Source organism: Polynucleobacter corsicus (assembly GCF_018688255.1).
Classification (GTDB): Bacteria; Pseudomonadota; Gammaproteobacteria; order Burkholderiales; family Burkholderiaceae; genus Polynucleobacter; species Polynucleobacter corsicus.
Map to the genome: position 1 here is coordinate 913,469 of NZ_CP061314.1, position 230,686 is coordinate 1,144,154.

General features: G+C 46.1%; 229 protein-coding genes, 10 tRNA genes and 1 riboswitch (2 of these 240 cut by a window edge). Of the genes, 125 read left to right on the forward strand and 114 right to left on the reverse strand.

Features of this window, described 5'->3' with window-relative positions; all coding sequences use genetic code 11:
* Positions 1 to 1,602 carry the 5' portion of an electron transfer flavoprotein-ubiquinone oxidoreductase gene (locus C2747_RS04785; RefSeq protein WP_215332859.1) on the reverse strand. It extends 69 nt beyond the left edge of the window, so only the first 1,602 of its 1,671 coding nucleotides appear in the window; its start codon is at positions 1,600 to 1,602; its stop codon lies off the left edge, out of view.
* A gap of 180 nt (positions 1,603 to 1,782) precedes the next feature.
* On the opposite strand from C2747_RS04785, the gene C2747_RS04790 reads away from it, so the two are divergent.
* From C2747_RS04790 to C2747_RS04865, 16 genes are all read left to right on the forward strand, one after another.
* The gene (locus C2747_RS04790) at positions 1,783 to 2,481 is read left to right on the forward strand and encodes a CoA transferase subunit A (RefSeq protein ID WP_215332861.1); all 699 of its coding nucleotides are present in this window, start codon (positions 1,783 to 1,785) and stop codon (positions 2,479 to 2,481) included.
* A gap of 50 nt (positions 2,482 to 2,531) precedes the next feature.
* Positions 2,532 to 3,182, forward strand: coding sequence for a CoA transferase subunit B (locus tag C2747_RS04795; protein WP_215332863.1), 651 nt, complete (start codon positions 2,532 to 2,534; stop codon positions 3,180 to 3,182).
* Positions 3,183 to 3,247: 65 nt separating this feature from the next.
* Complete coding sequence (locus C2747_RS10635) at positions 3,248 to 5,068, forward strand: alpha/beta fold hydrolase (RefSeq protein WP_215332865.1); 1,821 nt, start codon at positions 3,248 to 3,250, stop codon at positions 5,066 to 5,068.
* A 15-nt stretch (positions 5,069 to 5,083) separates the two neighbouring features.
* A complete protein-coding gene (locus C2747_RS04805) occupies positions 5,084 to 7,105 on the forward strand; it encodes a RelA/SpoT family protein (RefSeq protein ID WP_215332867.1) in 2,022 nt (673 codons plus the stop codon).
* Positions 7,106 to 7,124: 19 nt separating this feature from the next.
* Positions 7,125 to 7,201 (forward strand) — tRNA-Val (locus C2747_RS04810).
* Between the two features lie 113 nt (positions 7,202 to 7,314).
* Positions 7,315 to 9,237, forward strand: coding sequence for a threonine--tRNA ligase (thrS, locus tag C2747_RS04815; RefSeq protein WP_215332869.1), 1,923 nt, complete (start codon positions 7,315 to 7,317; stop codon positions 9,235 to 9,237).
* A gap of 33 nt (positions 9,238 to 9,270) precedes the next feature.
* Entirely contained in the window at positions 9,271 to 9,804 is a 534-nt protein-coding gene (gene infC / locus C2747_RS04820; RefSeq protein WP_433915513.1) for a translation initiation factor IF-3, read from the forward strand.
* A gap of 138 nt (positions 9,805 to 9,942) precedes the next feature.
* Entirely contained in the window at positions 9,943 to 10,140 is a 198-nt protein-coding gene (rpmI, locus tag C2747_RS04825) for a 50S ribosomal protein L35 (protein WP_046330084.1), read from the forward strand.
* 25 nt (positions 10,141 to 10,165) lie between these two features.
* The gene (rplT, locus tag C2747_RS04830) at positions 10,166 to 10,531 is read left to right on the forward strand and encodes a 50S ribosomal protein L20 (RefSeq protein ID WP_015421011.1); all 366 of its coding nucleotides are present in this window, start codon (positions 10,166 to 10,168) and stop codon (positions 10,529 to 10,531) included.
* 30 nt (positions 10,532 to 10,561) lie between these two features.
* The gene (gene pheS / locus C2747_RS04835; protein WP_215332871.1) at positions 10,562 to 11,608 is read left to right on the forward strand and encodes a phenylalanine--tRNA ligase subunit alpha; all 1,047 of its coding nucleotides are present in this window, start codon (positions 10,562 to 10,564) and stop codon (positions 11,606 to 11,608) included.
* Positions 11,609 to 11,639: 31 nt separating this feature from the next.
* Complete coding sequence (gene pheT, locus C2747_RS04840; RefSeq protein ID WP_215332873.1) at positions 11,640 to 14,099, forward strand: phenylalanine--tRNA ligase subunit beta; 2,460 nt, start codon at positions 11,640 to 11,642, stop codon at positions 14,097 to 14,099.
* A 42-nt stretch (positions 14,100 to 14,141) separates the two neighbouring features.
* Positions 14,142 to 14,465 (forward strand): integration host factor subunit alpha, encoded by a 324-nt coding sequence (locus C2747_RS04845; RefSeq protein ID WP_215332875.1) that lies wholly within the window; start codon positions 14,142 to 14,144, stop codon positions 14,463 to 14,465.
* Positions 14,443 to 14,793 carry a MerR family transcriptional regulator gene (locus C2747_RS04850; RefSeq protein WP_215332877.1) on the forward strand — a complete coding sequence of 117 codons (351 nt, stop codon included), beginning with the start codon at positions 14,443 to 14,445 and terminating at the stop codon, positions 14,791 to 14,793. Before C2747_RS04845 ends, C2747_RS04850 begins: the two co-directional genes overlap by 23 nt.
* A gap of 25 nt (positions 14,794 to 14,818) precedes the next feature.
* Positions 14,819 to 14,895: transfer RNA gene (locus C2747_RS04855), tRNA-Pro, on the forward strand.
* Between the two features lie 22 nt (positions 14,896 to 14,917).
* A complete protein-coding gene (locus C2747_RS04860; RefSeq protein ID WP_215332879.1) occupies positions 14,918 to 15,319 on the forward strand; it encodes a PaaI family thioesterase in 402 nt (133 codons plus the stop codon).
* A 203-nt stretch (positions 15,320 to 15,522) separates the two neighbouring features.
* On the forward strand, positions 15,523 to 15,807 hold the full coding sequence (locus C2747_RS04865) for an H-NS histone family protein (protein ID WP_215332881.1): 285 nt from the start codon (positions 15,523 to 15,525) through the stop codon (positions 15,805 to 15,807).
* An 87-nt stretch (positions 15,808 to 15,894) separates the two neighbouring features.
* Here the strand turns inward: C2747_RS04865 and C2747_RS04870 are convergent, their stop codons facing one another.
* Positions 15,895 to 16,596 carry a helix-turn-helix domain-containing protein gene (locus C2747_RS04870; RefSeq protein WP_215332883.1) on the reverse strand — a complete coding sequence of 234 codons (702 nt, stop codon included), beginning with the start codon at positions 16,594 to 16,596 and terminating at the stop codon, positions 15,895 to 15,897.
* Positions 16,597 to 16,894: 298 nt separating this feature from the next.
* Here C2747_RS04870 and C2747_RS04875 point away from each other — a divergent pair, with 298 nt between their 5' ends.
* The 9 genes from C2747_RS04875 (at position 16,895) to bamC (ending at position 28,333) form a co-directional block, all read left to right on the forward strand.
* Positions 16,895 to 19,750, forward strand: a complete 2,856-nt coding sequence (locus tag C2747_RS04875) for a 2-oxoglutarate dehydrogenase E1 component (RefSeq protein WP_215332885.1) — start codon at positions 16,895 to 16,897, stop codon at positions 19,748 to 19,750.
* A 42-nt stretch (positions 19,751 to 19,792) separates the two neighbouring features.
* Entirely contained in the window at positions 19,793 to 21,004 is a 1,212-nt protein-coding gene (gene odhB / locus C2747_RS04880; protein ID WP_215332887.1) for a 2-oxoglutarate dehydrogenase complex dihydrolipoyllysine-residue succinyltransferase, read from the forward strand.
* 11 nt (positions 21,005 to 21,015) lie between these two features.
* Positions 21,016 to 22,452 carry a dihydrolipoyl dehydrogenase gene (gene lpdA / locus C2747_RS04885; protein WP_215332889.1) on the forward strand — a complete coding sequence of 479 codons (1,437 nt, stop codon included), beginning with the start codon at positions 21,016 to 21,018 and terminating at the stop codon, positions 22,450 to 22,452.
* Complete coding sequence (gene zapE, locus C2747_RS04890; protein WP_215332891.1) at positions 22,453 to 23,556, forward strand: cell division protein ZapE; 1,104 nt, start codon at positions 22,453 to 22,455, stop codon at positions 23,554 to 23,556.
* 9 nt (positions 23,557 to 23,565) lie between these two features.
* On the forward strand, positions 23,566 to 24,414 hold the full coding sequence (locus C2747_RS04895; protein ID WP_215332893.1) for a 3',5'-nucleoside bisphosphate phosphatase: 849 nt from the start codon (positions 23,566 to 23,568) through the stop codon (positions 24,412 to 24,414).
* A 51-nt stretch (positions 24,415 to 24,465) separates the two neighbouring features.
* Complete coding sequence (locus tag C2747_RS04900) at positions 24,466 to 25,668, forward strand: tryptophan--tRNA ligase (RefSeq protein WP_046330106.1); 1,203 nt, start codon at positions 24,466 to 24,468, stop codon at positions 25,666 to 25,668.
* A 7-nt stretch (positions 25,669 to 25,675) separates the two neighbouring features.
* Positions 25,676 to 26,239 (forward strand): class I SAM-dependent methyltransferase, encoded by a 564-nt coding sequence (locus tag C2747_RS04905; protein ID WP_251374830.1) that lies wholly within the window; start codon positions 25,676 to 25,678, stop codon positions 26,237 to 26,239.
* Positions 26,240 to 26,315: 76 nt separating this feature from the next.
* Complete coding sequence (gene dapA, locus C2747_RS04910) at positions 26,316 to 27,188, forward strand: 4-hydroxy-tetrahydrodipicolinate synthase (protein WP_215333082.1); 873 nt, start codon at positions 26,316 to 26,318, stop codon at positions 27,186 to 27,188.
* Positions 27,185 to 28,333, forward strand: coding sequence for an NlpB/DapX family lipoprotein (gene bamC / locus C2747_RS04915; protein WP_215332897.1), 1,149 nt, complete (start codon positions 27,185 to 27,187; stop codon positions 28,331 to 28,333). Before dapA ends, bamC begins: the two co-directional genes overlap by 4 nt.
* A gap of 70 nt (positions 28,334 to 28,403) precedes the next feature.
* Here the strand turns inward: bamC and C2747_RS04920 are convergent, their stop codons facing one another.
* Both C2747_RS04920 and C2747_RS04925 read right to left on the reverse strand, forming a co-directional pair.
* Complete coding sequence (locus C2747_RS04920) at positions 28,404 to 28,574, reverse strand: hypothetical protein (RefSeq protein WP_015421028.1); 171 nt, start codon at positions 28,572 to 28,574, stop codon at positions 28,404 to 28,406.
* Positions 28,575 to 28,689: 115 nt separating this feature from the next.
* Positions 28,690 to 29,916, reverse strand: a complete 1,227-nt coding sequence (locus tag C2747_RS04925) for a cupin domain-containing protein (protein WP_215332899.1) — start codon at positions 29,914 to 29,916, stop codon at positions 28,690 to 28,692.
* Between the two features lie 44 nt (positions 29,917 to 29,960).
* On the opposite strand from C2747_RS04925, the gene C2747_RS04930 reads away from it, so the two are divergent.
* Entirely contained in the window at positions 29,961 to 30,548 is a 588-nt protein-coding gene (locus tag C2747_RS04930; protein WP_251374857.1) for an FKBP-type peptidyl-prolyl cis-trans isomerase, read from the forward strand.
* A 9-nt stretch (positions 30,549 to 30,557) separates the two neighbouring features.
* Here the strand turns inward: C2747_RS04930 and cysE are convergent, their stop codons facing one another.
* Together cysE and C2747_RS04940 are read right to left on the reverse strand one after the other, a co-directional pair.
* A complete protein-coding gene (gene cysE / locus C2747_RS04935) occupies positions 30,558 to 31,325 on the reverse strand; it encodes a serine O-acetyltransferase (RefSeq protein WP_215332903.1) in 768 nt (255 codons plus the stop codon).
* A 30-nt stretch (positions 31,326 to 31,355) separates the two neighbouring features.
* Positions 31,356 to 32,105 carry an RNA methyltransferase gene (locus tag C2747_RS04940; protein WP_215332905.1) on the reverse strand — a complete coding sequence of 250 codons (750 nt, stop codon included), beginning with the start codon at positions 32,103 to 32,105 and terminating at the stop codon, positions 31,356 to 31,358.
* A 130-nt stretch (positions 32,106 to 32,235) separates the two neighbouring features.
* Here C2747_RS04940 and C2747_RS04945 point away from each other — a divergent pair, with 130 nt between their 5' ends.
* Positions 32,236 to 33,024: an inositol monophosphatase family protein gene (locus tag C2747_RS04945; protein WP_215332907.1), complete on the forward strand. Its 789-nt coding sequence runs from the start codon at positions 32,236 to 32,238 to the stop codon at positions 33,022 to 33,024.
* Positions 33,025 to 33,037: 13 nt separating this feature from the next.
* Here the strand turns inward: C2747_RS04945 and C2747_RS04950 are convergent, their stop codons facing one another.
* Genes C2747_RS04950 through C2747_RS04960 form a run of 3 tightly spaced genes read right to left on the reverse strand, consistent with a single transcriptional unit; the run spans position 33,038 to position 35,167 of the window.
* The gene (locus C2747_RS04950; RefSeq protein ID WP_215332909.1) at positions 33,038 to 33,826 is read right to left on the reverse strand and encodes a UDP-2,3-diacylglucosamine diphosphatase; all 789 of its coding nucleotides are present in this window, start codon (positions 33,824 to 33,826) and stop codon (positions 33,038 to 33,040) included.
* On the reverse strand, positions 33,823 to 34,326 hold the full coding sequence (locus C2747_RS04955) for a peptidylprolyl isomerase (RefSeq protein ID WP_215332911.1): 504 nt from the start codon (positions 34,324 to 34,326) through the stop codon (positions 33,823 to 33,825). The genes C2747_RS04950 and C2747_RS04955 overlap by 4 nt, the downstream gene beginning before the upstream one ends.
* A 46-nt stretch (positions 34,327 to 34,372) precedes the next feature.
* Positions 34,373 to 35,167: a tetratricopeptide repeat protein gene (locus C2747_RS04960; protein ID WP_251374831.1), complete on the reverse strand. Its 795-nt coding sequence runs from the start codon at positions 35,165 to 35,167 to the stop codon at positions 34,373 to 34,375.
* An 87-nt stretch (positions 35,168 to 35,254) separates the two neighbouring features.
* Between C2747_RS04960 and cysS the strand changes: the two genes are divergently transcribed.
* The 4 genes from cysS to tilS are packed head-to-tail and all read left to right on the forward strand — an operon-like array spanning position 35,255 to position 39,606.
* Entirely contained in the window at positions 35,255 to 36,676 is a 1,422-nt protein-coding gene (cysS, locus tag C2747_RS04965) for a cysteine--tRNA ligase (RefSeq protein ID WP_215332915.1), read from the forward strand.
* A 16-nt stretch (positions 36,677 to 36,692) separates the two neighbouring features.
* Positions 36,693 to 37,349 (forward strand): DNA-3-methyladenine glycosylase family protein, encoded by a 657-nt coding sequence (locus C2747_RS04970; protein WP_251374832.1) that lies wholly within the window; start codon positions 36,693 to 36,695, stop codon positions 37,347 to 37,349.
* Positions 37,350 to 37,358: 9 nt separating this feature from the next.
* The gene (locus C2747_RS04975; RefSeq protein ID WP_215332917.1) at positions 37,359 to 38,330 is read left to right on the forward strand and encodes an acetyl-CoA carboxylase carboxyltransferase subunit alpha; all 972 of its coding nucleotides are present in this window, start codon (positions 37,359 to 37,361) and stop codon (positions 38,328 to 38,330) included.
* Positions 38,296 to 39,606, forward strand: coding sequence for a tRNA lysidine(34) synthetase TilS (gene tilS, locus C2747_RS04980; RefSeq protein ID WP_215332919.1), 1,311 nt, complete (start codon positions 38,296 to 38,298; stop codon positions 39,604 to 39,606). The genes C2747_RS04975 and tilS overlap by 35 nt, the downstream gene beginning before the upstream one ends.
* 1 nt (position 39,607) lies before the next feature.
* On the opposite strand, the gene C2747_RS04985 is transcribed toward tilS, so the two are convergent.
* Complete coding sequence (locus tag C2747_RS04985; protein WP_215332921.1) at positions 39,608 to 39,901, reverse strand: type II toxin-antitoxin system RelE/ParE family toxin; 294 nt, start codon at positions 39,899 to 39,901, stop codon at positions 39,608 to 39,610.
* Positions 39,895 to 40,179, reverse strand: coding sequence for a hypothetical protein (locus C2747_RS04990; RefSeq protein ID WP_215332923.1), 285 nt, complete (start codon positions 40,177 to 40,179; stop codon positions 39,895 to 39,897). Before C2747_RS04990 ends, C2747_RS04985 begins: the two co-directional genes overlap by 7 nt.
* 159 nt (positions 40,180 to 40,338) lie before the next feature.
* On the opposite strand from C2747_RS04990, the gene C2747_RS04995 reads away from it, so the two are divergent.
* Together C2747_RS04995 and C2747_RS05000 are read left to right on the forward strand one after the other, a co-directional pair.
* Positions 40,339 to 41,589, forward strand: coding sequence for an aspartate kinase (locus tag C2747_RS04995; protein WP_215332924.1), 1,251 nt, complete (start codon positions 40,339 to 40,341; stop codon positions 41,587 to 41,589).
* A gap of 90 nt (positions 41,590 to 41,679) precedes the next feature.
* A tRNA-Ser gene (locus C2747_RS05000) sits at positions 41,680 to 41,774 on the forward strand.
* Positions 41,775 to 41,841: 67 nt separating this feature from the next.
* Here the strand turns inward: C2747_RS05000 and C2747_RS05005 are convergent.
* The 6 genes from C2747_RS05005 to C2747_RS05030 form a co-directional block, all read right to left on the reverse strand.
* On the reverse strand, positions 41,842 to 42,669 hold the full coding sequence (locus C2747_RS05005; protein ID WP_215332926.1) for an SDR family NAD(P)-dependent oxidoreductase: 828 nt from the start codon (positions 42,667 to 42,669) through the stop codon (positions 41,842 to 41,844).
* On the reverse strand, positions 42,670 to 43,410 hold the full coding sequence (locus C2747_RS05010) for an SDR family oxidoreductase (protein WP_215332928.1): 741 nt from the start codon (positions 43,408 to 43,410) through the stop codon (positions 42,670 to 42,672).
* Positions 43,411 to 43,412: 2 nt separating this feature from the next.
* Complete coding sequence (locus C2747_RS05015; protein ID WP_215332930.1) at positions 43,413 to 44,198, reverse strand: citryl-CoA lyase; 786 nt, start codon at positions 44,196 to 44,198, stop codon at positions 43,413 to 43,415.
* Between the two features lie 10 nt (positions 44,199 to 44,208).
* Positions 44,209 to 45,729, reverse strand: a complete 1,521-nt coding sequence (locus C2747_RS05020) for a class I adenylate-forming enzyme family protein (protein WP_215332932.1) — start codon at positions 45,727 to 45,729, stop codon at positions 44,209 to 44,211.
* 28 nt (positions 45,730 to 45,757) lie between these two features.
* Entirely contained in the window at positions 45,758 to 46,750 is a 993-nt protein-coding gene (locus tag C2747_RS05025) for a Bug family tripartite tricarboxylate transporter substrate binding protein (protein ID WP_215332934.1), read from the reverse strand.
* A 71-nt stretch (positions 46,751 to 46,821) separates the two neighbouring features.
* Entirely contained in the window at positions 46,822 to 48,138 is a 1,317-nt protein-coding gene (locus C2747_RS05030; RefSeq protein ID WP_251374833.1) for an amidase, read from the reverse strand.
* A 341-nt stretch (positions 48,139 to 48,479) separates the two neighbouring features.
* Here C2747_RS05030 and C2747_RS05035 point away from each other — a divergent pair, with 341 nt between their 5' ends.
* The gene (locus tag C2747_RS05035; protein WP_215332936.1) at positions 48,480 to 48,776 is read left to right on the forward strand and encodes a hypothetical protein; all 297 of its coding nucleotides are present in this window, start codon (positions 48,480 to 48,482) and stop codon (positions 48,774 to 48,776) included.
* 71 nt (positions 48,777 to 48,847) lie between these two features.
* On the opposite strand, the gene C2747_RS05040 is transcribed toward C2747_RS05035, so the two are convergent.
* Positions 48,848 to 49,942: an alpha/beta fold hydrolase gene (locus tag C2747_RS05040; RefSeq protein WP_215332938.1), complete on the reverse strand. Its 1,095-nt coding sequence runs from the start codon at positions 49,940 to 49,942 to the stop codon at positions 48,848 to 48,850.
* A 46-nt stretch (positions 49,943 to 49,988) separates the two neighbouring features.
* Here C2747_RS05040 and C2747_RS05045 point away from each other — a divergent pair, with 46 nt between their 5' ends.
* The 4 genes from C2747_RS05045 to C2747_RS05060 all read left to right on the forward strand — a co-directional run bounded on the left by C2747_RS05045 (position 49,989) and on the right by C2747_RS05060 (position 51,486).
* Positions 49,989 to 50,429 (forward strand): Smr/MutS family protein, encoded by a 441-nt coding sequence (locus tag C2747_RS05045; RefSeq protein WP_215332940.1) that lies wholly within the window; start codon positions 49,989 to 49,991, stop codon positions 50,427 to 50,429.
* A 65-nt stretch (positions 50,430 to 50,494) separates the two neighbouring features.
* Positions 50,495 to 50,830: an ElaB/YgaM/YqjD family protein gene (locus C2747_RS05050; RefSeq protein WP_215332942.1), complete on the forward strand. Its 336-nt coding sequence runs from the start codon at positions 50,495 to 50,497 to the stop codon at positions 50,828 to 50,830.
* Between the two features lie 6 nt (positions 50,831 to 50,836).
* Entirely contained in the window at positions 50,837 to 51,208 is a 372-nt protein-coding gene (locus C2747_RS05055) for a phage holin family protein (protein WP_215332944.1), read from the forward strand.
* The gene (locus tag C2747_RS05060) at positions 51,205 to 51,486 is read left to right on the forward strand and encodes a YqjK family protein (RefSeq protein ID WP_215332946.1); all 282 of its coding nucleotides are present in this window, start codon (positions 51,205 to 51,207) and stop codon (positions 51,484 to 51,486) included. The genes C2747_RS05055 and C2747_RS05060 overlap by 4 nt, the downstream gene beginning before the upstream one ends.
* 8 nt (positions 51,487 to 51,494) lie before the next feature.
* Here C2747_RS05060 and C2747_RS05065 read toward each other — a convergent pair whose 3' ends face one another.
* Entirely contained in the window at positions 51,495 to 52,013 is a 519-nt protein-coding gene (locus tag C2747_RS05065; protein ID WP_215332948.1) for an adenine phosphoribosyltransferase, read from the reverse strand.
* Between the two features lie 11 nt (positions 52,014 to 52,024).
* Here C2747_RS05065 and C2747_RS05070 point away from each other — a divergent pair, with 11 nt between their 5' ends.
* Positions 52,025 to 52,588 carry a phosphorylase family protein gene (locus C2747_RS05070; RefSeq protein ID WP_215332950.1) on the forward strand — a complete coding sequence of 188 codons (564 nt, stop codon included), beginning with the start codon at positions 52,025 to 52,027 and terminating at the stop codon, positions 52,586 to 52,588.
* Between the two features lie 36 nt (positions 52,589 to 52,624).
* Positions 52,625 to 54,292 (forward strand): AMP-binding protein, encoded by a 1,668-nt coding sequence (locus C2747_RS05075; RefSeq protein ID WP_215332952.1) that lies wholly within the window; start codon positions 52,625 to 52,627, stop codon positions 54,290 to 54,292.
* A 24-nt stretch (positions 54,293 to 54,316) separates the two neighbouring features.
* Here the strand turns inward: C2747_RS05075 and C2747_RS05080 are convergent, their stop codons facing one another.
* The 4 genes from C2747_RS05080 to C2747_RS05095 all read right to left on the reverse strand — a co-directional run bounded on the left by C2747_RS05080 (position 54,317) and on the right by C2747_RS05095 (position 58,014).
* Positions 54,317 to 55,171, reverse strand: a complete 855-nt coding sequence (locus C2747_RS05080) for a transporter (protein ID WP_215332954.1) — start codon at positions 55,169 to 55,171, stop codon at positions 54,317 to 54,319.
* A gap of 78 nt (positions 55,172 to 55,249) precedes the next feature.
* Entirely contained in the window at positions 55,250 to 55,786 is a 537-nt protein-coding gene (locus C2747_RS05085) for a hypothetical protein (RefSeq protein WP_215332956.1), read from the reverse strand.
* A gap of 22 nt (positions 55,787 to 55,808) precedes the next feature.
* Entirely contained in the window at positions 55,809 to 57,107 is a 1,299-nt protein-coding gene (locus C2747_RS05090; protein WP_215332958.1) for a peptidase U32 family protein, read from the reverse strand.
* Between the two features lie 37 nt (positions 57,108 to 57,144).
* The gene (locus tag C2747_RS05095; RefSeq protein ID WP_215332960.1) at positions 57,145 to 58,014 is read right to left on the reverse strand and encodes a fumarylacetoacetate hydrolase family protein; all 870 of its coding nucleotides are present in this window, start codon (positions 58,012 to 58,014) and stop codon (positions 57,145 to 57,147) included.
* 178 nt (positions 58,015 to 58,192) lie between these two features.
* On the opposite strand from C2747_RS05095, the gene C2747_RS05100 reads away from it, so the two are divergent.
* Positions 58,193 to 59,848 (forward strand): thiamine pyrophosphate-binding protein, encoded by a 1,656-nt coding sequence (locus C2747_RS05100; RefSeq protein WP_215332962.1) that lies wholly within the window; start codon positions 58,193 to 58,195, stop codon positions 59,846 to 59,848.
* 49 nt (positions 59,849 to 59,897) lie between these two features.
* Here C2747_RS05100 and C2747_RS05105 read toward each other — a convergent pair whose 3' ends face one another.
* Positions 59,898 to 60,929, reverse strand: a complete 1,032-nt coding sequence (locus C2747_RS05105; protein ID WP_215332964.1) for a Bug family tripartite tricarboxylate transporter substrate binding protein — start codon at positions 60,927 to 60,929, stop codon at positions 59,898 to 59,900.
* Positions 60,930 to 61,136: 207 nt separating this feature from the next.
* Between C2747_RS05105 and C2747_RS05110 the strand changes: the two genes are divergently transcribed.
* Positions 61,137 to 61,721 carry a hypothetical protein gene (locus tag C2747_RS05110; protein ID WP_215332965.1) on the forward strand — a complete coding sequence of 195 codons (585 nt, stop codon included), beginning with the start codon at positions 61,137 to 61,139 and terminating at the stop codon, positions 61,719 to 61,721.
* A gap of 64 nt (positions 61,722 to 61,785) precedes the next feature.
* Here the strand turns inward: C2747_RS05110 and C2747_RS05115 are convergent.
* Positions 61,786 to 61,860, reverse strand: a tRNA-Asn gene (locus C2747_RS05115).
* 21 nt (positions 61,861 to 61,881) lie between these two features.
* Between C2747_RS05115 and thiD the strand changes: the two genes are divergently transcribed.
* Positions 61,882 to 62,766, forward strand: coding sequence for a bifunctional hydroxymethylpyrimidine kinase/phosphomethylpyrimidine kinase (thiD, locus tag C2747_RS05120; protein WP_215332966.1), 885 nt, complete (start codon positions 61,882 to 61,884; stop codon positions 62,764 to 62,766).
* A gap of 17 nt (positions 62,767 to 62,783) precedes the next feature.
* Here the strand turns inward: thiD and C2747_RS05125 are convergent, their stop codons facing one another.
* From C2747_RS05125 to C2747_RS05165, 10 genes are all read right to left on the reverse strand, one after another.
* Positions 62,784 to 63,710: a thiamine phosphate synthase gene (locus C2747_RS05125; protein ID WP_215332967.1), complete on the reverse strand. Its 927-nt coding sequence runs from the start codon at positions 63,708 to 63,710 to the stop codon at positions 62,784 to 62,786.
* 12 nt (positions 63,711 to 63,722) lie between these two features.
* Complete coding sequence (locus tag C2747_RS05130) at positions 63,723 to 64,541, reverse strand: thiazole synthase (RefSeq protein ID WP_215332968.1); 819 nt, start codon at positions 64,539 to 64,541, stop codon at positions 63,723 to 63,725.
* A gap of 65 nt (positions 64,542 to 64,606) precedes the next feature.
* The gene (gene thiS, locus C2747_RS05135; RefSeq protein WP_215332969.1) at positions 64,607 to 64,804 is read right to left on the reverse strand and encodes a sulfur carrier protein ThiS; all 198 of its coding nucleotides are present in this window, start codon (positions 64,802 to 64,804) and stop codon (positions 64,607 to 64,609) included.
* Entirely contained in the window at positions 64,795 to 65,946 is a 1,152-nt protein-coding gene (locus tag C2747_RS05140; protein ID WP_285896677.1) for an FAD-dependent oxidoreductase, read from the reverse strand. Before C2747_RS05140 ends, thiS begins: the two co-directional genes overlap by 10 nt.
* Positions 65,947 to 67,884, reverse strand: a complete 1,938-nt coding sequence (thiC, locus tag C2747_RS05145) for a phosphomethylpyrimidine synthase ThiC (protein ID WP_251374834.1) — start codon at positions 67,882 to 67,884, stop codon at positions 65,947 to 65,949.
* A 41-nt stretch (positions 67,885 to 67,925) separates the two neighbouring features.
* A riboswitch (TPP riboswitch) is annotated at positions 67,926 to 68,032 on the reverse strand.
* 74 nt (positions 68,033 to 68,106) lie between these two features.
* Entirely contained in the window at positions 68,107 to 68,958 is an 852-nt protein-coding gene (locus tag C2747_RS05150) for an NUDIX hydrolase (RefSeq protein ID WP_251374835.1), read from the reverse strand.
* A 209-nt stretch (positions 68,959 to 69,167) separates the two neighbouring features.
* A tRNA-Arg gene (locus C2747_RS05155) sits at positions 69,168 to 69,242 on the reverse strand.
* Positions 69,243 to 69,300: 58 nt separating this feature from the next.
* Complete coding sequence (locus C2747_RS10600) at positions 69,301 to 69,435, reverse strand: hypothetical protein (protein ID WP_285896678.1); 135 nt, start codon at positions 69,433 to 69,435, stop codon at positions 69,301 to 69,303.
* A gap of 7 nt (positions 69,436 to 69,442) precedes the next feature.
* Entirely contained in the window at positions 69,443 to 70,678 is a 1,236-nt protein-coding gene (locus tag C2747_RS05160; protein WP_215332970.1) for an MFS transporter, read from the reverse strand.
* A 26-nt stretch (positions 70,679 to 70,704) separates the two neighbouring features.
* Positions 70,705 to 71,694 (reverse strand): NADP-dependent oxidoreductase, encoded by a 990-nt coding sequence (locus C2747_RS05165; RefSeq protein WP_215332971.1) that lies wholly within the window; start codon positions 71,692 to 71,694, stop codon positions 70,705 to 70,707.
* A 149-nt stretch (positions 71,695 to 71,843) separates the two neighbouring features.
* Between C2747_RS05165 and C2747_RS05170 the strand changes: the two genes are divergently transcribed.
* Entirely contained in the window at positions 71,844 to 73,325 is a 1,482-nt protein-coding gene (locus C2747_RS05170; protein WP_215332972.1) for an NAD-dependent succinate-semialdehyde dehydrogenase, read from the forward strand.
* 26 nt (positions 73,326 to 73,351) lie between these two features.
* Entirely contained in the window at positions 73,352 to 74,359 is a 1,008-nt protein-coding gene (locus C2747_RS05175) for a tripartite tricarboxylate transporter substrate binding protein (RefSeq protein WP_215332973.1), read from the forward strand.
* On the opposite strand, the gene C2747_RS05180 is transcribed toward C2747_RS05175, so the two are convergent.
* On the reverse strand, positions 74,356 to 75,576 hold the full coding sequence (locus tag C2747_RS05180; RefSeq protein ID WP_215332974.1) for a CaiB/BaiF CoA transferase family protein: 1,221 nt from the start codon (positions 75,574 to 75,576) through the stop codon (positions 74,356 to 74,358). The two genes, C2747_RS05175 and C2747_RS05180, sit on opposite strands and share 4 nt — an antisense overlap.
* A gap of 78 nt (positions 75,577 to 75,654) precedes the next feature.
* Here C2747_RS05180 and C2747_RS05185 point away from each other — a divergent pair, with 78 nt between their 5' ends.
* Both C2747_RS05185 and parC read left to right on the forward strand, forming a co-directional pair.
* Positions 75,655 to 77,643 carry a DNA topoisomerase IV subunit B gene (locus tag C2747_RS05185; RefSeq protein WP_215332975.1) on the forward strand — a complete coding sequence of 663 codons (1,989 nt, stop codon included), beginning with the start codon at positions 75,655 to 75,657 and terminating at the stop codon, positions 77,641 to 77,643.
* 74 nt (positions 77,644 to 77,717) lie between these two features.
* On the forward strand, positions 77,718 to 80,090 hold the full coding sequence (parC, locus tag C2747_RS05190) for a DNA topoisomerase IV subunit A (protein WP_251374858.1): 2,373 nt from the start codon (positions 77,718 to 77,720) through the stop codon (positions 80,088 to 80,090).
* Between the two features lie 66 nt (positions 80,091 to 80,156).
* On the opposite strand, the gene C2747_RS05195 is transcribed toward parC, so the two are convergent.
* Positions 80,157 to 81,116: an XdhC family protein gene (locus C2747_RS05195; protein WP_215332976.1), complete on the reverse strand. Its 960-nt coding sequence runs from the start codon at positions 81,114 to 81,116 to the stop codon at positions 80,157 to 80,159.
* A 76-nt stretch (positions 81,117 to 81,192) separates the two neighbouring features.
* On the opposite strand from C2747_RS05195, the gene C2747_RS05200 reads away from it, so the two are divergent.
* Positions 81,193 to 81,849, forward strand: coding sequence for a nucleotidyltransferase family protein (locus tag C2747_RS05200; protein ID WP_215332977.1), 657 nt, complete (start codon positions 81,193 to 81,195; stop codon positions 81,847 to 81,849).
* Here C2747_RS05200 and C2747_RS05205 read toward each other — a convergent pair.
* From C2747_RS05205 to C2747_RS05215, 3 genes are all read right to left on the reverse strand, one after another.
* Complete coding sequence (locus tag C2747_RS05205; protein WP_215332978.1) at positions 81,846 to 82,304, reverse strand: RidA family protein; 459 nt, start codon at positions 82,302 to 82,304, stop codon at positions 81,846 to 81,848. The genes C2747_RS05200 and C2747_RS05205 overlap by 4 nt on opposite strands.
* A gap of 109 nt (positions 82,305 to 82,413) precedes the next feature.
* Positions 82,414 to 83,589, reverse strand: coding sequence for a vWA domain-containing protein (locus tag C2747_RS05210; RefSeq protein WP_215332979.1), 1,176 nt, complete (start codon positions 83,587 to 83,589; stop codon positions 82,414 to 82,416).
* A gap of 32 nt (positions 83,590 to 83,621) precedes the next feature.
* Positions 83,622 to 84,479, reverse strand: coding sequence for an AAA family ATPase (locus tag C2747_RS05215; RefSeq protein WP_215332980.1), 858 nt, complete (start codon positions 84,477 to 84,479; stop codon positions 83,622 to 83,624).
* Positions 84,480 to 84,645: 166 nt separating this feature from the next.
* On the opposite strand from C2747_RS05215, the gene C2747_RS05220 reads away from it, so the two are divergent.
* Both C2747_RS05220 and C2747_RS05225 read left to right on the forward strand, forming a co-directional pair.
* On the forward strand, positions 84,646 to 85,011 hold the full coding sequence (locus tag C2747_RS05220; protein ID WP_251374836.1) for a c-type cytochrome: 366 nt from the start codon (positions 84,646 to 84,648) through the stop codon (positions 85,009 to 85,011).
* A 17-nt stretch (positions 85,012 to 85,028) separates the two neighbouring features.
* Positions 85,029 to 85,373 carry a c-type cytochrome gene (locus C2747_RS05225; RefSeq protein ID WP_215332981.1) on the forward strand — a complete coding sequence of 115 codons (345 nt, stop codon included), beginning with the start codon at positions 85,029 to 85,031 and terminating at the stop codon, positions 85,371 to 85,373.
* A gap of 84 nt (positions 85,374 to 85,457) precedes the next feature.
* Here C2747_RS05225 and C2747_RS05230 read toward each other — a convergent pair whose 3' ends face one another.
* Positions 85,458 to 86,096: a GntR family transcriptional regulator gene (locus C2747_RS05230; RefSeq protein WP_215332982.1), complete on the reverse strand. Its 639-nt coding sequence runs from the start codon at positions 86,094 to 86,096 to the stop codon at positions 85,458 to 85,460.
* Positions 86,097 to 86,245: 149 nt separating this feature from the next.
* Here C2747_RS05230 and scpA point away from each other — a divergent pair, with 149 nt between their 5' ends.
* Genes scpA through C2747_RS05270 form a run of 8 tightly spaced genes read left to right on the forward strand, consistent with a single transcriptional unit; the run spans position 86,246 to position 95,309 of the window.
* Positions 86,246 to 88,387 (forward strand): methylmalonyl-CoA mutase, encoded by a 2,142-nt coding sequence (gene scpA, locus C2747_RS05235; protein WP_215333090.1) that lies wholly within the window; start codon positions 86,246 to 86,248, stop codon positions 88,385 to 88,387.
* 22 nt (positions 88,388 to 88,409) lie between these two features.
* Entirely contained in the window at positions 88,410 to 89,435 is a 1,026-nt protein-coding gene (gene meaB, locus C2747_RS05240; protein WP_215332983.1) for a methylmalonyl Co-A mutase-associated GTPase MeaB, read from the forward strand.
* Positions 89,436 to 89,444: 9 nt separating this feature from the next.
* Entirely contained in the window at positions 89,445 to 90,977 is a 1,533-nt protein-coding gene (locus C2747_RS05245; RefSeq protein ID WP_215332984.1) for an acyl-CoA carboxylase subunit beta, read from the forward strand.
* A 27-nt stretch (positions 90,978 to 91,004) separates the two neighbouring features.
* Positions 91,005 to 93,029, forward strand: coding sequence for an acetyl-CoA carboxylase biotin carboxylase subunit (gene accC, locus C2747_RS05250; protein WP_215333091.1), 2,025 nt, complete (start codon positions 91,005 to 91,007; stop codon positions 93,027 to 93,029).
* A 7-nt stretch (positions 93,030 to 93,036) separates the two neighbouring features.
* The gene (locus tag C2747_RS05255; protein ID WP_215332985.1) at positions 93,037 to 93,501 is read left to right on the forward strand and encodes a VOC family protein; all 465 of its coding nucleotides are present in this window, start codon (positions 93,037 to 93,039) and stop codon (positions 93,499 to 93,501) included.
* Between the two features lie 17 nt (positions 93,502 to 93,518).
* Entirely contained in the window at positions 93,519 to 94,244 is a 726-nt protein-coding gene (gene tsaB / locus C2747_RS05260; RefSeq protein ID WP_251374837.1) for a tRNA (adenosine(37)-N6)-threonylcarbamoyltransferase complex dimerization subunit type 1 TsaB, read from the forward strand.
* Positions 94,234 to 94,779, forward strand: a complete 546-nt coding sequence (rimI, locus tag C2747_RS05265; protein WP_215332986.1) for a ribosomal protein S18-alanine N-acetyltransferase — start codon at positions 94,234 to 94,236, stop codon at positions 94,777 to 94,779. Before tsaB ends, rimI begins: the two co-directional genes overlap by 11 nt.
* Before the next feature lie 2 nt (positions 94,780 to 94,781).
* Positions 94,782 to 95,309 (forward strand): DNA polymerase III subunit psi, encoded by a 528-nt coding sequence (locus tag C2747_RS05270; RefSeq protein ID WP_215332987.1) that lies wholly within the window; start codon positions 94,782 to 94,784, stop codon positions 95,307 to 95,309.
* A 9-nt stretch (positions 95,310 to 95,318) separates the two neighbouring features.
* Here the strand turns inward: C2747_RS05270 and lplT are convergent, their stop codons facing one another.
* Complete coding sequence (gene lplT / locus C2747_RS05275) at positions 95,319 to 96,638, reverse strand: lysophospholipid transporter LplT (protein WP_215332988.1); 1,320 nt, start codon at positions 96,636 to 96,638, stop codon at positions 95,319 to 95,321.
* A 72-nt stretch (positions 96,639 to 96,710) separates the two neighbouring features.
* Between lplT and alr the strand changes: the two genes are divergently transcribed.
* The gene (gene alr, locus C2747_RS05280) at positions 96,711 to 97,811 is read left to right on the forward strand and encodes an alanine racemase (RefSeq protein WP_215333093.1); all 1,101 of its coding nucleotides are present in this window, start codon (positions 96,711 to 96,713) and stop codon (positions 97,809 to 97,811) included.
* Positions 97,812 to 97,832: 21 nt separating this feature from the next.
* On the opposite strand, the gene C2747_RS05285 is transcribed toward alr, so the two are convergent.
* A complete protein-coding gene (locus C2747_RS05285; RefSeq protein ID WP_215332989.1) occupies positions 97,833 to 98,705 on the reverse strand; it encodes an outer membrane protein assembly factor BamD in 873 nt (290 codons plus the stop codon).
* 20 nt (positions 98,706 to 98,725) lie between these two features.
* Here C2747_RS05285 and C2747_RS05290 point away from each other — a divergent pair, with 20 nt between their 5' ends.
* The 7 genes from C2747_RS05290 (at position 98,726) to C2747_RS05320 (ending at position 106,329) form a co-directional block, all read left to right on the forward strand.
* A complete protein-coding gene (locus C2747_RS05290) occupies positions 98,726 to 99,769 on the forward strand; it encodes an RluA family pseudouridine synthase (protein ID WP_215332990.1) in 1,044 nt (347 codons plus the stop codon).
* Positions 99,750 to 100,529: a peptidoglycan editing factor PgeF gene (gene pgeF, locus C2747_RS05295; protein WP_215332991.1), complete on the forward strand. Its 780-nt coding sequence runs from the start codon at positions 99,750 to 99,752 to the stop codon at positions 100,527 to 100,529. The genes C2747_RS05290 and pgeF overlap by 20 nt, the downstream gene beginning before the upstream one ends.
* A gap of 102 nt (positions 100,530 to 100,631) precedes the next feature.
* Positions 100,632 to 102,266, forward strand: a complete 1,635-nt coding sequence (gene phaC, locus C2747_RS05300; RefSeq protein ID WP_215332992.1) for a class I poly(R)-hydroxyalkanoic acid synthase — start codon at positions 100,632 to 100,634, stop codon at positions 102,264 to 102,266.
* Between the two features lie 20 nt (positions 102,267 to 102,286).
* Positions 102,287 to 103,027 (forward strand): 3-ketoacyl-ACP reductase, encoded by a 741-nt coding sequence (locus tag C2747_RS05305; RefSeq protein ID WP_215332993.1) that lies wholly within the window; start codon positions 102,287 to 102,289, stop codon positions 103,025 to 103,027.
* Positions 103,028 to 103,143: 116 nt separating this feature from the next.
* Positions 103,144 to 103,704 (forward strand): polyhydroxyalkanoate synthesis repressor PhaR, encoded by a 561-nt coding sequence (gene phaR / locus C2747_RS05310; protein ID WP_215332994.1) that lies wholly within the window; start codon positions 103,144 to 103,146, stop codon positions 103,702 to 103,704.
* Positions 103,705 to 103,706: 2 nt separating this feature from the next.
* Entirely contained in the window at positions 103,707 to 105,065 is a 1,359-nt protein-coding gene (rimO, locus tag C2747_RS05315) for a 30S ribosomal protein S12 methylthiotransferase RimO (protein WP_215332995.1), read from the forward strand.
* Between the two features lie 79 nt (positions 105,066 to 105,144).
* Positions 105,145 to 106,329 (forward strand): acetyl-CoA C-acyltransferase family protein, encoded by a 1,185-nt coding sequence (locus C2747_RS05320; RefSeq protein ID WP_215329938.1) that lies wholly within the window; start codon positions 105,145 to 105,147, stop codon positions 106,327 to 106,329.
* On the opposite strand, the gene serB is transcribed toward C2747_RS05320, so the two are convergent.
* Positions 106,326 to 107,216 carry a phosphoserine phosphatase SerB gene (gene serB / locus C2747_RS05325; protein WP_215332996.1) on the reverse strand — a complete coding sequence of 297 codons (891 nt, stop codon included), beginning with the start codon at positions 107,214 to 107,216 and terminating at the stop codon, positions 106,326 to 106,328. The two genes, C2747_RS05320 and serB, sit on opposite strands and share 4 nt — an antisense overlap.
* Before the next feature lie 20 nt (positions 107,217 to 107,236).
* Positions 107,237 to 110,791 (reverse strand): transcription-repair coupling factor, encoded by a 3,555-nt coding sequence (gene mfd / locus C2747_RS05330; protein ID WP_215332997.1) that lies wholly within the window; start codon positions 110,789 to 110,791, stop codon positions 107,237 to 107,239.
* Between the two features lie 23 nt (positions 110,792 to 110,814).
* Between mfd and ispD the strand changes: the two genes are divergently transcribed.
* From ispD to C2747_RS05375, 9 genes are all read left to right on the forward strand, one after another.
* The gene (ispD, locus tag C2747_RS05335; RefSeq protein ID WP_215330608.1) at positions 110,815 to 111,573 is read left to right on the forward strand and encodes a 2-C-methyl-D-erythritol 4-phosphate cytidylyltransferase; all 759 of its coding nucleotides are present in this window, start codon (positions 110,815 to 110,817) and stop codon (positions 111,571 to 111,573) included.
* 25 nt (positions 111,574 to 111,598) lie between these two features.
* Positions 111,599 to 112,102, forward strand: a complete 504-nt coding sequence (gene ispF / locus C2747_RS05340; protein ID WP_215330609.1) for a 2-C-methyl-D-erythritol 2,4-cyclodiphosphate synthase — start codon at positions 111,599 to 111,601, stop codon at positions 112,100 to 112,102.
* Between the two features lie 81 nt (positions 112,103 to 112,183).
* Positions 112,184 to 112,270 (forward strand) — tRNA-Leu (locus C2747_RS05345).
* A 57-nt stretch (positions 112,271 to 112,327) separates the two neighbouring features.
* Positions 112,328 to 113,665, forward strand: a complete 1,338-nt coding sequence (gene tig / locus C2747_RS05350) for a trigger factor (RefSeq protein ID WP_215330610.1) — start codon at positions 112,328 to 112,330, stop codon at positions 113,663 to 113,665.
* 27 nt (positions 113,666 to 113,692) lie between these two features.
* Entirely contained in the window at positions 113,693 to 114,322 is a 630-nt protein-coding gene (clpP, locus tag C2747_RS05355; protein ID WP_215306976.1) for an ATP-dependent Clp endopeptidase proteolytic subunit ClpP, read from the forward strand.
* 24 nt (positions 114,323 to 114,346) lie between these two features.
* On the forward strand, positions 114,347 to 115,708 hold the full coding sequence (gene clpX / locus C2747_RS05360) for an ATP-dependent Clp protease ATP-binding subunit ClpX (RefSeq protein WP_215330611.1): 1,362 nt from the start codon (positions 114,347 to 114,349) through the stop codon (positions 115,706 to 115,708).
* A gap of 178 nt (positions 115,709 to 115,886) precedes the next feature.
* A complete protein-coding gene (gene lon / locus C2747_RS05365; protein WP_215330612.1) occupies positions 115,887 to 118,319 on the forward strand; it encodes an endopeptidase La in 2,433 nt (810 codons plus the stop codon).
* A 117-nt stretch (positions 118,320 to 118,436) separates the two neighbouring features.
* Positions 118,437 to 118,512 (forward strand) — tRNA-Val (locus tag C2747_RS05370).
* A gap of 104 nt (positions 118,513 to 118,616) precedes the next feature.
* The gene (locus C2747_RS05375) at positions 118,617 to 120,083 is read left to right on the forward strand and encodes a peptidylprolyl isomerase (protein WP_215330613.1); all 1,467 of its coding nucleotides are present in this window, start codon (positions 118,617 to 118,619) and stop codon (positions 120,081 to 120,083) included.
* 1 nt (position 120,084) lies between these two features.
* Here the strand turns inward: C2747_RS05375 and C2747_RS05380 are convergent, their stop codons facing one another.
* On the reverse strand, positions 120,085 to 120,735 hold the full coding sequence (locus tag C2747_RS05380; RefSeq protein ID WP_215330614.1) for an arylesterase: 651 nt from the start codon (positions 120,733 to 120,735) through the stop codon (positions 120,085 to 120,087).
* A gap of 25 nt (positions 120,736 to 120,760) precedes the next feature.
* Here C2747_RS05380 and C2747_RS05385 point away from each other — a divergent pair, with 25 nt between their 5' ends.
* From C2747_RS05385 to C2747_RS05395, 3 genes are read left to right on the forward strand one after another with little or no spacing between them, the layout of a single operon-like run.
* Positions 120,761 to 121,441, forward strand: coding sequence for an ABC transporter ATP-binding protein (locus tag C2747_RS05385; RefSeq protein WP_215330615.1), 681 nt, complete (start codon positions 120,761 to 120,763; stop codon positions 121,439 to 121,441).
* A 21-nt stretch (positions 121,442 to 121,462) separates the two neighbouring features.
* Positions 121,463 to 125,497 carry a phosphoribosylformylglycinamidine synthase gene (gene purL, locus C2747_RS05390; protein WP_215330616.1) on the forward strand — a complete coding sequence of 1,345 codons (4,035 nt, stop codon included), beginning with the start codon at positions 121,463 to 121,465 and terminating at the stop codon, positions 125,495 to 125,497.
* A gap of 3 nt (positions 125,498 to 125,500) precedes the next feature.
* On the forward strand, positions 125,501 to 126,277 hold the full coding sequence (locus C2747_RS05395; protein WP_251374695.1) for a spermine/spermidine synthase domain-containing protein: 777 nt from the start codon (positions 125,501 to 125,503) through the stop codon (positions 126,275 to 126,277).
* A 73-nt stretch (positions 126,278 to 126,350) separates the two neighbouring features.
* On the opposite strand, the gene C2747_RS05400 is transcribed toward C2747_RS05395, so the two are convergent.
* A complete protein-coding gene (locus C2747_RS05400) occupies positions 126,351 to 128,936 on the reverse strand; it encodes a bifunctional aconitate hydratase 2/2-methylisocitrate dehydratase (RefSeq protein ID WP_215330617.1) in 2,586 nt (861 codons plus the stop codon).
* A gap of 384 nt (positions 128,937 to 129,320) precedes the next feature.
* Between C2747_RS05400 and pyrG the strand changes: the two genes are divergently transcribed.
* The 4 genes from pyrG to ftsB are packed head-to-tail and all read left to right on the forward strand — an operon-like array spanning position 129,321 to position 133,523.
* Positions 129,321 to 130,982, forward strand: coding sequence for a CTP synthase (gene pyrG / locus C2747_RS05405; RefSeq protein ID WP_215330618.1), 1,662 nt, complete (start codon positions 129,321 to 129,323; stop codon positions 130,980 to 130,982).
* 9 nt (positions 130,983 to 130,991) lie between these two features.
* Complete coding sequence (kdsA, locus tag C2747_RS05410; protein ID WP_215330619.1) at positions 130,992 to 131,855, forward strand: 3-deoxy-8-phosphooctulonate synthase; 864 nt, start codon at positions 130,992 to 130,994, stop codon at positions 131,853 to 131,855.
* Between the two features lie 33 nt (positions 131,856 to 131,888).
* Positions 131,889 to 133,175 carry a phosphopyruvate hydratase gene (eno, locus tag C2747_RS05415; RefSeq protein WP_215330620.1) on the forward strand — a complete coding sequence of 429 codons (1,287 nt, stop codon included), beginning with the start codon at positions 131,889 to 131,891 and terminating at the stop codon, positions 133,173 to 133,175.
* 21 nt (positions 133,176 to 133,196) lie between these two features.
* The gene (gene ftsB, locus C2747_RS05420) at positions 133,197 to 133,523 is read left to right on the forward strand and encodes a cell division protein FtsB (protein ID WP_215330621.1); all 327 of its coding nucleotides are present in this window, start codon (positions 133,197 to 133,199) and stop codon (positions 133,521 to 133,523) included.
* Between the two features lie 16 nt (positions 133,524 to 133,539).
* Here the strand turns inward: ftsB and hslO are convergent, their stop codons facing one another.
* Positions 133,540 to 134,505, reverse strand: coding sequence for an Hsp33 family molecular chaperone HslO (gene hslO, locus C2747_RS05425; protein ID WP_215330622.1), 966 nt, complete (start codon positions 134,503 to 134,505; stop codon positions 133,540 to 133,542).
* Between the two features lie 68 nt (positions 134,506 to 134,573).
* Between hslO and gltX the strand changes: the two genes are divergently transcribed.
* The 4 genes from gltX (at position 134,574) to C2747_RS05445 (ending at position 136,384) form a co-directional block, all read left to right on the forward strand.
* Positions 134,574 to 135,977 (forward strand): glutamate--tRNA ligase, encoded by a 1,404-nt coding sequence (gene gltX / locus C2747_RS05430; protein ID WP_433915487.1) that lies wholly within the window; start codon positions 134,574 to 134,576, stop codon positions 135,975 to 135,977.
* A gap of 81 nt (positions 135,978 to 136,058) precedes the next feature.
* Positions 136,059 to 136,134: transfer RNA gene (locus C2747_RS05435), tRNA-Ala, on the forward strand.
* Between the two features lie 39 nt (positions 136,135 to 136,173).
* A tRNA-Glu gene (locus tag C2747_RS05440) sits at positions 136,174 to 136,249 on the forward strand.
* 58 nt (positions 136,250 to 136,307) lie between these two features.
* A tRNA-Asp gene (locus C2747_RS05445) sits at positions 136,308 to 136,384 on the forward strand.
* Between the two features lie 59 nt (positions 136,385 to 136,443).
* On the opposite strand, the gene C2747_RS05450 is transcribed toward C2747_RS05445, so the two are convergent.
* Genes C2747_RS05450 through C2747_RS05460 form a run of 3 tightly spaced genes read right to left on the reverse strand, consistent with a single transcriptional unit; the run spans position 136,444 to position 139,081 of the window.
* The gene (locus C2747_RS05450) at positions 136,444 to 136,917 is read right to left on the reverse strand and encodes a hypothetical protein (RefSeq protein WP_215330623.1); all 474 of its coding nucleotides are present in this window, start codon (positions 136,915 to 136,917) and stop codon (positions 136,444 to 136,446) included.
* Between the two features lie 51 nt (positions 136,918 to 136,968).
* Positions 136,969 to 138,213 (reverse strand): TolC family protein, encoded by a 1,245-nt coding sequence (locus C2747_RS05455; protein ID WP_215330624.1) that lies wholly within the window; start codon positions 138,211 to 138,213, stop codon positions 136,969 to 136,971.
* Positions 138,203 to 139,081: an alpha/beta hydrolase gene (locus C2747_RS05460; RefSeq protein WP_215330625.1), complete on the reverse strand. Its 879-nt coding sequence runs from the start codon at positions 139,079 to 139,081 to the stop codon at positions 138,203 to 138,205. The genes C2747_RS05455 and C2747_RS05460 overlap by 11 nt, the downstream gene beginning before the upstream one ends.
* Positions 139,082 to 139,125: 44 nt before the next feature.
* Here C2747_RS05460 and C2747_RS05465 point away from each other — a divergent pair, with 44 nt between their 5' ends.
* Both C2747_RS05465 and C2747_RS05470 read left to right on the forward strand, forming a co-directional pair.
* Positions 139,126 to 139,602, forward strand: a complete 477-nt coding sequence (locus tag C2747_RS05465) for a DUF4118 domain-containing protein (RefSeq protein ID WP_215330626.1) — start codon at positions 139,126 to 139,128, stop codon at positions 139,600 to 139,602.
* 70 nt (positions 139,603 to 139,672) lie between these two features.
* Positions 139,673 to 139,933, forward strand: coding sequence for a hypothetical protein (locus C2747_RS05470; RefSeq protein WP_215330627.1), 261 nt, complete (start codon positions 139,673 to 139,675; stop codon positions 139,931 to 139,933).
* A 44-nt stretch (positions 139,934 to 139,977) separates the two neighbouring features.
* On the opposite strand, the gene C2747_RS05475 is transcribed toward C2747_RS05470, so the two are convergent.
* On the reverse strand, positions 139,978 to 140,442 hold the full coding sequence (locus C2747_RS05475) for a DUF2147 domain-containing protein (protein WP_215330628.1): 465 nt from the start codon (positions 140,440 to 140,442) through the stop codon (positions 139,978 to 139,980).
* 64 nt (positions 140,443 to 140,506) lie between these two features.
* Between C2747_RS05475 and C2747_RS05480 the strand changes: the two genes are divergently transcribed.
* A complete protein-coding gene (locus C2747_RS05480; RefSeq protein ID WP_215330629.1) occupies positions 140,507 to 141,298 on the forward strand; it encodes a MipA/OmpV family protein in 792 nt (263 codons plus the stop codon).
* A gap of 12 nt (positions 141,299 to 141,310) precedes the next feature.
* Here C2747_RS05480 and C2747_RS05485 read toward each other — a convergent pair whose 3' ends face one another.
* From C2747_RS05485 to C2747_RS05495, 3 genes are all read right to left on the reverse strand, one after another.
* Positions 141,311 to 142,129, reverse strand: coding sequence for a M48 family metallopeptidase (locus C2747_RS05485; RefSeq protein ID WP_251374696.1), 819 nt, complete (start codon positions 142,127 to 142,129; stop codon positions 141,311 to 141,313).
* Positions 142,130 to 142,164: 35 nt separating this feature from the next.
* Complete coding sequence (locus C2747_RS05490; protein WP_215330630.1) at positions 142,165 to 142,761, reverse strand: hypothetical protein; 597 nt, start codon at positions 142,759 to 142,761, stop codon at positions 142,165 to 142,167.
* A 145-nt stretch (positions 142,762 to 142,906) separates the two neighbouring features.
* The gene (locus tag C2747_RS05495) at positions 142,907 to 143,812 is read right to left on the reverse strand and encodes a LysR family transcriptional regulator (protein WP_215330631.1); all 906 of its coding nucleotides are present in this window, start codon (positions 143,810 to 143,812) and stop codon (positions 142,907 to 142,909) included.
* Between the two features lie 128 nt (positions 143,813 to 143,940).
* Between C2747_RS05495 and gcl the strand changes: the two genes are divergently transcribed.
* The 5 genes from gcl (at position 143,941) to C2747_RS05520 (ending at position 149,128) form a co-directional block, all read left to right on the forward strand.
* Positions 143,941 to 145,731, forward strand: a complete 1,791-nt coding sequence (gcl, locus tag C2747_RS05500) for a glyoxylate carboligase (protein ID WP_215330632.1) — start codon at positions 143,941 to 143,943, stop codon at positions 145,729 to 145,731.
* 62 nt (positions 145,732 to 145,793) lie between these two features.
* Positions 145,794 to 146,573: a hydroxypyruvate isomerase gene (gene hyi, locus C2747_RS05505; protein WP_215330633.1), complete on the forward strand. Its 780-nt coding sequence runs from the start codon at positions 145,794 to 145,796 to the stop codon at positions 146,571 to 146,573.
* 51 nt (positions 146,574 to 146,624) lie between these two features.
* Entirely contained in the window at positions 146,625 to 147,521 is an 897-nt protein-coding gene (gene glxR, locus C2747_RS05510; protein WP_433915488.1) for a 2-hydroxy-3-oxopropionate reductase, read from the forward strand.
* Between the two features lie 10 nt (positions 147,522 to 147,531).
* Positions 147,532 to 148,119 (forward strand): YqiA/YcfP family alpha/beta fold hydrolase, encoded by a 588-nt coding sequence (locus C2747_RS05515; RefSeq protein WP_215330635.1) that lies wholly within the window; start codon positions 147,532 to 147,534, stop codon positions 148,117 to 148,119.
* 7 nt (positions 148,120 to 148,126) lie between these two features.
* Positions 148,127 to 149,128: a DUF3108 domain-containing protein gene (locus C2747_RS05520; protein WP_215330636.1), complete on the forward strand. Its 1,002-nt coding sequence runs from the start codon at positions 148,127 to 148,129 to the stop codon at positions 149,126 to 149,128.
* Positions 149,129 to 149,153: 25 nt separating this feature from the next.
* Here the strand turns inward: C2747_RS05520 and C2747_RS05525 are convergent, their stop codons facing one another.
* The 6 genes from C2747_RS05525 to mltG form a co-directional block, all read right to left on the reverse strand.
* Positions 149,154 to 149,693: an ion channel gene (locus C2747_RS05525; RefSeq protein WP_215330637.1), complete on the reverse strand. Its 540-nt coding sequence runs from the start codon at positions 149,691 to 149,693 to the stop codon at positions 149,154 to 149,156.
* 79 nt (positions 149,694 to 149,772) lie between these two features.
* On the reverse strand, positions 149,773 to 150,471 hold the full coding sequence (locus C2747_RS05530) for an ankyrin repeat domain-containing protein (protein WP_215330638.1): 699 nt from the start codon (positions 150,469 to 150,471) through the stop codon (positions 149,773 to 149,775).
* Positions 150,468 to 151,256, reverse strand: a complete 789-nt coding sequence (locus tag C2747_RS05535) for a TatD family hydrolase (protein WP_215330639.1) — start codon at positions 151,254 to 151,256, stop codon at positions 150,468 to 150,470. Before C2747_RS05535 ends, C2747_RS05530 begins: the two co-directional genes overlap by 4 nt.
* Positions 151,257 to 151,267: 11 nt before the next feature.
* Positions 151,268 to 152,410 carry a DNA polymerase III delta subunit-related protein gene (locus C2747_RS05540; RefSeq protein WP_251374697.1) on the reverse strand — a complete coding sequence of 381 codons (1,143 nt, stop codon included), beginning with the start codon at positions 152,408 to 152,410 and terminating at the stop codon, positions 151,268 to 151,270.
* Entirely contained in the window at positions 152,411 to 153,049 is a 639-nt protein-coding gene (gene tmk / locus C2747_RS05545; protein ID WP_215330640.1) for a dTMP kinase, read from the reverse strand.
* Positions 153,050 to 153,054: 5 nt separating this feature from the next.
* Positions 153,055 to 154,128, reverse strand: coding sequence for an endolytic transglycosylase MltG (gene mltG / locus C2747_RS05550; protein ID WP_215330641.1), 1,074 nt, complete (start codon positions 154,126 to 154,128; stop codon positions 153,055 to 153,057).
* Between the two features lie 19 nt (positions 154,129 to 154,147).
* On the opposite strand from mltG, the gene ygfZ reads away from it, so the two are divergent.
* Together ygfZ and C2747_RS05560 are read left to right on the forward strand one after the other, a co-directional pair.
* On the forward strand, positions 154,148 to 155,155 hold the full coding sequence (gene ygfZ / locus C2747_RS05555) for a CAF17-like 4Fe-4S cluster assembly/insertion protein YgfZ (protein ID WP_215330642.1): 1,008 nt from the start codon (positions 154,148 to 154,150) through the stop codon (positions 155,153 to 155,155).
* A 27-nt stretch (positions 155,156 to 155,182) separates the two neighbouring features.
* Entirely contained in the window at positions 155,183 to 156,040 is an 858-nt protein-coding gene (locus tag C2747_RS05560; RefSeq protein WP_215330643.1) for an NRDE family protein, read from the forward strand.
* A gap of 18 nt (positions 156,041 to 156,058) precedes the next feature.
* Here the strand turns inward: C2747_RS05560 and C2747_RS05565 are convergent, their stop codons facing one another.
* The gene (locus C2747_RS05565) at positions 156,059 to 156,544 is read right to left on the reverse strand and encodes a PaaI family thioesterase (RefSeq protein WP_215324944.1); all 486 of its coding nucleotides are present in this window, start codon (positions 156,542 to 156,544) and stop codon (positions 156,059 to 156,061) included.
* Between the two features lie 55 nt (positions 156,545 to 156,599).
* Between C2747_RS05565 and C2747_RS05570 the strand changes: the two genes are divergently transcribed.
* From C2747_RS05570 to C2747_RS05605, 8 genes are all read left to right on the forward strand, one after another.
* Positions 156,600 to 158,066, forward strand: a complete 1,467-nt coding sequence (locus C2747_RS05570; protein WP_215330644.1) for a protein adenylyltransferase SelO — start codon at positions 156,600 to 156,602, stop codon at positions 158,064 to 158,066.
* 17 nt (positions 158,067 to 158,083) lie between these two features.
* Positions 158,084 to 158,497: a peptide-methionine (R)-S-oxide reductase MsrB gene (gene msrB, locus C2747_RS05575; protein ID WP_215330645.1), complete on the forward strand. Its 414-nt coding sequence runs from the start codon at positions 158,084 to 158,086 to the stop codon at positions 158,495 to 158,497.
* A 27-nt stretch (positions 158,498 to 158,524) separates the two neighbouring features.
* Positions 158,525 to 159,073 (forward strand): septation protein A, encoded by a 549-nt coding sequence (locus C2747_RS05580; RefSeq protein WP_215330646.1) that lies wholly within the window; start codon positions 158,525 to 158,527, stop codon positions 159,071 to 159,073.
* Positions 159,070 to 159,360, forward strand: coding sequence for a BolA family protein (locus C2747_RS05585; protein WP_215330647.1), 291 nt, complete (start codon positions 159,070 to 159,072; stop codon positions 159,358 to 159,360). Before C2747_RS05580 ends, C2747_RS05585 begins: the two co-directional genes overlap by 4 nt.
* 47 nt (positions 159,361 to 159,407) lie before the next feature.
* Positions 159,408 to 160,199 (forward strand): peptidylprolyl isomerase, encoded by a 792-nt coding sequence (locus C2747_RS05590; protein ID WP_433915514.1) that lies wholly within the window; start codon positions 159,408 to 159,410, stop codon positions 160,197 to 160,199.
* A gap of 90 nt (positions 160,200 to 160,289) precedes the next feature.
* Positions 160,290 to 160,676, forward strand: a complete 387-nt coding sequence (gene gloA / locus C2747_RS05595; protein WP_215330648.1) for a lactoylglutathione lyase — start codon at positions 160,290 to 160,292, stop codon at positions 160,674 to 160,676.
* A gap of 17 nt (positions 160,677 to 160,693) precedes the next feature.
* Positions 160,694 to 161,866, forward strand: a complete 1,173-nt coding sequence (locus C2747_RS05600; RefSeq protein WP_215330649.1) for a GNAT family N-acetyltransferase — start codon at positions 160,694 to 160,696, stop codon at positions 161,864 to 161,866.
* A complete protein-coding gene (locus C2747_RS05605; protein WP_215330650.1) occupies positions 161,863 to 162,111 on the forward strand; it encodes a DUF1289 domain-containing protein in 249 nt (82 codons plus the stop codon). The genes C2747_RS05600 and C2747_RS05605 overlap by 4 nt, the downstream gene beginning before the upstream one ends.
* A gap of 5 nt (positions 162,112 to 162,116) precedes the next feature.
* On the opposite strand, the gene C2747_RS05610 is transcribed toward C2747_RS05605, so the two are convergent.
* On the reverse strand, positions 162,117 to 163,724 hold the full coding sequence (locus tag C2747_RS05610; RefSeq protein WP_215330651.1) for an ABC-F family ATPase: 1,608 nt from the start codon (positions 163,722 to 163,724) through the stop codon (positions 162,117 to 162,119).
* A gap of 101 nt (positions 163,725 to 163,825) precedes the next feature.
* Positions 163,826 to 164,536 carry a queuosine precursor transporter gene (locus tag C2747_RS05615; protein WP_215330652.1) on the reverse strand — a complete coding sequence of 237 codons (711 nt, stop codon included), beginning with the start codon at positions 164,534 to 164,536 and terminating at the stop codon, positions 163,826 to 163,828.
* A 97-nt stretch (positions 164,537 to 164,633) separates the two neighbouring features.
* On the opposite strand from C2747_RS05615, the gene C2747_RS05620 reads away from it, so the two are divergent.
* Positions 164,634 to 165,812 (forward strand): acyl-CoA dehydrogenase, encoded by a 1,179-nt coding sequence (locus C2747_RS05620; protein ID WP_215330653.1) that lies wholly within the window; start codon positions 164,634 to 164,636, stop codon positions 165,810 to 165,812.
* Here the strand turns inward: C2747_RS05620 and mnmH are convergent.
* The 17 genes from mnmH to C2747_RS05705 form a co-directional block, all read right to left on the reverse strand.
* Positions 165,809 to 166,882, reverse strand: a complete 1,074-nt coding sequence (gene mnmH / locus C2747_RS05625; RefSeq protein WP_215330654.1) for a tRNA 2-selenouridine(34) synthase MnmH — start codon at positions 166,880 to 166,882, stop codon at positions 165,809 to 165,811. The genes C2747_RS05620 and mnmH overlap by 4 nt on opposite strands.
* Positions 166,883 to 166,894: 12 nt before the next feature.
* Positions 166,895 to 167,311, reverse strand: coding sequence for an acyl-CoA thioesterase (locus C2747_RS05630; RefSeq protein WP_215330655.1), 417 nt, complete (start codon positions 167,309 to 167,311; stop codon positions 166,895 to 166,897).
* Between the two features lie 28 nt (positions 167,312 to 167,339).
* Complete coding sequence (locus C2747_RS05635) at positions 167,340 to 167,684, reverse strand: protein tyrosine phosphatase family protein (protein WP_215330656.1); 345 nt, start codon at positions 167,682 to 167,684, stop codon at positions 167,340 to 167,342.
* 57 nt (positions 167,685 to 167,741) lie between these two features.
* The gene (locus C2747_RS05640) at positions 167,742 to 168,098 is read right to left on the reverse strand and encodes a DUF6691 family protein (RefSeq protein ID WP_251374699.1); all 357 of its coding nucleotides are present in this window, start codon (positions 168,096 to 168,098) and stop codon (positions 167,742 to 167,744) included.
* A 78-nt stretch (positions 168,099 to 168,176) separates the two neighbouring features.
* Complete coding sequence (locus C2747_RS05645) at positions 168,177 to 168,614, reverse strand: YeeE/YedE family protein (RefSeq protein WP_215330658.1); 438 nt, start codon at positions 168,612 to 168,614, stop codon at positions 168,177 to 168,179.
* A 23-nt stretch (positions 168,615 to 168,637) separates the two neighbouring features.
* A complete protein-coding gene (locus C2747_RS05650; RefSeq protein WP_215330659.1) occupies positions 168,638 to 169,759 on the reverse strand; it encodes a YeeE/YedE family protein in 1,122 nt (373 codons plus the stop codon).
* Between the two features lie 20 nt (positions 169,760 to 169,779).
* Complete coding sequence (locus C2747_RS05655) at positions 169,780 to 170,094, reverse strand: hypothetical protein (protein ID WP_251374700.1); 315 nt, start codon at positions 170,092 to 170,094, stop codon at positions 169,780 to 169,782.
* Between the two features lie 59 nt (positions 170,095 to 170,153).
* Positions 170,154 to 171,104, reverse strand: coding sequence for an MBL fold metallo-hydrolase (locus C2747_RS05660; RefSeq protein ID WP_215330660.1), 951 nt, complete (start codon positions 171,102 to 171,104; stop codon positions 170,154 to 170,156).
* 21 nt (positions 171,105 to 171,125) lie between these two features.
* Positions 171,126 to 171,551 carry a DsrE family protein gene (locus C2747_RS05665; RefSeq protein WP_215330661.1) on the reverse strand — a complete coding sequence of 142 codons (426 nt, stop codon included), beginning with the start codon at positions 171,549 to 171,551 and terminating at the stop codon, positions 171,126 to 171,128.
* A 22-nt stretch (positions 171,552 to 171,573) separates the two neighbouring features.
* Complete coding sequence (soxB, locus tag C2747_RS05670; RefSeq protein ID WP_215330662.1) at positions 171,574 to 173,304, reverse strand: thiosulfohydrolase SoxB; 1,731 nt, start codon at positions 173,302 to 173,304, stop codon at positions 171,574 to 171,576.
* 45 nt (positions 173,305 to 173,349) lie between these two features.
* The gene (gene soxX, locus C2747_RS05675; protein WP_215330663.1) at positions 173,350 to 173,988 is read right to left on the reverse strand and encodes a sulfur oxidation c-type cytochrome SoxX; all 639 of its coding nucleotides are present in this window, start codon (positions 173,986 to 173,988) and stop codon (positions 173,350 to 173,352) included.
* Between the two features lie 16 nt (positions 173,989 to 174,004).
* The gene (gene soxA, locus C2747_RS05680) at positions 174,005 to 174,820 is read right to left on the reverse strand and encodes a sulfur oxidation c-type cytochrome SoxA (RefSeq protein WP_215330664.1); all 816 of its coding nucleotides are present in this window, start codon (positions 174,818 to 174,820) and stop codon (positions 174,005 to 174,007) included.
* Positions 174,821 to 174,874: 54 nt separating this feature from the next.
* The gene (gene soxZ / locus C2747_RS05685; protein WP_215330665.1) at positions 174,875 to 175,183 is read right to left on the reverse strand and encodes a thiosulfate oxidation carrier complex protein SoxZ; all 309 of its coding nucleotides are present in this window, start codon (positions 175,181 to 175,183) and stop codon (positions 174,875 to 174,877) included.
* Positions 175,184 to 175,240: 57 nt separating this feature from the next.
* Complete coding sequence (gene soxY / locus C2747_RS05690; RefSeq protein WP_215307216.1) at positions 175,241 to 175,693, reverse strand: thiosulfate oxidation carrier protein SoxY; 453 nt, start codon at positions 175,691 to 175,693, stop codon at positions 175,241 to 175,243.
* A gap of 85 nt (positions 175,694 to 175,778) precedes the next feature.
* Positions 175,779 to 176,858, reverse strand: a complete 1,080-nt coding sequence (locus C2747_RS05695; RefSeq protein WP_215330666.1) for a c-type cytochrome — start codon at positions 176,856 to 176,858, stop codon at positions 175,779 to 175,781.
* The gene (gene soxC, locus C2747_RS05700) at positions 176,842 to 178,197 is read right to left on the reverse strand and encodes a sulfite dehydrogenase (RefSeq protein ID WP_433915515.1); all 1,356 of its coding nucleotides are present in this window, start codon (positions 178,195 to 178,197) and stop codon (positions 176,842 to 176,844) included. Before soxC ends, C2747_RS05695 begins: the two co-directional genes overlap by 17 nt.
* A 79-nt stretch (positions 178,198 to 178,276) precedes the next feature.
* Complete coding sequence (locus tag C2747_RS05705) at positions 178,277 to 178,618, reverse strand: ArsR/SmtB family transcription factor (RefSeq protein WP_215330668.1); 342 nt, start codon at positions 178,616 to 178,618, stop codon at positions 178,277 to 178,279.
* Positions 178,619 to 178,721: 103 nt separating this feature from the next.
* On the opposite strand from C2747_RS05705, the gene modB reads away from it, so the two are divergent.
* The 3 genes from modB to C2747_RS05720 all read left to right on the forward strand — a co-directional run bounded on the left by modB (position 178,722) and on the right by C2747_RS05720 (position 180,960).
* Complete coding sequence (modB, locus tag C2747_RS05710; RefSeq protein WP_215330669.1) at positions 178,722 to 179,372, forward strand: molybdate ABC transporter permease subunit; 651 nt, start codon at positions 178,722 to 178,724, stop codon at positions 179,370 to 179,372.
* Positions 179,372 to 180,481 (forward strand): ABC transporter ATP-binding protein, encoded by a 1,110-nt coding sequence (locus tag C2747_RS05715; protein ID WP_215330670.1) that lies wholly within the window; start codon positions 179,372 to 179,374, stop codon positions 180,479 to 180,481. Before modB ends, C2747_RS05715 begins: the two co-directional genes overlap by 1 nt.
* Before the next feature lie 167 nt (positions 180,482 to 180,648).
* Positions 180,649 to 180,960, forward strand: a complete 312-nt coding sequence (locus C2747_RS05720; protein ID WP_215330671.1) for a high-potential iron-sulfur protein — start codon at positions 180,649 to 180,651, stop codon at positions 180,958 to 180,960.
* Positions 180,961 to 181,001: 41 nt separating this feature from the next.
* On the opposite strand, the gene C2747_RS05725 is transcribed toward C2747_RS05720, so the two are convergent.
* The 26 genes from C2747_RS05725 to C2747_RS05850 all read right to left on the reverse strand — a co-directional run bounded on the left by C2747_RS05725 (position 181,002) and on the right by C2747_RS05850 (position 204,958).
* The gene (locus tag C2747_RS05725) at positions 181,002 to 181,625 is read right to left on the reverse strand and encodes a class I SAM-dependent methyltransferase (RefSeq protein ID WP_215330672.1); all 624 of its coding nucleotides are present in this window, start codon (positions 181,623 to 181,625) and stop codon (positions 181,002 to 181,004) included.
* Between the two features lie 3 nt (positions 181,626 to 181,628).
* Positions 181,629 to 182,837, reverse strand: a complete 1,209-nt coding sequence (locus tag C2747_RS05730) for an O-succinylhomoserine sulfhydrylase (RefSeq protein ID WP_215330673.1) — start codon at positions 182,835 to 182,837, stop codon at positions 181,629 to 181,631.
* A gap of 69 nt (positions 182,838 to 182,906) precedes the next feature.
* A complete protein-coding gene (gene purF, locus C2747_RS05735; RefSeq protein WP_215330674.1) occupies positions 182,907 to 184,445 on the reverse strand; it encodes an amidophosphoribosyltransferase in 1,539 nt (512 codons plus the stop codon).
* 4 nt (positions 184,446 to 184,449) lie between these two features.
* Entirely contained in the window at positions 184,450 to 185,016 is a 567-nt protein-coding gene (locus C2747_RS05740; protein WP_215330675.1) for a CvpA family protein, read from the reverse strand.
* Positions 185,016 to 185,723, reverse strand: a complete 708-nt coding sequence (locus C2747_RS05745; RefSeq protein WP_251374701.1) for an SPOR domain-containing protein — start codon at positions 185,721 to 185,723, stop codon at positions 185,016 to 185,018. The genes C2747_RS05740 and C2747_RS05745 overlap by 1 nt, the downstream gene beginning before the upstream one ends.
* Positions 185,724 to 185,789: 66 nt before the next feature.
* Positions 185,790 to 187,115: a bifunctional tetrahydrofolate synthase/dihydrofolate synthase gene (gene folC / locus C2747_RS05750; protein ID WP_215330677.1), complete on the reverse strand. Its 1,326-nt coding sequence runs from the start codon at positions 187,113 to 187,115 to the stop codon at positions 185,790 to 185,792.
* Between the two features lie 5 nt (positions 187,116 to 187,120).
* Positions 187,121 to 188,008 (reverse strand): acetyl-CoA carboxylase, carboxyltransferase subunit beta, encoded by an 888-nt coding sequence (accD, locus tag C2747_RS05755; RefSeq protein ID WP_215330678.1) that lies wholly within the window; start codon positions 188,006 to 188,008, stop codon positions 187,121 to 187,123.
* A 22-nt stretch (positions 188,009 to 188,030) separates the two neighbouring features.
* The gene (gene trpA / locus C2747_RS05760; RefSeq protein WP_215330679.1) at positions 188,031 to 188,828 is read right to left on the reverse strand and encodes a tryptophan synthase subunit alpha; all 798 of its coding nucleotides are present in this window, start codon (positions 188,826 to 188,828) and stop codon (positions 188,031 to 188,033) included.
* A 47-nt stretch (positions 188,829 to 188,875) separates the two neighbouring features.
* Positions 188,876 to 190,069, reverse strand: a complete 1,194-nt coding sequence (gene trpB / locus C2747_RS05765) for a tryptophan synthase subunit beta (protein ID WP_215330680.1) — start codon at positions 190,067 to 190,069, stop codon at positions 188,876 to 188,878.
* A gap of 32 nt (positions 190,070 to 190,101) precedes the next feature.
* Positions 190,102 to 190,776, reverse strand: coding sequence for a phosphoribosylanthranilate isomerase (locus C2747_RS05770; protein WP_215330681.1), 675 nt, complete (start codon positions 190,774 to 190,776; stop codon positions 190,102 to 190,104).
* Positions 190,777 to 190,813: 37 nt separating this feature from the next.
* A complete protein-coding gene (locus tag C2747_RS05775) occupies positions 190,814 to 191,740 on the reverse strand; it encodes a M23 family metallopeptidase (protein ID WP_215330682.1) in 927 nt (308 codons plus the stop codon).
* Between the two features lie 5 nt (positions 191,741 to 191,745).
* Entirely contained in the window at positions 191,746 to 192,183 is a 438-nt protein-coding gene (locus C2747_RS05780; RefSeq protein WP_215330683.1) for a bactofilin family protein, read from the reverse strand.
* A 91-nt stretch (positions 192,184 to 192,274) separates the two neighbouring features.
* On the reverse strand, positions 192,275 to 193,111 hold the full coding sequence (truA, locus tag C2747_RS05785) for a tRNA pseudouridine(38-40) synthase TruA (RefSeq protein ID WP_215330684.1): 837 nt from the start codon (positions 193,109 to 193,111) through the stop codon (positions 192,275 to 192,277).
* 8 nt (positions 193,112 to 193,119) lie between these two features.
* Positions 193,120 to 194,505 (reverse strand): FimV/HubP family polar landmark protein, encoded by a 1,386-nt coding sequence (locus C2747_RS05790; RefSeq protein ID WP_215330685.1) that lies wholly within the window; start codon positions 194,503 to 194,505, stop codon positions 193,120 to 193,122.
* Complete coding sequence (gene asd / locus C2747_RS05795) at positions 194,505 to 195,662, reverse strand: aspartate-semialdehyde dehydrogenase (protein ID WP_215330686.1); 1,158 nt, start codon at positions 195,660 to 195,662, stop codon at positions 194,505 to 194,507. Before asd ends, C2747_RS05790 begins: the two co-directional genes overlap by 1 nt.
* Positions 195,663 to 195,715: 53 nt before the next feature.
* Entirely contained in the window at positions 195,716 to 196,789 is a 1,074-nt protein-coding gene (gene leuB, locus C2747_RS05800; protein ID WP_215330687.1) for a 3-isopropylmalate dehydrogenase, read from the reverse strand.
* A gap of 24 nt (positions 196,790 to 196,813) precedes the next feature.
* Complete coding sequence (gene leuD, locus C2747_RS05805; RefSeq protein ID WP_215330688.1) at positions 196,814 to 197,461, reverse strand: 3-isopropylmalate dehydratase small subunit; 648 nt, start codon at positions 197,459 to 197,461, stop codon at positions 196,814 to 196,816.
* A gap of 28 nt (positions 197,462 to 197,489) precedes the next feature.
* A complete protein-coding gene (locus tag C2747_RS05810; RefSeq protein WP_215330689.1) occupies positions 197,490 to 197,699 on the reverse strand; it encodes a hypothetical protein in 210 nt (69 codons plus the stop codon).
* Between the two features lie 9 nt (positions 197,700 to 197,708).
* Complete coding sequence (gene leuC / locus C2747_RS05815; RefSeq protein WP_215330690.1) at positions 197,709 to 199,118, reverse strand: 3-isopropylmalate dehydratase large subunit; 1,410 nt, start codon at positions 199,116 to 199,118, stop codon at positions 197,709 to 197,711.
* Positions 199,119 to 199,136: 18 nt separating this feature from the next.
* Positions 199,137 to 200,450, reverse strand: a complete 1,314-nt coding sequence (gltA, locus tag C2747_RS05820) for a citrate synthase (protein WP_215330691.1) — start codon at positions 200,448 to 200,450, stop codon at positions 199,137 to 199,139.
* A gap of 47 nt (positions 200,451 to 200,497) precedes the next feature.
* Positions 200,498 to 200,767, reverse strand: a complete 270-nt coding sequence (locus C2747_RS05825) for an FAD assembly factor SdhE (protein ID WP_215330692.1) — start codon at positions 200,765 to 200,767, stop codon at positions 200,498 to 200,500.
* Positions 200,764 to 201,468: a succinate dehydrogenase iron-sulfur subunit gene (locus C2747_RS05830; RefSeq protein WP_215330693.1), complete on the reverse strand. Its 705-nt coding sequence runs from the start codon at positions 201,466 to 201,468 to the stop codon at positions 200,764 to 200,766. Before C2747_RS05830 ends, C2747_RS05825 begins: the two co-directional genes overlap by 4 nt.
* A gap of 17 nt (positions 201,469 to 201,485) precedes the next feature.
* Positions 201,486 to 203,264, reverse strand: coding sequence for a succinate dehydrogenase flavoprotein subunit (gene sdhA, locus C2747_RS05835; protein WP_215330694.1), 1,779 nt, complete (start codon positions 203,262 to 203,264; stop codon positions 201,486 to 201,488).
* 4 nt (positions 203,265 to 203,268) lie between these two features.
* Positions 203,269 to 203,634, reverse strand: a complete 366-nt coding sequence (gene sdhD, locus C2747_RS05840; protein ID WP_215330695.1) for a succinate dehydrogenase, hydrophobic membrane anchor protein — start codon at positions 203,632 to 203,634, stop codon at positions 203,269 to 203,271.
* A gap of 25 nt (positions 203,635 to 203,659) precedes the next feature.
* Positions 203,660 to 204,079 (reverse strand): succinate dehydrogenase, cytochrome b556 subunit, encoded by a 420-nt coding sequence (gene sdhC, locus C2747_RS05845; protein ID WP_215330696.1) that lies wholly within the window; start codon positions 204,077 to 204,079, stop codon positions 203,660 to 203,662.
* A 141-nt stretch (positions 204,080 to 204,220) separates the two neighbouring features.
* The gene (locus C2747_RS05850) at positions 204,221 to 204,958 is read right to left on the reverse strand and encodes a GntR family transcriptional regulator (RefSeq protein WP_215330697.1); all 738 of its coding nucleotides are present in this window, start codon (positions 204,956 to 204,958) and stop codon (positions 204,221 to 204,223) included.
* A 147-nt stretch (positions 204,959 to 205,105) separates the two neighbouring features.
* Here C2747_RS05850 and C2747_RS05855 point away from each other — a divergent pair, with 147 nt between their 5' ends.
* Together C2747_RS05855 and C2747_RS05860 are read left to right on the forward strand one after the other, a co-directional pair.
* Positions 205,106 to 206,095, forward strand: coding sequence for a malate dehydrogenase (locus tag C2747_RS05855; protein ID WP_215304181.1), 990 nt, complete (start codon positions 205,106 to 205,108; stop codon positions 206,093 to 206,095).
* 12 nt (positions 206,096 to 206,107) lie between these two features.
* On the forward strand, positions 206,108 to 206,482 hold the full coding sequence (locus C2747_RS05860) for a hypothetical protein (protein ID WP_215330698.1): 375 nt from the start codon (positions 206,108 to 206,110) through the stop codon (positions 206,480 to 206,482).
* 83 nt (positions 206,483 to 206,565) lie between these two features.
* Here C2747_RS05860 and C2747_RS05865 read toward each other — a convergent pair whose 3' ends face one another.
* Entirely contained in the window at positions 206,566 to 207,777 is a 1,212-nt protein-coding gene (locus tag C2747_RS05865) for a DUF2863 family protein (RefSeq protein ID WP_215330699.1), read from the reverse strand.
* A gap of 11 nt (positions 207,778 to 207,788) precedes the next feature.
* Positions 207,789 to 208,565 carry a peroxide stress protein YaaA gene (gene yaaA / locus C2747_RS05870; RefSeq protein WP_215330700.1) on the reverse strand — a complete coding sequence of 259 codons (777 nt, stop codon included), beginning with the start codon at positions 208,563 to 208,565 and terminating at the stop codon, positions 207,789 to 207,791.
* 68 nt (positions 208,566 to 208,633) lie between these two features.
* Here yaaA and C2747_RS05875 point away from each other — a divergent pair, with 68 nt between their 5' ends.
* The 13 genes from C2747_RS05875 (at position 208,634) to C2747_RS05935 (ending at position 220,437) form a co-directional block, all read left to right on the forward strand.
* Positions 208,634 to 209,848: a methionine aminotransferase gene (locus tag C2747_RS05875; RefSeq protein ID WP_215330701.1), complete on the forward strand. Its 1,215-nt coding sequence runs from the start codon at positions 208,634 to 208,636 to the stop codon at positions 209,846 to 209,848.
* A 29-nt stretch (positions 209,849 to 209,877) separates the two neighbouring features.
* Complete coding sequence (locus tag C2747_RS05880) at positions 209,878 to 210,585, forward strand: glutathione binding-like protein (RefSeq protein WP_215333100.1); 708 nt, start codon at positions 209,878 to 209,880, stop codon at positions 210,583 to 210,585.
* A gap of 1 nt (position 210,586) precedes the next feature.
* Positions 210,587 to 211,441, forward strand: a complete 855-nt coding sequence (locus C2747_RS05885) for a 3-hydroxybutyryl-CoA dehydrogenase (RefSeq protein ID WP_215330702.1) — start codon at positions 210,587 to 210,589, stop codon at positions 211,439 to 211,441.
* 56 nt (positions 211,442 to 211,497) lie between these two features.
* On the forward strand, positions 211,498 to 211,977 hold the full coding sequence (locus C2747_RS05890; protein ID WP_251374702.1) for a DUF3429 domain-containing protein: 480 nt from the start codon (positions 211,498 to 211,500) through the stop codon (positions 211,975 to 211,977).
* A 9-nt stretch (positions 211,978 to 211,986) separates the two neighbouring features.
* Positions 211,987 to 213,300, forward strand: coding sequence for a replication-associated recombination protein A (locus C2747_RS05895; RefSeq protein ID WP_215330703.1), 1,314 nt, complete (start codon positions 211,987 to 211,989; stop codon positions 213,298 to 213,300).
* A complete protein-coding gene (locus C2747_RS05900) occupies positions 213,297 to 213,938 on the forward strand; it encodes a 2-hydroxychromene-2-carboxylate isomerase (RefSeq protein ID WP_215330704.1) in 642 nt (213 codons plus the stop codon). The genes C2747_RS05895 and C2747_RS05900 overlap by 4 nt, the downstream gene beginning before the upstream one ends.
* 53 nt (positions 213,939 to 213,991) lie before the next feature.
* Positions 213,992 to 214,567 carry a peptidylprolyl isomerase gene (locus tag C2747_RS05905; RefSeq protein ID WP_215330705.1) on the forward strand — a complete coding sequence of 192 codons (576 nt, stop codon included), beginning with the start codon at positions 213,992 to 213,994 and terminating at the stop codon, positions 214,565 to 214,567.
* Positions 214,568 to 214,604: 37 nt separating this feature from the next.
* Positions 214,605 to 216,431 carry a bifunctional chorismate-binding protein/class IV aminotransferase gene (locus tag C2747_RS05910; protein WP_215330706.1) on the forward strand — a complete coding sequence of 609 codons (1,827 nt, stop codon included), beginning with the start codon at positions 214,605 to 214,607 and terminating at the stop codon, positions 216,429 to 216,431.
* A gap of 9 nt (positions 216,432 to 216,440) precedes the next feature.
* Positions 216,441 to 217,001: an NUDIX hydrolase gene (locus C2747_RS05915; protein WP_215330707.1), complete on the forward strand. Its 561-nt coding sequence runs from the start codon at positions 216,441 to 216,443 to the stop codon at positions 216,999 to 217,001.
* Between the two features lie 13 nt (positions 217,002 to 217,014).
* On the forward strand, positions 217,015 to 217,752 hold the full coding sequence (aat, locus tag C2747_RS05920) for a leucyl/phenylalanyl-tRNA--protein transferase (RefSeq protein ID WP_215330708.1): 738 nt from the start codon (positions 217,015 to 217,017) through the stop codon (positions 217,750 to 217,752).
* Entirely contained in the window at positions 217,749 to 218,495 is a 747-nt protein-coding gene (locus tag C2747_RS05925) for an arginyltransferase (protein WP_215330709.1), read from the forward strand. Before aat ends, C2747_RS05925 begins: the two co-directional genes overlap by 4 nt.
* A gap of 9 nt (positions 218,496 to 218,504) precedes the next feature.
* A complete protein-coding gene (locus C2747_RS05930; protein WP_215330710.1) occupies positions 218,505 to 219,539 on the forward strand; it encodes a quinone-dependent dihydroorotate dehydrogenase in 1,035 nt (344 codons plus the stop codon).
* 79 nt (positions 219,540 to 219,618) lie between these two features.
* The gene (locus C2747_RS05935) at positions 219,619 to 220,437 is read left to right on the forward strand and encodes an IclR family transcriptional regulator (protein ID WP_215330711.1); all 819 of its coding nucleotides are present in this window, start codon (positions 219,619 to 219,621) and stop codon (positions 220,435 to 220,437) included.
* Between the two features lie 28 nt (positions 220,438 to 220,465).
* On the opposite strand, the gene C2747_RS05940 is transcribed toward C2747_RS05935, so the two are convergent.
* Both C2747_RS05940 and C2747_RS05945 read right to left on the reverse strand, forming a co-directional pair.
* A complete protein-coding gene (locus C2747_RS05940; RefSeq protein WP_215330712.1) occupies positions 220,466 to 221,506 on the reverse strand; it encodes a serine hydrolase in 1,041 nt (346 codons plus the stop codon).
* Positions 221,507 to 221,592: 86 nt separating this feature from the next.
* Positions 221,593 to 222,480, reverse strand: coding sequence for a DMT family transporter (locus C2747_RS05945; RefSeq protein ID WP_215330713.1), 888 nt, complete (start codon positions 222,478 to 222,480; stop codon positions 221,593 to 221,595).
* A 193-nt stretch (positions 222,481 to 222,673) separates the two neighbouring features.
* Between C2747_RS05945 and C2747_RS05950 the strand changes: the two genes are divergently transcribed.
* A complete protein-coding gene (locus C2747_RS05950) occupies positions 222,674 to 223,195 on the forward strand; it encodes a phasin family protein (protein WP_215330714.1) in 522 nt (173 codons plus the stop codon).
* Between the two features lie 93 nt (positions 223,196 to 223,288).
* Here C2747_RS05950 and lpdA (C2747_RS05955) read toward each other — a convergent pair whose 3' ends face one another.
* Genes lpdA (C2747_RS05955) through aceE form a run of 3 tightly spaced genes read right to left on the reverse strand, consistent with a single transcriptional unit; the run spans position 223,289 to position 229,114 of the window.
* Complete coding sequence (gene lpdA / locus C2747_RS05955; RefSeq protein WP_215330715.1) at positions 223,289 to 225,082, reverse strand: dihydrolipoyl dehydrogenase; 1,794 nt, start codon at positions 225,080 to 225,082, stop codon at positions 223,289 to 223,291.
* 9 nt (positions 225,083 to 225,091) lie between these two features.
* Positions 225,092 to 226,402, reverse strand: coding sequence for a dihydrolipoyllysine-residue acetyltransferase (gene aceF, locus C2747_RS05960; protein WP_215330716.1), 1,311 nt, complete (start codon positions 226,400 to 226,402; stop codon positions 225,092 to 225,094).
* A gap of 15 nt (positions 226,403 to 226,417) precedes the next feature.
* Complete coding sequence (gene aceE / locus C2747_RS05965; protein WP_215330717.1) at positions 226,418 to 229,114, reverse strand: pyruvate dehydrogenase (acetyl-transferring), homodimeric type; 2,697 nt, start codon at positions 229,112 to 229,114, stop codon at positions 226,418 to 226,420.
* 332 nt (positions 229,115 to 229,446) lie between these two features.
* Between aceE and C2747_RS05970 the strand changes: the two genes are divergently transcribed.
* Positions 229,447 to 230,686, forward strand: partial view of a PAS domain-containing sensor histidine kinase gene (locus C2747_RS05970; RefSeq protein ID WP_251374703.1) — the 5' portion only. Its footprint extends 1,121 nt past the window's final position; the window shows 1,240 of its 2,361 coding nt (coding positions 1-1,240); its start codon is at positions 229,447 to 229,449; its stop codon lies beyond the right edge, outside the window.

Here is a 230,686-nt window from a genome sequence, read left to right on the forward strand (position 1 = left end):
CTTGATATCACAAGTCTTGCAATGCACGCAGTTTTGCGAATTAATTTGTAACTGCGGCTGACCATCTTTTTCTACATACTCATAAACACCAGCAGGGCAGTAACGTTGCTCTGGACCTGCGTAGGTTTTGAGGTTCAAGCTCACTGGTACCGATGCATCTTTTAAGGTCAGATGGATTGGTTGATTCTCAGCATGATTGGTGTTGGAGATAAATACCGATGAGAGGCGATCAAAAGTAATCTTGCCATCTGGTTTTGGATACTCAATTGCTTGATGCTGCGCTGCTGGTTCGAGGCATTCATGATCTGCATGCTTTAAATGTATTGTCCAAGGCATATTGCCGCCCAAAAGCTTTTGCTCAAGGCCCACCATCAGGGTGCCAAGGTAGAGTCCTTTAGACATCCATGGCTTAAAGTTACGCGCTTGGTTTAGCTCGGTATGTAGCCAGCTATTTCTGAAGGCGCTTGGGTAGGCGGCCAACACATCGGCAGAGCGATTGTCGGCAAGTGCAGCAACCGCAGCCTCAGCTGCCAGCATGCCAGTCTTAATAGCAGCATGACTTCCTTTAATGCGTGAGGCATTCAAGAATCCAGCATCGCAACCAATCAGTGCACCACCAGGGAAAACTGTTTTAGGTAAGCTGTTTAAGCCGCCAGCCGTCAGTGCCCGTGCCCCATAGGCCAGACGCTTACCGCCTTCAAAGGTTTCACGAATCTTGGGATGCAATTTATAGCGTTGGAACTCTTCAAACGGAGAGAGGTATGGGTTCTTATAGGACAGCCCAACTACCAAACCAACGGCAACTTTGTTATCACCCAGGTGATACAAGAATGAGCCGCCATAGGTATCACTCTCTAATGGCCAGCCAGCGGTATGAACCACTAGACCGGGCTTACTCTTAGAGGGCTCGACTTCCCATAATTCTTTAATACCAATGCCATAGCTTTGTGGATCAGCATCTTTATCTAAGGCAAACTTAGCAATCAGTTGTTTACCTAAATGTCCGCGCGAACCTTCGGCGAATAAGGTGTACTTTGCACGCAATTCCATGCCAAGCTGAAATTGATCTGTGGGTTGACCTGCTTTATCCAAGCCCATCGAGCCAGTGATGACACCACAAACTGCGCCTTGCTCGTTATAGAGAATTTCTGCTGCAGGAAAGCCTGGAAAGATTTCTACGCCGAGGTTCTCAGCTTGTTGACCTAGCCAGCGAGTGACATTAGCCAAACTGACAATGTAGTTACCTTCATTCTTAAAGCAATGGGGCAGCATCCAATTTGGAACCTGAAATGCGCTTTCTTTGGTCAGAAATAAAAACTGATCTTGGCTAACTTCAGTATCCAGTGGTGCGCCTAGCTCTTTCCAGTTAGGGAAGAGTTCACTTAATGCCTTAGGATCCATAACTGCGCCAGAAAGGATGTGTGCACCGATTTCAGAGCCTTTTTCGAGTACGCAGACACTAATCTCTTTGCCAGATTCGCTGGCTAGCTGTTTTACTTTGATGGCTGCGGACAAGCCTGCAGGGCCGCCCCCCACGATGACGAGGTCGTAGTCCATGGATTCTCTAGGTCCAAACTGTTCGAGTAATTCCTGGGCAGTCATTTCATTTCTCCGACATTACTTATCATTTTGAGCATTTCTACTACTTTCAAAGCGCTACCTAATGCCTATAGTTTAGTTCTAAGCCATAAAAACCATATTGGTGCCCAATGCCAATGGGCTTAGATGTCTAAAGCGTTATGATTACTTTTTTACCTTTTTCGGCAATATTAGGACGAATTTATGAACAAAACTTACCCATCGGCTGTGGATGCCCTGCGGGATATCTTGAAGGATGGCCAAAAACTGGCTGTTGGCGGTTTTGGCTTGTGCGGTATTCCCGAGGCGCTAATTGCCGCAGTCAAGGATTTGGGTGCGCAGAATCTGACTGCAATTGCTAATAATGCTGGAGTAGATGGCTTTGGTTTGGGTTTGCTGCTGAACTCCAGACAAGTCAAAAGGATGGTTGCATCCTACGTAGGTGAGAACAAAGAATTTGAGCGTCAGTTTTTGGCTGGCGAGCTCGAGCTGGAATTTACTCCGCAAGGAACCCTGGCTGAGAAGTTGCGTGCCGGCGGCTGTGGCATTCCTGCTTTCTATACCAAAACAGGTGTCGGCACACTGGTAGCTGAGGGCAAAGAAGAAAAAGAGTTTGATGGTGAGCGTTACATCATGGAGCGCGCAATCGTTTCTGATATCTCACTCGTGAAAGCGTGGAAGGCGGATAAATCCGGCAATTTGATTTATCGCTATACCGCTCGCAACTTCAATCCTGTGGTTGCAATGGCTGGCAAGATCACGGTTGCTGAAGTTGAAGAGATCGTAGAGAACGGTGAATTAGATCCCGATCAGATTCATACGCCCGGTATTTATGTGCATCGCTTGGTGCTGAACACTACGCCAGAGAAGCGTATTGAGCAGCGCACCTTGTCTGCTGCTTAATATCTTTAGACACCATATAAAAACAGTACAGAATATTTAGGAAGATCGATATGCCTTGGAATAGAGATGAAATGGCAGCACGTGCTGCTAAAGAACTAAAGGATGGTTACTACGTCAATTTAGGTATTGGCATGCCAACCTTGGTAGCCAATCATGTGCCAGAAGGCATGGAAGTGTGGCTCCAGTCTGAGAATGGTTTATTGGGTATTGGTCCATTTCCAACTGAAAAAACGATTGATGCAGATTTAATTAATGCGGGTAAGCAAACGATTACTACTTTGCCTGGCTCCTCTATTTTTTCTTCTGCAGATTCATTCGGAATGATTCGTGGTGGAAAAATTAACATCGCGATTTTGGGGGCAATGCAGGTCAGTGAGCATGGCGACCTAGCGAACTGGATGATCCCTGGCAAGATGGTGAAGGGTATGGGCGGTGCCATGGACTTGGTTGCTGGCGTAAAGCATGTAGTTGTCTTGATGGAGCACGTTGCCAAGAAAAAAGACGGCACAGAAGAAATCAAGATCCTACCGAAGTGCACTCTGCCATTAACTGGTGTGGGTGTTATTAGTCGCATCATTACTGACCTTTGTGTACTCGACATCACGCCAAAGGGCTTGAAGTTGGTGGAGTTGGCTCCTGGTGTAGCTAAAGATGAGGTTATAGCCAAAACAGGTGCCCCTATAGACGTAGCAGGTTTCTAACCTTTTTTGATGGATAGTGAAATAATGGGGTCAATGATCCCATTTTCTTTTTTAAAGATTCCTTTATGAGCGTTGTAGATCATTCACTTCACGCACACAAGCAGGGCGATGCTAAGCATACCCATAGCAAGGAAGTCTCTAACCAGAATCTCTTGCTCATTGCCTTGGTGCTCACACTTGGTTTTTCAGGGGTTGAGGGTGCCGCTGCTTACTTTGCGAATTCTTTAGCGCTGATATCAGATGCTGGTCACATGGTGACCGATGCTGCTGCATTAGGTTTAGCCTTGTTGGCGCAAATCATTTCTCGTCGTCCGCCGTCACCAAAACATTCCTTTGGATTTGGAAGGGCTGAGGCCTTAGCGGCATTTGTGAATAGCATTGCGATGCTGGCCTTAGTTGCATGGATTATGTTTGAGGCAGTGAGTCGATTCTACGACCCGCATAAGGTGGATGGCTTAACTGTCACGATAGTTGCTGCCATTGGTTTGGTAATGAATATTGTGGTGGCATGGGTACTATCGCGCGATAAAAAGAGTGTCAATACTCGCGCTGCCTTGGTTCATGTCATGGGTGACTTGCTAGGGTCTATAGCTGCTCTGATTGCGGGTATTGTGATTCAGCTTACTGGATGGATGCCGATTGATGCCATCTTATCTATTTTGGTTTCCCTCTTAATTTTGAAGTCCACTATTTCCATTTTGAAAGAGTCGTATCACTTCCTAATGGAGGGAGTGCCTCTACATATCGACTATTTACAGGTCGGTCAGGATCTAAAAAAGGTGCCAGGTGTTTTGGCGGTGCATGATCTGCATGTTTGGGAGATGACTCCCAGCTTCCCGGCACTGATTGGCCATATTGAAATTGAGCGAATGGCTGAGTGGCCAGAAATTATGGCGCGCATCAACGCGATGTTGCTTAGTGAGCACGGTATCGATCATGTAACCCTTCAGCCGGAAGTTCCAGGCATGGCAGATGAGCATGTGCATGACGCACACCTGAATAATGAGATTCAAAAGCCGAATGTTATTCATCATGGCGATACCTTCTACGTTACTTGCACGAGTCCTGATGGCTCTCATCGCATGGCCTATCACGCTTGGGGTAATCCTAATAATTCCAAGGTATTAGTATGTGTTCATGGCCTGACGCGCAGGGGAAGTGATTTCAAAACTCTGGCTGAGGCAATGAGTCAGGACTATTACGTTGTGTGTCCAGATGTAGTGGGGCGAGGTGATTCTGATCGACTCAAGAATCCCATGCTCTATAGCGTTCCTCAATACGTCGCAGACATGGTTAGCTTGATTAAGCAGCTCAACGTTACACAAGTGAATTGGTTTGGAACCTCTATGGGTGGTTTGATTGGTATGGTCTATGCCGCAATGCCCAAGAGTCCAATTCGTCGCATGCTGATTAATGATGTGGGCCCACGCATTGAACCTGAGGCCATCAAGCGCCTGGGCTCTTATGTTGGTCAGCCTTTTAGTTTTTCTAATCGTGCCGATGCTTTGCAGCGCCTCAATGAGATCTGTGCATCTTTTGGCAGTCACACTCCAGAAGAGTGGGAGATTTATAACGGTCCCATGCTCGTGCAAAAAGATGGGCTTTGGGTAATGCACTACGACCCTGATATTTCTGTGCCGTTTGCATCGGTCAATCCGATTATGGCAAAGGCAGGAGAAATGGCGATGTGGCACGCCTTCAAGCAAATCCATATCCCGACGTTGATTGTGCGTGGCGGGGAATCCGATTTACTTTCCGCTGAAACTGTTGCCGAGATGTGCAAGGTCAACCCTTACATTCGAAGTATTGAAATTCCAGGAGTTGGTCATGCACCTGCCTTTGTGAAATCAGAACAAGTGGCTTTAGCAAAAGAATTCTTTAGTTAAGGATTTCAGTCGCCCATGTCAAATGCTTCTTCTTCATCTGAGAGCATCAAAATTATTGATGGTTGGTATGGCGAGCCTTCTGAAAATCATGCCGCTGGCGTTCTCAGCATACTAAAGCTGCTTCACTTAGATGAGGCAACACTGACCGCTGCACATCATATTGCCCGTACCCATGGCAAAGAATCGCTCACCAAACTGATTGGTGATGAGTCAGCCAGACTGTTGATTGGCTATCGGGGCCTGAGGCAGGCTCAAGCCAAGCTGGTACGCAATGATGGCGGTCTAAGTATTTCTGGGCAAGAAGAGATGCTCAGAAAGATGTTGCTCGCTTTTGGTGATGACTTACGCGTCGTTTTGATTTATCTTGCTTCGCGCTTGCAAACGCTGCGTTGGATCAACCAAGAAAAAATCGAGATGCCAAAAGCTTGGGCACAAGAGATTTTGAATATTGATGCATCGCTTGCTAATCGTCTCGGTATTTGGCAAATGAAATGGGAGATGGAGGACTTGGCATTTCGAGTTCTCTCTCCAGAGATCTATCGCGATATCGCTAAGATGTTGGATGGCAAGCGTATTGAGCGTGAATCTTTTATCAATCAGATTGTGAGTAAGCTGAAAGAAGAATTAGATGCTGTCCGTATTGAAGGTGAGGTTCAGGGTCGCCCAAAGCACATCTATAGTATTTGGAAAAAGATGCAGGGTAAGTCACTCGACTTTGCCAATCTCTACGACGTCAGGGCGTTTAGAGTTTTAGTAGATGACGTTAAGTCCTGTTATGCCATTTTAGGAATAGTACATAACATCTGGCAGCCTGTCCCACGTGAATTTGATGACTACATCGCCAGGCCAAAGCCAAACGGCTACCAATCTTTGCATACTGTAGTGATGGATGAGCATGGGACTGCATTTGAGATTCAGGTGCGCACTAATGCAATGCATCAACAGGCTGAGTATGGATTGGCTGCGCACTGGCGTTACAAAGAGGGTGCTTATGTTGGCACAGCAACGCCGCCAAAAAATAAGCCTAATGATGCAAATCCCAGTCATCAAACGGGCACCCATAGTGCGGCAGTTGCTTATGAGCGCCAAATTGCTTGGGCAAGGCAACTCATTTCTTGGAAAGAGGATGCTTGGGAGCAACTCAAGCACCATGAGATCGATGACCATATTTATGTACTCACTCCATTAGGAAAAGTCATTTCCTTGGAGAAGGGTTCATCGCCCATCGATTTTGCATATGCAGTTCATACCGACCTTGGCCACCGCTGTCGTGGCGCTCGAGTAGATGGTGCGATGGTGCCTTTAGATACTCCTTTGCACAATGGCCAGACTATTGAAATCGTCGCCGTGAAACATGGCGGTCCCTCACGCGATTGGATTAGTCCGAGCCGCAATTACTTGCGTTCACAGCGTGCTCGCACACGTGTACGCGCTTGGTTTAATGCTGTGGATGATGAAGAGGCGGGGTCTAAGTCCACTGACTCCAAGGTGGAGCAAAAGACAGGGGCGAAGGTAATTACTCCAGCCCCAGAAATTGTTCTTAAACAAAGTACTCGTAAGCAGGGTCAGGCAGGTGATGTTTTGGTAGTGGGGGTAGATTCATTAATGACCCAGTTGGCGCGGTGCTGCCGGCCAGTCCCGCCCGATTCGATTGCAGGTTTTGTGACCCAAGGTCGTGGCGTATCGATTCATCGACGTTCTTGCAAAACATTTAGAGGTCTATTGGAGCGAGCTCCTGAGCGCGTTATCCAGACTGCCTGGAATGATTCTGGCGCTGAAACAGTAGCCGGAAATGATCCTAAGCGCGTATTTCCTGCGGATTTAGCGGTAACAGGGCTAGATCGCCCCGAGCTGATGCGTGAGCTGTTTGAGATTCTGACAAGACAGGGTGTTCACGTGATCGACCTTCGCAAATCTGCCAAGCGAGGGCTTACGCAAATACTGTTGACGGTGGAGATTAAGGACTCGGAAGCCTTACGACTCGTCCAAAACGCCCTTGAAGAAGTCAAAGGGGTGACCCAAGTACGCCGCCGGTGATAAACTCTATGGCTTATATAGGCTCGTAGCTCAGCTGGTTAGAGCACCACCTTGACATGGTGGGGGTCGTTGGTTCGAGTCCAATCGAGCCTACCAACGAATAAAGACCCAAAAGTGCGCGGTTGCCCAAAAGCACCCGCGCTTTCTTTTTGGTGGATGTTGTGCAGTAAATCAGTCTTTCGGCTGAATCTTAATAAGATGGAGCGGTCATGCTTATAGTTACTCTGCCAGATGGATCTAAACGTGAGTTCGAAGCTCCCGTACGCGTTCTTGATGTTGCCCAAAGCATTGGAAGCGGCCTTGCCAAAGCGGCCCTTGGCGGCATCGTTGACGGCAAGATGGTAGATGCCAGCTTTGTGATCGACAAAGATAGTCAATTAGCTATCGTCACGGATAAAAGCCCAGAAGCACTCGAGATCGTACGTCACTCTACGGCCCATTTATTGGCCTATGCCGTTAAAGAGTTATTCCCAGAGGCACAAGTCACGATTGGCCCGGTAATCGAAAACGGTTTTTATTATGACTTCTCATTTCATCGCCCGTTCACACCAGAAGACTTGGTGGCCATTGAAAAGAAAATGGCTGAGCTCGCTAAAAAAGATGAGCCAGTGATTCGTACAGTAATGCCGCGTGATGAGGCCGTGAAGTTCTTCAAAGATCAAGGCGAAAACTACAAGGCAGAAATTATTTCTAGCATCCCGCAAGGCGAAGATGTGTCTTTGTATGCCGAAGGGAAGTTCACTGACTTATGCCGCGGACCCCATGTGCCCTCTACTGGCAAGCTCAAAGTGTTCAAGCTTCTGAGCGTTGCTGGTGCTTACTGGCGTGGCGATAGCAAGAATGAGATGCTGCAGCGGATCTACGGTACAGCTTGGTTGAAAAAAGAAGATCAAGATGCCCATTTGCATATGCTTGAAGAAGCTGAGAAGCGTGACCATCGTCGCCTCGGTAAGTTCTTAGACTTATTTCACTTTCAACCTGAAGCGCCGGGTTTAATTTTCTGGCACCCCAAGGGCTGGTCTATTTGGCAAGAAGTTGAACAGTACATGCGCCGCGTTTATCAGCGCGAAGGCTACCAAGAAGTAAAAGCCCCCCAAATTTTGGATCGCGGCCTTTGGGAAAAGTCCGGCCACTGGGACAACTATAAAGAAAACATGTTCACAACGGAGTCGGAGAATCGTGCATATGCATTAAAGCCGATGAACTGCCCGGGACATGTGCAGATTTTTAATTCTGGTTTGCATAGCTATCGTGAATTGCCATTGCGCTATGGTGAGTTTGGTCAGTGTCATCGCAACGAGCCTTCAGGTGCATTACATGGTTTGATGCGTGTACGTGGTTTCACACAAGATGATGGCCATATTTTCTGTACTGAAGATCAGATTCAGCCCGAAGTAGCCGCATTCGATAAAGCGGTTCGTGAGGTTTACCAAGATTTTGGCTTTACTGAAGTGGCTGTTAAGCTGGCCTTGCGTCCTGCGAAGCGTGTTGGTGATGACGCTATTTGGGATAAAGCGGAGGCTGCCCTACGTGGCGCCTTGACCGCTTCAGGCCAAGAATGGGAAGAATTGCCAGGCGAGGGTGCTTTTTATGGTCCGAAGATCGAATATCACCTCAAAGACTCGATTGGCCGCACTTGGCAGTGCGGCACGATTCAGGTGGATTTCTCGATGCCAGCCCGTTTAGGTGCTGAATATGTAACCGAAGAGAACACTCGCAAGGCTCCAGTGATGCTTCATAGGGCAATTGTGGGCTCTTTGGAGCGTTTTATCGGTATTTTGATTGAAAACCACGCTGGAAATATGCCGGTTTGGCTTGCTCCGACCCAGGCTATAGTCCTTAATATTTCCGATAATTCGGCTGCATATGCTCAAAAAGTCCAGCAATCTCTGAAAAAACAAGGGTTTAGAGTCGAATCGGATTTGCGGAATGAGAAAATTACGTATAAAATACGCGAGCACGCATTACAGAAGCTCCCATTTTTGTTAGTTGTAGGGGATAAAGAAGCAGAAAGTAATTCGGTGGCCGTTCGTGCCCGTGGCGGAGTGGATTTAGGCGTAATGCCTCTTGATGCCTTCGTTGCCCGACTCCAGCAGGATATTTCTCAGAAAGTCGGACCCGAGCTTAGCTAGGGGTGGAATGGTTTTTATTGTTTTTTTAAAGGAATTAAGAAGATCGCTACTGATAAATCGCAGCGCATAAATCGGGAGATTACTGCTCCTGAAGTGCGTCTGATTGGACTGGATGGAGAACCCATCGGTGTAGTTAAGTTGAGTGAAGCCTTGGCTTTAGCAGAAGAGAAAGAGACCGATTTGGTTGAAATTGCTCCGACAGCTGTGCCACCTGTAGTCCGGATTATGGACTTCGGCAAATTCAAATATCAAGAAGCCAAACGTTTGCATGAAGCTAAGCTCAAGCAAAAAGTGATTCAGGTGAAGGAAGTAAAGTTCCGTCCCGGCACAGATGATGGTGACTATGGTGTGAAGCTACGCAATCTAATCCGCTTTTTGGAAGATGGCGATAAGACAAAGATTACGCTGCGATTTCGGGGTCGTGAAATGGCCCACCAAGAAATCGGAGTCAGAATGTTGGAACGTTTGAAGTCAGACCTAATTGAGCATGGTCAAGTAGAACAGTTTCCAAAGATGGAAGGTCGCCAGATGGTGATGGTATTGGCCCCCATTCGTAAGGTTAAGTAATAAACCAAATCGCAAGATGGGTTTGTTGTTTAAGTAGGGAGGAGCTGCGAGGCTCTGGTAGTTTGAAGTGTTTCTAGGTACAGGAAGCGTAACCGTCGGTTACCACCTATGTTGCACAAGTAATTGAAGGGGTGCTTTATGCCCAAGATGAAGAGCAAGAGTAGCGCTAAAAAGCGCTTCACGGTTCGCGCAGGCGGAACGATTAAACGAGGTCAGGCTTTCAAACGCCATATCCTCACCAAGAAGACCACAAAGAATAAGCGTCACCTACGTGGTACTACCGAAGTTGCGAAAGCAGACGTTAAGTCAATTCGCTCCATGCTTCCATACGCTTAACCTCAGACTAGATTAGGAGAAATAAATGCCAAGAGTCAAACGTGGGGTTACAGCAAGAGCCCGTCATAAGAAAATCACCGATGCTGCAACAGGCTATCGTGGACGTCGTAAAAACGTATTCCGTATTGCTAAGCAAGCAGTTATGCGTGCTGGTCAATATGCATACCGCGACCGTCGCAATAAGAAACGTGTATTCCGCGCATTGTGGATTGCTCGTATCAATGCGGCAGTTCGTCAGCATGACATGACCTATAGCGTATTCATGAATGGCATGAAGAAAGCTGCGATCGAACTCGACCGCAAAGTGCTTTCTGATATGGCCATTGCTGACAAGGCGGCTTTCGCTGCTTTGGTTACTCGGATCAAATCCGTAGTAAGCGCTGCAGCTTAATTCTTAGTTCATTTAAAAAACTAAGCTGCAATGGTTTCTCTCGACCACATTGTCGAGGATGCTAAACGTGATTTCCTCGGGGCTGCCGATTCGGCAGCTCTTGAGGACGCGAAAGCCAAGTATCTCGGTAAGTCAGGTGTTCTCACTGAGCGTTTAAAAGCGCTTGGTGGAATGTCGCCTGATGAGCGTAAGAGTGCTGGCGCCCATATTAATCAAATCAAAACCCAAGTAGAAGCTGCATTACAAGAGCGTCGCCAAGCATTGGCTGATGCGGTATTGCTGCAACGTCTTGCGGCGGAATCGATTGATGTTTCTTTGCCTGGCCGTGGCCAAGCAGTAGGTAGTTTGCATCCTGTAATGCGCACCTGGGAACGTGTTGAAGAGATCTTCCGCTCCATTGGTTTTGATGTAGCTGATGGTCCTGAAATTGAGACTGATTGGTTTAATTTCACCGCCTTAAATAGCCCTGAGAATCATCCTGCGCGTTCAATGCAGGACACCTTTTATATCGATGGCAAAGATTCCACTGGAAAGCCTTTGTTATTACGTACGCACACCAGCCCGATTCAGGTTCGTTATGCGAGTGAGCATGTAAAAAAATATGCCCATGCCGATGTGATGCCGCCAATCAAAGTGATTGCGCCTGGTAGAACCTATCGCGTCGATAGCGATGCAACCCATTCACCGATGTTTCATCAAGTTGAAGGCCTGTGGATTGCAGAGAGTGTTTCCTTTGCAGACCTAAAGGGTGTGTATACCGACTTCTTAAGAACTTTTTTCGAGACGAATGAACTGCAAGTTCGTTTCCGTCCTTCGTATTTCCCATTCACTGAGCCTTCAGCTGAAATCGATATGGCCTTCGGTAGCGGCAAGTTAGCTGGCCGTTGGTTAGAGATTTCTGGGGCAGGGCAGGTGCATCCCAATGTATTGCGCAATATGGGTATTGATCCAGAGCGCTATACCGGTTTTGCTTTTGGCTCTGGCTTAGAGCGTTTGACGATGTTGCGTTATGGCGTTGATGATTTACGTCTTTTCTTTGAGAACGATCTCCGTTTCTTAGCGCAATTTCCAGCTTAATCGGCTAACCTTTTAATAGTAGATAGCGCATATGCAATTTTCTGAATCTTGGTTACGCCAGTATGTAAATCCCTCACTCGATAGCAATGCCTTAGGTCATGCTATGACGATGGCTGGCCTTGAGGTCGAAGAGCAACATTCAGTAGCCCCAGCATTCACAAAAATCGTGGTTGCTCAAATCCTTTCGGCTGAGCAGCATCCTGATGCAGATCGCTTGCGTGTTTGCAAAGTTGACGCAGGCACTGGCCAAGAATTACAAATTGTTTGCGGTGCACCGAATGCACGTGCTGGTATCAAAATTCCTTGCGCCATGGTTGGCGCAGAATTGCCGCCAACCGAAGCGGGTGGCAAGCCTTTCATGATTAAGATTGGTAAGCTGCGCGGTGTAGAAAGCCAGGGCATGTTGTGCTCTGGTCGCGAACTTGGTCTTGGTGATGATCACGAAGGTATTTTGGAGTTGCCCGCAGATGCACCAGTGGGTGAGGATATCCGTAAATACTTAAACCTAGATGACCAGATCTTTGTGATTAAATTAACGCCTAACAAAGCAGACTGCCTATCTTTAATGGGTATGGCACGTGAAGTGTCAGCAATCACAGGTGCCGCATTGTGCGCACCCAAGTGGACTGCTGCAAATGTCACTATTGCCGATAAGCTCAAAGTTACTGTTGAGAATACCGAGCTATGTGGGCGTTTTGCTGGTCGCATCATCCGCGGCGTTAATCCAAAATCTAAAACTCCAGATTGGATTGTGCAGCGTTTAGCTCGTGCTGGCCAAAGAAGCATTTCTCCTCTAGTTGATTTGTCTAACTATGTCATGTTAGAAATGGGTCAGCCGACCCATGTATTTGATATTGATAAATTAACTGGAGACTTATCAGTTCGCTGGGCGAAGCCCGGCGAAACTCTTGAATTATTAAATGGTCAGACTGTTACTTTGCAAGGCCCAGATTCAGCAGGCAAGATTCAAGATGCTGGTGTGGTTGCCGACCAAGGTGGTCCCGTAGCATTAGCCGGCATTATGGGTGGCAATCATTGCGCAGTAACTGACGATACAAAAAATATTTATGTTGAAGCCGCTTATTGGCAGCCTTCAGCAATTCAGGGGCGTGCTCGTCGTTTTAATTTCAGTACCGATGCAGCACATCGCTTTGAGCGTGGTGTTGATCCGCAAAATACATCTAACTGCTTGGAGTACTTAACGGCTCTGATTATTGAAGTATGCGGTGGCCAAGTTGGCCCAATAGATGATCAAGTGTTATCCATTCCTGAGCGCAAACTAGTCAGCATGCGTTTAGCACGTGCCATGAAAGTCATCGGCATTCCGCTCACTACTGAAATTGTTGCTGATGTGTTCAAACGTCTCGGTTTTGAGTTCAAGCAAGAAGCAGGTGATGTATTTGTGGTGACACCACCAAGCTATCGCTTTGATATCGAAATTGAAGAAGATTTAATCGAAGAAGTCGCACGCATGTACGGCTTTGAAAATATTCCTGATGTGCCACCAGTCTCCTCTTTGAAGATGAGTGCTAGGGCTGAGGCAAAGCGTGGAGTGCATTTATTGCGCCAGCGTTTAGCTCTCCAAGGTTATCAAGAGGCAGTGAACTTTGGATTTACTGACCTTGAGAGTGAGCAACGCTTAGCTGCTGCCTCTGAAAAAGATCTTATTGCCGTACTTAATCCAATCGCCAGTCAGTATGGCGTAATGCGTAGCAATCTATGGGGTGGCTTACTGGGTAATCTCAAGTCAAATCTGAATCGTGGTGCTGGCCGTGTCCGCCTGTTCGAGACGGGCCGTGTATTTAAACGTGATGCTAGCGTGCAAGAAGAGGCTGGCAAAGTTGCAGGCTTTCATCAGCCACAGCAAATTGGTGGTTTGGCTTATGGCTCATTTGTAGCAGAGCAGTGGGCAAGCGCTGATCGTGCAGTCGATTTCTTTGACGTGAAAGGTGATTTGGAGCGTGTGCTCGATCCCTTGCATTTCACAACTGAGGCAGCCGTTCATCCAGCGCTCCACCCTGGCCGCAGTGCACAAATTGCGTTAATGACACCAGCTGGCAAGCTGAATATTGGCTGGATTGGTGAGCTACATCCTGGCTTGCAGCAAGCTTATGAGTTACCTCAAGCGCCAGTGCTGTTTGAAATGGATTTAGAGGCCATTCGTAATTTAAGTATTCCGCAGCCAGAAGAGTTGAGTAAGTTTCCTGCAGTGCAACGTGATTTGGCAGTAGTGGTAAAGCAGACCGTTGCAGCGCAAACTTTACTCGATGCAATGAATGCGAAGAAGCAGAACTTTGTTAAGTCAATTGAGTTATTCGATGAATTCAAGCCAAAAGCTGGTTCGAGCAGTATGGCTGATGATGAGAAGAGTCTAGCCTACCGTGTGACTTTGCTCAATCCACAGGAAACGCTGCAGGATGCACAAATTGAAGCGGTAATGACTGCTTTATTAGCGGCACTCGAAAAAAATTGCGCAGCCCGTCTGCGCTAGGTTTAATATTAGCAACAGATCTAGTAAGAAGAGACTTCCGCCATGAATAATTTAGTTAGCAACGATACCGTTACCAAGAATGAGCTCTCGGAGGCTCTCTTTGATCAAGTTGGCTTAAATAAGCGCGAAGCCAAGGACATGATTGACGCCTTCTTCGACCGTATTGGGAAATCACTTGAGACTGGTGTTGAAGTAAAGATTTCTGGTTTTGGCAATTTCCAGTTACGCAATAAATCTGCCCGGCCAGGCCGCAATCCAAAAACCGGTCAAATGATTCCAATTGCAGCCCGTCGCGTTGTGACATTTCATGCAAGTCAAAAGCTCAAGGACGTAGTTGAGTCTCATGCTCGAGAAATCAGCATTTGATGCTGGGTCGGTGCTGCTAAGTTCGCAGCTCCCCCCAATTCCCGCTAAGCGTTATTTCACTATCGGTGAAGTATCCGATCTTTGTGGCGTTCGTTCTCATGTATTGCGCTATTGGGAGCAAGAGTTCACCCAATTGAGTCCTCAAAAGCGTCGCGGTAATCGTCGCTACTATCAACATCATGAAGTTGTCTTGATTCGTAAGATTAGGGCGCTTTTGTATGAAGAGGGCTTCACGATCAGTGGCGCCCGAAATCGCCTTGATGAGGCTCGTGGCGAGCTTCGCTTGCGCGATGAGTTGCAGGCTGTCCTGCAAATTCTCTCCAAATAGTTACTGATACAATTTTGTTTCTCGTCGGGGCGTAGCGCAGCCTGGTAGCGTACATGCATGGGGTGCATGTGGTCGGAGGTTCAAATCCTCTCGCCCCGACCATTCAATTTGGCATTTACTTCCTATGACATCAAACTCAAGTAACACTACGTATTTTGGATTAACTATCCCGTTTTTGGCTCACTTGGGGGTTGTTCCTGAGTATGCCGAAGGGGGAAAGTCGCGCATTAGCCTAGTCATCAAACCAGAATTCGAGAATAGCTTTCAGATTGCCCACGGTGGCGTTGTGATGACCCTCCTGGACTTTGCGATGGGGGCGGCAGCTCGAAGTACGGTGAACCAGCAACTTGGTGCCATGACAATTGACATGAACGTCAGCTTCTTGCGCCCAAGTATTGGCAAGATTGTGGTGGAGGGTAGCGTTCTGAAGTTTGGTAAAACAATTCATTACTGCGAGGCCGTGGTATTGAATGAGGCCGGTGAAGTTACCGCCAAATCTAGCGGTACATTTATGCTGAGAAGGTAATGCTTAAAATATCATTATAAATATAGTATTTATAATGATTATGTTGGTTATCTTATTAATTAATGCAATATAGGCCTATTTCTATAGGGTTATAAGACTATTTTCAATATAAATGGTTACTTTTTAATATATTGATATAATGCATTTCTAGGAATAGCAAATCTTTTGTTATTCAATCAATCTATTATCTGGATAAACTAAACATGTCATCATATAAAGATCTGTTGGCCCAACGTGAATTGTTGGATAAACAGATTAAAGAAGCAGTTTTACGTGAAAAGGCTGATGGCATTGCTAAAGCCAAGCTCATCATTGAGCAATATGATTTAACAGCTTCAGACTTATTTAGTCGTAAAGCTGGCGTTCGCAGTTCTGGCGCTAAGGTTGCTCCAAAGTACCGTAATCCCTCTACTGGTGATACCTGGACTGGTCGCGGTAAGGCGCCAAAATGGATTGAAGGTAGAGATCGCAGTAACTTCTTGATCTAAACTATTGATTTAAATAGATTTATTATTTAAAAAGCCGCTCATGATCAAATTGAGCGGCTTTTTTGTTTTATAGATCCAGATCAGGTTCTAGGCACATTTTCTATTGAGCGCCTGAATAAATATAGGCTCTAAGAGTTCGTGCCGATTTTTATCTCCCACGGTATTTTCAAGTTCAGGATTAGTAGCTGGATAGCCAATAATCAAAGGATTTTGGTCAATTAGACCGTTTTCAAGCTCTTCTTGAAGTACTTCAGGGTAGCGCGACTTGACTCCAACCGTATTTTCATCGGCTAAGCCTATAACCCCAGGATGAAGGCGAATAAATCCCTCATCTACCAAGATAGGAATACGCTGCGTATCCTTGTTTTTGCTCAAATAATGGATGAGATGCACCTGTTCAACTGGCGGTATTAAGGCATCTAGGAATATGAGGTCAGGGGAAATTGAAACTGCCTTCATCAGGCCCTCAAGGCTATCGACAGATACCTCCATATCCACCTTTAACTGCCAGCATTGAATAGATTCGATTAATTCATGGCTATTTTCAGCCCTTCTGAATATCCCCATAGCAATGCAGTTTTGGGTAGTCTTTTGGCGCATTGCTCTTTTACGGCGTGCTAGCTGTTGGTCTAGAGAGCTTACCAAGATGCGCCGGTGACCCCCACGGGTCTTCCAGGCGATTAATTCACCTAATTCAACCATTTTCTGGACCGTGCCAAGTGAAACCTGTAGCACTTTAGCGCTTTGACGGGTGCTTAGATATTCCAATTCTGGGGTAATCGCTTTCATATGTCCCTAATCTCATTAATTTATTTGGAGATTTAGAGAATACGAATCAAGTCTGGGGGAATCTGTCAGGCATGGTTTAAATCAGAGTAGGAAAATTCTTATTCAGCCCTTAAAAAGTGAGGATTGGCTTGAAAGCCCCCTAATTAGGGAAAGTCCTTTATGAATCAATGGGTAGTCGTGTTAAATTAGCTAGGTTGTAAGAGTATTCGCACAGATCAATTCGTAAAGTGGTTTAGCCGCAGAGCGAATGGTTTTAACCACAGTCTTTATTCGGGAAACCCGATGAAAGGTGAGCATCATGATGCAAGATCAAAGAGATAGCTCCTATCTCTTCGGTGGAAACGCCCCTTACGTAGAGGAACTCTACGAATCCTATTTGCATGATCCAGGCTCGGTAGCTGACCATTGGCGGGATTATTTTGATAATGTAAAGCAAGTCCCAGCGGTAGATGGCTCCTCTAGATCTGACGTTGCCCATGGACCCATTGTTGCTTCCTTTGCTGAGCGGGCCAAGCAAGGCCCCATCAGAACAGTTTCTGATTCTGCTGACTCTGAGATGGGGCGCAAACGCGTTGCCGTTCAGCAGTTAATTGCCGCATATCGTAACGTCGGAAACCGTTGGGCCGACATTGATCCTTTGAAGCGAATTGAGCGCAAGGATATTCCAGAGTTAGATCCTGCTTTTTATGGTTTCACTGATGGCGATATGGATATCGTCTTCAATACCAGCAATACCTTCTTTGGTCGTAACGAAATGACCTTGCGTGATTTACTGCAAGCATTGCGTCAAACTTACTGCGGTACCTTGGGTGCTGAGTACATGTTTATTGCTGACCAGACCATCAAGAAATGGTGGCAAGAAAAATTAGAGTCGATTCGTTCGACTCCAAGATTTAATATCGATGAGAAGCGCCATATTTTGGATCGCGTGACTTCAGCAGAAGGTTTGGAGCGTTATCTTCAAGCGAAGTATGTCGGTCAAAAGCGTTTTTCTCTCGAGGGTGGTGAGAGTTTTATCGCCTGTATGGACGAGTTGATTCGTGAGTCAGGAGCTAAGGGCGTTCAAGAGATTGTGATTGGTATGGCTCACCGTGGCCGATTGAATGTGCTGGTGAACGTCTTAGGAAAAATGCCTTCAGATCTTTTTGCTGAATTTGAGCATAAGGGCCCAGAAACTTTGCCTGCGGGTGATGTAAAGTATCACCAAGGTTTCTCGAGTGATATTTCTACTCCAGCGGGACCCGTCCATCTATCGCTTGCATTTAATCCCTCCCATTTAGAAATCGTGAACCCAGTAGTAGAGGGCTCTGCACGCGCCCGTATGGAGCGTCGTGGTGATATGGTGGGTGAGCAGGTATTGCCAGTATTAGTGCACGGCGATGCGGCCATTGCAGGTCAAGGCGTGATGCAAGAAACCTTGGCAATGGCAGAGGTACGCGGCTACTACACTGGCGGCACGATTCATATCGTGATTAATAATCAGATTGGTTTCACTACATCCGATCCTCGTGATTTGCGTTCTAGTTTGTATTGCACGGACATCATGAAGGTGATTGATGCGCCTGTATTGCATGTGAACGGCGATGACCCTGAAGCGGTTGTTTTAGCTACTAAGCTAGCCGTTGAGTTCCGCACTCAGTTTCACAAAGATGTTGCGATTGATATTGTTTGCTTCAGAAAGCTGGGTCATAACGAGCAAGACACTCCAGCTATGACTCAACCTTTAATGTACAAAATCATCGCGGCTCATCCAGGTACAAGAAAGTTGTATGCGGATAAATTAGAGGCTCAAGGTGTATTGCCTGCCGGTACCGGTGAATTAATGGTGAAAGAATATCGCGCGGCCATGGATGCGGGTAAGCAGACTTCAGACCCCGTACTCAGTAACTTCAAAGGTAAGTTCGCGGTTGACTGGTCTCCATTCCTAAATAAGCGTTGGACCGATGAGGCTGATACTGCCATTCCTTTGACTGAGTGGAAGCGATTAGCCGAGCGAGTATCTACTGCGAGAGAAGGATTCAAGGTTCACCCCTTGGTCGAAAAAGTCTTAAAAGATCGTGCCGCCATGGGCCGCGGTGAAACTAATGTTGACTGGGGTATGGGTGAGCATATGGCTTTCGCATCCCTAGTGGCGAGCGGTTATCCAGTTCGCTTATCTGGCGAGGACAGTGGTCGCGGTACCTTCACTCATCGCCATGCCGTTTTGCACAATCAAAACCGTGAAAAATGGGATACCGGCGTCTACATTCCCTTGCGCCATATCGCCAAAGATCAAGCCCCTTTCTTGGTGATTGATTCCATCCTCTCCGAAGAGGCTGTGCTTGGTTTTGAGTATGGTTACGCTGCTGCAGAGCCAAATACTCTGACTATTTGGGAGGCTCAGTTCGGCGACTTTGCGAACGGTGCTCAAGTGGTGATCGACCAATTTATCGCTTCCGGGGAAGTGAAGTGGGGTCGTGCAAACGGCTTGGTCATGATGTTGCCTCACGGCTATGAGGGTCAAGGTCCAGAGCACTCATCTGCACGTTTAGAGCGCTTTATGCAGTTATGTGCTGACACTAATATGCAAGTGATTCAGCCAACGACCGCATCGCAGATCTTCCACGTCTTGCGTCGCCAAATGATTCGTCAGTTCCGCAAGCCGCTGATCTTGATGACACCAAAATCACTGTTACGTAATAAAGAAGCGGCTTCACCATTGTCTGAGTTTACAAAGGGTGGTTTTCATACCATTCTTGGTGAGCGCGATGAGAGCATCGATGGCAAAAAGGTCACTCGATTAATCATGTGTTCTGGCAAAGTCTATTACGACTTAGCTAAAGCACGTACCGAGAAAAAACTAGAGGATGTGGCGATTATTCGTTTGGAGCAGCTCTATCCATTCCCGCACAAAGCGTTGACTGTTGAGTTAAAGAAATATCCAAACTTGGAGGAGGTAGTGTGGTGTCAAGATGAGCCACAAAACCAAGGCGCTTGGTTCTTTGTTCAGCACAATATTTTGGAGAACATGTCTGAGGGGATGAAGTTGGCCTATGCAGGCCGTCCAGCTTCTGCTTCACCAGCTTGTGGCTACGCTCATCTTCATCAAGAACAACAGAAGTCACTTCTGAATGCAGCATTTGCAAAACTAAAGGGTTATGTCATTACGAAGTAATCGTAGACCTCACTCACATACAAATACTAAATAGGATTAATCATGGCTATTTTTGAAGTTAAAGTTCCCCAACTCTCCGAGTCAGTAGCAGAAGCAACTTTATTGCAATGGAAAAAGAAGGTTGGCGATGCCGTCGGTCAAGATGAGATCTTGATTGAAATTGAAACTGACAAAGTCGTACTAGAAGTTCCTTCACCGTCTGCTGGTGTAATTACAGAAATCCTGATTGCTGATGGTGGCACGGTAATTGCCGAGCAATTGATTGCAAAGATTGATAGCACCGCTGTTGCCGCCGCTGCTCCTGCAGCAGCACCAGCGCCAGCACCTGTAGCCGCGCCAGCTGCTGCTCCAGCTAAAGCTGCGCCCGCAGCAAAATCAACTGGCGCTGCTGCCGCACCTTCTGCAGCAAAAATTTTGGCTGAAAACAATATGACGACTGGTCAAGTTGTAGGCTCTGGTCGTGATGGTCGTGTGACTAAAGGTGATGCTCTTAATGCTGTTGCTGGAGACTCATCTTCCGCAGCATTGCCAAGTGCAACAGTTCCGTTGGGCAATCGCCCAGAAGAGCGCGTACCAATGAGCCGCTTGCGTGCTCGTATTGCTGAGCGTTTGCTGGAGTCTCAAGCAAACAATGCCATATTGACTACCTTTAACGAAGTCAATATGGCTCCAGTAATCGCTATGCGTAACAAGTACAAAGATCAGTTTGAAAAAGTGCACGGTGTGAAGTTGGGCTTCATGTCTTTCTTTGTTAAAGCGGCAACCCATGCTTTGAAGAAATTCCCATTGTTAAACGCATCTGTTGATGGCAATGACATCGTATATCACGGTTACTTTGACATCGGCATTGCAGTGAGCTCACCGCGTGGCTTGGTAGTTCCAATTCTGCGTGACGTGGATCAAATGAACTTGGCTGATATCGAGAAGAAGATTGCTGAGTTTGGTGTAAAAGCTCGCGAAGGTAAGCTGTCGTTAGAAGATTTAACTGGCGGTACATTCTCGATCTCTAATGGTGGTGTTTTTGGTTCGATGCTTTCTACTCCAATTATTAATCCTCCACAGTCTGCGATTTTGGGTATTCATGCAACTAAAGAGCGTGCAGTGGTTGAGAATGGCCAAATTTTGATACGTCCGATTAACTACCTAGCTTTGTCATATGACCACCGCATTATTGATGGTCGTGAGGCAGTACTTGGCTTAGTGGCTATGAAGGACGCATTGGAAGATCCTTCACGCCTTCTCCTTGATCTGTAAGAGAGAAGAACATGAGCCAATCATTTGACGTAGTAGTAATCGGCGGCGGCCCTGGTGGTTACATCGCTGCGATTCGTGCGGCGCAACTCGGTTTTAAGGTTGCCTGTGCCGAATCAAATTCTTTTGACGATCCAAAGGGTGAAATACGCCTTGGCGGAACTTGCTTGAACGTCGGCTGCATTCCATCTAAAGCCTTGCTTGCTTCTTCTGAAGAATTTGAGAAGATTAGTCATCATGTAGCTGACCACGGCATTACCGTTGGATCGGTGAAGTTAGACTCCGGCAAGATGATCGCTCGTAAGGATGCGATTGTGACCAAGATGACTGCTGGTATTCAGTTTTTATTCCGTAAAAATAAAATTACCTTATTAAAAGGACATGCTTCTTTTAAAGGTAAGGGCGCTGATGGCTATCAAGTCAAGATCGATGGTAAAGACAAAGAAGTGGTGACCGCTAAAAATGTGATTATTGCTACCGGATCTAAGGCACGTCATTTGCCAGGCATTCCTGTCGATAACATCTTGATTAGCGATAACGAAGGTGGTCTCAAGTTTGATTCCATTCCGAAGAAACTTGGCGTCATTGGCGCTGGTGTAATCGGCCTGGAGCTCGGATCAGTATGGCGTCGCGTTGGTTCTGATGTGACTATTTTGGAGGCGCTCCCCACTTTCTTAGGCGCCTGCGATCAAGGTATTGCAAAAGAGGCTCATAAGATCTTCACCAAGCAGGGCCTCAAAATCAATATGGGCATCAAGATTGGTGAAGTGAAGGCAGATAAAAAAGGTGTTGTAGTGAACTACACCGATAGTGAAGGCAAGACTCAGAAATTAGAGTGCGATCGTTTAATTGTTTCTGTTGGTCGGGTTCCCAATACGGACAAATTAGGTCTGGATAAGATTGGTCTGAAAGTGGATGAGCGTGGATTTATTCCAGTTGATGACCATACCTGTGCAACAGCGGCGCCTGGCGTTTATGCTGTGGGTGATGTGGTGCGTGGACCGATGCTGGCTCATAAGGCTGAAGACGAGGGTGTCCTTGTTGCTGAAACGATTGCTGGTCAAAAACCACATATTGATTACAACTGTATTCCTTGGGTGATCTACACCGATCCCGAAATTGCCTGGGTTGGTAGAACTGAAGAGCAGCTCAAGCAGGCTGGCATTGCTTACAAAGCAGGTCAGTTCCCATTTGCAGCTAACGGTCGCGCCTTAGGCATGGATCGTGCCGATGGTTTCGTCAAAGTATTAGCAGATGAAAAAACAGATGAAATCTTAGGCGTTCACATCATTGGACCAAATGCTTCTGACTTAATTGCTGAAGCGGCCGTAGCAATGGAATTTAAAGCAGCAGCTGAAGATATTGCACGCATCTGTCATCCACACCCGAGTCTATCGGAAGTGGTTCGCGAGGCAGCATTAGCGACGGATAAACGTGCATTAAACATGTAATTGAAAGCATTAGAGTACTACTATCAAGAGTTAAAGGCGCGCGGGTATCAAAGCGATCCCGCGCAACTTGCTGCTATTGAGCGCTTACAGCGCTGTGAAGATGAGTGGGTTGCTTACAAAGAAATTCGCAGCAGCGGTTTAAAAAAGAAACTCTTTAAACCAAAACTACCGCGTGGCGTCTACTTGTGGGGCGGAGTCGGTCGCGGCAAATCCTTTTTGATGGATATCTTTTTTGCTGCATCTCCTCTAGAGAAAAAGATCCGCATTCATTTTCATGAATTCATGCGAGAAGTGCATCGTGAGCTTCATGAGCTCTCTGGCATGGCGGATCCTCTGGATGAGCTTGCCAAAAGAATTGCTAATAGATACCGGCTCATCTGTTTTGATGAGTTTCATATTAATGACATTGCCGATGCCATGATTTTGTATCGCTTGCTGAGCGCACTCTTTGAAGATCGCGTCCAGTTTGTGATGACCTCAAACTATCAGCCTAGTCAGCTTTATCCCAACGGCCTCCATCGCGATCGCTTGCTGCCGGCTATTAAGTTATTAGAAGAACAGCTCGATGTCATGAATGTTGATGCTGGCAATGACTATCGCCGCGTGCAGATGGCTCAAGTTGAAGCCTACCTAACACCAGTGAATGCTGCATCTCATGCGATCTTGATGCAGATGTTTCAAGGCTTAATTGGTAATCAAAAAGAGACTGTCCGTCCGGTGTTACGCATTGAGTCCCGTGAGCTAAGGCCTTTGCATATGGCTGAAGGGGTAGTTTGGTTTGATTTTCAAACCCTATGCTGTGGTCCAAGGTCACAAAACGACTATTTGGAGATTGCCAAGCAGTTTCATACGGTAATCTTGTCTGGGGTGCCTTATATGCCCCCTAGAATGACTAATGAAGCCCGCCGCTTTATTTGGCTGATTGATGTCCTCTATGACCATAAAATCAAACTAATCATCTCTGCAGAGGTCCCGGCGGTCGATTTATACACTGAGGGCCAGATTACCAGTGAGTTCTCCAGAACGGTTTCTCGTTTAATTGAGATGCAGTCTCGTGATTACCTGGATGCACCTCGCCGGGTAATTGATACCAGCTTGACCTAAAATAGGGTCATGACTAGCAATTCCAGCCTAAACGCAGATTTACACTGCCATTCCGTTGTTTCTGATGGAACGCTCACGCCTGAGCAGTTGGCTGAACGTGCCTATGCTAACGGCGTACGTTTATGGGCATTGACCGATCACGATGAGCTTGGTGGCCAAGCGAGGGCGCAGATTGCTGCAAGCACACTGGGCATGGACTATCTACCTGGGGTCGAGATTTCAGTAACTTGGATGGGGCAAACTATCCATATCGTTGGCTTAGGAATTGACGCTGCCCATGCAGGAATTCTAGAAGGCTTGCGCCGCACTCGCGAAGGTCGCGGTAATCGCGCAAAGCAGATGGCTGAACAATTGTTAAAAGCTGGGATACCTGGCGCCTATGAAGGCGCATTGCATTTTGCAGGTAACCAAGAACTTATTTCTCGTACACACTTCGCGCGCTTTTTAGTGGAGCAGGGTATTTGCAAAGATACTGACCAGGTCTTTAAAAGATATCTGGTTGAAGACAAGCCGGGTTACGTACCGCATCTCTGGGCAACACTAGATGATGCGGTCGCCTGGATTAAAGGGGCGGGTGGCGCTGCCGTGATTGCACATCCTGGTCGTTACAAGCTGAACGCTATGCAGATGGATGAACTCTACAAGCACTTTAAAGAAATCGGCGGCATGGCCATTGAGGTTATCACCGGCAGCCATAGCCCGAATCAATATCAAACCTATGGCAAGATTGCTCAGCATTATGGATTTTTAGCTTCTCGTGGATCCGATTTTCATGACCCAGAGGAAAGTTATATTGACCTTGGTACCTTGCCTCATTTGCCGGATCATTTAACTCCAGTATGGTCGCTGTTTCATTAAGCGGCCTTCAAACTCAACCTATTTAATTACCCTTAAAGAATAAAGATCAAGATGTTTGCAGAACGCGTTCTCTCTGGCATGCGACCAACTGGTAGCTTGCACCTCGGCCATTACCATGGTGTTTTAAAGAACTGGGTTCGCTTGCAATCTGAGTATCCCTGCTACTTTTTTGTCGCAGACTGGCACGCCTTAACTACCCACTACGAAACTCCAGACGTGATCGAGAAATCCGTTTGGGATATGGTGATTGATTGGTTGGCATGTGGCGTTGATCCAAACCAAGCGACTTTATTTATTCAGAGCAAAGTGCCTGAGCATGCAGAGCTATTTTTATTGCTAGCGATGGGTACTCCTTTGGGTTGGTTAGAGCGCGTGCCAACGTATAAAGATCAAATCGAAAAACTCAAAGAGAAAGATTTGCAGACTTACGGTTTCTTGGGCTACCCCTTGCTGCAAGCTGCTGATATTTTGATGTACCGCGCTCAGTTTGTGCCGGTGGGCGAAGATCAAGTGCCGCACGTGGAGATGACTCGTGAAGTAGCGCGTCGTTTTAATTATCTCTATGGTCGCGAGCCTGGTTTTGAAGAGAAGGCCTTAGAAGCGGTTAAAAAATTGGGTAGTAAGCGCGCCAAAATGTACGCTGAATTGCGTGTTGCTTTTCAGGAGCGGGGCGATGAAGAGGCTCTAGAGCAAGCTCAAGCACTATTACAAGAAGCGCAAAGTCTGTCGATGGCTGATCGCGAGAGATTATTTGGTTTCTTAGAAGGTGCTCGCAAAATTATTCTGCCGGAGCCGCAAGCTTTACTAACCACTGCCTCCCGCATGCCGGGTATTGATGGGCAGAAGATGTCCAAGTCTTACGGTAATACGATTAGCATTCGCGAAAAACCTGAAGAAGTGATTCGTTCTATTCGCACCATGCCAACAGATCCTGCTCGGGTGCGCAGAACTGATCCAGGTGATCCTGCGCGTTGTCCTGTGTGGCAACTTCATACGGTGTATTCGAATGAAGACACCAAAACTTGGGTTCAAAAAGAATGTCAATCTGCCGGTATCGGTTGCTTAGAGTGCAAGCAGCCTGTAATTGATGCCATTCTTGCTGAACAGCAGCCCATGTTTGAGCGTGCCCAGAAATACTTAGATGATCCAAGCTTATTGCGCTCCATCATTGCAGACGGTTCCGATAAAGCGCGTAAAGTTGCTCAAGAAACGATGCGCGAGGTCCGCGAGTCCATGGGCTTGGCGTACGACTAAGGCAATCTTGACTGCAGCGCATGATGCAATCGCAAATGCTTCACCTTGGGTGAAGCGTTTCACTGCAGCAATTCCGACCGATGGGGTAGTTCTTGACCTGGCCTGCGGCTCCGGTCGGCATACTAGCTTACTAGCTTCTTTAGGCCATCGGATTCTGGCAGTTGATCAAGATATTTCGGCTATTGAGCCCCTGAAAAGTGTTGCTGTCCAAACCCAAAAACTCGATTTAGAGGGTTCAGATTGGCCCTTAGTGGGTCAGCAGTTTTCCGGAATTGTGGTGACGAACTATCTTTATCGTCCATTTTTAGAGGAATTGCCCAAAATGCTATCTGAGGGTGGCGTCCTCATCTACGAGACCTTTGCTGAGGGAAATGCTGTATTCGGTAAGCCTTCAAACCCCAATTTCTTGCTAAATCCAGGGGAATTGCTGGCTTTGGCTCAGCGTTCAGGCCTGAAAGTGATTGCCTACGAGGATATTTACCTCGATCAGCCTAAACCAGCTATGGTTCAGCGGATTTGTGCCGTAAAAGGGCATTTAAAAGGGCTCATTCCGTTACAATTTGTTGGTTAACATACAGAAAATTCAGACACATTCAGTGACCAATACAACACAATCCAAAGTCAGTAAAAAGCCTATCGCAGGCAGTATGCCTGCCATTGTGACGCCGATGTTCGAGGATGGAAGTCTGGATTTTCCGGCTTTACGTTCCTTGCTCGATTGGCATGTTGCCGAAGGTTCTGATGGCATTGTTATTGTTGGTACCAGTGGCGAATCTCCCACGGTATCTGTAGAGGAGCATTGTGAGCTGATTAAAGTGACCGTAGATCATATTGCTGGGCGTATCCCGGTGATCGCTGGTACTGGTGGTAATTCTACTACTGAGGCAATCGAGTTAACCAACTTTGCCAAGTCGGTTGGCGCTGATGCCAGCCTGCAGGTAGTGCCTTACTACAACAAACCCACCCAAGATGGCATGTATGCCCATTTCAAGAAAATTGCGGAGTCGGTTGATCTGCCTGTAATTCTGTATAACGTCCCCGGTAGAACCGTTGCTGATCTTGCTGGCGAGACTACTGTTCGCTTAGCAGGAGTTCCAGGCATTATCGGCATCAAAGATGCCACTGGAAGTATTGAGCGTGGCACTTTGTTGCTAGCCGATCTCCAGCGTGCTGGACACCAAGACTTCTCTGTTTTTTCTGGCGATGATCTCAGTGCAGCAATGCTGATGCTCATGGGCGGCAAAGGGAATATTTCTGTAACGGCTAATATCGCACCCCGTTTGATGTACGAGCTATGTCAGGCTGCAATGTCCGATGATGTCGTTAAAACACGCGCAATTCAATATCAATTACTGGCTGTGCATAAAGCCATGTTTACTGAGGCAAATCCGATTCCTGTGAAATGGGCCCTGCATCAAATGGGTAAAGTAACCTCAGGCATTCGATTACCTTTAACCCCTTTGAGTGTTGCCTTGCGTGAACCTTTGAAGACTGCATTAAAACAGGCCGGCTTACTATGATGAATTCACTGCAACTCCTACGCCAACACTGTGCAACCCTACTAATGCTTTCTTTAGTCAGCATTGTTTTGCTGGGTTGTAAATCTGTAACAACGAATGACACGGTTGACTACAAATCTGCTGGTGCTGTGCGTGGGCCTAATTTGTCCTATCCGCCAGACCTGATAACCGCTCAAGCCGATCGTCGTTATATCGTTCAAGATGGTTCTGCTACCATGTCTGAGTACAACGCTGCAGTAAAAAAATCGGTACAGACCCGCAAGAACGTCATGACTGGTATTCCCGGCATGCGTATCGCTCGTGATGGTGAGCGTCGTTGGTTGGTTGTGGAAAAGCCAGCTCCAGAGCTCTATCCGCAAATTAAAGATTTCTGGCAGGAGAACGGTTTCCTATTGGTGATTGACTCACCCTCTACCGGCATTATGGAAACAGATTGGGCGGAGAATCGCGCTAAGATCGCGCAAGACTTTATTCGAAATATTGTTGGTGGTGCCTTAGATTCAATTTATGACACCGGTGAGCGCGATAAATACAAAACTCGTCTTGAAGTCAGTAAACCTGATGAAACAGAAATTTATATTACTCAGCGTGGTGCGATCGAGAAATGTACAACCGACTCTACTGGCTCTTGTATATCAACGATTTGGACTGCACGTCCAAACGATCCTGAGCTCGAAGCAGCATTCTTGGCTCGCTTGATGGAGCGCTTGGGTATGACCCAAGAAATGGCAAAGGCTCAGGTTGCGGCACCGCTGGGCCCGAAGACGCCTAACGCGAAGTTAGTTCAACAAGGCGTAAATACTGCTTATATTGAGATAGCAGCAGGCTTTGATCGCGCATGGCGCGACACTGGCCTTGCCTTGGATCGTTCTAACTTTACCGTTGAAGATCGCAATCGTGCGAATGGTATTTACTACGTTCGTTATGTGAATCCTAAGGATTTGGGCGATACCAAAGGATTTTTCACTAACCTGTTTAGTAGCAAAGACGACTCAAGCTTAAAGGCTAAGAAATATCTCGTGGTCGTCAAATCGACTGGCGATAGTTCTTCAAGCGTGTATGTTCAGAATGCAGATGGTAAGCCGGAAAATACTGCTGCTGGATTACAACTCTTAACGCTGCTGACGGAGCAAATGGCTAGATAGGTATTGAAGCTAAGAAAACTGAGTTAATAAAAAAGCCGCTTCTCAGCGGCTTTTTTCTTCAAAGAGAAGATTACTTCTTAGCGTCAGCAGCAGGTGCAGCTGGAGCAGCAGCAGGAGCGTCAGCAGCTGGAGCGGCAGCAGGAGCAGCAGGAGCAGCTTCAACAGGTTTTGCTTCTTCTTTTTTACCGCAAGCGGCCAAAGCGATTGCCAACATTGCTACGAGTGCTAGTGACTTCTTCATTTGTAATTTCCTCTTAAAAAATTATCATTAATAACCGGTTATTCATATTTGGTAAGTGCAGGGTTAGACCCTAGGTACTTTCCAGCGTTCATTATAGCCATCTACTAATTGATCGTTAAAAAAGAAGCCATCCGGCTTCAAAAGCCTCAAAAAGGCTATTGTTTATTCCAATTTTTCCTAAAGAACCCTTGAACTGTTTGCTGCTTGCTAGTGAGCGCCAGGCGGCTTTTACGGGGGCGGTTTGACCGTCGGTCATCTCTTCGCCATTGCAGTAAATTCTTGGACCCAAAGCAAGAAGCCTTGTGTAGGGGTGTGCTTGCAAGGCTTGCTTGGTAAGTTGGCGCCTAAATTGTTCAGGCGAGAGTTCATTGGCCGCTCCATCAAAGTAGGCCTGTGGTTTTGGTTCGCTGAGATAGGCGGCTATGCCCGGAAGAAATGTTTCTACGCGATCTAGTTGTAAGCCTTTTAACTTTTGCGCTACTTGCGTAATGATTTCTGCTGGAAGTTGCTCTGCACAATGAGTTGCCCCTTGCTTGGGATCCGCAAAGTGCTGATTGAGTTCAGGAATATCTTCTAGCGATTCAGCTAAACGCCATAAGCCTTCTTGCAAGATTTCTTTATAGCTTTGCGATCTAAAGCCAACTGACCAAGTTTGACAGCCGGCATCCAAAGCAATCCCATCATGAGCAACATGGGGTGGCAGGTAAAGCATGTCGCCTGGTTCCAGATCCCATTCCTGCTCGACTCTAAAGTCCTGCAGAATTTTCATAGGCAGATTTGGATTCAGGGTTAAATCCTTTTGCTCGGAAATTTGCCAACGTCTGCGTCCCGACATCTGAATTAAAAAGACATCATAAGAATCAAAGTGGGGGCCTACGCCGCCGCCAGGACCAGCAATACTAATCATCAAATCATCTAAGCGCGCATCCGGAATAAAGCGAAACCAAGACAATACTTTGGCAGCCGCAGGATGTTTTGCTTCCATACCTTGAAGAAGTAATGTCCAATCCGTTTTATCGATGGTGGGAATCGATTTCTTTTTAAATGGACCATTTGTAAAAGTCCAAGGCTTGGCCTTGATTAACCTAGACTCCACGGCATCATCAGCAGCTATTTTGAACAGCTCTTCCGGCGATATCGCGCTACCCAAGGGATCGCCTATTTGTTTGGCAAGCTCAAAGGCGGGGATGGCACCTCGCACTAATAGCGGCTTCTTTTGCCAATAGGATTTCATGAACTGCTGGGGGCTATTGCCCCCTAGAAGAGCCCAGGGGCGATCTAGTGGCAGGTTTTGGGGTGCCTGTGGTGGATCGTAGGGCTTGCTCAAGTAAAATGCTGTCATATCAGTAAGAAGCTGTTTAAAACACAATGTTGAATGAATTACGCATGAAGATCGAAAAAAATACCGTTGTATCCCTGCGCTACAAATTAACTGATGCGCAAAATAATATTATCGAGGAACCAGACTCTCCGATGGTATACCTGCATGGCGGATACGAGGGCACTTTTCCCAAAATTGAAACTTTATTGGACGGTCAGGATGTAGGCTACGAAGCCAGCATTCAGCTTGAACCTAGCGAAGCCTTTGGAGAATACGACCCCGAGTTACTCAAGATTGAGCCACGCGCACGCTTTCCTGAACCTTTGGAAGTCGGCATGCAGTTTGAGGGTGTTCCTGATGAGGAAGGGGAAGACCCTGATGATCAAGATGAAGACCCCTTAATCTACACCGTTACTGATGTGGCTGATAGCCAAGTTGTTTTAGATGGGAATCATCCGCTCGCTGGTATGGCTTTGCGCTTCTGGGTTCAAGTGGAAGATATCCGCACTGCTACGGATGAAGAGATTGAAAATCAACAGCCTGAGGGTGGTGAAGCATTTACATTTGGAATGCCTGATGATTCGGATGACGGCGGGGATGACTCTGCTGGCCCAATCTCTAACTCTGGTAGCTCATCACCAACTCTGCACTAAGAGTAGAGACTACTCTTTAAGCCACTCTTTTAGAGCTCCAAGATCACGCTTGGTATCACTAGCTTCATCACTGGGTGATGAAGGCGTATTACTCAATTTTGCTAGTGCTTTTTCAAGTGCAGCGATTTTGACTTCTTGTTCCAAGGTGGCATCAATTAATCCTTTTAATGCCATAGAAACTGGATCATCTACGTTTGGTGTTACGCCATAGGCTGAGAAGTATTCTTTAGCCTTGCTATCCGGAGAGCTGGCCTGTGGCAAATCAGGATGCAAGATGCGCGCAGGAATTCCGACGGCAGTTGCGCCAGCTGGGATTTCTTTTAGCACTACGGCGTTAGATCCAACGCGAGCGCCATCACCTACAGTGAAGCCACCAAGAACCTTAGCTCCCGCACTAATGACTACGCCTTTACCTAGAGTGGGGTGACGCTTTACGCCTTTATAAAGGGATGTTCCGCCTAAGGTAACGCCTTGATAGATGGTGCAGTCATCACCAATTTCAGTAGTCTCTCCAATCACGATGCCAAGACCGTGATCCAAAAATACTCTGCGACCAATCTTCGCTCCAGGATGAATTTCGATACCAGTAACGAAGCGGGCTAGCATTGATAGCAGGCGGGCAATCCACTTTAAACCTAAGTTCCATAGACCATGTGACGCCCGATGTATCCAAACTGCATGTAAGCCTGGATAGCAGGTAATGACCTCTAGACGATTTCTTGCGGCAGGGTCACGAACAATGATGGAGTCGACTTGGTCGAAGAGCGAATTAAGCATATAAGTTGATTTTAACGGGTAAAGCCTAATCTATTTTTTCAGGAGCATCTGCTTGGCAATGCCCCGGAGTAGGTCGATTTCTTCCTTATGAAGTCGCGTTCTGGCAAATAGCGCTTGTAAGCGGGGCATGAGCTTTTTGGGGTTGGCGGGATCAAGGTAGCCAATGGCCTCCAGCCCCTCGCGCCAGTGCTCCAGCATGGCAGCTACAGCCGCAGGATCCGCATAATCTACCGGCTCAGTGTCGGGGCCTAAGGGTGCAAGCCCCAAATCCTCCCCCAGAGATTCTCTGAGGGTGAAGGCGCAAACCATGATGGCTTGGGCTAGGTTCAGGGAGGGGTAGAGTGGGTTCGCATCAAGCCAAACACGATGGGTGCACAGTGAGAGGTGGTGGTTATCTAGCCCAGTGCGCTCTGGCCCAAAGAGGAGGGCAACTTGCTGATTACCCGCAATGGCTGCCTGAACTAATGGGCGAGCGTCTTGCCAATTTAATGCTGGGGGTCCAAATTCACGATCACGACTGGTGAGCCCTAAGACAAGAGTGCAGCCTTGAACGGCTGATTCCAAGGACGATGTCTCTTGACTAGATTCCAAGACATCGACCGCACCGCTAGCAAGAGCAATGGCCTCAGGTACCCGGGCAACTCCTGCAATCTTCGGTGCAATCAGGCGCAGATCACTAAACCCCATGGTTTTCAGTGCGCGGGCTGCCGACCCCACGTTTCCTGGGTGGCTGGTTTCAACTAAAACCCACCGGAGTAACTGTGCTTGTGCGGCATTCATATCAACAGGAATTCTCTAGTGTCTTGGGAGTTCAATGTAGCAATCGTTTAGAATCAGAGTGTTAGCTCCTTATTGTCCCGCAGTTTGCAATCTGGTGAGCTTGTTCTTATTTAATTTGTCCATCAATACTATGCATCCCATGTTAAATGTGGCCGTTAAGGCTGCCCGTCGTGCCGGAACCGTGATTAATAGAGCCTCTCTAAATTTAGAGCGACTTCAGGTTGACCGCAAACAACATAATGATTTCGTAACCGAGGTGGACAGACAGGCTGAAGCAGCCATTATTGAAACGCTCAGCGAAGCCTATCCTTCACACGGATTCTTGGCTGAAGAAACTGGCGCCCAAAACACTGATGCTGAAAACGTTTGGATCATTGATCCGCTCGATGGCACCACCAACTTTATTCACGGTTTTCCACAATATGCAGTTTCCATTGCACTATCTGTAAATGGGGTAACCCAACAAGCAGTGGTGTATGACCCAACTCGTGATGAGCTATTTACTGCCACGCGCGGTGCAGGTGCTTACTTAGATCGTCGGCGTTTACGCGTTGCCTCGCAAGATCGTTTAGCCAACTCTCTGTTGGGCACTGGTTTTCCTTATCGCGAAGATCAGGACTTAGAAAAGTATTTAAAAATCTTTGCAGATATGTCGCGCCAGTGTGCCGGTCTGCGTCGTCCTGGTGCTGCATCTCTTGATCTAGCCTATGTTGCTGCTGGTCGTTACGATGGATTTTTTGAAAGTGATCTTAAGCCATGGGATATGGCCGCAGGCGCTTTATTGATTACTGAGTCTGGCGGACTTGTCGGTAACTACCGTGGTGAAGAAGGCTTCCTGCAAAGTGGTGAAGTGATGAGCGCAAATCCACGCATTTTTGCTCAGATGGTGCAGTGCTTATCCAAATACTCCACCTGTTAATTCCTCGGCACTATTAAGTTTTGATTAGGTCGGCGTAACGTACGCCGTCTTGATTAATGAGTAGGGCGCTTGCGCGTGGCCGCCCACTTTCGGGATGATCTAAGTCCCAGTCTGATAAGACCCATCGTTGCCATTCTTGATCTTGCAGATGCTCTTGATGGTGTTTAGGGAGATGCGTGTGACCATGTATCAATTGATTTCCAGCTTGATCTTTTAGAACTGCTGCGCAGGCAGTCAAGGTGACATCCATTTTTACTTGCGTACCCTTAGCTGAAGATTGCATTGATCGTTGATACTGCACGCCACTATTGCTGCGCAGGTGATTAGCAATCGAGCGGCGCCAGTTCAAAGGCATTCTTAAGAATAGTTTTTGGATCCAGGGCTTACGAACCCAGCTACGGAAAACTTGGTAGCCAATGTCTGCTGTGCAAAGCGAGTCGCCGTGACAGAGAACATAGTCAGAGCCTGCAATATTGATCTTGCTAGGATCGGGCAAGAGGGTCATACCTGTTTTACTTAAAAAATACTTGCCAACTAAAAAGTCCCGATTACCGTGAAGGTAGTAGGTTTTTACTTTGGTGGACAGTGTTGCAAGCGCATTTTTTACTTCTTGTTGAAAAGGTGAATATAGAGCGGCGTCATCTCCAACCCAATACTCAAATAGGTCTCCTAAGATCAACACAGCCTCTACCTTAGGAGCATCTTTTTCGCAAAAATCAAAGAAGCGTTGCGCCGTCAAGGGCATTGACGGCGTGAGATGTAAATCAGAAATGAGCAGCGCGCTCGCGTATTGCGGAATCATTCCTCGAGAACGCTGGCCTTTTCAAGGACGATATCTTCTGCAGGAACATCTTGATGGAAACCGGCATTACCTGTTTTGACTTTACGAATGGCATCAACCACATCAAGACCATCGGTAACTTTGCCAAACACCGCATAACCCCAACCTTGAGCATTTGGAGCGGTGTGGTTTAAGAAGTCATTGTCATTGACGTTAATAAAAAATTGCGCTGTCGCAGAGTGCGGGTCGCTAGTGCGAGCCATAGCCACTGTGCCGCGATCGTTCTTAAGGCCGTTGTTTGCTTCATTCTCAATTTGGGCGCCAGATTTTTTTTCTTTCAGGCCAGCAGTCATGCCGCCACCTTGAACCATAAAGTTGTCGATCACGCGATGGAAAATCGTGCCATCGTAGTGACCACTTTTGACGTACTGCACAAAATTAGCAACGGTCTTTGGTGCTTTAGCAGCATCTAGTGTGAGGGTGATATCACCCTTATTTGTTTTGAGCAGAACTTTAGTCATGATGAATTCACTTTCTATGTGTTAGTGGATAAAAATACTAGAAAAATTATTTTGAGACTGGTGCCATCGGTGCAGTCACCTTTTTAGGTGGTTTCAGTATCTCCATTAATGCTTTTGCACGATTGGTGTATTGACGCTGATTTAAGACTGCATCCTTTGCGGCATTGTCATAAGCCTGTGCAGCAAGACGAATATAGACCTCACCTAAGTTGGCAGAGGCAACTGTATAGCTCGGGCGTAATTTCAAGGCGAGCTCTAAATAATCTCTTGCCTCAATCCAATTGTCTTGATTTGCTGCAAGTGCAGCTAAGTTGTTATATGGCTCAGGTAGCTCCGGAAATTGCTGGGTAATTTCAAGCAAGGTGTTTTTAGCTTCTGTCCACTGGCGCATTTCAATCTGCATACGTGCTTTGACATAACGTAATTGAACATTGCCGGGCGTTTTCTTGAGTTGCTTATTAATGCTGTCGATAGCCTCAGGATATTTTTTGGCTTTGACCAGCTTTTCAATATCGGACGGAACCCCATTTTTAGTTACTGGATCAGGTTCAATAATTAAAAAGGATAAAAACGGAACAGCTACAGAGTCTGACAGCTCGGCATTAAATTGATCGTAGCCCGCGTCATTACCAGCTAGTCTTTGAGGGTCATTAGGGCCATATGATCCTAGATAGGGTGCTTGCGTACCTTGAGCAGCGGCGGGGGAGCTATTAAGAGCCTTAATTTCAGCCTCTGCTAACTGTTGCCCAGGGGTGCTGCAGCCCACCAGCAGTAAAACACCAAAAATGGCGCACAAGCCACTCAGCTGGGCTGGACGTAGTAAAAAATGGTTAGCTAACATAGGGTTTGGGGTGAAAAACGGGCTCATTCGATATACTCAGCGCTCAGTCTAACAAATTGGCGCTACTTGCCCACCTTTATAGCCCCTATGCTGCAAATCTATAACACCCTCAGTCGTTCTAAACAGGCCTTTAAACCCATTGAGCCGGGTAAGGTGAAGATGTATGTCTGCGGAATGACGGTTTATGACTTTTGCCACATTGGTCACGCCCGCGTGATGATTGTCTTTGACATGGTGGTCCGCTGGCTGCGTGCGAGTGCTTATGAGGTTGTTTACGTCCGCAACATCACAGATATCGATGACAAGATCATCAATCGAGCAATTGAGAATGGCGAGCCGATTTCCGCTTTGACTCAGCGTTTTATTGATGCGATGCATGCCGACTCAAATGAATTGGGCTTAATGCACCCCGATCATGAGCCTCGTGCCACAGATTACATCGGGCAAATGCAGGGCATCATCGGCCGCTTGATTGAAAAAGAATTAGCCTATCAAGGCGAGGATGGCGATGTCAATTTCGCTGTTCGCTTGTTTCCAGAATACGGTCGTCTTTCCGGTAAATCTCTAGATGAATTAAATGCTGGTGAGCGTGTCGCTGTAGGCGGCGGTAAAAGAGATCCATTGGATTTTGTTCTATGGAAGAGCGCCAAACCAGAGGAGCCTACAGATACGCGTTGGAAATCTCCTTGGGGTGAAGGTCGCCCTGGATGGCATATTGAATGCTCTGCCATGTCATGCGATTTGCTAGGTGAGCATTTTGATATCCATGGCGGTGGTGCAGATTTGCAGTTTCCGCATCATGAGAATGAGATTGCTCAGAGCGAGGGGGCCCTCTATGGCCAAGATCACCAGGCTAGCGATGCGCCTTTTGTAAATTACTGGATGCATAACGGGCATATCCGAGTCAATGAAGAGAAGATGTCCAAGTCATTGGGTAATTTTTTCCTCATTCGCGATGTCTTAAAGAGCTTCGACCCCGAGGTCCTGCGTTTCTTTATGCTACGCGCCCACTATCGCAGCCCAATTAACTATAGTGATGCACAGCTCGAAGAGGCACGGGCTGGATTAATTCGTCTTTATACGGCCCTAGCGCAAGTGACATTAAGCGATAAACCTGTAGACCCCAATTCAGTATGGTCTCAGCGCTTTACTGATGCGATGAATGATGACTTTAATACACCTGAGGCAATCGCAGCTCTGTTTGATTTAGCCACCGAAGTGAACCGTGCGCAGGGCGAAGAAAAAGTGCAGTTGGCTAATACGCTCAAGGAGTTGGCTAGAACTCTCAATTTCTTGCAACGTGACCCAATCGTATTTTTGCAAGAAGGATCCCGGGGTGGCGATGCAAGCTTATCTGCTTCTGCTATTGAAGAGCAGATTGCAGCACGAGTCGCTGCAAAGCTAGCTAAAGATTTTGCTCAGGCTGATTTAATTCGCAAGACTTTATTAGATCAGGGCGTAGTATTAGAAGATAAACCCGGTGGTATTACCGAATGGCGCAAAAGTTAATTGAAGAATATTTATTTTGAGTAGAGTTGCACAGCAAGTCATCGTTGAAGAAATTGCCCCTGATTATTGGGAGCAAGCTTGTGCAGAGCTGATGAAGCACGATCGTATTTTAAAAAAACTGATTCCAAAATATGGCTCAGGTTTTTTGCGGACACGTGGTGATGCATTTACTACTCTAGCAAGAGCGATCGTTGGCCAGCAAATTTCGGTTGCTGCAGCGCAGTCTGTTTGGTCTAAGGTTTTGCTAGCATCTAAAAACAAAGTCAATCCTAAAAATATTCTGACCCTCAGCATTGATGATTTGCGGGCAGCAGGATTATCGGGTCGCAAGGTGGAGTACATCCGGGATTTGGCTGAACACTTTGATTCTGGTCGTTTACATGCCAATCAGTGGAAAGGCATGGAAGATGAGGCCATCATTAAAGAATTGTGTGGAATTCGGGGAATTGGTCGCTGGACAGCCGAAATGTTCCTGATTTTCAACATGATTAGGCCTAATATCCTCCCTTTAGATGATGCCGGACTGATTAAGGCTATTTCCGTCAATTACTTCAGCGGTGAGCCTGTGAGCAGGCATGAAGCCCGTGAAGTGGCTGCAAATTGGGCCCCTTGGCGTACGGTAGCCACTTGGTATATGTGGAGAAGTATCGACCCTAAGCCCGTTGAATATTAAAATCAGACTATGAAAACGACTTTCCTGGATTTTGAGCAATCAATCGCTGAACTAGAGTCAAAGATTGAAGAGCTGCAATTTGTGCAAGATGAATCATCGGTAGATATTTCTGATGAGATTAAAACGCTGACTGAAAAAAGTCAGCAACTGACTAAAGATGTCTATGCTAACTTAAGTCCATGGCAAGTTTCACAAGTAGCGCGTCATCCTCAGCGCCCTTACACCTTAGATTATGTTGCTGCCTTGTTCACCGATTTTCATGAGCTGCATGGCGATCGTAATTTTGCAGATGACCAATCCATCATTACTGGCTTAGCGCGTTTTCAAAATCAGCCTTGCATGGTTATTGGCCACCAAAAAGGCCGCGATACAAAAGAGCGTGCCTTAAGAAACTTTGGCATGAGTCGCCCCGAGGGTTACCGAAAAGCAAAGCGCGTCATGCGCCTGGCCGAAAAATTTAAATTACCGGTGTTTACTTTTGTTGATACGCCGGGTGCATTTCCGGGGATTGATGCAGAAGAGCGTAACCAATCAGAAGCGATTGGTCACAACCTCTATGTTCAAGCAGAATTAGAAGTGCCGATCATCGCCACTATTATTGGTGAGGGTGGTTCCGGAGGTGCATTAGCGATTGCGATGGGTGATGTGGTGTTGATGTTGCAAAACTCCACTTACTCGGTAATCTCACCTGAAGGCTGCGCATCTATTCTTTGGAAGACTGCAGATAAGGCGCCTGAAGCTGCTGAGCAATTAGGCTTGACTGCACAACGTTTAAAAGCGATTGGCTTGATTGATAAGATCGTCGCTGAGCCTATTGGCGGCGCACATCGTGATTACGACACGATGATGAACAATATGCGCAAAGCTTTGGCTGAGTCACTCAAGACTTTCGATGGAATGAAAGTGGATGCGCTACTAGAGCGTCGCCATGAACGCTTGATGAGCTATGGCAAGTTCAAGGAAATCGAAGCCAAGTCTTAAGGCGGCTTCACCAGCGGCCAAACGAATTGGGCTTGCCTTAAGCGGTGGGCTCGATTCCGTTGTGTTGCTTGATACTGTTTGTAAGGCAGTCAAAGCTAATTCCAATGACCCAACTGAGATTTGGGTATTCCATATTCATCATGGATTACAAAAGCCTGCTGATCAATGGCTGGAGTTTTGTGAGAAGTTGGCTAAAAAATACCAAGTGAATTTTGATTTTCGTCTACTGCATTTTGCTGATCATTCTCAGGGCAATATTGAAGCCCGAGCAAGGGCAGAGCGCTACGATGCCTTGACTGATTTATGTATCGAGCATGGCATTGAAGATTTGCTGCTGGCGCACCATCAAAACGACCAAGCTGAAACTGTGCTCTTACAACTCCTACGTGGCTCTGGCGTAGCGGGTCTGTCTGGCATGCCTCTGCATCGTGCCAACCCAACCCAGGGAGGCCCAATTACCCTCTGGCGCCCATTGCTCAATCAAAGCAGGGCAGAGTTAGAGGTCTATGCCAAAGAACATAAACTCAAATGGGTAGAAGATCCTAGCAATCAAAATACACGCTATCGACGCAATGCGATTCGTAAAGACATTATTCCGAGGCTGGAGAAAATTCAGCCTGGTGCAATTGTCAACCTAGCCCGCAGCGCTACCTTGCTGGCTCAATCCCAAGTGTTGCTTGATCGCCTAGCTAAGCAAGATGGAAAGGGTATTTTTCAAAGCGATAAGCTAAAGCTAGCGCCTCTTTTAGCTCTTGCCAAGACGGATCAACCCGCTGCGAATAATGTCATGCGTTATTGGTTGAAGTTAAATGATCTGGCAATGCCATCTCAGGAACGTCTTGAGTCTTGGTGGAAAGACCTGAAAGCTGTAAAACTAGACTCGAACTTGGAGTGGCAGCATGATGAGGCGAGTATTTATTTGTGGCGTAGCATCTTACAGATTGCCCATTGCAAGGCAGGGCGGTGGGTTTTCCAAGACGTGCCCGTACGAAGTAAGTCGCTTGGCTTGCCTGCTGATTGGGTCAATGCAGCTCAAGAGCAAGGTCTGATTGAAGAAAGACTACGCCAGGGCGCAGAAAAGCTGCAAATCAAGCCCAATTCCCCGCGCAAAACCCTCAAGAACCTCTTTCAAGAGTCGGATACGCCACCTTGGGAGCGACAGGCGTCGCTGCTGTATATCAACAACCAGCTCGTAGGCGTTGCTGGGGTAGGGACGAGCTACCCGCATTTAGTCTCATCAGGAAAAAGAGTTCTGCCTTCCTGGGAGTGGCTATAACTCAGTAGAGCCCGCCAGATTCTTTTTGGTGAAGAATGGCATTGATGAGAATCATATTTTTTGATTCTTCAAAACTATATAGGGCGACATAGCCACTCTTTCCACGTGAGATTACTAACTCTCTCAGGTGGGTATCGCAAAGGCGTCCTACCAGAGGATGTCTCGCTAGGATTTGGATCGCTTCTTCAATGAGCTCGATAGTGCGAAGCGCAGCATTTTTGTCATTTTCAATTAGGGATTCAGTCAGTCTTTCTAAATCATCAAGTGCTTGCGGTGCAAAAACAATTCTTAGCAATTGCTAACCTTTAGTGTAGATTTTTTTCCAGCGATGCGGGCTTTCATAGCCTCGAAAACTTTATCTGATTCATAGACCTTACCATTCTTCATAACCCCTTCGCGAGCAATGCTGGCTTGCTGAATGAAGTTTCTGCGTATCTCCGCATTGATGCTGGCTTGCTTGATTGCTTCCACCATAAATGCATGGGGAGTCATGCCCATCTCTCTAGCGGCATTCGCAGCTTGCAGCTTAATTTCTTCTGTGAGCTTTAAAGAGGTTGTGCTGACAATACTCATAATCGGTCTCCTGGTGTTACTTAGGTAACACCAAATCGTATAGTCAGATTGATCTAGTGTCAATCACCTTAGTTTTGAGTGATAAAAACCCTGTAAAATAAGCCCCTTTTAGACCCTAGGGAATGTAATTCCCTGTAAATAGACAATACAACGGTTTTTATGGCTCTTATCGTTCATAAGTATGGTGGCACCTCAATGGGCTCGGTTGAGCGCATTCAGAATGTCGCTAAACGCGTTGCAAAATGGATGCGTGCAGGTCACCAGGTGGTTGTGGTGCCTTCAGCGATGTCCGGAGAAACCAATCGTTTGCTTGGTTTGGCAAAAGACATCAATCCTGATGCAAGCCCACGCGAGCTCGATCAAATTGCCTCCACAGGCGAGCAAGTTAGTTCTGGCTTATTAGCCCTGGCTTTATTGCGTGAAGGTGTTGATGCAGTGAGCTATGCCGGTTGGCAGGTGACTGTCCATACGGACTCCTCATTTACTAAAGCACGCATCAAGAGTATTGATGACAAAAAAATCCTGGCTGATCTCAATGCAGGGCGTGCGGTAGTGGTCACTGGTTTTCAGGGCGTTGATCCGAATGGCAATATCACCACTTTAGGTCGTGGGGGCTCTGATACATCAGCTGTTGCCATGGCTGCAGCCCTCAAAGCGGATGAGTGCTTGATCTACACCGACGTGGATGGTGTCTATACAACTGATCCACGTGTTTGTGAAGATGCACGTCGTCTGGACAAGATTACTTTTGAAGAGATGCTAGAGATGGCAAGTCTTGGTTCAAAGGTGTTGCAGATTCGTTCAGTGGAGTTTGCTGGTAAGTACAAAGTTAAAACCCGTGTTCTGTCATCACTGACAGATCCGTTGATGCCCTTAGACCAAGAGATGAAGTCGGGCACCTTGATTACATTTGAAGAGGACAGCACTATGGAAGCCGCAGTTATTTCCGGCATCGCCTTTGCGCGTGATGAAGCAAAAATTACCGTTCTGGGAGTTCCTGATCGCCCAGGTATTGCCTATCAAATCTTGGGTCCGATTGCGGATGCCAATATTGATGTGGATATGATTATTCAGAATCAATCATTTGAAGGTAAAACAGACTTTACTTTTACAGTGCCACGCGCTGATTATCAAAAAGCATTGGACTTGCTCAAGAAGAATGTGCAAGCCCATATTGAAGCAAAAGAAATTAATGGCGACCCAAAGGTCTCAAAGGTCTCGGTGGTGGGTGTCGGCATGCGCTCCCACGTGGGTGTTGCCAGCAAAATGTTCCGCACATTGTCGGAGGAGGGTATCAATATCCTCATGATTTCTACCAGCGAAATCAAGATTTCCGTGGTTATCGATGAAAAGTATATGGAGCTGGCTGTACGTGCGCTTCATAAGGTGTTTGAGCTAGATCAGAAGTAAGAGTTAGTCGGAGTTGCTTTAAAAAGGCATTAAAACCTCGTGGTCAACGGAATCCGTTAAACTGTGAGTCGTTGTAGTTGTTGTGGGTAGGGAGACGTGGCCGAGCTGGTCGAAGGCACTCCCCTGCTAAGGGAGCATCGGGGCTAAAACTCTGATCGGAGGTTCGAATCCTCTCGTCTCCGCCAAATCCTTGTGATTTAACCTACTCATTACCGCCGCGACAAATAACTAAGCCCCTTAATTGGGGCTTTTTTATACGTATTTTCCAGTAATTCCGCCATCTACGACCAGTTCAGTCCCGGTAATGTAGGCGGCAGCATCCGATACCAGGAAGGCGCAGGCATAAGCCACATCCCATGCTGTTCCTGATCTACCCATAGGAACTTGCTTATCTCTAGCGGCACGAGCCTCATCTAGGCCATTTTCTGAGAACATTTTCGCTACGGTATTGGCAATACGGGGGGTATCAATTAAACCGGGCACCACTGTATTGGCACGAATGCCTTGGCTTGCGTACTGTTGAGCAATCATCCGAATAAATTGGGTATTGGCTGCCTTGGTAACGCTATAGGCCAGATGCGGGTAGCCCAAATAACGCATGCCCGCTACCGATGAAATAGCGATGATATTTCCTGTGCCCCTGGATGCCATCTCAGGCAAAACCTCTTGGGCTGCCAGTAAGAGGCTACGCACATTCACCTTATGAATACGATCAAAATCTTCGGCACTCGTTTCCATAGGGCCGCCAACTTTACCGATGCCCACGTTGTGATGCAAAACATCGATAGGACCAAATTGATTGCGAGCCTGGGTAAAGAGTCGCTTTACTTCATCCTCTTCAGAAACATCGCCGACAAAGGTCTGGGCAACGCCACCTTCCTGCACAATAATCTTCGTGGTTTCTTCTGCGGAGGCTGCATCTCGATCAACTACGCAGACATTGGCGCCCAGTCTGGCGTAAGTGACACAAGATGCTCTGCCAATACTCCAACCCGGTCCAGCCGAGCCGCCGCCAGAGACAAAAATAGTGCGACCAGTTAGATCAGTTGGTAAGCCGGGAGGATGTGAAGTTATAGTCATTTATTGATGTAGTCCTACTGTCATGCCACCACAAACATATACTACTTGGCCGGTGGTAAATCCAGCGCGTTGATCTAGTAGTGAAGCAACGATATGCGCTACTTCTTCTGGTTGACCAATACGACCCAAGGGTACGCTATCCAGAATACGTTGTGTAGCAGGCGCACCTGGAGGGTTTGCGCTCTGAAAGAGCTCTGTTGCAATAGGGCCAGGTCCAATAGCGTTCACAGTGATGCCATCAGCCGCAAGCTCTAAGGCCAATGTGCGCGTGAGCCCTAGCAAGCCCGCTTTAGAAGTGGCATAGGCAACTCGCTCTGCTTTGCCTAAAGCTGCGCGACTAGAGATGTTCACAATCCGTCCAAAGTGAGCGGCTTTCATGGTGGGGAGAAGTTCCTGTACACAAATAATGGCTGCCGCAACATTCACATTCATCACTGCATAAAAATCTTCGATGCTCGTTTTTTCAATTGTGGCAGGGCGCACAATGCCCGCATTATTGACTAAGCGGGTAATTGGATGCTTTGATATCGCCTCTATCAGCGCACTTCGTAATGTAGTTTCATTTGATACATCGACTTCATAGAAACTTTCATGAGTTGAACTTTCTTGAGGAGCTATTTTGTCAAAATTAATGACATGCATACCATCGGCAATCAGGCGCTCAGCAATTGCTCGCCCGATACCGCGGCTAGCGCCAGTAATTAATACGCATTCTTTAGCTACTTGAGTTTGAGAGACCATGCTTAGCCAATCTTATTGGCACCATCCACAAAGGGAATGGCATGTTCAACGGTATCCCAAATAAAACGACCAGAGGGACTCTGTTGCTCTTCAACAATATGAGCTACCAAACCTGCTGAGCGTGAGATAACGGCAAAGCCACGCATTACTGCAGTCGGAATGCCGATCTCACCCAGCAGCGCAGCTACTGCACCAGTAGCATTGATCGTAATCGGGCGACCAGCTACCGTATCAACCGCTTTCGATAGAATTTCCAGTGCGCGGATCTTATCGCCCTTGAGGTCTGGTTCAGCCCGGCCCATTTCCAATAGTTTGTATGCTCTTGGGTCTACTGGTTTATGAAGGTGATGTCCAAATCCCGGAACTGCGGCCTTGATTGCTTTGTAATGTTGCGCTATCTCGAGTGCTTCTGCCTCAGGGTTACTTGCTGCTGTAATGCGATCTAATAAGCCAGAACAATTTTCCATGGTGCCAATAAAAGAACTACCGACAGCCAGCAAACCAGCTGATACCGCTCCCTGAAGATTTTCTGGCGCGCTCATGTAAATCAATCGCGTTGCAATTGCGCTAGGTGTGAGGCCATGCTCCATTAGAACAATGAGCACAACGTCAGTAATTCGGATATCTACAGGCCGCGGATTTCTGCCTAAGATTTGCATCAACATCACTTCTGTAAATGTTTTTTTGCCCATCAAGTCTTCGACAAGGTCTGCATCGCGATAGTGCAGGCTAATAAGGGTATGAGTACACAAACTCGTTACTGGTGTTTTGCTAGATGAATTAGTCATGATGGCTTCATTAAGAATGTATTGAGGGGTTAAGAATATTTTGGAGGACGGCACTCTTGAGTAATTTACCTACATTGGAGCGAGGCAGACTGTCATAAAAGTGGATGCGTTTCGGTGTCTGAACCGGGCCCAAGAGTTCGCGCACAAAAGCAATCAGCTCTGCCTCATTAGCTTGCTGGCCAGGGCGAAGTTGAACTGCCGCTTGCACACTCTCTCCCCACTTATCATCTGGAATACCAAAAACAAGACATTCATGAACGGCGGGGTGTTGGCTTAAAGCATTTTCAACATCGACTGGATAGACATTAAATCCGCCAGTGATCACAATATCTTTGAGACGGTCTTTTAGATAGAGGTAGCCACGCTGATCAATCAAGCCACGATCTCCAGTATGCAGCCAGCCATCAATGATCGTCTCTGCAGTTTTCTCTGGCATGCGCCAATATCCTGTCATGAGTAGATCTCCACGTGCTACTACCTCACCGATTTCACCTGTGGGTAGGAAGCTACCGTCGGGCGCCATGATAGCGACATCAGTAAACCCAGTAGTGCAACCTACAGCAGCCCAATTTTGAGGATCTTCAAAATCCTCTGGTTTCATGACGGTTAATATTTGAGGCGCTTCTGTTTGACCATAGGTAGTACACAGCACAGGACCAAAAAATTCCCGTACAGCACGCACTTTTTCTGCGGGCATTGGTGCGCCACCATAGATTAATCTGCGCAGCTTGGGAAAATCTTTGCGTGAGGAATCGGGTAATGCCATCAACATGTACAGCAGTGTTGGTGGCATAAAGGAGGCGGTGCCTCCGCGCTCTCTAAAGGCCGTACGAACTACTTCAGCGCCAGCCCCGTCTAAGATGACATGGCATCCACCTTGCGCAAGAATGGGCACAATATAAGTTGATGTACCGTGAGTAATTGGCGCTGCAACAATGTAGCGCTCATTCTCATCAAAGCCCCAGGACTGAATCTGGTTAGTAATATTAGCTAACCAGGCGCGATAGGGTTGCATTACCCCTTTTGGAGCACCTGTAGTACCGCCAGTAAATTTGATCGCTTGAGTGGCATCTAAAGGCAGGTCAAATGATGGGAGTGGGGCACCATCGTGACCTTGAATCAAGTTATCCATCGTTTTGCTAGATGCCTGCCCAACATTCATGTCGGTCAGAATAAAAATACCTGGGGCATCGGTTAATAATTCACCTAAGGCTTGATCATGAATGATGAGACTTGGTTCTGTGATGTCGATGATGCGTCGTATTTCAGGCCTGGTACTTTTAGGGTTGAGTGGAACCCATACTTTGCCAGAGGCAAGTATCGCCAATAGGGCGATGATGTGCTCCGCGCTATTGCCGGAGCAAATTGCCACGCGGCTTTGAAGATGAGGATCCAGCGCTATAAGAGCGCTGGCAAGCGCCTTCACTTTGGAAGCTAATTCTTCATAGCTAATCGGGCCAGTAGGCGTATCGATGGCTGTACGTTTTGGCCAGCGCAAAGATGCTCGCCAAAAGAAGTCGATTGGAAACATGCGGAGACTTCCTTCTTTCTGGTGTGTTTTATTCGGCTTTTGCGCCAGATGCTTTAACTACTTCACGCCAGCGTTTCACCTCAGCTGTTGCGAAGTCACGCATTTTCTCTGGCGAGCCAGGTTCAGGTGTAGCTCCCAACTCTTGCAGACGTTGACGCACATCTGGTGCTGTGAGCGCCTTATTCAGCGCAGCATTGAGCTTTTCAATGATGGGCCTCGGGGTTGCCGCAGGAGCAGCTAAGGCAAACCAAGACTGCACGTCAAAATTGGGGTAACCAGATTCGGCAAGTGTAGGTAGCTCGGGCAACAATGGGGATCGTTGTGCACTGGTAATGCCAACTGCACGAAGCTTTCCACTTTGAATATGAGGCATTGCAGAAGGGGCGTTATCAAACATGGAGTCGACCTGTCCTCCTAATAAATCTGTGACAGCAGGAGCGCTGCCCTTATAAGGGATGTGCAGCATTTGGATTTTCGATTGCATCTTAAACATTTCACCGGAGAGATGAATAGATGAGCCACTACCGGAGGATGCAAAAGTTACGCCATCTTTTGATTCTTTGGCATAGCGCACATAGTCCGCCACTGTTTTGATTGGAAGATTTGGATTAACTACCAAAATATTGGGAATCTTGGCAATCATGCCAATAGGCTCTAAATCTTTTAGCGCGTCATATCCCAGTTTTGGATATAGCGACATATTGATGGTGTTGGCAATTGAAAAAGCGTAAAGGGTATACCCATCAGCTGGTGACCGTGCAACGATTTCTGCGCCTACGTTGCTATTGGCACCAGGCTTGTTTTCAACAATCACTGTCTGACCCAAAGTGTTACCCATTTTGACTGCAACTAAACGTGCCAATATATCTGTAGCCCCTCCAGCGGAGTAGCCCACAACGATCTTGATGGGCTTATCAGGCCAACTTGCATTGGTTTGAGCATTTGCTACTCCTACCGCACAACAGGCTAGGGCAGTGATTAATAGAAGTAAGCCTCTACGCTTCTCGAAATATAAGGACATTACGCTTCTCCTGAATTCAGTTCTTTTCTCACCCCAGATTCATATCTGGACATGATTCATTTATAACACTGCTAGTTGTATGGAGCCTTAAAGCTTGCCTCGGCAAACGCGGCCATATTGACTAATTTTTCATCCTCACAGTAAGCACCGATGAGCTGAATGCCTAGTGGAAGTCCATTGCTGGATTTGCCTACGGGTAGCGCGATGGCTGGAGTGCCTATAAAAGTCCAAAGAGAGCAAAAGACTGGATTTCCGGTAAAGCTGAGACCTTTTGGTGCCTCGCCGGTTGCAGGGGGTGCCAAGATTGCATCAAACTGCTCAAAATAGCTGCCGATGGACTTACGTAACGCAATCTGCAGATTTTTAGCTTCCAGGTAATCCCTTTCGGAATACGCATTTCCCTTTTCAATCAATTCTTTTATATCTGCGCCCAGCAGTTCAGGAAACTGTTCAAGATGTTTTTTATGTACTACTGCAGCCTCACATGACATCAGTACTGCCAATGCTTCTATCCCATCCCAATAAGTCTGTGGTAACGATAGTTCTTCAATGCTGGCGCCTGAGGCTTTTAATAATGTCGCCGCCTTTTTTACGATATCCACCTGTTCTTGGCTTAACAAGTCATCGAATGGAGAGCTGAGAATGGCAAAACGGGGCTTCCGCTGATCTAAAACTGCATTCACTGGTTTAAGAATAAGCTCAGGAATCACAATTGAATCATTCTCTTCAGTTGTGGAATTTTTGAGCAAATTAAATGCATACACTGCATCTGCAACGGATCTAGTAAAAAACCCAATGTGATCTAGTGAGCCAGAGACTGGATGGACTCCGCTGCGGGGAACTGCTCCATAGCTTGCCTTATATCCAACGATTCCACAATATGAGGCCGGTCTAATAATGGATCCTGCAGTTTGGGATCCTATCGCCAGCGGCACAATCCCGCTTGCAACCGCTGCTGCAGAGCCGCTTGAAGATCCTCCTGGGGTGTGGCCACCATTCCATGGATTGGTTGTAGCTCCCGGGTTACGCCATGCAAATTCGGTTGTGACGCTTTTGCCAAAGATAACGCCACCTAAGTCGCGAATCTTTTTGACTATTTCAGCATCCTCAGTAGGTACAAAATCTTTATAAATTACGGATCCGTAGCTTGTTACAAAATCTTTTGTATCGATCAGATCTTTAATCGCCACTGGAATGCCTCTGAGTGGACCCGAGCCTGATTCTTGTATTAGGGTAGGCAATGAAGCTCTGACAGTAAACGCTTTTAATGTCGGCTCCAATGCATCTGCCAGCGCTACGCATTGCCCCAAATAGTCATCGACCGAAAGCTGCTCCTTTTGAATGAGCTCGCAAGCTTGAGTAAGGCTATTTTGTATTTTCATGGTCATTTGATTGTCTTTGATCTGCTCTTTCTACTTTATACCGCATCTATTTACTCTTTTTAGCCCATTTGCCGTTAAGTCAGCATCAAAAAACAACAGCAAAATTATAGTTCACAACTTCACAACTTCACAAATTCTGTAATATAGTATTACCAAAGGAGGTTAAATGAGAAAAGCGATACCAAAAACACATCAAGCTTTAGATTGGATAGGGAAGGGGATGACAGCGGCTCAGGCCGCTAGGAAGATGGAAATTTCAGAATCTAGCGTCTATGCCGCCTTAAGAAAAACAAAAGCAAAAGATTCGGGTTGTTGTCCAACATGTGGTCACAAATTAAGGAAATAAGATGAAGAAGACTTTATTGGCTGTTGTCTCAATCTCTGTAGCTGCATTGGCATATGCAAATACCTCATCAGATTCTTCTGAGTTGCTAAGCCAGCAATGCAAGATTTCTGCTGAGGCTGTATCTACATTAAAGAGCTTGCGCTATGGCAACACCTCTATTCGCAAGGACGTAGCCGGATTGATTAACTTAAATCTGAAAGTCCAAGAGAATAAAGATGCAGCGCAAATGACCCTTAACCGAATGGTTGATGATCAGGTCAATTCAACATCCGCTTTGGAGGCGAAGTATTGCTCTTAAGAGCAAAAGATTATTGAAGTCGTAAAAGATTGCCAATAAAAAATAGCGGTCGGACGGACCCCTATGAGGAATTATTTCTTAAGATTTGCTAAGAAATCTGTAATAACTTTATTCTGAAATGCATTCTCATCTTTAGTGGCCCCGGCACCTGATAGGTGGCCCATAGGGAGGCGATCATTAATTGCTAGGTATTTAGCTCCTGGAATTAATTTAGCCGAAAGTTTGGCATCGGATTCTGGATTGAGTAAGTCGCCAGTTCCAGCAAGAATGAGGGTTTTAGCTTTGATTGACTTTAAAGCTGCAGAAGTGTTACCGTTGAAGCCTTGCGTTTGACCAACATCATGACGGTCATAGGCTCTTGATTGCCAGATCCAATCGTTGGCATCCATCCTTTTCCACCCTGCATCCTGTACCTTTTTTAGATACTCAATTTCAGCTTCAGGCGTTGCGTTTAGCTGTTCTTGATATGCTGGAGTTCTGACAATTACGCCGCTAAGCCATCCCGACCACAGTCGCATGCCTTGCTCAACGGGCTTATCGTATTTACCACCTTGATAGCCTGGATCTGTCATGATGCTTTGGCGTAGCATCTCGAGAACACCCGTTGTCCACGCATTCGTTTTTGCAAGCGGAATGATTGGAATGATTGCCTGCATGGAATTCGGATAGGAGACTGCCCATTGCAGTGCTTGCATGCCACCCATAGATGCGCCAACTACTGCCACCAGCTTTTTTATTCCGAAGTGATCGGCAATAAGGCGATATTGGCTGTTCACCATATCGCGCATATTGAATTCTGGAAATTGGATATTGGGTTGTAATTTACTATTTGATGGAGAAGTCGTTAAGCCATTTCCAATAGCATCAGTACAAATCACAAAATATTTATCTGTATCTAACGCTTTACCAGGGCCAATGAGGTAATCAATGCGATGGTGATTACCACCAATTGCAGTGACCATGAGTATGGCATTACTCTTATCGGCATTTAAGGTTCCCTGTGTCGTATAGGAAAGCTCAAAGTCTTTAATGACCGAACCATTCTCAAGGGCAAAATTACCCTCTATATATAGTTGATGGGCGGGTTCGGTAGGTTTATGGGCGACTGCGTTACCAGCGATTAATGTTGTGCTTAGTAGTAGTCCGTTCATAATGATGCGGTGCATTATTGTCTCCTCTTTATAGTCTGATATTTATAACAGGAATTTTTGTTTGACTCACTCATTTGAATGTCCAGAATGTGGCAATCCCCGAGGGATGCTGGGGGAGTGTCGCCAATGCGGAAGTGAGGATCTTCCTATTCCGCATAGCGACACGATGGTGCTGAATTTAAAGTTTGATAGTCCAAGTGCCCAGGAGGCTTTGGATCGATTAACTATTGGGCTTCGTCGAGCTTCGGAAGTAGGTATTAAGGCAATTATTTTGATACATGGCTATGGAGCTAGTGGTGAGGGTGGCAAGATCAAGCGGGCAGTTCATGACGCCCTGGACAATAACTATTTCTCAGACCGTGTTGATGAATATCACTTTGGCGAACAAACCGCATTTGGTAGCGAGGCTTACCATGCGCTTTTGAGAAGAAGGCCTGGATTAAAAGCCTATCTAAAGCACTTCAAAGAAGGTAACGCAGGTATGACAGTATTAATACTATGATCTTTGTTGGAATTACTTAGAATGGACTTATCCATCAAATTCGATGGCATCAGCAAGGAGTAGTAATGACTGCTAAAAAATCGACAGCCTCGCATGAAGAGGTTCAAATCAATTCTGAAAATTTAATGAGTGATTTCAAGGCGCTGATGGCGGATGCTGAGGATCTTATAAAGGCAACGGCGAACCATGACGATGGCCCGCTTGGCGCAATTCGTTCAAAGGCATTGGAGACGCTCAACAGTGCAAAAGAAAGTCTTTCCTCTGTTGAGGGTACTGTGACTGAAAAGGCTAAAGTCGTTGCTGAGCGTACCGATGAGTTTGTCCATCGAAACCCCTGGGAGGCGATAGGTGTTGCTGCTGGGATTGGCTTGTTGGTTGGTCTTTTTATTCGTCGTCGCTAGGAATTCATGTCACAAGAAAATCTTTTCTCCTCATTAAAGAATCTCGTCTCCACCGGGGCATCCATTGCTCAGACCCGCCTGGAGCTAATCTCTACTGATGTGCAGATTGCGCGTGCCAAATTCTTGAGTCTTTTAGTGATGGTGATCTTTACATTGTTTTTCTTGTTCTTTGGTTTGGTGATGCTGGCTTTGTTAATCGTGATTTATAGCTGGGAGACTGATCGGGTCCTGGCGCTGAGCTTGCTAACCAGTGGTTTCTTGGCGGTAGGTATCATTTTGGCGCTGGTAGTTTTGCGCTCACTCAAAACTATGCCCAAATTATTTGAGGCAACTATTTCAGAGTTGGCTAAAGATCGCCAGGAGCTCTCAAAACAATGAGTAAAACGCTAGCTGAACTCCAGGCTAGGCAAAAAGTGCTGCAGGAGCGGGCAGCCCAAGAGCGTGCTGACTTTGCATTGCATTTTGAGCCCATAGAAAAGCCCTTGTCATGGGCTGATAAGGGTATAGATGCATTTAACTTTATGAAGAGTACGCCAATCTTGTGGACCAGTGCGTTCGCAGTACTGGCGCACTACAAGCCCAAGCTTGCCAGTAAAGTACTCGCAGTAGGCTGGGGCACTGTCAAGCTTCTCAAGGGCGCTAAAAGCCTTTTGTAAGACCCGCTTTAGGTAATAAAGACTGTCGCATTAGCGATTCCGTTCTGGGTGAGGACATCGCTACCATGTAAACCGGCAATTTCTAAAAACGTGAGAGCGCCAGCAACGTTAAAGCCAGCCTTTTTGAGCAATTTACTGGCTGCGATGATGGTGCCGCCGGTAGCCAGTACATCATCCACAATCAACACCCGAGAGCCGGACGGCAAAGTAGATTCCTGTATTTCCAGAGAATCTGAGCCGTATTCCAAGCCATAGAATTCTCGATGGCTGGCCAATGGCAGCTTATTGGGTTTTCGGGCTAAAGCGAGGCCTTTATTAGCTTGATAGGCGAGGGCGGTGCCGAAGATAAAGCCACGTGATTCAATGCCTAAAATATGGCTGTAATCAAACTGCTGTGCAAGTGCCTCTAGTTGCAGCGTAGCCTCCTTAAAGGCGCTCGGATTGGCTAATAAAGGGGAGATATCCCGAAAGAGGATTCCTGGCTTTGGAAAGTCGGGGACTCCGGGTAGATAATCTAATAAATTCATTATTGGCTGATATGAAAACACAATTACTCATTATTACCGCATTAGAGTCCGAGCTGGATAAAAGCACGTTACCAGCGGGTGTTGATATTGTGTATTGTGGAGTTGGCAAAATCAATGCTACTGCCGCAACTATTCAGGCTATTCATGAATATCAGCCAAAGCGGATAGTGAATTTTGGTACCGTAGGAAAAATCAATTCTGCTCTGGAAGGTTTATTGGAAATCGGTAAAGTAATGCAGCGCGACATGATGGCAGTCCCTTTGGCACCCAGAGGCCAAACCCCATTTTGCGCAAAGCCATCTCAATACTTCTCACTTGGCGGTGAGCATACTTGCGGTACTGGCGATAGCTTTGTGACAGCGCATGATCCTTGGTTAATCTCGCAGGGCATTGATGTAGTGGATATGGAATTATTTGCGATTGCTAATATTGCCTATCAATCAAATATTCCATGGCAATCATATAAATATGTGACTGATGACGCTAATGCTGACTCAGGAAACGAATGGACTCATCGCGTTAACCATGGCCAAGAACTTTATCTAGAAAAGCTCAAAGAGCTCTTAAGTGCTTAAGGCACGCCTAACATAATCCCCTAATTACTTAAGCAAATGAACACTCAAAAACCTTGGCTTAAAAACTATCTCGAGGGCGTTCCCCATGATATTAATTTAGCGGGCTATTCATCTATTGCTGATTTAATAGAAGAATCTTTTAATAATTATCCCAATCGCGTGGCAATGGAGTCGATGGGACATACCATCAGCTATCGTCAGCTCGATATTCTGTCTAAAGACTTCGCTGCGTATTTACAAAGTTTAGGTCTTGAAGCAGGATCGCGTATCGCCATCATGTTCCCGAATGTGCCGCAATACTTAATTGCAATGCTGGGGACACTACGCGCAGGCTTTGTCGTAGTCAATATTAACCCGCTCTATACCGCTCGTGAGCTTGAGCATCAGCTGCAAGATAGTGGTGCATCGATCTTGGTGATGCTAGAAAACTTTGCTCACGTATATCAAGAGATTGCCAATCATGGGCTTGTAAAGAAAGTGATTGTAAGTAGCATAGGTGAGAGTCTGGGTCCGAAGGGCGTCATCATCAATTTGATTGCTCGCCATATTAAAAAGCTGATTCCGCATTGGAGCTTTCCTTGCGTCAAATTGAATCAAGCTCTCAAAATTGGCTCTGGCTATGGCTTTACTAAACCCAATCTGAGGCTGGACGACATTGCTTTTTTGCAATACACGGGCGGCACTACAGGGGTTTCTAAAGGCGCAATTTTATTGCACCGTAATATCTTAGCTAATATCATTCAGATTGAATTATGGCTTGAGCCCGCCTTAAAAAATCGGCAGCAGCAATTAGTATTTTTATGTGCCTTGCCCATGACCCATATTTTTGCGCTGACTGCCTGCGGTCTACTTGGAATGCGTAAGGGTGCCAAATTATTATTGGTCGCCAATCCCCGAGATATCACTGGCTTTATTAAGCTGCTCATGAAACATCCTGATATCAATATTTTTCCAGGCGTCAATACGCTATTTCATGCGCTGATACATCGTCCCGAATTTAGCCTAGTCAAGTTACCCCATCTCTTAGTTACGATCGGCGGTGGCATGGCGGTCCAAAGAAAGACTGCTGAACTTTGGCAAAAAATGATGGGGGTACCGATTGCTCAAGGGTATGGGCTATCGGAAACTTCCCCAGTGGTTTGTGTAAATACGCCATTTGTAAAAGACTTTACTGGGTCCATTGGTATGCCAGTGCCAAGCACGGATGTATTGATACTCGATGATGACGGAGTAGAGGTTCCATTCGGCACGCCTGGAGAGATTTGTATCAAGGGTCCACAGGTAATGGCGGGTTACTGGAATAGACCTGAAGAGACTGAGCAATCTATGACGGTAAAGGGATATTTTAAGTCTGGCGACATCGGCATCATGAGTCCCGATGGCTTTGTCCAGATTGTGGATCGTAAGAAAGACATGATCGTCGTTGCTGGCTATAAAGTATTCCCCAATGAAATCGAGGAAGTGATTTCTCAAATGCCCGGCGTAAGAGAGTGTGCCGTGATTGGATTGACGCACCGCAAGCTAGGTGAAATCGTCAAGGCCTACATTGTCAAGGATAAGCCTGAGCTAACTGAGGCCCAAGTCATTCAGTATTGCAAAGAGCAAATGACGAGTTACAAACGTCCTAGAAAAATTGCTTTTATTGATGAAATGCCCAAGTCTAATGTGGGCAAAATCTTGCGCCGTCATTTGCGCGACTTATAAATAAACTAATAAATAAACAAAAAACTACAGGCCACCGCCAAAGCGGTATTGCCAAGAAATCCCATACAAGTCATAGCTATTATTGGTTCTAGAGTACGCACCCGTACTCGCCGATAGCCGAATCGAATTACTTTTATTGACCGGATAGGACATCGTCGTTCCAAAGCGCCAATTCTCTTGACTGCCGCTAATCGGGTTGCCATTAAGGTAAGACTGTCCGCCTGTAAAGTAGGTGGCATCTACGGAGATCCAAGCGGTATTCTCAAAGTAATAAATCGCGTGTGTTTGTGTTGAGTAAACCGGGTTTTGAGACAGCGAGTTACCACCCATGAAGTTGGTATTACTGGTATGAAAAATACCAGCACCAGCGAGCTCCAATCGCCAAGGACCAAGCGCTTTAGAAACTCCAAGACCTGGCTGTATAAACCATCGATTGGCACCTACATTAATGATTTGATTGTCGTTGTACTTACCCCAGGGTACCGATGCTGCAAGACTGACGCCAACAATGAGATCTTGCTGATAACTCTTAAATTGATCTAGCGTTAATGCTGGAGCACCATAAAGGTTAATTGCCGCCTTGATGAGCGGATCTGATAGTCCCTCAGTACTAGCATTAACTGTTCTCCCGCCAATGCTGCTTGATCCAGTCAGTTGGCCATAAGGAAGCACTAAAGTGAGCTTGCCGGATTGACCCCCCGCATCAAAGATATGAGTAAGACCCATGACTTCGCTGGTCAGGGTGTAATTACCGGCCTTGGCTTGTGCAACCCCAGCGCTGATGAAGTTAATCCCAACGGGTGCATTGGAATAGGTACGCGCCTCGATTTCTTGGGCATGAGTTAGAGCAGGCGTTAGAGCGCCTAAAATGAGAGACAAGCAAATGCTTTTTACAAAAGCCCGATCTTGAGTAATGGACAGTAACTTAATCATCCGAGCTGTATAACTCAAGTTTGATTAGCTTGGCTTCGATTTATCGCCAAACAAAATCTTCAGGGCGGCGTTGCTGCCAAGCATGATGGTCATCCCCGTAAAGAGTAAATAAGGCCACACAATTAGCCAATACACAATCGACATGGCCACTACGCGCAAGGGATTGGATTGCCCAAAATCAGTCATAGAGATCAAAAACGCTTTCCCATGAATTAAGCCATGCACTCCAGCTTCTAAATAATTTAAGACCAAAACTACCAAAAGATAGAAGAGAGACTCTAAGAGTAGTGAGCTAACAATGCCATGCTGTTTATTCACTCTAATTGGATATGCAGCCTGAGCGATCAACATGAATTTGGCGCAGATTGCCGCTTTAAACAAGGCAAGGCCAAAAATAGATAAAGGAATAGGCCTCTCATCTAGTGAGGTTGCTGCTAAAAAGGCAAGAGCGCAAAACCAAGATCCAAAGTAAATGGTTAACTGCAATGCCTTGATAAATTCTTCTTTAGCTTTTTCTTTAAAACCATGAGCAGGGGCTAAATTGGGTGTTGAGGTGCTCATAAAAACTTTCTAAAGTGTTCCATTAGCAGTTACTGCAAGAGCTAGCCTCAACTGGTGCTGGTTCTTGGGTGTAGCGCGCAATAAATGCATGCTTACTCTTGAGTGGCAATTGAATCCAAACAAAGTGACCTGAGCCAGGGGCAACATCAATTGGCTCATCTTTGAGATTCCACATGGCATCAAGCACCATATCTTGATTGCCTTCGGGCTCAATGATTTCTAGCTTATCACCAATCGAGAAACGGTTTTTTACATCTACCTTGACGCGACCTGAGGCCTCATCAATCTCTAAGGTCTCGCCAACATATAAACTTCTGCCTGAGAGCGAGTGACCACGCATATAGAGTTGATACTCTTTATCGTGGTGACGCTCATAGAAGCCATCGGTATATCCACGATTTGCTAGGCCTTCCAGATTGCCAATGAGGGACATGTTCATTGGGCGACCCGCTACCGCATCATCAATCGCAGTGCGATAGGATTGGCAAGTACGAGAAACGTAATAGGGCGACTTGGTGCGACCCTCAATCTTGAATGAGTCCACACCCATCTTCGTCAAGCGTTCGATATGTTCAATGGCACGTAAATCTTTGGAGTTCATGATGTAAGTACCATGCTCATCTTCTTCCATAGGCATTAAATCATCTGGACGACGCGCCTCTTGAAGTAGAACTACATCACCGCTAGTATTTTGTTGACCAGGCTTGACCTTGTAATCCCAGCGACAAGCATTGGTGCACGCACCTTGGTTAGAGTCACGATGCGACATGTAGCCTGATAAAAGACAGCGGCCTGAGTAAGCAATACACAAGGCGCCATGCACGAATACTTCTAATTCCATTTCTGGACAGTCTTGACGAACTTCTTCGATTTCATCAAAAGACAGCTCGCGTGACAAAATCACTCGACTAATGCCAACAGAGCGCCAGAATTTTGCAGAAGCGCCATTGACTGTATTGGCTTGTACCGATAAATGAATCGGCATATCTGGCCAAGCTTCTCTAGCCATCATGATGAGACCCGGATCTGACATGATCATGGCATCAGGCTTTAATGCAACTACAGGATCCATGTCTTTAATATAAGTACGGGTCTTGCCACCATGGGGTAGCAGATTGGATACGAGGTAAAACTTCTTACCCAAAGCATGGGCAGTATCAATCCCTTCTTTGAGCGTCTCCATTTTTCCGAAGTCGTTATTACGTACTCGCAGGGAATAACGCGGCTGTCCGGCATAAATGGCATCGGCACCAAAGTCGAAGGCAGTACGCAGCATGGAAAGGCTGCCGGCAGGGGCGAGAAGTTCTGGAATCTTGGTCATAGCGATATTTTAAGGTCTACCGAGAGCTTTAGCTCAATTACTCGTCCGCTATAGAGTTGCGCAATATTCCAATAGATTCAATTTCAATCTCACAAATATCCCCTGGTTTCATAAAAACAGGGGGTGTCCTTGCATAGCCAACGCCAGCCGGAGTGCCGGTAATCACCAGATCGCCAGGTTCTAGCGTCATGCACTCGGTTATCAAAACAATGGTCTCTGCCACGTTCCATAAGAAGTCTTTGGTATTGGCGTTTTGCATCACTTGACCATTTAAGCGTGACTGAATGGTCAAGCCATCGCAGCCAAGGGGAAGCTCATCTGGGGTCACGAGCCATGGTCCAAAAGCACCAGTTTGATCAAAGTTTTTACCAATGGTCCATTGGGTAGTTTTACGTTGGTAATCTCGCAGACTGCCATCATTAAAAATGCTGTACCCCGCTACACATTCCAAAGCATTATCCAATGTCAGATGGCGTGCCTTTTTACCAACTACAAAGGCGAGCTCTGCTTCGTAATCTAACTTATCAGAAACCCGAGGTCGAATGATGGGGCTTAAGTGGGCTGTTAATGAACTGGGACCACGCATAAAAAAGCTCGGGTATTCAGGTCTAGCGTTGCCACCTTCTTTTGCATGGTCAGCATAGTTCAGGCCCATACAGATAATTTTTCCAGGCTTCTCAATCGGCGCTCTAAAAGTGATAGCGTCTATCTCCCCTTCAATTGCCTTTGAATTTTGGATTGCTACTGCAGCACGATTTAATGCTTCTGGTGATTCTATGATTGCTTGCAAGCTATTGGGTATCAACGGATCTGTGGCAGATAGATTAATGAAGGTATTTGAACTCCCTGTTAAGAGAGCGCCCACGCCGTCTTGGCCACTTGAATCTCGATAGCTAAATAGTCTCATTGCAAAGCCTCCAATTACATTGATTTATTGGTTGTTAGTGTTGGCAGTATAGGGCAGTCAAGAGGCTGATAAGTCTCCCTAAACCAGTCATCCAATTGGATTCATTACTGAATAAAGTGTGATAACTTGCTACTACTCGTTATACATAACCAAAATCCTTAGAAAGCCGATCAATATCATGCAGACCCCAAGTAAAGCGCTAAATGGTGGCCAAATCCTCGCCAATGCATTGGCGAGACAGGGTGTGGATATCGCCTTTGGCGTTCCTGGCGAGAGCTTCCTGCCTTTATTAAACGGTTTGCTTGATCACCCTGATTTTCGTTTCATCACCTGTCGACAAGAGGGCGGTGCTGCTTATATGGCAGAGGCCTATGCAAAATTGACGGGTCACCCTGGTGTTTTAATGGTTACCCGTGGGCCTGGCGCCTCGAATGCCATGATTGGAATGCATACAGCCTATCAAGACTCAACACCAATGGTTCTATTGGTCGGACAAGTTGGGACTGACATGGTTGAGCGTGAGGCCTTCCAAGAAATTGACTATCGCCGAATGTATTCAGAATGCGCAAAATGGGTTGGTAGCATTGATCGTGTCGATCGCATTGATGAATTTGTTTCTCATGCATTTCATGTGGCTCAGGCAGGTCGAAAAGGCCCAGTTGTATTAGCTCTACCGGAAGATGTGCTGTATATGACTGGTCAAGAAAACCCTGTCAAAGCTGCCCACATCGTTCAGCCAGGCCTAGATCTTCACAGTTTTGATCTAGCAATGGCTGCCTTTACCTCCGCTAAAAAGCCCATGGTGATCGCAGGCGGTGGTAATTGGAATGGCACTGCATGCGAGGCTTTACGTTCTTGGGCAAATGCGCAGGCCATCCCAATTGCAACGAGCTTTCGCTCTCAAGATGTCATCGATAATCTAGATCCTGCATTTGCAGGTGATCTAGGTATTGGCGCCAATCCGGCTTTGGTAAAGCGTATTCAAGAGGCAGATGTCTTGTTAGTTATCGGAGAGCGCCTGGGAGAGATGACAACTGCTGGTTACAGCATATTGACTGTTCCTCAAGCGAAAACAAAATTAATTCACGTACTGTCCGGTCCAGAAGAATTGGGCCGTGTATATCGACCTGACTTTGCTATCAATTGCAGTCCAGAAAATTTCTGCTCAGCATTAAGCAGAGTGAAGATGAATGCTCAGCATGATCGCGCTGCTATGAAGGAGGCTCATGATGAGTATCTCGCTTTCTCGAGTCCAGTGACTGTCAAAGGCGACTTGCAATTAGCATTCATCATGGACTCATTGCCAGGGCTCATACCGCGCGATGCCATTATCACTAATGGTGCTGGCAATTTTGCAACCTGGGTGCATCGTTTTTATCCCTATGGGACATACAAAACCCAATTGGCGCCTGCCAATGGATCTATGGGTTATGGTCTGCCTGCCGCAATTGCTGCCAAGATTGCTAGTCCCGAAAAAGTCGTTATTGCAGTGTGTGGTGATGGCGACTTTATGATGAACTGCCAAGAGCTGGCTACAGCTGCCCGTTACGATGCTTATCCAATTGTTTTAGTAGTCAACAACAGCATGCTCGGGACTATCCGCATGCATCAAGAGAGGGAGTTTAAGTCTCGCGTGATCGCAACCGGCTTAACTAACCCCGATTTTGTGAAGTTTGCTGATAGTTTTGGAATGCCCGGTTTTAGAGTCAGTAAGACCGAGGAATTTGCACCGGCATTTATAAAAGCGCTTGCAAGTAAAAAAGGTGCCTTGATTGAACTAGTCTTAGATCCAGAAGTGATTACCCCAACTAAACTGCTTTCTCAGTTAGGGTAATAAAAAAGAGGAGATGAGCCCCTCTTTAAGTAAGCTAGCCATCCAAAACTTAGTCTACTTTTGCTCCAGAATCTTTGACAACCTTTGTCCACTTCGCAATTTCATTTTTAATAAAAGTTGAGAATTGAGCTGGTGTATTACCAACGGGCTGCGCACCCATTGCTAAATATTTTTCTTTTACCGCAGGACTATTAATAGCAGCCATCAATACGGCACTATCTTTATTCAGAATATCCGCCGACATATTTGCAGGGCCGACAACGCCGAACCAAGAGGTCGCCTCATAGCCTGGTAAGTTTGCTGCCTCTGCAATGGTGGGCATATCCGGAAATGCAGGAGAGCGTTTGGCGCTAGTCACTGCCAATGCCTTTAAACGACCAGCACGTATAAAATTAATGGAAGAAGGGAGGTTGTCGAACATGATGTCTACATTTCCTGCCATTAAATCAGTCACTGCTGGAGGGCTTCCCTTGTAGGGTAAGTGCACCATATACGTTTTTGTCATGGATTTAAATAGCTCTCCCGCCATATGAATGGAGGTGCCATTGCCACTCGAAGCCATATTGACTTTTCCTGGGTTAGCTCTGGCGTAGGCAATCAAATCATTCACGCTATTAATTTTATTTTTAGCGGCAAATTCAGGATTTAGAACTAAGACATTAGGTAGCTCTGCCACCAAAGTAATGGGAGTGAAATCCTTCACCGGATCAAATGGTAATTTTCCGCCGCCCTGGGTATAGAGGGGCAAGTTAATACCATGCGTACCGACTGATGCCATGAGCCAGGTATAGCCATCGGGGACTGATTTAGAAACAATTTCCGCGCCAATATTGCCGCCTGCACCTGGCTTGTTGTCAATAATGACATTCCACTTTACGGTATTGAGAAGCTCGTTTTGGAGTGGTCTGGCAATATTATCGGTTGCCCCGCCAGCAGGAAAGGGGACAATAAAACGTATGGGTTTATTGGGGTAATCTGATTGAGCGACAGATGTATGGCTAGTGCCAACCAATATGGCTATCGCTGCCGTAAAGAATAGAAGCAAACGAATAAATACATTTAAAAGCTTACTTTGAATCATAGCTATCTCCTGTTTACTAAATTCACTCTAATGATGATTTTTAATTCAGCACCAAAAGCATAACAGAGCAAGTAATAACTGGACTTTGGGAGATTAAAAGGTCCATTTCGGGCTCAATCTAGCCCAATGAAGAGTATCCTACGGGGCTGTGGCGAGCCTTTCTAACTTAAATTGAAGGCGCCTACTCCAGAATACAGAAAGTACACAATGACAAAACTCACATCCAAGCCTATCCTGAAAAAAGCGAGCGGCATTTTGGCGCAAGAGTTTGCCATACCTAAAGACATCGCCTGGGCTTGGGTCACCTTGCTACTTTCTCAAGAAGAGCAAAAGCGCGATAGTGAAGAAAAACGCTATGCCCGTATCGCAGAATTTGAGGCTTGGATCAAGGGACTCAATTTACCAATTGATCCTAAAAATCCTGCAAGTACTGCAGTAAGACCAGAGGCAGTAAAAAATTCAGCTAGAAATGTATTTGAGTGGCCACATGAATACATCTTTGACGAGCCAGTAGCAGCAAAACATCCTGACTCTAAAGTGAGCTATGGCGATACCATTACCAAGCCAATCCTGGATGCCATTAAAGATGCTGGTGGATCCGATGATCGCCCAGCACTCATTACTATTTTGGAGGGCTACGCCAAAGAGGGTAAAGAACCTTTTGCTAACGTCACCGCAGAAGGCATTGAGTGGAAAGGTAGCAATTGGGCGGGGGGAGACAAGGTCAACCTTCTCACTATTAAGACCCTCAATAACCGCCTTGCTAATCTTAAAAAGAAGGGCTTGATCTAGGCTTAATCGATTTACCCGGATCACCAAAGAAAAAAACCACCTAAAAAGGTGGTTTTCTTGTATTTGGCTCCTCGACGTGGGATCGAACCACGGACCAACAGATTAACAGTCTGCTGCTCTACCGCTGAGCTATCGAGGAATAAGCCGATATTATAGCAAGATGAAATCATCTACTCCAAGTTCTGTACAGATCCCTAAAGTATTGACCATCGCCGGCTCGGATAGTGGCGGTGGCGCGGGCATTCAGGCCGACCTCAAAGTCATAAGCGCCTTGGGTGGATATGCAATGACGGTCATCACGGCTATTACCGCCCAGAACACTCTGGGTGTTACTCGTATTCAGGATATTGATCTCGATGTGGTGGAAGCTCAGATCGACGCAGTATTTATGGATATTGGGGTGGATATCGTCAAGATTGGCATGTTGGCCAGTCCAGAAATCGTTCGCACTGTGGCATCAGCTCTCAAGCGCCATGGCGCCAAAAGAATTGTTCTAGATCCCGTACTCAGGGCTACTTCAGGCGCCAGTCTTGGTGGAGACGATACCGCCCAAGCCATGATTAAAGAGTTGTTTCCGATGGCAAGCTTAATTACTCCTAATACGGAAGAAGCGGGCTTGCTCTTGGGTCGTGAGATTGAAGGGGCGAATGACTTCAAGGTGGCAGCACAAGAGTTGCTCGAGATGGGTCCTCAAGCAGTCTTGATCAAAGGCGGACATCTGGATGCCAGTCATACTCAGTTAACAGATTTTCTGATGTGGCGAACTATTGAAGATGGTCTTGAAGTGGTTCAATCCAAAGACTTCAAGCACTACCGTGTCAATACTGCTAACACCCATGGCACGGGTTGCTCACTGTCATCAGCGATTGCGACTTATTTAGCAGATGGTCACGATCTTTCTCACGCAGTCGCTAAGGCAATTTCTTATGTTGAGGCAGGCTTAGAGGCAGGACGATTCTTAAGTATTGGTGAGGGTCCAGGACCTTTGTGGCATATGCATGATTTTTATCCAACTGCATTGCCAGAAGAGAAGGGTAAGTATTAAAGATTAAAGATTCGGGCTTAAGTTTTCATTAACTCTTGCAGTCGCTTCACGGCTGCCTTTGGATCACTCGATCCATTGATTGCCCTGACAACCGCAACCGAGCCAACACCACTTTGTGCCACCGCATGAATACTACTTTCATCAATGCCGCCAATAGCCACTAAAGGATAGTGATTCATCAATTGAGCATATTTATATAAACGGCCCAAGCCTTGAGGTGCGGTAGCCATCTTTTTCAGATTGGTTGCAAAGACTGCGCCCATAGCGATATAACTCGGGCAGAAACGATCCGCATAAACCATTTCAGCATAGCCATGGGTACTCAGACCTAAGCGCAAGCCTGCAGATCGAATTGCATCCAGGTCTGCCACTGCTAAATCTTCTTGCCCCAGATGAACACCATAGGCATCTGCTTCAATTGCTTCCTGCCAATAATCATTAATGAAGAGCAGACTCTTGCTGCCTTTGACTGCCTCAACAGATTGCGCAATTTGTTTGCGAATCAGTCTACGATCATCTGATTTGAGACGCAGTTGCACCGTTGGTACTTCAGCCTCAACAGCGCGCTTTACCCAATCAGCATCTTGCATAACAGCATATAAACCCAAGCGTTGAGGACACTCCGCAAAAGCGTTGGGATTCATGTTGCGTGTCCAAGGCAATAAATCAAAATGCTCAGGCCTAGAGGGCCATTTAAATGGGTTAAATCCACCATCTTGGTGAACCATGCGTGACCAAGCTTTGCCCAATACTTTGGCATCACATTCGATAAAGCCCATCTCAATGGATGCCAGTGCGCCTGCTAGCTCATAGTGATCTGTTGCATGTTCATTATCGATTTGTGGTGGGGGCGATGAGATGCTGTAGGTTGGGATCGGTAAGCACAGATCATCCTGTGCATGGGCAGCAACAATGTGATCTGCAAGGTCGCGCACTAAGCTCATCTCATTGACTCTTTAACTTTGATGCCAAAAAGGCGTGCCAACTAAGGGCGTACTAGCTTGGGCGGACTGTTGGGCTTTCATGGCACCAGAGAGGTAGGCGGTTCGACCAGCATCGACTGACATCGCAAACGCTTTAGCCATGGCCACTGGGTCATCCGCTAGCGCAACAGCTGTATTGAGTAAAACACCATCAAAACCCCACTCCATCACTGTGCATGCATGTGATGGCAGGCCTAAACCAGCATCCACCAGCAGCGGAACTTTTAAGCGGTCGCGTAAGAGTTTTAATGCATAAGGATTTAAAGGGCCTTGACCAGTACCAATTGGAGCGGCCCATGGCATCACCGCCTGGCATCCTACATCCACTAAGCGTTGGCACAAGATCAGATCTTCAGTGCAGTAAGGTAGAACCTTGAAACCATCTTTAATTAAAGTTTCTGCAGTGGCAACTAAACGTAAAGTATCCGGTTGCAAGGTGTAGTCATCGCCGATGAGTTCTAACTTAATCCAATTTGTCTCAAATACTTCACGTGCCATCTGCGCGGTAGTAATTACTTCTTTCGGGCTATGACATCCTGCAGTATTTGGTAAAACTGGTACAGCCATTTTCTTCAAGAGATCCCAAAAGCCAGAGTGTGCTTCTGTAGTGGATGTCCCTTGCCGACGCAGGCTTACCGTAATCATTCCAGGATTGGATTGCTTCACCGCATTTTCTAAAACCTGGGGAGATGGGTAACGCGAGGTTCCTAGTAATAAGCGACTAGCAAAAGTCTCGCCATACAGCACTAATGGATTGGCTGTATTTAAAGGGTTTGGTAATGGGGCAGTCATGTTGATTAATGAATTCTTTTTCTTACTTTTGTCTGTATTTATTTCTTGATGTGTTCGTTGCTTAATTAGCCGCCAGTAACCGGTGCTATGACTTCCATCTCATCGCCTTCACGCAACATTTCTTCTGCATGCCTAGTCTTAGGAACAAATTCATAATTGACGGCAACGGCAAAGGGTGGCTTTGCATCGATGAGCAGCAATACATCATCAATCGTGCTTTGATCTGGAACCTCTTTGGCAACTTGATTGACTATTATGCGCATGCACTAAGCTCCTGATCAGTAGAAGCTGTTACCTGAAGGCCTAAGTCACTCGCTGTGTTGCTAGATCCTGAATGCAATATCTCTAATGCGCAATCCAAAATCGCTGGTGAGATCATAAAACCATGTCGATAGAGTCCATTAATCATCATCAGACCAGCTTGAATTGGTTTTCGATCAACAGCAATCTCCGGTAAATTATCTTTGAGCGTAGGGCGACATTGCGTTGCCATTTCCAAAATTCGCGCTTCAGCAAAGCCGCTATGAACGGTATACACCGCGCTGAGTAATTCCAGGGCGGAGCGCACGCTCATTGGAGAAAGATCTTCAGATTCAATTTCTGTTGCACCAACAACGTAGACATCATCTTCTTTAGGGGCGATATAAATTGGGTAGCGCGGATGGATTAGGCGAGTAGGGCGACGTAATTTAACTTCAGGCGCATGCAGGCGAATCACTTCACCACGCACTCCTCGTAAATCTTTATTAGAGTTACCGGCATGATCCCAAGAAGCTTTAGCACCCAGGCCACGACAATCGATGACCCAATCAAAGCCATTATTTGAAGTGCGAAGTAGCTCAGGATCTGCAGCTTGATTCCAATGACAAGGCACCTTCATCAAAGTCAACTCAACTAACAAAGCCTCGAGCAGTTGGCGATTATCGAGTTGGCCTTCATTGGGAAGGTAGAGGCCTTGGGTAAACCGTTCTGCAACGCTAGGCTCAATTTCTGTAAGAGACTGACTATCCAAATGAATCGGTTTAGAAAGCGCCTGATTGTGATCGCAATTTCGTTCCAGATGGGAGGCAAAGCGCTCCGCATCGCTAGTATCTTGACGATGCCATAAGATCAGGGTGCCATCTTGTTGAAAGAATACTGGCTTTGCTAATTCATCGATGAGTTGCTTCCAGCGAGGTAGGCTGTGCACACCCATGCGCACCACGTTATCTTCGGTAATGGCAGACTCTGCCAATGGAGCTAACATAGCAGCAGCAATTCGAGCTGCTGCTAAGTTGCCGTCCGAGCCACCTTTCTCAAACAGCTCAACCTGAGCGCCGCGCTTAGCAAGCGCGACCGCTAGCAACCGACCCATCAGGCCGGCGCCAACGATGGCATATTTGCCGTTTGAGAATGCGTGAGTCACTTACTGATAAATTTCGCTACCGCGCTTACGGAACTCTGCTGACATCTCTTCCATTCCTTTTTGTGGATCGGTAGAGGCTTCTGCAGTGATCGGAATCACTTTCGACTTAGGATTGCCATCAGCATCTAATGTGGCAGCGTAATCACGTACTTCTTGCGTGATCTTCATCGAGCAGAACTTCGGTCCACACATTGAGCAGAAGTGGGCAATCTTTGCGCCTTCTGCAGGCAAAGTAGCATCGTGGTATTCACGAGCACGCTCAGGATCTAGACCAAGATTAAATTGATCTTCCCAGCGGAACTCAAAGCGGGCTTTAGATAAAGCGTTATCACGCACTTGAGCGCCTGGTAAACCTTTGGCTAAGTCTGCACCATGGGCTGCAATTTTGTAGGTGATGATGCCGGTACGAACATCTTCCTTGTCTGGCAAACCTAAATGCTCTTTTGGGGTGACATAACAAAGCATCGCTGTGCCGTACCAACCAATTTGTGCAGCACCAATACCGCTGGTAATGTGATCGTAACCAGGAGCGATATCAGTAATCAATGGTCCGAGAGTATAGAAGGGTGCCTCTAGGCAGTGCTTCAACTCTTCAGTCATGTTTTCTTCAATACGCTGCATTGGCACGTGACCAGGACCTTCAATCATGACTTGCACATCATGCTTCCAGGCTTTTGCAGTCAGTTCACCAAGGGTGTGCAACTCACCAAACTGCGCAGCATCATTGGAGTCAGCAATACAACCAGGACGCAAGCCATCACCCAAACTAAATGACACGTCATAGGCTTTCATGATTTCGCAAATCTCATCAAACTTCGTATAGAGGAAGTTTTCTTTATGGTGAGCCAAGCACCACTTTGCCATGATGGAACCACCACGAGAGACGATGCCGGTAATGCGGTCAGCTGTTAAAGGAACATAGCGCAGCAATACACCAGCATGAATGGTGAAGTAGTCCACACCTTGCTCAGCTTGCTCTACCAAGGTGTCGCGGAACATTTCCCAGGTGAGGTCTTCTGCAATACCACCAGTCTTATCGAGCGCTTGGTAGATTGGAACGGTACCAATTGGAACTGGTGAGTTACGAATAATCCACTCACGAGTTTCATGAATATGCTTTCCTGTAGAAAGATCCATGATGGTGTCTGCACCCCAACGGATTGACCACACCATTTTTTCCACTTCTTCGTTAATAGAGGAAGTCACAGCAGAGTTACCTAAGTTGCCGTTAATCTTCACGCGGAAGTTACGGCCAATAATCATTGGCTCGAGCTCTGGGTGATTAATGTTGGCTGGAATAATCGCACGACCAGCAGCGATTTCAGAGCGGACAAATTCACCAGTAACGATGTCAGGAAGATTTGCGCCGTAGCTCTTACCAGGATGTTGTTTGAGCAGTTGTTTGTATTCAGGATTCTTGCGTAATTGCTCAAGACCCATGGATTCACGCAAAGCAACGTATTCCATTTCAGGCGTCACAATACCTTTGCGGGCGTAATACATTTGGCTCACATTCTGACCCGCTTTAGCGACACGCGGTGGATTGATGTGGGCGAAACGCAAATTCTGAGTAGCTGCATCTTGTGAGCGGGCAACACCGTATTCGGAACTAGGTCCAGTTAACTGAACTGTGTCACCTCGCTCCTCAATCCAGTTCTTGCGCAATAAAGGCAAACCTTTTTCAAGATTGATCACGATCTCTGGATCGCTATAAGGACCTGATGTGTCATAAACCGGCACAGGAGGATTGGGGACCATCTCTTCACCAACGCGAGTTGATAATTGCTCAATCATGCGAATCGGTGCTTTGATATCTGGACGCGAACCTTCTAGGTAGGTTTTAGTAGAGGCGGGGTAGGCAAATTTTTGGCCAAAGTCACGCTCTAAGCTTTTTAAGCTAGGAATTTCTTGTTTTGATTTTGTATTGGTATCGCTCATGTCCATCTCCTGACTGTTTTTTAGATGGACGAAACCGGGTGACGGTCTGATGGAAAACTCCCCACGCCAGCATTACCTGGATCGGGTTATAGGGTCTTTCTCAGCGCCTTGTAGCATACATCACTCAAGGGCACCCCTGTTTCATCCTTAGGTCTTATTTAACCACGAAATGCCTTTCAGCTGGGTGATCAAAATTAAGTACTTAGATCCAGTTTGGAGGAATTATTCCTTACTGTTATTGCGCAAAATGAAATCCGCAGTCACCAAGGCGGCATCGCTAGTGAATTCATCAGCCAAAATGCGCGCTGCAGCCTCTGAAAGCGAGATTTCAATAAAACCGCTTACTTCTCCGTCATAATTAGTGGGTACAAAGTTATCCGCCAGCTCGAGGTCATAAATATAGAGCTGTTCATCATGAAAGCCCCGGCCCGGGATAGTGCGACGCATATGGATGCGACCCACGGGCTCAATTTGATCGGAAATCTGGGCTGGCACACCGGCTTCTTCCCATAACTCCCTGCGGGCATTCACCCATGGGGTTTCATCTGCACTAATACCGCCTGCAGCTAGGTTATCGAGACGGCCAGGGTCAGTTGATTTGGTTTCGCTCCGCCTCCCAAGGCATAGATTACCCGCCTTGGTATAGCCATTAATATGGGTTGCCATGCTCCGAAAGCCAAAAGCGCGGAAGGCAGAGCGCTCTAAACGGAAGTATTCGTGGCCATTTTGGTCAATCCAAGCGAAATCCTCATTCCGCCACCCTGGAATAAACCCACCTTGGCGCATCCGATCAGCCATTTTCGAGAGGCTTTTAGAGAGCTCCAGGGGTCTTGCATGGTAAATAGTCAGGCGATCCTGGCTCATTTCTATGTGGGGGACTGGATTTTTTGCTAAGAATTCGAGTAAATGGGCCGTGAAATCAGGGCTTATGTGCCCAATAATTTGTCCAGCAGTGTAGCCACCCAAGAAATGGATGGGTAGGTAATCAGGCGGAGCCGGCCTTGCGGTATTTTGAAGTAATTCCTCTAAGGCAGCGATGGTGCTGGTGGTGAGCTTGGTTATGAGCTTATGCATGCCCTAAGTGTAAGAGAAATCCTTTTTACCAAAAACTGATGCATAAATCTATAAATAAATTTGAATTGTCAACAATGATTTACGTACATTTTTGTTGATGGCGAATGCTCATAAATTAAGCAAGCTAGGTCACTCTATACAAATCTAAGACTTACGAAAACTTTTGGGTATTTATCCACAAAGGCTGTGGATAAGTTCTGATTGGGAAGTGGTCCCGCCGACAGGAATCGAACCTGTATCCCACGCTTAGGAGGCATGTGCACTATCCATTGTGCTACGGCAAGATTAAAAAATAAAACGTTTTATAAAAAAGATACTAGTGCAAGCTACATTATCCACCGATTACCAGCCACACAGCGCCCACACTTGATTGGTGATTGCGACTGTCAACTCTGGCGCAAAGTACGCGCAGAAAATAATTCCCAATATCGCTGCCAATAGGGTGTATGAGACGAAGCGCGAAATAGAAATATGCATTAAAAAATTAAGCAGTAGCCAGGCGTGCAATTGCCCGCTCTTTTACTGGAAAATTAATTAAGAATGCAAACACACCTAAGGCAATCGCAATATTCCAAACGATCAGATAGGAGCCGGTGCGATCAAACAGGTAGCCTCCAAAATAAGCCCCGCAGAAGCTGCCCAGTTGATGGGAGAAGAATACGAGACCAGAGAGCATTGAGAGGTACTTCACGCCAAAAATCTGTGCAACGATGGCATTGGTTAATGGGATGGTGGAGAGCCATAAGAAGCCCATGATGGCTGCAAAGATGTAGGTAGTCGTTGGGCTCAGGGGCAGATAAACAAAAGCGATGATCGCTACAGATCTGCTGATATAGATGCCTGATAAAAGGTAGCGCTTCGGAAAGCGTTGCCCCAAGATTCCGGCGGCATAGGTTCCAAAAATATTGAATAGACCAATTAAAGCTAGGGCGGTAGTCGCTACAAAAGGTGCACCAACATCAGGGTACAGCTTGGATAAATCTTTTAGGTAAGGTGCTAAATGAACCGCAATAAATACCACCTGAAATCCGCAAACAAAATATCCCAAAGTAATCAATCTTAAGCTGGGGTTACCCATCGCTTCTTTTAAGGCTTCTTTGATGGTTTGATTGCTACCTTGCTGCATATTCGCAGCATTGGGTTCGCGCAACATAAACGCAATCGGAATCATGAGGCTTGCCATGAGCGCTAATACGAGTAACGCATCATTGGCACCAAAGTTTGATAGTAAGCCTTGCTCAACTGGAATCATTAAAAATTGTCCGAATGATCCAGCTGCTGCAGTGATGCCCATTGCCCACACTCTTTTTTCAGGAGCAACATTGCGACCTAAGATGCCATACACCACGCTATAGGTGGTTGCAGTTTGTGCAAGACCGATTAGCAATCCGCCCGCAAATGCAAAACTCAGTGCATCGGTAGAGACCGCCATACCGGCTAAACCGAGTGCATACAGTGCACCCCCAGCAATCATGATTTTGAGTGCACCGTAACGATCAGCCAATGCCCCTGTGATAGGTTGAACGGCACCCCAAATTAAATTTTGCAATGCCATAGTCAGAGCAAAAGTTTCTCGCCCCCAACCATTGGCAGAGGTAATAGGTAAGTTAAAGAGACCGAATCCATGGCGTATACCCATGGAAAAAGTCACCATCAGCCCGCCAAAGACCAGCAGATTCTTCAGTGTGAGGATGTTAGATGGTCTAGATTGGGTTGTCATTGATGTTTTTTCTGGATGTCCAGCGCTTAGGATAGCTTGATTATTTGTTTGCCCAAACACCTGCCCTCCAGCAGATCAATCAGGGTCTGAGGTGCGTTTTGCAGGTTTTCAGTGATTTTTTCATACACCTGGATCTTTTGTTCAGCTATGAGGTCTATTAATTGCTTTTGGATCTCTCGCCAGCGAGCGACATGATCAGAGACGATAAATCCCTGAATTAACATGCGATTGGCTAGCAAGGTGCGCAGATTGATGCTGTGGAGCTGCTCTTCAAGTCCTTCGGCAATCAGTCCACAGATGGCAATGCGGGAGTAGGGGTTCATTTGAGGAGTCAGACTGTCAAATAGGGTGCCCCCAACATTCTCAAACAACCCATCGATACCATTGGGGGCGTATTTATTGAAGTTGCTAAGCCAATTGCAGTGCTGATAGGACAGGCAGTAATCAAAATTCAATGCATCCTGCACATAAGCGCACTTTTCCTCAGGGCCTGCAATTCCAATGATATGAGCCCCCTGTAGTTTGGCAAGTTGGCCAGCGACACTCCCTACGGAACCTGCGGCAGAGGTAACGAGGATGGTTTCACCGGCCTTGGGCTTACAAATATCGATCATCCCAATCCAGGCAGTGATCCCAGGCATTCCTGCGGCTCCCAAAGGCCAGGTTTCCGAAAATGGAATCTCAGGAATAAGCTTGATCGCAGAGCAATTCATGACGGCATGGGTTTGCCATCCCAGCATGCCAATGACTTTATCTCCCGTTTTAAATTGATCGGATTGGGAGTCTATGACAATTCCAATGCCTTCGCCCATGACAACATCGCCAAGCGCCATTGAGGGTGCATATGATTTGCGCTCAGTCATTCTGCCGCGCACATAGGGATCCAGAGAAAGCCATTGATTTAAAACCAGGACTTGGCCGCTCCTGAGAGGCTCTATATCGGCGTCAATGCATTCAAAGTTATCTTGTGTTACGGTTTGATTTGGCCTGTTACGCAGAATAATTTTTGTATTCATTTTTGATTGCAAAATTTTCTTCGTATCCAATAATTAACACCTTGGTAAAGCAATACCTGCCTAGGGTTTTTACTGATTGGTGGGGTCAAAACACTTTTTAAATTAATGAGCAATTTTGCCACCTACAAGATTCTTTGGAGTATTTATTTATGTCAGCAGTAAATCACATTAGTTCGTTATTGAAAGATAAAAATCTCCTGAAGGGTGATGCATTTATCGGCGGTAAATGGCTTCAAGCTAAATCTGGCAAAGTTTTCTCAGTAACCAATCCTGCAACTGGCGAAGAAATCGCTCAGGTTCCCAATCTCGATGTTGCTGATGCACTAGACGCTATTGCATTAGCTGAAACTGCATTTACGCAATGGCGCACAAAAACTGGTAAGGAGCGCGCTGCAGTGATGCGCAAGTGGTTTGACTTAATTACTGAGCATACCGAAGATCTTGGGATCATCATGTCATTGGAGCAGGGTAAGCCTTTGACTGAAGCTAAAGGCGAGATTCATTATGGATCCTCCTTTATTGAGTGGTTTGCTGAAGAGGCAAAACGGGTAACCGGCGCCATTCCTAGTTCAACCTGGGAAGACAAGCGTTTGATGGTGCTAAAGCAACCCATCGGAGTTTGTGTAGCGATTACTCCTTGGAACTTCCCGAGCGCCATGATTACTAGAAAAGTATCTCCAGCACTGGCAGCTGGTTGTTCTATTGTCATCAAGCCTGCTGAACAAACACCGTTGTCAGCATTGGCATTGGCTGAACTCGCTTCGCGTGCAGGTGTCCCTGATGGGGTGATCAATATTTTGACTGCGGATGCTCATAATTCCATCGCAATTGGTAAAGCACTTTGCGATTCTCAAGTGGTGAAGCATCTTTCGTTCACTGGATCTACTGAGGTTGGTAAGTTGCTAATGATGCAGTGCGCCCCAACAGTGAAAAAGATTGCCCTTGAGTTGGGTGGTCATGCGCCATTTATTGTTTTTGAAGATGCCAACATTGACAATGCTGTTGCTGGAGCCATGTTTGCTAAGTACCGCAATGCTGGCCAAGCTTGTGTTGCAGCCAATCGCTTTTATGTGCATAAAAAAGTTCACGACGAATTTGTTGAAAAGTTTGCCGCAGCCACTAAAGGACTCAAAGTGGGTCATGGTTTAGAGCCTGGGGTGACTCAAGGACCATTGATTGATGAGCATGCACTAGCTAAAGTCCAGAGGCATATTGCGGATGCAGTTGCTAATGGAGCGACCTTAGTTACCGGTGGCAAGTCTTCTGAACGAGGCGGTACTTTTTTTGAGCCTACCATTTTGGCTAATGTAAGTAATTCCATGCTGGTGGTAACTGAAGAAACCTTTGGACCAGTTGCCCCAGTCATTCCTTTTGAATCTGATGAAGAGGTTGTCAAGCTCGCCAATAACAGCCAGTTTGGATTGGCTTCTTATTTCTATAGCCGTGATATCGGTCGCATCTGGAAAGTTGCTGAGGCTCTGGAGTTCGGCATGGTCGGTGTCAATACAGGCCTGTTTTCTAACGAGGTTGCTCCATTTGGCGGCGTCAAGCAATCCGGCTTAGGTAGAGAGGGTAGCTCTTGGGGTATTGATGAATACCTTGAGATGAAGTACGTCTGCGTAGGCCTATAGAAAAAATAGTTGGAGGAGACAAATTAATGCATTCCAAGAAAAAAGAAAAAATCGGAATCTTATTAGGCTGTTTGTTTGCTGCAATATTGTTGTTTAGCCAGGGCGCCTCTGGCCAGTCAGCGTCTGCAGAAGAGTCTTGGCCTAACAGACCCATTTCCATGATCATTCCATTTCCGCCAGGTGGGGTTGCCACGGTTGTAGGCAGGCCCATTGCTGATGGCATGGCTAAAAATCTTGAAAAGCCGATCATCATGGAAAACAAACCTGGTGCAGGTGGCGGAATCGGTAACGCCTATGTAGCAAAAGCAAAGCCAGATGGTTATAACGTATTGTTTGCCATGTCCTCTGTTTCAACCATTCCAGAGACAGATAAGATTGCTGGCAAAACGGCTTCATATGCTACCAACCAGCTCAGACCAATTGGTCGCATTACCTCTGATCCATTAGTGATTGTGGTGAAGAATGATGCTCCATGGAAAACCATGGCAGAGTTTGTTGCTGATGCCAAAAAGAATCCTGGTAAATACAATTTCAGCTCTTCTGGTAACTATGGAACCATGCAGTTGCCAATGGAGATGCTAAAAACAAATCAGAATATTTTCGTTGTTCATATTCCCTATGGTGGTGCTGGCCCTGCTGTGCTGGCGGTACTCAGTGGAGAGGTTGATATTGTTGCTAGTGGTCCATCAACGGTGGTTCAAAACGTCAAGGCTGGAAAGCTGAGGGCCTTAGCGCACACTGGATCGGGCAGGATGGCTGCACTACCAGATGTGCCATCTCTGAAAGAACTCGGAATCCCCGTTGAATACAATCAATGGACTGGGATTTTCGTACCGAAGAGTACGCCTGAGCCGATTGTCAAAAAGTATCGTGATGCATTGCGAGTTGCTGTTAGTGACAATTCCATTCGCTCAACCATTGGCAATGCAGGAAGTCCAATCGACTATCTTGACGAACCTGAATTCCAAACCTTTTGGGATAAGGACATTGCCAAGATGAATGAAGTAGTTAGAAAAATTGGCAAGCTCGATTAGATCGAACCATTCTCTCTCAGTAAATCGATATCCTGCGCGCTAAGACCCAGTCTCTCGCGTAGGATCTCATCAGTATGTTGTCCCAAGGTTGGGGGTGCCATTCTGACTTCTACAGGCGTTTTTGAGAGTCGCATTGGGCTCGCTACCAACTTCATGCTGCCAGTCGTGGGATGGGGCACATTTATTTGAATATCACGGGCTTTGACCTGTTCATTTTCAAATACTTCCTGGAAATTATTAATTGGTCCGCAGGGTACATTTGCTTTCTCAAGCAATGCAATCCACTCTGCCTTAGTTTTCTTTCTTGTCATTTCCTCTAGCAGAGGCACTAGCTGTTCGCGGTGTTTTACTCGCATTGGATTCTCTGAATACAGAGGGTTGTCGGCTAAATGGGCTTCATCGCCTGCTGTCACAAACTGCCTAAATTGACCGTTATTACCGGCTGCAACAATCATCCAGCCATCTGAAGTGGGAAGTGTTTGATAAGGCACTATCGTTGGCGATGCATTACCCCAACGTTTGGGGATTTCATCAGAACATAAATAGGCGCTAGCTACATTTGCCATGACTGCTATTTGCGTATCCAAGAGGGCCAAGTCAATGTATTGACCTTCGCCAGTATGGTTTTTATGGGCAATGGCCGCCAAAATGGAGGTGGTGGCGTACATCCCGGTAAAGATATCGGCAATTGCAACCCCAGCTTTTTGTGGGCTTGCCCCCGGAAAGCCGTCCGCCTCACCGGTAACGCTCATGAAGCCACCCATTCCTTGGACAATAAAATCGTATCCAGGGCGTTTTGAGTATGGCCCAAATTGCCCGAATCCAGTAATTGAGCAGTAAATGAGATCGGGCTTCACTTTGATTAAGCTCTCGTAATCTAGCCCGTACTGAGCCAGTTGTCCAACTTTGTAGTTCTCAATGACTACATCGGACTCTTTTGCAAGCTGGCGAATGATTTCTTGGCCCTCAGGCTTGCTAATATCGACCGTAATGGAGCGTTTATTACGGTTAATGGATATGAAATACGCACTTTCAGCCGTATCTTTGCCATTTTGATCTCTGGCAAAAGGAGGGCCCCAGTGCCGTGTATCGTCACCCTCACCAGGTTTTTCAACCTTAATGACGTCTGCACCGAGGTCGGCGAGATTTTGAGTGCACCACGGGCCGGCAAGCACACGGCTGAGGTCTAAAACGCGAATATGACTTAAGGCTCCCATCCTGCAATTTTGGCATGAAAAAAAGGGTAATTCAGGAAAATTCAGGTTTTCCTTCAGACATGACTACAATTTGCGCGCATGGCTACCCGTAAAACATCCGAATACAGCGAATCATCGATTCAAGTCCTAAAAGGGCTTGAACCCGTCCGTCAGCGGCCGGGAATGTACACCCGTACTGATAATCCCTTGCACATCATTCAGGAGGTGCTAGATAACGCTTCTGACGAGGCACTAGGCGGGTTTGGCAAGCACATCATTGTGACTTTGCATACCGATAGCAGTGTGAGCGTGGAGGATGATGGCCGCGGTATTCCAGTGGGAATGCACCCAACTGAGAAGCTCCCGGTAGTAGAAATTGTCTTCACCCAGCTTCATGCTGGCGGTAAATTCGAAAAAGGCTCCGGTGGTGCGTATGCCTTCTCTGGTGGTTTGCATGGTGTTGGTGTCTCTGTTACCAATGCGCTATCCAAGCGTCTAGAAGTTACCGTCTGGCGTGAGGGTCAAGTTTCCACATTGGCCTTTGCTGATGGCAGGGTGATTGAAAAGCTCAAAACCAGCGCCGCTGGCAAAGAGGATAAGTCTCACGGTACGCGTGTACGTGCATGGCCTGATGGCAAGTACTTTGATAACGCAGTCATCCCCATGCCTGAACTCATTCGTTTATTACGCTCTAAGGCAGTCTTATTGCCAGGCGTAAAAGTGACCCTGATTCAAGAAAAGTCTGGCGAGAGCCAAACTTGGCAATATGCCCAAGGATTGCGCGGCTACTTAAATGAAGCAATGGCTCAAGCAGGTCATGGCGCAGAAGTGATTCCTCCGTTTGAGGGTGAGCAATACGCTACCGGTAATGGAGATGACGATTCCTTTGCTGAAGGCGAGGGCGCAGCCTGGGTTGTTACCTGGACTGAAGATGGTGCGCCTGTGCGTGAGAGTTATGTGAACTTGATTCCGACTCCTGCAGGTGGAACGCATGAAAGTGGTCTACGTGAAGGCCTCTTTAATGCCGTCAAAGGTTTTATTGAGATGCATGCTTTGCAACCTAAAGGTGTCAAGTTGATGCCTGAGGATGTCTTTGCGCGCGCTTCATTTATTTTGTCCGCCAAGGTACTAGATCCACAATTTCAGGGGCAAATTAAAGAGCGCCTGAATTCTAGAGACGCAGTGCGCTTAGTTTCTGGCTACGCTAAATCCGCATTAGAGCTTTGGCTTAATGAGCACGTTGACTACGGACGTAAATTAGCAGACTTAGTGATTAAGCAAGCCCAAGCAAGAACCCGTGCCGGCCAAAAAGTAGAGAAGAAAAAATCCTCCGGCGTGGCAGTTCTCCCAGGAAAGTTGACTGATTGTGAGAGCGAAGATATCAGCCTGAATGAAATTTTCCTTGTTGAGGGAGATTCAGCGGGTGGCTCAGCCAAGATGGGGCGCAATAAAGAATATCAAGCGATTCTGCCTTTGCGTGGCAAGGTTCTCAATACCTGGGAAGCTGAGCGCGATCGCTTATTTGCCAATAATGAAGTACATGACATTGCAGTTGCCATCGGTGTTGATCCACATGGTGCTAATGACACGCCGGATTTATCAAACTTACGTTACGGCAAGGTGTGCATCCTGTCCGATGCGGACGTCGATGGCGCGCATATTCAAGTACTGCTACTCACCTTGTTCTACAAGCATTTCCCAAAGTTAATTGAACTGGGGCATATTCATATTTCTCGGCCACCTTTATTTAGAGTGGATGCGCCAGCGCGTGGCAAAAAACCAGCGCAAAAGATTTACGCACTAGATGCAAGCGAACTACAAGCAATTGAAGACAAGTTACGTAAAGACGGTGTCAAGGAGTCTGCTTGGCAGATTTCTCGCTTTAAAGGTTTGGGGGAGATGAGTGCTGAACAGCTGTGGGATACCACCTTAAATCCTGATACGCGTCGCCTCTTACCGGTGACCTTGGGCGCATGGACAGAAGATGAAACAGTTAAAACAATGGATATGTTGATGGGTAAATCCGAGTCCGGGGCGCGTCGTGATTGGTTAGAAGAGCGCGGCAACGAAGTAGAGGCAGACATCTAATGGCAATTAAAAAAACTCCAGGTAGCGCAGACTCTACAGATCAAGCTGACTTGTTTGCGGGCGACCCAATTGAAATGAATATCGTCGAAGTGGATAAGCCCATTTCAGCTCAGGCAGGTGGACCCAATGATCCACATGATCCAAAAAAGATTGAGCTCAATGAGGATGACAAAGACAGCCTCACACTAGCAGTCTATGCTGAACGCGCTTACTTAGATTACGCCATTAGTGTCGTCAAAGGTCGCGCATTGCCAGATGTTTCAGATGGTCAAAAGCCGGTTCAACGCCGCATTTTGTTCTCGATGAGTGAGATGGGTTTGCGTGCTGATGCGAAGCCGGTCAAGAGTGCTCGTGTAGTCGGTGATGTACTAGGTAAATTCCATCCGCATGGCGATCAATCTGCCTATGACGCATTAGTGCGTCTTGCCCAGAGCTTCTCATTACGTTACCCATTGATTGATGGTCAGGGTAACTTTGGTTCCCGTGATGGTGATGGTGCAGCAGCAATGCGTTACACCGAAGCGCGTTTAACAAAAATTGCTGGTTTGTTGTTAAGTGAGATTGATGAAGGTACGGTCGATTTTGCGCCGAACTACGATGGATCCTTTCAGGAGCCTAAGTTGTTACCAGCACGCTTACCTTTTGTTCTATTGAACGGCGCATCAGGTATTGCGGTGGGTATGGCAACGGAGATTCCTTCGCATAATCTACGCGAAGTGGCTAGTGCAGCAATTGCCTTGATGAAGTCTCCGAAGATGAGTACTTCAGAGTTATTAGAAATCATACCTGGCCCGGACTATCCTGGTGGCGGCCAAATTATTTCTTCTGCAACTGAAATTGCGCAGATTTATGAAGCGGGTCGCGGTAGTTTAAAAGTACGTGCGCGCTGGTCGGTTGAAGAATTAGCTCGTGGCCAGTGGCAGATTGTGGTCAATGAACTACCACCATCAACTTCATCGCAACGCGTATTGCAAGAGATCGAAGAGATTACCAATCCTAAAGTCAAGGTTGGTAAAAAAACCTTAACTCCCGAGCAAAGCAATCTTAAATCTACTATTCTGAATGTCCTTGATGGCGTCCGTGATGAGTCGAGCAAAGATGCGGCTGTCCGTTTGGTATTTGAGCCTAAGAGTAAAAATATTGATGTCAATGAGTTTGCTAATTTATTACTAGCGCATACATCACTAGAGTCCAATGCACCAATGAACTTGGTCATGATTGGTACTGATGGTCGTCCACGTCAAAAAGGTCTTAAAGAGATTATTGCTGAGTGGATTTCTTTCAGAGTGGGTACTGTTACAAGGCGTACTCAACACCGTTTAGGCAAGGTGAATGATCGCATGCATATTTTGGAAGGGCGCTTAATCGTTCTTCTGAATATTGATAAGGTCATTAAGATCATTCGCACTAGTGATGAGCCCAAGGCTGACCTCATAAAAGAGTTCAAGCTGAGTGATCGTCAAGCGGAAGATATCTTAGATATTCGCTTGCGTCAGTTAGCCCGCCTTGAGGGTATCAAGATTGAGCAAGAGCTGAAAGCGCTCAAGTCTGAGCGTGATGATCTCGAAGGTTTATTACAGAGCGATACCGTTCTACGTAAACGCATCATCAAAGAAATTGAATCCGACATGAAGGATTTTGGTGATGATCGTCGTACTCTGATTCAGGAAGATAAGCGCGCTGTAGCTGAGACTAAAGTGTTAGACGAACCAGTTACCGTGATCGTTTCGCAAAAAGGTTGGGTGCGCGTGCGCCAAGGTCATGAACATGATGCAACGCAGTTTGCCTTCAAAGCGGGCGATGCCTTGTATGGCACATTTGAGTGTCGCACAGTCGATGTGATGCAAGGCTTTGGTAGTGATGGCCGCGTCTATACCGTACCAGTAAGTGAATTGCCTGGTGCACGTGGAGATGGCTCGCCATTAACGAGTTTTGTGAACTTGGCAGCTGGATCGCAAATGGTTGCTTACTATGCTGGTCAGCCTGATGATCTCGTGCTGATTTCTACTAGATCAGGCAACGGCTTCCTGGCAAACGTGGCCGACATGTCCACTCGCAATAAGGCTGGTAAATCGTTTGTTGGTATCGACAGTAAATTCCCGGGTGGTGATGCACCTCTCGGAGCCGCTAAGGTCACGGCAGGCATGAAGCAGGTAGCCTGCTTATCTGAAAGCTCTAAGTTATTAGTATTCCCGCTCGATGAGCTTAAACGCTTACCGACTGGTGGTAAAGGTGTCATTCTGATGGGCTTGGATGATAAAGAGAAGTTGGCCTCTGCAATTGCGGTTGGGCCTGATGGCGCTACGTATTCCGGTGCGGGACGAGCTGGTAAACCAACGGAGTTGAGTCTCGATGCGAAAACCTTGAAGTCCTTTGCTGGTAATCGTGCTCGTAAAGGTCACTTTGTAGAGCCAAGACTTAAAGACGGAAAGCTCACAGCGAACTAAGAAGCTAATCTAGCTTTACTGAATTAAAAAACCCGGTCAGGAGTTGATCGGGTTTTTTAATTTACGCTAAACCTTCTGAGGTATTGGGACACCGTACTTAACGGCAATCACTTCCGCTAGGATCGATACGGCGATCTCTGGTGGAGTCAAAGCGCCGATAAATAAACCTACGGGTCCATGAAGACGTTCAACCTGCTCCTGAGTCACATCAAATTCCAGCAGGCGATCTTTACGTTTCTGGGTATTGATTCTGCTGCCCAGGGCTCCCACATAAAAAGCAGGGGACTTCAATGCCTCCATTAAAGCCATGTCATCAAGCTTAGGGTCATGCGTTAAGGCTACAACCGCTGTATGGGAGTCAACCCCAATTTCTAGCAGCACATCATCTGGCATGCCCTTGATAAACTGAATCTGTTCACGATTGATGCCTTCAGCATATTCTTCGCGCGGGTCAATGACGATCACCTCAAAGTCTGACGCAAAAGCAAAGTCAGCTGTATACAGTGACAGCTGTCCGGCTCCAATGATCACCATACGCCAGCGAGGACCATAAGTGGTTTTCATTAAGTGCTCATCGCAGATGAATGCCTCATTACGATTGCCAGCTTCGAGCGTTGACTTGCCAGTCGCAAGATCCACCGTACGTGAAGTAATTTGATGATTACTGATCGACTCTAGAATGGCTTCCAAAATAGCCAGCTCTGGTTTTGGCTCGACGAGTAACCGTAGCGTTCCGCCACAGGGCAGGCCAAAGCGCGCTGCCTCTTGTTGGCTAACGCCATAGACCACCATTTCTGGCAAATCTCGAGTCATAATTTCAGTTTGCACTCGGCGAATCAGGTCATCCTCGACACATCCACCAGAAACTGATCCAGTAACTTGCCCATCACCCCGAATAGCCAGCCAAGAGCCGATAGGTCTTGGAGCGGACCCCCAAGTTTGAACAACCGTGGCAATGGCAACCGGATGGCCAGATTTGAGCCAATCTACCGCGGCTTTTAATACGCTTAAATCGGTACTATTCATTTACTGTCTTTAATTTCTATTATTTAATTTTTTGTATTTATGATTTCTTACTGGCAATCTAATTATTATCACTCTAATGACAAGTTCTAGCCCATCAGCCCAAGATTCACAATTACGTATAGCCGTGCTCTTATTGGCAGCGGGCGAGGGTAGTCGGCTGGGCACCCATCCAAAAGCTTTGCTTCATAAAGATGGCAAGACCCTTTTAGAGCGTTTTTCAAGTGCAATTCAAGGATTTAGTCCTGTCGAATGCATTGTGATCACCGGCTTTCATGCTCAGTTGATCGAGTCTGAGATTGCAAACATCAATACCTCTTTGACTCATCCGATAAAGATCATTAGAAATGTTTCGCCAGAAAAGGGTCAGCCATCCTCAGTTCGCTTGGGCCTAGAATCATTTAAATCTGATTTTGACGTCTTGCTAGTCGCGCTATCCGATCAGCCTGAAGTGGGCGCAAAGGAAATACAAGAATTGCTTAATGAATACGCTAAGCGAGACAGTGGTCAGGAAATCATTCTGCCAATGGTAGATGGAAGGCGTGGCAACCCGGTGTTGTTTTCTTATAAAGCAGTCTTAGATGTATTAGCCAAACCGGGCATAGTTTGCCGAGGGTACATGGATGCCCATCCCAGCAAGGTCAGGGCTATGCACACCAGCAATCAGGCATTTGTGATGGATGTCGACACTCCAGAAGACATCCAAAGACACAAATTAAATCTATTTTCTTTTTAAATTTCTGCAATCAGCTCGATCTCAACACAAGCACCCAAAGGGATTTGCGCCACACCAAACGCGCTACGAGCATGTTTTCCTGCTTCACCAAAAACCTCAAAAAGTAGTTCCGAGCAACCGTTCACTACTAAGTGCTGCTCTGTAAATTCAGAGGTCGAATTCACTAGACCCATTACTTTGACTATGCGCTTTACTTTATCCAGTGAGCCTAAGTGATTTTGAAGTGTGGCAATGAGATCAATCGCAATGGATTTCGCTGCAGCTTTACCAGTTTCGGTATCCATATCAAGACCCAACTTACCAACCCAGGGCTTGCCATCTCGCTTAGCAATATGACCCGATAAAAAAACAGTATTGCCAGTTGTTGCAGCCATGACATAGGCGGCAGCGGGTGGTCCAGGTGGAGGTAAGTCAATACCAAGAGTTTTTAGGCGATCGCTAATGTGATTTGTCATAAAGTTTTATTGAAGAAAAAAAATAAAAAAATAAAAAAATAAAAAAATAAAAAAATAAAAAAATAAAGAAAAAAGGAAATAAAAGAAGCTTGATGTAAATCTTACTGGATTACTTTGATAGTTGACGCATGGCACTCTCGAGGCCATTTAGTGTCACAGGATACATGCGGTCTTTCATGAGAGCTTTCATGATGTCGATTGATTGCCGATACTGCCAAACTGATTCTGGCTCTGGATTAAGCCAAGCAAAGTGCGGGAAGTGCTCAATGAGGCGATTAATCCACGCCGCACCAGCTTCTCGATTGTTGTACTCAACCGACCCATTGGGGCTCAGAATTTCATAAGGAGACATAGTGGCATCTCCAATGAAAATGAGTTTGTAGTCGGGACCATACTTATTAATAATGTCTTGAGTCACCGTAACTTGATCGCGCCTGCGACGATTGCTTTGCCAGAGATTTTCATATACGCAATTATGAAAATAGTAATACTCTAAGTGTTTGAATTCTGTTTTGACAGCGGTAAATAATTCAGAGATACGCGCAATGTGATCATCCATCGAACCGCCCACGTCCATCAGTAACAAAACTTTGACCTGGTTGTGACGCTCTGGACGCATTTGAATGTCGAGCATCCCTGCATTTGCAGCAGTCGAGTGAATCGTTTTATCGAGATCTAACTCTAGATTCGAGCCTTCTCTGGCAAATCGACGTAGGCGACGTAAAGCCATTTTGATATTGCGCGTTCCCAAACTGAGGTTGCTGTCATAGTCTTTAAACTCTCGGGCTTCCCAGACTTTGATAGCTGTACGATTGCCCGCACTCTCGCCACCAATACGAATACCTTCTGGGTGGAAACCACTATGCCCAAACGGCGATGAGCCACCTGCACCAATCCATTTATTACCACCACCATGCCATTCTTTTTGCTCTTTCAAAAGCTCTTGAAGGCGCTTTTGTAGCGCTTCTGGCCCACCTAGTTTTTTGAGTGCAGCCTTTTCTTCTTCTGTTAATACGCGTTGTAGTTTTTTCTCAAGCCAGTCCAAAGGAATATCGGGAGCTGAGGCGATGATTTGCTCTACACCATTAAAGTAGGAGCCAAATACTTGATCGAAGTGATCAAAGTGCTGCTCATCCTTAACTAAGGTCATCCGGGCCAGTTGATAAAACTCATCAATCGACGGTTGAATAACACCTTCCTTTAAAGCTTCTAGCAGCGTTAAAAATTCCCGCACGGAAACAGGCACTTTGGCCTCTTTAAGATTAAAAAAGAATTGAATCAACATGATTCAGATATTAAAAATATTGGCTTGTCAGATCAGCGGTGATTGCGGTTCATCATCACTAAACGCTCAAAGAGATGAATATCTTGCTCGTTTTTAAGAAGTGCTCCATGCAGAGGAGGAATCGTAATTTTGTCATCACCGCTATACAGAGACTCGGCAGGAATATCTTCTGCAAGTAGAAGCTTTAACCAGTCTATGAGTTCAGAAGTGGATGGTTTCTTTTTTAAGCCTGGTAAAGAGCGGATTTGATAAAAAGATTGAAGCGCCGCTTCCAATAACTCTTGCTTGATATTGGGATGATGGACATCCACAATGCTTTGCATTGTTCCTGCGTCTGGAAAAGAAATGTAGTGGAAGAAGCAGCGACGCAAAAATGCATCTGGTAATTCTTTTTCATTGTTTGAAGTGATGATGACAAGAGGGCGGTGCTTCGCTTTGATCAACTCACGTGTTTCGTATACGTAGAACTCCATGCGGTCGATTTCTCGCAAGAGGTCGTTCGGAAACTCAATATCGGCTTTATCAATCTCATCAATCAACAAAACAACGGGTTCATCTGCTTCAAATGCTTGCCAAAGAACACCTTTCACAATGTAATTGCGAATGTCATTGACCTTTTCATCGCCCAGTTGGGAGTCTCTTAATCGGCTGACGGCATCGTATTCATAAAGGCCTTGTTGCGCCTTGGTAGTCGATTTAATGTGCCATTGCATTAGTGGCATGTTCAGGGCTGCAGCTACTTCCTCGGCCAGCATGGTTTTACCTGTTCCCGGCTCCCCTTTAATTAAAAGAGGGCGCTGAAGCTGTATCGCGGCATTGACGGCCAATTTCAAGTCATCAGTAGCTACATAGCTTTGCGAGCCGTCGAAGCGGGATTGGATCTTAGTCATGGTGAGGGTAATTAATTTGTCTGTGAATAGCCATCAAGTATAGGTAAAAGGGTCGCTACTTTCTGTGTTTTTACTCATTTCAAGGGGTGAAAACAGGGGATCTTGGCTCGTCTCCGCTATACTCTCTCCAAATTGATTTGAATCAAACTTGTTACTACTGATTTCTATGAAAAAACACCTCTTACTTTCCCAATTGACCCTCTGCGCTGCTTTGGGCTTTTCCGGATTCTCAGCTCAAGCTCAAGACGTCAAAGGTTCTGCCCAAGCTGGACAAGGCAAGGTTTGGCTCTGTATTGGTTGCCATGCCATCCCTGAATACCGCGCTGACTATCCTTTGGTGTACAAAGTCCCCATGATTGGCGGTCAAAATGCCGCTTACATTGCCAGCTCTTTAGCGGCCTACAAAAAAGGTGAAAGAAAGCATCCAACGATGCGTTCGATCGCAGGTAGCTTGTCCGATCAAGACATGGCTGACCTCGGCGAATACTATGCTGCGCAAACTGCCAGCTCACCTAATAACCCATTGAAGTGATATTTAGAGGCACGTTTATGAAATTCGCACTAATTACCGCCATTTTGTTTTCTAGCATTGGCTTGGCTCAAGCAGCTAGCGCCGAAAAAGGTCAAGCACTTGTAGAGAAGGGCAACTGCGCCTCCTGTCATGGTGCTGGTCTTAATGCTCCAATCTTGCCCGCTTATCCAAAGTTGGCCGGTCAGCATGCTGATTACCTTTACTACGCTTTGCGCGCTTACCAAGTTGGCGGATCTAATCCGCAGTTTGGTCGTAACAATGCAGTAATGTCTTCTCAGGCTAAGCCGTATAGCGATGCTGATCTTCTCGATATGGCTGCTTATATTGCTAAATTGCCAGGAAACTTTGTTGTTAAGAAGTAATTTTCTTAATTAACTAGATTTACGCTAAAAGGCTTAGGTTAATCACCTAAGCCTTTGTTCTTTATAGCATTTGTAGCGTATCTTTTATTTCGTAGCCTCAAGCCCTCTAGCGAGGTGATTGCGCATAGCCAGCTCTGCTGCTACGGGATCTCTCTTGAGAATGGCCTGGAGAATTTCCCGATGCTCAAGCAGGGAGCTTAAAAGGCGGCCCCCTCTACTTAAAGAATCGCGCCTTTGGAGTTTAAGCACTTTACGCAGGTCATCAATAACCCCATTCATCCACTTATTTCCTGCAATTTCTTGAATTAATTCATGAAATTTGACATTAAATTCAAAAAACTGCCCAATATCGCGATCTGCAGCAGCCTTTTCTAGGCGGTGATGCAAATCATCTAATTGGGTTAGCTGGGCTTCAGTAGCATTAATTGCTGTTTCTTTGGCTGCCTGACCCTCTAGTAGGGAGAGAACGGTAAAGATTTGCTCTAAATCACGCCTATCAACCTCGGTGACATAAGAGCCTTTATTCATTTTGCTGGTTACAAGGCCTTCGGACGCAAGCACCTTGATGGCTTCACGCATAGGTGTGCGGCTTATTCCAAAGGCAACAGCCAGGCTTTGTTCATCCAGCCAGCTCCCAGGAGCTAGTTCATGCGCGAAGATTTGCTCTCGTAAGCGCTCGGCAACATCTTCATATAGAGGCCTGTTTATTAGTTTTGTATTCATAATTATGTATACAGTATCTAGACAAATTCAGAAAAGTCAAGCAAAATATCCCTACAGAATTAGTGATGATGTGAAAAGCCAACCGGGAGTGCTTTGTGAGTTCAAGTGATAAAAAGTCTGCATCGAGTTCATCCAATACTTGGCCTAATGTGCCAGATTGCGATTTAGATGCCTGGAAAAAATCAGCCCAAAAGTCAGCGCCCAATGGTGATGTTGATAAATTAGGTTGGCAAACGCCAGACGGTATTCATCTGAAAGCCTTGTATACGGCCAAAGATACCGAGGACCTTCAGTACACGCATTCTTTGCCAGGCTTTGAGCCTTTTGTACGTGGTCCACAGGCAACCATGTATTCAGTGCGCCCTTGGACCATTCGCCAGTACGCTGGCTTCTCAACTGCGGAAGAGTCCAATGCGTTTTATCGCAAGGCTCTGGATGCAGGCGGTCAGGGTGTTTCTGTTGCTTTTGACTTGGCGACTCATCGTGGTTACGACTCCGATCATCCGCGCGTGACGGGTGACGTTGGTAAGGCAGGTGTGGCCATCGATTCAGTCGAAGATATGAAAATCTTGTTCGATGGGATTCCGTTGGACAAGGTATCCGTTTCCATGACGATGAACGGAGCAGTGTTGCCAGTATTGGCTGGTTATATCGTTGCTGGTGAAGAGCAAGGCGTGAAGCAAGAGTTGCTGTCAGGCACGATTCAGAATGACATTCTGAAAGAGTTTATGGTGCGCAATACCTACATCTACCCACCAGAGCCTTCAATTCGCATCATCGGCGACATTATTGAATACACCGCCAAACACATGCCGAAATTTAACTCGATCTCGATTTCGGGTTATCACATGCAAGAGGCAGGCGCGAACCAAGTTCTCGAATTGGCATTCACATTGGCTGACGGTAAAGAGTATGTCAAAACTGCTTTGGCAAAAGGCTTGGACGTTGATGGCTTTGCTGGCCGTCTCTCCTTCTTTTTTGCTATCGGTATGAACTTTTACTTAGAGGTTGCTAAGTTACGCGCTGCACGTCTTCTATGGTGGCGCATTATGAAGTCCTTCGAGCCAAAGAATCCAAAGTCTTTGATGTTACGTACACACTGCCAAACATCTGGCTGGTCTTTAACTGAGCAGGATCCATATAACAACGTTGTTCGCACCACAGTTGAAGCCATGGCCGCTGTATTTGGTGGCACACAATCCTTGCATACCAATTCCTTCGATGAAGCGATTGCTTTGCCGTCTGAGTTCTCTAGCCGTATAGCCCGCAACACTCAATTAATTCTGCAAGAAGAAACTCATATCACTAGCGTGATCGATCCCTGGGCTGGCTCTTACATGATGGAAAATCTCACTCAAGAGATGGCTGATAAAGCTTGGGAGATCGTGCAAGAAGTCGATGCCATGGGTGGTATGACTAAGGCGGTCGAGAGCGGTTGGGCTAAGCTCAAGATTGAAGCTGCGGCTGCTGAGAAACAAGCGAAGATTGATTCAGGCTCTGATGTGATTGTGGGCGTCAATAAATACAAGCTTGGAAAAGAAGACTTAGTTGATGTGTTGATGATTGACAACGATAAGGTTCGTGAAAGCCAAGTTGCTCGCTTAAAAGACATCAAGGCGAAGCGCGACTCCAAAAAAGTAGAGGCAGCATTAGAGGCATTAACTAAAGCCGCAGAAGAAAATACTGGCAACCTATTGGAATTGGCTGTCCAAGCGATACGTTTGCGCGCTACGGTTGGCGAAGTTTCTGATGCATTGGAAAAAGTTTACGGGCGCCATCGCGCCGATACTCAAAAGGTGACCGGTGTGTATGCAGCTGCTTATGACTCAGCCGAAGGTTGGGATAAATTGAAAGTCGAGATCGCTGATTTCGCAAAAGACTTTGGTCGTCGTCCGCGTGTGATGATTGCCAAACTTGGCCAGGATGGTCATGATCGTGGCGCTAAAGTGGTTGCGACCGCCTTTGCTGATTTAGGTTTTGACGTTGATATTGGGCCCTTATTCCAAACGCCTGAAGAGTGTGCTCGTCAAGCCATTGAGAATGATGTGCATGCTTTAGGAGTTTCCACTTTGGCAGCGGGTCATAAGACTTTAGTTCCCGCCATCATTGCCGAATTGAAAAAGCAAGGTGCTGACGACATCATTGTCTTCGTGGGCGGGGTCATTCCAAGACAGGATTATGAGTTCTTATATGAGGCCGGAGTTAAGGGCATTTACGGCCCAGGTACTCCGATTCCGGCGTCTGCTAAGGATGTACTCGAGCAGATCCGCAAATCTGCAAAGCCTGATTAACTTTAGATAAAAAGAAATCAGCATGCTCAATGCAGTAGACCAAGTCTTAGTGAATGACCTCACCGATGCGCCCTCATTAGCCCAACGCCGAGCATTAGCCAAGATTATTACCTTGCTCGAATCCACCCGCATAGACCATCGTCAGCGCGCTGATGAGGTTCTCAATACTTTATTGCCAAAGACGGGTAAGTCCTTTCGCTTGGGCATATCAGGCGTGCCTGGCGTTGGCAAATCTACTCTCATCGAAACCTTAGGCTTAGATTTAATTGCAAAAGGTCATCGCGTTGCGGTTCTGGCTATAGATCCATCCTCGAGCTTATCGGGCGGCTCTATCTTGGGTGATAAGACTCGCATGGAGAGGCTATCCGTTTTAGATAACGCCTTCATTCGTCCGAGCCCATCATCTTGCACCTTGGGTGGCGTAGCCGAAAAAACGCGGGAGGCAATGTTAGTTGCCGAAGCCGCAGGATTTGACATTGTGATCGTTGAAACCGTAGGCGTAGGTCAAAGTGAAATTGCCGTTGCTGGTATGACGGACATGTTCCTCTTATTACAACTGCCTAATGCAGGTGATGATCTGCAAGCAATTAAAAAAGGCGTGATGGAAATTGCTGATCTGATTGTGATTAATAAGGTGGATATCGATCCTGATGCCGCCATGCGCGCACAACTATTTATCACCAGCTCTTTGCGACTATTGGGCTTTCAAGGTAACCCTGACCATGCCTCACATCATTTGGAGCATTGGCATCCGACCGTCATGACTTTGAGTGCTCTTGAGGGTAATGGCGTTCCTGAGCTGTGGGAAAAAATTCTGCATTTTCAGAAGCTACAAAATGCGAACGGTCAATTAGCATCGCGTCGTAAGCAACAAGCGGGGGCTTGGATGTGGGATCGGATTGATGCAGGCCTCAAGAATGCTTTTCAGAACCACCCAGCAGTACAAGCACTTTTGCCCAGTCTGAGCGCTGAGGTGAATCAAGGAACGATGGCTGCCTCGGTTGCTGCCAGGCGTTTGCTCGAGGCAATGGGTCACGAATTTTTCTAAGGAGTAGTTATGAAGGAAATCATTCAACAGCTAGAAGCAAAGCGTGAGCTCGCCAGATTAGGTGGCGGGCAAAAGCGTATAGCTGCTCAACACTCCAAAGGTAAGTTAACTGCACGCGAGCGTATTGAGCTCTTGCTAGATGCCGGCACCTTTGAAGAGTGGGATATGTTTGTTGAGCATCGTTGCCATGATTTTGGTATGGCTGATCAGACTGTACCGGGTGATGGCGTTGTTACTGGCTATGGCATGATTAATGGCCGCTTGGTCTTTGTATTTTCACAAGACTTCACCGTGTTAGGAGGCTCGCTTTCAGAGGCTCATGCGGAGAAGATTTGTAAGATTATGGATCAGGCGCTGAAGGTAGGCGCTCCTGTTATTGGCTTAAATGATTCTGGTGGTGCGCGTATTCAAGAAGGTGTTGCTTCCTTAGGTGGCTATGCTGAAATTTTCCAGCGTAATGTTACTGCTTCGGGTGTTATTCCTCAAATCTCTTTGATCATGGGCCCATCAGCGGGTGGGGCTGTATATTCGCCAGCCTTAACTGATTTTATCTTCATGGTCAAAGATAGTTCTTATATGTTTGTGACTGGCCCTGAAGTCGTGAAGACGGTAACGCATGAGGATGTCACTGCTGAAGAGCTTGGCGGCGCAATAACTCACTCGACTATTTCAGGGGTTTGCGATCTGGCTTTTGATAATGACGTTGATGCCATCATGATGCTCCGCCGCTTCTTTAATTACCTGCCATTATCGAATCGCGAAAAGCCGCCCATGATCAATGGGGCGCAGCGTACCGAAGAGCCTGATTTCTCGCTCGATACATTGGTGCCAAGCAATCCAAATCAGCCTTACGATATGAAAGAATTGATCAGGAAAATTGTTGATGATGGTGAGTTCTTTGAGCTCCAGCCTGATTACGCTAAAAACATCTTGATTGGTTTTGCGCGCATGGAAGGTCGCTCGATTGGAATTGTCGCTAACCAGCCTTTGGTTTTAGCAGGTTGCTTAGATATCAAGGCATCCATCAAAGCTGCACGTTTTGTTCGCTTTTGCGATGCCTTTAATATTCCAGTAGTTACTTTAGTTGATGTCCCAGGATTTATGCCGGGCACCTCTCAGGAATATGGCGGCATCATCAAGCATGGCGCAAAGTTGCTCTACGCTTATGCGGATTGCACCGTTCCTAAGGTCACGCTCATTACTCGTAAGGCTTATGGTGGCGCTTATGATGTGATGGCCTCTAAGCACTTGCGGGGCGATGTGAACTTCGCTTGGCCCTCAGCTGAAATTGCAGTAATGGGCCCCAAAGGGGCTGTTGAAATTATCTTCCGCGAAGAAAAGTCTGATCCGGCAAAAATTACAGCTCGTGAAGCTGAGTACAAGGCCAAGTTTGCCAATCCATTTGTAGCTGGTCGTCGCGGCTATATAGACGATGTGATCTTGCCTCATGAAACACGTAAACGTATCTCACGGTCTCTGGCAATGCTTAAGGATAAAGAGCTTACAAATCCACCGCGCAAACACGGCAATATCCCCCTTTAAGGCGCCGGAAAAATCATGACTACAAAAATGTTTAAGAAAATTTTGATTGCTAACCGCGGCGAGATTGCTTGCCGTGTAATGAAAACCGCTAAAAAGATGGGTATTAAGACGGTTGCCGTCTACTCTGAAGCTGATAAGGAAGCTCGTCATGTACAGATGGCTGATGAAGCGGTTTGTATTGGGCCCGCACCATCACGTGAATCCTACCTAGTGATGGATCGCATCATTCAGGCCTGCAAAGATACTGGCGCCGAAGCAGTGCATCCTGGCTACGGTTTCTTATCCGAGAATGAGCAATTTGCACGTCGTTGTGAGGAAGAGGGCATCGTTTTTATTGGCCCTAAGCATCAGTCTATCGCAGCGATGGGCGACAAGATTGCTTCCAAAAAGCTTGCCTTAGAAGCTAAGGTCAATACGATCCCTGGATTTAACGAAGCAATTGAAAAAGCGGAAGATGCTGTCAAGATTGCCCAAGGTATTGGCTATCCCGTCATGATTAAGGCATCAGCAGGTGGTGGTGGTAAAGGCCTACGTGTAGCCTTTAACGATAAAGAGACTTTCGAAGGATTTACAGCCTGTCGCACTGAGGCTCTTAATAGCTTTGGCGATGATCGCGTCTTCATTGAAAAATTTGTTGAAGGTCCTCGTCATATTGAGATTCAGGTTCTGGGAGATGCACATGGCAATATTGTGTATCTTGGTGAGCGTGATTGTTCTATTCAGCGCCGTCATCAAAAGGTCATTGAAGAGGCCCCGTCTCCCTTTATTGATCCTGCAACACGCAAGGCAATGGGAGAGCAAGCCGTTGCTTTAGCAAAGGCTGTGAACTATCAATCTGCCGGTACCGTAGAGTTTGTTGTGGGTAAAGATAAGTCATTCTATTTCCTCGAGATGAACACCCGTCTGCAAGTAGAGCACCCAGTAACTGAAGGTATTACCGGTCTGGATTTGGTTGAGCAGATGATTCGTGTAGCTGCTGGTGAAAAGCTGGCATTTAAGCAGGAAGATATCAAGCTAGATGGTTGGTCGATGGAATGCCGTATTAATGCGGACGATCCATTTCGTAACTTCTTGCCATCGACTGGCCGCTTAGTAAAATACCGTCCGCCAGCAGAGCTTGATGGCGTGCGTGTCGATACAGGCGTCTATGAGGGTGGCGAGATCCCGATGTATTACGACTCCATGATTGCCAAGCTGATTGTGCATGGTAAGGATCGTACTGAAGCAATTGAAAAGATGCGCTCTGCGCTTAACGACTTCGTTATTCGTGGCATCCACTCAAATATTCCTTTTCAAGCTGCTTTATTGCAGCACCCCCGATTTGTATCGGGAGACTTTACAACTGGCTTTATTGCTGAAGAGTATCCAGATGGTTTCAAAAAGGACTCTGTGCAACCAGCTGATCCTAAACGTTTGGCAGCCCTGGCGGCATTCATGCGCTATCGTTATCTTGAGCACATCAAAATGATTGATGGCCAGTTAGCTGGTCATGAAATGACTATTGCGAAGAGGTTTGTAGTTGTTACTGGATCGCAGGTAGGCTCAAGCGAAGATATCAAAGAAATCCCTATCCGGGTGGAGCTTAAAGATGGCATTTACTCTGTCTATATTGAAGAGGGAGGTGATGTTAGTCGTTACAACATCGTTAGCAAATGGCGTCCAGGTGAAATTTGTTTATACGCTACCATCAATGGCACACAAAAAATTACTGCACAGGTTGAGCGTAAGGGTGTGAAATACGCTCTTGTTTTAGATGGCGCCCATTTTGAGTGCATGGTGCTTAGTCCCCTCGGTGCCGAGCTTCAGCGCCGTATGTTGGTTAAAGTCCCAGCAGATACCTCAAAGTTAGTGATGTCACCAATGCCAGGTCTGTTGACTAATATTTCTGTAAATGTTGGTGAGGCTGTTACGGCTGGGCAGAAGTTGGCTGCAATTGAAGCAATGAAGATGGAGAACACACTTATTGCTGCTCAAGATGGCATCGTTGCTGAAATTTGTGCCAATGTTGGTGAAAGCTTGTCAGTTGATCAATTGATTATTCGCTTCGAATAGAGCAATCATGACTAAACCATTCAAGATATTGGGGATTCAGCAGATTGCTATCGGTGGCGAAGATAAGACCCGTCTTCGTAAGCTTTGGGTTGACTTATTAGGTTTTGAGTACAAAAGCACTTTTGTGTCCGAGCGTGAAAACGTCGATGAGGATATTTGCGCTATTGGCATAGGTGCTCATGAGATTGAAGTGGATTTGATGCAGCCGTTTGATATTGAAAAGAAGCCTGCTGTTCATCAAACACCACTCAATCACATTGGTTTATGGGTTGATGACCTTCCAAAGGCTGTCGAATGGTTGTCTGCCCGAGGTCTTCGCTTTGCCCCTGGTGGTATACGCAATGGAGCGGGAGGTCATGACATTACTTTCATTCACCCCAAAGGAAATGAAGAGTTTCCTCTGTGCGGTGAGGGCGTATTGATTGAGCTAGTTCAGGCGCCACCAGATATCATTGCAAGCTTGAGTTCATAAGATCAAGAGAGTTCCAATTGACCCATATATTGGCCATCGATACCTCCTCGGCATGGTGTTCGGTGGCTTTATCTTTAGATAACGCTCCCCCCATAGTTCGCCACCAAAAGGTAACGGCTGGGGCTAGCCAACTTTTATTGCCTTGGGTTCAAGAGTTATTATCTGAAGCCTCGATCAAACTTGCTGACCTCGATGCCATAGCCGTAGGAATCGGTCCTGGGGCTTTTACAGGCGTTCGCCTTGGCGTTGCTGCTGTTCAGGGTTTGGCAACAGCTGCTCGCTTGCCAGTGCTTCCTGTTGCCAGTCTAGATTCCATTGCCAGTCAACTGGTTCAAACTCCTGCATTTGTTGCATCAGGGGCGCAATCTTTTGTCATCGCTGTTGATGCTCGTATGGAAGAGGTTTACTGGGCCAATTACCGAGTTGGAGCAAATTCATTGCCTGCGCGTCAAGGTGATATTCATCTGACTGCTCCAGAGGGAGTTGAGCTCACGCAGATTGATTTTTTAGCAGGTAGTGCAATTGCTGAGTTTGGCGATCGTCTTCTTGCTAGCGCTCCCAGTCCATTTTCTAGCGCTCGTCTTGATTCAAGCATAGGGGTCAGTGCCTTAGGCGTTTTAGCTTGTGCCCAAGATATGTGGAGTCAAGGTCTGCAACAAGACGTTCACCTACTAGAGCCGCTATACATTCGCAATAAGGTAGCGCTGACTTCTGCAGAGCGTAGTCAACAACATGGCCGATAGCCTTAACTCTGTGCAATCCAATACTGAAGGCGTTTCTGAGCTTTCATTTTTGCCTATGACTGCGGCAGATTTAGATTCGGTTCTGGCTATTGAAGCTGTTTCACACATTCACCCATGGACTAAGGGTAATTTCTCAGACTCATTGGCTGCGGGTCACTGGGCTTATTGCGTGAGGCCCCAATTAGCAGATGCGGTAAAAGGGAGTTATTTAGATCCCGATATTCTTTGGGCTTATTGCATCTTGTTTCCTGCTGTAGATGAGTTACATCTTTTAAATATTACTGTTTCACCCAAATTACGTCGCTTGGGTATTGGCGTAAAAATGATGAATGCAATTGAAGGTGTGGCTGCACAACAAAATATGCCTCGGATTATTTTAGAGGTTCGTCCTAGCAACGAGGCAGCACTTCATCTCTATCAAAGCCTCGGGTATGAGCAAATTGGTTTACGTAAAAATTATTATCCAGTCGATGCTGTCAATGGCTTGCGTGAAGACGCCCTAGTTTTGGCTAAATCGATTAAGCTTAAGGCATGACTATGAGTACAAATTCCACCTATCTTAAAGAAATGGGTATCACTGAGTGGACATCGCGCGACGCTGCTCCAGAACCCATGCAAGCAATACTTGCTGCGGAGGTAAGCAATGATCAGGCTGCTACAGAAACACAAGAGCGTCATTCTTTAGGAATCTGGTGGTTTTTTGGTAACAAACCTCAGGGTGATGCCGAAGCCCTTTTTCAAAACATCATTCGGGCTCTTGGTTTAACTCCACAAGAGTGGTCTTGGAAAAATCCCGCGGATAAATTTAATCCCGAGCTATTGCCGCAAAATGGAAAGCCCATAGTTGCCTTAGCTTTTGGTGGCGCTGCCGCACAAAAATTATCTGGTGAACGAGATGCGCTGCCAGAGCTTCGCGAAACTGTCTTAGCAATTAACGCTGACGGAGCAGAGGATCTGCCGCTGATCGCTACTTTTGAATTAAATCAGTTGCTTTCAAGGTCAAAGGATAAGGCTCTATTTTGGCAAGATCTACTGCTTGCAAAATCAGTCCTGCAAAATATCTAAGCCTTGGGCTTAGTGCTTATGTTCACCAATTAAATGCATGGAGTCGTATTCGGCTTGATTGGTGGCATGACGTTTAATGACCAGCCACATGATCACGCTAACAGCTAGACCAAAGCCAATAATGACCGCCTGAATTGGTACATCCAACCAAATCAATCCGGAGTAGATTAAGAGCATCATCAAAACAGAAATATTTTCATTAAAGTTTTGAACGGCAATCGAGTGGCCAGCTGACATCAGTACATGCCCGCGATGCTGAAGTAGGGCGTTCATAGGCACCACAAAATAGCCCGCTAACCATCCAACTAATACCAATAGAAAATAAGCCGGTAGCAAATTGAGTGAAATCTCAAAATTCCCAATAGTCAAGACAGTGATATTGGGAAGCATGTTTGAGTTATAGATAGCCATGACGCAAACAACTAAACCCATGGCAATTCCATATGGGAGTACTTTCAGTGAACTTCTGAGAGGTATACGCCAGGCTGCATACATAGCTCCTCCGGCGACACCAAATGCAGATATTGCTTGAAGAATAGCTCCTTGGGATAGGGTCATATGAAGAGCAACCTGAGCCCACTTAATCACAATAAATTGCAAAGTGGCGCCAGCACCCCAAAACAAAGTGGTGACTGCTAACGAGATCTGACCAAGACGATCATCCCAAAGCGTCTTAAAGCAGACAGCAAAATCTTTGATCAACTCAATTGGATTAGTCTTTTGTGACTCGTATTGGGCCCCAGTGTCGGGGATGCGTAAATTAATCAGAGCTGCCACCACATAAATCATCATGATGATCGTGATGGCAGACTCTGCCGCAGTATCGATGCCAGTTTCGAGGACGGGTACGTCAAATCCCAAGAGACTCTCAGATACGGACTTGCTAATCAGGACGCCGCCAAGAACGGTACCCATGATGATGGAGCCTACAGTAAGCCCCTCAATCCAGCCGTTGGCAGCTACCAGCTTTTCAGGCGGGAGTAGCTCGGTGAGAATGCCGTATTTAGCAGGAGAATAGGCAGCAGCTCCCAGGCCCACAATCGCATAGGCCAGTAAAGGATGGCTTCCGAACAGCATGACTACGCAACCGATAAACTTAATCGTATTGGTGATGAACATGACATTCCCCTTGGGGCGGGAGTCAGCAAAGGCTCCCACAAAGGCTGCCAGCAATACATAGGAGAGGACAAAGAATAATTTGAGTAAAGGAGTCATCCAGGCCGGAGCATTAAGCTGTACCAAGAGGGCGATTGCTGCGATCAGCAAGGCGTTATCTGCAAGCGACGAAAAAAATTGCGCCGCCATAATGATGTAAAAACTTCGGTTCATTCGTACAATCTAGTCATTAATTAATTAAAACATGAAAGGAGGGTGTAAATGAGTCAGTCGGCTAACCGCTTTATTAGTAGGCCTATTGTGGCAACTATACACACTGATGCCTTCCGACATAATTTAGGCCGTATTCGGGAGCTTGCCCCAGAATCTAAGATCTGGTCAGTTGTGAAGGCAAAAGCCTATGGCCACAGCCTCGAAGCTGCATTTAAGGGGTTGGAATCTACCGATGGCTTTGCCTTGCTAGATATTGCAGATGCGCAATGGCTAAGGGACCATGGTTGGGAGGGTCGCATTCTTTTATTAGAGGGGCTGTTTAGTCAGCGAGAGCTCGAGCTGGTAATTAAGCTTGAATGTGACTTAGTGGTTCATAGTGAGAAGCAGGTTACATGGCTTGAAGGCTTTGAAAATTATTCGGGTCGCCCAATAAATGTCTTTCTGAAACTGAATTCGGGAATGAATCGCCTTGGTTTTAGGCCAGAAGAATATCGCACGGCTTTTCATCGCTTGCATGCTGCCGGATACCATCTGCATCACATGACTCACTTTGCTAATGCGGACCAGGTTGATCATTCGCCAACGGTCGGAGAGCAAATGGAGTGTTTCAACAAAACCACCGAAGGACTTGAGGCACCATCTTCCTTAGCCAATTCAGCCACTATCCTTTGGCATCGCAATGCATTAGGTGATTGGGTGCGCCCGGGTATTCTGCTGTACGGCGTTTCGCCAACTGGGGTGCATGCTGATATCGTCCGCTCTGAATTCCAGGCGGTGATGAGTTTGCGTAGTGAAATCATCGACATCCAAAACCTCAAGCAAGGTGACCACGTCGGTTACGGTGGTCGCTATGAAGCTCCAGAAGATATGCGTATTGGTGTGATCGCTGGTGGCTATGCCGACGGATATCCACGTCATGCGGAAGATGGCACGCCGGTATGGGTTGAGGCTGCTGATGCCCAGGGCGATGGCGTCATTTGCCCAATTGCTGGACGAGTCTCCATGGACATGGTGACGATTGATCTGCGCGAGGCGCCCAACGCCAAGATAGGCAGTGTGGTGGAGCTATGGGGTAACGAGGTACCAGTAGATGATGTGGCTCAAATGAGCGGCACCATCGGCTATGAACTGATTTGCGCATTAGCGCAGAGGGTGCCGGTGCTTACTGAGTAAAGCTACCGGCTTTATTGATTATTACTTATTCCAGATCTGCCACCAGCGACGTTCTTTTTGAACGCGTTGACCAGTTATCAACATTTGACTGTCAGGGAAGTTGAGCTTAAAGACGCGAGCCGCATCGTTACTGAGGTCAGTCATGCCCAGCTTTTCATAAGACTTCGTCAGTAGGTAGAGCGCCTCCTCAACGGCTGGTGCGCGATCATAATCTCGTATAACCAGCTGAGCTCTATTGGCTGAGGCTAGGTAAGCGCCGCGTTGATAGTAGAAGCGAGCCACAATCACGTCAGCCTCCGCTAATGAGTTGACGATGTAACGCATTCGATCCAAAGAGTCAGGCGCATACTTACTATCAGGAAAACGCTCAACAACAACCTTGAAAGATTCAAAAGCTTCTTTAGCCGCCTTTGGATCTCGCTCACTTAAATCTTGCCCTGTAAATTTACCGAGCCAACCTAAATCATCATTAAAGCTGATTAAGCCTTTGAGGTAATAGCCGTAATCTAAGTTGGGACTGCCTTGATGCAGCTTAATAAATCGATCGATGGCAACTAGGGCTTGGGCTTGCTCTTGTGCTTTCCAATAGCAGAAGGCAGCATTAATTTGTGCCTGTTGAGAATAGGGTCCAAATGGGAAGCGACCTTCTAACTTTTCAAAATACTTGCCGCACTTTGCATAGTCCGCATCTTTCATTTTCTCATTGGCTTCGGAATACAGCTTTGTTTCTGACCAAATATCCGTGTCATCTTTTTGGCCATCACTGCCTGCACATCCACTCAGGACAAGGCAAACAGCGCTAGCGCCGACAATGAGAGAAATGAGCGATTTTCTGGAAGATGACCCAAGGGTGGTCGCAAGCCTTAAACTGGCGTCTGTAATAACGTCCGACATAACTAAAAGGCTCTTTAAGCGTGGCATTGCCGCATACTCCCGATTCGAATCCCATTGATTATATCGATGATGAGGATTTCATAGCCCTAGAAGTTCCTCCCGAGGTCAGCGGAGAGCGTTTGGATAAGTTTCTTGGCGGCGCTTTGCCTGATTATTCCCGCAATCGCCTTAAATCCTGGGTTGAGGCTGGGGCGGTAACGGTCGATGGAAAAGTCACCAAAGTGCGTCATTTACTTCGTGGGAGCGAGAGTATTAAGGTGTTTCCTCAAGAAATGCCCGAGCAGTTCGCTTTTTCTCCTGAAAATATTCCCCTAGATGTTGTTTATGAAGATGACTCCATTATTGTGGTCAATAAACCTGCTGGACTCGTGGTGCATCCTGCCGCCGGTAATTGGACCGGAACCCTGTTAAATGCCTTGCTATATCGCTTTCCGGAGCTCAAGCAGCTTCCAAGAGCAGGAATTGTTCATCGCCTAGATAAAGACACCTCTGGACTCATGGTGGTTGCTAGAACCGATATTGCCCAAACCTCACTGGTAAGGCAGCTTCAAGAGCGAACTGTGGGGAGGCGTTATCTATCATGGGTGTGGGGTGACGCCCCTTCTCAGGGTAAGGTGCTGGCGACTGTTGGTCGAGATCAGCGCGATCGGCTCAAAATGTCTGCTGGTTCTGCTCAAGGTAAGCCTGCCGCTACCTTATTTCGGCGCCTGGCTAAGGGGAGCTTTACAGAAAGTTCAGTTGCTTTACTGGAGTGCCGCTTAGAGACTGGCCGTACCCATCAAATTCGGGTTCATTTAGAGTCTTTGGGTTTCCCTCTTTTGGGTGATCCGGTCTATCGCAAGAGGACTCCTGGAGTTGCTAAATCATTGCCATTTAGTCGCCAAGCTTTACATGCTTACGCCTTAAGTCTGCAGCACCCCACAACTCAGGAAGTCATGACCTGGTTTAGATTACCTCCCCAGGATTTGATTGATTTATTGCCTTTAGTGGGAATGACTGAAGCCGACTTGCCAAGAGAAGAGGCTCTATTAGCCTCTATTAAAAATGACCAACGCGCTCAGTAGGATTGAACCAAGCTGGACCGTATCTCAGCAAATTCAAGCTTTTTGCACTACCAGGCAAGGCGGCATTAGTAAGCCACCATTTGATAGTCTTAATCTTGGGCTGAATGCGGGTGACGATTTAATGGATGTTCTCCAAAACAGGAGCATCGTCAGGTCAGAGCTACCCGCTGAGCCGCTTTGGCTCAAACAGATTCATGGCGTCACAGTAAGTACTCCGGCCTCGAGGAGTGCCCTAGGTAATGGGCCTTTTGAGGCAGACGCTGCAGTCACCAACATCCCAAATGAGGTGCTAGCCATTTTGATTGCGGATTGCATGCCCGTATTATTTACAAGCAAAGCAGGCGATGTCATTGGGGCGGCTCATGCTGGTTGGCGCGGTTTGAGTGGCGGCGTTCTGGAAAACACCATTGATGAAATGATCGCGCTATCTCCAGGCCTCATGCCAAGTGATATCAGTGTGTGGATGGGTCCAGCAATTGGACCGAGTACATTTGAAGTGGGCGAAGATGTTTTACAAGCCTTTGCTCAGCAGGGCCATGGCATATTATCCAAGGCCTTTATTCCGGTTATTGGCTTGCCTGGAAAGTACCTGGCTGATCTATATTTGCTGGCAAGAGATCGCTTACGTACTCTGGGTATAGGGCAAATTACTGGTGGTGAGTTTTGCACCGTTAGTGACCCGGAGCGCTTCTTTTCATACCGACGGGATAAGACCACGGGTCGCTTTGCCTCCCTCATTTGGATTGCAGAAAGCGCTTAATCTTGGGGTTATTGCTATCCTAGCTCTTGGGCTAGGGTTAGTGCGTATAACCCTTCCAGCCCGATAGATGGAGAATGGTCTCAATAACTTTACGAGATCATTATGTTTGCAGGCATGAATACAGGTGTAGCGCCATCGTTGGCTCCACACCATATGGCGTTAATTCCCCCAGAACGATTAGCGGAAATCCAAAAAGAATATTTCACTGAGTTCTCCCATCTTGCAACTAATCCTGAAGATGTCGAAGTAAAAGATCGCCGCTTCTCCGGCAAAGCTTGGCATTCCTCATGGAGCAAGATGATTGCGGCAACCTATTTGCTGAACTCAAAACATTTGCTTTCGCTTGCTAAAGCAGTTGATGCAGACGAAAAAACCAAAACCAAGATTTTGTTCACTACAGAGCAAATGATTGATGCATTGTCACCATCCAACTTTATTGCAACTAATCCCGAGGTTCTTGAAAATATTATTAGTTCACAGGGACAGTCTATTCAAAACGGTATTGTGAATTTGCTTGGCGACCTCAAAAAAGGAAAAGTTTCTCAGACAGATGAAAGTGCTTTTGAAGTCGGGAAGAATATTGCAACAACTGAAGGTCAGGTGGTATTTCGTAATGATCTCTTTGAATTAATTCAGTACACGCCGCTAACCGAAACAGTGTTTGAGCGCCCTTACTTAATGGTGCCGCCTTGTATTAACAAGTACTACATTTTAGATTTACAACCTGATAACTCAGTTGTGCGTTACATGGTTGAGCAAGGTCATACGGTCTTCTTGGTTTCTTGGAAAAATCCAGATGCTTCGATGTCTAAAATTACTTGGGATGACTATGTAGGTGACGGTGTCATCAAGGCGATTGAAGTCGTCAAGGATATTGGTGACACTGATCTAATTAACGTTCTCGGCTTTTGTGTCGGCGGAACTTTAACTTCTACCGCCTTGGCAGTACTAGCGGCGCGGAAAAATAATTACGTCGCCAGCTTAACCTTGCTAACTACTCTGTTAGATTTTAGTGATAGCGGCATCCTAGACGTGTTCATCGATGAAGGCATGGTGAAGTTACGTGAGAACACTATTGGCGGCGATGGTGGCCAATTCGGCATGATGTCTGGCTTGGACTTGGGTAATACCTTTTCCTTCTTGCGCCCGAATGACCTGGTCTGGAATTATGTTGTCGAGAATTACTTAAAGGGTAATTCACCTCCACCGTTTGATTTGCTCTATTGGAATGGTGACTCAACCAATCTGCCTGGTCCAATGTACTGCTGGTATTTACGCCATACCTATTTGCAAAATGAATTAATCAAGCCCGGCAAGCTTACCGTTTGCGGAGAAAAAGTGGACCTAGGCAAAATTACTGTTCCAGCTTATATCTACGCATCGCATGATGATCACATCGTGCCTTGGAAATCTGCTTATGAGTCTACGCATATCTTAAAGGGTAAGAGTCGATTTGTTTTGGGCGCTTCTGGACATATTGCTGGCGTGATTAATCCACCAGCAAAAAATAAGCGCCATTATTTCGAAAACAATACATTAGCCAAGACTGCAGATGAGTGGCTGGCTGCGGCAAAAGATATTAAAGGTAGTTGGTGGCCTAACTACGCTAAATGGTTAGAAGATTTTGGTGGCAAGAAAGTGAAAGCTAGTAAGACGTTTGGTAATACACGCTACAAGAAACTAGAGGCAGCGCCTGGTAAGTACGTGAAGGAAAAAATATCCACAGCTGCTCAATAATATTTTCATAAGGGGAATACATGACTCAAAAGATTGCATACGTAACTGGTGGTATGGGTGGCATTGGTACCGCTATTTGTCAGCGTCTTGCCAAGGATGGCTTTAAGGTCATCGCTGGCTGCGGCCCGAATTCCCCGCGCAAAGATCGCTGGATTGGCGAACAAAAAGCTTTGGGTTATGACTTTATCGCTTCTGAGGGTAATGTTTCCGACTGGGAAAGTACGGTTGCTGCCTTTGATAAGGTCAAGGCCGAAGTGGGGCGTGTCGATGTTTTGGTGAATAACGCTGGAATTACTAAAGACAGCGTATTTCGCAAAATGACCCCAGATCAGTGGAAGGCAGTGATTGATACCAATCTCAACTCTTTGTTCAACGTTACCAAACAAGTAGTGGATGGCATGGCTGATAACGGCTGGGGTCGCATTATCAATATCTCTTCTGTTAATGGTCAAAAGGGTCAGTTTGGTCAGTCTAACTATTCAACAGCAAAAGCAGGCTTGCACGGATTCACGATGGCTTTGTCACAAGAGCTCGCTTCTAAAGGCGTAACAGTGAATACGGTTTCCCCTGGTTATATCGGTACTGATATGGTCAAGGCCATTCGAGAAGATGTCCTTGAAAAGATTGTTGCCGGTGTTCCAGTGAAGCGCTTAGGCACCCCCGAGGAGATAGCCTCGATCTGCTGCTGGATTGCTTCTGTTGATGGTGGCTACGCTACCGGGGCTGACTTCTCCTTAAATGGCGGCCTGCACACGGGCTAAATCTTATAAAAATAGAGTTTTAGTGGTCTCATCATCGGCATATTTACCTTTAGCTCAAACTAGAGATAAACTATGCCGATGTTGCATTGCAGTAACAAGAGTTAGGAAAAAACTACATGGCCACACGTTCTAAAAAAGCCGGCGACAGCCGCTTAATCAAGAAGTATCCCAATCGTCGTTTATATGACACCCAAACGAGCTCTTATGTCACGCTGGCTGATATTAAAAATTTAGTGATGGCTGGCGATGCTTTTAGCGTTGTAGATGCAAAAAATGAAGATGATCTAACTCGCAATATCTTGCTACAAATTATTCTGGAAGAAGAGGCTGGCGGAGCTCCAGTTTTTTCAACTCAAATGCTTTCTCAAATCATTCGCTTCTATGGAAATTCTATGCAAGGTTTGATGGGTAGCTATCTTGAAAAAACCATGCAATCTTTTGTGGATATTCATAATAAGTTGGGCGATCAAAGTGAAGGCATGGGGGCGGGTAGCACACCTGAGGCTTGGGCCAAAATGATGAACCTGCAAAACCCAATGATGCAAGGCCTCATGGGTAATTATATGGATCAAAGCAAAGATCTGTTCGTGAAGATGCAAGAGCAAATGCAAAATTCCCCGAACATGTTTAGTAGCTTCCCGTTTGCTGGGCAAGCCAATAAGACTGAAAAAGAATAATTGTGGCAGGTAAAGTTGGTTTTGTTTCCTTGGGATGCCCTAAGGCGCTGGTTGATTCCGAACTCATCCTCACGCAACTCAGCGCTGAAGGCTATGAGACCGCTAAAGATTATGCTGGTGCCGATCTGGTGGTTGTAAACACCTGTGGCTTTATTGATTCCGCGGTAGAGGAGAGCCTTGCGGCGATTGGTGAAGCCTTGGCTGAAAACGGCAAGGTAATTGTGACGGGTTGCTTAGGCGCCCGAAAAAATGCAGATGGCAGCGATCTCATTCAGAGCATACACCCTAAAGTCCTTGCTGTGACTGGGCCGCATGCCACCCAAGAGGTGATGCAGGCTATTCATTTGTATCTTCCAAAGCCGCATGATCCCTTTACTGATTTGCTGCCACCGATTGGCGTCAAGCTCACACCAAAACATTATGCGTACTTAAAGATATCTGAGGGTTGTAATCACCGCTGTACTTTTTGCATTATCCCAAGCATGCGAGGTGATTTAGTTTCACGTCCAATTGGTGAAGTCTTGCTTGAGGCAAAAAAATTATTTGAATCAGGTGTGAAAGAGTTGCTAGTTGTTTCGCAAGATACGAGTGCCTATGGTGTTGATATCCAATATCGCACTGGCTTTTGGGATGGCAAACCTGTTAAGACACGAATGTTTGATTTGGTAAATGCCTTAAACCAAATTGCGAGAGAGCATCAAGCTTGGGTGCGTTTACATTATGTTTACCCATATCCACACGTCGATGATGTCCTGCCATTAATGGCTGAGTTTTCTGAGCACGGTTTTGGCGTACTTCCTTATTTGGATATTCCTTTGCAACACTCGCATCCAGATGTCCTTAAGCGCATGAAACGTCCCGCTAGTGGCGAAAAGAATTTGGAGCGTATTCAGGCATGGCGAACGGCTTGTCCGGACCTGGTCATTCGCAGTACTTTTATTGCCGGTTTTCCTGGCGAGACTGAGGAAGAGTTTTTGCATCTATTGAACTTCCTCGATGATGCTCAAATTGATCACGCGGGTTGTTTTGCTTATTCGCCTGTGGATGGGGCCACTGCCAATGCTTTGGATAATCCAGTTCCGAGTGAGTTACGCGAGGAGCGCCGAGCTCGCTTCATGGCTAAAGCTGAGGAAATCTCAATCAAGCGACTTGCTAAAAAAATAGGTAAGCGTATTCAGGTCATCATTGATCGGGTTGATGAATCCGGTGGAGTGGGTCGAACTATTGGGGATGCCCCTGAAATTGATGGTCTGGTGCGGGTTCTACCCTCAAGTAAGCCTTCCAAGCGCTACCGTGTTGGTGAAATCATCAAAGTAACGGTGATTAGCTCCCAAGGGCATGACCTAATAGCCGAAACTTGACTATTAGAATAAAAATGGTGTTTTGGCCCTGTATTGGGTCAATCGTTTTACTTAATTAGGTATCGTAAAGGGGATTGTTATGAGTCGTGATGTCGTCGTTTTAAGTGCTGTACGTTCCGCAATTGGCGCATTCAATGGATCGCTCAGTAGCCTTGAGCCAAGTGAGCTCGGCGGTATCGTGATGAAAGAGGCCGTTGCGCGCTCTGGTGTAGATCCATCATTAATTAATTACATCACGGTAGGCAACACGATTCCGACTGATAACCGTTACGCCTATGTTGCTCGTGTAGCCTCTATTCAGGCTGGTTTGCCAATGGAATCTGTGGCGATGGCCTTAAATCGTTTGTGCAGCTCTGGCTTACAAGCCATTGTGACTACGGCCCAAGCCATTATGTTGGGCGACTGTGATTATGGTGTTGGTGGTGGCGTAGAAGTGATGTCACGTGGCATGTATGGCTCACCAGCTATGCGCAGTGGTGCGCGTATGGGTGATACCAAAATGATCGACTTGATGGTATCTGTTTTAACTGATCCATTTGGTGTTGGTCATATGGGTGTTACAGCTGAAAACTTGGTTGAAAAGTGGAAGCTCACTCGTGAAGAGCAAGATGCTCTGGCAGTAGAGTCCCATCGCCGTGCTGCACACGCCATTAAAGAAGGTCGTTTTAAATCTCAAATCGTTCCCATCACCATCAAAACTCGCAAGGGCGATGTGGTGTTTGATACGGACGAGCATTGCAAACCAGAAACCACCATGGAAACTCTAGCGAAGATGAAGGCAGTCTTCAAAAAAGAGGGCGGCAGTGTTACTGCAGGTAATGCATCAGGTATTAATGATGGCGCAGCATTTTTTGTGCTGGCGGATGCGGAAGCGGCGAAGAAGGCTGGTCATAAGCCAATCGCCCGTTTAGTTTCTTACGCGATTGCTGGCGTACCAAACCACATCATGGGTGAGGGTCCAATTCCCGCAACCAAGATTGCTCTTGAACGCGCTGGACTGAAATTAGATCAAATCGATGTAATTGAATCTAACGAAGCTTTTGCTGCTCAGGCATTGGCCGTTACTAAAGGTTTGGGTTTAGATCCAGCCAAGACTAATGTGAATGGTGGAGCGATTGCATTGGGCCACCCAATTGGTTGCTCTGGCGCTGCGATTGCGACCAAAGCTATCCATGAGTTACATCGTGTTCAAGGTAAGTACGCTTTGGTCACCATGTGCATTGGTGGCGGACAAGGTATTGCAACTATTTTTGAGCGCCTCTAAGCAATCAGTAATAAGGTAGCATCCAAGCCGACTCGGTCGAAAGCCGCGTCGGCTTTTTCTTTAACAATCGGCTTTGCTTTATAGGCAATGCTGATACCAGAACCATGCATCATTGGCAGATCGTTGGATCCGTCGCCCATGGTGAGGGCATTCTTCTTATGGCAATTCATGAGAGTGCAGGCTTGTTCTAAATAAGTGTTTTTAGCTGCACCATCCACAATATCGCCAATGACTTTACCTGTTAGTTTGCCGTCGATGATTTCCAGAGTATTAGCTTGGGCTTGTTTGAAGCCTAACTCTTGCTGTAGTCTTTCAGTAAAGAAAGTAAAACCACCAGAAACTAGCAGCGTATATAGTCCCTGAGCATTTGCTCCAGCAAGCAATTGAGCTGCGCCAGGATTAGGGCGTAAACGCTCTTTGTAGACCGAATCAAGTACATCAGCAGATACACCGGCTAAGAGGGCTACGCGCCTGCGCAAGCTTTCTTTAAAATCTTTAATTTCGCCGCGCATAGTGGCCTCAGTGATTTCTGAAACAGCTGCTTTCTTGCCAGTAAAGTCAGCAATCTCATCGATGCACTCAATGTTGATGAGAGTAGAGTCCATATCCATGGCCAGTACTTTCACCTCATCCGGCTTAAATCCTGGTGATAGAAAAGCTAAATCAACATCATGCTCACCGGCAATATTTCGCATAGCAACCCTAGCTTCCGGTGTTAAAACTTGAGCGCAAGTCCAGCGAGCGGTGAAGTATTTAGAGTGTGCATGCTCTGCACTTTCTTTGGCAATCGAAACACCTAAGACTTTTGCATGCTCAATCAATGCGGCATTTAATTCTGCTGGGATTGCAGTATTAGCAAGGGCGACGAGTGTAAGGAGACTAGACATAGAGGGTTGGAAAATAATAATTAATTGGCTTGCGCAGTATTTGGCATGGCAGATGAATTCAAACTTCTGAGAATTTTCCGAATATGCTCTAAACGTTGTTCTAGTTTCTCAAAATCCTTCTCTTTTTGGGGAAGAATTTTCAATTTATCTTGGCCATTGAGCTGTATATATTTTGATGATTGGATTAGTTGAATGATCTTCATCGGGTCAATTGGCGGATTGGGGATGAACTGAATCTGTATCGATAATGGGCTTGCATCAATCTTCTTAATTCCAAAGCTGGTCATTTCTAGGCGCAAGCGATGGGTTTCATAAAGTGATTTGGCCTGGTCAGGTAAATCGCCATAGCGATCTACTAGCTCTTCACGTAATCCCATGAGTTCAGAGAAGTCGTTTGTACCAGCAAAGCGCTTATACATGGAAAGTCGTTCGTGGACATCCGGGCAATAGTCATTTGGAAAGAGGGCCGGTACACCTAAATTAACATCGGTTGTCGCCTGAAGTGGCGACAAGAGATCTGGCTCCTTACCGCTACGCAGGGATTTGACTGCACGATTGAGCATCTCGGTATAGAGCTGAAACCCAATTTCATGAATCTCACCAGATTGCTTATCCCCCAGGACTTCACCAGCGCCACGAATCTCTAAATCGTGCATCGCTAAGTAGAAACCAGACCCGAGCTCTTCCATGGCTTGAATGGCATTTAAACGCAGTTGCGCTTGCTTGCTGAGTGCCTCGGGATCTGGCACCAGTAAATAAGCATAGGCCTGATGGTGGGATCGTCCAACACGTCCGCGCAATTGATGTAACTGTGCCAAGCCAAACTTATCAGCGCGATGCATGATGATGGTATTGGCAGTCGGAACGTCAATACCAGTTTCAATAATGGTGGTGCATAGCAAGATGTTGGTGCGCTGGGTCACAAAATCACGCATCACTGACTCCAGCTCACGTTCGTGCATTTGACCGTGCGCTACGCTAATGCGCGCTTCTGGAATGAGCTCTTGTAATTCGTGTTTTCGATTTTGAATGGTTTCGACTTCGTTATGCAAGAAGTAGACCTGTCCACCACGTTTAATTTCTCGAAGGACTGCTTCACGAATCACGCCATCACCTTCTCGTCGTACAAAGGTTTTGATGGCTAAGCGCTTCTGTGGCGCAGTTGCAATAACTGAAAACTCACGCAAACCTTCCATCGCCATACCAAGCGTTCGTGGAATAGGGGTGGCAGTTAAAGTCAAGATATCTACTTCAGCACGTAATGCTTTGAGCGCATCTTTTTGACGTACACCAAAGCGATGCTCCTCATCCACAATCACTAAGCCTAAATTGGCGAACTGGGTTTCTTTAGAAAGCAGTTTGTGAGTTCCGATAATGATGTCGGCTTCGCCCTTGCCAATGGCTTCCAAGGCAGCATTAATTTCTTTGGTAGTTCTGAAGCGGGAGAGCTCAACGACGCGCACAGGCCAATCGGCAAAGCGATCTTTCCAGGTTGCGACATGTTGTTCAGCGAGTAGGGTGGTTGGAGCCAAGATGGCCACTTGCTTGCCACCCATGACCGCAACAAAACTAGCACGTAGAGCGACCTCTGTTTTACCAAAGCCTACATCACCACACACCAGCCTATCCATAGGTGTGCCGCTAGTCATATCCCCAATAACTGCCGCAATAGCATTAGCTTGATCGGGTGTCTCTTCAAATCCAAAGCTTTCTGCAAACGCAGCGTAATCATGGGCTGAGAATTCAAAAGCATGACCTTTACGAATAGCTCTAGCGGCATAGAGATTTAAAAGTTCAGCTGCGGTATCGCGTATTTGTTGAGCGGCCTTACGTCTTGCTTTGTCCCACTGACCCGAGCCTAGCTGATGCAAAGGGGCCGAATCAGGATCAGAGCCTGCATAACGCGTCACCATTTGCAGTTGTTGAACTGGTACGTAAAGAGTAGCATCCTTGGCGTAGACCAAGTGCAAAAACTCTTCAAAAATCGGCTCTTCTTTTTGTGGCGCTAAATTCAGAAGTACTAAGCCTTGGTAACGACCAATCCCATGATCAGAGTGCACAACCGGATCACCGATTTTGAGCTCAGATAAATCTTTAAAGAGCATGTCCGGATCGGCGCTCTCACTTTCTTTACCCTTGCGTCTTTGCCGAGCAGTAGCTGTAAACAGCTCTGCTTCGGTTACGATAATCAAGTTTTCAGCAGGCCAGGTAAAGCCATTAAATAGTTGCGCTGTTACCAGGCCAAAGAGAGCGTCACTCTTAATAAAATCAGAGACGCCTTCAAAACCTTCTGGCTTTAGTGGGTAGAGCGGTTTGCCATGCTGACCAGAAGCTGAATTACTCTCTTCAAAGAGCTGACGAATCGATTCTTTACGACCATTGCTATCGCTGCAAATCAGTACACGTACTTTTTCTTGAGAAACTAAAGTTCGCAGTCGATTGATGGGGTCAGTATCCCGCCGATGAACAGATAGGTCGGGAACGGCTAAAAATTGTGGTGATTCTTTGGTTTCTTTATCCGCTTCTTTATTCAATGCTAGGCGCGCATTTGGCTTGGCTGCTGTAAAGAATTGATCTGCATCTAGAAATAATTCAGCTGGCGGCAGAATAGGGCGATCAAGGTCATGCTTTAAGAATTCATACCGAGAGAGCGTATCTTTCCAAAAGCCCTTGATAGATTCTTCAACATTACCAATGCTCACCGCCCAAACAGGATCGCCCGAACGGGGAAAGTAATCAAAGACTGTCGATGACTCCTCAAAGAAGAGGGGTAAATAGGATTCAATACCTGCACTAGGAATTCCTAGGTTGGCATCTTTGTAAATTGAGCACCGTGTTGGATCACCTTCAAATATTTCGCGCCAGCGTCCACGAAATGCGGTTCGTGAAGCATCATCAAATGGAAATTCGTGACCTGGTAATAGGCGAACTTCTTTTACTGGATAGAGGCTGCGTTGGGTATCAGGATCAAAAGCTCTGATTTGCTCAATCTCATCACCAAAAAGATCTAGGCGATAAGGCAGGCTCGACCCCATTGGAAATAAATCAATCAAGCCACCACGAATGCTGTATTCACCGGGGCGCATTACTGAGCTTACGGGATCGTAACCGGCCTGCTGCAACTGCAGTTTCAGTGCGACTTCATTGAGCTTGTCACCCTGCCTAAAAAAGAAGGTGTGACCAGATAAAAAGTTTGGCGGCCCTAGTCTTTGGAGTGCTGTAGTAATTGGGACCAGAACAATGTCGCAGCTGCCATTGAGCAATTCATACAGAGTCGCTAAGCGCTCTGAAACCAAATCCTGGTGAGGTGAGAAATGGTCATAGGGCAGGATTTCCCAGTCAGGCAGTAGGCGTGTTTTGAGTTGTGGTGCAAAAGCCGGAATTTCTTCCAAAAGCCGCTGGGCCTCCTGTGCCTGGGCACAGAAAATCACCATGACTGAGAACTCTGAGCGATACCGAAGGGCAGATTGGGCGATGAGTGCTGCATCTGAAGAGCCAACTAGGCCTGAAAAGGTAAAGCGCTGCCCAGCCCGCGGTGCAGGTATGGGGGGTGCTAGTTTTAATGCATCAGACATCTGTGCTTATTATAGAATCAGGTATGCCCGCTGGAAACCAAACCTCACCGTCTGTACCCCAATGTCATGCCCTCTTACCTACGGCAGGTACTGGGTCTCGGCTTGGGGGAGCTTTACCAAAGCAGTTTCAGGAGCTGGCAGGAAAGCCAATGGTGGCCTACGCCCTAGACGCTTTTGTTAATACTCCTGAGATTGCCTCCATTTGGGTGGGTGTCAGTCCTAGTTTTATTGATAACCCCATCCTAAATATACTTTCCAGCAAATCCCCCTTGATTCGGTTCACTCCGAGCGGCGGACCAAGCCGTCAAGAAACGGTCCGAAATACTTTGGCGGAGATGCTCAAAGCAGGTATTCCTGAGGGCGATTGGGTCCTGGTGCACGATGCCGCTAGACCAGGAATCACACCTCAGCTCATCCAAAAACTCATTCTTGCTGTGGGTCAAGCGGGTGAGGGTGGCTTATTAGCAATGCCGCTAGCTGACACTCTCAAGATGGCTGAAGCTAATTCCGCAATTGCTGGCAATCCCAACAGAGCTGTGAAGACGATATCCCGAGATCACCTATGGCAGGCCCAAACCCCGCAGATGTTTGGTTTAAAGGATCTGCACGATGCTATTGAGGAAGGTATTCGCCTGGAGGCGGATATTACGGATGAGGCGAGCGCCATCGAGCTTGCTGGCAAAAACCCCTTATTAATTGAAGGTGCGACTAGTAACTTCAAAGTAACCCACCCAGCAGATTGGGATTTGATGCAAACCATCTTGCAAACCTCCGTTAAATAAGCCTCAAGAGAACATCCATCACCCCATGACATCAAGCGCACCCCATATTCCTCAATTTCGAATCGGCCAAGGTTACGACGTTCATGCCTTAGTCGAGGGTCGCAAGCTCATACTAGGCGGGGTTCATGTCCCAAGTGACAAGGGTTTGTTAGGACATTCGGATGCGGATGCCTTGTTGCATGCCCTAACGGATGCATTGCTTGGCGCTGCAGGCTTGAATGATATTGGCCAGTTATTTCCGGATACGGATCCTCAGTTTAAGGATATGGATAGCCGTATTTTGCTCAGAGCAGCTTTGCAAAAGATCCAAGCGGCTGGATTTCATGTGGGTAATGTGGATGCAACGATTATTTGCCAAAAACCCAAATTAGCCACTTTCTTGCCGGAAATGGTCCGCAATATCGCAGCAGATTTGCTGGTTACGCCCAGCCATGTCAACCTCAAAGCTAAAACCAATGAATCTCTTGGACACCTTGGCAGGGGAGAGGGCATAGCAGTCCATGCCGTCGCTTTGCTTTACAAGGTCTAAATATCCTCCAAAACCGCTAAGCATTGTAGAATTACGGTCTTTAGAGTGAAGCTTCAGCTCGGTAGTGTTTGCGGAATTCGCGCGAGGATGGCGAAATTGGTAGACGCACCAGGTTTAGGTCCTGACGCCAGCAATGGTGTGGGGGTTCGAGTCCCCCTCCTCGCACCACAAGATAGCTACTTGGCTTGGGCTTCACATAATCCGATTTTCAATTAAGAGACGAGAATGGCTGTGCAGATAGAAAATTTAGGTCAGTTAGACCGCAAAGTGACCTTAGAGTTCGCTCGTGCCGATTTGGCTAAGGCGAGAGAAGACCGTTTGGCTAAATTGGGTAAAACCATGAAAGCTGCAGGCTTTCGTCCAGGCAAAGTGCCTAAGACCATGGTTGAAAAGCAATACGGCATGCAAGTGGATTTCGAGCTCCAGTTTGATAAAGCTTCTGAACTGTTCTATGAGTTAGCTCAAAAAGAAAAAATTCTACTGGCTGGTCAACCACGCCTCGATCCTAAATCAGAATTAGACGCGGACAAAATCGTGTTTGATGCCTATTTTGAGGTCTTACCAGAAGTGAAGATTGGCGATTTCAGTAAAGCAGAAGTAACTAAGTACACAACGGATATCTCCGATGCGGAAATTGATCGTGCACTGGATGTATTACGCAAGCAGCAAGTGCATTACCATCCACGCGGCAATGCTGGTGATCATGGTGATGGCGGTGCAAATACAGCCGCTCAAGCTGGCGATCAAGTGATTATTGACTTTGTTGGCAAGATCGATGGCGTTGAATTTGCTGGCGGTAAGGCAGATAACTTCGAATACGTGCTCGGCGAAGGTCGCATGCTCCCAGAATTTGAAGCTGCCACATTGGGTCTCAAAGCAGGCGATAGCAAGACTTTCCCATTAAGCTTCCCAGCGGATTATCACGGCAAAGACGTTGCCGGTAAAACTGCTGATTTCACCATCACTGTAAAGTCAGTCAATTGGGCGCACCTCCCGGCAATTGATGATGCGTTCGCATTGTCTTTAGGCGTTACCGAGGGTGGTGTTGCCAAGATGCGTGAAGAAGTAAAAGAAAATTTAGATCGCGAAACCAAGCGTCGCATTACTACCTTGTTAAAAGGCGAAGTCATGGAGAAGCTCAATAGTATTTGCGAACTGGACACACCAAAATCTTTGGTTGCTCAAGAGCAAGAGCGTTTGGTTGAGTCTGCACGTCAAGACTTAATGCAGCGCGGCATTCCAAATGCTAAGGACGCACCGATTCCTGCTGAGATGTTTGCTGAGCAAGCTATGAAGCGTGTTCGCCTTGGATTGATTTTGAGCGATTTGGTAAAGCAGCAAAATTTGGCTGCCACTGCAGACCAAATCAAAGCAGAGATTGACGAGCAGGCTGCTACTTACGAAGATCCAAAAGAAGTGGTACGTTGGTTCTACAGCAACCCTAGTCGCCTTAAAGATGTTGAGAACGTGGTGCTTGAAGATAACGTGATTAAGTTTTTCACTTCGCAGGCTAAAGTAATTGATAAAGCAATTACCTTCGAAGAACTCAGCAAACTTAACTAAGTCATTAATTTATAAAGGTCTGATCACATGAACCAGAATCATTTCCAGTCTGAGAATCTTGAGCCTAAAGGTTTGGGTTTAGTTCCAATGGTGATTGAAACCTCTGGTCGAGGTGAGAGAGCCTACGACATTTACTCTCGCTTACTTAGAGAACGCGTAGTTTTCTTGGTTGGCGAAGTAAATGATCAAACTGCAAACTTAGTGATTGCACAGTTGCTGTTCCTCGAGAGCGAGAACCCAGATAAAGAAATTTCTCTGTACATTAACTCTCCTGGTGGCTCCGTTTCAGCTGGTCTGGCAATTTACGACACGATGCAATTTATCAAGCCACACGTGAGCACTTTGTGTATGGGTATGGCTGCCAGTATGGGTGCATTCCTATTGTGTGCAGGCGAGAAGGGTAAACGTTATGCCTTGCCGAATTCACGCGTGATGATTCATCAGCCATTAGGCGGTGCACGTGGTCAAGCTTCGGATATTGAGATTCAAGCCCGTGAAATTCTTTACCTGCGCGAGCGCTTGAATAAGATTTTGTCCGATCGCACAGGTCAAACGATTGAAACAATTGCTAAAGATACTGATCGCGATAACTTCATGTCTGCAGACCAGGCCCAAGAGTATGGCTTGATCGATAAAGTCATCGATAAGCGCCCCTAATTCAAATTTTTTTAGATAGTTACTTTGAGCGATATCAAGAACACCACTAGCACAGACAAGGTTCTGTATTGCTCATTTTGCGGCAAGAGCCAGCACGAAGTTAAAAAGCTGATTGCTGGTCCATCAGTATTTATTTGTGATGAGTGTATTGACCTCTGCACAGACATCATTCAAGAAGAATTATCCAAGCTGCCTAAGCTTGAAGGCGATGATTCTTTACCAACGCCCCATCAGATTCGCGAGAATCTGGATCAGTATGTGATTGGTCAAGATCATGCCAAGAAGACTTTGGCGGTAGCGGTTTATAACCACTACAAACGCTTGCAGTATCTGCCAAAGCCAAAAAAAGAGAAGTTGGATAAAGACGGTAAGACTGTTGAGACTGCTGATAAAAAAGAATCCAAGCTTCCAGCTAAAGCTATGGTTGATGGTGTCGAATTGGCTAAGAGCAACATTTTGCTGATCGGTCCAACCGGCTCTGGCAAAACATTATTGGCCCAGACCTTAGCGCGTATGTTGGATGTACCGTTTGTGATGGCTGATGCAACTACTTTGACCGAAGCGGGTTATGTTGGTGAAGACGTAGAAAACATTATTCAAAAACTGTTACAGGCTTGCGACTACAACGTAGAAAAAGCGCAGCGTGGCATTGTGTACATCGATGAGATCGATAAGATTTCTCGTAAATCAGATAATCCATCTATCACCCGCGATGTATCGGGTGAGGGTGTTCAGCAAGCGCTCTTAAAGCTAGTTGAAGGCACTATGGCTTCTGTACCGCCTCAAGGCGGACGCAAGCATCCAAACCAAGATTTCTTGCAAGTCGACACCACTAATATTTTGTTTATCTGTGGTGGCGCATTTGATGGTCTTGAGAAGGTTATTCAGCAGCGTACTGCGAAGACCGGCATTGGATTTAATGCAACGGTTCCCGGTAAAGATGATCGCGGTATCAGCGACCTCTTAATCGAAGTGGAACCGGAAGATCTCATTAAGTTTGGCCTCATTCCTGAATTGATTGGTCGCTTGCCAGTGGTAGCGACTTTGATGCAACTTGATGAAGCAGCTTTGATCCAGATCTTGACTGAACCTAAGAACGCCTTAGTTAAGCAGTACCAGGCGCTATTAACGATGGAAGGTTCTGAGCTTGAGGTTCGTCCAGCAGCACTCTCAGCCATTGCCTTAAAAGCGATTGCCCGTAAGACGGGTGCTCGTGGCCTTCGATCCATTCTTGAGGGATCCCTCATGGATGTGATGTACGACCTGCCATCATTGAAGAATGTTCAAAAGGTTGTCATTGATGAAAGCACCATCGCTGAGGGTGGGAAGCCCATTTTGGTCTACAAGCAAGCTGAAGAATCTAAGGAATTGAGTAAAAAAGCCTAATTTTTGCTATTTTTTGCTGTTTTCATAGGGTTTTTGCTCACTTTTCGCATATTTACCCCTTGTTTTTGACTAGGAGGCACCCATATAGGTAGTATCCTATTCCTAAAAATTGTCCGTATTTAGTAGCACGACATTTTTAGAGATTTTTACGGAATAATTACTTTGGAGGAATTGCCCCATGCCTGGCCACTTATTACTACCCTCTGAACCTATTCAACTGCCACTGCTCCCATTAAGGGATGTGGTGGTTTTTCCCCATATGGTGATTCCATTGTTTGTGGGACGCCCAAAATCTATCAAAGCGCTAGAAGCTGCCATGGAAACTGGCAAAAATGTTCTTTTAGTGGCGCAAAAGACTGCTGCTAAAGATGAGCCTAGCGTGGAGGACCTCTACGAAATTGGCTGTATTGCCAATATTCTGCAGATGCTGAAACTTCCTGATGGTACTGTCAAGGTATTGGTGGAAGGTGTTCAGCGCGCTGATGTTAGTCAAGTGGAAGATAGTCAAGGCTATTTCTCTTGCGAGGCTACTCCAACTGCTATGTCCTCATTGGACGCTCACGAAACTGAGGCATTACGTCGCGCAATCATGGCCCAGTTTGATCAGTATGTGAAGCTGAACAAAAAAGTACCTCAAGAAATTCTCTCTTCATTAGGCGGGATTGATGATCCAAGCCGTTTGGCCGATACCATTTGTGCGCATCTGCCAGTCAAACTTGAGCAAAAGCAACGTTTGCTAGAGATGTCTGATGTAGTGCAAAGACTGGAAAGTCTTTTGGCTGATCTTGAGAGTGAGATCGATATCCTGCAAGTTGAGAAGCGAATTCGTGGGCGTGTAAAGCGTCAGATGGAAAAGAGTCAGCGCGAGTACTACTTAAATGAACAAGTTAAAGCCATTCAAAAAGAATTAGGCGAGGGTGAAGAGGGTGCTGATCTTGAGGAACTCGAGAAGCGCATTAAAGCTGCTCGCATGCCTAAGGAAGCGCTTAAAAAAGCTGAGTCCGAATTGAAGAAGCTCAAGCTGATGTCACCAATGTCTGCTGAAGCCACGGTGATTCGCAACTTTATTGATACTTTGGTGACGCTTCCTTGGAAGAAGAAAACCAAGATCAATAATGACCTGACGAATGCCGAAAAAGTGTTGGATGAAGATCACTACGGCCTTGATAAAGTTAAAGAGCGTATTTTGGAATATCTCGCGGTTCAACAACGAGTTGATCGTGTTAAAGCTCCAATCCTCTGTTTAGTTGGCCCTCCAGGCGTTGGTAAAACTTCCTTGGGTCAATCCATTGCCCGCGCAACCAACCGCAAGTTTGTGCGCATGGCTTTGGGTGGCGTGCGGGATGAGTCTGAAATTCGGGGACATCGTCGTACCTATATTGGCTCTATGCCAGGCAAGATTCTATCGAGCTTGACTAAAGTGGGTGTGCGCAACCCTTTGTTCCTCTTGGACGAAGTCGATAAGATGGGAATGGATTTCCGCGGAGATCCTGCAAGTGCCTTACTAGAGGTCTTAGATCCGGAGCAAAATCACACATTCCAAGATCACTATGTTGAAGTTGACTTTGATCTCTCGGATGTGATGTTCGTTGCTACATCGAACTCATTGAATATTCCCGGCCCACTATTAGACCGCTTGGAAATTATTCGTCTTGCTGGTTATACGGAAGATGAAAAGACTAGCATTGCTACTAATTACTTGATCCCTAAACAGATTAAAAATAATGGTCTCAAAAAGGATGAGCTGAAGATCGAAGAATCTGCTGTGCGCAGCATGATTCGTTATTACACTCGTGAAGCAGGCGTTCGTTCCTTGGAGCGAGAAATCAGCAAGATTTGCCGCAAAGTGGTGAAGTTACTTCTCCTGAAAAAAGAAGCCGCTCCAGTCACTGTAAATGCCGACAATCTGGAGAAGTTCCTGTCTGTGAAGATGTATGACTTCGGTCTTGCAGCAAAAGAGAATCAAGTTGGCCAAGTCACCGGACTAGCTTGGACTGAAGTTGGTGGCGATCTTCTCACCATCGAAGCAGCAGTGATGCCTGGTAAGGGCGTCATTACTCGTACAGGCTCCATTGGTGATGTCATGAAGGAGTCTGTTGAGGCAGCCAAAACTGTCGTGCGCTCACGGGCAAGAGCGCTTGGTATTGCTGATGAAGCATTTGAGAAGAAGGATATTCATATTCACTTCCCCGATGGTGCGACTCCGAAAGATGGTCCGTCAGCTGGCATTGCAATCACAACTGCCTTGGTATCTGTATTTACAGGCATTCCAATTCGTTCGGATGTGGCAATGACGGGTGAAATTACCTTGCGCGGTGAAGTGCTTCCAATTGGCGGATTAAAAGAGAAACTATTGGCAGCGCATCGTGGTGGCATCAAGTTGGCATTGATTCCAGAAGAAAACATCAAAGATTTAATTGATATTCCTGACAACGTCAAGAATGCTATTGAGATCGTGCCAGTACGATGGATTGATAAAGTTTTGGAGTTGGCTTTAGAGCGAAAACCAGTTGCTTTGTCTGATCCTACACCAGAAGAGTTGGCTAAAAAGGCTGCCGAGGCCAGCAAAGCCAATGAAAAGATTTCTTCTGGAGAGGTCTTGAAGCATTGATGCCAGTGGATGTTTGAGGGATTTTGAGTCAGATTGAGCGGTTTATTACTGCCCACTTTGTTGAAGAATCCCTCTTTTATTCTCACACTGGGTTACAATCTCGTCTGTATTAATTTGGGGCGCTTAGCTCAGATGGTAGAGCGTCTGCCTTACACGCAGAATGTCGGCGGTTCGATCCCGTCAGCGCCCACCAGTTTCCCATTTGTTTTGTTTTCCCTCCCATAGGCTTTCTAGTTCCTTCTAGACCTTCCGCCTAGTACACTCGTATTATTGATTCTATTTTCGAGCGATTAATTCATGTTTGATTCAGTACGTAAACACCAAAGAGTTCTGCAGTTTGTTTTGATGTTGTTCATAGTGCCTTCTTTCGCATTATTCGGTATCTCAAGTTATTCCGGATTTATGGATAAAGAAACTGACATTGTGAAAGTCAACGGCAAGCCTATTACCGCGCAAGAAGTTGATGCTGCTGCAAAACGTCAAGCGGAGCGTGTTGGTGGAAATGCACAGATTGCACAAAGCCTACCTTTTCGTCAGGCGATCCTAAACGAGTTACTGCAACAACGCATCCTCGGTTTTGCAGTTAGCGACCTCCGTCTGCAAGTAGGCAAGCAAGAGCTGGTCAATAGCCTGCAAAAGATCCCGCAGGTTCGCGCCTTGTATCGGCAAGATGGCACATTTGATGATGCGCGCTTTAAGCAGTTACTCGCTAGTAACGGCATCAATGAAGAACAGTTTTATGCTGGCCAAAGTTTTGATTTAAAAATTCAACAGTTAGTGAATTCAGTTGCCCGAACAGAGTTAGCTAGTCCAAAATTATCCGAAATAGTTTCATCCTTATACGAAACTGAAAGACAGGTTCAGACTTTGCAGTTCAATGCTAAAGATTATTTAGCTAAAGTGAACCCAAGTGCTGAAGAGTTGCAGGCCTTTTATGAGGCCAATGCCAAGTTGTTTGAGCGCCCTGAATATATGGATGTTGAATACATCGTACTTAAGGCTGATCCGAAAGAGGATTCCAAAGCCTTTAATGAAAAAGCAGATCAGTTTGCCAATATCACTTACGACCAGTCGGACAGCTTGAAACTGGCTGCCGATAAGTTAAAGCTCAGCATTCAAAGTCAAAAGGGTGTTACGCGTGGTGGCGCAGCTGGTGTATCTAGGGATCATCCTTTGGCCAATGCCAAAGTAGTTCAGTCACTCTATGGTGATGACGCTTTGAAAAATAAGCGCAATACCGAGGCTGTGCAAATAGCACCTGGAGTGTTTGTATCTGCTCGAGTAGTGACTTTATACCCAGCGCAAGTTCTGCCTTACAAAAATGTCGCTGCAGAAGTAAAGCGTCAAGTGAGTCAGCGTGCTGCGGAAAAACTGGCTATTGCTGCTGCTAGCGAGAAATTAGCCGCCCTTGAAAAGGATCCTAAGAATGTTGCTGGCTTTAGTAGTGCTACTTGGATTTCACGTAATAAGCCTGGAAGCTTAGTAGGCCGATCAATGGATGAAGTCATGTCCGTAAATGAGGCTAAGCTACCAGCGATTGTTTCAGTTGCAAATCCTGGTGTTGGCAGTACGATTTATCGCATTGATCAGGTTCGTCAACCGTCAACTGTAGATGCCAAGGTTCAAAAAGCGCAAGCACAGCAGATCCAAGCATTAGCTGCGCAGTCAGAGTTTTCAGGCTTTATGGGCTACTGGCGCAATGGCGCTGGCGTTAAGATAATTAACCCACTGAAGCAAGCAAGCGCTGGAAGTGCAGGAAGTTAAGCTAGGGCAGTTTTTTCAGCAAGTTACTGTATGGGGCCATTGAGCCCCATACGTTTTTAAAGATAAGGCTTTGCGCTTCTATATTGGGATGCAGTCGATCTGCTTGAAATAACTCTGGTTTAGTAGCAACGCCTTCTAAAAAGAAAGGTAGCAACTCGACTCGCTCTTGATTCGCTATTTGAGGATAGAGTTGCTTAAATTGCTTGGTATAGGTTTGGCCATAGTTTGTGGGAATCTGAATGCCACAGAGTAAAACCTTGGCACCTGATTTTTTACTCATCTGAATCATCTGACGCAGATTGGCTTCAGTTTGATTTATAGGTAAGCCACGTAAGGCATCGTTAGCACCTAACTCGATCAGGACAATCCCTGGTTTTTTTTGACTCAAGAGTGCAGGAAGGCGGGTTAGTCCACCAGAGCTAGTCTCACCGCTAATGCTGGCATTAAATACGCTCCAAGGACTGCTCTCTTTTGCAAGCTCTCCCTCAAGCAGCGTCACCCAGCCGGTACCACGCGGTAGACCATATTCAGCTGAAAGACTATCGCCCAATACCAGAATGACAGGCTTTACTTGAGCCCAAGAACAAATACTCATTAAGAGGCAAAATAGACCTGTAATGAATTTATTGGCGATTAAAAGCTGAGTTTGCATTTTTCCATTCTTGAAAATTTTTCACATGAACAAACAGTCTAGTTCCATTGTTGCCGATCGGGTAAGCAAGCTGGTAAATACGGCTGATGGCAACCTGAGTATTTTGCACGAGCTGAGCTTTCAGATAGCGCAAGGCGAAAGCGTGGCCATTGTGGGGGCCTCGGGCTCTGGAAAAAGTACTTTATTAAGCCTGCTGGCTGGACTAGACCTACCAAGCGCCGGACAAATTGACCTTATGGGGCAAAACTTGAACTTGCTCGATGAGGACGGCAGGGCACGTTTACGCGGTCAGTTAGTTGGCTTTGTTTTTCAATCTTTTCAGCTCTTGCCTCACCTGACTGCCCTGGAGAATGTGATGCTCCCGCTGGAGATTACTGGGAAATCCCAGGCTGAAGCGCGACTGTCCGCCCTAGAATGGCTAGAAAAAGTCGGTCTAACTCCTAGAGCTAATCACTTCCCCAAAACCCTTTCTGGCGGAGAGCAGCAGCGTGTGGCACTGGCACGAGCCTTTATTAATAAGCCGGCCATCCTATTTGCTGATGAGCCCACCGGAAGCCTCGATGAGGCTAGCGGAAATAGGGTGATTGAGCTTCTTTTTGAGCTAAATCGGGAGAATTCCTCAACACTTGTTTTGGTAACCCATGATCCAGCCTTGGCTGCTCGGTGTGGACGCCAATTGAGCCTGCATGGCGGACGATTGGCTTAATCAAAACCTTATAATCTTGGCATGTCATCATTCTGTTGCTTGCCCGGGGCAAATGCCCTTTCTGCCTTCCGCCAACAGCGACTTTTAGCTTCGCTCGCAGCCCAAGGAATTCAACTTGAGTCCATCGTGGCTCAATATCTTCATTTCATTTGGTCTGAGTCTGAACTCACTACCAAAGACAGAGAGGTGCTCGAAAGTCTACTAACTTACGGCCAGCCTTTTGTGTCGCAAATAAAGCATGGTGGCTCTATATTTAGTAAGGCCGCTGATAAACAGGCTGCCATTTCAATTCCCCGATTCGGTACCGTTTCTCCATGGGCTAGTAAAGCTACAGATATCGCTCGTCAGTGCGGCCTTCACATTTTGCGCATTGAGCGTGGCGTTCAATATGCGTGGCAAAGTAAAAAATCACTCAATGCGGAACAAGAGCAACTAGTATTGGCCGCGCTTCATGATCGGATGACAGAAGTTGTTATTAGCGATGTCAATGAAGCAAGCGCTTTGTACCAATCTCTTCCCGATAAACCTTTTGTTCGCATCCCTGTGCTTGCTGAGGGTAGAGCGGCGCTAGATAAAGCCAATCAAGATCTAGGTCTTGCACTATCTGAAGACGAAGTGCTTTATCTAGTTGAGAACTTTACACGTTTAGAGCGTAATCCAAGTGATGTTGAATTGATTATGTTTGCCCAAGCGAACAGCGAGCATTGCCGTCACAAGATATTTAATTCCAGCTGGACGATTGATGGAGATGACCAGGAAAAATCCCTATTTGCGATGATTCGCAATACGCATCAACTTCAGCCTGAAGGCACCATTGTTGCCTACTCTGATAACTCAGCGGTGATGGTTGGAGCTGAATCAGAAACTTGGTCTGCTAAAGGTCAAGATCGTCGTTACGAAAAAGACACGCGACTAGTGCACACCTTAATGAAGGTGGAGACGCATAATCACCCAACAGCAATTGCACCTTACCAAGGCGCCTCTACTGGTGCTGGTGGTGAGATTCGAGATGAGGGCGCAACAGGTGTAGGTGGACACCCTAAAGCGGGTCTCACTGGCTTCACTGTATCTAACCTCAATATCCCGGGCATTGATTTACCGTGGGAAGCTGAGAAATACGGCAAGCCTGAGCGCATCGCTACACCGCTTCAAATCATGATTGATGGCCCACTGGGTGGTGCTGCATTTAACAATGAATTCGGCCGTCCTATTTTGGGTGGATATTTCCGTGTATTCGAGCAAACCTTAGAGGGTGTTCGTCGTGGTTATCACAAGCCCATTATGATTGCGGGCGGCATTGGTAGCATCGATTCCATTCACACTGCAAAGAAACAAATTAAAGCGGGGCACTTGTTTATTCAATTGGGTGGCCCTGGTATGCGTATCGGTATGGGTGGTGCAACGGGCAGCTCTGTTGCAACTGGTACCAATACTGCAGATTTGGATTTTGATTCAGTGCAGCGCGGTAATCCAGAAATGGAACGTCGTGCGCAAGAGGTGATTAACTCTTGTATCGCTATGGGTTCGAACAACCCGATTGTTTCGATTCATGACGTGGGCGCTGGCGGTGTTTCTAATGCATTTCCTGAGCTTGCAGATGGCGCCGGATTGGGTGCGCAATTTCAATTGCGTAAAGTGCCGCTAGAAGAAAGCGGGATGAGTCCTGCAGAAATTTGGTGTAATGAATCTCAAGAGCGCTATGTCCTGGCAATTGAGGCTAAAGACCTAGAGCTTTTCAAATCTTTATGTGAACGTGAGCGCTGTCCATTTGCAGTTGTTGGTGAAGCCACCACAGAGCGGCAACTTCAGTTAAGCGATAGCAAAGAAGTTGTTGGTAGTCATGCTGCCATGCCAATTGATATGCCAATGGAAGTATTGCTTGGAAAGCCTCCACGTATGCATCGTGACGTGAAGCGCATTGCTCAAGCATTTGAAGAGCTTGATGTCACTGATGCCGATCTAGCTCAGTGTATTGCCTGGGTTTTACAGCAACCTACTGTTGCCAGTAAGTCATTCTTAATTACCATTGGCGATCGTACCGTCGGCGGTCTTAATGCGCGCGATCCCTTTGTAGGCCCTTGGCAAGTTCCTGTGGCTGATTGCGCTGTTACCTTGATGGATTACAAAGGCTATCACGGCGAAGCAATGTCGATGGGTGAGCGTACTCCATTGGCCGTGATCGATGCACCAGCTGCCGCCAAAATGGCTGTAGGTGAAGCTATTACCAATTTATTGGCTGCAGATATTCGTCGTCTAGAGGACGTTAAGCTTTCCGCTAACTGGATGGCCGCTTGTGGCTCGCCTGGTGAAGATGCAAAGCTATACGACTCAGTTAAAGCGATTGGTATGGATTTATGTCCAGCGCTAGGGATTTCTATTCCAGTTGGCAAAGACTCCTTATCCATGGCAACAGCTTGGCAAGAGGGTGATCAAGCTAAAAAAGTGGTTTCACCAGTTTCACTCATCATCTCTGCTTTTGCAGCAGTTCAAGACGTTCGTAAAACAACAACGCCTTTACTCAAACTCCAAGATGAGTCAGGCGTAGCCTTAGAAACTGAATTAATTCTGATTGATTTAGGACGCGGTAAAAATCGCATGGCTGGAAGTATCTTGGCCCAAGTACTCAATCAGTCAGGTAAATCAGCCCCTAATGTAGATCACCCAGAAGATCTCAAAGCTTTGGCCGCCGCGATCATCGAGCTACGCAAAGATAATCAATTGCTGGCATATCACGATCGTTCTGATGGTGGTTTGTTAGCCTGTATAGCAGAGATGGCTTTTGCATCACATACTGGCATTTCCATTAATGTCGACATGATTGCTGTAGATGTTGGGCAAGAGCCTGATTGGGGTGATGCTAAGAACTGGGCAGAGCAAGTTTCTGGACTACGTCATGAACAGACTATACGCGCCTTATTTAATGAAGAGCTCGGTGCAGTGATACAGATTCGTAAAGCGGATCGAGATGCCGTATTTGCCGTTCTCCGAAAGTTAAATATCAGCGCTTACAGTCATGTAATTGCAAAGACAAATAACAACGGTCGCATTGAAATTTGGCGTGATGCTAAGAATATCTTTGCAGAGCCACGTGAAGTACTTCAAAAGATGTGGGCTAACACCAGCTATCAGATTGCGCGCTTACGCGATAACCCAGATTGTGCTGATAGCGAGTTTTCATTACTCGATAATATTGCTGATGCAGGAATGTCTCCCAAGTTAACGTTTGATATTGCAGATGATGTAGCGGCGCCATTCATCAATCAGAATGCTCGACCTAAAGTAGCTATCTTGCGAGAGCAGGGCGTTAACTCCCATGTGGAGATGGCATACGCCATAAACTGGGCTGGTTTTGATAGCTATGACGTACACATGTCAGATTTACTCTCAAGTAAATCTAAGTTGGATGATTTCCGTGGTCTGATTGCCTGCGGTGGATTTAGCTATGGAGATGTATTGGGTGCTGGCGAAGGCTGGGCAAAGACGATTCTATTCAACACTCAATTACGTGATCAGTTCTCTGCATTCTTTAGTCGTCAAGATAGCTTTGCGCTAGGTGTTTGTAACGGTTGCCAAATGATGAGCAATTTAGCTGAAATTATTCCAGGTGCAGAAGCTTGGCCTAAATTCACACGCAACCAGTCTGAGCAATATGAAGCTCGCTTAGTCATGGCTGAGGTAATGGCTTCACCTTCAATCTTTACGCAAGGTATGACAGGCAGTCAGTTGCCGATCGCTATTGCGCATGGTGAGGGCTTTGCCAACTTTAGCCAGCAAGGTAGCTTAGAGGTTTTGCAGAAACAAGGATTGGCTGCTCTACGTTTTGTAGATCACCAAGGCAGTCCAACCGAAACCTACCCAATGAACCCAAATGGCTCACCCGGTGGCCTGACAGGAGTTACTACGCCGGATGGTCGATTTACAGTCATGATGCCGCATCCTGAGCGCGTATTCAGGACCGTACAGATGAGTTGGGCGCCAAAAGCATGGCTGGATAATCCTGATGGAGCGAGTCCTTGGATGCGCCTATTCCGAAATGCGAGAGTCTGGGCTAAATAATTAATGACAGACATATCCATGGCCATGGAGCCAGTGACGTTTTCTGAGAGTGGTGGGGTTCGTTACCTGCATTTTGGTAGCGAGCTGATTCAAGGCGCCATGCGCATTCGCGATCCGGATGAGATTTATCTTGAATACAACCAGCAGATGATGGCTTGGTTATTGTTTCTAGAGACCAAGCCAGGTATGCGCATTGCTCAACTTGGCCTTGGCACTGGCGCTCTTACTAAGTTTGTGCATCGCTATTGCCCTGCGGTCAAAACCACCGTAGTTGAGATCAATCCTGCCGTGATTGTTTCTGCTAGAAGCATGTTCTTCACGCCATCGGATGATAGGCGACTTGAGACTCTTCAGACTGATGCAAAAGCCTTTGTGAGGAACGCTAAATATCAAAATCACTTTGATGCAGTCCAGGTTGATCTCTACGATGCAATTTGTGATGGCCCATCTGCGAGCTCCTTAGATTTTTATAAGGGCTGCTTTGATATCCTGAGATCGCCTGGCGTTTTAACTGTGAATTTATTCTCTCGACATAAGAGTTTTAATATCAATCTCAACAACATTTGCGAAGCATTTGATAACCGAGTGCTGTTATTTCCGGAATCGCATGATTGCAATGTTGTAGCAATTGCTTTTAAAGGCCCACAACTCGATGTTGAGTGGAAAGAGGTCTCACAGCGCGCCAAGCTCATTATGGAAAAAACAGACTTACCAACCAATACCTGGGTGTCTGGATTAAATCGTGAAAATGCGCATCAAGAAAATAAACTCTCTATCTAAGGAAAGTTAAATAAGAAAAAAGGCGATCAACTGATCGCCTTTTTATTGTCCTGAGATTCAAGGGAGATTTGACTTAGATTGTGACTGTGTCAGCAACATCGCTAAATGACTTAATCTTGTCAAAGTTCATGTACTTATATACTTCGCCAGCCTTAGCATTCAAGGACTCTACTTGCTCGAAATATTCTTTCGGCGTTGGTAGACGACCCAAGAGCGCAGCAACAGCTGAAAGCTCAGCAGAAGCTAGATAGACGCGAGTATCAATACCTAAGCGATTCGGAAAATTACGTGTCGAGGTAGAAACTGCTGTTGAGCCTTTACGGATCTGCGCTTGGTTACCCATACAGAGTGAGCAACCCGGAGTTTCCATGCGAGCACCAGTGGCTCCCAGAATGCCGTAATAACCCTCTTCAGTCAGAATCATCTGATCCATTTTGGTTGGTGGCGCAATCCAAAGGCGTGTAGGCATATCTTTTTTGCCCTGAAGAACCTGACCAGCGGCGCGGAAGTGGCCAATGTTTGTCATGCAAGAGCCAATAAATACTTCGTCGATTTTCTCGCCAGATACTTCGGATAAGAACTTCACATCATCTGGGTCGTTTGGGCAAGCCAAGATCGGCTCTTTAATCTCGCTCATATCGATTTCGATAATCTCAGCATAGTCTGCATTAGCATCGGCCTTAAGCAACTCAGGCTTAGCAATCCAAGCTTCCATTGCTTTGATACGACGACCTAAAGTACGTTTATCTTCGTAGCCATTAGCGATCATCCACTTCATTAAAGTGATGTTGGAACGCATGTATTCAATAATTGGCTCTTTGCTTAATTGAACGGCACAACCGCCAGCAGATCGTTCAGCCGATGCATCTGATAATTCAAATGCTTGTTCAACCTTGAGATCAGGCAAACCTTCAATTTCTAAAATACGGCCGGAGAAAATGTTTTTCTTGCCTTGCTTCTCAACCGTCAATAAACCTTTTTTGATTGCATATAAAGGAATAGCATTTACCATATCGCGCAAAGTAATGCCGGGCTGCATCTTGCCCTTAAAGCGTATTAATACAGACTCAGGCATATCCAAAGGCATTACACCAGTAGCGGCCGCAAAAGCAACTAAGCCAGAGCCAGCAGGGAAAGAGATCCCGATGGGAAAGCGAGTATGGCTATCGCCACCAGTGCCACAAGTATCTGGCATGAGCAGACGATTTAACCAACTATGAATTACTCCATCACCTGGGCGTAATGAAACGCCACCACGGTTGGTCATGAACGCTGGTAATTCATGGTGAGTACGAATATCTACTGGTTTTGGATAAGCAGAGGTATGACAGAAAGATTGCATGACCAAATCAGCGGAGAAGCCTAGGCAAGCAAGATCTTTTAGTTCATCACGGGTCATTGGACCAGTAGTGTCTTGCGAACCCACGGTAGTCATGTGTGGCTCACAATAAGTACCAGGGCGCACACCTTGACCCTCAGGTAGGCCACACGCACGACCGACCATCTTCTGCGCCAAGCTAAAACCTTTTTTGTTATCAGGTGGACTAACTGGTATGCGGAATTCTGTAGAGGCCGGCAAGCCTAGGGCTGCACGTGCTTTAGCTGTAAGGCCACGACCAACGATCAAGGGAATGCGTCCACCCGCACGAACTTCGTCCAGGATGACTGGTGATTTCAATGAGAAGGAGGCAATTTCTTTGCCGTTTTTAAAGGCTTTACCTTCGTATGGACGTAGTTCAATTTCGTCGCCCATATTCATATCGGAAACATCGAGTTCAACTGGCAATGCGCCCGCGTCTTCCATCGTGTTAAAGAAAATTGGAGCAATCTTGTTCCCTAAGCAAACACCACCAAAGCGCTTATTTGGAACGAATGGAATATCTTTTCCGGTCCACCACAACACGGAATTCGTTGCGGATTTGCGTGAGGATCCCGTTCCCACCACGTCGCCCACGTAGGCAATTTGATTGCCTTTCTTTTGGAGAGCTTCAATTTGTTTCATCGGACCACGCACACCAATTTCGTCTGGCTCAATACCTGGACGTGGGTTTTTCAACATGATGGTTGCGTGCAATGGAATATCTGGACGACTCCATGCGTCAGGGGCAGGGGATAGATCATCGGTATTGGTTTCACCGGTAACTTTAAATACAGTGAGCTTCATACTTTCCGGGACAGCCGTACGGCTTGTAAACCATTCAGCATCTGCCCAGCTTTGCATCACGGCCTTTGCCTGCGCGTTGCCTTTTTCCGCCAATTCCTGAACATCATGGAAGTAGTCAAACATCAATAAAGTCTTTTTTAGCGCATTTGCTGCAGCTGCTGCGCACTCAGCATCCGACAGCAACTCGACTAAAGGCTTAATGTTGTAACCACCTAGCATGGTACCCAAGAGCTCAGTGGCCTTAATGCGTGAAATCAAAGGAGACTTCTCTGTGCCTTTGGCGATGGTATCCAAAAACTCCGCTTTTACTTTAGCCGCCTCATCCACACCAGCGGGAACTCGATGAGCAATCAACTCAACTAATTCTGCCTCTTTTCCCTTCGGTGGATTTTTAAGTAAACCCACTAGTTCAGTAGTCTGATCTTTAGACAGGGGTAGGGCCGGAATTCCCAGGGCTGCGCGTTCGGCGACTTGAGCGTTGTAGGCTTCTAGCATCGTGTTTCCTATTGGATGAGTGTTATCAACAGTATGACTAAGCAGGGTGTATCCCTTAATCAGTCTATTGTAATTGCTAATTCATGTCTTATATAAGACTTAATCGTCAAAAATATCCTAAATTGCTTAAAATTTAGGCAATTACTCATCAACTTGGGGATTCCAAGCCGTGTTGTTGAGCTTAATGGAAGCCAAAGAAGGTCAGTTTGTACGGAGTGGGGATTTAAAGAGAGGAAAACCATTTCACATTACAAAAGTATGAATCTAAAAAGTTGCAAACGTCTAAATCACGGACATCAGCACCCTGGTTCATTGAGTTTCAAAGGAATTTTTAATAGCTCGGTCGCTATCGTTATAATTACCATTTCCAACAGAGCTTAAGCGATGACCAAATACGTTTTTGTCACTGGTGGTGTGGTTTCTTCTTTAGGGAAAGGAATCGCAGCTGCCTCGCTTGCCGCGATTCTCGAATCCCGCGGCCTGAAAGTCACCCTCCTAAAATTAGACCCTTATATCAACGTTGACCCAGGGACAATGAGCCCGCTTCAACATGGTGAAGTCTTTGTTACTGAAGATGGCGCCGAAACCGATCTCGATCTTGGGCACTACGAGCGTTTTGTTTCTGCAAAGATGCGCAAGAGCAATAACTTCACTACTGGACAGATCTATGAGTCTGTTATCAGTAAAGAGCGACGTGGCGAGTACCTAGGTAAAACTGTTCAGGTAATTCCGCATATTACGAATGAGATACAGGCATTTATAGAGCGGGGCGCTAAAGCGAGTCACGATGGTCGGGCTGATATTGCGATTTGTGAGATTGGCGGAACTGTTGGTGACATTGAGTCGCTACCATTTTTAGAGGCCGCTCGACAAATGAGCATTCGTCTTCCAAGGCATAGCTGTGCTTTTATCCACCTTACTCTGGTGCCTTATCTCAGTAGTGCGGGTGAGTTAAAAACCAAGCCCACCCAACACTCGGTACAGAAGTTACGTGAAATTGGCATCATGCCGACGGTACTGTTGTGCCGTGCAGATCGTCCGATACCAGAAGATGAGCGCGCTAAGATTTCTCTTTTCTCAAATGTGCGTGAAGAGGCAGTGATCTCAGTTTGGGATGTTGACACTATCTACAAAATTCCAGAAATGCTTCAAGCGCAAGGTATGGATGACTTGATTTGTCGCGAATTGGATATTCAAGCTGAACCTGCAGACCTATCAGTTTGGGCAAACTTGGTTTACGAGTTGGCTAACCCGCAACATGATGTCACTATTGGCATGGTTGGTAAGTACGTTGAGTTAACTGAATCTTATAAGTCATTGATCGAAGCTTTACGTCATGCTGGAATTCATAATCACACTCGCGTCAATATTACTTATATTGATTCTGAAGTGATTGAAAAAGAGGGTATTGATTGCCTGCAAAATTTAGATGCAATCCTAGTGCCAGGTGGATTTGGCAAACGCGGTACCGAAGGAAAGATTGCTGCCATTCGTTATGCCCGTGAAAATAATATCCCATACCTAGGTATTTGTTTAGGCATGCAATTAGCTGTGATTGAATTTGCTCGCCATGTTGCCAATATTGCTCAGGCTAACAGTACTGAGTTTGACCCGGAGACCGAAAATCCTGTGGTTGCTTTAATTACAGAGTGGGTTGATCGCGAAGGTCGAGTTGAGAAGCGTAGCAATGATTCTGATCTGGGTGGAACTATGCGCCTTGGCTCACAACGTTGTCCCGTTAAGGCTGGTACTCTGGCTCATGAGATCTATGGTGATGAGGTCAACGAGCGTCACCGTCATCGCTACGAAGTCAATAATGTTTATGTTCCCCGCCTTGAGAAGTCTGGGCTGATTATTTCTGCTAGAACTCCCAATGAGTCTTTGCCTGAAATGATGGAATTACCTAAATCTATGCACCCTTGGTTCTTTGGTGTGCAGTTCCATCCAGAGTTCACTTCAACTCCACGTGATGGTCACCCATTGTTTTCTGCGTTTATTAAGGCATCATTAGTTCATCAAGTCGCAACTCAAAAGCAAGCTGCCTAGGAGAAACACATGAGTGCATTTAAGTTATGTGGTTTTGACGTTGGCTTAGACCATCGCTTCTTTTTAATTGCGGGTCCTTGCGTCATTGAGTCTGAGCAATCCGCCTTGGATATCGCGGGTGAACTCAAAGAGATTACTACTGCGCTGGGTATTCCATTTATTTATAAGTCCTCCTTTGATAAAGCCAATCGCTCCTCTGGAACTTCTTTTCGCGGCTTGGGCATGGAAAAAGGTCTGGAGATTCTAGCTCGGGTGAAGCGAGAGATCGGTGTGCCAGTATTGACGGATATTCATGATATTGGTGAAATTGCGCCCGTATCAAAAGTAGTAGATGTACTTCAAACGCCTGCTTTCTTGTGTAGACAAACGGATTTCATACGCGCTTGTGCCCAGAGTGGCAAGCCAGTGAATTTCAAGAAGGGGCAATTTTTATCTCCTCATGAAATGCTCAACGTAATTGATAAAGCACGTGCAGCAGCTGAAGAAGTTAATCTCCCAGATCAATTTATGGTTTGCGAGCGTGGCGCCTCATTTGGATACAACAACTTAGTTTCTGATATGCGTAGTTTGGCTATTTTGCGTGAAGCAAAAGCGCCAGTTGTGTTTGATGCAACCCATTCAGTACAACTTCCTGGTGGTCAAGGGAATGCCAGTGGCGGCCAACGTGAATTCGTTCCCGTTCTAGCACGTGCTGCTGTTGCAGTAGGCATCAGTGGTTTATTTATGGAGACGCACCCAGATCCAGCTAAAGCACTTTCAGATGGCCCAAATGCTGTGCCATTGAACCGCATGAAAGAATTGCTTGAGTCTTTAGTGGCAATTGACTCAGTTGTGAAGAAGCCTGGATCATTTTTAGAAGACAGCTTTAAGTAACCCCCCATATTCATTTAATTTAGGAGAAGGTGCATGAGCGCCATTGTTGACATCATCGGTAGAGAAGTTTTAGATTCACGCGGCAACCCCACAGTGGAATGCGATGTATTGCTTGAATCGGGTGTGATGGGGCGTGCTGCTGTGCCTTCAGGCGCATCGACAGGTTCACGGGAAGCGATTGAGCTACGTGATGGTGATAAGGCCCGTTACCTAGGTAAAGGTGTACTTAAGGCTGTACAAAACATTAATATCGAGATCGCTGAATCCATTCTGGGTCTTGATGCAAGCGAGCAGGCATTTCTTGATCACACCTTGATCGAACTGGACGGAACTCATAACAAGGCGCGCTTAGGTGCTAATGCAACCTTGGCCGTTTCTATGGCTGTAGCACGCGCCGCTGCAGAAGAAGCCGGCTTACCTTTGTATCGTTACTTTGGTGGTTCGGGTGGCATGCAATTACCCGTGCCGATGATGAATATTGTCAATGGTGGTGCTCACGCAAATAACAGCTTAGATATACAAGAGTTTATGGTGATGCCAGTAGGGGCGCAAAGCTTCCGTGAAGCACTCCGCTGTGGCGCTGAAATCTTCCATGAATTGAAAAAGATTCTGGGTGCTCAAGGTATGCCAACAACTGTTGGAGATGAGGGTGGCTTTGCACCTAATTTCAAGAGCAATCAAGAGTGCTTGCAAACCATCATGAAGGCTATTGAAGGCGCTGGTTACCAAGCTGGTGAAGATGTCTTGCTAGCCTTGGATTGCGCTGCTAGTGAATTCTATAAAGACGGTAGGTACCACCTAGCAGGTGAAGGCCTGCAACTGACTTCAAGCGAATTCTCAGACTACCTTGGTAACTTAGCCGATCAATTCCCAATCGTATCGATTGAGGACGGTATGCACGAGAGTGATTGGGATGGATGGGCTGACATTACTCAAAAATTAGGTAAAAAGATCCAATTGGTTGGCGATGATCTCTTCGTGACTAATACTCGCATTCTCAAGGAAGGAATTGAGAAAGGCATTGCTAATTCCATCCTGATTAAGATAAATCAAATTGGCACCTTAACTGAGACCTTTGCTGCGATTGAAATGGCGAAGCGCGCTAATTACACGGCTGTCATTTCGCATCGCTCTGGTGAAACAGAAGACAGCACCATTGCTGATATTGCTGTTGGTACCAATGCTGGTCAAATTAAGACCGGCTCTTTGTCTCGCTCTGATCGGATTGCCAAGTACAACCAGTTGTTGCGGATTGAAGAAGACTTGGGTGATGTTGCTACCTACCCAGGTAAGTCTGTTTTCTATAACCTCAAACGCTAATTACTAGTTACCCTTTAGCTCATGCGCATTGTCATCTACTCGATGCTGTTATTGCTGATCGCAATCCAGTACCCACTTTGGTTGGGTAAGGGTGGATGGCTGAAGGTATACGAGATGGAGAAGCAGCTTGAGTTACAGCAGGCTAAGAATAGCCTGCTGAGCTTGCGTAATGCCAAACTCACTGGCGATGTGAAGGATTTAAAAGATGGTACCCGCGCGATTGAAGAGCGGGCTCGTGTGGAGCATGGCATGCTCAAGGAGGGAGAGTTCTTCATACAAATCCTACCAAGCGAAAAATCTGCCTCGAATGCTGCTGATGGCGTAAAGCCAACTGCAACCAAACAGTAACTAAACCTAAAGTCGCTCAATGCCCGCTAGAGGGTGGCCTTGTGGCATCTGCTAATAGATCTGTTTTAAAGACCTGCCTACAATCAACTGCATCAAAGCGATAGGCCTTTGCACAAAAATCACACTCAGTTTCTACGGCGCCTTGCTCTGCAAGAATACTTTCAACCTCTTCTTCGCCTAGCATTCTCAGAATATCGGCCACCTTGGTGCGTGAACAGCGGCAGCTAAAGCGAACAGGGCGGGGTGGAAAGCTTCTGACACCACTTTCTGTGGACTCCTCTAAAAAGAGGCGGCGCAAGATAGTGTCCGGCGAAAGCGTGAGTAATTCTTCATTGGTAATTGTTTCACCTAGGGTCTGAATTCTGGTCCAGCCTTCAGCGGCAAGTTGAGGATCGAGATGAGCATGACCCCCTGAATCTGGCAATCGCTGCAACAGCAATCCGCCGACATGGGTGTCATTGGATGCTAGCCAAATACGGGTATCCAATTGTTCTGAGTTTTGCATGTACAGGGCAATAGCTTCGGCAGCACTGGTAACGGGCTTAATGACGGTGCCGCGGTGCTCTTGGAGGGCCACGATCCCTTGGTAGGGCGCTTGACCAGGTTGGCGGTCTGATGGGTCTAGGGTGATTACTAGACGCCCAGTATTGTCTGCATCTAGCAATTCACCCAGAGTGGCATTGGGATTAATGCTTTCGGGGGGTATAGATAGTTTTACGGTAGCTCGCATGGTCAGGTCGGACTTGCATTCGACCACGAGTAGCTGAATAGGGCCTTTACTTTGGGCTTGAATAATCAATGTCCCATCAAATTTGAGGCTGGCGCTCAACAGGGTTGCTGCACCCACAAAATCACCCAGGATTTGCTTAACTACAGGGGGGTCATTACGGCGCTCCAATACGGCCTGCCAGGCGCTACTAATGGAAACAATTTCCCCTCGGACCGGGGCACCATCACACATAAATACAAGTAATTCGTTCATAAGTGAAAGTATCCACTTTTTTGACGATCAGAGTGCCAAATAATCAAATCCAATGCTGACCTGAGATAATGCTGTTTATGCATATCAGAACACGTTTCGCCCCCAGTCCAACGGGCTTTATTCACTTGGGCAACCTTCGCAGCGCTTTATATCCTTGGGCTTTTGCTCGCCATAACCAAGGCGACTTTATTTTGCGTATTGAGGATACCGATGTTGAGCGCTCCACACAGGAGGCTGTTGACGTCATTATTGAAGGCATGGCCTGGCTTGGTCTAGATTTAGACGAAGGCCCAATTTATCAAATGCAGCGTATTGATCGTTATCGAGTAGTTGTAAAGCAGATGCTCGATGCTGGCCTTGCTTACCCTTGCTACATGAGTGAAGACGAGCTCAATAAGCTACGTGACCAACAGATCGCAAATAAAGAAAAGCCACGCTATAACGGTCAATGGCGTCCTGAACCCGGCAAGACTCTGCCAGCAATACCGGAAGGTGTTTTACCTGTGATTCGCTTCAAGAATCCCATTGGTGGATCTGTGATTTGGAAAGATGCAGTTAAGGGCAAGATCGAAATCAGCAATGATGAGTTAGATGATTTGGTGATTGCCCGTCCCGATGGTACGCCAACCTATAACTTCTGCGTTGTAGTGGATGACCTTGATATGAACATCACCCATGTGATTCGTGGAGATGACCATGTCAACAACACGCCACGCCAAATTAACATCATGAAGGCGCTTGGTGGCACAACACCGGTATACGCCCATTTACCAACAGTTCTTAATGACTTTGGTGAAAAAATGAGTAAGCGTAATGGCGCCATGAGTGTGCGTGATTATCAAAAAGCAGGCTACCTGCCTGAGGCTATTCTGAATTACCTAGCAAGGCTAGGTTGGTCACACGGTGATGCAGAGATTTTTACTAAAGAGCAGTTTGTGAATTGGTTCGACTTAGGCAGTCTTGGTAGATCCCCAGCACAACACAATCCTGAAAAACTACTTTGGTTAAACCATCAATATATTCAGAATGCAGACCCAGAAAAACTGGCAGAGGCAACTAAGCCATTTGCACATGAACTCGGCATCGATACAGAGAGTGGCCCGGATTTTGTGCAAGTAGTTTCGCTGCTAAAAGATCGGGCCAATACGCTGATTGAAATCGCTGAAGGGGCTAAGCTGTTCTATCTACCAGCACCTACTCATAACAGCGAACAAATTGCAGAAAATATCCCTGCTGAAATCATTCCTGCCATGAAAGATTTGATTGAAGCCATTCAATCTGCTGAGCATACAAAAGCGGCTTATGGGGCAGCTTTTAAAGAAGTGTTAGCCAAGCATCAAATTAAAATGCCAGCATTAGCAATGCCTGTGCGTTACGCTTTATTTGCCACTACACAGACGCCAGCCATTGACTCTGTCTTGTTGGTGATGGGTAAGAATGAGGCATTAGCAAGGCTTTCCAAGGTGGTCTAAACCAGAACTTGCCTCCTCCTACAAAAATAGGATAAAATCTTGGATTGTTTTGAGTGTCTTGTAGGTTTTTAACGAGATTACGGGGGTATAGCTCAGCTGGGAGAGCGCTTGCATGGCATGCAAGAGGTCAGCGGTTCGATCCCGCTTATCTCCACCAAGCATTTACAATAGCGGTACTGTTTTAGTAGTAATCCAGGTCCCCATCGTCTAGAGGCCTAGGACATCACCCTTTCACGGTGAGTACGGGGGTTCGAATCCCCCTGGGGACGCCAAAAATTTTTGGCTAGTTGTGAGTAGTAAGAAGTGACACAAGTAGCAAGCGATGTAATTGGAGCGGTAGTTCAGTTGGTTAGAATATCGGCCTGTCACGCCGAGGGTCGCGGGTTCGAGTCCCGTCCGCTCCGCCAATAGCATTAAAAAAGCCCTTTCAAAAGGGCTTTTTTATTTCCTAAATTTGTTTAGAAAATTATTGGCTAGTAGGTGAAGTGTTCACATAATTGCCACTATCCGTAGGTCCCCCAGCATTACCAGGCTGACTGGATGATTTGTTCCCGTCGGCACGACTAATAACTTGCGGATTGTTTGAGGCAGCTAAAGGGTTCTTTGTATTAGATAAGCTGGGGCTAGCGCTTGCACCGACTGCAGTCTTGCTTGTTGTTGGAGCGGGACTAGCAACGCTAGTGCTGCTCTTTGTAGCAGTCATTGTTGATGCTGTTGAATTAGTTTTGGTTGATGCATTTATCGCTGCAGTTTTGGATGCCGCAGCAGCAGCTGCCTTAGACGCTGCCGCAGCTGCCTTGGAGGCTGCCGCAGCAGCAGCTGCCTTGGAGGCTGCCGCAGCAGCAGCTGCCTTGGAGGCTGCCTCAGCAGCTTGCTGCTGTGCTTGAGTTTGGGCTGCGTCAACGGATGTCGTTAACATCAATAATATTGATATCAACATAGAAGTTGCTAATGATTTCATTCCGCCATTCATTGTGACCTCTTATCAAACTCAATTCAAATTGGGAACTTCAAAGTTCCCGCTTAATCTTTGTAACAGTATCAGAGTTTTTGCATGAACAGTACGCGCATCTATCAATTCGTATTCCGCATCGCGAAATCTTAGTAATCCCTGAAGACCTGAATTTTGCGATGATTTCACCTGGTTGTAGGCATTGGTCGAAGTTTCAAGGCGATCCCTGGCTGACTGGTACTGTAAGTAAGTTTGGTTAATTTCAGTAATAATTTTTGATTTCGCCGCGATTAAATTGACCTCTTGCTCAGTCACGCTGTTTGAGGCAGCGATCAAATCAGAATTATTTAACATGCCATTGCCAAGAGGAATAGAGACTAAAAAGCTAAATGATTTTTGAGTTCCATAACCCACTCCGCTTGAGGTGTATGGCGGTGTCTCGTTGTAGTAGATTCCGGGCAGGAAATCTGGATTTTTCCCGGCCTTAACAAGCTCTAAATTAGCATTAGCAGATTCGATAAAAGCTTTATTTGTTACAAGCTCCACTCTATTATTTTGCGCCTGATCAACGAGTTCCTCAACCTTCAATTTTTGAGGCTCTATTTTTAGAGTGCCCATCGGAAGGGGTAGCTGGTGATCTTGAGCTCCAATTAGGCCCAATAAGCCGTAGGAGTAATATTTCAAATCATTAGCAAGAACTTTTTGAGCTGCTTGAAATTCAGCTTTTTGAGCTATTACGGATGCAGACTTAATAGTGTTAAGTTTATCAAGTGCTAATTGATAGGACTGCCATAATAATTTTGTTCTCAGCGCATCGATATAGTTAAAAATTGCTTGAGTCTCAACTGATCTAGCTTCAACAACCATCTCAGATAACTGTCGGTTAGCTTCGGCTTGCGCATAAGCCTCACGGGCGGAGCGCTTACCCCAACCCTCTATCGTAACCGTAGCCCCCAAAGTATTGGATGATGGATTCGTATAGCCAGCATAGGGCGCTTGAGTATAGATACTGCCGCGCGCATAAGTGAGGATAGGGTTTAAGTTTGGCATTCCGGCCTGCTTGGCAATGGATATCGCAGAGTCAGAATTTAATTTTTTTACCTTTAAGGAATGATTTTTTTCATTAAGCTCAGCAAGGTAGGCGCCTAATGGAATGGCCTGGTAGTTTGTATCGGAAAACTGAAAAGGCGGAAGCGTTTGCCCATAAGAGGAATGGGTGAGTAGGCAGGTAGAAATAAAAACCCAGCCAAATACCAAACTCAATTTTATATATTTAGCCTTCATGCCGATTTTTGATGATGAGATTGGGAGATGCAAGCTCGAGCTGCTCCAGTAGAGCTCCTTTTTGTTGGGACATTCCAATAAATTTAATGACTTCATTGGCTACAACTTCACGTTCATTATCTACAGTAATCATATGGTAAGAATTACCCAACCAGACTACTCGACAGGTTTCTGATCTAATTTTTTTGATTATGAAGTCAGGATTTTTAGGTGAAGCAGTTTCGTCATCAATGGCATGGATAATCAATACGTCTGATGTAACGTCCTCGAGATTTTTTTTCGTATCTGCGACCAATTTCAAAGACTGATAGAGGTGTTTTGCTGGGAGATGTGCTGCGCCTAGTTCGCTTACAGAGTTAGCCATAACGGCTTTTTTAATGTGTCTGCGTAATTCTTTGTTTTTAACGCCAAATGGTTCAGACTCCTTATAGTGCCAATTTCGAAATCCCAATTTATAAATTAAGGATAAAAATGGGTGATACCAAGGCAAAGACCATCCATCAAAAAAAATGACCGGGGATAGCAGAGAAATACATGCAATAGTGGTATTTCTTTCAGCAACCGCAAGTGCAAGGGTAGCTCCCATGCTTAACCCAACAAGTGATACTGATTCATGGGTAGAGCTTAGGTCATAAATAAGATGATCTACCGTTTCAATCCAATCTTGGTAGCTTTTTAAACCCGTATGTGCTGAGTAGCCAGGGATTTTTGGAATCACGTAAGTATGGCCAGATTGACGTAAGAGTCTGGGAATAACACCCATTTCCAATTCAGACCCACAAAGCCCAGGCAAAAGAATCACCGCATGACCAGAATTACCTTGATAGAATGTTTCGTAGCGATCTTGTTGATCTGATGTGACTGTCATTGGGTGTTTCTGGTGCCTATTTATTAATAACCTCATTATTACTCATGAAAATACAAAATACGAAGCGCTGGGCAATAAATGGACCTCAAGCCTATTTTTTTGCAGTATTTGGTGTGTTTGTAGCTTTTTCCATACGCTATAGCTTGCATATATTTTTGCAGGGCAACCTCCCGATGACTTTTTTTATTCTGAACACGATCTTGATAGCGCTTTTTTATGGATTCGTGCCCAGCCTCATAACAATTATTATTTCGATTCCCTTGGCCTTCTTTTTCTTCGTGCCACCTTTTGACTCATTTGATATTCCAACACCCCAAGATTCTTTTGTATTTTTTTCATACATCCTGATAGCTTTTATTGCTGTTGGGATCGTAGAGTGGTTGCAGCGAGAGCGTTACAAGGCAGTTTTGCTCTCCCGCGTCAGCGATAGTAATTTTCAGCTTTTAAGTGATGCCAGCAGAAGTCTGAAAAATGCAATAAACCTCATCTCCAAAGATAAAGAGGCGCCGAATAAGCCTTGAGATTCATTTTCTTGCGATAAAAGCCCATCATATCCATGACTTTCACCATAGAATGTGCCAAAATGTTGCCATGCAAAAGCTTATTATCATTTTTCTTGGATTTTTGTCACTGCCTGCAGGTGCTGCCGGTTTGGGCTTTAATCCCTTTGAAAAAGGCTCTCCGACTTCACCAAGTGGCGCTCAAAATAGTCGTCCAACTAACCCATCCTCTGTCACTACCCCAAAGCCTCCCGCACCAATAGTTGCTCCACAACCTAAGCCAGCAACTCCCCCGGCTAACAACTTAGCGCCGCAACAAGCCAAAAAAATAAAGGTTTTCCTTTTAACTTAGACAGTTTGATTGCTGTGTGGTTTATTTATTGTTTGGAATAGGGCTTAACGAACCCAAGTTTGAGTTCTTCCCAACAAGGGGATGCCAATATAGCCCCTTACATCCAGTGTTTTGTCGTTGACCATGGTGATTTTTACCTTATAAATCTCGCCTTCTTCGGGGTCCAGAATTTCTCCACCCGACCAAACTCCTGGGCTGGATTTCCTGAGACCTTTCATAATTATCATTCCGGTAATGGCCTTACCTTTTCGCTCATCTTTGCACAAATTACAATGAGTTACCAGTGTTTCGCCAGGGGTAGGAATCAATTCCGTAACGGTGCCGATTAATTCACCATTTTTCTCTTCCAATCGAATTAATGAACTAGGTTGATTTGTTTTCTCATCAATCGTTTTCCAAACGCCGAGCACTGGGTCCAATGATTGTGCATTGCCATAACTTATGAAAAGGAAAGCGCTTAAAACTGTGAGTTGGGAAAATTTTTTAATGATTTGTAATAGGTTGGTCATAACGCTTCCATTAAGTGGTTAAAGTGATTTTACAGTTGCTGCTCAGTCGTGTTAGATTCACAGAATGACGAAATGCATAAAACTAGCCGTAAATTCGATATTACTTTGCTTGTTATCAAGCACTTTTGTGGTTTACGCTGCAAATAGTTCAGATTCTGATATTCCAAACGGGATTCCAGACCGGATTGTGGGCGATATCGGAGCTGCCGTGTACAGCACCAATCTGAACATTGGTAGCTATGGCGCCCAATCAACGGCATTACCCTATGGATTTTTTGACTATAAGCGCTTTGCAATGCGTATTGATCAGATGGCATTTAAAACTTTGCCTGTCGGATTCGGATTTCTTGAAATCGTGGGGAAAGTTGATCCCGATTCCTATAAGGTGAAATCAACCATTAACGCTCAAACAATTAACAAAGGCTATCAAGTACCTATCGGTCTTGGAACGTTTCAAGATACACCTATTGGGGCATTTTTTCTGAATGCCTACCATGACTTTGGTCAGTCAAAAGGCAATCTCCTCGAGCTTAATTATTTTGGGGAGATCGAGTTAATTAGCAAAGTTACCCTCTATCCGCAAGTAGGTATGGAGCGTCAATCAGGCTCTTTTGCAAATTACTACTATGGGGTCACTCCTGAGCAGGCGCAAGCTACTGGATATCGAGCGTATACAGCTTCTAGTTCAAATAACCCATTGGCAGGATTTTTGCTTGAAATTCCAGTAGTAGATGATTGGTACGTCAATTTATACGTAAAACGAAAATGGCTAGGTTCTGGAGTTAATAACAGCCCGGTTCTAACTCGCTCGTTTCAAGATACGATGTTTATGGCACTTGCTTATCGTTTTAAGTAATTTATTAAGGCTTTACTTTGTGAGCCCTGGTTTTGGTGCCACTTTGTACAGAGGCTCAACTGCCGGCATTAGCGCAGTTAATTGTTCGATTCGGGTTTCACCAGAAGGGTGGGTGGATAAGAATTCTGGAGAGCTACTACCTTTGGTTGCCTTCAGCATTTTTTGCCAAACGCTAATTGCGCCCATAGGGTTGTATCCCGCTCTTGCTGCAAGCTCCAATCCAATGGCATCGGCTTCTGATTCATTCTCTCTCGAGTTTGGCAAAATGATTGCATATTGAGCAACCTGGTTTGCAGCGCCCACTGCGGAACCATAGGGGCCAGCTACGACCATCGCAATGTTCACCAATACGTTTTGTGCAACAGCTTGAGATACGCGCTCTCGCCCATGCTCTCTTAGGGCATGGGCAATTTCATGGCCCATGATGGCTGCAATTTCATCATTATTTAAATTCAGTTGATCAATAATTCCGGTGTAGAAAGTGATCTTTCCGCCGGGTGCGCAGGTAGCATTCAAAACGGGAGCATCAATAAGAGTGAGCCGCCAGTCCCATTGCTTAGTGTCGTCTCGGAATGCCTCAGTCTGTGGGATCAGCCTATTTGCAATGAATTTCAATCGCTCATAAGCAGGGCCAGAAGTGACGAGTATATTTTTCTCTTTTGCTTTTTGATTCTGCTCGTTATAACTTGCCGCAGAAAGCCGATTGACCTCTTCAGAAGAAGCCATCATAAATTGTGATCGGTTAACTCCGACCGCTCCCGAGCGGGTAGTGCTCGCGCACGCAGAGAGTAAAGAAACAAGTGCAAGGATCCAAAAGGTGCGAATGCTCAAATCAAATCCTTGCTAATACCCGCGCTCTATTTAACTTACTTCTTCTTTGGAGGCGTAATAGACGCAGCCATCGCATCAAAGTAAATCACTCGAACCTGCTCACCAACATTGACATCTGCTAACAGCTGCGAGTTCTTAACGGTAACAACAGTGATCTTGCCACTTGGACCTTTAACCGATACTAATTTCTTAGCGCGATCTACAGCTACGATATCGGCAATGATGGTCGTGGTGTTGGTAATGGTACGAGTTGGCTTTTCGCCTAGCTTAGAAGCTAGTTCTGATGAAGTCTCCACCTTGCTACGAATACCATCACTCTTAGTCTTAATCAATTCAATTGCAACAGCAAGTTCATAGGTCACATTGAGTCGGTCACCCACTTTAATCTGATCAAAACTCTTAATTTCAGGACCAGCAATAAACTTGGATTCACCATCGTTGTTTTTAAAGAAAATCGTACGTGTTTTCTTATCAATCTTCGTAACAGTACCTTCGTACAATTGGAAAATATTGTCAGTAACGGCTGCGTCTACCACTACAGCATTAGCAGCAGGTGCTTGAGCCATTACAAATGCTGGACTAGCCAACATTGTTACTGCTACTAGGGAGATTTGGGCGATTTTAATTTTCATAACTTTCCTTAATATTGAGTATCTACAGTGATATTAGCGTATTTCAATTGCAAAATTCTGTTAGTAAGGTCACAGAAGAGTAGGGTGGCGGTTCAATAGAAAGCAGTTAGCACTTTATGCAAAGAGATCGGTTGGGATGCCCAGCTTAAAGTCGCTCCCACCAGTTCCCAGAAAAGTGGCATTGCAACCAGTCGATGCACTGACTCACCTTGCCCGGCACTAAACGAGGCGATGAAAAGACAGCGTGGATTTCCTGGGAGGGCAGACTCCATTCAGTCAATATCGGTTGCAGGGTGCCTTTATTAATCGAGTGATAAGCGACGTACCAAGGAATAGTAGCCAAACCCATGTTCCCGATGGTTGCAGCGAGCAAAGCAGATAAGTTATTAGAGTACAACGGGCCCTTAACAGGTATTGAGATCGTCTCCCCATCACCTCCACTAAAGTGCCAACGGTGATTATCCTGAACTGAGCTATATATTAGGGCCTGATGTGACGCCAAATCTTCTGGATGACTTGGAGTGCCGTGCTGCCTCAAGTAATCTGGACTAGCCACCAATACCCATGGATTTAAGCCCAAATAGCGCGAGCCCAGAGAGGAGTCTGCGAGGCGACCCATGCGGATCGCAAGATCGACGCCACTTTCAACCAAATTGACAAATTGATCCTCAAGACTCAGATGTATCTCTAGTTTCGGGTTCTGACTCATGAACTGAAGTACTAGCGGGGTCAATATACGGCGCCCAAAGGCAACGGAAGAGCTAATGATCAATTTCCCCTGCGTCTCGCCTTGCAGTAGGGCGGCCAGATTATCTGCCTCCTCAAGTTCTCTAGAAATAATCTTGCATTTTTCATAGTAAATCGCGCCAATTTCAGTTGGTGTAACCCCTCTTGTGCTGCGGTGCAATAAAAGAGAGCCAAGACGCTTTTCTAAAAAGGCGATGTGCTTCGTTGCGGTGGGCTGAGTAATGCCCAGGCTGGCTGCAGCCTTGCTAAATGAGCCGGTTTCTACGACTCGGACAAAAAGAGCTATTCCCTGAATACGATCCATTGATGAATTCTAACTCGATTTTGTTAGGGTATTCCATTTTGGAATAGCACATATGATGGCTAATGGCATTCTCATTTCATCTTTAAGTGTTGATGATGTAACCATTCTTAAACAGCAAGGGAAACATCATGGCCAAAATGAAAGCCGCAATGGCAGCAGTTCTAGTAATGGAAAAAGAAGGTATCACCACTGCATTTGGTGTTCCTGGAGCTGCCATTAATCCACTTTACGCACAGTTACGCGAACGTCAGTCAATTACACATATCCTAGCCCGACATGTTGAAGGCGCTTCACACATGGCTGAAGGTTACACAAGAGCTAAAGCAGGCAACATTGGTGTTTGTATCGGTACTTCTGGCCCAGCTGGTACTGACATGATTACAGGACTGTATTCCGCAAGTGCTGACTCTATTCCTATTCTTTGCATTACTGGACAAGCTCCGCGTGCCCGTCTTTACAAGGAAGATTTTCAGGCTGTTGATATCGAGACGATTTCTAAGCCAGTAACGAAGATGTCTGTAACAGTTCGTGAGCCTGGCTTAGTGCCACGCGTTTTCCAACAGGCATTTCATGTAATGCGTTCAGGCCGTCCCGGCCCAGTACTAATCGATTTGCCGATTGATGTTCAATTAGCTGAAATTGAATTTGATATCGATACATATGAGCCATTGCCGGTTTACAAGCCAGCAGCTAGCCGCAAGCAGATCGAAAAAGCGCTGGGAATGTTGATGTCTGCTAAAAAGCCACTGATTGTTGCTGGCGGCGGCATTATTAACGCCGATGCAGATGCACTATTGGTTGAGTTTGCAGAATTGACTGGCATTCCAGTGATCCCAACCCTCATGGGCTGGGGAACCATTCCGGATGATCACCCGTTGATGGCAGGTATGGTCGGCCTTCAAACTTCACACCGTTATGGCAATGCAACTTTGTTGGCGAGTGATCTTGTTTTGGGCATCGGTAACCGCTGGGCTAACCGTCATACAGGATCAATCGATGTGTATTGCAAAGATCGCAAGTTTATTCACGTTGATATTGAGCCAACGCAAATTGGCCGCGTATTTAATCCTGACTACGGCATTGTTTCCGATGCAAAAGCAGCCTTAGAGTTGTTTGTCGAAGTTGCTAAAGAATGGAAAGCGCAAGGCAAGTTATCTAACTACAGTGAGTGGGTTGAGCGTTGCCAGGAGCGTAAGAGCTTGATGCTACGTAAAACAAACTTTGATAATGTACCTATCAAGCCACAACGCGTCTATCAAGAGATGAATTCCGTATTTGGTCGCGATACTGTTTATGTATCGACTATTGGCCTATCGCAAATTGCTGGCGGACAATTCTTGCATGTCTATGGTGCTCGTCAATGGATCAACTGCGGTCAAGCAGGCCCCCTTGGCTGGACAATTCCAGCTGCATTGGGTGCATTGGCCTCTGATACAACAAAGACTGTAGTCGGACTTGCGGGTGATTACGACTTCCAATTCTTGATTGAAGAATTAGCAGTTGGCGCACAATTTAACTTGCCGCTAGTGATGGTCTTAGTAAATAACAGTTACCTAGGTTTAATCCGTCAAGCGCAGCGTGGTTTTGAGATGGATTATTGCGTGCAATTGGCCTTTGACAATATCAATGTAGATGATCAAAACCTGAAGGGCTATGGCGTTGATCACGTTCAAGTTGTTGAAGGACTTGGTTGCAAAGCCATCAGAGTCTCTGATCCAAATAAAATCAATGCTGCATTGATTGAGGCGCAGAAGATGGCCAAAGAGCATCGCGTACCTGTAGTGGTAGAGATCATTCTAGAAAAGATCACCAATATTGCGATGGGTACCGAAATTAATAATGTGAACGAATTTGAAGATATTGATTGCCGCCATCCTGCTGGAACAGAAGGATTGGTAGCCGCCGGTCTTCTAGAGTAATCGCTTCATTGCCTTGAATTTACCCATGTATCATCCAGTTTGATTGTTATTAAGGAATAGGAATGCCCAAGTTTGCAGCTAACCTCACGATGTTGTTCAATGAAAAACCTTTTTTGGAGCGCTTTGCGCTAGCCAAAATTGGAGGCTTCAAAGCCGTTGAATTCCTATTTCCTTATGCTTTTGAAGTAAGTGAAATCAAATCTGCTTTAGATAACAACGCCTTAAAGTTGATATTGCACAACTTGCCAGCTGGAGATTGGGATGCGGGGGAGAGGGGTATCGCATGTCACCCAGACCGTGTCGCTGAGTTTCGCTCTGGTGTTGCGAAGGCAATTGAGTACGCCAGTATTTTGGGTGTACCCCAACTTAACTGCTTGGCAGGAAAGACTCCCGAGGGAGTTGATCCAGCATTAGTCCACGACACCTTTGTCAGCAACCTACAGTTTGCCGCTGCTGAACTGAAGAAGTCGGGATTAAAACTATTGATTGAGCCAATCAATACCTTTGATATCCCTGGTTTCTATCTCTCTAAAACCGCTCAAGGTATTGCAATATTGGATGCGGTTGCTGCTGATAATGCTTTTTTACAGTACGACATCTACCATGCCCAGCGTATGGAAGGTGAGCTAGCCAATACGATACAAAAATACTTTGATCGAATTGCGCATATTCAGTTGGCAGATAATCCAGGTCGTAATGAACCCGGTACCGGTGAAATAAATTACAGCTACTTATTTGATTTATTAACTCGACTTGGATACACAGGTTACATCGGCTGTGAATACAAGCCTTTGAAAACGACTGAGGCTGGCCTACATTGGATGGGTCAATACGAGCAGTAAAAATCAATTGATCCGCATATCAATAAATTAATAATAATTTAGGAATGAATGATGAGTAAGTTAAAACTAGGCTTTGTAGGTTTAGGTATTATGGGCGCGCCAATGGCAGGTCACTTGGTCGCAGCAGGTCATGAGCTTTTTATCAACACTCGCAGTAAAGTTCCTGCCGAGTTGGCCAATACCGCTGCCGTTCTTTGTGCTACACCAGCAGAAGTTGCAACTAAGGCGGACATCATTATTACGATGGTCCCAGATACTCCTGATGTAGAAAAAGTACTTTTTGGAGAGAACGGCATTGCTTCAGGTCTCAGCAAAGGCAAGATCGTTGTTGATATGAGCTCTATCTCTCCGATTTCCACGAAAGATTTTGCGAAGCGTATCAATGATCTTGGTTGTGAATACTTAGATGCGCCTGTATCTGGCGGTCAATTAGGTGCAAAGGGTGCAAGCCTCACCATTATGGTTGGTGGTAAGCAAGCCATCTTTGACAAGGTCAAACCTGTATTTGATTTGATGGGAAAAAATATTACTTTAGTTGGTGATAATGGCGCCGGCCAAGTTACTAAAGTTGCCAATCAAATTATTGTTGCTTTAAATATCGAAGCGGTTGCAGAGGCTTTGGTATTTGCCTCTAAGGCGGGAGCTGATCCAGCAAAAGTCAGACAGGCATTAATGGGTGGCTTTGCCAGCTCAAAAATACTTGAAGTTCATGGTGAGCGCATGATCAATCGCACTTTTGATCCTGGCTTTAGGATTGAGCTTCACCAAAAGGATTTAAGTTTGGCTCTCAGCAGCGCCAAGGCTCTGGGCGTTAGTTTGCCCAATACCGCTAGCGCACAAGAATTATTTAATTCCTGTGCAGCGCACGGTGGAAAATCGTGGGATCATTCTGCCATGGTCAAAGCATTAGAAAAAATGGCTAATTTTGAAATAGGTCAAAAAAGCTAGAGGAAGAAGTATGGCAGTAACCTTGGTTGTTTATTTACATGGCTTTCGGTCTTCACCAAACTCAACCAAGGCAGTAATGACTGGGGAGGCGGTGAGGGCACTTTCATCTGCAAATCATTCTTATGAATGGTATTGCCCTCAATTACTTGCGTCTCCAAAAGCAAGTCTGGAGATGGTGACTAAACATATCGGTCAAACCAAATTTGATCACTTGGTAATCGTCGGATCCTCCTTGGGCGGTTTTTATACCAACTATCTCGCTGAAAAATATCAATGCAAAGGCATTGCCCTTAATCCTGCTGTATATGCTGCCAGAGAATTGGCGCCCCATGTTGGCATGATGACTGCCTATGACAGCGAAGAGCCATTTGACTTTAAGGCTGAGTACATCGATGAATTACGTGCCTTGCAGGTAGACCCAATAACTGATCCAGAGCGTTACTTTTTAATTGCCGCAAAAGGTGATGAGCTTTTGGACTGGAAAGAAATGGCAGCTTTTTATCCTGACGCCAAACAACTGATCCTCGAAGGTGGCGATCACGGAATTTCAGACTACGCCAATCACCTGCCAGCAGTAATCGACTTTATCAAGCATTAATTTCTTGATGGATGCAATCGGCAATCGGCTTCAGTTTCTGCCAAAAAAATCCCTGTGGATTCTGACTTCTGCAATTTTTCTTTCGCTTTTGGGGCACCTGATTTTATTCTTTGGGTTTCCATTTTTCTCTTTTGGTAGTGCACCGCCCATTGCCGAAGATCTCATCATCAAAACAGAGTTACGGGTCGAGCCCCCAAAGAAAATACAGATGACTGCGGCGCCAAAGAAAAAAGCGCCGCCCAGGGAAACTAAGGCCGTCTCAGCGGACCCTTTATCAGATCGGGGAAAAGGAGAGCAGGGTGCATTGGGCAATCAATCTGGGCAGACATTTCGGCTTCCTGAGTCCGGCACGTATTATTTTGATGCCTATGTTGATGGCCAACTCATTCAAGCCGCTCAACTGGACTGGATCACTGAGGGCAATAATTACAGGTTGCACATCAACATACCCTACGCCATTGTCGGTCCCTTTGTTTTTGAATCCAGGGGCTCTGTTGATGCCTATGGCATAGCTCCATCCATATACTGGACACAGCGCGGCACAAAACCACCGCGCTATTCCCGTTTTGATCGTGATCAGAGCGGAGCAGGGAAGATGTACTTCTCTGAAAAGCCAGAATTCACACCCGATCTATTACCAGGTACTCAAGATCGATTTAGCCTACTTTTTCAACTGGCCTCTTTACTCAATGGCAGTGACAAGATCGATGAGACTGGCAGTATCCGAAGTATTCCTGTGGTGGACTACGACACTCTTGAGATGTGGCAATTTAAAAGCTATGGCGAGAAAGAATCAGAGGATATTCCAAGTCTAGGCAAAGGGATTAATCGCCATTACGCTCTGATGCAACGGGAAAGTAGTCCTTACAAGCGCCAGGTCGATATCTGGCTGGCGAGAGACCTAGATTGGTTACCCGGCAGAATGCGCTCTCTGGAGTCCAATGGACGCATCTTGGAGCTCGTATTCAAGCAAAGGGCGCCCATTGATAAATCCAAGCTAGTTGAATAAGCCCAAGGGGGCTACAGCTACTTATTTAAAACCCGGAGCCTGATCTGGGGTTTTGGTTTGATCTACCCAATAAAGCACCCATCATGGTGTAAAGCGCAGCCCCAGACATGGATACGGCAAAGATTCCGGAGAAAGAAATAATAATGGGGAGGATTCGCCAGCGCGTAGCAAGAATATATTCGCCATAGCCAACGGTTGTATACATCTCGCCGGCAAAATACAGGGTTTGAAGGTTGGTTGGGAATACTTGCAATCCCAAACAAATGTATGCCCAGGCAATGATTTCAAGCAGGTGGATAGCAATAATCAATAAAATTGCAAAGAAATACGATACAAAGTTCGCTCCATAGACCCGTTTATTTTCGAGTTTTTGGTCAATCCAATGAAAGATGCCTGCGATTGATAAAACGCTTAAGCCGTGGAATGTCAGCATCAAACACGTCAGAAATAACAAGATCCAGATATCACTATCGCCCATATCCGCATTAATTTCAGCAAGGAGTGTGCTGAAGCTGGGTAGGGAGCTAAGTCCAGGAAGCCTGTCTAACAAGCCACTTAAAGTCATCGATGGTATCCGTTAAATCCAGTTACATTTCTTGTTTGACATAATAATGATTATACGCATTAAGCAGATATGTAACTTATCAAGGAGTCTTCTTAGGACCGCCTGGATACGGCTGGTTATAGAGCTTTAGCCAACGTGACATTAAGCCATTACGAATATCATCCTTGCCAAATAATTGGGCAACATCTATAGCTGTATAACCCTCATGATTTCTCATGCGCAGGTCTGCGCCGTTATCAAGCAGGTATTTAATTAATTGGTCGTTGCCGGAGCCAACAGACATCATTAATGGCGTTGTCTCACTTGGACTCAATGCGTTCACCTGAGCGCCATTGGCCATTAAGAATTGAGTTATTTCTAAATGACCATTAGTGGCCGCATAGTGAATTGGTGCCCAACCAGGCTTATTGACAGCAGCTTTTTTTTCAACAACCAAAGTCTTCACTAAAGGCAGCTGACCATCAAAAGCTGCCATCATCAGTGCATTTTCACCGCTTTTATTGGTCAAATTGACATTGGTGGCTGGATTTGCGAGCAATAAATCCGTGACCTTAAGAGATTTATCCCGAATAGCCAGGATCAGCATGGGGGTACCTCTAGGATCTAGCGTATTTGGATTAACACCTGCTTTCATTAAAGATTGCACCTCAGAGACATCATCAAACTTCGCAGCTTTAGTGAAATCCGTAATCTGATCAGCAGTCTGCGCAATTACCAGGCTAGAAAAGCACAATAAACAGACATAAAAAAAGCGGCTATATTTAAATATACTTCTCATAATGTCGCTCTATTTATCTGAAAACATTGAAAAAAGTTACTTGAAGTCTGTTCTGCCAGCAATTCAACTGAAACACCCTTCAGATCAGCAACAAATTCACCAACCTTAGAAACCCAGGCTGGCTCATTCGTCTTACCGCGATAAGGAATTGGGGCTAAATAAGGCGAATCGGTCTCAATCAGCATGCGATCCAGGGGAACTTCTCTACAAGTTTCCTGTAGATCCTTTGCGCTCTTAAAAGTCACAATGCCAGAAAAGGAAATATAAAACCCCATGTCAATGGCAGCTTTGGCAACTTCGGTGGTCTCTGTAAAGCAATGCATGACGCCTCCAATCTGATCAGCGCCCTCTTCTTTGAGGATTCTGAGGGTGTCAGCGGAAGAGGACCGTGTATGGATGATCAGAGGCTTCTTAGCTGCAATAGCGGCGCGTATATGCGTTCTGAAGCGTTCCCTTTGCCATTCCATGGATTCATAGCTGCGATCGCCCATACGAAAGTAATCAAGCCCCGTTTCACCAATCGCGATGATTTTGGGATGTTTTGATTCTTCGACTAGGAATTCAAAGCTAGGCTCTGGCGTATCTTCGTAGTCTGGATGGACTCCAACCGAGGCATATAAATGAGCATGGTCTTCAGCCAGCTTTCTTACCTTGGGAAAATCAGGGATATCTACCGACACGCACAAGGCATGACTAACCTTGCAGGCGGCCATATTCGACAAAACCTCAGGTAGACGGCTTTGAAATTCCGGAAAATCGAGATGGCAATGTGAGTCTATAAACATGACTCGCTATTTTAGTCTTCAAATACCTGCTGATACTGAGAAAGCAATGCTTCTAGTTGGATACGGGTGGCCAATGGGTGATTTTCGTGACGCCGCGCCTGTATTAGAGACTTCCAGAAGCGAAGCAGCTTTGGAAGACGCGCTTGTTGCGCAAGCGTCTTGATAGTAGCCTCATGCTTGGGGTAATAGCGCGGCGAACCCATTTGGGCGCAACTTTGCACATCAGAGACCCATCGCTGCATAGTAGCCAACAAAACTGAATATCGAGCTTTTTGCGTCTTATCAGCAGCATCTAGCCAATTGATCCGAGCGCCCTGCGACATTGCTTGCAATAAAAAACGTGAAGCTTGGATAGCAATCGTCAGCTCATCCTTCTCATCTTTATTGTGACGCGCAATTAAGGAATCCAATACTGCATAGGGTGCCCCACCCTGCTCGTCAAAAATAGACTCGACATCGGCATCACTCATTTTTAAGCCAGGAATCATACCCAGCTGGGTACGCAACCAATTAAGCCCACTCAATCGATCTGGTCGCGGTGCGGACAGCAAGCGGCAGCGAGAACGAATGGTTGGCAAGACACGATCAAGGCGGTCTGCTAACAAAATGAAGATAGTATTTTTTGGAGGCTCTTCAAGGGATTTCAGCAAAGTATTTGCGGAGTCTGATCTGAGCATTTCTAGCGGATAAACCAGAATGACTCGGTTTCCACCACGGTGAGACCCAATAGAGAGCCCCTCGATTGCACTGCGTGCATCTTCAATGGAAATGCTTTTCTTTTCTTTCTTCTCGGGCGCATCACCATCGGTATCAGCTTGACTGGCCTTGGATTTTTTAGGTGATTCATCTGAGTCAAAATCACCCTGCGGCATAAGCTTACGATGCGTTTCTGGGACTAGCGCAATAAAGTCAGGGTGGTTACCTGAGTCAAACCACCGACAGGCTTCACATTGCTTGCAAGGCTTTATAGCGGAGGAAGTCTCGCACAACAGCGCCCTAGCTAATTCAATTGAAAACTCAAACTTACCAATACCGGACTGACCATGAATCAGAACTGCATTAGGAAACGCGGCCAGGTTCATACCATCCCAGATGGGCTCTAGCCATGGAGCTATTTTTTTTACTGACGCATTTGCTAACATCACATCACTCATTTAGAGCTTCATCTTTAATGACTCGAGTTCATGCCAAATAGCTTCTGGTGTTTGGGTAGCATCGACTAGATAAAAGCGATTTGAATCTGCTTTTGCTCTACGTAAATACTCTTGACGAACTTTTTCAAAAAAATCTAAATCCATTTTTTCAAATTTATCGGGCGCCCTTACCTTTGATCTCCTAGCTTGTGCAACTGAACCAGGTAAATCAAAAAGGAAGGTCAAATTAGGTTGAAGTAATGAACCATCAGGGTGACCCTGAACCCACTTCTCCAAATCATTTAACTTAGACAAGCTTAAGCCACGACCACCACCTTGATAAGCAAAGCTAGCATCCGTGAAGCGATCAGAGATCACAATCTTTCCTGCTTGTAGTGCCGGCTCTATTACTTGTGCAATATGTTCCCTACGAGCAGCAAACATCAGCAATGCCTCGGTTTCTAAATTCATGGGGGCGTCGAGTAATAAAGCGCGAAGCTGTTCACCTAATTGAGTACCACCGGGCTCTCTAGTCATCACAACATCGCGATCAGGATATCGCTGCTTAATCAAGTTGCTGAACGATTCAATGTGTGTACTCTTACCCGCGCCATCGATACCTTCAAAGCTAATAAAATAACCTGGAAATTGAGCTGTCATAACAGTTATTGAGACTTTGATTGATTAGAGGAATTGCGTTTACGTTGAAACTGATCAACTGCGCTTTCATGCTCTTTCAAGGTTTTGGAAAAATGGCTAGTGCCATCACCGCGTGCTACAAAATATATCGCATCACTTTTTGCCGGATGCATCACAGCGAGAAGCGACTCCTTGCTCGGCATGGCTATTGGCGTTGGTGGCAAACCCTTGTGCATATAAGTATTGTAGGGACTGTCTCTACGTAAATCTGTTTTTCGCAGATTGCCATCAAATTTAGGGCCAATAGCGTAAATCACTGTTGGATCAGTCTGGAGGGGCATCTTTAAATTGAGGCGATTCACGAAAACAGCTGAGACCAGAGATCTATCGCTCGAGCGCCCAGTCTCCTTTTCCACAATCGAGGCCAAAATGAGTAGTTCATAAGGTTTTTTTAAGGGTGTAGCTGAGTCCCTTTGCTCCCAAGCAACTGCAAGCTGCTTTTGCATAGCCTGTGAAGCCCTTCGATAGATAGAGGTATCTGAATCGTCTGGGTCAAAAATATAGGTATCTGGATAAAAGAGTCCCTCATCGCCAGGATAAGTAAGTCCAATAGTCTTTAGTAGCTCCTTAGAGCTCATGCCTTTAGTTTGATGAATTAACGCAGGATGTTTATCTATCAGGCTCCTAAGTTGCCATATGGTCATGCCGGGAATGATGGCTACACTTTCTCGAACTCGATCGCCGCGGGCTATTTGTAACAAGATACTTCCCAGGCTAGCGCGGGGAGTCAATAAATAGGTTCCTGGTTTTAACTTAGAGCCAACAAATAGCGCTCTTGCTGCCACTTGGAAAGTAACTACATTTGTCGACACGCCCTGCTCAGACAGCTGACCCCCAATTGCAGAAAGGCCAGACTGGGGAGAGATTTTAACTTTATAGGCAGATCCCTTATCAATATTGGATCCCTCGGGTACAACAGGCCATAAAAAGATGGCTCCGTACAAAATCAGCAGTAGGGAAATGAAGATGAGGGCAAAGGATTTCCATTCGCCACCCTTAGAAGGTTTACTAAAAAGACTTCTCTGAAATTTTCTGCTCATCAGGCTATGATAAAAGCTCATGACCTTCAGCACAGAAAACGCCACAATGCCTGCCTCCAGCCTAAACCATGGATTTACCCCTTTGACCGATTGGGGCTTGATCTTGGTCGAGGGACCTGATGCCGCAGCCCTACTACAAAGTCAATTAAGCAACTCCGTACTTAGCCTCAAGCGCACTATGCCGGGTGATATTGCCCATGGTTCCGATTCTGTTCGATTAGTTGGCTATTGCAGCCCTAAAGGACGCCTTCTTTCTAGCGCTTGGCTCGGACTGTTTCCGGAATCCGTTGATTCGGATGACCGTTTTGGCCTTTTTGTTTCCAAAGATATTGCTGCGAGCACTGCAAAACGATTGTCGATGTACGTACTACGCTCAAAAGTAAAAGTAGTGGATGCCTCGGATGATTGGGAAGTATTAGGCGCCTATCAAAGCCAGAATGCTGGCCAATCCTCCAATCCACCCAAAGACTCTCTCGTATTACGCATGCCTGACGTGTTGATTCAAAATCAATCTTTTCAGCGCACCCTCATCGCCCAGAAAAAGGCGGGGATCTCTCTGTCATCAGTGGATCAGAAATCACTAAATCAGTGGAATTCTTTAGAAGTATTGAGTGCAATCCCCAGAATTGTTCTAGCAACTCAGGAGCAATTTGTTCCGCAGATGATTAACTTTGAATCTGTTGCTGGTGTAGATTTTAAAAAAGGATGTTACCCGGGACAAGAAATTGTTGCTCGGAGCCAATATCGTGGCGCAGTAAAACGTAGACTTCAACTTGTTCACATTGATTCGAGCGCAACTGCACTGGAACTTTCAAAACCAGGCGTAGAGTTATTTCAAGAAGATGATGTCAGTCAACCATGCGGTATGGTGGTACTGGCAGCTAATAATGCAGAAAATTTAGCTCGTATTGATCTACAGGTGGAATGCAAGCTGGATGCCTTAGAAATTGGAGCAATACATCTTGGTGCGAGCGATGGACCTGTCTTGATGATCGATTCATTGCCCTACCCTTTATTAGAAATTTAATCTCTTCCATATTCCGCTGACATTGCTATGTGCTTAATTCTCTTTGCTTGGAAATCTCATCCAGACTACCCTTTGGTGGTTGCAGCAAACCGTGATGAATTTTATGAGCGCGATACTGATCCTATGGGATGGTGGTCTGAGCATCCTCATGTATTGGCTGGTAAAGACCGGGCAGATGTATTGGGCAGTCCGGGAACTTGGTTGGGCTTTACAAAGACGGGTCGCTTTGCTGCATTAACGAATGTTAGAGCGCCTAGTGAAAAAAATCCCGATGCAAGAACGCGTGGAGAGCTCAGCCTTCACTATCTGACGGGTCAGCATAAGCCGCATGCTTACATACAAGAAAATGCAAAACGGTTTGAGCTGTATAACGGATTTAATCTTTTGATGGCTGATCTCAGCGATCCAGGGAATGCTGAAATGCATTGGGTAAGTAATCGCCTCATGATGGGTCAAAACATTCGCCCTAGAAAAGTATTTCCTGAGCAAGCGCTCAATCCTGGAGTCTACGGTCTATCCAATGCGATGTTGGATACACCATGGCCTAAAGTCAATCACCGGGTAGCGGCGTTCGCTCAAACATTGGCAATGGATAGCGGGCAACTCAAAAATGCAGATCACTATTTGCGCTTATTGGCAGATACTCACGAAGCAAGTCCACAAGAGCTACCTAATACCGGTATTAATCCGGACTGGGAGAAGGCTTTATCTGCTGCATTTATCAAGACTCCAAGCTATGGAACGCGCTCTAGTACCATTTTGCGCGTTCGTAAGGATGGTCAGTTTGAGATGGTAGAGAGACGCTTTGATGCCAATGGCACCGTCGGTCACGATGTTGTCACAGGTGAACTCACTGCTGCACCGGGGTCCAACCTTTCGGTCTAAGCGACCAATCAGTTTGAATTATTTCTGCTGACGGGAGTCCTCATTAATAACTCGTTCGCCATTGGCATTTTTGCTTGCTAAGCGCTTGATGAACTGAAACGTCCCGGTTGACATGCAGCAGATCTCACCCTGATCATTGAAAAGCTTAGCCTCGCAAAAAGCCATCGTTGCTGTGCGACGTACGGTATCCGCTTTTACCCGCAAGATGCCGTTGGCAGCCTGCATGAAGTTATTTTTCATCTCCACTGTCACAACACTGCGATCACCAGGGTCGCTGGAACGAGCTGCAACGGCCATGGCCACATCCATCAGGGTAAGCAAAACACCACCGTGGGCCACATCCCAAGTATTGGTATGCTCGGGCTTGAGGGCCAAGAGTATTTCACCTTTACCCATTTCGGCAGTAATTAGCCGCACCCCCAGTAGCTTCAAAAAAGGAACATTAAGCTCTTCACCCAAGTTTGCAAGTTGAGTTTCTGCATTGAGTTGTACTTTATTTGTCATAGGTTCATTCTAGAGGCTTCTGCGACGCTTGTGAATTACCCATAGAATACAAAATATGCCTTTTACACTCCGCGGCGGTGATGTATGCCAGCCAACCCCACCCACCCCCATACCCAACCCCTATTGGGTTGCATTTTCAGCCTCTGCTGCCAAACTAATAAACCTTAAACTCGGAGCCCTTGGCCTACCCAAGGATCCTGATTGGCTTGAACTTTTAGCAGGAAATCAATTGAATGCAGGTGGGCTGACTTTCTCCAGCCCAATTTCTACTGCCTATAGCGGCCATCAATTCGGGTCATGGGCAGGACAGCTGGGCGATGGTCGTGCCATCCTTTTAGGCGATATGAATGAGCTTGAGCTCCAACTAAAAGGGGCTGGTAAGACGCACTACTCCAGAATGGGTGATGGCAGAGCCGTCTTAAGATCTTCCATACGCGAGTTCCTTTGTAGCGAAGCGATGCATGCTTTAGGTATACCGACCAGCAGAGCTCTTTCAGTGGTTGGATCAAAGCAGCGTGTTATTAGGGAAACGGTAGAAACCGCGGCAGTGTGTTCACGCATTGCCCCAAGTTTTATTCGGGTCGGCCACTTTGAACACTTTGCCTCACTTCAGAATACTGTCCGACTCAAAGAGCTGGCAGATCTCCTGATCAATAAATTTTATCCGGAGTGTCTTAATACAAAAGATCCCTATTTGAGTTTATTTAAAGAGATCAGTGCCCGCAATGCAAAATTGGTTGCGCAGTGGCAATCAGTAGGATTTTGTCATGGCGTATTAAATAGTGACAACATCAGCGCCCTTGGTCTCACGATTGACTATGGTCCATTTGGATTTCTAGATCATTTTGAAATAGACCATATTTGCAACCACAGTGATCATGGTGGCAGATATGCCTATCATCGGCAGCCACAAATCATGCATTGGAATATGGCCTGCCTTGCTAGCGCTATGCTTCCACTGCTAGAGCTGGAGCGCTCACCAGAAGAATCCCAAGCTCTTTTACGTTCGGCACTAGAAGAGTTCCCTGTGATTTATGCGAAAGAATGGCAAAAAATATTTCGATCTAAATTGGGCCTGCAGTTGGCACAAGATGGCGATATCGAGCTCATTGAGCACCTCTTGCAAGCGATGAATGACTCAAAAGTAGACTTCACCACATTCTTTCGCAATCTCAGTAATGTCCGAAAAGATTCTAAGCTGACGGATATTGCCCAAAGAGATGAATTCATTGACCGTGACAGTATTGATCAATGGTTTATCGACTACATCCAAAGACTTCAAACGGAAGCTTTAAGTGACGAGGCCAGAAAGAGAATAATGAATCAGGTCAACCCTAAATACATCCTCAGGAATCATCTCGCTCAAACTGCAATTGAAGAGGCTCAGCAAGATGATTTTTCTGAAATCGAACGATTACAGCTCATACTCAGCAAACCCTTTGATGAGCAAGTGGCATTTGAGGCTTACGCAAAACCACCACCCATCGATATGCAGCGCATAGAAGTCAGCTGCTCCTCATAACCTAATACCTTAAAGTCATGAACAAAAAAACAGATCAAGAATATAAAAATTCACTGAGCGATATTCAATACCGAGTAACCCGAGAGGCTGCGACTGAGAGACCGTTTTCTGGTGAATTTTGGGATCACTGGACTACGGGTCAATACCGCTGCATTTGCTGCGATACCCCATTATTTAAATCCACAACCAAGTTTGATGCTGGTTGTGGCTGGCCTAGCTATAACGCACCGGAGAAAAAGGAGGCTATTACTGAAATTCGGGACGTAACTCATGGAATGATTCGAACTGAGGTGCGTTGTACAGCATGTGATGCACATTTGGGTCATGTATTTGAAGATGGTCCTCAACCTACTGGGCTGCGCTACTGCATCAATTCAGCATCCTTAGCGTTTGAACCCTCCGAAAATGCCGCCTCAAGTAAAGCGGAATAGTTTGTAAATAGCAGGATAATCAAGCCTATGAAATTTCTATTCGACCTATTCCCCATCATCCTCTTTTTTATCGCCTTTAAATTTAGTGATATCTACACTGCAACTATCGTAGCCATGGTTGCTACCATTGGCCAAATACTCTGGGTGTATTACCGGCATCGCAAGATTGATGCCATGCAGTGGGTTAGCCTTGTCATGATTCTGGTATTTGGAAGCCTCACCATCTTCTTGCACGATAAAACTTTTATTCAACTAAAACCAACAGCCCTTTACTGGCTATTTGCAGGCGCCCTATTTATTAGCGCTCAATTTTTTCAAAAGAACTGGATTCAAGTGTTGATGGGTAAACAAATTACCCTAAAAGAACACAGCTCAAAATCAGTTTGGCATCAAGTGAATATGGCCTGGGCAACATTTTTCTTTTTTATGGGCGCCCTCAATCTGTATATTGCCTTTGAGTACTCCGAGGAAACGTGGGTCAACTTTAAGCTATTTGGTAGCACAGGATTGCTGGTTGTATTTGTGATTCTTCAAGGAGTTTGGCTCACCCGTCACATGGAGCATCCTGCAGAATGAATATCAACCAAGAGCGAATTACCCGATTTGAATCTGACCTCAGGTTAGCGTTTCAGGTAAATCATTTACATATTGAGGATGAAAGCCATCTTCATGCAGGTCATGCAGGTGCCGCTTCTGGTGGGGGCCACTTTAAATTGACCATCGTAGCCCCAGAATTTGAGGGAATGACAAAGGTAGCCCGTCATAGAGCTATTTATGCTGCTTTAAATAGCCACTTTCCTGATGCAATCCATGCCCTGACTATCTTGGCATACACCCCTAGTGAAAGCACCCATTCAGCGTAGATTGCTTTAAGATTCCCTTTTACCAATATTTAAATTCCTTATCCATGTTGAACACACGCCAAATTTTGACCATCAGCGCCTGTACTGCTGCGCTTTTCTCAACAGCCGTTTATGCCCAAAACGCCGCCATTGTTAATGGCAAAGCCATTCCCAAGGCGCAACTAGATAAGTTGGTTCAAAAATCCAATCAACCAGATAATCCGCAAGTACGAGATCAAGCAAGAGAAATGCTGGTTACTCGTGAGCTTATTCTGCAAGAAGCTAACAATCGCGGTGTCATGCAAAAAGAATCAGTACGTGATCAACTCGAACAATCCAAGATGGGCGTTCTGATAGCAGCGGTTTTTGAAGACTACGTAGAAAGAGAAGGTGTTGCAGAGTCTGAACTCAAAGCTGCATACGAACAAGTAAAAGGTCAATACACCGGCAAGGAATACTACGTAGAGCATATTTTGGTGGAAAAAGAAGCGGATGCAAAAGTTATTACTGCCCAAATTAAAGCTGGTGGCAACTTTGCACAAATTGCTAAAGAGAGGTCCAAAGACCCCGGCTCTGCGCCAAATGGTGGAGATCTAGGTTGGGTCAGCGATAAAGCACTTGTTCCAGAATTTTCCAAGGCCATGGTGCAGCTCAAAAAAGGTCAAATTACAGACAAGCCAGTGAAGACGCAATATGGCTGGCACATTATCAAGATGGATGATGTTCGCGATGTGAAGGCGCCAAGTATGGAAGAAATCAAGGACCAGCTAAAGCAGATGATCACAGCAGATCAAAATTGGCAAAAAGCGAAGTTCTCTGAATTGATGCAAAAGCTCCGTGCAAAGGCCAAGATTCAATAAGAAGTTTGTGCCTCAAGATTAAAACCCAGGCCAACCCCCTGGGTTTTTTCTTAAACAACGGGAAACCAGATTTACCTTTATATTGGCAAAATGATGATTCTTCACACTATGCTCAGAGTCGGCAATATGACTCGTTCTATCGATTTCTATACCAAAGTTTTGGGAATGAACCTGCTTAGGAGCACTGAACGGCCAGAGCAAAAATATTCTCTTGCATTTGTAGGTTTCGGAAAAGGAAACTTAGACGGCCAATCTGAGATAGAGCTCACTCATAACCATGGTATTGATAGTTACCAGCTTGGTGACGCCTATGGACATATTGCGATTGGCGTAGCCGATGCCTATGCTGCTTGTGAAAAAATCAAAGCCGCCGGCGGGAATGTTACGCGTGAGGCTGGCCCGGTCATGGGTGGTGATACCGTCATCGCTTTCGTAACAGATCCTGACGGCTACAAAATTGAATTAATTCAACGCTAGATATTCTTTTAATTTAGTTGAAGCAGGACGCCATCCAACTTAGAGTGATTGATAGTCTTTCGCAGATTGCTGAAGATGATTGGAAAACCCTACTCTCCCCCGAAGCAGGCCCTTTTCTAAAGTATGCCTTTCTCAATGCATTAGAGGTGAGTGGATGTGTGGGTGGTAACACTGGATGGCAAGTTGCTCACTTACTCGTAGAGGACTCCAAATCGAGGCTCCTAGGTGCCATGCCGCTCTATCTAAAGCGACACTCCTATGGAGAGTTTGTATTCGACTGGGCATGGGCTCAGGCATATGAGCAAAACAATATGCCCTATTACCCTAAAGCGTTGTCTGCCATCCCCTTTACTCCAGTACGCGGACCTCGACTACTTGTGGCGCAGACAGCCGATAAGATCGCAGTACAACAAATCCTAGTCTCTGGATTAAAGACACTGGTTAATCAAAATGCACTGTCTTCTGCCCACGTCCTCTTTCCTGAGAGTAGCGAACTATTAGAGCTAGAGAAGCAAGGATTTATGTTGCGTAACTCGGTACAGTTTCATTGGCAGAACATCGGTTACAAAGATTTTGAGCAGTTTCTTGCAGACCTCACTATGAAACGTCGGAAGAATATTCGGCGAGAGCGTGCATCTGTAGCTATGCACAAAATAAGCTATCGACATATTCCAGGATTAATAGCAACTAGAGATGATTGGGCATTCTTTTATCGTTGCTATGAAAATACGTATATTGAGCATCGCTCTTCCCCTTACTTAACGGAAGAATGTGTGCAAATGCTTGGAAAGGATATGCCTGAGAATTTTCATCTCATTATCGCCATCCAGGATGAAAGGCCAATTGCCTCATCATTACTGGTGGTCGATCATCAGAATTCAAAAGCATACGGACGTTATTGGGGTGCAATTGAGCATATTCCCTGCCTACATTTTGAATTGGCCTACTACCAGTCCATTGAGTATTGCATTAAGGAAGGTATTCAGATATTTGAAGGTGGGGCCCAAGGTGAACACAAGATGGCTAGAGGTTTTTTACCCACTACTCTGCAATCAGCGCACTGGATAGCCGATACTGGTTTTTACAATGCAGTGAAGCGTTTTTTAGAGCGTGAACGTGAAGGTATGACAGCTTATGTTGATGAGCTCGAGCAACACATTCCTTTGAAATCGTCTAAAGTACAGCTATGACCGAATCTAATAACAACACACCAGAACAAGCTGGAGCAAATTCTTTGGCCGTTGGTGATGATAGCTCTGACTCCCCTTGCATTGGAGTCTGCACAACTCTATACGATGATGTCTGCCAAGGTTGTGGCCGCACCCTAGGCGAAGTCAGCAATTGGGTCTTCTTCAATCAAGAAGAAAAGGACTCTGTATGGAAACGCATTCGCGCAGAAGGCACCGCAATGCGCTTCCAACGTCAAGCCAAGTAAATAATTTAGCCAGCTAAAGCTTGACTACGTAAATACTCTTCGTAGGTTCCCGAATAGTCAGCAATCGTTCCATCCATCTTCACTTCGAGGATACGATTAGCTAATGCTGAGACAAACTCACGATCATGAGATACGAAAATGAGGGTACCTTCGTATTTTTCAAGAGCAATTTGTAAGCTCTCGATCGATTCCATATCCATGTGGTTCGTAGGCTCGTCCATTGCAAGGACATTATATTTTTGAAGCATCAATTTGCCCCAAATCATTCTGCCCTTCTCGCCACCAGATAGCACTTTTACGGACTTGCCAATATCATCGCCAGAGAATAGTAAGCGGCCTAATGTGCCACGAATCGATTGATCGTCATCACCTGTATTACGCCAGCTGTTCATCCAGTCCATGAGTAATTCGTCTTTTGCAAACATCTCAGTATTGTCTTGCGGCATTACGCCCACATAGGCGTTTTCTGCCCACTTCACATCACCACTATCAGCGGAAATTCCATCAAAGCGTTTACTCAAGATGGTTTTTAGCAGCGTTGTCTTACCTGCACCGTTTTGTCCAATGATGGCAATCTTTTCACCGGCACGCACAGCTAGCTTAAAGTTTTTGAAGATGGTGCGGTCATATGCCTTGGTCAATGCATTGCATTCAACAGCCATATTGTGCAACTTCTTCTCAGAATCAAAACGAATAAATGGGTTCTGACGTGAAGAAGGTTTTACTTCAACAATCTCAATTTTCTCTAATTGTTTTTGACGTGAAGTAGCCTGACGTGCCTTCGATGCATTTGCAGAGAATCGGGCCACGAAAGCCGCTAATTCGGCAATCTTTTCTTTTGCCTTAACGTTATTGCTGAGTTGCTGTGTTCTTGCCTGAACGGATGCCAGCATGTAGGAGTCATAGTTGCCCGGATAAACCTTCAGGGTACCGAAGTCCATATCCGCCATATGCGTACACACCTCATTGAGGAAGTGGCGATCATGGGAAATGATGACGATCGTGCTCTTAATCTGGTTCAGAATGTCTTCAAGCCAATGGATAGAGTGAATATCCAAGTTATTGGTTGGCTCATCCAGTAGCAATACATCTGGATCAGAGAACAAGGCCTGCGCCAACAATACGCGCAATTTCCAACCTGGAGCCACTGCACTCATTGGCCCATTGTGTTGCTCAATCGGAATACCAATACCTAACAACAACTCACCTGCTTTTGCCTCTGCGGTATAGCCACCGTACTCGGCATATTTACCTTCGAGCTCAGCAGCCTTCATGTAATCTTCATCTGTGGCATCTGCGTTGGCATAGATGGCATCGCGTTCAGCTGCAGCCTTCCACATCTCTTCGTGGCCCATCATCACGACATCAAGTACGCGCTCATCTTCGTACGCGAATTGGTCTTGGCGCAATTTACCCAAGCGAATACCAGGATCAAGGCTCACGTTTCCGCTGGTTGGCTCTAACTCTCCACCTAAGATCTTCATGAAAGTGGATTTACCGCAACCGTTGGCGCCAATGAGGCCATAGCGATTACCGCCGCCAAACTTAACGGAAATGTTTTCAAACAGGGGTTTCGCCCCAAACTGCATAGTGATATTAGATGCGGACAGCACGGATGTATTCTTACTTTCTGATAGGTCAATTCAAGGATGCGGATGCAGGTTCTGCATCGAAGAGCATTATTTTAACGGCTTGCGGCTAAAAAAGCCGTAAATTAGACTTTCAGCTTAAATGGCGTGAAATCAGTATGAATATCGTAGTGGTCCTGATTTTCCTTGCGCTTGAGATAAGCTATCACCCAATAGGTTAAGGGGGTTGCTAGAACCTCCCAGGCGGTCTTTAGAACGTATTGAGACGCCGCAACAGCCAAGACCTCATTAATCGGCCATAGGCCGTAAAAGGCCAGCATATAGAAGAGTGAGGAGTCGACTAATTCTCCGCAGGCGGTAGAGCCGATGGTCCGCATCCAAAGATGGCGTCCTTGGGTCAGAATCTTCATTTTGGCCAGGGTATAGCTATTTACGAAACTACCGCAGCAAAAAGCAATCATGGAGGCAAGTGCCACTCGCCAAGAATTACCAAAGACCGTTTCCATGCCCTGCTGGTAGTTAGCCATATAGGAGCCAGGGGCAACTGGCAAAGCAATCACTAGTTGCGCCATGATGGCGGCAAAAGCCAGGGCTGCAAAACCTGCCCAAACAGCCCGGCGATCGTAAGCGTAGCCATAGACCTCAGTCAGGATATCGCCAAAAAAATAAGCAATCGGAAAAAAGAGGATTCCAGCCCCAAAGGTAACATTACCCAAAAAGGGCAAATCCAATGTGGCAGCCTTGCCAGCGCCGATGAAGTTGGAGCACAGCAGAACCACAACAAAGGCAGCCAATATCAGGTCGTAATAGCGATGGTGACGTCTAGGTGCGTCCATATGTCAAGAAAAATGGATAATAGGTAAAAGAATATCCGCATTCTTGAAAATTAACAAAAAATGCTGATTAAAACCCCCTATAGGATCATTAAGAACCATGAGTAAAGCTAGTTTTAATTGGGCCGACCCCCTACTCCTTGATACACAACTGACAGAAGATGAGCGCATGGTTCGTGACGCTGCAGCTGAATATGCACAAGGTCGTTTAATGCCGCGTATTCATGATGCTTTTCGCAATGAAACCACTGATCCCGCTATCTTTCGCGAAATGGGTGAATTAGGTCTTCTTGGCATCACTATCCCCGAGCAGTACGGTGGCGCAAACCTGAATTACGTTTCTTATGGATTAATTGCTCGCGAAATCGAGCGCGTTGATTCCGGCTATCGCTCCATGATGAGCGTGCAATCTTCTTTAGTGATGGTGCCTATTAATGAATTTGGTACTGAAGCACAAAAGCAAAAATACTTACCGAAGTTAGCCACCGGAGAATGGATTGGTTGCTTTGGTTTGACTGAGCCTAACTATGGCTCTGATGCGGGCGGCATGATCACCAGAGCCAAAAAAGTTCCAGGTGGCTTCTCATTAACTGGTTCTAAGATGTGGATCTCTAATTCTCCCATCGCAGATGTATTTGTTGTTTGGGCTAAAAATGATGAGGGCTTGATTAGAGGCTTCATTCTAGAAAAAGGCATGAAGGGTTTATCAGCGCCTAAGATCAGCGGCAAGATGGGTCTGCGCGCTTCTATTACCGGTGAAATCGTGATGGATGAAGTCTTCGTTCCAGCCGAAAATGAATTCCCAGAAGTTACCGGCCTCAAGGGTCCATTTACCTGCTTGAACTCAGCTCGTTATGGCATCGCCTGGGGTACGCTAGGAGCCGCTGAGTGGTGTTGGTATGCAGCGCGCCAATACACCATGGATCGTAAGCAATTTGACCGCCCTCTTGCAGCAAATCAACTAGTTCAAAAGAAGCTAGCAGATATGCAGACCGAAATCACTTTGGGGCTACAAGGCTGCCTACGTTTAGGTCGCATGAAAGATGAAGGTATTGCCGCACCAGAAATTACCTCCATCATGAAGCGCAACTCTTGTGGAAAGTCATTAGATATTGCTCGCCTAGCTAGAGATATGCATGGTGGTAACGGCATCTCAGATGAGTATGGCGTCATTCGTCACATGCTCAATTTGGAAGTAGTCAATACTTACGAGGGTACGCATGATATTCACGCCCTCATCTTAGGTCGCGCACAAACTGGAATCCAGGCTTTTAGTTAAAGCCCAAGCTGGGTGATGAGGTCTTTTGCTGTTTTTGCAAAGGCTTTATCGCTATCATTCTCAAGTTGTACAAAGTAATCTTCGCGATAGCTCGGGAAATTACGAATAATTGAGGATTGGTAGGATGGGTCGTAATGCATCACCAATAACTCCTCGACCAAGCTCTTAAAGTCGCCTGCATCAATGGCCTCATGCCATTTGGTGATTTGCTCCTTGCCATATCGCGATGTCAGCAAGCTGAGCTTTTCTTTAAAGCTTTCGGGATTGGATAAGAAATGCGCATACTCACGTAGCAACCAAGATACTCGCGTGTGAGTGCTAGAGCGAAGCTCAATGCATTGCCCCTCACGAATGCGCCCCATCAAGGGGTCGGGAATATGTAATCCACCTACCTTTTTACTTTCAGACTCAACAAACACGATCTTGGATGGATCTAGCGAATTTAGTGCATTCCATAGATTCGTCTCAAAGCCTTTTTGTGAAGGCTGCTCTATATTGGGTTCGTTACCCAGCACCGATCCACGGTGAATAGCCAAGCCCTCCAGATCTAGTATCTGCTGATCAAGTAAACCAATTTCCTGGAGAATGCGCGTCTTACCACTTCCAGTCATCCCAGCAATTACCTGAAAAGAAAAGTCTTTGGCGGCTTGGTCCAGATCATTGATCACGACTCGTCGGAAGCCTTGGTAACCGCTTTGCAACTGCATTGCTTTCCAGCCAATACGATTGAGAATATGAGTAAAAGCACCGCTTCGTTCGCCTCCACGCCAACAGTAAATCAAAGGACGCCACTCTCGCGGAAAATCAATCAGGGAACTTTCTAAATGATTGGCAATATTGCGCGAGACATAAGCAGCACCCAATTTCTTCGCATCAAATGGTGAGGCTTGCTTGTACAGCGTTCCAATTTCAATACGCTCCTCGTTACTTAAGACGGGAAGATTGATGGCGCCAGGAATATGATCTAAAGCAAACTCTGCTGGTGTTCTCACATCAATAATGGCATCAAACTCAGGCAAAGAGGATGCCAGCTTTTCAATGCTCAGAATATGCGAATTACTGGGTTGCAAAAAGATATCCTATTACAGCTTAGAGATCACGTGTTCAGGCCAAGGTGACGATTTACCTGCCTTCATGTCTACCCACACCATAGTAGCGCCGCCGACCGCAGCCATCGTATCTGGCTGAGTAGTTAAAGCCATCGTAGTGTAAACATCTAAACTGGAGCGTCCAATATTGCCGATGTAGGTTTTTAAAATGAGCTCGCCTGGGTAAGTAAGTTGTTGATGAAAATTACAAAAGCCATTGATCATCAACATAGATTCGTCGCCAGGAGTAACACCATATCCCATGGATGTAATCCACTCTACCCTAGCCTGCTCCATATACCGGAAGTACACCGTGTTATTAACATGTCCATATGCATCCATGTCACCCCAACGAATCGGCATACATGTTTGGTGTACAAACTTTTTTTCTTCCGGAATTTCAATGCGCATGAATGTTTACTAAATGATCAATCATTTATTAACGAACTTGCAAAGCCATGTGATACAAATTGGTAGAGCGAGCACCAGAACGACAGAAAGCCAAAATAGGACCCGGCATTGTCTTTAGTAAGCGCGCCATTTCAACAACTTGATCTGGCGTAAATGCACCAGGAATTACTGGCAAAAAGGCGTAATTTAAACCTAAGGCTTCGGCTTGAGCCTGAATTTGTGCATTTGTAGGCTGATCGGGACCGCCTTCAAAATCTGGACGATTATTGATGACGCTTTTGTAACCTTGTTGAACAATCTCAGCTAAATGGCTAGGGTCGATTTGACCCAATGTACCGAAATGATCGGTATGGCAGGCAACAGGAAGACTCATCTAAACCTCAAAAATAATCAGAATTTAAAAACTAATAGCTTTGATTCTAAATCAGACTTACTTTTTGTGGCCTGTAAAGAAGCGGTTGCAGATAGCCATACCAGCTAGCATTGCTAATATAAAGACCAGCGCCTTGAGGTGACCAGCTCCGAGAGCAACAATTGCAGGGCCTGGGCAGAAACCAGCGATACCCCAACCTGCCCCAAAGATCAGGCTACCAATGATGAGGGGCTTCGAAATATCTCTACGAGTGGGAATATGTAGCGCACCACCAAAAAAAGCATTGGAACGCTTGGAAACTAAATAGAAACCGACGAGGCCCACCAGAATTGCACCACCCAGCACAAAAATTAAGGACGGATCCCAGTTGCCAGCAAGATCAAGAAAATTAAGGATCTTTTGCGGGTTGCTCATACCGGAAATGATCAAACCAATTCCGAATAAAACACCGATCAAATATTGGCTAAAAAAATTGAAATGTCTTCTCATGATTTATAGGCCCAGTACATGACGAATGACAAAGACGATGAAAAATCCAGCACTCATGAAAGACAACGTAGCAACTAAAGATCTTGGAGAAAGACGGGACAAGCCACAAACACCATGACCGCTAGTACAACCCGATCCATAGTTAGCGCCAAAACCCACTAGTAGACCAGCAACAATGATGGCGATCCAATCGGTATCAATGACAGTGATTGCGTGAAGATCAAAAAAGAAGCTTGCTAACACTGGCGCGCTTAATAATCCCAAAACAAGACTTAAGCGCCAATTGATATCACCTTCTTTAGGCGACAGTAGTCCAGAAACAATTCCGCTAATGCCTAAGATGCGACCATGGAGGATGACATATAAAGCAGCAGCAAGACCCAAAAAAATTCCACCAAGAAAAGCGGGGCCAGGGGTAAAAGCAAGCCAATCTATCTGCATATGATTTAGCCTAATGTATAAAATTAACTACAAGGGTTAGGTGCATTGCGGGTCTCTAGGTAGCGAAGAGCCAGATATGCGCCAAAGATAAATCCTGGCAAGGCAAGCAGCGAACCAACTGCCAAAGTAGAGATGCCACTTAGGCCTTGACCAACAGTACAACCAAGTGCTGTAACCCCACCAAATCCCATTAGAGTCGCACCAATTAAATGGTTAGCTGTATCTTCCGTATCGCGAAAACTCTCCCAACGGAATGACTTAGTCAGAATAGAAATGCAGGCTGATCCGGAGATCATTCCAATAACAGCAGCAATACCGACCGTGATTACCTTTGAAGTATCGCTATACATCATTAACCAATCTAGGGAATACGCATAAGGCGCTACAAAGGAGAGACTTTCCATGCGACCAGAGTTGGTCACCAAAAAAACCTCTTCCAAGGTATTGGGATCCTCTGCAACAAAGCCCAAGTTACCTGATATCCACCACACTGCACAAATAGCTAGGCCAACAAAAGTTCCGGCAAATAGATTTTCAGCGGTCCAAAAAGCTTTACTTGCAAGTGCATAGGCAATGAAGGCAAAGCCAACTATCAAGCCAACCGCTAGATGAAGGTTATTGCGAGCTATACCAGTGATTGGGCTCAGGATACTTGGTAAATCTTGGGGAGTACTCAAAGCGATGAAAACTGAATCTAAGGTGTTAATGCGAATCACACCTAAAAAGCCTTTTATCGTCATGTAAGCCGAAAGCCCAAGGACAAGGAACACGATGATGGACTTGAGGTTACCGCCACCAATACGGACAAGAGTCTTACTGCCGCAACCAGAGGAAAGCACCATACCGAAACCAAATAGCGTACTACCCACTATGGAGGACAGCCATAAAAACTTATTGACGGTATACATGCTCTTTAGTGGGTCGATGAGCCCCAAGTAAGACATCAAAGCAAACCCAATGATCGCAACACCGATGGCTAGAAACCACTGCTTTAAACGCCCCCAGCTAGACATAATAAAAATATCCGAGACTGCGCCCATGCTACAAAAACCCGTTTTTTGCATAACAGCGCCAAGCAGGAAGGTCACCGCAAAAGTAGCGAGTAAAACCGATTTGCTAAGAGAGGAAATATCTACTGCATTCATAATAAAAATCTTTACTGAAATTATTTAAATTTATAAAACTGCTTGTTGAGAAATGCTGTTACATCAGCCTCGTCCTCAGGGAAAAGATCAAGCCGTAATTCTGTATTGCAAAAAGCGACCATCGTCTTTAAGTTCTGAAGATTTTTAACCTTGCTATCGCTACGGGTGTAAATCATGCCTCCATTGCCAAAGCCAGATTTTTTGCTGTGGCAGGCATAACATTTCTGCTGATCAATTTTTTTACCGTTAACAAGATCCAATGTGGCATGGGCGGATAAATGCAGACCGAACATGGCAACAAATGCAAATACAAGCTTAATCAGTGGTAATTTCATTTGAAATCAGTCATTTAGCGAAGTAAATCACTATTTTAAAGCCAGATGACAAATATGCCTTATTCCGCCTGAATTGAGAGGTAGACGTTATAGGCATTCATGCGGTTTGCCGCCCTAAACAAGGGCATTCCTTCGTATTCGGACCAATCAGCCTGCTGATAGGCCTCCTCAAAAGGATCCATATCGATAGCCGCCTTTGCCATCGATTGACGTAAATACCTTAGATATTCCCTGGTGAAGCCAATATCTTGAATTGGATTAATAGAATGCGCACCATGACCAGGAATCACAATACTGGGATTTAGTGATTCGATCTCATTCAAAGCTTGCAGCCAGCCCTTACTATCAGCATTACCAACAAAAGGGATGCGACCCCGAAAAACCAAGTCTCCTGCAAAAAGGACTTTTTCAGATGGCACATAAATAATTGAGTCCTCGGGCGCATGAGCGGGCCCCACTTTACTAATCTTAAGCTCGACGCCGCCGACTGTGAGCGTAAAACTCTGATCTATCCAGACGTCTGCTGAGATTAAATGAGTAGAAGAATTTACCCAGGGAGCAAAATCAATTCGAGATGCAATGAGCCGCTGATTGGCAGTTTCAGAGGAGATGTAGTTTCTACCCTCACCTTGCGCATAAATCTTTGCCCCAACATTCTTAAACTCTTGGAGCCCGTAGACGTGGTCTGCATGGTAGTGCGTGACGATAACAGCGACTATTTTTTGAGACGTGAGCTTTTTAATTTCAGCAATGAGTTTCTTGGCAAGCGCTGGTGAGCCCAAGGCATCAACGACAACAACACCCTTAGGCGTAATCACAAACCCAGCATTAGAAATAAAATTTTGATTTTTACTGCTACCCATCTCCGCTAAGCCTTTTATAAAATACGTATGAGGCGCAACCTGAATGGGGTTTAAGATTAATTCATCAGAAGCATGAACGGTTTGTATAGATATCAGCAGCCAGAGCGAACCTATAAAAAGTACTCGCAGAACATAAGAGCACAACATATAGCACGCTATTTGCATAACTTACGGCTTGATATAAGCGAAATGATTTTGATGCTGAAGGTCGGCAACTCGAACCACTCCCGATGGAGTGAAGTCTGTATCTAGGGTAAATTGATCTTTCTTCAGATTACGGTTCGTTAATGTAATCTCGCATACCTCAAAACGAACCCCACGTGATTTCAATGCACCAACTAGGGGTGCGTATTCAATTCCATTCTTCTTATCTTTTGCACCTTCCATCATGATATCGACGCCATTGGCATGAGTAACCACAATGATCTTAGTCTTTGGGGATACATCCAAATGATTTCGTATATTACGCAGACCTTTGATGCCCTGAGACTCAGCATCATCAATGTGATAAACCACTTCTGTGGGTCCTGCTGCATAAGCTCCGCTAGTAAACAGGGTAAAAGTAACAGCCAAGCATTGAAGTAATTTTTTCATTATTGATCTCGGATAAAAAGTATTAGAGTGAAACCATTCCAGGATTATTTTTTACACCCTTAATCATCGGTTCATTGAGCTTCACAGCTCTAACAACCTTCACATCACGCAAATGGCGCTCCATCACATCCCAAATCGGTTCTCCACCGACATTCTTAGCATCTTCGCTAACCGGCGCCCAACCAGCAACCTTATATGTCTTGCTAGGATCAATATCCTTGCCATTTAAACGCATATCACTAATCCGCTTACCAGCAGATGCTACTGGATCAATGGTGTATTGCATGCCACCCACACGAACCATGTCGCCACCTTGCTGGTAATACGGATCGGGATTAAATAAGTTGTCTGCCACATCTTCCAAGATAGTCTTGATAGTTTCGCCAGTCATATTGGTAACTGTGGTGTATGGATAGGTAATAGCAGTTTGATCTAACAAGTTCTCACGAGTAATAGCTTGCCCTGGCAATAAGCTGGTGCCCCAACGGAAGCCTGGAGAGAAAGCAATTTCCGCATTCTTCTGAGCCATCAATCCGTCCAAAATTAATTGATCGAAACTGCCGTTGAAATTACCGCGACGATACAAAAGACCATCGGTAGTGGCTAATTTTTCAGTCAACTCAGCTTCATATGGCGCTCGTACCTTAGCGATCAGTTTATTCATCGCAGGATCAGCGGGAATCATATTCGAGAATATTGGGAAAAGCTTGTAGCGGAAATCTACTGGCTTGCCACCTTTCACATCAAAATCCAGCACGCCCAAGAATTTACTATTGGAACCCGCGTTAGTAACTAAAGTTACCCCGCCTGGGTTCTTTACCTTGACTGGAGTCGGAACGCCATCATGCGTGTGACCTCCCATAATCGCATCTAAGCCAGCAACACGAGATGCCATCTTTAAATCAACGTCCATACCGTTATGGGATAGCAACACAACTACTTTGGCGCCTTTAGCCTTTACTTCATTAATGGTCTTCTGAAGATTTTCTTCCTGAATACCAAATGTCCAGTCCGGCGTGAAATAGCGTGGGTTAGCAATCGGCGTGTATGGGAAAGCCTGGCCAATGATGGCCACTTGAATACCATTCTGCACCTTCATTAAATAGGAATTGAAGACAGAGTCACCAAAGTCTGCCGTCTTAATATTTTGAGCAAGAAAAGAAACCTTCCCCTTGAAATCCCCATTCACAATTTCCATGACGCGCTTCTCACCCAGAGTCATCTCCCAGTGCGGAGTCATTACATCAACACCCAAGAGTAAGGCTGCATCAACCATATCCTGACCATTCGTCCAGAGAGCTGTAGCAGACCCCTGCCAAGTATCACCACCATCCAATAACATCACACCCGGACGGCTAGCTTTAATTTGTTTAATCAAAGTTGCCATATGAGCGAAGCCGCCCATCTTGCCGTAATTTTGCGCAGCTGCAACGTAATCAAGATAAGTAAAGGCGTGCGCATCATGCGTGCCTGGCTTAATGCCGTTAGCCTTTAGAAAATATTCTCCGACTAAGTGAGGCGTCTTCCCCTCTTGATCACCAATACCGAGATTGACATTAGGCTCACGAAAATAAATTGGCAACAATTGGGCATGACAATCTGTGAAATGCAAGAAATGTACATTGCCAAACTTTGGCAATTCATAAAATTTCTGAGCAGTTGTTTGCGCGCTAGCAAAGTTAGATTGCAAACTCATGCCGCCAGCAGAGGCGATAGCCAATGCTTGCAAAAATTCACGTCGATTTAAAGACATAGTTATTCCCTTAAGAAAACAGGCCTTACGGCCCGTTTAAATGTGCTATTTATTCACAGGTGATTCTGGATCCAGCAGCAAAGCCATGACATCTTGCATTTGCTGCTCATTTAATAGCTTGAAGTGAGCAAAGCGCGGCATATTGCTGCATGCGTTGTAAGCCTTGGAGTTGTTAATGCGATTCCAGGTATAAGAAACAACCTCAGGTGAATAGCCGCGCATTTTTCCATAGCCAGTTAGGGATGGGCCAATGTTTCCGTAAGAAATCTCTTTGGAATCAATCTGGTGACAGTTATAGCAACCGCCACCAATAGGAGTATCTGCAGTATCAGACCAAGTTGCACCGCGACCACTTTGTGCAATTTTTTCACCATTCTTCCAATCGCCAATGTACTTCCCATCAGACGGCTGCTTAATTGAATCCATATTAATCTTCTGGATTTTCTCGCGCATGGCTTGACCTTGCTTGCTGTTAGCAAACTGAGGGTCTGAGCAGAACTTCTGAGTAGCATCTTGATCAATACGATTTAATCCGGCGATACCGTCAGCTCGGAAGCTCTCTTGAATCATCTTGTTAAATTTTGGATCATTTTTCTGCTGAGCAAGAGCAGGAGTCTGCACTAGACCCGCAGCAAAAATAAATCCTGAAACAGCTAAGAGTTGTTTTAAGTGTGTCATTTTCATTTTCATCTCTTATCCATTAACGCTTTAAGCCGGGTGTTTCGACTATTCCGCCGTTAGCATTCTTGGCCATATACATGGACAGGGCCAAAGTGACATCTGAGCCATAAATTGGGAATGGGAAGCGTTGCTGACGGAAACAATCATTCAGGCGTTGTTGCATCGTCCAAAATTGTCCACTCGATACGCGGTAGGCTGGCCAATAACCCCAACCCAAAGCGGCACCCTTTTGCTCTGTAATATTGGGTAAATCTTGCAAACGAATACGCTTATTATTTTCAGCATGGCAAGATGCGCAGGAGAAGTCCATTGGACCACCCTGAAAAAAGAAAGCGCGCTTACCAAGGTCATACATTTCTTTTTCTTTTGGATGAGCTGTACTTACCTTAATCTTGTCGCCCTTAGATAAAGTGACAACGTAGGCAACGATAGCCTCCATATCCTTCTTAGGACCCTTTTGAAATGGAGCATCAATCATTTCGTGTGGATCGCGACCCTGCAACACCTGCATACAGGTCATCAAGCGTGACTCTAAATCTTGAACTTTATTAGTGTCTTTAAAGTAGCGTGGCAGCTGAGCTGCAGCACCTTTCACCACCCCAGGACCTAAACCCAGATTACATTGCTCAAGAGTTGCATTCTTTGGACCAGCAGGTTTTTTCCACAGCTCTTCACCTGCCGCCTCGTAGAGCTCTGAAGGGTTTCCATCTGCAATCATCTCGCGATATTTAGCAATATCGTCTGTAGCACTCTTTTGTGCTGACACCGAAGTTGCCATTGTTAATAAAGCCGCTACTAAACCACTAGCGAGCCCTAAGGTCAATTTACGCTGCATTTCCTACCCTTTCAAAACCACAGAGGCGGTCAAGATTTATTAAAGCTAAAACAATTAAGAAGCGGTTGCTTCATCAGTGCGTTTGTCGCCTTTACTATCACCCCAAGTCACAATAATTTTGTCGCCCTTAGCACCCTTGTACTTGAAGTTCAAAAATGGGTCTTTAGATACCGCTGGACCAAATTGGCCATTAAATACGTCCTTGCCATTTGCTTTCACATTAATCGTGCTGATAAACCATGCTGGAATAGTTTTACCGGCAGCGTCTTTACGCTGACCAGATTCCATGTCGTGTTTCATCAAAATTTTTACGTCTACAGTGCCACCATTTTCAGCAGCTCTTACGCGCATTGGATCAGCCATTTTGGTTCCTCTTTTACTCTATAGATAAATGAATTGTTCTGTTGGATTACCGCGAAATTAACCGCCGCAACCACCAAGCGTTACTTTGACCTCTTTAACAGTCATTAGCCACTTACCATCAGCCTTGACTAAGCCATATACATTGGATGTTTGACCCATCTTGATACGAGTGGTAACAAAAGCGTCTGTGCCAGCCGGGATGAAGAATTGAGCTGCAAGTGCGCTTGGATTCTTTTCAACTAAGATTGCCATTTGCTCTGCTTTGAGCGAAGTGATAATTCCGACAGGAACGACTGCGCCGTTTTCAGCGATATCAGGGGCATTTAAAGTCACTGCGGATGATTTTTCTGGACTACTAGCACCCATTATCTTGAATACATCATCGATACCCTTGCCTTCAAAAGCTGCCTTATTCCACTCTTGTGCTTGAGCTGTACTAATAAGGCCTGCAGAAGCCATCAGACCAAATACTGCTGAGTACTTCAATACACTGCGACGCTGCTGATTCATAAAAACTCCTTTATTAATCTTTACTTCTCTCAATTTATTGCTTATTTTGCATTAAAACGCCCTGCTTACTACCAAAAATAGCTTTTTATTTACCGCCAGAAAGCATCCAAAGCACCAAAGTCTTACGATCTTCGTCGGAAAGCTGAGCTTGAGCAGGCATCGGGATCGAACCCCACACCCCCGCTCCCCCTACTTTTACCTTGATCGACAACTTATCAACTGCACCGCTCTGACCCTCATACTTTTTAGCAATATCTGCAATTGATGGTCCGACTAACTTGGCGTTAGGTGCATGGCAAGCGGAGCAGTTCTCATTTTTAAAGAGGACTGAGGGACCTTTTGCTGCGGAAGAATGGGTCTCCACTGCCTGCGCTAAACCAAGACCTGAAGTTCCGGGCAATTGCTTAATCGGTGGCTTCGTAGTGTTTGCACCACGATAAGGTCCATACATGCGATTTTGATCGGCAATATTTTCATGCGCGTTCCGAGCAAAATCCGGCAAGGTTGACCCAATTTGTACAAATGGCACGCAGTTATGCATGCATGCACTACCATTCGTATCAGGCTTATCTTTAGCGTTCCAGAATCCGTGTTTCGTCGTCATGCCGTTACGATTTGGCATTTTAATTTCAGCAATATTTTTATCGCTGAGAACGAAATCATCTGGAACGATTTCACCAAGACTCAAAATAAATGCAACCAGCGCATAGGTATCATCAGGAGTCAGTGATCTAGGCGCATTCCACGGCATCGCTCGGTAAATGTAATCCCATAATGTAGATACCGTAGAGACCTTCATTAAGGTCGTTCTTTGCGGTTGCTTCATATCTTTTAATGAGGCAACTCGACCTGTCTTCAGATCATCCTTGGTAGTGCCCCCAGCGATAGGCGTGAAGATTTCATTGGACTCACCAAAGGTGCCATGACAACTAGCGCATTTAGCTTCCCAAATAACTTGCCCTTTTTCAACCGAACCAGATCCCTTAGGTAAACCCTTGAAGTCTGGGCGCACATCAATATCCCAAGCTTTAACTTCAGCAGGAGTAGCCACCCTGCCAATACCAGGAAACTGAGCTAAACCTGATTGAGCAAATGTGAATTGTGCAGCCACTGTAATAAGTGCTGCAACTCCTAGGCGGAGGATCAATTTATCCAACTTGAACATTGCTCACCTCACCGTTTGTATCCAATTTCCATGATTGGATTGCATTGTTGTGATAGATAGAGCGTGTACCGCGTACATTACGTAACGTTTTAATCGGTGGTTGAATGTAGCCAGTATCATCCACGGCTCTTGACTGCATGATTGATGGGGAGCCATCCCACACCCAATCGATATTAAAACGCGTGATCGATTTAGTGAGGACAGGCGTTTCTAGTCGAGCTGTTCGCCAGTTATTACCACCATCAAAAGAAACATCTACTCGAGTAATTTTTCCGCGTCCAGACCAGGCCATACCACTCACGTTATAAAAACCTTTATCCAAAAGCTGTTGGCCACCCGATGGTGTGGTGATAACAGATTTGCATTCCTGAATAGAGGAGTATTGACGGTGATCGCCATTTGGCATCAGATCAATGTAGTGAATCGCTTCATCCTTGGAGCCCCATGGAGCATCGCCCACCTCTAAACGGCGCAACCACTTCACCCAGCTAACACCTTGAACTCCGGGGACTACCAAGCGCAATGGGAAGCCGTTTTCTGGACGCAACATTTCACCATTCATCGCCCAGGCCACAATCGTGTCGTTAAGGCAGCTCTCAAGATTGATAGTGCGAGTCATTCCCGAACCATCACCACCCTCGGCTAACATGAACTTTCCTTTTTTAAAGTCAGCGCCACACTCCTCCAGCAACACCTTTAAAGGAACTCCCGTGAATTCACAGCAAGAAAGCATGCCATGGGTGTATTGGACTGTTGGGACGGCCACGTTACCCCACTCTAATCCGGTATTCGCACCACACTCAATGAAGTGAGTTCGAGAAACTGAAGGCAGGCGCATTAAATCGTTCATCGTGAAAACACGTGGATTCTTCACCATGCCATTTACCATCAAGCGATGTGTTTCTGGATTGACGTTGTACCACCCCTGATGATGGCGCTCAAAATGTAATCCGTTGGGAGTAATGGTTCCGAATAAGCCTTGAAGTGGAGTAAAAGCAACAGAAGCTGCTGACACACGAGTCAAACCTGGAGACTCACGACGAATGAGGTTTGACTCATAAATTGACGGCACACCATATGGCATGGTTGCTACATTCTTGCCAAGCGTTGTTTGCCATTCTTGCTTTTCTAAAATAGCGGGATCGCCTTCCCCTGCTGCCATCGCTAGTGGAGCTACTAGTCCAGCGCTTACGCCACCTAGTGCAGATAAAAAGCCTTTACGCAAGAATCCTCGGCGATTTTCATCCAAACCGTTTGTATTGATATCGGCGATAAGCTCCTGAGAAATGAAATGTTCAGGTGCCTTTACTAGGCGAGCCTGATTGGTTGGCTTTTCGATTGCGCTGATGTCCTGCGCGCTAATCTCAATGTGTTTTTTGGTCATTTGATATTTGCTTTGGTCAATAGATACTTCAAAGTTAATGCAAACTCTCAGCAATTTTTGCGCACACGGTTTGGCACATTTCTACAGTAGCGTTATCAGCGATTGAGTAAAAGACAGTGATGCCCTCTTTGCGTCTAAGCAAAATTCCCACTTTATGGAGCGCAGAAAGGTGACGTGAAACATTGGCTTGGCTGGAGCCACATAACTCAACAACCTCGGACACAGACTTTTCACCGCTACACACCGCATACATGATGCGTAGGCGTGACGGCTCTGAAAGTACATTAAAGTATTCGGCAACGCGTTTAAAAACCTCTTCCATTGCTTGTGGAGAGAGATCTTTGGTGGCTTTTTTTGCTTTAGCTTTTATATTCATTATTGATAATCATATATGCGTATATATGCATTTATTAAATACCCAAGATCCTTGTATTCATATAGAGAAATACCCTAGCCCATGGAGGCAATACAATAGGTGTATGGATATTGACGCAATTCTGCTGTCCCTAAAGCTTGCTTTTTGGACCATGGCTCTGATGTTGCCATTTGGGATATGGGTTGCCCATAAGTTAATGAATCTCAACAGAAGCCGGCCATGGGTTGAGGCTGCCCTAGCACTTCCCTTGGTACTGCCACCAACAGTTTTAGGCTACTACTTTCTAGTTGCATTTGGTAACACCAGTATTTACGGCATTCCCCTTGTGTTCTCATTTACAGGGGTCCTACTTGCCTCACTGATTGCAAACATCCCATTTGCAATTCAACCTATACAGAGAGCTTTTGAGGCCATTAATCCTGAAATCCGAGAGGCTGCCCAAGTAAGCGGCCTTAGCAATTGGCAAATCTTTCGCTTAATTGAACTGCCACTTTCTTGGCGAGGCATCACTGGTGCCGCTGCCCTCACCTTTGCACATACCCTTGGAGAATTCGGCGTAGTCCTGATGGTTGGTGGCGCAATACCTAGTGAAACGAAAACAGCTTCTATTGCAATTTATGACAAGGTGCAGAGCTTTGATACTGCTGGTGCCGGCGCTATTGCTCTCGTGCTCTTAGGCATTTCTCTCATATGCATTGCCCTCTCATATGGAGTATTGGGGCCTAAGCCAAATCTACGTAAAGGCTTCGACTAATGCTAAAGGTCAAGATTCAGCAGATTACTCCAAGCCCACTTCAAATTAGTTTGGAATGTGCCCCAGGTGAGTTGCATGCCCTGGTCGGCCCGTCCGGAAGCGGAAAAACCTCCGCCCTCAGAACCATTGCAGGCTTAAACAGACCAGCTAGTGGGAAAATTGAATGCAATGGTGAGGTCTGGTTTGAAGCCGATGATCTTGGCAACATAGCCCAACAACTTCGCTCCGCAGAACGGTCTTGCGGTTTCTTATTTCAGCAATATGCCCTATTTCCTCATCTGAGCGCCTTAGGCAATGTAACGATTCCATTGCAAAACTCTGACCTCAACAAATTGCAGCGCAAGATGATTAGCCTCGATCTACTGGATAGAATGGGCATTGCAAATCTTGCGGAGCGCATGCCAAGTCAACTGTCTGGCGGACAGCAGCAACGCGTTGCTCTTGCAAGAGCACTTGCTAGACAACCGAAAGTCTTATTGCTAGATGAACCATTCTCGGCGATCGATACACCAACACGCCATGGTCTTTATAAAACATTGGCAGACTTACGTTCAGATCTACATATCCCCATCTTATTAGTCACACATGATCTACGAGAGGCTGATTTATTGGCCGATCGAATTACTGTTATTGACCAAGGCATCAGTCTGCAAACTGCAGCGCCACAAGTACTATTTCAGAAACCAAGGAATTCCAGGGTTGCGGAATTGGTAGGCATTAGCAATATGTTTAGTGGCGTATTCGATACCGGCAGCTTAAGTTGGGATGGCTGCACGAAGGTCTTTACAGTCACTGACAAAGGAAAGATACCACCGAAAGCGCGGGTTGCCTGGGTTATTCCCCAAAGTGGCTTGAGCGTTCATAACAAACCAGCACAAACTAGCATACCTGCCTTGGTTGAAAAGATGAGCAGTCTTGGTCAAATAGCCGTCATTCAATTGCGAATTCAGAATAGTCAAAATACGATTGAATGGGAGGCCTCCTCGGCCGAAGTAAAGAGGCTGGAGATGGAGGTTGGTAAGCAAATGCATATCGAGCTCGATGGCAATCAAATTCACATCATGCCCTTACGCCCTATTAATGATCCTAGGCGCTTTATAGGGCAATAAAAAGGGTTTGATCTGAGATATTGGTCAGCTCTCGAGCTGGCACTGTTCATTAATGCCCCACTAAAACGCTAATGTTTATTACCCTATGCATAGAAGTGGTATTTTGATTACTATGTTAACTTGAAGTCGATTTTTTTAATAATCCCTTTGGAAATATGGAGTTTTACATGCAAAATAGTCGTCGCCAATTTATGATCTTGTCCGCTGCTGGTGCTTGCACTTTGGCTTTGAACGGTCAAGTTCAAGCTCAAGCCATGGTTGCTGAAACGGATCCACAAGCTTCTGCTTTGGGTTACAAAGCTAACGCTACTACAGTAGATAAAGCAAAGTATCCTAAGTACGCTGCTGGTCAAGCGTGTACGAACTGTGCTTTATTCCAAGGCAAAGCTGATGCATCAGCCGGTGGTTGCGCATTGTTTGCGGGTAAGCAAGTTGCTGGCAAAGGCTGGTGTTCTGCTTACGCTAAGAAGGCTGGTTGAGCCACAACACTGAATCAAAAAGCTGCTTCGGCAGCTTTTTTTTACACCCTCTTTTTAGCTACCATTCCAAGTAATGCTGACATACCAGTGTGCCTTACACCCTCCGATAATTCTTTTTCGTAGCAATGCAGATCGAGTATTTCAAAATCCCTGCTCAACTCACGAATCATTTCTTCTGTATAGAGGTGCTCTATTAGTGATGGGCCACCGGTTTTGTACTTCAACTGCTTTGGGGTGTATCCCTGCAGAATAAATAGGCCGCCTGGCTTCAACGTCTGATGAACTTGCTTGAAAATTCTGGCGCGCATTTCGGGATCAGCAAACTGAATAAAGATGCCAATGACCGCATCATATGATTGGGCCTGCCAATCAAAACCATCTGTATCACAAAGGCTGTACTGAATATTGACTTGGTTATCTTTAGCAAACTGAACGGCTTTGGCTTGTGCAATATCAGAAACGTCAAATCCTGTGACATGCATGCCTTGCTTAGCAAGCCAAACGCCATTACGCCCTTCCCCATCAGCAATACAAAGAACAGAGGAATTGGGCTTTAGATAACGTGAGGCTTGTTCGACCAGATATTCATTTGGCTCTTTACCAAAAATAAACTCTTTTTTATCAAAGCGCTCATTCCAAAACTGGGTAGCATCTGTAAAGCCCATGAATTACTTCTTCAAACCACCAATGAGATCGCTCTTTAAATCCACTACGCTCTCAAGTCCAACAGCAATACGGACTAAGCCATCAGTGATGCCAGCAGCTTTGCGAGCCTCTGGAGTGACTCGGCAGTGTGTGGTTGTGGCAGGATGGGTAATTGTTGTACGAGTGTCCCCCAAGTTTGCTGTGATGGAGCAAAGCTTGGTTTGGTTAATCAACTTGAAGGCCGCTTTTTTCCCACCCTTAAGCGTGAAAGATAAGATAGCGCCACCCGCTTTTTGTTGACGCTTAGCCAAGGCATGCTGAGGATGAGACTTCAGGCCAGGATGGTAAACACGCTCTACTCCCGACTGTTTCTCAAGCCATTGAGCGATCTCTAGAGCATTTTGACTCTGCTGCTTCATACGCAATTCCAGAGTCTCCAAACCTTTTAAGAATACCCAGGCATTGAATGCTGAGAGTGTTGGGCCAGCAGTACGGACAAAGGGAAATACTTTTCCCATGATGAAATCATTGCTACCGACAATTGCACCACCAACTACGCGACCCTGACCATCTAAATATTTGGTTGCCGAATGGATCACTACGTCAGCGCCTAACAAGATAGGTCTTTGCAAAGCCGGCGTACAAAAACAGTTATCAACAGCAAATAGCGCATTAGCTTTCTTTGCTATTTTGGAGATAGCTTTGATATCAGCAATCTCAGTTAAAGGATTAGATGGTGTTTCCAAATAAAACAATTTGGTGTTTTCTTGGACGGCACTCTGCCAAGCCTTGGTATCCGACAAATCAACATAAGTCGTAGTAATACCAAAGCGTCCCAGAATATTGCTAAACAATTGAATGGTGGCGCCGAATACAGAGCGAGAGCAAACAACGTGATCACCCGCCTGAAGATGCGACATGGCCATTGTCAAAATAGCAGCCATACCAGATGAAGTTGCAATACATGCTTCGCCACCCTCTAGGGCAGCCAATCGATCTTGGAACATGCTGACAGTAGGATTGGTAAAGCGAGAGTAGATAAAGCCCTGATCTGCATGCGCAAAGCCATCAGCTGCAAGTTCAGCACTATCAAAGCAAAAACTAGAAGTGAGGAACATAGCCTCAGAGTGCTCTTGATATTCAGCAGTGCGGCGTGTGCCAGCACGAACCGCCAAGGTTTCAAGTGCAAGCTTGGAGAAGTCAGGTTTTTTACGGATAGGTTTACTCTTCATACCGCTATTTTGACACCGAATTACAGAATTGCCTCAGACACGCATGTCCGAGGAACTCAATCGTTGTTTTTAGTCTTCTGTGGCTAGGTGCAAATGTAGCTGCGAACGGGCAAAGTCACTAGAATCGCGTTGACGGTCGGCCTTGGCCTCAGAGGAATTGCGAGCCGCCTCCAGGGCATCTAAGTAAGATTCATTGATGTCGCCGGTAACATAATAGCCATCAAAACAAGATGCCTCAAAATGCTGGATATCAGGATTGATATCCTTCACGGCCTGTTTCATATCCTCGACGCTTTGGTAGATTAATTGGTCCGCACCAATCATCTTGTTGATCTCTTCATCAGTACGGCCGTAAGCAACTAACTCACTGCGGGTTGGCATATCGATGCCATACACATTGGGGAAGCGTACAGGTGGTGCAGCAGAAGCAAAAATCACTTTCTTAGCGCCAGATTCTCGTGCCATCTGCACAATCTCAAATGAAGTAGTACCCCGAACAATAGAGTCGTCCACGATGAGTACGGTCTTGTCTTTGAACTCAATGCGCATGGCATTGAGTTTTTGGCGGACTGATTTTTTACGAACAGCCTGACCCGGCATGATGAAGGTTCTACCGATATAGCGATTCTTAAAGAATCCTTCGCGGTAATCTACACCTAGACGTTTAGCAACCTGCATTGCGGCTGGACGACTTGAGTCAGGAATCGGCATGACCACATCAATCTCACCCGGAATAGTTTCTTTGCGAATCTTTTCGGCGAGATAGTCACCCATACGCATACGTACGTTGTAAACAGTCACGCCATCAATCGTAGAGTCCGGACGAGCCATGTAAACATATTCAAAAATGCAAGGCGTCAGAACTGCATCAGCAACGCACTGACGTGAAGTGAAATTACCATCCAAATCAATATAAATTGCTTCACCAGGATTGACATCACGTACAAAGGTAAAGCCAAGACCATCGAGCGCTACGGACTCAGAGGCAATCATCCACTCCGGACCCTTCGATGTATCCATGCGTCCAATACAGAGAGGACGAATTCCAAACGGATCACGGAATGCTAATAAACCATAACCAGCTATCAAAGAAACGACCGCGTAAGAGCCTTTAACGCGCTTGGTTACTTGTGTAACGGCGTTAAACATAGCACCCTCATCTAATGCAGCACTATTAGTTTCTTTTTGAAGTTCATCAGCCAATACATTCAGAAGCACTTCTGTATCTGAACTAGTATTAATGTGGCGACGATCACGATAAGCCATCTCTACACGCAGGCTAGCCGCGTTAGTCAGATTGCCATTGTGGGCCAAGATAATGCCGTAAGGAGCACTGACATAAAAAGGCTGAGCCTCTTCCTCGCTACTTGCAGAGCCAGCAGTTGGGTAGCGAACCTGACCAATACCAGCGCTACCTACTAGACTTCGCATATTGCGCGTTCTAAATACATCTCGCACAAGACCATTGGCTTTATGCATCGTAAATGAATTGCCGTTCATCGTTGCCATACCGGCAGCATCTTGACCGCGATGTTGGAGTAACAACAACGCGTCATAAATGAGTTGATTTACTGGGGAGTGGGAAACTGTTCCGACAACGCCGCACATAAGCCTAGATCCCTATTGTTAAAGAAGGTGTAACGGTGGGTGTAATTTTAGGCATTGCATCACCTAATTGCTTCGCCCAATCAGCTGGCAACCAAGCTTTTATTAAACTAGTTGCCATATCAATGGCTGGTCGGGTAATTGCCTTCTGCCAAGCTACGCTTTGGGGAATAGGAGTTAAGGCCGCCAATGTGGCCATCACAACTACAACTACACCGCCACGCGCCAGGCCAAAAACAAGACCGAGGAATCGATCTGTCATGCTCAATCCAGCGGACAAAATAATCTTTTGAATCACATTGCCGATCAAGCCACAGACAATCAAGGTAAGAATAAATAAAATGAGGAAGCTCACACCCAAACTCAGCAACTCATCCATATGAAAAGTGGATAACCATTCAACAGAAAGGTAGTTGGTGTAGTGATAAGCAACCCAAGCAGCTACAAACCAAGAGGCTAGTGCTAGCACCTCTTTAAAAAGACCCCGAGAAATCCCCACCAATGCAGAAACTAACAGCACTACCAGGGTGAAGTAATCCACCGTGGTTAATTTCAGGGTGGATAAATATTCCATTAAGGGGCTTCTACCTCAACTAGCCTTGGAGATAATCCCATAGCTTTGACTTTTTTCTCAGCAGTTTCAGCAGCATCCTTATCGGCAAAAGGTCCAGCTCTTAATACATAAAGCTTTACACCGTCAGCACCGGTTTTGTTTAAAACATAGTTGGGAATCTTTTGATCCTTCATCTTAGCTATCCAGCCCTTAGCCCGCTCTTCAGATGCAAAAGCGCCAATCTGAATGACATATTTACCAGGACCTACTTTTTTAGGTAGCTCTTCAGTTTTTGATTTAGTAATTGCATTTGGCGTAGCAATCACCTCTTCACCTGCAGCCAAACCACTAATAGAATTTGCTTTGCTTGCCATAGGCAATGGTGATGTCACTGCAGCTTCTTTAGACGGAGTAGGTGCTTTTTCTTTAGCAGGCACTTCAACAGCAGCAGTTGGATTTACCTTTTCATCATTTGCAGGCATTACAGCGTTAGGAGTAGGCAGGCTAGTCACAATATTCACAGCAATATCGTTATTCACAGACTTGGGCTTGTTATCCAAAATACGAGGAAGACCAACTACCGCAATTAACACTAGGACAGCCGCACCAATCAGACGATGACGGGCACGCTGCTGATCTGGATCTTCTGTAAGCGCTAGCTCTTCATTTTCTTGGGCACGCTGAAAACTACGGGGAGCTAATTTATTGACTGTAAGACGACTCCTCACCGAAGCCCGATCAAGGTCTTCAGTCTCAGAGTTTCGCTTAAAAAGCTTCGGTAAACGAATCATGGATCAATGGGCCTGGTTATTTCGATATGCCATTACGCCGGCAACGGTATAGAAGGATCCGAAGATGACAATTCTATCACCCTCACCGGCCATTGAAAGCGCTTTTTGATACGCTGCAGCAGTATCTGAGAAGCAATCAATACCGCCATCTTCCCCATTTTTGACGGATACACCCAGATCTACCAGCTTCTCAGATAGCGCTGCGGCACTAGCGGCACGGGGGGTTGGTAAATCAGTGCAAAACCAAAAATCCACGCTATTCAACAGGGGCTTAATAACGCCAGAAATATCCTTGTCCGCCATTGCTCCAAAAATGGCATAGGTATATGGGTGATATCCCATCTTATCCAAGCCCTGACCCAAGGTAGCTGCTGCATGGGGATTGTGGGCGACGTCTAAAACAATGGTCGGCTGACCTGGCAGAACCTGAAAACGACCAGGCAGCTCCACCATAGCAAAGCCATTACGAATATCCTGTGCACTAACTGGCAGTCGCTGATGTAAAGCCATCAATGCGGCAATCACAGCGGAGGCATTCAGAATCTGATTAGCACCACGTAATGCAGGGTAGCCTAGACCACTAAAGCGCTTTTGACGCCCTGCCCAAGCCCACTGCTGCTTATCACCCTGAAAGTTATAGTCACGGCCCTGTAGCCATAAATCACATCCAAGTTTTTCGGCATGATCAATCAAAGATTGTGGAGGTACCGGATCACCACAGACCGCAATACCGCCAGCCCGGAAAATACCAGCCTTTTCAAAACCAATTGCCTCGCGTGTGCTACCCAAAAAATCAGCATGGTCAATATCAATACTCGTAACGATCGCGCAATCTGTATCGACTATGTTGACGGCATCTAAGCGGCCGCCCATGCCTACTTCAAGCACTACTGCATCCAAGTTAGCCTTAGAAAATAAATGCATGATGGCTAAGGTAGTGAATTCAAAATACGTTAAGGTTGGCGCATCGTCCAAGCTGACACGCGCTTTTTCAACGGCTGCGAAATGCTCTAGCAAAAGATCGTCTTTTACCTCTTCGCCGTTAACGCGTGCACGCTCGTTAAATACGAGCAAATGGGGAGACATATGGCAGCCAACTTTATAGCCGGACGCCAGCAAAATACTTTCAAGATAAGCGCAAGTAGAGCCCTTACCATTGGTGCCAGCCACGGTAATAACAGGGCAATCAAAGTGAAGGCCTAGCGCATCTTTCACCCGACTAATACGAGCAAGGCCCATATCGATACCAACAGGGTGAGCTGTTTCGAGGTGACTAAGCCAAGCCGTTAAGCTAGAAAAAAGGATGGGGGTTTGGAGGGCAGGATTCAAGCGCTTTATACAGCTGCGCTACCCGCAATCGCAGGCTCAGGGAGTTGCTGTAGCAAGGCCAACAAACGGGCAATCTCACCACGCATCTGCCGACGGTCAACAATCATGTCGATGCCGCCCTTTTGCATCAAAAACTCAGAACGCTGAAAACCTTCTGGTAATTTTTCACGAACGGTTTGCTCAATCACACGCGGCCCTGCAAAACCAATTAAGGCTTTTGGTTCAGCCATAACAACATCACCCATAAACGCGAAGCTGGCAGAAATTCCGCCCATCGTTGGGTCTGTTAATACGCTGATGTAAGGCAAACCTTTTTTAGCAAGCAAAGTCAGCATCGAGTTTGTCTTTGCCATCTGAAATAGGGATAACAAGCTTTCTTGCATGCGCGCACCACCGGTTGCGGTAACACAAATAAAAGCACATTTCTTAGCAATGGCATCTTGTACGCCGCGAGCAAAACGCTCGCCCACAACCGAACCCATTGAGCCACCCATGTATTGGAATTCAAAACAGGCAGCCACCACTGGAATGCTTTCAATCTTCCCGCCAAGAACAATTAAGGCCTCGGATTCACCAGAGGCATCACTAGCTTCTTTTAGGCGATCAGGGTACTTTTTGGAATCTTTAAATTTAAGTGGGTCGATTGGGTAGATATCAGCGCCAATCTCATGGCGGCCTTTTGGGTCCAAAAGACTATCTAGGCGCTGACGGGCGCCAATACGCATATGGTGACTGCATTTTGGGCAAACCGATAAATTGGCTTCAATATCAGTGCTATAGAGTACGGTTTCACAGCTGGGGCACTTGACCCAAAGTCCCTCAGGAACAGATTTGCGATTAGCAGGATCCGTATGTTGGATTTGTGGGGGCAGTAATTTATCGATCCAGCTCATCAGTCTTTAACTATCCAGTGCATTAACTATCTAAAGCGACGCGAATTTCGCGTATGAAAGTCTCAAGTGATTGTACCGCCTGGCCAGGGGCAGAATCCTCCAAAAGACGAATAATTCGACTGCCAATCACCACTGCATCCGCTGTTTTTGATACTGCACGGGCACTTACAGCGTCATTAATACCAAAACCTACTGCGATCGGAATTGACGTAGCTTCACGAATCTTAGGAATAATACTGGCCACATCTTGGGTATTCAGATGAGATGCACCTGTAACGCCGCGCATAGAAACGTAATAGATATAACCTGAGGCTATTTTGGCCGCATCTTTTATACGCTCTGATGATGAAGTGGGTGCTAATAGAAAAATAGGATCCACACCTGCCAGCTTCATTTGGGCAGCAAAATCGACGCACTCTTCTGGAGGGTAATCCACGATCAGAACACCATCAACCCCAGCAGCTTTAGCTTCCGCCGCAAAGCGCTCTGCTCCCATCTGTTCAACTGGATTGGCGTAGCCCATTAAAACGACTGGTGTAACGACATCGGTTTTACGAAACTCTTTCACCATCTGTAAGCAGCCATGCAAGGTGACACCTTGAGTGAGCGCTCTTTCAGACGAGCGTTGAATTACTGGTCCGTCAGCCATTGGATCTGAAAATGGCACCCCAAGTTCAATGACGTTTGAACCACCACGAACTAATGCGTGCATTAATTCAACAGTGAGTTTTGGATCAGGGTCACCAGCAGTGATAAAAGGAATTAATCCTTTTTTTCCACTGGCTTTTAATTCAGAAAATAGTGCGGTAATTTTTGACATGGCAATTCGTAATTATTCTTGTATGTGACCAATTGATTGGCTATGGATTAGCCCTCTGAACCAGTGGCTTGTGCAACGGTATGCATATCCTTGTCACCACGACCAGACAAGTTCACCAAGATGGTTTTATCTTTAGGGAGTGTGGCTGCCAATTTACATGCATAAGCAATTGCATGAGCAGATTCTAGAGCAGGGATAATTCCTTCAATGCGGCAGCAGTCATGAAAAGCTTTCAGCGCCTCTTCATCAGTAATTGCCACATAGTCTGCGCGACCTGAGTCTTTTAGCCAGGCATGCTCTGGGCCAACGCCAGGGTAATCCATACCAGCAGAAACAGAATGTGTCTCTGATATTTGCCCATTTTCATCTTGCAAAAGATAGGTACGATTACCGTGTAATACGCCTGGCTTTCCAACGCAAAGCGCTGCTGAGTGAAGTCCACTATTGAGGCCATGGCCCGCAGCTTCAACGCCAATTAGTTTCACTTCCGGGAAATCAATATAGGGATAGAAAATACCCATTGCGTTAGAGCCGCCGCCAACGCAGGCCATGACATAGTCAGGCTGGCGCCCAGTCATTACAGGCATTTGAATCTTGCACTCTTCCCCGATTACGCTTTGAAAGTCACGAACCATCATTGGGTATGGATGGGGTCCAGCAACAGTGCCAATAATGTAGAAGGTATCTTCCACATTAGTAACCCAATCACGCATTGCCTCATTAAGTGCGTCTTTGAGAGTCTTGGTTCCTGATTCAACAGGTACGACTTTTGCGCCTAGTAATTTCATGCGGAATACATTTTGCGCTTGACGTGCCACGTCAACAGAACCTTGATACACAGTGCAATCTAAACCAAAGCGAGCACAAATAGTTGCAGTGGCAACACCATGCTGCCCTGCTCCAGTCTCAGCAATGATGCGCGGCTTACCCATACGCTTGGCCAACATCGCTTGGCCAATCACGTTATTAATTTTGTGTGCGCCAGTGTGATTTAAATCTTCACGCTTGAGATAGATTTGAGCGCCACCTAACATTTCACTCCAACGCTTCGCGTGATAGACCGGCGATGGACGACCAACAAAATGTTTAAGCTCGTAGTGAAACTCTTCTAAAAATTCTGGGTCGTATTGATACTTTGCATAAGCTGCTTTCAGCTCATCCAAAGCAAACATGAGCGTTTCAGAAACAAATACGCCACCGTAAGGACCGAAGTGTCCTCGTGCATCTGGCTTATCGTACATAAGTACCTCTTTTTATTAATTACAACAAATGATTAGGTTGGTGTGCTTGCGTCCGCGGCACGCACTGCCTCGATAAACTCTTTCATCAAGACATGGTCTTTTACACCTTTGCTGATTTCTACGCCGCTAGAGACGTCAACCGCGCAAGGATGTAGACGAGCGATAGCTTCGCCCACGTTGTGAACGTTCAATCCACCACTCAAAACGACCTGAGGCGCGTTTGCGCTTATCCATGCTTGTGGAATTCCTGACCAATCAAAAGGAACGCCCCCTCCTCCATAGCTCTCAACGAGTGCATCGAGCAAAAGGGCATTTGCTTGCCTATATTGTAGGGAAAAATCATCAAACGCGAAGCCGGCACCAACGCGTGCAGCTTTCATCCAGGGTTGGCCTGCTGCAAGGCGCTGGCATCGGGCTGGGGACTCATCTCCATGAAACTGCCATAAAGTGATGGAGGCAGCTGCCCTAATAGCCTCAAATTCAGCATCTGTGGCGTTTACGACCAAGCCGACGGCATCTACCCCTGCTGGAAGCCTAGAAATCAATGAGGCGGCGATATTAGGTGTAACGGCTCTTGGACTGGGGGGATAAAAAACAAAGCCAAGCGCATCAACCCCGGCCACAACCGCAGCATCGACATCTGCAGGAGTTTTAAGACCGCAGATTTTGACCCTGGTTCGACCAGGAGAGTGAGTTAGTAATCCCATAAGCCCTAATGATAAGGGTTACGGTGATTCTGCGCCTTTATTGGCTGGCGAACTGCCCTATCAGGATCTGTGCCGGATCAATTAACTTGCTGTCCTTGAGAACCTCATAGTGGAGATGTGGTCCAGTAGCCCTGCCGGTTGAACCCACACGGGCGATCAGCTGACCTCTGCGCACCTCTTGCCCCTCAGTTACAAGGAGTTCACTTGCATGGGCATATCGAGTTTGAATTCCAGCTCGATGATCAATTACTAGCAGGTTTCCATACACAGGGTCGCGCAATGCTTTTGACACCCTACCAAACCCGGATGACACAATAGCCGTTCCTAGGGGAGCCTGGAAATCCACACCTAGATGCTCACTCCAAATATTCTTAAAAGGATCAAGCCTTTTTCCATAGCCACTAGAGATAGAAATACGATCTTGCAGAGGCATACCCGTTGGGATAGTCTCAAGCCATGAAACGTAGCCTATCCAATGTTCAGATAGTTTATTTAAATGCTCATTATTACGCTTCATATCCTGCAATGAATCCTGCAATGCATTCATCAGACTGGGATTTGATTCTGAGCGGGTTGGGCTGATAAATGGTCCCCCAACCGAAGCTTGCCTAGGCTTGTCTTTTTGGATTACCGGCGGCGTAGCAAGCACCGATAACTTTTGATTGCTCGTTTGCAAATCATTGATCTTGAGCTGATAACTCGCCACCTGTTTTTCTATAGCAATTAGCTTTTGGCGATAGAAGATATTGAGATTTTCAAGTTCGACTGCGGTATGGACGTTGCCAAGCTTACGAGCTAGCTGAGGGTTATATTCAATCGCCATCTGAAAACCCATGTACTGCAAGAAAACGCCTAATAGAATTAGCGTCAAAGCAAAGGCGCAAGCACCCAATAACAGATGCTTGAGCGTTAAATTAATGCGGTGTATCTTGCCAACAGCACCTGAAACCCAAAAAATTTGCATCTGAGTTAAGCGGCATTACTTTTTTGCATTGCTTGAGCGATTAAAACATCTGCAGTTTGTGAAGGTGACTCACTATCAGCCTGCCTAAGCTTGCCTTCCAATTTTGCACCAACTTGCATGCCCAGGGTGCCATAAGTAATGTCGCCACTCACAAAAGCGGTATCAAGAAGCTCAACACGATCAGAAGAAAATATATTTCCCTGAAGATTTCCGGAAACAATCACATGCTTAGCTCGAATATCGCCAGTCACGGTAGCCCCTTTTGCAATCGCAACAGTTGCTTCACAGCCATCCTCTTGGAGAATATTGCCATTGACGAGACCATCAATTCGGACACTGCTCCTTAATAATAGATTGCCATCAACCCTTAAGCTCGAACCAATAATAGTTTCAAAGCTCTCAACAGATTTACCTAACGGTTGATTGGTTTTGGACTTGAACATGAGACACCCCTTAAATGGCAGAAGAGGATCATCTCAAAAAAAATTGCTTATGCCAATGCCCTAGGGGCTAATAACCAGGGGTATTGCTACCCTAACCCTGATTCTGAGTTAAAAAAGGGGGCAACCATGAGTTAGCGAGCCAAGGTTTTGGGATCTCAAACTTATCTGGATAGGCAATTTGGGCTAAGTAGAGGCCTGCCGGAGAAAAGGTGGGAGCTGCAATACTGCGATCCTTTGCGGCCAGAACTTCCGCCATCCATTCAGGCCCTTGCTTCCCAACGCCAATCTGAATAAAGCTACCAACTAAATTACGCACCATGTGATGCAAGAAAGCATTGCCTTTGATCTTGAAATACAGCCAGGGTTCATTTGAGAAAATCTCAATGGAATACATGGTCTTCACAGGGGTCTTACTCTGACACTCTGAAGACCGGAATGAGGTGAAATCATGCTCACCAATGAGACATTCGGCAGCGTATCTCATAGTATCAACATCAAACCAGCGATCTGCTGGAAGCATCACATAGCCGGCACGATCTGCAGCCATAGGAGAGCGACATGGCCCACCATGTAAAGCATAAATATAGGTACGCTCATGTGCTGAATATCGAGCACTAAATTCTTCAGAAACAACTTGAGCCCAGTTGACTACGATTGATTCAGGCAAGAAGGAGTTAACCCCCCTAACCCAAGACCAGTTTTCTCGTACAACTTCAACATCAAAGTGAACGACCTGGCCTAAGGCATGAACGCCAGTATCTGTCCTGCCCGCTGTAATTGCGCGAATAGGATTAGATTTCACCGCATTATTACCAACAAATGCAGAAATTGCTTTTTCTAATTCATCTTGAATCGTGTTCTGGTTAACCTGGGACTGCCACCCAGAGTAGGGGCTACCATCGTACTGAAGACCTAGGGCGATACGCATACTCAAACTCAGCTATTGCGGTTTGTTAGTTCGACTAATAAGCCTTGAGCTTCTTGCGTAATGGCAGGATCTAGTGATCCGCCAATATGAACAATTTCTTGAAGGGATTTTTTTGCAGAAGAAAAGTCTTCAATAGTGATGTAAGCCTTAGCTAAATTTAACTTGACCCGAAGAGCATCAGCAAACGGATTTATCTGGGCAACAAGAGTCTCATCATCTTTTTTAACGGGGGTTAAATCGAGATCAATCCCTGCAAATAAAGCCTTTGCGCGCTCCGGCATCACACCGTGTGAAGGCTGATGCTCTTTAGAAGCGATAACTTTACTAGGCATCTCGCCTGAGAAATTACGCGCTTCAGAACGGCGTGCATTTTTTGCCAATAACCATAACGATAGGCCAGTGAGACTCATTAATAACAAAGCAAAGATCGCCGGAGCAAAACCACCCAAACCAAACGATCCATCATTTTTTTCTGCCTCAGATGACCCGCCTTTAGCTTTGTCAAGTAAACGCTGTAAATCTTCAATATTCTTTTCAAGTTCAGCTACGCGAATACGCGTTTGCTCAAGCGCTTTTTCTTGTGCGACCAAATCTTCTGTATAGCGACGCTCTTCAGAGCTACCCTCAGCACTCGAACCAATTTTGAGTCGATCTTTAGCTGGTTCACCCGCACCATTCTTTGAGTTAGCGGAGCCTTTCAGTCCACCCTTAGCCTCGCTCTCAGATAACCACTGAGCATTTGACTCAGCTACAAATTGCTGAGCTTCTGCCGGACTAATCGAGCGCAATAAAGCTTGATTAGGCTTGTTGAGTTCAGCGCCAGCCGCCAGGCGATTAATGCTCCCGCTTGCAAAAGCGTCGGGATTAGCTTTGAATAGAGCCAACATGGTTTGATCTAAAGTGGCATCCTGCAATTGTGGCGCTAATTGTGCTGCGATTTCAGACAGCGTTTGACCGGGCCTCACCAGAATTTTCTGGGCATCGCCAAGTAATAATGTGTAAGTTTTAGTGATGCTTCCGGCAGACCAGTTCAAGTTTACTAGGACGTCCAAGAAAGGATCATCGGTCATAGGTACGGGTTCAACCGTCTCAAGCAACACTGTTAACTGATCTTGTTGATTACGGTAAATCATTGCCTGAGGATTGAGCGCCAGTATCTTTTGAGATATCCCCAAACGATCGTAGGCAAGCTTGTTGGCAACACCAACATTTAGACTGGGCAGAGCAGATTGCTCATCAGCTCCAACCCGAACTAAGAGCTCTACCTTAAGGGGCTCACCAGGCTTAGAAAGTAGTTTTGGGGAGCCAAGAGAAATGGCTCCTACGGCACAGGACCAACTTAAACAAATTAAACAAAGCGCTTTTGCAAGCTGAATCTGGCTAAATCTCAACATTAGCGCTCTAACAAAATGCGGAGCATACGGCGCAATGGCTCAGCTGCACCCCACAAGAGTTGATCGCCGACAGTAAAAGCGCCGAGGTATTCCGGCCCCATCGCCATTTTATGCAAACGACCAATTGGAACTGTCAAGGTACCACTAATTGCAGCCGGAGATAATTCACGCTCGGTTGTCTCGCGATCATTTGGAATCACTTTGACCCATTGGTTATCGCTAGCCAAGATTGCTTCAATCTCTTTTAATGGAATATCTTTTTTAAGTTTGACCGTTAAGCCTTGTGAGTGACAACGCATTGCACCAACACGAACACATAATCCATCGATTGGAATGCTTCCAGGCGTTCTAAATGCAGGTCTACCCAAGATCTTATTAAACTCAGCGCCGCCCTTCCACTCTTCTTTGGTTTGGCCATTCTCAACAGGGACATCAATCCAAGGAATCAAACTGCCTGCTAAAGGTGTATTGCGAAAGTTTTTCTTTGGAAAATCAGGGGATCGTAAAGTCTCGGTAATTTTACGATCAATATCCAGAATCCAGGATGAAGGGTCGGCCAACTCAGTTGCTACGCTATCGCGCAATGCCCCCATCTGCAATAGTAGCTCGCGCATATTTTGCGCTCCAGCACCAGAAGCCGCTTGATAAGTCATGGCACTGATCCACTCAACCATATCGGCTTTCACCAACCCACCCATAGCCATCATCATTAAACTGACAGTACAGTTGCTTCCAATCCAGTTTTTTCCGCCAGCTGCTAATGCTTTATCAATCACTGGACGATTTACTGGATCAAGCACCAGGACCGCATCATCCTTCATGCGCAATGCACTTGCCGCATCAATCCAATGACCTTGCCAATCGGCAGCACGTAACTGAGGGAAGATCTCATTGGTGTAATCACCGCCCTGGCAAGTCAAAATAATGTCGCAACGTGCAAGCGCCTTGATGTCATTCGCATCTAGCAAGATATTTTCACTCTTAGTGACTTTTTGACCATTTAAGAGTGGAACTGCACCACCGGCCTGACTGGTGCTGAAAAATACAGGCTCAATTAAATCAAAATCCTTTTCAGCCAGCATTCTCTCCATGAGAACGCTACCAACCATACCGCGCCAACCGACTAAGCCTACTAAAGGAGTTTTTGTATTTGACATGATGAGCAACTATCTATTCAGGGTGTTGAAATATTTTCGAGCGTAAGTAGTTCTTATTTAGAAAGAGCGGCAACTACAGCATCGCCCATTTCAACGGTAGAAACTTTTTTTGTACCTTCGGTGTAGATATCGGCGGTACGTAAACCTTGAGATAAAACCTTTTGAACTGCCGCCTCAATACGATCAGCTTGGTCAGGCAAACCCAGTGAGTAACGTAGCATCATGGCAGCAGAAAGAATTGTTGCCAGTGGATTAGCAATACCCTTCCCCGCGATATCTGGTGCTGAGCCGTGACTTGGCTCATACAAGCCCTTATTGTTTTTATCCAATGAAGCGGATGGCAACATGCCAATGGAGCCGGTCAGCATCGAAGCTTCATCCGAGAGAATATCGCCAAACAAATTACCAGTCACCACCACATCAAATGCCTTAGGTGCCTTCACTAATTGCATGGCAGCGTTATCAACATACATATGCGTTAACTCAACATCTGGATATTCTTTGCCAACACGAATCATGACATCTCGCCACAACTGTGAAGTCTCTAAAACATTGGCCTTATCCACGCTACATACCTTTTTCCCACGCTTACGGGCTGCTTCAAAGGCTACGCGGCCAATACGCTCTACCTCAGGCTCGCTGTAATGCATCATGTCGAAGCCTTCGCGTGCACCCTTAAATAAAGGCAATTCAGAGGTACGAATACCCCGTGGTTGACCAAAGTAGATATCGCCATTCAGTTCGCGAATAATCAATATATCCAGGCCGCTCACAATTTCAGGTTTTAAGCTTGATGCAGCTGTAAGCTCGTCATAACAAATAGCAGGTCTAAAGTTGGCAAACAGTTCAAGATGTTTGCGCAAACCCAAGATGGCTTGCTCTGGACGCAGTTCACGAGCCAAGGCGTCATATTTCCAGTCGCCCACAGCACCAAACAAAATAGCATCTGCTTTTTTAGCAAGCTCTAATGTTGCAGGAGGCAATGGATGACCGGCTACATCATAAGCAGCGCCACCAACTGGGGCTGACTCAAGGTCAAATTTAGGGCCGAGCGCATTTAATACCTTAACGGCTTCAGCAACGATTTCCGGGCCGATACCATCGCCCGGTAGGACTGCAATTTTCATGAAAAGGCCTTTAACTCTATAAAACTATGGCAATTGTGTAGCAAGCCAAGGCATCTTGAGAATGCGCTCAGCTTCGTAAGCCTTGATTTTATCTGCATGTTGCAGGGTTAAGCCAATATCGTCTAAGCCGTTTAGCAGGCAATGCTTTCTAAATGGGGCTACGTCAAAGCTGTAGGCGGTTCCATCAGGACAGATGACTTGCTGGGCTTCTAGGTCAATTGTGAGCTGATAGCTGCTAAAAGCCAGCGTTTCATTAAATAAATGGTCAACCTGTAACTCTGTCAGGGCAATCGGTAAAAGGCCATTTTTAAAGCAATTATTATTAAAGATATCTGCAAAACTAGGGGCAATGACTGCTCTAAAGCCATATTGATCTAGAGCCCAGGGCGCATGCTCACGGGAACTACCGCAGCCAAAGTTCTTACGGGCCAGCAAAATACCGGCATCTTTATAGCGCGGTTGATTTAAAACAAAGTCTGGATTGATTGGACGTGTACTGCAGTCTTGACCAGGTTCGCCATGATCTAGATAGCGCCATTCATCAAACAAATTTTGGCCAAAACCCGTTTTCTTAATTGATTTTAAGAATTGCTTTGGGATGATGGCATCGGTATCCACATTCTCGCGATTAAGCGGAGCTACCAAGCCTTTGTATACCGTAAATTTTTCCATAGTGATCTTTGCTGAATATCGGCTGCGCTTATTTGACTGGCGTCACAACAACATCTTTCCCTTTGGTTTGGGATTGATTGGTATTGGTGTTGGCAGAATTACCACCCATAGAGTTACCCATGGTTTGCATATCTTTACCAAGACCTTCCATCATGTTGCTGCAAGCAGAAAGAATGATGCCAACAATAGCAACGATAGTTAATTTTTTAATCATTGTGAAAGAAGACCATTTAAACACTGTAACTCCTTAAGAAATCTTACGAACATCAACAAAATGACCTTCAATCGCAGCAGCAGCAGCCATCGCTGGGCTCACTAAGTGCGTTCTTCCGCCATTACCTTGGCGACCTTCAAAGTTACGATTCGAAGTAGATGCGCAACGCTCACCAGGCTCAAGACGATCGGCATTCATTGCTAAACACATAGAGCAACCAGGCTCACGCCACTCAAAGCCAGCAGCTTTAAATACACGATCTAAACCTTCACGCTCTGCCTGAGCTTTTACCAACCCAGAGCCAGGAACTACTAATGCCAACTTCACATTAGCAGCTACCTTCTTACCAAGACGATCAACCACCTTGGCTGCAGCACGAATATCTTCGATACGACTATTGGTGCAAGACCCGATAAATACCTTATCAATAGAGATATTGCTTAATGGGGTATTGGGAACAAGGCCCATATATTCAAGCGCACGCTCCATTGCAGAGCGCTTGTTTGCATCGCGCTCTTTTTCGGGATCAGGAACGCGATCGCTAATAGCTAAAACCATTTCTGGGGAAGTTCCCCAAGTTACCTGAGGAGCAATTTCTTCTGCGCGTAGCTCAACCACAGCATCAAACTGTGCATCTGAATCTGAATGCAAGGTGCGCCAATATTGCAAAGCGTGACGTAAGGCCTCGCCTTTGGGGGCGTAAGGTCTGCCTTGGATATATTCGATCGTGGTTTCATCCACTGCAACAAGTCCAGCGCGAGCACCCGCCTCAATTGCCATATTGCAGACAGTCATGCGACCCTCCATGGACAAATTGCGAATAGCTTCACCAGCAAACTCAATGGTGTAACCAGTTCCGCCTGCAGTACCGATCTTTCCAATGACGGCAAGTACGATATCTTTTGCCGTAGAGCCAGGTTGAAGGCGTCCATCAACCTTCACCAGCATGTTCTTGCTTTTTTTCATCAGCAAAGTTTGGGTAGCTAATACGTGCTCCACTTCAGATGTCCCAATACCAAAAGCCAGCGCACCAAAGGCGCCATGGGTACTAGTATGTGAATCACCGCAGACCACCGTCATGCCAGGCAAGGTTGCACCCTGCTCCGGTCCAATGACGTGAACAATCCCTTGGCGGGTATCGTTCATTTTGTATTGCGTAATTCCAAAGGCGTCGCAGTTTTGATCTAGCGTATCTACTTGTAACTTCGATATCGGGTCAGCGATCCCTTCAGAGCGATCCGTTGTTGGAACATTGTGATCTGAAACAGCCAGATTCGCAGAGATTCGCCATACTGGACGGCCAGCTAAATTGAGCCCCTCAAAAGCCTGAGGGCTTGTTACTTCATGCAATAACTGACGATCTATATAAATCGTGGCCGTGCCATCTTCTTCGGAATAGACGACATGGTCATCCCACAATTTGTCGTAGAGCGTGCGTAACATGAATAACCTCGAAAACTTTTATTTACGAACAGAGATGTTAGGAACCTTGCGTGAAGTATCTCCAACATATAGCTGGCGTGGACGACCAATCTTGTACTCAGAATCAGTAATCATTTCTTCCCACTGAGCAATCCAGCCTACCGTTCTTGCCAAGGCAAATACACAAGTGAACATTTCGGTTGGGATGCCCAAAGCGCGCTGAACAATTCCGGAGTAGAAGTCGACGTTTGGATAGAGCTTACGGCTAACAAAATATTCATCTTCCAAAGCAATCTTCTCAAGAGTCATGGCTAACTTGAACAATGGGTCATTCTCTAGACCCAACTCTTTCAATACTTCATGACAAGTTTCACGCATCAGCTTTGCACGTGGGTCGAAGTTTTTGTAAACGCGATGACCAAAGCCCATCAAGCGAACGCTGGAGTTCTTATCTTTGACTTGGGCAATGAACTCATGAATCTTATCTACACCACCGCTAGCCTGAATGTCATTTAGCATCTCTAAGCAAGCTTCATTTGCACCGCCGTGCGCTGGACCCCAGAGGCAAGCAATACCAGCAGAGATAGCAGCGAATGGATTGGTGCCCGACGAGCCACACAAGCGCACTGTTGAAGTAGAGGCATTTTGCTCATGGTCAGCATGCAAGGTAAAGATGCGATCTAAAGCGCGCACCAATACTGGATTGATCTTGTACTCTTCGCACGGTGTTGCAAACATCATACGCATGAAGTTCGCCGTGTAAGACAAGGAGTTGTCTGGGTAGATGAATGGCTGCCCTACGGAATATTTATAAGACATTGCTACCAAGGTTGGCATCTTAGCAATCAAACGAATCTGCGCAATTTCGCGAGCCTTAGGTTGACTGTAATCAATGGCGTCATGGTAAAAAGCTGCCATCGCACCAACCAAGCCAGTTAAAACAGACATTGGGTGTGCATCGCGACGGAAACCACGCAAGAAAAATTGCATTTGCTCATGAACCATCGTGTGGTGCATTACCAAATCCTCGAAATCTTTTTTCACGGCGGCATTTGGAAGCTCACCATTAATTAGAAGATAGCAAACTTCCAAGAAATCGCAGTTATGCGCAAGATCTTCAATTGGGTAACCACGATAGAGCAACTCCCCTTTATCACCATCGATATAAGTGATTTTGCTATTGCAGGAAGCGGTAGATAAAAAACCTGAATCGTAAGTGAACTTACCGGTTTGACCGTAAAGTTTACGAATATCAATTACATCAGGACCAACAGTGCCCTTGTAGATTGGCAAGTCGATATCTGGTGTGCCGTCCGAAAACGATAATTTTGCCTTGATGTCCGATTCAATCATTTCTAATCCCTAGTCATTCAAATTGATAATTACCACAACATGCTGAGTTATTTCTGTCTCAGCTTTTGTAAAACCCCCTTAAACGAGGCCTCTTGAGATTCTTTTTCCAATCCAGCCACAGAATCCCTGCGACTAATTAAAAGGTCCATCAAGTCATTGTCTTCCAAAGCAAATAACAGGCTCAATACTTTTCCATCTTCTACGCTTAATTGTGAGCCATAGCGCTCAAAAAAACGCTGCAGAATAAGATCGTTTTCAAGCAAACCCCTGCGGGCATCACTCTTTAAGCGATATAACTCTGCATTACTGAGGGTCATACGGCCCTGCGAACCATCAATTCCTTGATCTTGCCAATTGCCTTGGTTGGATTGAGATTCTTAGGGCAAACATCCACGCAGTTCATGATAGTGTGGCAACGGAATAAACGGTATGGGTCTTCTAAGTTATCTAAACGCTGCGCTGTATCTTCATCACGGCTATCTGCAATAAAGCGATAGGCCTGAAGCAAACCGGCTGGTCCAACAAACTTATCTGGATTCCACCAGAAAGATGGGCATGAAGTTGAACAAGAAGCACACAAGATGCACTCATATAAGCCATTTAATTCTTCACGCTCTTCAGGACTCTGGAGACGCTCTTTCTCTGGGAATGGATTGTCATTAATCAAGTAAGGCTTGATGGACAGATATTGCTTAAAGAACAAAGTCATATCGACAATCAAATCACGCACCACTGGTAAACCAGGCAATGGGCGCAATGTAATGACTTTAGGCAAGGTCAACATATTTGTTAAGCAAGCCAATCCGTTCTTACCGTTAATATTCATAGCATCTGAACCACACACGCCTTCACGACATGAGCGGCGATAGGTAATGCTTTCATCCTGCTTCTTTAAAGAAATCAAGGCATCCAACAACATACGCTCACCAGTTAATTCAAGTTCGTAGCGCTCCATACGTGGCGCGGCATCGACATCTGGGTCGTAGCGGTAAATTTCAAATACACGAATATCACTCATTTTTAATTTCTCTTCACTTAGAAAGTACGTTCTTTAGGAGGGAAAGACTCAACAGTCAATGGCTTGAGGACAACTGGCTTATAGTCAAGTCGGTTACCTTCGCTATACCAAAGCGTGTGCTTCATCCAGTGCTCATCATCACGCTCTTGATGGTCATCATGTGAATGTGCGCCGCGACTTTCTTTGCGAGCAGCCGCTGAAATCATGGTCGCGTTTGCCGCTTCAATTAAGTTTGCAACTTCTAAAGCTTCGATACGTGCCGTATTGAAAATCTCAGACTTATCCTTAAGCCATATGTGCTTAGCGCGCTCAGTTAACTTAGCCATTTGACGAACACCCTCGTCCATCAACTCTTGATTACGGAATACCCCGGCGTATTTCTGCATAGTCTTACGAATATCGTTTGCAACATCTTGGGCATACTCACCAGAGGAGGACTCATCAAGAGCAGCAATACGAGCTAGAGTTTGCTCACCAGCATTTGCAGGCAATGGCTTAAATTCACGATTCTTGAGATCCATAGCAACAATGTGATTACCTGCAGCGCGACCAAATACTAACAAGTCGAGCAATGAGTTCGTACCCAAACGGTTTGCGCCGTGAACGGATACGCAAGAGCACTCTCCAATGGCGTACAAGCCATTAACGATGTCGTTATGCTTGCCATTACCTGGCACAACTACTTGCCCGTTGATATTGGTAGGAATACCGCCCATCTGATAGTGGATAGTTGGCACAACTGGAATTGGCTCTTTAGTAACGTCAACGTTAGCAAAATTGATACCGATTTCATAGACAGAAGGCAAACGCTTCATGATGGTTTCAGCACCAATGTGCGTTAAATCGAGAACTACGTAATCGCCATTCGGGCCACAACCGCGCCCTTCTTTGATCTCTTGGTCCATGCAGCGTGAAATGAAATCACGTGGAGCCAAGTCTTTATAAGTAGGAGCATAACGCTCCATAAAACGCTCGCCATCCTTGTTGCGCAAGATAGCGCCCTCACCGCGGCAACCCTCTGTTAAAAGTACGCCCGCACCAGCTACACCCGTTGGGTGGAATTGCCAAAACTCCATGTCTTCTAATGGAATGCCTGCACGTGCTGCGAGACCCATACCATCGCCGGTATTAATAAATGCGTTTGTCGATGCATCCCAAATACGACCCGCACCGCCAGTAGCCATCATGACTACTTTGGTTTCTAAAATATACACTTGGCCCGTTTCCATTTCGAGCGCAGTCACACCAACCACATCACCTGCGTCATCACGAATCAAATCCAGAGCCAACCACTCAACGAAGAAGTTTGTTTTTGCACGAACGTTACGCTGGTACAAGGTATGCAACATGGCATGACCAGTACGATCCGCTGCAGCGCAAGCACGTTGGACAGCTTTCTCGCCATAGTTTGCTGTGTGTCCACCAAATGGACGCTGATAGATAGTGCCATCAGGATTGCGGTCAAAAGGCATACCGTAGTGCTCAAGCTCATAAACAACTTTGGGAGCTTCGCGGCACATAAACTCGATCACGTCTTGGTCACCTAACCAGTCTGAACCTTTGATCGTGTCGTAAAAATGATAGTGCCAGTTGTCTTCACTCATATTACCGAGTGAAGCACCAATACCGCCCTGGGCAGCAACGGTATGCGAACGTGTTGGGAAAACTTTAGTTAATACCGCAACATTCAGGCCAGCTTCTGCTAACTGCAAAGAAGCGCGCATACCTGAACCACCTGCACCGATAATTACCGCGTCGAACCGACGGCGTGGCAACACTTTTTTAATCGCGGTCATTGAATTACACTTTCCACAAAATTTGTACGGCATAAGCCGCACAGGCTACGAGATATAAAACAGTTAACACTTGAAGCGTTAGACGAATGCTGACAGGCTTGATGTAATCCATCCAGACATCACGAATGCCAATCCAAGCGTGATAGAACAAGCTGATGAAAAATAATAGCGTCAAGAGCTTCATGAACTGGTTGCTAAATAAGGCAGCCCAGCCCTCATAAGTCGCACTACCGGTGATGCAATAGTCCACCAAAAGAACGATCGTAAAAACTACCATCACGATGGCTGTGGCGCGCTGAATAATCCACTCTTTGAGGCCGTAATGGGCGCCAACAACTAAGCGCTTAGGTCCAATTTGATAAATAGGCATTCGATTTCCTTAAATAGAGAAGCGCTTAGTACAAGCCGAATAATTTGAGGCCAACAATCGCAGTTAGAGCAAGCCCTAAGCAAAATACGAAAATCGCAGAGCGGTTGGCATCAGCCTTTTCAACGCCGATCTCCAAATCCAGCAAGAGATAGCGAATTCCAGCACAAAAATGGTGCAAAAAAGACCAAATCAACCCAAGAAGAACAATTTTTGCTAGCGCATGACCGGTAATTGACTGAAAGGTTTGATAACTCATCTCAGAAGCTAAGCTTTGATCTAAGAGGTAAAGCAAGAATGGCAACATCAAGAACAGGGCAGCTCCACTGATGCGGTGAAGAATGGAAACTTTCCCAGCCCAAGGAAGGCGGTACTTGATCAACTGAGCAAGACCAATATTTCGGAAAACGGGTCTGTCTTTTTTTACATTTTGCTGTGCGTCAACCATGGGCAATCTCAATCTTTCGGTGGAGGTTCAGTGCGGTTTTGTTGTGTTGCAACATATTCTATTAGAAACCTGCGGTTGGTGGGGACTTTTTAGCGTTTAAGGGGGTTAAAAACTGGTTTTTGCTGATTTTGAGTGTACAACCTAGTTCAATTTATTATCGTAATGCTGGCCATCAGTGTCATATCTAGCGCGTCGAATTTCTACTGGTTTATTCCCGTAGGTAAAAGCCACACGCTCTACAGAAAGTAAGGCGGCACCCTCTGAAACTTGCAGGTATTTAGCGAGGTTTGGGCCTGCCAACACGGCCTTGATTTTTTCCTCTGCCCGAACCATATGCGTGGCATATTTAGACTCATAAAAGGCGTACATCGGACCAGGCCAAGCATTGAGAGTCTCTAAATTTAGACCCTTAAAGCGGGCCTCTGGTAGCCAAATTTCTTCAAAAACGATAGGTTGACCTGCAGAGCTTTGTACTCGGTCGATCCGAATAATCAAATCATCCGGCTTTAGCTCAAGCAACTGAGCAATATAGGGTTCTGATTTGATGTTCTCGCAGGCTAAAAACTGGTTTTTCAGAAGCAACTTCTCACCAGAATCCGGCTCTAAACGCAAAAAACGGTACTGGAAGTCTTCCTCTTGGTGAGTTGCCACAAAGGTACCCTTGCCCTGGCGACGTACTAGCAAGTTTTGGGCAGCTAACTCATCAATCGCCTTGCGAACAGTTCCCTGGCTCACCGCATAACGCGCTGCAAGCTCCATCTCACTAGGGATTGCATCACCGGGCAACCACTCAGAAGCCTGCAAACTCGCCAAAATCATGGCTTTAATCTGCTCATAAAGTGGGCTAAATGAAGCAATGGGTTCGGATATCAGGGACAAATTAGCTCCAGGACAACTGATGTTGGATAAAATTGAGGCTTATCTCATATCTTATATAAGACATGGTGATAGTGTAAATGGAAAAGCCCATACACTTGAATGGATAATAGAAAAATAGTTAATTAACCTCAACTGGAGTTATTAGTAATGGCAAAAGCCCCAATGCGTGTTGCAGTCACCGGTGCAGCCGGTCAAATCGGATATTCCCTCCTCTTTCGTATCGCTAATGGCGACTTGTTGGGCAAAGATCAACCAGTGATTCTGCAGTTACTAGAAATTCCAGACGAAAAAGCTCAAAAAGCCCTTGCTGGGGTAATGATGGAGCTCGAAGACTGTGCATTCCCCCTCTTGGCAGGCATGACAGCGCACTCCGACCCAATGACAGCATTCAAAGATATCGATGTTGCTCTATTGGTCGGCGCACGTCCACGCGGCCCAGGCATGGAGCGCAAAGATTTGCTCTCAGCCAATGCACAGATTTTCACAGCACAAGGCAAAGCATTGAATGCCGTAGCTAAGAAAACCGTCAAAGTATTGGTTGTTGGTAATCCAGCAAATACCAATGCCTATATCGCCATGAAATCTGCACCAGATATTCCTGCGAAGAATTTCACAGCGATGTTGCGCTTGGATCACAACCGTGCGCTATCACAATTGGCTAACAAGCTGAATAAGCCTGTTGCTGATATCGAGAAATTGGTGGTTTGGGGTAACCATAGCCCAACAATGTACCCAGACTATCGCTTTGCGACCATCGATGGTAAGTCTGTCAAAGACAGCATCAACGATGCAGCATGGAATAAAGACACTTTCATTCCTACTGTTGGTAAACGCGGCGCCGCCATTATTGAAGCGCGTGGACTTTCTTCTGCAGCATCTGCAGCGAACGCAGCAATAGATCATGTACGCGATTGGGTTCTCGGTACCAATGGTAAGTGGGTCACTATGGGTATTGCATCCAAAGGCGAATACGGTATCCCTGCTGAAGTAATCTACGGCTATCCAGTAGTTTGCGAGAATGGTGAATACAAGATGGTCGAAGGTTTAGAAATTGATGAGTTCTCTCGCGAACGCATGAACCACACGCTCAATGAATTGCTTGAAGAGCAAGCTGGCGTTAAGCATCTCCTCTCATAAGGATTTATACATATGAAGCAAACCCTTCTCATCACTAGCTTGCTTGTAGTCGGCCTTTTAGGTTCGGCCCCAGTCACTGCTAGCGAAGAAGTATCTACTTGGACTTGTAGCGAAAGTAAGCAATTTAAAACTTCAGGTACAACGGAAACGATTCGCCTTACCTGGGAATCCAAAACGTTTGACTTGAAGCGCGAAAATTCTCTACCGGGAAGCTTGCGTTACAAAAATGCCATCACTGGACACGATCTTGTAGTGTTGGGTAATAAGGCAATGCTGTTCAATATTAAGTCTGGAACTCGCCTGGCTGATTTTTGCCAAACAGCAGAAATGAAAACTGGCAAGCTCCCGCACTTGTTTGCAAATTCGGAGCCGTTTGTACAGAACTAAAAGTAGTGTTTCATAGTAAAAAAGCCGAGATATTCTCGGCTTTTTTATTGCTCTCTTTCGGTTTGAAAGCTGACTGAATTTACTTAATGAAACAAGGGTTGCTGCATCGGCGCATCATCTGGTAACTCAGCATGCACAGCATCACCCGATCGGTCAGGAAACAGCGGCGCTCCACAGTCATCACAAAGCTCTGGGTCAAAGAGCATTGCATGGCGGAAGACGTCTTCCACACCAGCATTACGAAGTGCGTCTGCAATTCGCTTCATCGGACTTTCATCGTCAGACAAATCATTGAGCGCATCATTGGCAACACTCTCACGATCATACAAAGGCCAAATTACTCCGTACACCACTTCAGCAGAGCCTTTTAAGCTAAAAGAAATTCGATACTCATCAGCCTGATCTTCACCGAACGCTCCCACAACGCAGGACAATCCAGCAGGCATCACACCGAGAGTGCTCTCAAGAAAATTCACGGCAGCTCGAATGCTCAATGGACGCACTTGTTTATCGGCCAACCGACAGTTGGTAAAGTACGCCTCTGGCAATAAAAGCTCAAACTCGCAACCCGGCAAGAGTGTAGCAATTAGTTCTTGCATCGCATTTTGCCAACCAATTAAGCTCATGCCGCGCTCTTGACGTGTTGGCGCCTCAGCTTGCCAACGGAACAAGGGCATGCCAGAAGGAGCGGCAACGGCTGCGATGATAAAACGTGGATCAGCTAAAACCGCAATGGTCTCTGACATATCGCGAAGCTCTATCTTTACTTCACTGGCAGTAATGGCGGCGCTAGATAAAGCCTCGGTTAGTAAACGCGTTTGGCAATGGGAGTGCGGCATTTGATCAATACTGTACAACCAGGGAACAATCGCTAAGCGTGTGTCCGTAGAAGCTATTGAACTATGTAATGCAGCGGCAGTAGATTCAATCACATTCACTGGTAATGCCCCAGAGGGAATCTGATAGCGGGTGTGAGCAACGATTGGTAAAGCCAATAGCAGCACATCCCAATGCTGACCCTCATGTTCCATGACTAAGGATTCGGCCAGCGTCTCCGCACAATCAGCAAGGACCTCGAAAGCTAGTGTATTAATGCGAAACGTTTGATCTAAGGAAGCATCGATTACATTTTGGTTTTGGCTTTTGAGCAGGCGCATTAAGCGAACATTTAAGCGCTCTTCCCAAAATTGATCTTCAATATGACTGCCAGAGGCCGCCAAAGAGATAGCGTCAGCTACAAGGCGCTCAACATCTGGTGAAGCGCGTTGCGAGGATTTAGTGCGATGAACAGCCATGGTGCACTCTCCTACTTTCTTTCAGGACGTCTAAATAAAGGTTTTTCTGGTTTAGATTCGGAGGCAACATATTTGTAACCATCCAAATTGAAACCCTTTAAATCTGCAGGATCCGTGATCCGATTTTCAACCACATAGCGGGCCATTAATCCCCTAGCTCGCTTGGCGTAAAAGGAGATGATCTTGTATTTACCATCCTTACCATCTTGAAATACCGGAGAAATCACCGGGCAATCCAAGTTTTTGGCTTGCAATACCTTGAAATATTCTTCAGAAGCTAAATTGAGAAGCACTGGTTTTTTTTGCTGCTCCAATACTTTCTTTAGTGAATCGGTCACACGCTCACCCCAAAAAGCGTATAGATCCTTGCCTCGAGCATTCTTGAGGGAGGTGCCCATCTCTAGGCGGTAAGGCTGCATTAAATCTAAAGGACGAAGAGCGCCATACAAGCCTGACAAGATGCGAAGATGATCTTGCGCAAAATCCATGGCTTTGGAATTCAGTGTCTTGACATCAAATCCGTCGTAGACATCACCATCAAAAGCATAAATAGCTGGTTTGCTATTGGCATCCGTAAATTTCTTAGACCAATCACGATAGCGGCCCACATTCAATGCCGCCAACTGGTCCGAGAGACCCATCAAATCAGCGACCTCTTGAGGCGAGAGCTTCTTGAGATCGGCTATCAACTTGGCTGATTCCGAGACAAACTCGGGCAAGGTTGGAGCTTTGACCTTGGCTGGGGTTTTGTAATCTAGGGATTTCGCGGGTGAAAGAACGATCAACATGGCACAATTTGAAGATGAATTTCTACCATTCTAGCGACTACCTCCCTTATTTGCCCTAAACCGCCTGAATGGACCAAAACATCGCCCTAAGCCCAGCATTTCCAAGTCGCCTACCCAAGGTAAGTACAACCGTGTTTACGATCATGTCAGCCCTCGCTGCCAAACATCAAGCGATTAACTTAGGCCAAGGTTTTCCGGATTTTCCCTGCGATCGAAAGCTGATATCCGAGGTTCATGCAGCCATGCTGGCTGATCACAATCAATATCCACCGATGATGGGAATTGCAGAGCTACGCCAGGGTGTGTCACAAAAAATATCCGCTTTATATGGTCATGATTACGATCCTGATACAGAGATCACCATTACTGCCGGCGGTACTCAAGGAATTATGACCGCCATTTTGTGCTGCGTCAGTCCAGGCGATGAAGTGGTCATCATTGAACCGGCCTACGATAGCTATCGTCCATCCATTGATCTGGCCGGAGGTAAAACTGTTGCCGTATCTTTGACCGCCAATCTTGATGATCAAGGTATGGTGAGTTCTTACTCAATACCTTGGGATGATCTAGCAAAAGCAATCAATACAAAAACGCGGCTCGTCATGATCAATACACCGCATAATCCAATCGGTATGGTGTGGCAGAAACCCGATCTTGAGCGCTTAGCAAATTTAGTCAGGGATACCAATGCACTCATCTTGAGCGACGAGGTCTACGAGCATATGGTGTTTGATGGACATCAACACATCAGCATTGCAAGTCATCCTGAATTAGCAGCGCGAAGTTTTCTAGTATCCAGTTTTGGCAAGACCTACCATGTCACCGGCTGGAAGATGGGCTATGTAGCGGCTCCTGCAGCGATGATGGCCGAGTTTCGTAAGGTGCATCAGTTCAACGTGTTTACAGTAAATACACCAATGCAATATGGCCTTGCTGAGTACCTCAAGAATCCAGATCACTACTTAGGATTGCCCACTTTTTATCAAGCCAAGCGGGATTACTTTCGTAAAGGTTTACAGCACACTCAGTTCAAGTTACTACCGGCGCCGGCAAGCTATTTTCAGTGTGTCAATTACACCGAGCTCGGCATCCCCCAGGCCAAGTTTAGCGAAGCCAATTTTTGCTCCTGGTTAACTACTGAAATTGGCGTAGCTGCTATTCCAATCTCTGCCTTTTACGCCAAACCAGTGGAGTCAGGTGTAATTCGTTTTTGTTTTGCTAAAGAAGAAAAGACGCTTTCAACAGCATTAGAGCGTTTACAAACCCTACAAATGAGGAATTAATCGTGGCGATAAGCAAACCCAATAAAGACATCATTGATGTTTACAGCTGGCCAACACCAAATGGACATAAGGTTCATATCATGCTCGAGGAGTGTGGCTATAAGTTAGGCAAAGATTGGATTGCACATCCGATTGATATTGGCGCTGGCGACCAGTTTAAGAAAGACTTCTTGGCGATCAGCCCAAATAACAAGATTCCAGCCATCACTGATCCAAATGGACCCGATGGCAAACCTATCCATCTCTTCGAATCCGGTGCAATCTTGCTATATCTGGCCGCGAAAACAGGAAAGTTTTTGCCTAAATCTACCCGAGGCAAATATGAGGTGCTGCAATGGCTCATGTTCCAAATGGGAGGCTTGGGGCCACTTTTAGGGCAAAACCACCACTTTCGAATTTACGCCCCGGAGAAAATTGATTACGCGATTAATCGTTACACCAATGAAGCTAAGCGCTTATATGGAGTAATAGATCACCAACTGAAAGATAATGCTTATATTGCTGGCAAAAGTTACTCTATTGCAGACATTGCTATCTTTCCTTGGACGCGTAACTGGAAGAACCAGGGTATTGATATCAATGAATATCCTCATTTCAAGCGTTGGTTTGAAATGATTGGTGAGCGCCCTGCCGTTAAGCGTGGCGTTGAAGTATTAACTGCATTACGCAAACCCTTGCACGATGACAAAGCAAGAGAACAATTATTTGGTTCATCACAGTATCAAAAAAGGAAATAGCATGAAGATTCAATCAGTCGGGGTTATTGGGGCGGGAACTATGGGCAATGGTATAGCTCAGGTCTGCGCAGTTGCTGGTCTTGATGTCGTCATGGTTGATATTAGCGATGCTGCCGTTGAGCGCGGCTTAAACCAAATTAGCAAAAGCTTAGATCGCTTAGTGAAAAAAGAAACGCTCACTAATGAGAATAAAGATGCAGCACTCAAACGCATTGAAGGTAGCACTTCATATACTGACCTCAAGGGACTGCAATTAGTCATTGAGGCTGCTACCGAGAACCAAGCTGTCAAAGAAAATATTTTGAAGCAGGTTGATGAGATCGTCAGTAAAGAAACTATTATTGCTACGAACACCTCTTCACTTTCTATCACCAAACTTGCAGCTTTAGATTCCAATCCAGGTCGCTTCATTGGTATGCACTTTTTTAATCCGCCGCCGCTGATGGCATTGGTAGAAGTGATTCGAGGCTTGCAAACCTCAGACACAACCCACGCCGCCATTATTGAAATGGCCAAGCGCATTGGTAAAGAGCCTATCACTGTGAAGAACTCTCCCGGCTTTGTGGTGAACCGTATATTGCTTCCAATGATTAATGAAGCCTTCTTTGTTCTTCACGAAGGCCTTGCAAGCCCTGAAGATATAGATGCCGGTATGAAATTGGGTTGCAACCAGCCTATTGGGCCACTTGCCCTCGCAGATTTAATTGGTCTTGATACCTGTTTGGCTGTGATGGAAGTCTATTTTGAGAACTTCAGCGACTCTAAATATCGACCCTGCCCACTGTTGCGCGAGATGGTTGCCGCCGGCTACCTCGGTCGCAAGTCCGGTCGCGGCGTCTTTACCTACGATCAATGATTTTGTAATTCACCATCTACTCTCCGCCACCGACCAATCCAGATAAAGAAGTTTTTGTGAACCCACTGCCTCCTCTAGTTACTAAATTAGCCTATGCCGGTCTAATTCCTTTTGTTGGTCTTGCGCTGATGGTGCAGCTTGCGCCAACACCACTAAATTATTTAAGCGGGGAGTCACTGGCTGGTTACGGGGCGGTAATCACTGCATTCATGGGTGCCTTGCATTGGGGCGCCAATCTATATAAGCTAGGCAAAATACCTAGCGGCGATCGGTGGGGAGACCGCAATGCATGGATCTGGGGTGTAACACCAGCCCTAGTTGCCTGGCTCGCGCTACATATTTATATACCAGTTGGTATGGTCATCTTGGCTTCAGCATTAGTGATTCAGCGCAATATTGATAAAGAAACTTACCAATATTATTTTTCCAATGAAGAGGCGTTGAATGCATTTATCACCTTACGAAATCGCCTCACATTCGTTTCTGCTGGGTGCTTGATTTGGGCAGCATTGGTTATTTTGTTTGTGCAAAATTAAATAAGCGTTATGGGCAATCTATTTGATCAAGCACCTCCGCCACCTTTAGCGGAAGTCTTACGCCCAAAATCTATAGAAGAAGTAATCGGACAGACGCATCTTTTAGCAAGTGGTAAACCACTTAGTCTTGCTTTTGGATCTGGTAAGCCACACTCGATGATTCTCTGGGGTCCGCCCGGAGTTGGTAAAACTACGCTGGCAAGACTTTCGGCAAAAGCCTTTGATCGAGAATTTATCGCCATTTCAGCTGTGCTTGCCGGGGTAAAAGAAATTCGGGAGGCTATTGAACAAGCTCAGCAGAGCATGTCTCAATATGGCAGACAAACTATTTTGTTTGTAGATGAGATTCATCGATTTAATAAAAGTCAGCAAGATGCCCTTTTGCCGCATGTTGAGTCAGGCCTATTCAACTTTATTGGCGCTACCACTGAAAATCCTTCATTTGAAGTGAACTCAGCCCTACTCTCACGCGCACAAGTGTATGTACTGAAATCATTAAGCGCTGTGGAGCTCAAGCAGTTATTTGATCGTGCATGCCTTTATGCGATGCCTGATATTTCTTTTGATCCAGATGCAATCGATAGTTTAATTTCACATGCGGATGGTGATGCTAGGCGATTATTAAATTTAGTGGAGCAAGTGCGCAATGCTATCTCAACACCAAACTCTCAGATTCGCACAATAGATCAGCAGTTCATTGAAAACGCTTTAACAGTCCAGGCTCGTCGTTTTGATAAAGGTGGGGACCACTTTTACGATCAAATATCTGCTCTGCATAAATCAGTACGCGGCTCCAATCCTGATGCTGCGCTGTATTGGTTTTGTCGAATGATGGATGGCGGTGCCGACCCCCGATATCTTGCACGCAGAATTATTCGCATGGCCTGGGAAGATATCGGACTCGCTGACCCCAGAGCAATGCAACTAGCAAATGATGCAGCTCAAACTTTTGAACGACTTGGCTCACCCGAAGGTGAATTAGCACTCGGTCAAGCCGTTGTCTATTTGGCAATTGCCGCTAAGAGTAATGCAAGCTATAACGCTTACAACGCAGCAAGAGCTTATGTTGCTAGCGATCAAAGCAAGCCTGTACCCAACCATTTACGTAATGCCCCAACCAAGCTCATGAAAGAGTTGGGCCACGGCAAAGAATACCGTTATGCACACGATGAGCCCCATGCCTATGCTGCTGGAGAAACTTACTTGCCCGATGGTATGGCAGAGCCTCATTGGTACCAGCCAGTTGATCGGGGCCTAGAAAGTCAGATTGCCGAGAAAATGGCCTTCTTGCGTAAGTTAGATGAGGAGTCGAAACAGAAATGAGCCAAGATCCAGTAGATGAAAAACGGATTAAAGGGACGTTCTACTACGACATCATTTCTCCATTCTCTTATTTTTATATTAAGCAACGCCATCGTCTTGAAAAACGAATCGATATTAAACCCGTACCTATCTTATTGGGTGGCTTACTCCGCGCAACTGACAATCGCGGACCTGGTGAAGTGGAAGCCAAGCGCCCTCATACCTATCAATATTGCGTATGGCTCGCTGAAAAATTAGGCCTCCCTTTTCGCTTTCCAGAGCACCACCCTTTTCTCACCGTTGCAGCACAGCGTTTGCTAGTTCAGCAAAATGCTCAATGGGATATGGTTGAGCGCGCTTTTGAGTATGTCTGGGTAGAGGGTAAAGATCCCAATTTATCTTGGCCAGAGTTTTGCCAATACCTTAGCTTAGCTGCAGACACTCCCAAACCAGATAGGCCAGAGGTTAAAGCTAAGCTCATTAGCAATACAGAGAGAGCAAAAGCAGATGGGGTATTTGGTGTGCCTACCCTTGTGATCACTGGGCATGCTTTTTGGGGTGTCGACACTATTGATTGGGCCTTAGATTATCTAGATAGGCCGAATATGTTTGAAGAAGCTACTTATTACTATGCCGGTCAAGTTCCCTTTGGGCTTTGAGCAATACAATCTAATCAACTATATTTTTCACTCGATTCTTAAGGATACTCAGTATGCGCAAAATTATTGCTTCCCTATTTTTAGTTTCCAGCCTCATTGCTAGTGCCGCAAGCTTTGCTGGCCCTAAAGTTGAATTTAAAACCACCATGGGTAATTTTGTTGTTGAGCTGGATTCAGTAAAAGCACCAAAAACTTCTGCTAACTTTTTGAACTATGTAAACAGTGGTTTTTATAACGGTACGATTTTTCACCGTGTGATAGATGGCTTCATGATTCAGGGGGGTGGATTTACTTCGGACTTGACACAAAAACCAACTAATTCGCCTGTGGCTTCAGAAGCTCAAAATGGCCTGAAGAATCAAACTTACACCATCGCTATGGCACGTACTTCTGACCCCGATTCAGCAACAGCCCAGTTTTTTATCAACGTTAAAGACAACGAAGGCTTGAATTATCCAAATGCTATGGGTAATGGCTATACCGTTTTCGGCACAGTCGTTTCTGGCACTCAAACCATCGACGCTATTCGTAAAATCCCAACCATGGTGGCATCATCACCAAAAATGGGTCGCATGTCAGACGTACCTAGCAAGACTGTCACGATTGAATCAGCTACTGTTTTAAAGTAATTACTACTAGCTTATTTGAGCACTGACGACCAACAGCATGATATTGCTTGATGATGCCCAAAGTACCATAGCAAACCCAAGTAGTCGCCTGTATGAGTATGCGCTCCAGCTTTGGGCTATCTATCCTCAGTCCAGCCATGCGCAGACAATTGCAGCCGTAGATCAATGCCTGCAAGATATCAATACCGCATTAGCCCGGGGAGAATACGTTGTCGCTGCGTTTGCTTACGAGCTAGGTCTATACATACACAATATTGACCGACCAGCTCAACGTGAAGGTAAAAAGCACCCATTAATACAGGCATGGTCCTTTAAATCTTACGAAAGATTTAGCAAGGCGGATGTCGATGCTTACATTGAAAAAAAGATAGCAACTTTAGAGCCCGAAGCGCAAGTTGCGGGTGTGGCTAATCTTGTTTTTTCCCTAGACCAAGAGAAGTTCACCTCTGATATTCAGAGTATTCAAGAGTACATCCGCAATGGCGACACATATCAAATTAACCATACCTTTCGGATTACGGGTGAAGCCTATGGAGACCCACTCTCTCTGTATGCTAGATTAAGGGAGCGTCAGCCAGGAAGATTTGGCGCATTTATTGCGCAAGACTCGAACTTTATCTTGTCCCAATCACCCGAATTATTTATCCAAAAGCAAAGCAATACTTTAAAAGCCATGCCGATGAAAGGCACTGCTAGCGCATTAAATGATTCAGCCGAGCATTTATCAGCAGATGCAAAGAATCAAGCAGAAAATGTCATGATCGTCGATTTATTGCGCAACGATCTGAGTCGACTTGCTCTACCAGGAACAGTCACCGTACCCAAGCTATTTGAGGTGACTCAGTACGGTGATGTACTGCAAATGACATCGACAGTTCAAGCTGAGATCAAGCCTGACATGCAATTGCGCGATGTTCTCAATGCGGTATTTCCTTGCGGATCCGTAACGGGCGCTCCCAAGAAGCGCAGTATGGAAATTATTCAAGAATTAGAACCACAAGATCGAGGCTACTATTGTGGCGCACTGGGCTGGATTGATCCTGATGGTGACTTTGCGTTTAGCGTTCCTATTCGCACCCTTGAAATGAATCTGGATGAAAAAACACATGCCTCACCTTTTTCTTTAGGCATTGGCGCCGGCATTACGATTGACTCTGTGCCTGGGCAGGAGTGGGAAGAATGTCAAATTAAAGCTGCGTTCTTGAGTAAGCTACCCAGTGAAATAGGATTGTTTGAAACTATCTTGGTCCGCCAAGGTCAGGCTCAGCATGTACAAGCTCATCTAGCACGCTTGGCTAATTCTGCTTTAGCGTTTGGCATACCCTGCTCAGTGCCAGACATAATGAAAGTGATTGAGCTTGGTTGTGAAAGCTGCTCAAGAGATACTGAGTATCGATTGCGTTTGAATCTCGATCATCTAGGAATCGCAAGTTATCTAATAGCCCCCATCAGCCCATTACAAGGCTCGGTAAAAATCTTTTGGGCGGGGGATATTCTGCCCAATCCAAGCACGGCGATCCTGCACTCTGGCAATATTTTATTAAGGCATAAAGTGAATGTTCGAAATGTTTATGACCAAGCCTGGAGAATGGCAGAGGATCATGGTGGCTTTGACGCCCTATTTACCAATGAGCAAGGCTATGTCACCGAGGGTGGAAGAAGCAGTGTTTTTATAAAATCTGGAGATCGCTGGCTTACGCCCCCCGTATCTGCAGGTCTGTTACCAGGGGTTATGAGATCGATCATATTGAACGATTCCCGGTGGAATGCCCATGAGGTCAACCTGACTATTGATGATATTCAAAATGCAAAAGAGATTATGCTTAGCAATGCCTTACGCGGTCTCATCCCCGCCCATTTTTAGAAAGTCCGCATGAAGTTTTGCTCGCACTGTGCAGCGCCTATCAGCATCAAGATTCCTGCGGATGATTCGCGGGAGCGCCACGTCTGCAACTCTTGCGGAAGCATTCATTATTTCAATCCACGTAATGTAGTTGGCAGCATCCCCGTCTTTGGCAAGCAGGTTTTATTGTGCCGTCGTGCTATACAACCTCGCCATGGTTACTGGACTCTGCCTGCTGGATTCATGGAGCTTGGTGAAAGTACCAGCACTGGGGCAGCACGTGAAACACATGAAGAGGCTGGCGCTATTGTTCAGATCGGCCCACTCTACTCGCTTCTCAATGTGCCACATGCCGAACAAGTACATCTTTTTTATCTAGCCTCGATGAGTTCGCCAAAATTTCAGGCAGGTGAAGAGAGTCTAGAGGTTGCTCTATTTGATGAGCAGGATATTCCATGGGATGACATTGCTTTTCCAACGGTAAAGCAAACTCTGGAGTGGTTCTTTGCTGATCGTGCTGCTGGGGTATTTGATTCTGGCAATGAATTTAGTGTTCGCAGCAGAGATATTCTGCCAACTGAAAAAATCTAAGCAACACATACTCATGAGTAACATCAACTGGCTAGGGTCTCAGGATGAATTTCCCAATCCAATTCATCATTCAGATCCTGACCCGAGTGTCCCCGGTTTAATTGCAGTCAGTGAACGGATATATCCAGGACAGCTAGCTCGCGCATATCAAATGGGTATCTTTCCCTGGTATTCCGATAATCAACCAGTGTTGTGGTGGTCACCCAATCCCCGGATGGTATTAAAGCCTGATCACTTTAAATGTCATGACTCGCTGAAGAAATCGATTCGTCATTTTTTATCCGATACACGCAAAGAAATCTGTGTTGATGATGACTTTAGTGCCGTTGTCCGCTCTTGCGCAACTGCAAACCGCAAGGATCAGGATGGCACTTGGATTACCCATGAAATTATGGATGCCTACACAAATCTTCATGAAGAGGGTCATGCTCACAGCATTGCTATCATGGAGGATGATCGCTTAGTGGGCGGCCTCTACTGCGTCTCATTTGGCGGGATGGTTTTTGGTGAATCGATGTTTAGCCATCAAACAGATGCCTCAAAAATTGCCTTAGCTGCCCTTGCCGCCTGGTGCGAGCAAAATCAAGTCGGGATGATCGATTGCCAGCAAGAGACCGCTCACCTCAATTCTTTAGGGGCTGCACCCATTTCTCGCGATGAATTCCTAGTGGATCTGCAAGTTGCTTTAAATCAAACTAATATAGAGATTCCCTGGAAATTTGATAAACAGATTCTTGGTCACTGGTTATGACTCAACTTAAAGAGCTTCCTCTTACTGAACTGCAGTTTTATGCAACTGCACCCTATCCCTGTAGCTACCTACCGGGTAAAACTGCGCGCTCACAAGTTGCAACACCCTCACACTTAATACATGCTGATTTATATAGTGAGTTGGTAAATGCCGGATTTCGTCGCAGCGGTTTATACACCTACCGACCTTATTGCGATGAATGTAATGCCTGTACTGCTACGCGCATTCCTGTGAAGCAGTTTTTACCTAACCGCAGTCAAAAACGCGGCTGGAAAAAACATGCTGGACTTGACGTTCGCGTTCTCAATCTAGGCTACCAAGAAGAGCACTATCAACTCTATCAACGCTATCAACATGAACGTCATGCTGGCGGGGATATAGACCAAGACGATCAAGATCAGTACATGCAGTTTTTATTGCAAAGCCGGGTGAACTCCAGAATTGTTGAGTTTCGGGATGGTCCTCATGATTCACATCCAGGACGCCTGCGCATGGTCAGCATGATTGATATCTTGGATCAAGGAATCTCTTCGGTTTACACCTTCTTTGATACCAGTAATGCCTCTGCAAGTTATGGAAGCTTTAGTATCTTGTGGCAAATTCAGCAGGCTCTGGAATTAGACCTTCCCTATCTCTACCTTGGTTACTACATTGAGCAGAGCGAAAAAATGTCCTATAAGGCAAAGTTTCAGCCTATCGAGGGCTTGATCGACGATCACTGGCAACCTATCAATGGGTCATAATATCTACTCATGATTGATAGTTACCCTCTTTTGCGCCCCTGGCTTTTTTCTTTAGATCCAGAGCAAGCCCACAACCTCACCATGAGCAATCTAGACCGTGCTGAGCGCTGGGGTTTATTGCGCTACTTGATCGATCAGCCAGCCCTAGATCCACGTACATTGTGCGGCATTACTTTTCCAAATCCAGTAGGGCTTGCTGCTGGCCTCGATAAAGATGGTCGGCATATTGATGCGCTGGGGACCCTAGGCTTTGGTTTTTTAGAAATTGGTACTGTTACCCCAAAACCGCAACCCGGTAACCCAAAACCTCGCATGTTTCGTTTGCCACAAGCCCAGGCTCTGATCAATCGCATGGGCTTTAATAATGATGGTGTTGATGCTTGCGTAAAGCGCGTTCGCAATTCCACTTATTGGCAGAATGGCGGCATTGTTGGTCTCAATATCGGCAAGAATGCGAGCACCCCAATCGAAAATGCTGCAAGCGATTACCTCACTGCCATGGAAGCAGTCTATGAGGTGGCCTCGTACATCACCGTCAATATCTCATCACCCAATACCCAGAATTTGCGCGCTCTCCAGGGTGAGGATATGCTGCGCTCTTTGCTGCAATCACTGCATATTGGGCGTGAAGCTTTGAGTGATCGATTTGGTGTATGCAAACCCCTCTTTTTAAAAATTGCACCTGACCTTGAGCAAAATGATATCAAGCTCATTGCTGATCTCTTGGTGGAATTTAAGATTGATGCCATTATCGCTACCAATACAACGATTGCCCGAGATGCTGTCCAAGATCTTGAATTTGGCAAAGAAGCCGGCGGCCTCTCTGGGGTGCCTGTTCGTCAGGTCTCTACGCAAGTAGTCAGAAGCCTCAAAGGGTATTTAGGCGATGCCATTCCGATTGTTGGCGTTGGCGGCATTATGAATGGTAAGGATGCCCAAGAAAAGCTTGCTGCTGGTGCCAGCCTAGTTCAAATTTATAGCGGCTTAATTTATCGGGGTCCAAAGTTAATTTCTGAGTGTGCTACTGCCCTAAAGGGTCGTTAGGCTTCAAAAAGTGCTTTTTAAGTATTGCAATGGTATTTCATATTGTGCAATTTGAGCAAAAATCGCTACAATTGACAGCATGGCATTGAATAAATCAGAAAAAGCTACAAAATCACCAGGTGAAGCTGGCAAAACAGCAATTCAGGTGGTGGAACGCCTGATGAACCTGCTTGATGCCCTTGCATCCCACGAAGAGTCCAGTAGCCTTAAAAACCTTGCAGAAGAGACTGATTTACACCCCTCCACAGCTCACCGCATTCTCAATGACTTGGTAGCCTGCCGCTTAGTAGAACGTGGCGATGGTGGCACTTATCGTCTTGGCCTGAAGCTACTTGAGCTGGGTAACCTCGTCAAAGCCCGTTTATCGGTCCGTGAGGCAGCGCAAGGACCAATGCGGGCATTGCACAAGCTTACCGGCGAAACCATCAACCTATCTGTTCGCCAAGGAGATGAGATTGTTTATATTGACCGTGCCTATAGCGAACGATCAGGTATGCAAGTGGTTCGCGCTATTGGTGGTCGCGCACCGCTCCACCTGACATCGGTTGGCAAACTATTTCTGGCCAGCGATGATCCAAGTCAAGTTCGCGCTTATGTCACACGCACTGGTTTAGCTGGCCACACTAGAAACAGCATTACCGAATTGGGAAAATTAGATTCAGAACTCAATCAAGTTCGCAAGTTAGGCCATGCCAGTGACAATGAGGAGCTAGAGTTGGGTGTCAGTTGCGTAGCAGCTGAAATTTATGATGACAGTGGCAAGTTGGTAGCAGGACTCTCATTGAGCTCGCCTACCGATCGTATTCAGGCGGACTGGCTTAAGCTACTTCAAGATACTGCATTGCAGATTTCTAAGGGGATGGGTTACAAACCCAAGATCAGCGACCCTCATTCTTAAAACTCAATCTTGCTTAGAAATGTAATTCCTACATTAAGCGACGAATTGCCTGAGGCTCACCTATTGGCATGCGCTCATACCAATCGCGCACTCTCACGGCATCAGCAAAACGCGATTGCGTTCCAACGGAATCCAAGAAAACCAGTAGTAGGGGTGTGTTGTTCACGCGGGCCTGCATCACCAAGCACTTGCCTGCTGCATTAATAAATCCTGTTTTTTGTAAACCGATATTCATATCACCTGCACGCACCAAGCGATTGGTATTGAGGAACTTCTGTGGGCGCTTGGCAATCACCATAGTCAAATCTGGCCAGGTAGAAAACTCACGAATCATTTTGTATTGATAGGCGGCACTCAGCATACGGGTGAGGTCTTCTGCCGACGCAACGTTTTCACTCAAGAGGCCAGTAGGATCGGCAAAATGCGAATGTGTCATCCCAATCTCTTTTGCCTTACGATTCATGGCGTCTATAAATGCAGAGATGCCGCCCGGGTAGTTTCGTCCCAGCGTATAGGCTGCGCGATTCTCAGAGGACATTAGCGCCAATAACAGCGCCTCCTCTCTCGTCAATACAGTTCCCCCAGCAAGACGGGACGTGCGATATATATTGACGTCATCCGCATTAATGACAATAGTTTCATCTAGGGGTAATTTAGAATCCAGCACCACCATCGCAGTCATCAGCTTAGTAATAGAAGCGATCGGCAAACTGACCGAGGAATTCTTTTCGAAATACACCTCTTTAGTATCTTGATTAACCACCATAGCTACACTGGACTTCAAACTCAAATCGTCATGTTGACCGCGCAAACCCAGTGCCGTTGCAAATGAGGGTCTTGCTGAAACAACAGGCTCGCTTGGACGAGTAACAGTAGTCCTGACTGTTTTTTGCTTTTTAGAGGATTTAACTACCTTCTTAGACTCTGATTTCACAGATATCTTTGCTGGCGCCTTGGCGGACTTTGTAGTTTGAGAATCGGAGTTGGCTGCAATTACCGGAAAGGAAGTAGCTGCTCCAAACGAGATTAGACAGATGAAGGCAGCGAGCCAAAAACGATTCAAATACATCCCAAATTGCCTTCCAAAACTTTTAACATACGAGATGATAAATAACTTTTACTTCTAGGCTGCAGTTTTTTACCATTAGAGGCAACTTATTCTGCAATCGTAGCAACAGTACTTGTTTGACCTCGATTAACCAGAACAACTCCAGTCATCGTGAGTAATAAACCACCAGCCATCATAAAGGTGAAAGGCTCACCAAATAAGAACCATGCCATCGCTGCAGTGGTGGGCGGCGTCAGATACAGGAGACTTGTTACCTTGGTTGCAGCCCCCTTGCGAATCATCATAAAAAGCAAGCTGATCGAACCTATGGAGAGAGGGAAAATCGCCCACAATAATGCTCCAATGACTGGGACGTTCCAAACCATAACGCCAGACTCAAAGTAATACATACAAACAAAGCAAAGTATGGCGGATACGCCAAACTGAATCGATGAGCCTGCCCGCAAGTCAAAGACTGGACAGAATTTCTTTTGATAGAGAGTTCCAAACGTAATTGAGAGTAAGGCGGCAAAAGCCAATACGTAACTAAACAGAGGAATATGGGCTAAGCCGATTTTTTCTGCAACAACCAAAGCCACCCCAGCAAATCCAAATCCCAAACCAATCCACTGGCGTCCTGTAACTTTTTCAGATACCCAGGCAGCAAACCAAGCTGTTAGGATGGGCTGTAAGCCCACGATGATTGCTACCAGGCCTGCAGTCATCCCCAACCGGACTGCGAACCAAACCCCCAGTAGATAGCCGAACTGGAGCAACATGCCAGCAACCGCTATGTGTTTGAATTGAGACCAACTTGGCCAGCTGATTCTCCAGACAAGGCTCAGGCATGCCATAGCCATCAATACCCCTGCAAAACGCCAAAACAGGAAAGTGGCGGGCTCAACATAAGGCATTGCTAAGCGTGCAATAACAAAGCCCGTACTCCAAATCAATACAAATAAGGGGGCAATCAGGCTATCAGGCTTCAATCTCATGGATAACTTATTGAAAGGGTGGGATTTTTAGTTAAGCTGTGATTTTAGGCCTATTTCTTAAGCCTCTGTCCAGATCTTGGGGGCGCTGCAATATAAACATTAAATACTGCTCAATGCAGCCCAAATAAATTGACATTGTGCAGATATAGATCATAGTAAGCAAAGCCATGAAATTATCAGGAAAGGTATTGATATGAAATTAACGCCCGAACAAATAGCAGCGGCACAAAAAGCTAACCTAGAAACTTTGAGTGGGCTAACCAATCAAGCGCTACAAAGCATCGAGAAATTAATTGAGCTCAATATGCATATCGCTAAGCAAAGCCTGAGTGAAAGCATGAGTAGCGCCAAGAAAGCGCTTGAAGTCAAAGATATTCAGCAACTCCTCGCCCATCAGGCGGAAGCAGTCCAACCCATGGCTGAAAAAATTATGGCCTATAGTCGCCATCTCTATGAATTAGCTCATGAGACTCAAGCGAGTTTTACCAAGTCCGCCGAAAAAGAATTTCAAGCGGGTCAGCAAAAAATGAATGCCTTGGTAGAAGAATGGACTGAGAATGCGCCAGCAGGCTCAGATGCTGCAGTACACGCCATGAAACAAGCAATCACTTCTGCTGCCAATGTATTTGAAACTAGCCAGAAGGCAGTGAAGCACGCTGTAGATGTTGCGCAATCAGGCAATCAAACGGTGAGAAAAAAAAGTAGCAAGAAATAATGACTATGCAATGACTACATCACTTTTATTGCAGAGATGTACAAAAAAAGCCCCGTTTTTTTCGGGGCTTTTTGCCAAGACAAAGAGGATTACTTAATGTGCCTTCTTCTTTACTGGTGGTAAGTCAGTGCAGTGGCCAAGAGCAGCCTCTGCAGCTAAGCCAACAGATTCACCTAGAGTTGGATGAGGATGAATGGTTTTGCCAATATCCACAGCATCAGCACCCATCTCAATAGCTAGGCAGACTTCACCAATTAAATCGCCGGCATGCGTACCAACTATGCCGCCACCAATAATGCGTTTGCTGGTTGCGTCAAAAATGAGTTTTGTAAAACCTTCATCACGACCATTGGCAATCGCTCTTCCGCTAGCTGCCCACGGAAATAAACCTTTTTCGTAGGCGATCCCCTGAGCTTTACACTGCTCTTCGGTCAACCCAGCCCAAGCCACCTCTGGGTCAGTGTATGCCACCGATGGAATCTGCTTGGCATCAAAATAGGATTTTTCACCTGCAGCGACTTCAGCGGCAACGTGGCCCTCATGTACTGCTTTGTGCGCAAGCATGGGTTGTCCAACAATATCGCCAATCGCAAAAATGTTATGCACATTGGTGCGCATCTGATTATCGACAGGAACAAAGCCGCGCTCGTCTACAACAACGCCTGCAGCTGCTGCGTCAATCTTCTTGCCATTCGGCGTGCGCCCTACTGCAACTAATACTAAGTCGTAAGTCTGTGGCTCTGAGGGAGCACCCTCACCTTCAAAACTCACTGAAATACCGTCAGCCATGACTTCAGCTTTAGATGCTCGAGTCTTCAACATGACCTTTTCGAAACGGCCAGCATTGAATTTCTCCCAGACCTTTTCTAAATCACGATCTGCGCCCGCCATGAGGCCATCCATCATTTCAGCAATATCGATACGGGAGCCTAGGGTGCTATAAACAGTAGCCATCTCCAAACCAATAATGCCGCCACCGATCACCAACATGCGCTTTGGAATGCTCTTGAGTAACAAGGCGCCAGTGCTATCTACGATACGAGGATCTTCTGGTAAGAATGGGAGTTTTACAGGCTGGCTTCCTGCCGCAATGATCGCCTTCTGAAAACGAATCACTTCTTTTTGCCCTGTTAAATCTTGGCCATCACCTTTGGTTAATTCAACTTCTACGTGATTTGCATCTAAAAATCGGCCTAATCCACGCACCACACTAACCTTACGGGCTTTTGCCATGCCGGCCAATCCACCCGTTAACTTGGCAATAACTGAATTTTTGTAGCCACGCAATTGATCAATTTCAATCTTGGGAGCGCCATAGCTAATACCATGCTGAGACATCGTCTTCACTTCATCCATCACTGCAGTAGTGTGAAGCAAGGCTTTCGAGGGAATACAACCCACGTTTAAGCAAACACCGCCTAGAGTTGAATAGCGCTCTATCAAAATAGTACTCATACCCAAATCTGCACTGCGAAATGCGGCACTATAGCCGCCTGGACCTGCACCTAAGACGAGCAATTCGCACTCATGATCCACTTTACCGCTGTATTGACCGGCAATAGGAGCGCTGATGACAGGCGCTGCTACAGGAGTAGTAGCTGCAACTGGTGAGGCTGCAGACGCGGAAGCTTGAGGCGCAGCTGATACCGCCCCCACTTCAATTTCAGCTACGACACTACCTTTACCAACCTTATCGCCAGCTTTGACTGAAATACTCAAAACAGTTCCAGCTGTATCAGCTGGAATTTCCATCGTTGCTTTGTCAGATTCCAGAACGAGTAGTGGCTGCTCTTTTTCAATCACGTCACCCACTTTAATGAGCACCTCAATCACTGGCACATCTGAATAATCACCAATATCCGGTACGAGAATAATTTGCTTGGCCATATCTTTTCCTTAAAGTGCTGCGCGACGGAAGTCGGACATCAGCTGGGCGATATAGACATTAAAACGGGTTGCCAAAGCACCATCAATCACGCGATGGTCAGCGCTGAGTGACAACGGACAAATTAAGCGTGGAACAAATTGCTTACCATCCCATACTGGCTTCATAGCAGCTTTGCTTACACCCAAGATTGCTACCTCAGGTGCATTTACGATTGGTGAGAAATAGGTGCCACCAATGCCACCCAAGGAAGAGATAGTGAAACTAGCGCCCTGCATTTGCTCGGGCTTTAGTTTTCCATCTCGAGCTTGCGCGGCTAGCTCAGAGGTTTCACGAGCAAGCTCAAAAATACCTTTTTTATCTGCATCACGAATCACTGGCACCACTAAACCATTTGGCGTATCAGCGGCAAAGGCAATATTAAAATACTTCTTCAATACCAAGTCATCGCCATCGATGGAGCTATTGAATTCTGGATATTTCTTGAGAGCAGCAACAGCAGCCTTCATCATGAAAGCCAACATGGTGATTTTGAGGCCCTGCTTTTCATTCTCTTTATTGGTCAGCACTCTGAATGCTTCGAGATCGGTAATATCAGCATCCTCGTGATAAGTCACAGCAGGAATCATCACCCAGTTACGACCTAGGTTCGCAGCGGTTAACTTCTTAATACGATTTAAAGGCTGACGTTCGGTTTCTCCAAACTTAGAGAAATCGACTTTTGGCCAAGGAATTAGATTCAGGCCACCTAAGCTTCCGCCAGATGCGGTCGATGCGCTACCGGCACCACCAATCATTGCAGCCTTTACAAAAGCCTGCACGTCTTCTTGGGTAATTCTGCCTTTAGGGCCAGAACCTTTCACCTGATGAACTGTAACGCCGAGTTCACGAGCAAATTTACGGACTGAAGGACTTGCGTGACTGGCTGTTGGATCTATTTCAACCGGCGTATTACTAACAGGAGGTGGTGCAGGTGCACGCAAAATCGGTGGCTCTACTTTTGGGGCTGGTGCCGCAGCAGGTTCAGTTTTCGCTACTGCGGGAGCGGCAGCTTGTAAGGCAGCTGGAGCTGCAGTTGCGCCACTCTCTTCAAGCACGAGAACGATGGCGCCCTCTGAAATAGAGTCGCCCACTTTAACCATGACCTCTTTTACAAGACCGGAGTGTGATGAGGGGACATCCATGGTTGCCTTGTCTGACTCCAGAACAACAATAGATTGCTCTTTCTCAACACGATCACCGACTTTTACCAATACCTCGATGACGGGCACATCTTTGTAATCCCCAATATCTGGGACTTTAATATCAATTAGTTGGCTCATAGTATCTGTCTCTTATCAAACCGTCATTGGGTTTGGCTTAGTGGTGTCAATGCCGTACTTCTTAATCGCTTCAGCTAACTTTTGGCGATCAAGCTGGCCAGCATCTACCAATGAGCGCAAGGCTGTGAGGACAACCCAGCAGCGATCTACTTCAAAGAAATCGCGTAATTTTTCACGAGTATCGGAACGTCCAAAACCATCTGTTCCTAGCACCTCAAAGCGACGGCCTAGATGCTGAATGGCTGGGCGAATTTGCTCAGCAAACAAGCGGACATAGTCAGTAGCAGCGATGATCGGGCCCGCAGTATCTTTGAGGCACTGCTCTACATGAGATAAAGCAGGTGCTGCAGTTGGGTTCAGCAGATTATTACGATGAACTGTATTCCAATTACGACCGAGTTCAGTAAAGCTTGGGCAACCCCACAAATCGGAAGCAATGCCCCAATCTTTATTTAGGATTTCAGCGGCTTCAATAACTTCACGGAAGATAGTTCCCGAACCTAATAGCTGTACACGCAATTTCGCATTACCATCGCCAACCGACTTGAGTTTGTACATACCTTTAATGATGTCTTGTTCTGCACCTTTTGGCATAGCTGGATGAGCGTAGTTCTCATTCATCAAAGTGATGTAGTAGTACACATCTTCTTGTTCAGCCAACATGCGGCGCATACCATCTTGAATTACTACGGCCACCTCAAATGAGAATGAAGGGTCATAGCTAATACAGTTTGGAATTGAAGCACTCCATACCTGGCTGTGACCATCTTCATGCTGAAGGCCTTCACCATTCAAAGTCGTTCTACCGGCAGTACCGCCCAATAAGAATCCACGACTGCGCATATCACCTGCAGCCCAACAGAGGTCGCCAATCCGCTGGAAACCAAACATGGAGTAGAAGATGTAAAAAGGCAACATCGGTACGCCATGGGTTGAGTATGAAGTGGCGGCGGCGATCCAGTCGCACATACCGCCCGCTTCATTAATGCCTTCTTGCAAAATCTGACCAGTCTTGTCCTCTTTATAGAACATCAATTGATCATGATCTTCTGGGGTGTAAAGCTGGCCTAGCTGATTCCAAATACCTAATTGGCGAAACATACCTTCCATGCCAAAAGTACGTGACTCATCTGGAACAATCGGAACAACCCGCTTACCCAAAACCTTGTCGCGCACAATCGTGTTGAGTATGCGAACAAAGGCCATCGTTGTGGAAATCTCACGGCCATCAGTAGTTGCTTCTAGTAATGGTGCGAATACCTCAAGCGCAGGTACAGGCAAGCTCTCAGCCTTCATGCGACGCTGTGGCAAATAGCCGCCCAACTCTTGACGGCGAGCTTTCATATACTCAAGCTCTGGGCTTCCTTCAGCAAATTTCACTAAAGGCATTTCTTCTAATTGCTCATCTTTTACGGGGATCTCAAAACGATCGCGGAAACGACGTACGTCATCTGCATTCATCTTCTTGGCTTGGTGGGCAATATTCATCGCCTCGCCCGAGCCACCCATACCGTAGCCTTTAATGGTGTGGGCCAAAATAACGGTTGGCTGATCCTTGTGATTTACGGCTGAATGAAAAGCTGCAAACACCTTATGGGGATCATGACCACCGCGATTGAGTTGCCAAATCTCGTCATCACTCCAGTCGCTGACCAATGCCTTTAATTCGGGGGTATTGAAAACGATTTCGCGGACGTAGGCACCACTCTTGGCTTTCATAGTCTGGTATTCACCATCGACAATCTGACCAAGACGCTGCATCAAGATGCCTTTTTTATCGCGAGCAAACAATGCATCCCAATGACCACCCCAAACTACCTTGATTACATTCCAACCGGCGCCACGGAACTCACCTTCGAGTTCTTGAATAATTTTGCCGTTACCTCGAACAGGGCCATCAAGACGTTGCAAGTTGCAGTTCACAACAAAAATCAGGTTATCTAATTTTTCACGGCCGGCCATACCAATCGCACCGAGTGATTCCGGTTCATCAGTTTCACCATCGCCGAGGAAGGCCCACACTTTTCTACCTTCCGCTTGAATGAATCCACGATCCTGCATGTAGCGCATAAAGCGTGCTTGATAAATAGCCATGATTGGGCCAAGGCCCATCGATACCGTAGGAAACTGCCAGAAATCTGGCATCAACCAAGGATGTGGATAGCTAGAGATCCCTTTGCCGCCCACTTCTTGACGGAAGTTATTCAGCTGCTCATCAGACAAACGACCGAGCATATAGGCCCGGGCATATACACCTGGAGCTGAATGCCCCTGAACAAATATCAGATCACCACCATGCTCTGGTGATGGGGCATGCCAGAAATGGTTAAAGCCAACGTCATACAGAGTTGCCGCCGACTGGAAAGAAGAAATATGACCACCAACGTTGGTATCTTTATTGGCACGCAAGACCATAGCCATTGCGTTCCACCGCGTGTAGGAACGGATGCGGTGCTCGACATTTTGATCGCCTGGTAAACGTGCTTGCTGCTCTACAGGGATTGTGTTGATGTAAGGAGTTTCAGCATGAAAGGCTTGATTCACCCCATTCACTCGAGCATGGGAAATTTGCTGATCAATCAGATAGGCAGCACGCTCTGGACCCTCATTCCGAATCACACCATCGAGGGCCTGTAACCACTCTTGGGTTTCGCCTGGATCAGCATCTTGTTCTCCTGCGCTACCCAAAATTTGTTCTGGAACCGCTGCCATAAACTGCCTCCATTTATTACATCGTTTTTATTGATTTACTCTATAGGCAATATTCTAGGAAGGTCTATGGGTGTAAACAAGCAATTTTCCACATAATGATAATATTTCTCACTATGTGGAATTTTGTTGCATCGCAATTAGAGTGGTGACCAAAACAAAACAAGCAAAAAGAAGCGAGCAATAAGGCAAAATATGCGAAATACATGAAAAAAATCGCATTTTCCTTTTGGCAGCTCTCGCCAATAAAGTGGCTCCGACGAATACGAGGATTTAAGCTTGTCTTCACACCCCTAATAGCCATCGTTCTATTTACTGTAGTGATGGGAATCATTATGGGGACCTTGCAATTGCAAGAAAAAAGTCAACAAGAAGCCGCTCTATTTAGAGAGCTCTCTTTTGCAAAGCAACGTATCCAATTGCGTTTTGCCAACAATACCGATGTTCTTCAGTCTCTTGGGCGTGACTATGTGAGTGGCGGCGAATCCTTCAAGTCAAAGGAAAACTTCATCATTCAGGCTGAAAATTTATTGCAAAGTAATCATGAAATTGCACAAATAGTTTGGATTGATAAAGTAGGTCAACGACAGTGGAGGATTCCGCTAGATAACTTAAGAACAGATTGGTTTAATAAGGATGTTAACGCTGAGACTATCAATCAAGGCTTAAGAAAAACCCTTGAGCTCAGTACAGCAACAAGCAGACCTGCTTTTAGTCAATTCATGACGCTTGAAGTTCCTAGCGATGAAGTCATCTCAAAAGAAATTCGTAACGTATTTTGGCAAACAGTTCCCCAGATTTCTGGCAATGAAATTAATGGCATGGTAGCTGTTCTATACACCACACAAGGCTTGCTTGAAATGATTCCTGGCGAGCTCAAGGGCCAGTATCGCTTCACATTAATTACAGACGATGACAGGGTCCTAGCAATCTCATCTGATAAAAATACGCCAAAGCGTGCATTTAGTAATCAAACTAGTTTAGATATTGGAGTTCTCAGTCCAAACCTCAGTCTACGCATTGACACCTACCCGCCAGCAACGAATTTAACTTTTAGGATGTTGATAGGCGTCGTGCTGGGTTTGAGTGCATTTGTGATCTGGAGCTTATGGTCTGTTCTTAAGCAGATGCAAGTAAGGCAAGAGGCCGAAGCAAATCTTCGGGCAGAAACCAATTTCCGTCGTGCGATGGAAAATTCCACTCCAGTTGGAATTCGTGCGCACGATATGAATAGAGTGATTACTTACGTGAATCCGGCTTTTTGTGAGATGACTGGGTGGTCTGCAGAAGAACTCATTGGACTGAGCCCCCCATTTGCCTTTTGGCCTGAAGGCCAGAAAAATGAGCTGACCGACAAGATGAATAAGGCTCTCAAAATAGCGCTGAGTGAAGAGAGAACTATTGGGATTGAGGGCTCGATTCTCCACAGAGATGGATCAGTCATTCAGACGCGTACATTTATTGCGCCCCTCGTAAATGAAAAGGGTCAACAAACTGGCTGGGTCACTTCATTAATTGATATCTCAGAACCTAAGAAAATTCGAGAAGAATTAGCAGCTTCACAAGAGCGATTTG

Coding starts and splice junctions, on each gene's coding strand:
- C2747_RS05065 (WP_215332948.1), bottom strand. CDS start 52,013: ATGAATTTATTAGATTATCTACCCGGAGTCCCCGACTTTCCAAAGCCA.
- C2747_RS05220 (WP_251374836.1), top strand. CDS start 84,646: ATGAAAAAACACCTCTTACTTTCCCAATTGACCCTCTGCGCTGCTTTG.
- C2747_RS05110 (WP_215332965.1), top strand. CDS start 61,137: ATGACAAAACTCACATCCAAGCCTATCCTGAAAAAAGCGAGCGGCATT.
- C2747_RS05650 (WP_215330659.1), bottom strand. CDS start 169,759: ATGAATGCAGTAGATATTTCCTCTCTTAGCAAATCGGTTTTACTCGCT.
- C2747_RS05525 (WP_215330637.1), bottom strand. CDS start 149,693: ATGACTTTAAGTGGCTTGTTAGACAGGCTTCCTGGACTTAGCTCCCTA.
- C2747_RS05615 (WP_215330652.1), bottom strand. CDS start 164,536: ATGGACGCACCTAGACGTCACCATCGCTATTACGACCTGATATTGGCT.
- C2747_RS04940 (WP_215332905.1), bottom strand. CDS start 32,105: ATGAATGCCGCACAAGCACAGTTACTCCGGTGGGTTTTAGTTGAAACC.
- C2747_RS05570 (WP_215330644.1), top strand. CDS start 156,600: ATGCCTTTTACACTCCGCGGCGGTGATGTATGCCAGCCAACCCCACCC.
- C2747_RS10600 (WP_285896678.1), bottom strand. CDS start 69,435: ATGCATATTTCTATTTCGCGCTTCGTCTCATACACCCTATTGGCAGCG.
- C2747_RS05540 (WP_251374697.1), bottom strand. CDS start 152,410: ATGAGTGATGTGATGTTAGCAAATGCGTCAGTAAAAAAAATAGCTCCA.
- C2747_RS05320 (WP_215329938.1), top strand. CDS start 105,145: ATGAGTCGTGATGTCGTCGTTTTAAGTGCTGTACGTTCCGCAATTGGC.
- purL (WP_215330616.1), top strand. CDS start 121,463: ATGTCATCATTCTGTTGCTTGCCCGGGGCAAATGCCCTTTCTGCCTTC.
- C2747_RS05900 (WP_215330704.1), top strand. CDS start 213,297: ATGAGCCAAGATCCAGTAGATGAAAAACGGATTAAAGGGACGTTCTAC.
- msrB (WP_215330645.1), top strand. CDS start 158,084: ATGAACAAAAAAACAGATCAAGAATATAAAAATTCACTGAGCGATATT.
- C2747_RS05285 (WP_215332989.1), bottom strand. CDS start 98,705: ATGTCGGACGTTATTACAGACGCCAGTTTAAGGCTTGCGACCACCCTT.
- leuB (WP_215330687.1), bottom strand. CDS start 196,789: ATGAAAATTGCAGTCCTACCGGGCGATGGTATCGGCCCGGAAATCGTT.
- C2747_RS05910 (WP_215330706.1), top strand. CDS start 214,605: ATGATATTGCTTGATGATGCCCAAAGTACCATAGCAAACCCAAGTAGT.
- C2747_RS05605 (WP_215330650.1), top strand. CDS start 161,863: ATGACCGAATCTAATAACAACACACCAGAACAAGCTGGAGCAAATTCT.
- C2747_RS04850 (WP_215332877.1), top strand. CDS start 14,443: ATGCTCGAGAAATCAGCATTTGATGCTGGGTCGGTGCTGCTAAGTTCG.
- C2747_RS05255 (WP_215332985.1), top strand. CDS start 93,037: ATGACTAAACCATTCAAGATATTGGGGATTCAGCAGATTGCTATCGGT.
- C2747_RS05730 (WP_215330673.1), bottom strand. CDS start 182,837: ATGAAGAGTAAACCTATCCGTAAAAAACCTGACTTCTCCAAGCTTGCA.
- C2747_RS05635 (WP_215330656.1), bottom strand. CDS start 167,684: ATGAGTCTTCCTGTTGCCTGCCATACCGATCATTTCGGTACATTGGGT.
- C2747_RS05945 (WP_215330713.1), bottom strand. CDS start 222,480: ATGAGATTGAAGCCTGATAGCCTGATTGCCCCCTTATTTGTATTGATT.
- pgeF (WP_215332991.1), top strand. CDS start 99,750: ATGACCAACGCGCTCAGTAGGATTGAACCAAGCTGGACCGTATCTCAG.
- cysE (WP_215332903.1), bottom strand. CDS start 31,325: ATGCTTAATTCGCTCTTCGACCAAGTCGACTCCATCATTGTTCGTGAC.
- C2747_RS05715 (WP_215330670.1), top strand. CDS start 179,372: ATGCTAAAGGTCAAGATTCAGCAGATTACTCCAAGCCCACTTCAAATT.
- C2747_RS05830 (WP_215330693.1), bottom strand. CDS start 201,468: ATGAGTGATATTCGTGTATTTGAAATTTACCGCTACGACCCAGATGTC.
- C2747_RS05875 (WP_215330701.1), top strand. CDS start 208,634: ATGGACCAAAACATCGCCCTAAGCCCAGCATTTCCAAGTCGCCTACCC.
- serB (WP_215332996.1), bottom strand. CDS start 107,216: ATGTCTAGTCTCCTTACACTCGTCGCCCTTGCTAATACTGCAATCCCA.
- C2747_RS05030 (WP_251374833.1), bottom strand. CDS start 48,138: ATGACCATGAAAATACAAAATAGCCTTACTCAAGCTTGCGAGCTCATT.
- soxX (WP_215330663.1), bottom strand. CDS start 173,988: ATGAAAATGACACACTTAAAACAACTCTTAGCTGTTTCAGGATTTATT.
- C2747_RS05125 (WP_215332967.1), bottom strand. CDS start 63,710: ATGAGCTTAGTGCGCGACCTTGCAGATCACATTGTTGCTGCCCATGCA.
- C2747_RS05725 (WP_215330672.1), bottom strand. CDS start 181,625: ATGGGCTTTACAGATGCTACCCAGTTTTGGAATGAGCGCTTTGATAAA.
- leuC (WP_215330690.1), bottom strand. CDS start 199,118: ATGTTACGCACGCTCTACGACAAATTGTGGGATGACCATGTCGTCTAT.
- C2747_RS04895 (WP_215332893.1), top strand. CDS start 23,566: ATGACTAGCAATTCCAGCCTAAACGCAGATTTACACTGCCATTCCGTT.
- cysS (WP_215332915.1), top strand. CDS start 35,255: ATGCTGCAAATCTATAACACCCTCAGTCGTTCTAAACAGGCCTTTAAA.
- eno (WP_215330620.1), top strand. CDS start 131,889: ATGAGCGCCATTGTTGACATCATCGGTAGAGAAGTTTTAGATTCACGC.
- C2747_RS05150 (WP_251374835.1), bottom strand. CDS start 68,958: ATGCATAAGCTCATAACCAAGCTCACCACCAGCACCATCGCTGCCTTA.
- C2747_RS05535 (WP_215330639.1), bottom strand. CDS start 151,256: ATGTTTATAGACTCACATTGCCATCTCGATTTTCCGGAATTTCAAAGC.
- pyrG (WP_215330618.1), top strand. CDS start 129,321: ATGACCAAATACGTTTTTGTCACTGGTGGTGTGGTTTCTTCTTTAGGG.
- C2747_RS05475 (WP_215330628.1), bottom strand. CDS start 140,442: ATGACCAACCTATTACAAATCATTAAAAAATTTTCCCAACTCACAGTT.
- C2747_RS05165 (WP_215332971.1), bottom strand. CDS start 71,694: ATGAATACAAAAATTATTCTGCGTAACAGGCCAAATCAAACCGTAACA.
- C2747_RS05530 (WP_215330638.1), bottom strand. CDS start 150,471: ATGAGAAGTATATTTAAATATAGCCGCTTTTTTTATGTCTGTTTATTG.
- phaR (WP_215332994.1), top strand. CDS start 103,144: ATGGCCACACGTTCTAAAAAAGCCGGCGACAGCCGCTTAATCAAGAAG.
- C2747_RS05480 (WP_215330629.1), top strand. CDS start 140,507: ATGACGAAATGCATAAAACTAGCCGTAAATTCGATATTACTTTGCTTG.
- ftsB (WP_215330621.1), top strand. CDS start 133,197: ATGCGCATTGTCATCTACTCGATGCTGTTATTGCTGATCGCAATCCAG.
- mltG (WP_215330641.1), bottom strand. CDS start 154,128: ATGAGCAGAAAATTTCAGAGAAGTCTTTTTAGTAAACCTTCTAAGGGT.
- yaaA (WP_215330700.1), bottom strand. CDS start 208,565: ATGTTGATCGTTCTTTCACCCGCGAAATCCCTAGATTACAAAACCCCA.
- C2747_RS05705 (WP_215330668.1), bottom strand. CDS start 178,618: ATGAATATAAAAGCTAAAGCAAAAAAAGCCACCAAAGATCTCTCTCCA.
- hslO (WP_215330622.1), bottom strand. CDS start 134,505: ATGAACGAATTACTTGTATTTATGTGTGATGGTGCCCCGGTCCGAGGG.
- C2747_RS04900 (WP_046330106.1), top strand. CDS start 24,466: ATGTTTGCAGAACGCGTTCTCTCTGGCATGCGACCAACTGGTAGCTTG.
- C2747_RS05770 (WP_215330681.1), bottom strand. CDS start 190,776: ATGGGATTACTAACTCACTCTCCTGGTCGAACCAGGGTCAAAATCTGC.
- C2747_RS04930 (WP_251374857.1), top strand. CDS start 29,961: ATGAAGATCGAAAAAAATACCGTTGTATCCCTGCGCTACAAATTAACT.
- C2747_RS05025 (WP_215332934.1), bottom strand. CDS start 46,750: ATGTCCTTATATTTCGAGAAGCGTAGAGGCTTACTTCTATTAATCACT.
- gltA (WP_215330691.1), bottom strand. CDS start 200,450: ATGATTGAATCGGACATCAAGGCAAAATTATCGTTTTCGGACGGCACA.
- C2747_RS05180 (WP_215332974.1), bottom strand. CDS start 75,576: ATGGGAGCCTTAAGTCATATTCGCGTTTTAGACCTCAGCCGTGTGCTT.
- thiC (WP_251374834.1), bottom strand. CDS start 67,884: ATGAGCGATACCAATACAAAATCAAAACAAGAAATTCCTAGCTTAAAA.
- C2747_RS04920 (WP_015421028.1), bottom strand. CDS start 28,574: ATGAAGAAGTCACTAGCACTCGTAGCAATGTTGGCAATCGCTTTGGCC.
- C2747_RS04995 (WP_215332924.1), top strand. CDS start 40,339: ATGGCTCTTATCGTTCATAAGTATGGTGGCACCTCAATGGGCTCGGTT.
- C2747_RS04860 (WP_215332879.1), top strand. CDS start 14,918: ATGACATCAAACTCAAGTAACACTACGTATTTTGGATTAACTATCCCG.
- C2747_RS05895 (WP_215330703.1), top strand. CDS start 211,987: ATGGGCAATCTATTTGATCAAGCACCTCCGCCACCTTTAGCGGAAGTC.
- C2747_RS05210 (WP_215332979.1), bottom strand. CDS start 83,589: ATGTTGATTCAATTCTTTTTTAATCTTAAAGAGGCCAAAGTGCCTGTT.
- gcl (WP_215330632.1), top strand. CDS start 143,941: ATGGCCAAAATGAAAGCCGCAATGGCAGCAGTTCTAGTAATGGAAAAA.
- C2747_RS04990 (WP_215332923.1), bottom strand. CDS start 40,179: ATGAGTATTGTCAGCACAACCTCTTTAAAGCTCACAGAAGAAATTAAG.
- C2747_RS05070 (WP_215332950.1), top strand. CDS start 52,025: ATGAAAACACAATTACTCATTATTACCGCATTAGAGTCCGAGCTGGAT.
- C2747_RS05915 (WP_215330707.1), top strand. CDS start 216,441: ATGAAGTTTTGCTCGCACTGTGCAGCGCCTATCAGCATCAAGATTCCT.
- C2747_RS05020 (WP_215332932.1), bottom strand. CDS start 45,729: ATGTTTCCAATCGACTTCTTTTGGCGAGCATCTTTGCGCTGGCCAAAA.
- thrS (WP_215332869.1), top strand. CDS start 7,315: ATGCTTATAGTTACTCTGCCAGATGGATCTAAACGTGAGTTCGAAGCT.
- hyi (WP_215330633.1), top strand. CDS start 145,794: ATGCCCAAGTTTGCAGCTAACCTCACGATGTTGTTCAATGAAAAACCT.
- thiS (WP_215332969.1), bottom strand. CDS start 64,804: ATGCGCATAATAGTCAATCAAGTTGCCAAAGAGGTTCCAGATCAAAGC.
- C2747_RS05050 (WP_215332942.1), top strand. CDS start 50,495: ATGACTGCTAAAAAATCGACAGCCTCGCATGAAGAGGTTCAAATCAAT.
- C2747_RS04925 (WP_215332899.1), bottom strand. CDS start 29,916: ATGACAGCATTTTACTTGAGCAAGCCCTACGATCCACCACAGGCACCC.
- odhB (WP_215332887.1), top strand. CDS start 19,793: ATGGCTATTTTTGAAGTTAAAGTTCCCCAACTCTCCGAGTCAGTAGCA.
- gloA (WP_215330648.1), top strand. CDS start 160,290: ATGATGATTCTTCACACTATGCTCAGAGTCGGCAATATGACTCGTTCT.
- C2747_RS05455 (WP_215330624.1), bottom strand. CDS start 138,213: ATGAAGGCTAAATATATAAAATTGAGTTTGGTATTTGGCTGGGTTTTT.
- meaB (WP_215332983.1), top strand. CDS start 88,410: ATGCTCAATGCAGTAGACCAAGTCTTAGTGAATGACCTCACCGATGCG.
- C2747_RS05695 (WP_215330666.1), bottom strand. CDS start 176,858: ATGTTCAAGTTGGATAAATTGATCCTCCGCCTAGGAGTTGCAGCACTT.
- C2747_RS05400 (WP_215330617.1), bottom strand. CDS start 128,936: ATGCTAGAAGCCTACAACGCTCAAGTCGCCGAACGCGCAGCCCTGGGA.
- C2747_RS05130 (WP_215332968.1), bottom strand. CDS start 64,541: ATGACTGCCCCATTACCAAACCCTTTAAATACAGCCAATCCATTAGTG.
- C2747_RS05780 (WP_215330683.1), bottom strand. CDS start 192,183: ATGTTCAAGTCCAAAACCAATCAACCGTTAGGTAAATCTGTTGAGAGC.
- C2747_RS10635 (WP_215332865.1), top strand. CDS start 3,248: ATGAGCGTTGTAGATCATTCACTTCACGCACACAAGCAGGGCGATGCT.
- C2747_RS05465 (WP_215330626.1), top strand. CDS start 139,126: ATGAAAATACAAAATACGAAGCGCTGGGCAATAAATGGACCTCAAGCC.
- C2747_RS05620 (WP_215330653.1), top strand. CDS start 164,634: ATGAGTAAAGCTAGTTTTAATTGGGCCGACCCCCTACTCCTTGATACA.
- rplT (WP_015421011.1), top strand. CDS start 10,166: ATGCCAAGAGTCAAACGTGGGGTTACAGCAAGAGCCCGTCATAAGAAA.
- C2747_RS04865 (WP_215332881.1), top strand. CDS start 15,523: ATGTCATCATATAAAGATCTGTTGGCCCAACGTGAATTGTTGGATAAA.
- C2747_RS05450 (WP_215330623.1), bottom strand. CDS start 136,917: ATGTTGATATCAATATTATTGATGTTAACGACATCCGTTGACGCAGCC.
- rimI (WP_215332986.1), top strand. CDS start 94,234: ATGGCCGATAGCCTTAACTCTGTGCAATCCAATACTGAAGGCGTTTCT.
- C2747_RS05645 (WP_215330658.1), bottom strand. CDS start 168,614: ATGCAGATAGATTGGCTTGCTTTTACCCCTGGCCCCGCTTTTCTTGGT.
- ispD (WP_215330608.1), top strand. CDS start 110,815: ATGCCCGCTGGAAACCAAACCTCACCGTCTGTACCCCAATGTCATGCC.
- C2747_RS05225 (WP_215332981.1), top strand. CDS start 85,029: ATGAAATTCGCACTAATTACCGCCATTTTGTTTTCTAGCATTGGCTTG.
- C2747_RS05940 (WP_215330712.1), bottom strand. CDS start 221,506: ATGTATTTGAATCGTTTTTGGCTCGCTGCCTTCATCTGTCTAATCTCG.
- C2747_RS05215 (WP_215332980.1), bottom strand. CDS start 84,479: ATGACTAAGATCCAATCCCGCTTCGACGGCTCGCAAAGCTATGTAGCT.
- tilS (WP_215332919.1), top strand. CDS start 38,296: ATGGCAAGTTCAAGGAAATCGAAGCCAAGTCTTAAGGCGGCTTCACCA.
- C2747_RS04955 (WP_215332911.1), bottom strand. CDS start 34,326: ATGACTAAAGTTCTGCTCAAAACAAATAAGGGTGATATCACCCTCACA.
- lpdA (WP_215330715.1), bottom strand. CDS start 225,082: ATGGCCAAGCAAATTATTCTCGTACCGGATATTGGTGATTATTCAGAT.
- C2747_RS05560 (WP_215330643.1), top strand. CDS start 155,183: ATGTGCTTAATTCTCTTTGCTTGGAAATCTCATCCAGACTACCCTTTG.
- C2747_RS05665 (WP_215330661.1), bottom strand. CDS start 171,551: ATGAAAAAATTACTTCAATGCTTGGCTGTTACTTTTACCCTGTTTACT.
- C2747_RS04975 (WP_215332917.1), top strand. CDS start 37,359: ATGAAAACGACTTTCCTGGATTTTGAGCAATCAATCGCTGAACTAGAG.
- C2747_RS05855 (WP_215304181.1), top strand. CDS start 205,106: ATGGCAAAAGCCCCAATGCGTGTTGCAGTCACCGGTGCAGCCGGTCAA.
- C2747_RS05185 (WP_215332975.1), top strand. CDS start 75,655: ATGGCTACCCGTAAAACATCCGAATACAGCGAATCATCGATTCAAGTC.
- C2747_RS05205 (WP_215332978.1), bottom strand. CDS start 82,304: ATGACAAATCACATTAGCGATCGCCTAAAAACTCTTGGTATTGACTTA.
- dapA (WP_215333082.1), top strand. CDS start 26,316: ATGCCTGCCATTGTGACGCCGATGTTCGAGGATGGAAGTCTGGATTTT.
- kdsA (WP_215330619.1), top strand. CDS start 130,992: ATGAGTGCATTTAAGTTATGTGGTTTTGACGTTGGCTTAGACCATCGC.
- C2747_RS05775 (WP_215330682.1), bottom strand. CDS start 191,740: ATGCAAATTTTTTGGGTTTCAGGTGCTGTTGGCAAGATACACCGCATT.
- C2747_RS05565 (WP_215324944.1), bottom strand. CDS start 156,544: ATGACAAATAAAGTACAACTCAATGCAGAAACTCAACTTGCAAACTTG.
- accD (WP_215330678.1), bottom strand. CDS start 188,008: ATGAGCTGGATCGATAAATTACTGCCCCCACAAATCCAACATACGGAT.
- asd (WP_215330686.1), bottom strand. CDS start 195,662: ATGTCAAATACAAAAACTCCTTTAGTAGGCTTAGTCGGTTGGCGCGGT.
- glxR (WP_433915488.1), top strand. CDS start 146,625: ATGAGTAAGTTAAAACTAGGCTTTGTAGGTTTAGGTATTATGGGCGCG.
- C2747_RS05950 (WP_215330714.1), top strand. CDS start 222,674: ATGAAATTAACGCCCGAACAAATAGCAGCGGCACAAAAAGCTAACCTA.
- C2747_RS05860 (WP_215330698.1), top strand. CDS start 206,108: ATGAAGCAAACCCTTCTCATCACTAGCTTGCTTGTAGTCGGCCTTTTA.
- mfd (WP_215332997.1), bottom strand. CDS start 110,791: ATGTCTGATGCATTAAAACTAGCACCCCCCATACCTGCACCGCGGGCT.
- C2747_RS05160 (WP_215332970.1), bottom strand. CDS start 70,678: ATGACAACCCAATCTAGACCATCTAACATCCTCACACTGAAGAATCTG.
- parC (WP_251374858.1), top strand. CDS start 77,718: ATGAATATCGTCGAAGTGGATAAGCCCATTTCAGCTCAGGCAGGTGGA.
- sdhD (WP_215330695.1), bottom strand. CDS start 203,634: ATGCCTATTTATCAAATTGGACCTAAGCGCTTAGTTGTTGGCGCCCAT.
- C2747_RS05470 (WP_215330627.1), top strand. CDS start 139,673: ATGCAAAAGCTTATTATCATTTTTCTTGGATTTTTGTCACTGCCTGCA.
- trpB (WP_215330680.1), bottom strand. CDS start 190,069: ATGTACGATAAGCCAGATGCACGAGGACACTTCGGTCCTTACGGTGGC.
- tmk (WP_215330640.1), bottom strand. CDS start 153,049: ATGACAGCTCAATTTCCAGGTTATTTTATTAGCTTTGAAGGTATCGAT.
- C2747_RS05640 (WP_251374699.1), bottom strand. CDS start 168,098: ATGAGCAACCCGCAAAAGATCCTTAATTTTCTTGATCTTGCTGGCAAC.
- C2747_RS05060 (WP_215332946.1), top strand. CDS start 51,205: ATGAGTAAAACGCTAGCTGAACTCCAGGCTAGGCAAAAAGTGCTGCAG.
- C2747_RS05660 (WP_215330660.1), bottom strand. CDS start 171,104: ATGTTGTGCTCTTATGTTCTGCGAGTACTTTTTATAGGTTCGCTCTGG.
- C2747_RS05520 (WP_215330636.1), top strand. CDS start 148,127: ATGGATGCAATCGGCAATCGGCTTCAGTTTCTGCCAAAAAAATCCCTG.
- C2747_RS04790 (WP_215332861.1), top strand. CDS start 1,783: ATGAACAAAACTTACCCATCGGCTGTGGATGCCCTGCGGGATATCTTG.
- C2747_RS05865 (WP_215330699.1), bottom strand. CDS start 207,777: ATGGCTGTTCATCGCACTAAATCCTCGCAACGCGCTTCACCAGATGTT.
- C2747_RS05585 (WP_215330647.1), top strand. CDS start 159,070: ATGAATATCAACCAAGAGCGAATTACCCGATTTGAATCTGACCTCAGG.
- C2747_RS05935 (WP_215330711.1), top strand. CDS start 219,619: ATGGCATTGAATAAATCAGAAAAAGCTACAAAATCACCAGGTGAAGCT.
- soxA (WP_215330664.1), bottom strand. CDS start 174,820: ATGCAGCGTAAATTGACCTTAGGGCTCGCTAGTGGTTTAGTAGCGGCT.
- aat (WP_215330708.1), top strand. CDS start 217,015: ATGAGTAACATCAACTGGCTAGGGTCTCAGGATGAATTTCCCAATCCA.
- aceE (WP_215330717.1), bottom strand. CDS start 229,114: ATGGCAGCGGTTCCAGAACAAATTTTGGGTAGCGCAGGAGAACAAGAT.
- C2747_RS05105 (WP_215332964.1), bottom strand. CDS start 60,929: ATGATTCAAAGTAAGCTTTTAAATGTATTTATTCGTTTGCTTCTATTC.
- C2747_RS05200 (WP_215332977.1), top strand. CDS start 81,193: ATGACAAGTTCTAGCCCATCAGCCCAAGATTCACAATTACGTATAGCC.
- C2747_RS05230 (WP_215332982.1), bottom strand. CDS start 86,096: ATGAATACAAAACTAATAAACAGGCCTCTATATGAAGATGTTGCCGAG.
- C2747_RS04945 (WP_215332907.1), top strand. CDS start 32,236: ATGCATCCCATGTTAAATGTGGCCGTTAAGGCTGCCCGTCGTGCCGGA.
- C2747_RS05580 (WP_215330646.1), top strand. CDS start 158,525: ATGAAATTTCTATTCGACCTATTCCCCATCATCCTCTTTTTTATCGCC.
- lpdA (WP_215332889.1), top strand. CDS start 21,016: ATGAGCCAATCATTTGACGTAGTAGTAATCGGCGGCGGCCCTGGTGGT.
- C2747_RS05905 (WP_215330705.1), top strand. CDS start 213,992: ATGCGCAAAATTATTGCTTCCCTATTTTTAGTTTCCAGCCTCATTGCT.
- pheT (WP_215332873.1), top strand. CDS start 11,640: ATGCAATTTTCTGAATCTTGGTTACGCCAGTATGTAAATCCCTCACTC.
- C2747_RS05515 (WP_215330635.1), top strand. CDS start 147,532: ATGGCAGTAACCTTGGTTGTTTATTTACATGGCTTTCGGTCTTCACCA.
- C2747_RS05195 (WP_215332976.1), bottom strand. CDS start 81,116: ATGAATAGTACCGATTTAAGCGTATTAAAAGCCGCGGTAGATTGGCTC.
- C2747_RS05720 (WP_215330671.1), top strand. CDS start 180,649: ATGCAAAATAGTCGTCGCCAATTTATGATCTTGTCCGCTGCTGGTGCT.
- C2747_RS05075 (WP_215332952.1), top strand. CDS start 52,625: ATGAACACTCAAAAACCTTGGCTTAAAAACTATCTCGAGGGCGTTCCC.
- ygfZ (WP_215330642.1), top strand. CDS start 154,148: ATGACCTTCAGCACAGAAAACGCCACAATGCCTGCCTCCAGCCTAAAC.
- C2747_RS05825 (WP_215330692.1), bottom strand. CDS start 200,767: ATGACCCTCAGTAATGCAGAGTTATATCGCTTAAAGAGTGATGCCCGC.
- C2747_RS05095 (WP_215332960.1), bottom strand. CDS start 58,014: ATGAGACTATTTAGCTATCGAGATTCAAGTGGCCAAGACGGCGTGGGC.
- C2747_RS05885 (WP_215330702.1), top strand. CDS start 210,587: ATGAAGATTCAATCAGTCGGGGTTATTGGGGCGGGAACTATGGGCAAT.
- C2747_RS05015 (WP_215332930.1), bottom strand. CDS start 44,198: ATGACTAATTCATCTAGCAAAACACCAGTAACGAGTTTGTGTACTCAT.
- leuD (WP_215330688.1), bottom strand. CDS start 197,461: ATGGAAAAATTTACGGTATACAAAGGCTTGGTAGCTCCGCTTAATCGC.
- clpP (WP_215306976.1), top strand. CDS start 113,693: ATGAACCAGAATCATTTCCAGTCTGAGAATCTTGAGCCTAAAGGTTTG.
- C2747_RS05305 (WP_215332993.1), top strand. CDS start 102,287: ATGACTCAAAAGATTGCATACGTAACTGGTGGTATGGGTGGCATTGGT.
- C2747_RS05090 (WP_215332958.1), bottom strand. CDS start 57,107: ATGACCAAGATTCCAGAACTTCTCGCCCCTGCCGGCAGCCTTTCCATG.
- purF (WP_215330674.1), bottom strand. CDS start 184,445: ATGTGCGGCGTTGTCGGAACAGTTTCCCACTCCCCAGTAAATCAACTC.
- C2747_RS05740 (WP_215330675.1), bottom strand. CDS start 185,016: ATGGAATATTTATCCACCCTGAAATTAACCACGGTGGATTACTTCACC.
- soxB (WP_215330662.1), bottom strand. CDS start 173,304: ATGTCTTTAAATCGACGTGAATTTTTGCAAGCATTGGCTATCGCCTCT.
- C2747_RS04845 (WP_215332875.1), top strand. CDS start 14,142: ATGAATAATTTAGTTAGCAACGATACCGTTACCAAGAATGAGCTCTCG.
- C2747_RS05395 (WP_251374695.1), top strand. CDS start 125,501: ATGACAGACATATCCATGGCCATGGAGCCAGTGACGTTTTCTGAGAGT.
- C2747_RS05930 (WP_215330710.1), top strand. CDS start 218,505: ATGATTGATAGTTACCCTCTTTTGCGCCCCTGGCTTTTTTCTTTAGAT.
- C2747_RS04805 (WP_215332867.1), top strand. CDS start 5,084: ATGTCAAATGCTTCTTCTTCATCTGAGAGCATCAAAATTATTGATGGT.
- soxZ (WP_215330665.1), bottom strand. CDS start 175,183: ATGGCTGATCCAATGCGCGTAAGAGCTGCTGAAAATGGTGGCACTGTA.
- C2747_RS05010 (WP_215332928.1), bottom strand. CDS start 43,410: ATGGTCTCTCAAACTCAAGTAGCTAAAGAATGCGTATTAATTACTGGC.
- tig (WP_215330610.1), top strand. CDS start 112,328: ATGGCTGTGCAGATAGAAAATTTAGGTCAGTTAGACCGCAAAGTGACC.
- C2747_RS04870 (WP_215332883.1), bottom strand. CDS start 16,596: ATGAAAGCGATTACCCCAGAATTGGAATATCTAAGCACCCGTCAAAGC.
- ispF (WP_215330609.1), top strand. CDS start 111,599: ATGACATCAAGCGCACCCCATATTCCTCAATTTCGAATCGGCCAAGGT.
- rpmI (WP_046330084.1), top strand. CDS start 9,943: ATGCCCAAGATGAAGAGCAAGAGTAGCGCTAAAAAGCGCTTCACGGTT.
- C2747_RS04960 (WP_251374831.1), bottom strand. CDS start 35,167: ATGTTAGCTAACCATTTTTTACTACGTCCAGCCCAGCTGAGTGGCTTG.
- C2747_RS05055 (WP_215332944.1), top strand. CDS start 50,837: ATGTCACAAGAAAATCTTTTCTCCTCATTAAAGAATCTCGTCTCCACC.
- lon (WP_215330612.1), top strand. CDS start 115,887: ATGCCTGGCCACTTATTACTACCCTCTGAACCTATTCAACTGCCACTG.
- gltX (WP_433915487.1), top strand. CDS start 134,574: ATGCTGTTTATGCATATCAGAACACGTTTCGCCCCCAGTCCAACGGGC.
- C2747_RS05925 (WP_215330709.1), top strand. CDS start 217,749: ATGACTCAACTTAAAGAGCTTCCTCTTACTGAACTGCAGTTTTATGCA.
- C2747_RS05655 (WP_251374700.1), bottom strand. CDS start 170,094: ATGAAATTACCACTGATTAAGCTTGTATTTGCATTTGTTGCCATGTTC.
- trpA (WP_215330679.1), bottom strand. CDS start 188,828: ATGTCAAAAATTACCGCACTATTTTCTGAATTAAAAGCCAGTGGAAAA.
- C2747_RS05245 (WP_215332984.1), top strand. CDS start 89,445: ATGAAGGAAATCATTCAACAGCTAGAAGCAAAGCGTGAGCTCGCCAGA.
- soxY (WP_215307216.1), bottom strand. CDS start 175,693: ATGAATCAGCAGCGTCGCAGTGTATTGAAGTACTCAGCAGTATTTGGT.
- C2747_RS05380 (WP_215330614.1), bottom strand. CDS start 120,735: ATGCAAACTCAGCTTTTAATCGCCAATAAATTCATTACAGGTCTATTT.
- modB (WP_215330669.1), top strand. CDS start 178,722: ATGGATATTGACGCAATTCTGCTGTCCCTAAAGCTTGCTTTTTGGACC.
- thiD (WP_215332966.1), top strand. CDS start 61,882: ATGAAATCATCTACTCCAAGTTCTGTACAGATCCCTAAAGTATTGACC.
- C2747_RS05100 (WP_215332962.1), top strand. CDS start 58,193: ATGCAGACCCCAAGTAAAGCGCTAAATGGTGGCCAAATCCTCGCCAAT.
- bamC (WP_215332897.1), top strand. CDS start 27,185: ATGATGAATTCACTGCAACTCCTACGCCAACACTGTGCAACCCTACTA.
- C2747_RS05170 (WP_215332972.1), top strand. CDS start 71,844: ATGTCAGCAGTAAATCACATTAGTTCGTTATTGAAAGATAAAAATCTC.
- C2747_RS04950 (WP_215332909.1), bottom strand. CDS start 33,826: ATGATTCCGCAATACGCGAGCGCGCTGCTCATTTCTGATTTACATCTC.
- phaC (WP_215332992.1), top strand. CDS start 100,632: ATGTTTGCAGGCATGAATACAGGTGTAGCGCCATCGTTGGCTCCACAC.
- C2747_RS05490 (WP_215330630.1), bottom strand. CDS start 142,761: ATGAAAATTAAAATCGCCCAAATCTCCCTAGTAGCAGTAACAATGTTG.
- C2747_RS05495 (WP_215330631.1), bottom strand. CDS start 143,812: ATGGATCGTATTCAGGGAATAGCTCTTTTTGTCCGAGTCGTAGAAACC.
- C2747_RS05270 (WP_215332987.1), top strand. CDS start 94,782: ATGAGTACAAATTCCACCTATCTTAAAGAAATGGGTATCACTGAGTGG.
- C2747_RS05790 (WP_215330685.1), bottom strand. CDS start 194,505: ATGTTGAGATTTAGCCAGATTCAGCTTGCAAAAGCGCTTTGTTTAATT.
- pheS (WP_215332871.1), top strand. CDS start 10,562: ATGGTTTCTCTCGACCACATTGTCGAGGATGCTAAACGTGATTTCCTC.
- C2747_RS04795 (WP_215332863.1), top strand. CDS start 2,532: ATGCCTTGGAATAGAGATGAAATGGCAGCACGTGCTGCTAAAGAACTA.
- C2747_RS05005 (WP_215332926.1), bottom strand. CDS start 42,669: ATGACTATAACTTCACATCCTCCCGGCTTACCAACTGATCTAACTGGT.
- C2747_RS05035 (WP_215332936.1), top strand. CDS start 48,480: ATGAAGAAGACTTTATTGGCTGTTGTCTCAATCTCTGTAGCTGCATTG.
- lplT (WP_215332988.1), bottom strand. CDS start 96,638: ATGAACCGAAGTTTTTACATCATTATGGCGGCGCAATTTTTTTCGTCG.
- C2747_RS05385 (WP_215330615.1), top strand. CDS start 120,761: ATGAACAAACAGTCTAGTTCCATTGTTGCCGATCGGGTAAGCAAGCTG.
- sdhA (WP_215330694.1), bottom strand. CDS start 203,264: ATGACCGCGATTAAAAAAGTGTTGCCACGCCGTCGGTTCGACGCGGTA.
- C2747_RS05175 (WP_215332973.1), top strand. CDS start 73,352: ATGCATTCCAAGAAAAAAGAAAAAATCGGAATCTTATTAGGCTGTTTG.
- C2747_RS04875 (WP_215332885.1), top strand. CDS start 16,895: ATGATGCAAGATCAAAGAGATAGCTCCTATCTCTTCGGTGGAAACGCC.
- accC (WP_215333091.1), top strand. CDS start 91,005: ATGTTTAAGAAAATTTTGATTGCTAACCGCGGCGAGATTGCTTGCCGT.
- C2747_RS05085 (WP_215332956.1), bottom strand. CDS start 55,786: ATGAGCACCTCAACACCCAATTTAGCCCCTGCTCATGGTTTTAAAGAA.
- C2747_RS05630 (WP_215330655.1), bottom strand. CDS start 167,311: ATGCGCATTGAAATTCCGGAAGAAAAAAAGTTTGTACACCAAACATGT.
- truA (WP_215330684.1), bottom strand. CDS start 193,111: ATGCGTATCGCCCTAGGTCTTCAGTACGATGGTAGCCCCTACTCTGGG.
- aceF (WP_215330716.1), bottom strand. CDS start 226,402: ATGAGCCAACTAATTGATATTAAAGTCCCAGATATTGGGGATTACAAA.
- C2747_RS05040 (WP_215332938.1), bottom strand. CDS start 49,942: ATGCACCGCATCATTATGAACGGACTACTACTAAGCACAACATTAATC.
- sdhC (WP_215330696.1), bottom strand. CDS start 204,079: ATGGTTGACGCACAGCAAAATGTAAAAAAAGACAGACCCGTTTTCCGA.
- C2747_RS05460 (WP_215330625.1), bottom strand. CDS start 139,081: ATGACAGTCACATCAGATCAACAAGATCGCTACGAAACATTCTATCAA.
- C2747_RS05375 (WP_215330613.1), top strand. CDS start 118,617: ATGTTTGATTCAGTACGTAAACACCAAAGAGTTCTGCAGTTTGTTTTG.